At 39.7% G+C, this 209,823-nt stretch carries 181 protein-coding genes, 6 tRNA genes, 1 other RNA gene and 2 pseudogenes; 100 read left to right on the top strand and 90 right to left on the bottom strand.

Translation table 11 applies throughout. The features are described from left to right. Positions 1–414: 414 nt before the first annotated feature. From FTT99_RS10275 to FTT99_RS10260, 4 genes are all read right to left on the bottom strand, one after another. Positions 415–1,029 (bottom strand): DUF6088 family protein, encoded by a 615-nt coding sequence (locus FTT99_RS10275; protein WP_180025187.1) that lies wholly within the window; start codon positions 1,027–1,029, stop codon positions 415–417. Positions 1,030–1,131: 102 nt separating this feature from the next. Continuing rightward, positions 1,132–1,875 (bottom strand): ATP-binding protein, encoded by a 744-nt coding sequence (locus tag FTT99_RS10270; RefSeq protein ID WP_180131101.1) that lies wholly within the window; start codon positions 1,873–1,875, stop codon positions 1,132–1,134. Positions 1,876–1,884: 9 nt separating this feature from the next. Beyond that, entirely contained in the window at positions 1,885–2,427 is a 543-nt protein-coding gene (locus FTT99_RS10265; protein WP_180161435.1) for a DUF1376 domain-containing protein, read from the bottom strand. Between the two features lie 49 nt (positions 2,428–2,476). Continuing rightward, a complete protein-coding gene (locus FTT99_RS10260) occupies positions 2,477–2,746 on the bottom strand; it encodes a hypothetical protein (protein ID WP_005025073.1) in 270 nt (89 codons plus the stop codon). Positions 2,747–3,087: 341 nt separating this feature from the next. Between FTT99_RS10260 and FTT99_RS10255 the strand changes: the two genes are divergently transcribed. The 3 genes from FTT99_RS10255 to FTT99_RS10245 all read left to right on the top strand — a co-directional run bounded on the left by FTT99_RS10255 (position 3,088) and on the right by FTT99_RS10245 (position 7,919). Next, positions 3,088–3,291, top strand: coding sequence for a helix-turn-helix transcriptional regulator (locus FTT99_RS10255; RefSeq protein WP_180025184.1), 204 nt, complete (start codon positions 3,088–3,090; stop codon positions 3,289–3,291). Positions 3,292–3,427: 136 nt separating this feature from the next. Beyond that, a complete protein-coding gene (gene dsr1 / locus FTT99_RS10250) occupies positions 3,428–7,228 on the top strand; it encodes an anti-phage defense-associated sirtuin Dsr1 (protein WP_180161433.1) in 3,801 nt (1,266 codons plus the stop codon). A gap of 88 nt (positions 7,229–7,316) precedes the next feature. Beyond that, positions 7,317–7,919 (top strand): HAD family hydrolase, encoded by a 603-nt coding sequence (locus FTT99_RS10245; RefSeq protein ID WP_180025182.1) that lies wholly within the window; start codon positions 7,317–7,319, stop codon positions 7,917–7,919. A 17-nt stretch (positions 7,920–7,936) separates the two neighbouring features. Here FTT99_RS10245 and FTT99_RS10240 read toward each other — a convergent pair whose 3' ends face one another. Together FTT99_RS10240 and FTT99_RS10235 are read right to left on the bottom strand one after the other, a co-directional pair. Continuing rightward, positions 7,937–9,154, bottom strand: a complete 1,218-nt coding sequence (locus tag FTT99_RS10240) for an integrase arm-type DNA-binding domain-containing protein (RefSeq protein ID WP_180025181.1) — start codon at positions 9,152–9,154, stop codon at positions 7,937–7,939. Positions 9,155–9,380: 226 nt separating this feature from the next. Next, complete coding sequence (locus tag FTT99_RS10235; protein WP_180123723.1) at positions 9,381–9,863, bottom strand: copper resistance protein NlpE; 483 nt, start codon at positions 9,861–9,863, stop codon at positions 9,381–9,383. 281 nt (positions 9,864–10,144) lie between these two features. On the opposite strand from FTT99_RS10235, the gene FTT99_RS10230 reads away from it, so the two are divergent. Beyond that, the gene (locus FTT99_RS10230) at positions 10,145–10,723 is read left to right on the top strand and encodes a 1-acyl-sn-glycerol-3-phosphate acyltransferase (protein ID WP_171262613.1); all 579 of its coding nucleotides are present in this window, start codon (positions 10,145–10,147) and stop codon (positions 10,721–10,723) included. An 81-nt stretch (positions 10,724–10,804) separates the two neighbouring features. On the opposite strand, the gene FTT99_RS10225 is transcribed toward FTT99_RS10230, so the two are convergent. Together FTT99_RS10225 and FTT99_RS10220 are read right to left on the bottom strand one after the other, a co-directional pair. Next, on the bottom strand, positions 10,805–11,134 hold the full coding sequence (locus tag FTT99_RS10225; RefSeq protein ID WP_180024138.1) for a hypothetical protein: 330 nt from the start codon (positions 11,132–11,134) through the stop codon (positions 10,805–10,807). Positions 11,135–11,324: 190 nt separating this feature from the next. Then, positions 11,325–12,062: a sulfite exporter TauE/SafE family protein gene (locus FTT99_RS10220; protein ID WP_180131111.1), complete on the bottom strand. Its 738-nt coding sequence runs from the start codon at positions 12,060–12,062 to the stop codon at positions 11,325–11,327. Positions 12,063–12,261: 199 nt separating this feature from the next. On the opposite strand from FTT99_RS10220, the gene FTT99_RS10215 reads away from it, so the two are divergent. Continuing rightward, a complete protein-coding gene (locus FTT99_RS10215) occupies positions 12,262–12,726 on the top strand; it encodes a hypothetical protein (protein ID WP_180131114.1) in 465 nt (154 codons plus the stop codon). Between the two features lie 56 nt (positions 12,727–12,782). Here the strand turns inward: FTT99_RS10215 and rsmD are convergent, their stop codons facing one another. Beyond that, positions 12,783–13,334 (bottom strand): 16S rRNA (guanine(966)-N(2))-methyltransferase RsmD, encoded by a 552-nt coding sequence (gene rsmD, locus FTT99_RS10210; protein ID WP_168378319.1) that lies wholly within the window; start codon positions 13,332–13,334, stop codon positions 12,783–12,785. Positions 13,335–13,337: 3 nt separating this feature from the next. Next, positions 13,338–15,380, bottom strand: coding sequence for a penicillin-binding protein 2 (mrdA, locus tag FTT99_RS10205; protein WP_180131117.1), 2,043 nt, complete (start codon positions 15,378–15,380; stop codon positions 13,338–13,340). Between the two features lie 234 nt (positions 15,381–15,614). Here mrdA and FTT99_RS10200 point away from each other — a divergent pair, with 234 nt between their 5' ends. The 4 genes from FTT99_RS10200 (at position 15,615) to FTT99_RS10185 (ending at position 18,541) form a co-directional block, all read left to right on the top strand. Then, positions 15,615–16,133: a hypothetical protein gene (locus FTT99_RS10200; protein WP_078192958.1), complete on the top strand. Its 519-nt coding sequence runs from the start codon at positions 15,615–15,617 to the stop codon at positions 16,131–16,133. 64 nt (positions 16,134–16,197) lie between these two features. Then, entirely contained in the window at positions 16,198–17,514 is a 1,317-nt protein-coding gene (locus tag FTT99_RS10195) for a hypothetical protein (protein ID WP_218948322.1), read from the top strand. Between the two features lie 84 nt (positions 17,515–17,598). Continuing rightward, positions 17,599–18,258 carry an adenylate kinase gene (gene adk / locus FTT99_RS10190; RefSeq protein ID WP_078189866.1) on the top strand — a complete coding sequence of 220 codons (660 nt, stop codon included), beginning with the start codon at positions 17,599–17,601 and terminating at the stop codon, positions 18,256–18,258. Positions 18,259–18,343: 85 nt separating this feature from the next. After that, the gene (locus FTT99_RS10185; protein ID WP_180003963.1) at positions 18,344–18,541 is read left to right on the top strand and encodes a hypothetical protein; all 198 of its coding nucleotides are present in this window, start codon (positions 18,344–18,346) and stop codon (positions 18,539–18,541) included. A gap of 56 nt (positions 18,542–18,597) precedes the next feature. Here FTT99_RS10185 and nth read toward each other — a convergent pair whose 3' ends face one another. Together nth and FTT99_RS10175 are read right to left on the bottom strand one after the other, a co-directional pair. Continuing rightward, positions 18,598–19,287, bottom strand: a complete 690-nt coding sequence (gene nth / locus FTT99_RS10180) for an endonuclease III (protein ID WP_180131119.1) — start codon at positions 19,285–19,287, stop codon at positions 18,598–18,600. Positions 19,288–19,289: 2 nt separating this feature from the next. Then, the gene (locus tag FTT99_RS10175; RefSeq protein ID WP_180131122.1) at positions 19,290–20,084 is read right to left on the bottom strand and encodes an RnfABCDGE type electron transport complex subunit B; all 795 of its coding nucleotides are present in this window, start codon (positions 20,082–20,084) and stop codon (positions 19,290–19,292) included. Positions 20,085–20,414: 330 nt separating this feature from the next. On the opposite strand from FTT99_RS10175, the gene gdhA reads away from it, so the two are divergent. After that, entirely contained in the window at positions 20,415–21,761 is a 1,347-nt protein-coding gene (gdhA, locus tag FTT99_RS10170; protein WP_227591817.1) for an NADP-specific glutamate dehydrogenase, read from the top strand. 622 nt (positions 21,762–22,383) lie between these two features. On the opposite strand, the gene FTT99_RS10165 is transcribed toward gdhA, so the two are convergent. From FTT99_RS10165 to rlmH, 3 genes are all read right to left on the bottom strand, one after another. Then, positions 22,384–23,160 (bottom strand): META and DUF4377 domain-containing protein, encoded by a 777-nt coding sequence (locus FTT99_RS10165; protein ID WP_180035383.1) that lies wholly within the window; start codon positions 23,158–23,160, stop codon positions 22,384–22,386. Between the two features lie 168 nt (positions 23,161–23,328). After that, on the bottom strand, positions 23,329–24,105 hold the full coding sequence (locus tag FTT99_RS10160; RefSeq protein WP_180131125.1) for a dioxygenase: 777 nt from the start codon (positions 24,103–24,105) through the stop codon (positions 23,329–23,331). Between the two features lie 136 nt (positions 24,106–24,241). Beyond that, positions 24,242–24,724 carry a 23S rRNA (pseudouridine(1915)-N(3))-methyltransferase RlmH gene (rlmH, locus tag FTT99_RS10155; protein WP_078189858.1) on the bottom strand — a complete coding sequence of 161 codons (483 nt, stop codon included), beginning with the start codon at positions 24,722–24,724 and terminating at the stop codon, positions 24,242–24,244. A 203-nt stretch (positions 24,725–24,927) separates the two neighbouring features. On the opposite strand from rlmH, the gene FTT99_RS10150 reads away from it, so the two are divergent. Continuing rightward, a complete protein-coding gene (locus FTT99_RS10150; RefSeq protein ID WP_180131146.1) occupies positions 24,928–25,839 on the top strand; it encodes a M20/M25/M40 family metallo-hydrolase in 912 nt (303 codons plus the stop codon). 416 nt (positions 25,840–26,255) lie between these two features. On the opposite strand, the gene lon is transcribed toward FTT99_RS10150, so the two are convergent. The 3 genes from lon to FTT99_RS16505 form a co-directional block, all read right to left on the bottom strand. Next, positions 26,256–28,682 (bottom strand): endopeptidase La, encoded by a 2,427-nt coding sequence (gene lon / locus FTT99_RS10145; RefSeq protein ID WP_180131127.1) that lies wholly within the window; start codon positions 28,680–28,682, stop codon positions 26,256–26,258. 147 nt (positions 28,683–28,829) lie between these two features. Further along, on the bottom strand, positions 28,830–29,417 hold the full coding sequence (locus FTT99_RS10140) for a 5-formyltetrahydrofolate cyclo-ligase (RefSeq protein WP_180131129.1): 588 nt from the start codon (positions 29,415–29,417) through the stop codon (positions 28,830–28,832). A gap of 135 nt (positions 29,418–29,552) precedes the next feature. Next, positions 29,553–30,431: an OmpA family protein gene (locus FTT99_RS16505; RefSeq protein WP_257229283.1), complete on the bottom strand. Its 879-nt coding sequence runs from the start codon at positions 30,429–30,431 to the stop codon at positions 29,553–29,555. 156 nt (positions 30,432–30,587) lie between these two features. Here FTT99_RS16505 and FTT99_RS10130 point away from each other — a divergent pair, with 156 nt between their 5' ends. The 4 genes from FTT99_RS10130 to FTT99_RS10115 all read left to right on the top strand — a co-directional run bounded on the left by FTT99_RS10130 (position 30,588) and on the right by FTT99_RS10115 (position 45,699). Next, positions 30,588–32,372 (top strand): BapA prefix-like domain-containing protein, encoded by a 1,785-nt coding sequence (locus tag FTT99_RS10130; protein ID WP_180131132.1) that lies wholly within the window; start codon positions 30,588–30,590, stop codon positions 32,370–32,372. A 42-nt stretch (positions 32,373–32,414) separates the two neighbouring features. Further along, entirely contained in the window at positions 32,415–43,688 is an 11,274-nt protein-coding gene (locus tag FTT99_RS10125; protein ID WP_180131135.1) for an Ig-like domain-containing protein, read from the top strand. A gap of 261 nt (positions 43,689–43,949) precedes the next feature. Continuing rightward, on the top strand, positions 43,950–45,149 hold the full coding sequence (locus FTT99_RS10120; protein ID WP_257229284.1) for a YncE family protein: 1,200 nt from the start codon (positions 43,950–43,952) through the stop codon (positions 45,147–45,149). A gap of 85 nt (positions 45,150–45,234) precedes the next feature. After that, complete coding sequence (locus tag FTT99_RS10115) at positions 45,235–45,699, top strand: hypothetical protein (RefSeq protein ID WP_078192942.1); 465 nt, start codon at positions 45,235–45,237, stop codon at positions 45,697–45,699. 153 nt (positions 45,700–45,852) lie between these two features. On the opposite strand, the gene ssrS is transcribed toward FTT99_RS10115, so the two are convergent. The 3 genes from ssrS to FTT99_RS10100 form a co-directional block, all read right to left on the bottom strand. After that, a non-coding RNA gene (gene ssrS / locus FTT99_RS10110) (6S RNA) lies at positions 45,853–46,035 on the bottom strand. 99 nt (positions 46,036–46,134) lie between these two features. Then, positions 46,135–46,422, bottom strand: a complete 288-nt coding sequence (locus tag FTT99_RS10105) for a cell division protein ZapA (protein WP_078192941.1) — start codon at positions 46,420–46,422, stop codon at positions 46,135–46,137. A gap of 2 nt (positions 46,423–46,424) precedes the next feature. After that, positions 46,425–46,976, bottom strand: a complete 552-nt coding sequence (locus FTT99_RS10100; protein WP_111885848.1) for a hypothetical protein — start codon at positions 46,974–46,976, stop codon at positions 46,425–46,427. A 64-nt stretch (positions 46,977–47,040) separates the two neighbouring features. Between FTT99_RS10100 and FTT99_RS10095 the strand changes: the two genes are divergently transcribed. The 3 genes from FTT99_RS10095 (at position 47,041) to FTT99_RS10085 (ending at position 50,475) form a co-directional block, all read left to right on the top strand. After that, positions 47,041–47,658 carry a UPF0149 family protein gene (locus FTT99_RS10095; RefSeq protein ID WP_111885849.1) on the top strand — a complete coding sequence of 206 codons (618 nt, stop codon included), beginning with the start codon at positions 47,041–47,043 and terminating at the stop codon, positions 47,656–47,658. Between the two features lie 131 nt (positions 47,659–47,789). Further along, entirely contained in the window at positions 47,790–49,112 is a 1,323-nt protein-coding gene (gene pepP, locus FTT99_RS10090) for a Xaa-Pro aminopeptidase (protein WP_180131140.1), read from the top strand. Between the two features lie 187 nt (positions 49,113–49,299). Further along, on the top strand, positions 49,300–50,475 hold the full coding sequence (locus tag FTT99_RS10085; RefSeq protein WP_180131143.1) for a tetratricopeptide repeat protein: 1,176 nt from the start codon (positions 49,300–49,302) through the stop codon (positions 50,473–50,475). 182 nt (positions 50,476–50,657) lie between these two features. On the opposite strand, the gene FTT99_RS10080 is transcribed toward FTT99_RS10085, so the two are convergent. The 3 genes from FTT99_RS10080 to FTT99_RS10070 all read right to left on the bottom strand — a co-directional run bounded on the left by FTT99_RS10080 (position 50,658) and on the right by FTT99_RS10070 (position 51,212). Beyond that, positions 50,658–50,801, bottom strand: coding sequence for a hypothetical protein (locus FTT99_RS10080; RefSeq protein ID WP_171263759.1), 144 nt, complete (start codon positions 50,799–50,801; stop codon positions 50,658–50,660). A gap of 77 nt (positions 50,802–50,878) precedes the next feature. Then, positions 50,879–51,016, bottom strand: coding sequence for a hypothetical protein (locus FTT99_RS10075; RefSeq protein WP_180121756.1), 138 nt, complete (start codon positions 51,014–51,016; stop codon positions 50,879–50,881). A 31-nt stretch (positions 51,017–51,047) separates the two neighbouring features. Further along, positions 51,048–51,212 (bottom strand): hypothetical protein, encoded by a 165-nt coding sequence (locus FTT99_RS10070; RefSeq protein WP_171263758.1) that lies wholly within the window; start codon positions 51,210–51,212, stop codon positions 51,048–51,050. Positions 51,213–51,560: 348 nt separating this feature from the next. Between FTT99_RS10070 and ubiH the strand changes: the two genes are divergently transcribed. The 3 genes from ubiH (at position 51,561) to FTT99_RS10055 (ending at position 54,433) form a co-directional block, all read left to right on the top strand. Continuing rightward, positions 51,561–52,769 carry a 2-octaprenyl-6-methoxyphenyl hydroxylase gene (ubiH, locus tag FTT99_RS10065; RefSeq protein WP_180130942.1) on the top strand — a complete coding sequence of 403 codons (1,209 nt, stop codon included), beginning with the start codon at positions 51,561–51,563 and terminating at the stop codon, positions 52,767–52,769. After that, positions 52,766–54,010 carry an FAD-dependent monooxygenase gene (locus tag FTT99_RS10060; RefSeq protein ID WP_180130945.1) on the top strand — a complete coding sequence of 415 codons (1,245 nt, stop codon included), beginning with the start codon at positions 52,766–52,768 and terminating at the stop codon, positions 54,008–54,010. The genes ubiH and FTT99_RS10060 overlap by 4 nt, the downstream gene beginning before the upstream one ends. Before the next feature lie 174 nt (positions 54,011–54,184). Then, positions 54,185–54,433, top strand: coding sequence for a hypothetical protein (locus FTT99_RS10055; protein WP_180130947.1), 249 nt, complete (start codon positions 54,185–54,187; stop codon positions 54,431–54,433). Positions 54,434–54,566: 133 nt separating this feature from the next. Here FTT99_RS10055 and FTT99_RS10050 read toward each other — a convergent pair whose 3' ends face one another. Next, the gene (locus FTT99_RS10050; protein WP_180130950.1) at positions 54,567–54,989 is read right to left on the bottom strand and encodes a hypothetical protein; all 423 of its coding nucleotides are present in this window, start codon (positions 54,987–54,989) and stop codon (positions 54,567–54,569) included. A gap of 105 nt (positions 54,990–55,094) precedes the next feature. Continuing rightward, positions 55,095–55,937, bottom strand: a complete 843-nt coding sequence (gene rsmI / locus FTT99_RS10045) for a 16S rRNA (cytidine(1402)-2'-O)-methyltransferase (protein ID WP_180130953.1) — start codon at positions 55,935–55,937, stop codon at positions 55,095–55,097. A gap of 10 nt (positions 55,938–55,947) precedes the next feature. On the opposite strand from rsmI, the gene FTT99_RS10040 reads away from it, so the two are divergent. From FTT99_RS10040 to FTT99_RS10025, 4 genes are read left to right on the top strand one after another with little or no spacing between them, the layout of a single operon-like run. After that, complete coding sequence (locus FTT99_RS10040; RefSeq protein ID WP_180161431.1) at positions 55,948–56,892, top strand: penicillin-binding protein activator; 945 nt, start codon at positions 55,948–55,950, stop codon at positions 56,890–56,892. A gap of 46 nt (positions 56,893–56,938) precedes the next feature. Continuing rightward, entirely contained in the window at positions 56,939–57,346 is a 408-nt protein-coding gene (locus FTT99_RS10035) for a YraN family protein (protein WP_180131034.1), read from the top strand. A 60-nt stretch (positions 57,347–57,406) separates the two neighbouring features. Continuing rightward, a complete protein-coding gene (locus FTT99_RS10030; RefSeq protein ID WP_078192932.1) occupies positions 57,407–58,105 on the top strand; it encodes a BON domain-containing protein in 699 nt (232 codons plus the stop codon). Between the two features lie 25 nt (positions 58,106–58,130). Then, positions 58,131–59,003, top strand: coding sequence for an alpha/beta hydrolase (locus FTT99_RS10025; RefSeq protein WP_180130959.1), 873 nt, complete (start codon positions 58,131–58,133; stop codon positions 59,001–59,003). 83 nt (positions 59,004–59,086) lie between these two features. Here FTT99_RS10025 and nudC read toward each other — a convergent pair whose 3' ends face one another. The 3 genes from nudC to dnaQ form a co-directional block, all read right to left on the bottom strand. After that, entirely contained in the window at positions 59,087–59,860 is a 774-nt protein-coding gene (nudC, locus tag FTT99_RS10020; RefSeq protein WP_180115359.1) for an NAD(+) diphosphatase, read from the bottom strand. Further along, the gene (locus FTT99_RS10015; protein WP_180130962.1) at positions 59,860–61,506 is read right to left on the bottom strand and encodes a chemotaxis protein; all 1,647 of its coding nucleotides are present in this window, start codon (positions 61,504–61,506) and stop codon (positions 59,860–59,862) included. The genes nudC and FTT99_RS10015 overlap by 1 nt, the downstream gene beginning before the upstream one ends. A gap of 128 nt (positions 61,507–61,634) precedes the next feature. Further along, positions 61,635–63,131, bottom strand: a complete 1,497-nt coding sequence (gene dnaQ, locus FTT99_RS10010; RefSeq protein WP_180130963.1) for a DNA polymerase III subunit epsilon — start codon at positions 63,129–63,131, stop codon at positions 61,635–61,637. 206 nt (positions 63,132–63,337) lie between these two features. Between dnaQ and FTT99_RS10005 the strand changes: the two genes are divergently transcribed. From FTT99_RS10005 to FTT99_RS09975, 7 genes are all read left to right on the top strand, one after another. Then, complete coding sequence (locus FTT99_RS10005) at positions 63,338–66,664, top strand: LysM peptidoglycan-binding domain-containing protein (RefSeq protein WP_180130966.1); 3,327 nt, start codon at positions 63,338–63,340, stop codon at positions 66,662–66,664. 26 nt (positions 66,665–66,690) lie between these two features. Next, positions 66,691–68,529, top strand: coding sequence for an extracellular solute-binding protein (locus FTT99_RS10000; protein ID WP_180130969.1), 1,839 nt, complete (start codon positions 66,691–66,693; stop codon positions 68,527–68,529). A 33-nt stretch (positions 68,530–68,562) separates the two neighbouring features. Further along, positions 68,563–69,630 (top strand): microcin C ABC transporter permease YejB, encoded by a 1,068-nt coding sequence (locus FTT99_RS09995; RefSeq protein WP_180130971.1) that lies wholly within the window; start codon positions 68,563–68,565, stop codon positions 69,628–69,630. After that, positions 69,630–70,643 carry an ABC transporter permease gene (locus tag FTT99_RS09990; RefSeq protein ID WP_180161429.1) on the top strand — a complete coding sequence of 338 codons (1,014 nt, stop codon included), beginning with the start codon at positions 69,630–69,632 and terminating at the stop codon, positions 70,641–70,643. Before FTT99_RS09995 ends, FTT99_RS09990 begins: the two co-directional genes overlap by 1 nt. Further along, positions 70,618–72,219, top strand: a complete 1,602-nt coding sequence (locus FTT99_RS09985; protein WP_180131036.1) for an ABC transporter ATP-binding protein — start codon at positions 70,618–70,620, stop codon at positions 72,217–72,219. Before FTT99_RS09990 ends, FTT99_RS09985 begins: the two co-directional genes overlap by 26 nt. Before the next feature lie 112 nt (positions 72,220–72,331). Beyond that, positions 72,332–73,576 (top strand): NADH:flavin oxidoreductase/NADH oxidase family protein, encoded by a 1,245-nt coding sequence (locus tag FTT99_RS09980; RefSeq protein ID WP_180130977.1) that lies wholly within the window; start codon positions 72,332–72,334, stop codon positions 73,574–73,576. Between the two features lie 88 nt (positions 73,577–73,664). Continuing rightward, positions 73,665–74,264, top strand: coding sequence for a YiiX family permuted papain-like enzyme (locus FTT99_RS09975; protein WP_180130980.1), 600 nt, complete (start codon positions 73,665–73,667; stop codon positions 74,262–74,264). 66 nt (positions 74,265–74,330) lie between these two features. Here FTT99_RS09975 and FTT99_RS09970 read toward each other — a convergent pair. The 6 genes from FTT99_RS09970 to FTT99_RS09945 form a co-directional block, all read right to left on the bottom strand. Continuing rightward, positions 74,331–74,406, bottom strand: a tRNA-Glu gene (locus tag FTT99_RS09970). 58 nt (positions 74,407–74,464) lie between these two features. Beyond that, positions 74,465–74,540: transfer RNA gene (locus FTT99_RS09965), tRNA-Glu, on the bottom strand. A 24-nt stretch (positions 74,541–74,564) separates the two neighbouring features. Beyond that, positions 74,565–74,640, bottom strand: a tRNA-Glu gene (locus FTT99_RS09960). A gap of 132 nt (positions 74,641–74,772) precedes the next feature. After that, complete coding sequence (locus FTT99_RS09955; protein WP_180130983.1) at positions 74,773–75,678, bottom strand: alpha/beta fold hydrolase; 906 nt, start codon at positions 75,676–75,678, stop codon at positions 74,773–74,775. Positions 75,679–75,787: 109 nt separating this feature from the next. Then, the gene (locus tag FTT99_RS09950; RefSeq protein ID WP_078189154.1) at positions 75,788–77,206 is read right to left on the bottom strand and encodes an amino acid permease; all 1,419 of its coding nucleotides are present in this window, start codon (positions 77,204–77,206) and stop codon (positions 75,788–75,790) included. A 123-nt stretch (positions 77,207–77,329) separates the two neighbouring features. Beyond that, positions 77,330–77,405 (bottom strand) — tRNA-Glu (locus FTT99_RS09945). Between the two features lie 106 nt (positions 77,406–77,511). Between FTT99_RS09945 and FTT99_RS09940 the strand changes: the two genes are divergently transcribed. Further along, positions 77,512–78,204 (top strand): hypothetical protein, encoded by a 693-nt coding sequence (locus FTT99_RS09940; RefSeq protein ID WP_180130986.1) that lies wholly within the window; start codon positions 77,512–77,514, stop codon positions 78,202–78,204. Positions 78,205–78,360: 156 nt separating this feature from the next. Here the strand turns inward: FTT99_RS09940 and FTT99_RS09935 are convergent, their stop codons facing one another. From FTT99_RS09935 to pyrC, 8 genes are all read right to left on the bottom strand, one after another. Continuing rightward, on the bottom strand, positions 78,361–79,788 hold the full coding sequence (locus tag FTT99_RS09935) for an amino acid permease (protein WP_078192919.1): 1,428 nt from the start codon (positions 79,786–79,788) through the stop codon (positions 78,361–78,363). Between the two features lie 128 nt (positions 79,789–79,916). After that, complete coding sequence (locus FTT99_RS09930; RefSeq protein ID WP_180085821.1) at positions 79,917–80,069, bottom strand: hypothetical protein; 153 nt, start codon at positions 80,067–80,069, stop codon at positions 79,917–79,919. Between the two features lie 65 nt (positions 80,070–80,134). Beyond that, complete coding sequence (locus FTT99_RS09925; protein ID WP_180161427.1) at positions 80,135–80,902, bottom strand: hypothetical protein; 768 nt, start codon at positions 80,900–80,902, stop codon at positions 80,135–80,137. Continuing rightward, positions 80,899–81,735: a hypothetical protein gene (locus FTT99_RS09920; protein ID WP_180130991.1), complete on the bottom strand. Its 837-nt coding sequence runs from the start codon at positions 81,733–81,735 to the stop codon at positions 80,899–80,901. The genes FTT99_RS09925 and FTT99_RS09920 overlap by 4 nt, the downstream gene beginning before the upstream one ends. Before the next feature lie 59 nt (positions 81,736–81,794). Then, positions 81,795–84,332 (bottom strand): TonB-dependent receptor plug domain-containing protein, encoded by a 2,538-nt coding sequence (locus FTT99_RS09915; protein ID WP_180130994.1) that lies wholly within the window; start codon positions 84,330–84,332, stop codon positions 81,795–81,797. Between the two features lie 206 nt (positions 84,333–84,538). After that, positions 84,539–84,614: transfer RNA gene (locus tag FTT99_RS09910), tRNA-Glu, on the bottom strand. Positions 84,615–84,634: 20 nt separating this feature from the next. Next, positions 84,635–85,294 carry a ribonuclease T gene (rnt, locus tag FTT99_RS09905; protein ID WP_078189149.1) on the bottom strand — a complete coding sequence of 220 codons (660 nt, stop codon included), beginning with the start codon at positions 85,292–85,294 and terminating at the stop codon, positions 84,635–84,637. Next, positions 85,279–86,313, bottom strand: a complete 1,035-nt coding sequence (gene pyrC / locus FTT99_RS09900) for a dihydroorotase (protein WP_111885770.1) — start codon at positions 86,311–86,313, stop codon at positions 85,279–85,281. Before pyrC ends, rnt begins: the two co-directional genes overlap by 16 nt. 151 nt (positions 86,314–86,464) lie before the next feature. On the opposite strand from pyrC, the gene FTT99_RS09895 reads away from it, so the two are divergent. Next, on the top strand, positions 86,465–87,721 hold the full coding sequence (locus FTT99_RS09895; RefSeq protein ID WP_180130997.1) for a diguanylate cyclase: 1,257 nt from the start codon (positions 86,465–86,467) through the stop codon (positions 87,719–87,721). Between the two features lie 81 nt (positions 87,722–87,802). On the opposite strand, the gene argG is transcribed toward FTT99_RS09895, so the two are convergent. Next, positions 87,803–89,146 (bottom strand): argininosuccinate synthase, encoded by a 1,344-nt coding sequence (argG, locus tag FTT99_RS09890; RefSeq protein WP_078189146.1) that lies wholly within the window; start codon positions 89,144–89,146, stop codon positions 87,803–87,805. A 619-nt stretch (positions 89,147–89,765) separates the two neighbouring features. Here argG and lldP point away from each other — a divergent pair. From lldP to FTT99_RS09855, 7 genes are all read left to right on the top strand, one after another. Next, positions 89,766–91,433, top strand: coding sequence for an L-lactate permease (gene lldP / locus FTT99_RS09885; protein WP_171263757.1), 1,668 nt, complete (start codon positions 89,766–89,768; stop codon positions 91,431–91,433). Positions 91,434–91,465: 32 nt separating this feature from the next. Next, complete coding sequence (gene lldR, locus FTT99_RS09880) at positions 91,466–92,209, top strand: transcriptional regulator LldR (protein ID WP_078189144.1); 744 nt, start codon at positions 91,466–91,468, stop codon at positions 92,207–92,209. Positions 92,210–92,211: 2 nt separating this feature from the next. Beyond that, positions 92,212–93,366 (top strand): FMN-dependent L-lactate dehydrogenase LldD, encoded by a 1,155-nt coding sequence (lldD, locus tag FTT99_RS09875; protein WP_180131000.1) that lies wholly within the window; start codon positions 92,212–92,214, stop codon positions 93,364–93,366. Between the two features lie 320 nt (positions 93,367–93,686). After that, positions 93,687–95,378 (top strand): D-lactate dehydrogenase, encoded by a 1,692-nt coding sequence (dld, locus tag FTT99_RS09870; protein ID WP_180131039.1) that lies wholly within the window; start codon positions 93,687–93,689, stop codon positions 95,376–95,378. Between the two features lie 182 nt (positions 95,379–95,560). Further along, a complete protein-coding gene (locus FTT99_RS09865; protein ID WP_180131003.1) occupies positions 95,561–97,597 on the top strand; it encodes an NADPH-dependent 2,4-dienoyl-CoA reductase in 2,037 nt (678 codons plus the stop codon). 87 nt (positions 97,598–97,684) lie between these two features. Continuing rightward, a tRNA-Ser gene (locus FTT99_RS09860) sits at positions 97,685–97,774 on the top strand. Positions 97,775–98,476: 702 nt separating this feature from the next. Next, a complete protein-coding gene (locus FTT99_RS09855) occupies positions 98,477–98,689 on the top strand; it encodes a hypothetical protein (protein WP_078189132.1) in 213 nt (70 codons plus the stop codon). A gap of 59 nt (positions 98,690–98,748) precedes the next feature. Here the strand turns inward: FTT99_RS09855 and FTT99_RS09850 are convergent, their stop codons facing one another. From FTT99_RS09850 to FTT99_RS09835, 4 genes are all read right to left on the bottom strand, one after another. After that, positions 98,749–99,042 (bottom strand): hypothetical protein, encoded by a 294-nt coding sequence (locus tag FTT99_RS09850; protein WP_180132144.1) that lies wholly within the window; start codon positions 99,040–99,042, stop codon positions 98,749–98,751. A gap of 166 nt (positions 99,043–99,208) precedes the next feature. Beyond that, entirely contained in the window at positions 99,209–99,565 is a 357-nt protein-coding gene (locus FTT99_RS09845; protein WP_180008268.1) for a hypothetical protein, read from the bottom strand. Positions 99,566–99,782: 217 nt separating this feature from the next. After that, positions 99,783–100,529 carry a hypothetical protein gene (locus FTT99_RS09840; RefSeq protein ID WP_180132143.1) on the bottom strand — a complete coding sequence of 249 codons (747 nt, stop codon included), beginning with the start codon at positions 100,527–100,529 and terminating at the stop codon, positions 99,783–99,785. 88 nt (positions 100,530–100,617) lie between these two features. Then, positions 100,618–101,316, bottom strand: coding sequence for a 3'-5' exonuclease (locus FTT99_RS09835; protein WP_180004204.1), 699 nt, complete (start codon positions 101,314–101,316; stop codon positions 100,618–100,620). A gap of 625 nt (positions 101,317–101,941) precedes the next feature. Between FTT99_RS09835 and FTT99_RS09830 the strand changes: the two genes are divergently transcribed. The 5 genes from FTT99_RS09830 to FTT99_RS09810 all read left to right on the top strand — a co-directional run bounded on the left by FTT99_RS09830 (position 101,942) and on the right by FTT99_RS09810 (position 107,171). Further along, a complete protein-coding gene (locus tag FTT99_RS09830) occupies positions 101,942–103,165 on the top strand; it encodes an alpha/beta fold hydrolase (protein ID WP_180132142.1) in 1,224 nt (407 codons plus the stop codon). Positions 103,166–103,321: 156 nt separating this feature from the next. Then, entirely contained in the window at positions 103,322–104,575 is a 1,254-nt protein-coding gene (glyA, locus tag FTT99_RS09825) for a serine hydroxymethyltransferase (protein WP_111885761.1), read from the top strand. A gap of 160 nt (positions 104,576–104,735) precedes the next feature. Further along, positions 104,736–105,140, top strand: a complete 405-nt coding sequence (gene rnk / locus FTT99_RS09820) for a nucleoside diphosphate kinase regulator (protein ID WP_078192900.1) — start codon at positions 104,736–104,738, stop codon at positions 105,138–105,140. Positions 105,141–105,386: 246 nt separating this feature from the next. After that, entirely contained in the window at positions 105,387–106,349 is a 963-nt protein-coding gene (locus FTT99_RS09815) for a TauD/TfdA family dioxygenase (RefSeq protein WP_180132095.1), read from the top strand. Positions 106,350–106,466: 117 nt separating this feature from the next. After that, on the top strand, positions 106,467–107,171 hold the full coding sequence (locus FTT99_RS09810) for a Crp/Fnr family transcriptional regulator (protein WP_180132096.1): 705 nt from the start codon (positions 106,467–106,469) through the stop codon (positions 107,169–107,171). Between the two features lie 60 nt (positions 107,172–107,231). Here FTT99_RS09810 and FTT99_RS09805 read toward each other — a convergent pair whose 3' ends face one another. Then, on the bottom strand, positions 107,232–107,720 hold the full coding sequence (locus FTT99_RS09805) for a TIGR00645 family protein (RefSeq protein WP_078189122.1): 489 nt from the start codon (positions 107,718–107,720) through the stop codon (positions 107,232–107,234). Between the two features lie 326 nt (positions 107,721–108,046). Here FTT99_RS09805 and FTT99_RS09800 point away from each other — a divergent pair, with 326 nt between their 5' ends. Genes FTT99_RS09800 through FTT99_RS09790 form a run of 3 tightly spaced genes read left to right on the top strand, consistent with a single transcriptional unit; the run spans position 108,047 to position 110,947 of the window. Beyond that, entirely contained in the window at positions 108,047–108,838 is a 792-nt protein-coding gene (locus FTT99_RS09800; protein WP_180132097.1) for a tellurium resistance protein, read from the top strand. A 16-nt stretch (positions 108,839–108,854) separates the two neighbouring features. After that, entirely contained in the window at positions 108,855–109,985 is a 1,131-nt protein-coding gene (locus FTT99_RS09795) for a toxic anion resistance protein (protein ID WP_111885756.1), read from the top strand. A gap of 41 nt (positions 109,986–110,026) precedes the next feature. Beyond that, the gene (locus FTT99_RS09790; protein WP_180132105.1) at positions 110,027–110,947 is read left to right on the top strand and encodes a hypothetical protein; all 921 of its coding nucleotides are present in this window, start codon (positions 110,027–110,029) and stop codon (positions 110,945–110,947) included. An 85-nt stretch (positions 110,948–111,032) separates the two neighbouring features. Here FTT99_RS09790 and FTT99_RS09785 read toward each other — a convergent pair whose 3' ends face one another. Continuing rightward, on the bottom strand, positions 111,033–111,641 hold the full coding sequence (locus FTT99_RS09785) for a DsbA family protein (protein ID WP_180132098.1): 609 nt from the start codon (positions 111,639–111,641) through the stop codon (positions 111,033–111,035). A gap of 433 nt (positions 111,642–112,074) precedes the next feature. Here FTT99_RS09785 and ahpF point away from each other — a divergent pair, with 433 nt between their 5' ends. After that, on the top strand, positions 112,075–113,640 hold the full coding sequence (gene ahpF, locus FTT99_RS09780) for an alkyl hydroperoxide reductase subunit F (RefSeq protein ID WP_180132099.1): 1,566 nt from the start codon (positions 112,075–112,077) through the stop codon (positions 113,638–113,640). A gap of 283 nt (positions 113,641–113,923) precedes the next feature. Here ahpF and FTT99_RS09775 read toward each other — a convergent pair whose 3' ends face one another. From FTT99_RS09775 to FTT99_RS09765, 3 genes are all read right to left on the bottom strand, one after another. Continuing rightward, a complete protein-coding gene (locus FTT99_RS09775; RefSeq protein ID WP_078194533.1) occupies positions 113,924–114,178 on the bottom strand; it encodes a YfhL family 4Fe-4S dicluster ferredoxin in 255 nt (84 codons plus the stop codon). Between the two features lie 9 nt (positions 114,179–114,187). After that, positions 114,188–115,582, bottom strand: a complete 1,395-nt coding sequence (gene yegQ / locus FTT99_RS09770; protein ID WP_180132100.1) for a tRNA 5-hydroxyuridine modification protein YegQ — start codon at positions 115,580–115,582, stop codon at positions 114,188–114,190. A gap of 80 nt (positions 115,583–115,662) precedes the next feature. Then, on the bottom strand, positions 115,663–116,079 hold the full coding sequence (locus FTT99_RS09765; protein ID WP_180132101.1) for a Cd(II)/Pb(II)-responsive transcriptional regulator: 417 nt from the start codon (positions 116,077–116,079) through the stop codon (positions 115,663–115,665). Positions 116,080–116,155: 76 nt separating this feature from the next. On the opposite strand from FTT99_RS09765, the gene FTT99_RS09760 reads away from it, so the two are divergent. The 8 genes and pseudogenes from FTT99_RS09760 to FTT99_RS09725 all read left to right on the top strand — a co-directional run bounded on the left by FTT99_RS09760 (position 116,156) and on the right by FTT99_RS09725 (position 126,823). Beyond that, entirely contained in the window at positions 116,156–116,791 is a 636-nt protein-coding gene (locus tag FTT99_RS09760; RefSeq protein ID WP_180132102.1) for a cation transporter, read from the top strand. A gap of 422 nt (positions 116,792–117,213) precedes the next feature. Continuing rightward, the gene (locus FTT99_RS09755) at positions 117,214–117,777 is read left to right on the top strand and encodes a TetR/AcrR family transcriptional regulator (RefSeq protein ID WP_180132103.1); all 564 of its coding nucleotides are present in this window, start codon (positions 117,214–117,216) and stop codon (positions 117,775–117,777) included. Between the two features lie 689 nt (positions 117,778–118,466). After that, positions 118,467–121,358 carry a type VI secretion system Vgr family protein gene (locus FTT99_RS09750; RefSeq protein ID WP_180161425.1) on the top strand — a complete coding sequence of 964 codons (2,892 nt, stop codon included), beginning with the start codon at positions 118,467–118,469 and terminating at the stop codon, positions 121,356–121,358. Further along, the gene (locus FTT99_RS09745; RefSeq protein ID WP_180132168.1) at positions 121,358–122,812 is read left to right on the top strand and encodes a hypothetical protein; all 1,455 of its coding nucleotides are present in this window, start codon (positions 121,358–121,360) and stop codon (positions 122,810–122,812) included. The genes FTT99_RS09750 and FTT99_RS09745 overlap by 1 nt, the downstream gene beginning before the upstream one ends. Further along, complete coding sequence (locus FTT99_RS09740; protein ID WP_180132167.1) at positions 122,812–123,795, top strand: PoNe immunity protein domain-containing protein; 984 nt, start codon at positions 122,812–122,814, stop codon at positions 123,793–123,795. The genes FTT99_RS09745 and FTT99_RS09740 overlap by 1 nt, the downstream gene beginning before the upstream one ends. A 137-nt stretch (positions 123,796–123,932) precedes the next feature. Continuing rightward, positions 123,933–125,194: pseudogene (locus FTT99_RS09735) on the top strand (type VI immunity family protein). A gap of 304 nt (positions 125,195–125,498) precedes the next feature. Beyond that, positions 125,499–126,200 (top strand): PoNe immunity protein domain-containing protein, encoded by a 702-nt coding sequence (locus FTT99_RS09730; protein WP_180161423.1) that lies wholly within the window; start codon positions 125,499–125,501, stop codon positions 126,198–126,200. A gap of 182 nt (positions 126,201–126,382) precedes the next feature. Next, on the top strand, positions 126,383–126,823 hold the full coding sequence (locus tag FTT99_RS09725) for a hypothetical protein (protein ID WP_180132185.1): 441 nt from the start codon (positions 126,383–126,385) through the stop codon (positions 126,821–126,823). Positions 126,824–126,896: 73 nt separating this feature from the next. On the opposite strand, the gene FTT99_RS09720 is transcribed toward FTT99_RS09725, so the two are convergent. After that, entirely contained in the window at positions 126,897–127,676 is a 780-nt protein-coding gene (locus tag FTT99_RS09720; RefSeq protein WP_111885341.1) for a ferredoxin--NADP reductase, read from the bottom strand. Between the two features lie 106 nt (positions 127,677–127,782). On the opposite strand from FTT99_RS09720, the gene tsaA reads away from it, so the two are divergent. Then, a complete protein-coding gene (gene tsaA / locus FTT99_RS09715; RefSeq protein ID WP_180132184.1) occupies positions 127,783–128,505 on the top strand; it encodes a tRNA (N6-threonylcarbamoyladenosine(37)-N6)-methyltransferase TrmO in 723 nt (240 codons plus the stop codon). Positions 128,506–128,525: 20 nt separating this feature from the next. Here tsaA and FTT99_RS09710 read toward each other — a convergent pair whose 3' ends face one another. Next, positions 128,526–129,509 carry a hypothetical protein gene (locus FTT99_RS09710; protein WP_180161421.1) on the bottom strand — a complete coding sequence of 328 codons (984 nt, stop codon included), beginning with the start codon at positions 129,507–129,509 and terminating at the stop codon, positions 128,526–128,528. 209 nt (positions 129,510–129,718) lie between these two features. Here FTT99_RS09710 and FTT99_RS09705 point away from each other — a divergent pair, with 209 nt between their 5' ends. The 4 genes from FTT99_RS09705 to FTT99_RS09690 all read left to right on the top strand — a co-directional run bounded on the left by FTT99_RS09705 (position 129,719) and on the right by FTT99_RS09690 (position 134,067). Beyond that, the gene (locus FTT99_RS09705; RefSeq protein WP_180108770.1) at positions 129,719–131,476 is read left to right on the top strand and encodes a GspE/PulE family protein; all 1,758 of its coding nucleotides are present in this window, start codon (positions 129,719–129,721) and stop codon (positions 131,474–131,476) included. A 104-nt stretch (positions 131,477–131,580) separates the two neighbouring features. Then, the gene (locus FTT99_RS09700) at positions 131,581–131,943 is read left to right on the top strand and encodes a NirD/YgiW/YdeI family stress tolerance protein (protein ID WP_168379331.1); all 363 of its coding nucleotides are present in this window, start codon (positions 131,581–131,583) and stop codon (positions 131,941–131,943) included. 131 nt (positions 131,944–132,074) lie between these two features. After that, on the top strand, positions 132,075–132,743 hold the full coding sequence (locus FTT99_RS09695; RefSeq protein WP_180132036.1) for a response regulator transcription factor: 669 nt from the start codon (positions 132,075–132,077) through the stop codon (positions 132,741–132,743). A gap of 4 nt (positions 132,744–132,747) precedes the next feature. Then, positions 132,748–134,067 (top strand): HAMP domain-containing sensor histidine kinase, encoded by a 1,320-nt coding sequence (locus tag FTT99_RS09690; RefSeq protein ID WP_180132037.1) that lies wholly within the window; start codon positions 132,748–132,750, stop codon positions 134,065–134,067. 198 nt (positions 134,068–134,265) lie between these two features. Here the strand turns inward: FTT99_RS09690 and hemP are convergent, their stop codons facing one another. Continuing rightward, positions 134,266–134,436, bottom strand: a complete 171-nt coding sequence (hemP, locus tag FTT99_RS09685) for a hemin uptake protein HemP (protein WP_078189103.1) — start codon at positions 134,434–134,436, stop codon at positions 134,266–134,268. 147 nt (positions 134,437–134,583) lie between these two features. Between hemP and FTT99_RS09680 the strand changes: the two genes are divergently transcribed. Further along, entirely contained in the window at positions 134,584–135,483 is a 900-nt protein-coding gene (locus tag FTT99_RS09680; protein WP_180132038.1) for an NUDIX domain-containing protein, read from the top strand. Between the two features lie 544 nt (positions 135,484–136,027). Here the strand turns inward: FTT99_RS09680 and FTT99_RS09675 are convergent. Next, positions 136,028–136,510, bottom strand: coding sequence for a tetratricopeptide repeat protein (locus FTT99_RS09675; protein WP_078194433.1), 483 nt, complete (start codon positions 136,508–136,510; stop codon positions 136,028–136,030). A 76-nt stretch (positions 136,511–136,586) separates the two neighbouring features. Then, complete coding sequence (gene mrcB, locus FTT99_RS09670; protein ID WP_180132039.1) at positions 136,587–138,980, bottom strand: penicillin-binding protein 1B; 2,394 nt, start codon at positions 138,978–138,980, stop codon at positions 136,587–136,589. 152 nt (positions 138,981–139,132) lie between these two features. Here mrcB and FTT99_RS09665 point away from each other — a divergent pair, with 152 nt between their 5' ends. Both FTT99_RS09665 and FTT99_RS09660 read left to right on the top strand, forming a co-directional pair. Next, the gene (locus tag FTT99_RS09665) at positions 139,133–140,071 is read left to right on the top strand and encodes an NAD(+) kinase (RefSeq protein WP_078189100.1); all 939 of its coding nucleotides are present in this window, start codon (positions 139,133–139,135) and stop codon (positions 140,069–140,071) included. 2 nt (positions 140,072–140,073) lie between these two features. Then, positions 140,074–140,340: a YeaC family protein gene (locus FTT99_RS09660; RefSeq protein ID WP_078189099.1), complete on the top strand. Its 267-nt coding sequence runs from the start codon at positions 140,074–140,076 to the stop codon at positions 140,338–140,340. Between the two features lie 92 nt (positions 140,341–140,432). On the opposite strand, the gene FTT99_RS09655 is transcribed toward FTT99_RS09660, so the two are convergent. After that, positions 140,433–141,431 (bottom strand): glycosyl transferase family protein, encoded by a 999-nt coding sequence (locus FTT99_RS09655; protein WP_180132040.1) that lies wholly within the window; start codon positions 141,429–141,431, stop codon positions 140,433–140,435. Between the two features lie 409 nt (positions 141,432–141,840). On the opposite strand from FTT99_RS09655, the gene FTT99_RS09650 reads away from it, so the two are divergent. Then, the gene (locus tag FTT99_RS09650) at positions 141,841–143,187 is read left to right on the top strand and encodes a dicarboxylate/amino acid:cation symporter (RefSeq protein ID WP_078194416.1); all 1,347 of its coding nucleotides are present in this window, start codon (positions 141,841–141,843) and stop codon (positions 143,185–143,187) included. Between the two features lie 170 nt (positions 143,188–143,357). Continuing rightward, a complete protein-coding gene (locus FTT99_RS09645; RefSeq protein WP_180020843.1) occupies positions 143,358–144,500 on the top strand; it encodes an acyl-CoA dehydrogenase family protein in 1,143 nt (380 codons plus the stop codon). Positions 144,501–144,645: 145 nt separating this feature from the next. Here the strand turns inward: FTT99_RS09645 and FTT99_RS09640 are convergent, their stop codons facing one another. Both FTT99_RS09640 and FTT99_RS09635 read right to left on the bottom strand, forming a co-directional pair. After that, positions 144,646–145,176 carry a DJ-1/PfpI family protein gene (locus tag FTT99_RS09640; RefSeq protein ID WP_180132041.1) on the bottom strand — a complete coding sequence of 177 codons (531 nt, stop codon included), beginning with the start codon at positions 145,174–145,176 and terminating at the stop codon, positions 144,646–144,648. Between the two features lie 375 nt (positions 145,177–145,551). Further along, the gene (locus FTT99_RS09635; protein WP_150378074.1) at positions 145,552–146,526 is read right to left on the bottom strand and encodes an IS110 family transposase; all 975 of its coding nucleotides are present in this window, start codon (positions 146,524–146,526) and stop codon (positions 145,552–145,554) included. A gap of 457 nt (positions 146,527–146,983) precedes the next feature. On the opposite strand from FTT99_RS09635, the gene pheA reads away from it, so the two are divergent. From pheA to FTT99_RS09615, 4 genes are all read left to right on the top strand, one after another. Further along, positions 146,984–148,093 (top strand): prephenate dehydratase, encoded by a 1,110-nt coding sequence (pheA, locus tag FTT99_RS09630; protein WP_078194414.1) that lies wholly within the window; start codon positions 146,984–146,986, stop codon positions 148,091–148,093. 69 nt (positions 148,094–148,162) lie between these two features. After that, on the top strand, positions 148,163–149,254 hold the full coding sequence (gene hisC, locus FTT99_RS09625) for a histidinol-phosphate transaminase (RefSeq protein WP_180132042.1): 1,092 nt from the start codon (positions 148,163–148,165) through the stop codon (positions 149,252–149,254). Positions 149,255–149,257: 3 nt separating this feature from the next. Further along, a complete protein-coding gene (locus FTT99_RS09620; RefSeq protein WP_180161419.1) occupies positions 149,258–151,507 on the top strand; it encodes a bifunctional prephenate dehydrogenase/3-phosphoshikimate 1-carboxyvinyltransferase in 2,250 nt (749 codons plus the stop codon). Between the two features lie 112 nt (positions 151,508–151,619). After that, positions 151,620–151,991: a hypothetical protein gene (locus tag FTT99_RS09615; RefSeq protein WP_180005242.1), complete on the top strand. Its 372-nt coding sequence runs from the start codon at positions 151,620–151,622 to the stop codon at positions 151,989–151,991. An 83-nt stretch (positions 151,992–152,074) separates the two neighbouring features. Here FTT99_RS09615 and FTT99_RS09610 read toward each other — a convergent pair whose 3' ends face one another. Beyond that, positions 152,075–152,599, bottom strand: coding sequence for a hypothetical protein (locus FTT99_RS09610; RefSeq protein ID WP_180132044.1), 525 nt, complete (start codon positions 152,597–152,599; stop codon positions 152,075–152,077). A 283-nt stretch (positions 152,600–152,882) separates the two neighbouring features. After that, positions 152,883–153,509, bottom strand: coding sequence for an alpha/beta hydrolase (locus FTT99_RS09605; RefSeq protein WP_078194407.1), 627 nt, complete (start codon positions 153,507–153,509; stop codon positions 152,883–152,885). A gap of 125 nt (positions 153,510–153,634) precedes the next feature. Between FTT99_RS09605 and yaaA the strand changes: the two genes are divergently transcribed. From yaaA to FTT99_RS09585, 4 genes are all read left to right on the top strand, one after another. After that, a complete protein-coding gene (gene yaaA / locus FTT99_RS09600; protein WP_180132045.1) occupies positions 153,635–154,417 on the top strand; it encodes a peroxide stress protein YaaA in 783 nt (260 codons plus the stop codon). A gap of 955 nt (positions 154,418–155,372) precedes the next feature. After that, the gene (locus FTT99_RS09595) at positions 155,373–156,695 is read left to right on the top strand and encodes an NCS2 family permease (RefSeq protein WP_180131452.1); all 1,323 of its coding nucleotides are present in this window, start codon (positions 155,373–155,375) and stop codon (positions 156,693–156,695) included. A 66-nt stretch (positions 156,696–156,761) separates the two neighbouring features. Continuing rightward, positions 156,762–157,763 carry an adenosine deaminase gene (locus FTT99_RS09590; RefSeq protein WP_180131449.1) on the top strand — a complete coding sequence of 334 codons (1,002 nt, stop codon included), beginning with the start codon at positions 156,762–156,764 and terminating at the stop codon, positions 157,761–157,763. Between the two features lie 56 nt (positions 157,764–157,819). Further along, positions 157,820–158,194 (top strand): hypothetical protein, encoded by a 375-nt coding sequence (locus FTT99_RS09585; RefSeq protein WP_180131446.1) that lies wholly within the window; start codon positions 157,820–157,822, stop codon positions 158,192–158,194. Positions 158,195–158,246: 52 nt separating this feature from the next. Here FTT99_RS09585 and FTT99_RS09580 read toward each other — a convergent pair whose 3' ends face one another. Continuing rightward, positions 158,247–158,804, bottom strand: coding sequence for a cytochrome b (locus FTT99_RS09580; RefSeq protein ID WP_180106855.1), 558 nt, complete (start codon positions 158,802–158,804; stop codon positions 158,247–158,249). A gap of 212 nt (positions 158,805–159,016) precedes the next feature. Between FTT99_RS09580 and FTT99_RS09575 the strand changes: the two genes are divergently transcribed. Further along, positions 159,017–159,406: a hypothetical protein gene (locus tag FTT99_RS09575; protein ID WP_078189082.1), complete on the top strand. Its 390-nt coding sequence runs from the start codon at positions 159,017–159,019 to the stop codon at positions 159,404–159,406. Positions 159,407–159,499: 93 nt separating this feature from the next. Next, positions 159,500–160,069 (top strand): ribonuclease HII, encoded by a 570-nt coding sequence (gene rnhB / locus FTT99_RS09570; RefSeq protein ID WP_180095066.1) that lies wholly within the window; start codon positions 159,500–159,502, stop codon positions 160,067–160,069. A gap of 92 nt (positions 160,070–160,161) precedes the next feature. Here the strand turns inward: rnhB and csrA are convergent, their stop codons facing one another. The 4 genes from csrA to FTT99_RS09550 form a co-directional block, all read right to left on the bottom strand. Beyond that, on the bottom strand, positions 160,162–160,416 hold the full coding sequence (csrA, locus tag FTT99_RS09565) for a carbon storage regulator CsrA (RefSeq protein ID WP_078189080.1): 255 nt from the start codon (positions 160,414–160,416) through the stop codon (positions 160,162–160,164). Between the two features lie 248 nt (positions 160,417–160,664). After that, a complete protein-coding gene (locus tag FTT99_RS09560) occupies positions 160,665–161,945 on the bottom strand; it encodes an aspartate kinase (RefSeq protein ID WP_078194395.1) in 1,281 nt (426 codons plus the stop codon). A gap of 346 nt (positions 161,946–162,291) precedes the next feature. Next, a complete protein-coding gene (alaS, locus tag FTT99_RS09555; RefSeq protein WP_180131443.1) occupies positions 162,292–164,985 on the bottom strand; it encodes an alanine--tRNA ligase in 2,694 nt (897 codons plus the stop codon). Between the two features lie 314 nt (positions 164,986–165,299). Next, on the bottom strand, positions 165,300–166,115 hold the full coding sequence (locus FTT99_RS09550; RefSeq protein WP_180161417.1) for a hypothetical protein: 816 nt from the start codon (positions 166,113–166,115) through the stop codon (positions 165,300–165,302). 175 nt (positions 166,116–166,290) lie between these two features. Between FTT99_RS09550 and FTT99_RS09545 the strand changes: the two genes are divergently transcribed. Continuing rightward, positions 166,291–167,319 (top strand): type I glyceraldehyde-3-phosphate dehydrogenase, encoded by a 1,029-nt coding sequence (locus FTT99_RS09545; RefSeq protein ID WP_180131437.1) that lies wholly within the window; start codon positions 166,291–166,293, stop codon positions 167,317–167,319. Between the two features lie 198 nt (positions 167,320–167,517). Then, entirely contained in the window at positions 167,518–167,820 is a 303-nt protein-coding gene (locus FTT99_RS09540) for a hypothetical protein (protein ID WP_078189224.1), read from the top strand. Positions 167,821–167,983: 163 nt separating this feature from the next. Here FTT99_RS09540 and FTT99_RS09535 read toward each other — a convergent pair whose 3' ends face one another. Both FTT99_RS09535 and FTT99_RS09530 read right to left on the bottom strand, forming a co-directional pair. Beyond that, the gene (locus tag FTT99_RS09535) at positions 167,984–168,283 is read right to left on the bottom strand and encodes an AzlD family protein (RefSeq protein WP_180128765.1); all 300 of its coding nucleotides are present in this window, start codon (positions 168,281–168,283) and stop codon (positions 167,984–167,986) included. Next, positions 168,280–169,026, bottom strand: a complete 747-nt coding sequence (locus FTT99_RS09530) for an AzlC family ABC transporter permease (RefSeq protein WP_180131456.1) — start codon at positions 169,024–169,026, stop codon at positions 168,280–168,282. Before FTT99_RS09530 ends, FTT99_RS09535 begins: the two co-directional genes overlap by 4 nt. Positions 169,027–169,168: 142 nt before the next feature. Here FTT99_RS09530 and FTT99_RS09525 point away from each other — a divergent pair, with 142 nt between their 5' ends. From FTT99_RS09525 to FTT99_RS09500, 6 genes are all read left to right on the top strand, one after another. Continuing rightward, positions 169,169–169,624, top strand: a complete 456-nt coding sequence (locus tag FTT99_RS09525; RefSeq protein ID WP_078194390.1) for an Lrp/AsnC family transcriptional regulator — start codon at positions 169,169–169,171, stop codon at positions 169,622–169,624. A 320-nt stretch (positions 169,625–169,944) separates the two neighbouring features. After that, on the top strand, positions 169,945–171,111 hold the full coding sequence (locus tag FTT99_RS09520; protein WP_180131434.1) for an ATP phosphoribosyltransferase regulatory subunit: 1,167 nt from the start codon (positions 169,945–169,947) through the stop codon (positions 171,109–171,111). Between the two features lie 66 nt (positions 171,112–171,177). Then, on the top strand, positions 171,178–172,497 hold the full coding sequence (locus tag FTT99_RS09515) for an adenylosuccinate synthase (RefSeq protein WP_078189071.1): 1,320 nt from the start codon (positions 171,178–171,180) through the stop codon (positions 172,495–172,497). A 560-nt stretch (positions 172,498–173,057) separates the two neighbouring features. Continuing rightward, a complete protein-coding gene (locus FTT99_RS09510; RefSeq protein ID WP_078194387.1) occupies positions 173,058–173,861 on the top strand; it encodes a M48 family metallopeptidase in 804 nt (267 codons plus the stop codon). A 97-nt stretch (positions 173,862–173,958) separates the two neighbouring features. Then, the gene (locus FTT99_RS09505; protein WP_180113969.1) at positions 173,959–174,267 is read left to right on the top strand and encodes a hypothetical protein; all 309 of its coding nucleotides are present in this window, start codon (positions 173,959–173,961) and stop codon (positions 174,265–174,267) included. Between the two features lie 112 nt (positions 174,268–174,379). Beyond that, a complete protein-coding gene (locus tag FTT99_RS09500; protein WP_078194384.1) occupies positions 174,380–175,159 on the top strand; it encodes a M48 family metallopeptidase in 780 nt (259 codons plus the stop codon). A gap of 155 nt (positions 175,160–175,314) precedes the next feature. Here the strand turns inward: FTT99_RS09500 and FTT99_RS09495 are convergent, their stop codons facing one another. From FTT99_RS09495 to FTT99_RS09485, 3 genes are all read right to left on the bottom strand, one after another. Next, complete coding sequence (locus FTT99_RS09495) at positions 175,315–175,797, bottom strand: peptidylprolyl isomerase (protein ID WP_078194383.1); 483 nt, start codon at positions 175,795–175,797, stop codon at positions 175,315–175,317. Positions 175,798–175,933: 136 nt separating this feature from the next. After that, positions 175,934–177,235 (bottom strand): NAD(P)/FAD-dependent oxidoreductase, encoded by a 1,302-nt coding sequence (locus tag FTT99_RS09490; RefSeq protein ID WP_180131431.1) that lies wholly within the window; start codon positions 177,233–177,235, stop codon positions 175,934–175,936. 104 nt (positions 177,236–177,339) lie between these two features. Further along, positions 177,340–178,653, bottom strand: coding sequence for a D-alanyl-D-alanine carboxypeptidase PBP6B (locus FTT99_RS09485; protein WP_180161415.1), 1,314 nt, complete (start codon positions 178,651–178,653; stop codon positions 177,340–177,342). 180 nt (positions 178,654–178,833) lie between these two features. On the opposite strand from FTT99_RS09485, the gene FTT99_RS09480 reads away from it, so the two are divergent. After that, positions 178,834–180,537: a M61 family metallopeptidase gene (locus FTT99_RS09480; protein ID WP_180131426.1), complete on the top strand. Its 1,704-nt coding sequence runs from the start codon at positions 178,834–178,836 to the stop codon at positions 180,535–180,537. Positions 180,538–180,722: 185 nt separating this feature from the next. Here FTT99_RS09480 and FTT99_RS09475 read toward each other — a convergent pair whose 3' ends face one another. Together FTT99_RS09475 and FTT99_RS09470 are read right to left on the bottom strand one after the other, a co-directional pair. Beyond that, positions 180,723–181,751 (bottom strand): ELM1/GtrOC1 family putative glycosyltransferase, encoded by a 1,029-nt coding sequence (locus FTT99_RS09475; protein ID WP_180131423.1) that lies wholly within the window; start codon positions 181,749–181,751, stop codon positions 180,723–180,725. Positions 181,752–181,892: 141 nt separating this feature from the next. Then, a complete protein-coding gene (locus FTT99_RS09470; protein ID WP_078194376.1) occupies positions 181,893–182,681 on the bottom strand; it encodes an rRNA large subunit pseudouridine synthase E in 789 nt (262 codons plus the stop codon). Positions 182,682–182,869: 188 nt separating this feature from the next. On the opposite strand from FTT99_RS09470, the gene icd reads away from it, so the two are divergent. Next, positions 182,870–184,123 carry an NADP-dependent isocitrate dehydrogenase gene (gene icd, locus FTT99_RS09465; protein ID WP_180161413.1) on the top strand — a complete coding sequence of 418 codons (1,254 nt, stop codon included), beginning with the start codon at positions 182,870–182,872 and terminating at the stop codon, positions 184,121–184,123. Positions 184,124–184,541: 418 nt separating this feature from the next. Next, positions 184,542–184,706 carry a hypothetical protein gene (locus FTT99_RS09460; protein ID WP_180131418.1) on the top strand — a complete coding sequence of 55 codons (165 nt, stop codon included), beginning with the start codon at positions 184,542–184,544 and terminating at the stop codon, positions 184,704–184,706. A gap of 301 nt (positions 184,707–185,007) precedes the next feature. Here FTT99_RS09460 and FTT99_RS09455 read toward each other — a convergent pair whose 3' ends face one another. After that, positions 185,008–186,183, bottom strand: coding sequence for a YbfB/YjiJ family MFS transporter (locus FTT99_RS09455; protein WP_180131415.1), 1,176 nt, complete (start codon positions 186,181–186,183; stop codon positions 185,008–185,010). Between the two features lie 230 nt (positions 186,184–186,413). After that, positions 186,414–187,844 carry a pyridoxal phosphate-dependent aminotransferase gene (locus FTT99_RS09450; RefSeq protein ID WP_180131412.1) on the bottom strand — a complete coding sequence of 477 codons (1,431 nt, stop codon included), beginning with the start codon at positions 187,842–187,844 and terminating at the stop codon, positions 186,414–186,416. A gap of 228 nt (positions 187,845–188,072) precedes the next feature. Between FTT99_RS09450 and msrB the strand changes: the two genes are divergently transcribed. The 3 genes from msrB to FTT99_RS09435 all read left to right on the top strand — a co-directional run bounded on the left by msrB (position 188,073) and on the right by FTT99_RS09435 (position 189,599). Beyond that, positions 188,073–188,492, top strand: a complete 420-nt coding sequence (gene msrB, locus FTT99_RS09445) for a peptide-methionine (R)-S-oxide reductase MsrB (RefSeq protein WP_111885906.1) — start codon at positions 188,073–188,075, stop codon at positions 188,490–188,492. Then, on the top strand, positions 188,489–188,977 hold the full coding sequence (locus tag FTT99_RS09440; RefSeq protein ID WP_078194370.1) for a glutathione peroxidase: 489 nt from the start codon (positions 188,489–188,491) through the stop codon (positions 188,975–188,977). The genes msrB and FTT99_RS09440 overlap by 4 nt, the downstream gene beginning before the upstream one ends. 112 nt (positions 188,978–189,089) lie before the next feature. Next, a complete protein-coding gene (locus FTT99_RS09435) occupies positions 189,090–189,599 on the top strand; it encodes an energy transducer TonB (RefSeq protein ID WP_180131410.1) in 510 nt (169 codons plus the stop codon). Positions 189,600–189,963: 364 nt separating this feature from the next. On the opposite strand, the gene dapC is transcribed toward FTT99_RS09435, so the two are convergent. The 6 genes from dapC to FTT99_RS09405 all read right to left on the bottom strand — a co-directional run bounded on the left by dapC (position 189,964) and on the right by FTT99_RS09405 (position 197,065). After that, complete coding sequence (dapC, locus tag FTT99_RS09430; protein ID WP_180131407.1) at positions 189,964–191,133, bottom strand: succinyldiaminopimelate transaminase; 1,170 nt, start codon at positions 191,131–191,133, stop codon at positions 189,964–189,966. A gap of 24 nt (positions 191,134–191,157) precedes the next feature. Beyond that, entirely contained in the window at positions 191,158–193,824 is a 2,667-nt protein-coding gene (glnD, locus tag FTT99_RS09425) for a [protein-PII] uridylyltransferase (protein WP_180119706.1), read from the bottom strand. A 29-nt stretch (positions 193,825–193,853) separates the two neighbouring features. Further along, complete coding sequence (gene purT, locus FTT99_RS09420) at positions 193,854–195,068, bottom strand: formate-dependent phosphoribosylglycinamide formyltransferase (RefSeq protein ID WP_180131403.1); 1,215 nt, start codon at positions 195,066–195,068, stop codon at positions 193,854–193,856. 160 nt (positions 195,069–195,228) lie between these two features. Next, positions 195,229–195,846, bottom strand: a complete 618-nt coding sequence (locus tag FTT99_RS09415; RefSeq protein WP_180131400.1) for a hypothetical protein — start codon at positions 195,844–195,846, stop codon at positions 195,229–195,231. A 122-nt stretch (positions 195,847–195,968) separates the two neighbouring features. Beyond that, entirely contained in the window at positions 195,969–196,316 is a 348-nt protein-coding gene (gene ygaH, locus FTT99_RS09410; RefSeq protein ID WP_078189050.1) for an L-valine transporter subunit YgaH, read from the bottom strand. Beyond that, entirely contained in the window at positions 196,313–197,065 is a 753-nt protein-coding gene (locus FTT99_RS09405) for an AzlC family ABC transporter permease (RefSeq protein WP_078194362.1), read from the bottom strand. The genes ygaH and FTT99_RS09405 overlap by 4 nt, the downstream gene beginning before the upstream one ends. 103 nt (positions 197,066–197,168) lie before the next feature. On the opposite strand from FTT99_RS09405, the gene FTT99_RS09400 reads away from it, so the two are divergent. Beyond that, complete coding sequence (locus tag FTT99_RS09400; protein WP_111885993.1) at positions 197,169–197,648, top strand: hypothetical protein; 480 nt, start codon at positions 197,169–197,171, stop codon at positions 197,646–197,648. Between the two features lie 437 nt (positions 197,649–198,085). Continuing rightward, complete coding sequence (locus FTT99_RS09395; protein ID WP_168379644.1) at positions 198,086–198,244, top strand: hypothetical protein; 159 nt, start codon at positions 198,086–198,088, stop codon at positions 198,242–198,244. 97 nt (positions 198,245–198,341) lie between these two features. Here the strand turns inward: FTT99_RS09395 and FTT99_RS09390 are convergent, their stop codons facing one another. Continuing rightward, complete coding sequence (locus FTT99_RS09390; protein WP_180131397.1) at positions 198,342–199,049, bottom strand: Crp/Fnr family transcriptional regulator; 708 nt, start codon at positions 199,047–199,049, stop codon at positions 198,342–198,344. Positions 199,050–199,149: 100 nt separating this feature from the next. Between FTT99_RS09390 and FTT99_RS09385 the strand changes: the two genes are divergently transcribed. After that, a complete protein-coding gene (locus FTT99_RS09385; RefSeq protein WP_180131395.1) occupies positions 199,150–199,689 on the top strand; it encodes a DUF962 domain-containing protein in 540 nt (179 codons plus the stop codon). Positions 199,690–199,753: 64 nt separating this feature from the next. Here the strand turns inward: FTT99_RS09385 and FTT99_RS09380 are convergent, their stop codons facing one another. Beyond that, positions 199,754–200,146: a hypothetical protein gene (locus FTT99_RS09380; RefSeq protein WP_373684589.1), complete on the bottom strand. Its 393-nt coding sequence runs from the start codon at positions 200,144–200,146 to the stop codon at positions 199,754–199,756. Positions 200,147–200,419: 273 nt separating this feature from the next. Continuing rightward, a complete protein-coding gene (ychF, locus tag FTT99_RS09375) occupies positions 200,420–201,511 on the bottom strand; it encodes a redox-regulated ATPase YchF (RefSeq protein WP_180131392.1) in 1,092 nt (363 codons plus the stop codon). A gap of 270 nt (positions 201,512–201,781) precedes the next feature. Here ychF and FTT99_RS09370 point away from each other — a divergent pair, with 270 nt between their 5' ends. After that, entirely contained in the window at positions 201,782–202,546 is a 765-nt protein-coding gene (locus FTT99_RS09370) for a glutathione S-transferase family protein (protein WP_180131389.1), read from the top strand. A gap of 81 nt (positions 202,547–202,627) precedes the next feature. Here FTT99_RS09370 and FTT99_RS09365 read toward each other — a convergent pair whose 3' ends face one another. Next, entirely contained in the window at positions 202,628–203,806 is a 1,179-nt protein-coding gene (locus FTT99_RS09365; protein WP_180131386.1) for a hypothetical protein, read from the bottom strand. 632 nt (positions 203,807–204,438) lie between these two features. On the opposite strand from FTT99_RS09365, the gene FTT99_RS09360 reads away from it, so the two are divergent. Further along, entirely contained in the window at positions 204,439–204,909 is a 471-nt protein-coding gene (locus FTT99_RS09360) for an Lrp/AsnC family transcriptional regulator (RefSeq protein ID WP_067763303.1), read from the top strand. 90 nt (positions 204,910–204,999) lie between these two features. Here FTT99_RS09360 and FTT99_RS09355 read toward each other — a convergent pair whose 3' ends face one another. The 3 genes and pseudogenes from FTT99_RS09355 to FTT99_RS09345 all read right to left on the bottom strand — a co-directional run. Next, positions 205,000–205,752: a YebC/PmpR family DNA-binding transcriptional regulator gene (locus FTT99_RS09355; protein ID WP_111886000.1), complete on the bottom strand. Its 753-nt coding sequence runs from the start codon at positions 205,750–205,752 to the stop codon at positions 205,000–205,002. Between the two features lie 300 nt (positions 205,753–206,052). Further along, the gene (locus FTT99_RS09350) at positions 206,053–206,622 is read right to left on the bottom strand and encodes a 1-acyl-sn-glycerol-3-phosphate acyltransferase (RefSeq protein WP_168379638.1); all 570 of its coding nucleotides are present in this window, start codon (positions 206,620–206,622) and stop codon (positions 206,053–206,055) included. A gap of 686 nt (positions 206,623–207,308) precedes the next feature. Then, a pseudogene (locus FTT99_RS09345) lies at positions 207,309–208,232 on the bottom strand (IS5 family transposase); the annotation flags it as partial. A gap of 120 nt (positions 208,233–208,352) precedes the next feature. Between FTT99_RS09345 and FTT99_RS09340 the strand changes: the two are divergent. The 3 genes from FTT99_RS09340 to FTT99_RS09330 all read left to right on the top strand — a co-directional run bounded on the left by FTT99_RS09340 (position 208,353) and on the right by FTT99_RS09330 (position 209,710). Continuing rightward, entirely contained in the window at positions 208,353–208,556 is a 204-nt protein-coding gene (locus tag FTT99_RS09340; RefSeq protein WP_180108271.1) for a hypothetical protein, read from the top strand. 17 nt (positions 208,557–208,573) lie between these two features. Further along, positions 208,574–209,311: a putative type VI secretion system effector gene (locus tag FTT99_RS09335; protein ID WP_227591812.1), complete on the top strand. Its 738-nt coding sequence runs from the start codon at positions 208,574–208,576 to the stop codon at positions 209,309–209,311. Positions 209,312–209,464: 153 nt separating this feature from the next. Further along, positions 209,465–209,710: a hypothetical protein gene (locus FTT99_RS09330; protein ID WP_257230543.1), complete on the top strand. Its 246-nt coding sequence runs from the start codon at positions 209,465–209,467 to the stop codon at positions 209,708–209,710. Positions 209,711–209,823: the final 113 nt, after the last annotated feature.

Raw genomic sequence — 209,823 nt, 5'->3', positions numbered from 1 at the left:
CGCAAGAGATGCGATGGATGTCTGATGATTTGTAGTCATAAATTTAAGTCCCCACTTGTTTCTAAGTGGGGACTAAATTAAGGCTTATAGGATGAATTCAGAAGGTGTGTTCAGCGGACGCTTACGATTAAGAAGCTAGAAGATAGAATCCTACAAATCACTGAAGAGCCTGATTCAAGTACCACAGAACCTATAAGATTAAATTCAATGCATCCATTAGATAGGAGGCAACAAAGTGATAAGTCTAATGAATCTGAATCTTGGTTAAGCCAATGATTCGATTACTAGGATGAGACATCCTACAGGTCATGCATTTGATCTTACAGTCTGAGTTACAGATATAGTCTAAGTATCTTGAGTGACAAGACAGCCCTTAGCCTTAACAGGCTAAGGTTTTAATTTAAATTGGGTGGCTTAAAAGTAGAAATTTGTCTTTTGCTCATCCAGTAACTTATGCAACCACGCCGGCAAAGAGGACTGATAAAGTAATATCCACTCTTCGGATGTAAGCGTCTTTTCAAGCTTTTTAACCATATTTAAATCAACAATCTCTTTTCCAAAAAAGAGTAATGCTGATATGGCCATTCCTACGTGGCTGTTAAATGGATGTTGGAAAAATTTGCTGTTTTTAGTATGCAGCAATCTTACCTGAGTGCCTCCAATCTTAAATTCGTGAGAGTAACCTGATGTATAAAACACATCCATCACTGGAACCTGCGTGCTTAGTTTAAGACGATTTGCGGCCACACCACCATGCACCTGGATGAGTTCACCATTTTTTTTAGCAATCACTTTGACCACTTCATAAATATCAGGGCTCAGGTATCGCCCTTTTAACATACGGTTTGGTTCAGGTTTATAATAAACACCATGCTGAATGCGATTAATCACGCCCTGCTCATTTAAACGATGGAGCTCCTGATAAACGACCTCAGTCCTTCCAAGTTGTTTAAACTCGTCCACAGAAAAGACATGACCAAGGTGAAATGCTCTCACCCGTTCTTGAATCGATTTTGCAATATTTAACATGGCCTTAAGCCCCAAAAAGCTATCAAAAAGGTGGTTACAACCATGAGGGAGTCACCACACAAACTATGCTTTAGCCTTGGCAATGACCAAGGCTTTTGAAAACTATCTCATCCTATAGTCAGACCAGTAGCATGAAGCCATAATGAGCTGATTTTCATGTAAGCGTGACCAGAGTCGTACATCAAGATCTCGTTCTAGATTTTCAAGAGTGAAATTAGAGATAATCAAAGTTGGCCTCATCATGTCATAGCGTTTGTATAGCACTTTATGAACAAGTTCTAAACGAGCTGAATGACGATCATGTAGCCCATATTCATCTAAGACGAGTAAATCAAAATCAGCAAAAAATTGAATCCATTGCTCTTCAGATTGGTCTTCAATACTCCATGAATTCATAATGATTTTTGCTATCTGAGCACTCGTTATATAACGAGATGACATTTTGGTTTTATAGATAACATTGCGAATGATCGCTGATCCTAGGTGAGTTTTTCCAGTACCTGGTGTGCCATAAAGGATAAGGTTGGATTTCGATCCGTTTAATAATTGCTGTGTGAAATTCTGACAGCATTCGACAACTTGCTGCTGTTCAGTAGTACTAACACTATAATTAGAAAAACCACATTCCAAATAACGTTGATTTAACCCTGAGCTATGAATACGGTGATGTAACAGCTTTTGCTGTAACTCTTCCTGATGTTGTTTATTCGTTTGTTCAAGATTTTCTTTCGCACAGACTTTGCATAACTGATGATTACCAACTTTTATTAATGGGTAACCATGTTTGGAGCACAAGGTAGTTAAAACTTCATTAGGAGTTTTTAATAGATCAATAGCTATATTCATTATCTACTCCTAAATCCATTTTCGATTAATTGGTTTTTCTTCATTTTTATCATCCTGCCTTTGAGATGAAGATGAAGATGAAGATGAAGATGAAGATAAAGATAAAGGTGAAGGTGAAGGTGAAGGTGAAGGTGAAGGGCATTCTTTAAGTGATGCTTGTGCATTGCTAGAGCATTCCGAATCTGATGCATCAGCATTACTTGCGCTTTTATTCCAACGAGCTTGTGCTGCTAATTTCCCACGTTCAGATTTCATTTTCTGATTCAGAATGGCTTGTTCTTTTAATGTAGTGATGTAGTTAGATTGAATAAATCCATTTATTTCTTCAAAAAGATTCAGGATTTTTAATGTAGTTATTAGGCTCTTGGTTTTAGGACTCGTTAGTTTAGTCACACTCATCAAAATGCTGGGTTCACTTGGTATAGGACCATTCTTCCAAAAGTCCATCATGAGAAAAAGGGTAGCGCCCACTTGTTCGCTCGAAAGTCGAGTAAATTTCGCTTGAAGATCACCAATATACAGTGGCATCCAAATTGTTGCGTCAGTATTCATTTTAAACCTACAAAAGGTAGGGGCATTTCAAACATGCCCCAGAAGAGAATTAAGAAAATATTTTTAAAAAAAGTATACGAGCCGTTTGTATGAGATCTTCTAAGTCGTATACGGTGAAATCATTGGTAATGGGATAGTTTTCACATAAACGATCAGCCCAAAGGCGAAGGGCTTGATGGTCATTGAAGCAGCTATTTACTTTGAGCTTAGTAGCTAAACGATCTAAACGAGGGATTTCAAACTCAGTGATAATATGATTTGCCATTGCATCGGCAGCTTCACATACGACGACACCATCAAATACTGATTTATCAAACATGGTGAATCTCCTGACAGCCAGAATTAGGCAGTACAAGGAAATAGGGATTTCGTTTATATTTTATTTTCTTTATCATTGGTAAGTACCTCATGATTTACGTCTTGGTGGTATCTCAGGCTTGTTTGCACGACTTATGGTTCACTTTGGCGAGAGAGGTATAAGTTGTTTGGACAGGCCTGAATTTTTTGTTCTTCGTAAAATATATGGGGAATTATCAGCAGCTATGGCATAATCAACCTCATAAAAAGTACTAGGAAAGTAGGAAAATTTATTCCTTAGACGTAAATTATCATAATTTTACGGTATTTCAAGTATTTTTTACTATTTAAATAGGAAAAAGTATGATTAAGTCGAACTTAGCTGTATTGTTAGCTGAAAGAAAAATGCGTGTTGCAGATTTGGTAAAAGAGACTGGTATCAATAAAAGTACGCTCTATAAGCTGTATAACGATGAATCTGTGCGTATCGACTTTGAGACGATTGATAAGATTTGTTTGGCTTTAAATGTAGAAGTAGGCGATTTATTACTATTCAGGAAAGAATAAATTAATGATACGGATTATCTTTGGAGGGAAAATAATTATTAGTTTATTAGAACGAATAGCTTATCTGTTTATTTAAAAAATATTAATTATCAATATAATAGATTTATAGATCATATTTAAATTACATGAGAAAACAATGCAATTTATAGTCAATGGACCAGACATCCCAGATGAATTGTTACAGGCACATGAAGAAGGTAAAGTTGTGTTTTTCTGTGGTGCTGGGATTTCATATCCAGCTGGCTTACCAGGTTTCGGTGGGTTGGTTGATCAGATTTATAAAGCTACTGGTGCAAAAACAACCGATCTTCAGCAAGTCGCTATAGATAATGGTCAGTTTGATACTGCTTTAGATTTGCTTGAGCGAGATATAGTGGGTGGACGTTACGTTATGCGTCAAGCTTTAGCTAAATCTTTAAAACCAAAATTAAGAAAAAAAGGTGCTACAGAAACACAGCAGGCACTATTAATTTTATCAGGCGATCGTAAAGGTACATTAAAGTTAGTTACAACTAACTTTGATGCTATTTTTGATAATGCTGCTAAAAAATTAGGTATGGGTAAACTACATACATATTCCGCACCAATGTTGCCTGTACCGAAAAAGACTAAATGGAATGGCATAGTTTATTTACATGGTAAATTGCCAAAAAATTATGATGAAGCATCTCTGAATCGGTTAGTGATTACGAGCGGAGATTTTGGACTCGCTTATTTGACTGAAAGATGGGCATCACGTTTTGTTAGTGAGTTATTGAGAAACTACATAGTTTGTTTTGTTGGTTATAGTCTTAATGATCCTGTCATGAAATACATGATGGATGCTATTGCTGCAGATAGAATGTTAGGTGAAAACACTCCTCAGGCATGGGCTTTTGCAGATTCAGACCCAAGTGATATTGCAGATACCACAGTTAAATGGAAGGCAAAAGGTGTCAATCCAATTATCTATGAAAAAACTGCTGGTCATTCGTTATTACACCAAACATTACATGCTTGGGCTAAAACATACCAACATAGAGTTTCAGGTAAACAAAATATAGTTATAAGCAATGCACTTGCTAAGCCTTCAGGTAGTACTCAACAGGATAATTTTGTTGGGCGGATGTTATGGGCCCTTTCGGATCCTTCGGGAGAACCTGCTAAGACTTTTGCAGATTATAATCCAGCTCCTTCTTTGGAATGGTTATTTAAAGCTTTCTTAGATGATCGATATGCGCATAAAGATCTGCAGATATTTGGCATTACTCCTAATGACAAAGCTGACGATAAATTAGTTTTTAATTTTGTAAATAGACCTACCCCATATCACTTAGCTCCAAAAATGTCACTGTTAAGTGGATATTTGACAATGGGCAATTGGGATAAAGTAATGTATCAAATTGCTAGATGGTTACTGAGACATTTGAATGATCCGCAGCTTATTCTTTGGGTATCTCGGCATGCAGGAAAAATTCATCCTAGTTTTGTTAGTTTGATGAATTATCATTTAAGTGATTTAGATGCTAAAAGTAAGTCAGTTGCTACAGATGAACTGAATGAAATAGTGGTGCATGCCCCAAATGCTATACCTGATGAATTCTCCAAAAAACTATGGAGACTCATTTTAAGTGGCAACGTTCAAAGTTCATCTAACAGTTTAGATTTATATGATTGGAAACGACAATTTTTACTTAATGGTGCAACAAAAAATTTAAAATTAACTTTAAGAGAAATTTTAGCTCCGAAAATAGTAATTAAAGAAAAGCTTTCTTTTGAAAAATCAAATGCTACAGATAGTAAGTCTTTAATTGATGTTGAACTGAATTTGAATTCAGACCATGTACATTCAGAATTGGTAGAGTTTGAAAAATCTAGATGGAAAGAGGAGTTACCTAGTTTTCTAGAAGAATTTCAATTGCTATTGAAAGATGGGTTAGATCTACTAAAAGAGTTGGAAAAGATTGATTGTAAGAATGATTTTTCGGATTGGCATTTACCGTCGATTGGCGAGCATCCACAAAATCGTAATTTTCACAATTGGACTGCTTTAATTGAATTATTAAGAGATTCATGGTTACAACTTAACGAAGTAGATACCTTGAAAGCTTCAAGAATTGCTCATTATTGGTTTGATTTAAATTACCCAACGTTCAAGCGTTTAGCCCTATTTGCAGCAAGTAAGGGAAGTATTGAGCCTTCTATTTGGTTCGATTGGTTAATATCAGATAATACATGGTGGCTATGGGCTCCAGATACCAAGAGGGAAGTCTTAAGACTTTTAGTCTTACAAGGGCATCAACTTAAGGGGAAATTCAAAGATGAGTTAGAGTCTATCATTATTAAAGGCCCTCCTAGAGAAATGTATAAGGATGGATTGGATGTAGAAAAATGGAATGACATACTAAATCGTTCTGTGTGGCTTCTTTTATCGAAATTAGAGTTATCTGGACTTAAATTAGGCAAAGATGCTAGTGGGAAATTGGATGATCTAAGTAAGCAATATCCTTATTGGAAACTGGCCGAAGATGAAAGAGATGAGTTTTCATTTTGGATGAGTAGTGGTTGGCGTAATAATCTTGATAGTGATTCTGAATTCGAAGAGTTCCCAACAAAAAGAGCCGAAATTGTAAAGCGATTGACGCGCTCTATATCTGAAGAATCATCTGATGATAATGACTATGAAAACAGAAAAGATAATTGGGTAAAGATCTGCACTAAGCACCCAATGCAAACACTTTTTGCTTTAAAAGATTTAGCTGAAAAAGATATTTGGCCTTTGAATAGATGGAAGCAGGCATTTCAAACTTGGGGTAACCGTCGATTTGCTAAAAGAGTGTGGATGTACGGTGCTCCATTTATACATAATATTCCTGATCATTTATTAAAAGAAGTAATACACAGTTTCTGTAGGTGGATGGAAGAGGCATCAAAAGCAACAGATTGTCATAATAAAACTTTTATAGCGCTTTGTGAGCAGGTGTTAGAGATATACGCTCAAAATACTAATGATGATGCAGATGACAATCCAGTCTTTGCTGCTATTAATCACCCAGTAGGTGTTATTACAGAAACACTCATTAACTTATGGTTTCATAGTAAACCAAATGATAATGAAAAGTTGCCTAAGAATTTCTTAGAAATATTCACAAGGTTAGCTAGTGTAGAACACACATCATATAGACATGGTAGAGTAATTTTAGCTGCTAATTTAATTCCGCTTTATAGGGTCGATAAACTTTGGACAGAGAAAAATTTATTACCTCTATTTAACTGGGATCATAAAGAGGCAAAAAATATGTGGGAAGGCTTCTTATGGTCACCACGTATATACGCCCCACTGTTGGTAAATATAAAGGAAGATTTCTTAGAAACAGCACGTCATTATTCTCAACTTGGTGAGCACAAAAACCAATATATAAGATTTTTGACATATGTAGCTTTAAATGACTTAGATGGATATGTATTAAATGACTTTATAAATTTGTTTGATAAGTTGCCTCAAGAAGCACTGAATGAAGCAGCAGGTGCCTTGGTCGATTATATAAATGCAAATAAAGATCAAACTAAGGAGTATTGGAAAAGGAATATCGATATTTTTTGGAAGGAAGTGTGGCCAAAAAGTAAAGATCGCATGTCGTTAAGGATTGCTGAGTCGGTAGCAGAAATAATAATTTTATATGGCGATGATTTTGCTAATTCTTTTGTCAATCTTAAATATTGGTTGAAGCCTCTAAAATTTCCTTATCGTATTTTAGATGATTTGGTGAAGAGTCAAATATGTGAAAAATATCCTTTAGAAGCTTTAGATTTTATTAGTTTAATCATAGATAAAGAAGATATTTATAGCCTAGACAAATTGCAAAAATGTTTGAAACTCATTGCTCAGTCTAATTCAGAGGTAGTGAATGGCTCGAAATATGTGGACTTACTAAATCTAGTTAATTCGAAACATTAATTTGTAGTCGCAATTTTATTGAGAGAATAATTAACTTAAGGGCTAGCTCAAATAGCCCTTAAATATATTTGTGTTAATAGATAATATTATGAATCATTCGTCTAAAGTTATTATTTTTGATGCTTTTGGGACGCTTGTAAAAATTGGTACGAGCTTATCCCCATATCGTAAATTGATGAAATGGCTAAAAGCTAATGGTAGAAAACCAAGTGCACAAGATGCCAAGATCATCATGTCGAATCCTATTGATATTGCACAATTAGCGAGGCTGTTTGGAGCAGAACTGCCAGAGCAACTATTGAATGAGATCAACAATGATCTTGAGCTGGAGTTAAGCACAATTGAGCTTTTTGAAGATACAGTGCCTATGCTTCAAATCTTAAAAGAAAGTGGATTTAAAATTGCGCTTTGCTCCAATTTAGCGATGCCATATGGCGAACGACTTAGAAAATTGCTCCCTGATTTTTTTGATACTGTTGCATTCAGTTATGAGGTTAGAGCCATAAAGCCTGAATATCAAATTTATGAGGTGATTCAGGCACATTTTGGCTGTGATTTTCCAGAAATGCTCTTTATTGGAGATCATCCCATTTTGGATGTTGAAACGCCTATTTCCTTAGGGATGAAGGCAAGGCTCATCGAACGTCATAAAAACCAAAGACTGTTAGATGTCATGGGTGATTTAATCTAACAGTATTATTTTTGAAGTCATTCATGCCAATGATCAATAGTATCAGCTAAATGCTGCATCATCTGTCTTCGATCTTTTAACCAACTTGCATGGTTGTAAGAAGCTCGGGACATGTCGCCATCTACATGGGCTAACTGTAATTCAATCCAGTCCTTACTGTAATTCTGCTCGTTTAAATAGGTGGATGCAGTTGCACGGAAGTCATGCATGGTAATATGGCCTAGACCCATGTTAACGAGTGCTTCATTGAGTGTATTTTTCCCCAACATTGATATGCCATCATCCCCAGGGAATAAGTAAATACTGCTAGGGTAAAGCTGTAACTGTTCTTTTATAATTTCTAGCATTTGTGTAGATAAAGGTACAACATGCGTCCTATTCTTCTTCATATTCCTTTTACCATCCTTAATCTGTGCATTTGATACACGAGGAATAGTTAAGGTCGCATCTTCTAGATTAACAAAAGACTTTTTAGCCCTGCGTATTTCTATCGTACGTAACATACTATACAAAGCAGTCCTTAAAGCATTCTGTGTGCCAGTAGTACCACCATATTGATTGATTGAAGCTAGAATCACTTTCTTATCTTTTTCTTCTAAGGGTTTAGCATGCTCAACAGGAGGGCGCTTGATATAGCTACGTAGAGCAATTGTAGGATCGTTGATTATTTTCAGTGTGATAATTGCATATTGCATGACTTCAGCACAGATTTGTCTTACATAGATTGCTTTAACTTCACCAGTGCCTCTTTTGCTTTTGCGAATTCGTGTAATGGTGTTATCTAAAATCACTCGAATATCATTTGAATTCACTTCTTTGATTGGCTTATTACCAATGACAGGGTAGATATCTTTTTTATAGTATCTCAGCCTGTTTTCATACCATTCTTGTGAGTGGGTATCTTTGTATTTTTCTAAATATTCATTCGAGATACTTTTAAACGTATGCTGTATTGCATCCAATGCTGAATCAAATGCTTTCTTTTGCTCTGTTACAGGGTCGAGATTTTGAGCTAAAAGACTACGATACTCACGAGTCTTATCACGAGCATAAGATAAGCTAATCTCTGGGTAGCTACCAATTGTTAACATTTTGGGGATGTTTAAATAACGGTAGCGGTAACGCCAGAATTTTTTCCCTGATGTTCTTACTTCAATACATAGACCAGAGTGATCTGCGATGCGATATAGCTTATCTTTTGGTTTTAACTGTTTGATTTTAAGATCATTGAGCATTTTAAAGTGAGTAACATCTTTTTAGAATTTCGTTACTCACAAGGTTACTCACGAAAATTGGTAATGTCACGTGTACTAAGGTGACGCGTGGTAATTACGGAATAGTTTTAAAAACAATTGCTTAAGTATCACAGTAATACAAGGTTATATGTGCGGACGTGGTTGTGAAGCATGATGTAATTCATACTGATCATCCGATCTAAAAAATCCTAGTTAGAGTAAAACACTAATCAAGCTTTTTGGTGAGTTTAAGATTTACTTCAGGCATTTCTAGTTTTTCACCTTTATCACCACGAAGCTCAATAAAGTTTTCACCTACAAAGTAAATTCGATTGTCGCCCTCGGCATCAAGTTGAATCATTCCAGGTTGATCTGGCAAGAACTTAAAACTGCCTTTCACTTTATTTTCAGTGTTCGCAGGTTTACCTAAAAACTCTTGGCTAAGCTCATAGCTTTTATTGAGTTTGAGTTCAAGCTCAGTTTCAATCCCTTTGCAATCATGGCAAGGTAGAATCCCTTTATATTCACCCGCCCAATCAAGTGCATTTTCGGTGTTATCACCTGTTGCAATCGGACTTTCTGAGGCTGCGTCTGTATTGGCAATGACATTATTATCTGGTGGTGTCGCAGTTTCAGATTCATTGCTGGTTTTTGAACATGCCGTTAAGGTTGCACTGACCATACAGAGAGCGAGCATTAGTTTTTTCATGAGATTTATACACCGTATGTACCCAATATAATGCTAAGCGTGACTTTTATTGCTCAAGAAAAATAGCCTATTCCTGTTAACAATTGTGTGTTTGGTTAATAGATTAAAACGGACATTTGATTTTTTAAAATTCGTAAATGGAGAAATATTGGTGACTTACCTAAAAATGAACGCTAAAGGACATTTATATATTAATTGGTGAATAACTGAACAATATAGGCTTTTATAATTATTTTGCGTTGTTAAACTCTGCGGCATAGAAAAAACTGTCGGTGCAAATTGTGTTTGAAAAAACAGCGGAAAAAAGTCTGAACTTAATGGGGTGGCAAATTGATAACCATTGGGATTTAAATATTGACCAATGTGTCATGATTGCAGCGCCACATACCAGTAATTGGGATGCACTTTATGCACGCCTTGCCCTGAAAGCTTTAGGGGTAAATGTTCGTATCACGATTAAAGACAGTTATATGAAATTCCCGTTTGGGCCTTTTGTACGTGCAATGGGCGGGATTGGTATTAATCGACGTCCAAAACAAGATGGTGAAGCACGTCAAAGTATGGTTGAGCTCATGGCTGACTTATTTAAGCATCATCCGAAATTAGTCATGTTGGTAACGCCTGAAGGGACACGCGCCAAACAAGAGAAGTGGAAAACCGGTTTTTATCATGTTGCCATGCAAGCAGGTGTGCCGATTGCTTTAGCCTATATGGACTATGCGCAGAAAAAAACGGGTGTGGGTAAAATTGTTTATCCTACAGGCGATTATGAAAAAGATATGGCTGAAATCATGGATTTTTACGCGCAAATTCATGCCAAATTTCCTGAAAAATTCAGTGTCGATACACGCTATCACTAATCCAACAAACCAATAAAAAAGGGCAGCATCGGCTGTCCTTTTTTATGTTTAGATTCTTCTGTTTAGATTTTTATGTTGATTTTAATCATTAAAGTCGGGATGAATACCGCCCAGATTTTGACATGCCGCCTTATAAATAATGTATTGCTGGTCAACCACATCGATGAGCGGAATACGAAATAACTTTTCGCCTTGCTTATAGCTATCGATATAAGACACGACTTTTTGTTTGCTTGATGCTAGTTTTTCTTCATGGAAAGTTGTAATCGAGCTATGAGTCATATGTGAACTTTCAATATTATTGCATTGAAAATGGGAGAGTAGTTTTTCAGCTTTTTTAATTTCGCTGGACGTGCCAAACATACAGCCGCTAAGCAGAGTTACACCTGCAAGCAGGATGAACTTTTTCATGGTTTTATTTTAAGCAAAATTATGAGGTGCAATATTCTATTAATTTTCGTCAGAAAAATTAATTACTTTTTTACCATTTGGCTAATTTTTATTTAAATGTGAACTATGTCATTGTTACAAGATGTGAATATCTAACTGAGAAGGGGTTTTTCTAGAATGACTTGGATAAATATCTTTAGGTTTTGAGTTATCAGCTTAAGATACTCATTGTCACCAAAAAGCAGCCTGAAGAAAATAAAAGTCCTAATACAATATGTTTAAATTGGCGTTCTGAAATGTGATAAAAAAGTTTGGCACCAAAAATCACGGGAAAAGCCATAATCACCAACAGCACAGCTAAATAGGGGAGATGTTCACGATGGATGATCCCTTGTAGCAGGTAGCTAATGAGTGTGACGAGCTGAATGGCTAAATTGAAATGCCGCAAAATATAGCGTTGTTCTGCTTTGGGTGTATTTTTCAGCATGAGCCATGCAGAGGGTAATGCACCACAAAAGCCTCCAAGACCACCCAAGATTCCAGCAATATATCCGATACTAGAATCCGCCCATTTCCCTGTCTTTTGGATGAATGAAAATTTAGGATTAAAAAATAAAATTGGGCACCAAAACATTAAAAAAGCGCCCAAAACCAATTTAAATGTATCTGGATTAATGCTGTCTAATAAATACGTACCGAGCGGTACACCTAAAATTCCTGCAATTAAATAGGGATAAATGATATTTTTATTGATCGGAATGCTTTTGCGTTCTGATGATAATGAAATGAAGTGGCTATAAATTGAAGCGCAGACCACTAACGGTGCAGCTATTTGCGGGGGGAGTATCCAAACCCAAAATGACATTGCGATAAGGGCGAATGCAAACCCTGTTAATCCTTGTACGAATCCCGCAAAGATGGCACCAAGAATAAAAATCAGCCAAGTCATTAAATTACAGCTTTGAAATACGTGGCGCCATTGTAGTTAATTTTTCGTTATAAATGTAGCTGTCTGAGCAAATGTGGAAAAAATGGACCTCAAACCATGAATAAAACATGAATGTTTAAATACAGCAGATGTACACAGACTTCCGATTGAATTCATTTCGATAAGTGAAAATGCCCTTCATCAAAGAGGAGTGCTACACATGCTTAAACAAGTTGCTTTGCTATCTGTGGTTGCAGTTACATTTACAGGGTGTGTCGTGGCGCCATTTGATGATGGCCGATACCATTCGAATCAATATGGTTATTCAGGTCAATATGGGGGTTCATACGGACAGCGCTATGACTCAAGTCAGCGTTATGACCGTTCATATGGTCGAGTGAATAGCCCGCAACATCGACCAAATTCACCACGACCGAATTCGAATAGTCGTCCAGACGATATATATAAACCAAATGCGCATAAACCGAATGTACAGAAACCTTCATCTCAGCATCCGTCAAATGTGCAGCGTCCAAGCACAAAGCCTCAGACGCCAGCTAAACCCAATACAAGCAAGCCCCAGCAGCAAAAACCACAGCAACAACGTCCTAAAGTGACGCCCGTGGATAAAGCTAAAACCCCGGGTGGATTTAACAGCCAGCGTCCACTTCGACCACAGGTTTAATGATTTTCAAGTAATAAAAAAGGACGCATTGACGTCCTTTTTTGTGTGCATTTACATTAAGCCTTTTTATATAAGCCTGCACGCACCGTCCCAGCTTTGGTTTGTTTGATTTGCTGCCAACTGCTCGGGAGTTTTAACTGAGCAAGATCACGATCAGCTTCGATATAAATTAAACCATTGTCTGCAATGCACGGATCGACCAACTCAGCAAGTTCCTGCCATAAATCAAGACTATAAGGGGGATCTAAGAAAATCAGATCAAATTGGTCTTTCAAGTTAGGAATGGCTTGTTGTGCCGTCATGTTTTTAAGTTGTACGCGTTGTTTACTGACTCTTAAAAGTTCTAAATTGTCCATGAGGAATTTCGCTTGGGTGCGATCAGGTTCAATTAAAACAGCTTCTGCTGCACCACGCGAGAGTGCTTCAAATGACAAAGCACCTGAACCTGTACAGAGGTCGAGGACTTTGGCATTTTGAACATCCCACATGAGCCAGTTAAATAATGTCTCGCGGACACGGTCAGGTGTAGGGCGTAAACCGTCAATACTGGCAAAAGGTAATTGACGACGCTTCCATTCACCACCAATGATTCTTAATTGATTTTTCATGAATTATTCCTCATCGGTTGCATGTGCGGCACTGGCAGCACGAGGTGTTGTATTTGCACTATTCGGTTGTTGAGTTGCACTATTGTTCTGCTGTGCAGTTGGGCTTGCATTTGGATCGGCAGATAAAATATTCGAGCCGCTTGGTAATTCACTCGGTTTTAGACCTGCAGTCATGAGACCACCGCTAATTTGATGGCCTGCAGGACGAATTGGATTCTTTTTACGTGTTAATAACCAGTAGTCAAACATTGGTTTAGCAATTTGAGCAGCAGAACCACCGTGACGACCATTTTCCCAAACGACGGCAATCGCAATTTCAGGTTTTTCCGCAGGGGCAAAACCAACAAATAAACCATGGTCAAGCTGACGTTCTGTCAATAAAGATTCGTTATAGCGTTTACCTTGGGCAATACTTTTAACCTGTGCGGTGCCTGTTTTACCTGCGATTTGATACATTGGGGTACGAATACCACGACCGGTCCCTGTTTGAACCACATCAATCATGGCATCACGCATTTTGATCCAATCATCTGGCTTACCATTAAATTGAATGCGACCATTCGGGGCGTTATGGACTTTGTGGACTTTAGCGCCTTTACTTTCACGCAAAACGTGAGGTGTAACATGAGAGCCTTGATTGGCGGTAATAGCAGTCGCCATCGCCAGTTGTAATGGTGTTGCTGTAAATGCACCTTGACCAATACTGACAGAAATGGTTTCACCTTTAAGCCAGTTGGACTTCCGTGTGCGGAGCTTCCATTCAGGATTTGGATATAGCCCCGTACTTTCACTTGGTAAATCTACACCGGTTTTTTCACCGAAACCAAACTGACGCATCCAAGTATTCATTTTTTCAATGCCCATGCGATAGGACAAGACATAGAAGTAGGTATCGCAGGAAATGACTTGAGCTTTGTGTAAATTAACTGAGCCATGACCAGTTTTTTTGTGGTCACGGAAACGATGGCTGTCACCCGGAAGCGTGAAATAGCCCGGATCTGAAATGGCAGTACTCCAGTCCACTAGACCATAATGAATACCACCTAGACCAAACATCGGTTTGATCGTTGAACCTGGAGGATAAGCCCCTTGCACAGCACGGTTATATAATGGCTGATCGAGGCTATCACGTAGTTCAGAATAATCTTTGCTGCTAATGCCAGTAACAAATAAATTGGGGTTAAAACTAGGACTGGACACAAGAGCAAGAATTTCCCCAGTACGTGGGTCAATCGCAACAATCGCACCACGTCGACCTGCAAGCTGCTCTGAAGCAACCATTTGCAGTCCATAATCTAGGGATAAATATAAGTCATTACCACGAATTGGATCTTTACGACCAAGATGACGTAACACATTACCAAAGGCATCGGCTTCAACCGACTCATTTCCCGGCATACCGTGTAAAAGTTCTTCGTATGATTTTTCAACGCCAATTTTACCGATCAGGTTTGAGCCAGCGTATAAATCTTTATCAATCGTTTTTAGTTCTTTGTCATTAATACGACCTACGTAGCCAATCACATGGGCAAACAGTTCACCATGTGGATAGTAGCGAGTCATTTGGGTCTCTATATTGACACCTGGGAATTGATATTTCACTTCACTAAAACGGGCGATATCATTTTCATTTAAATTCAGTTTAATCGAAACACGTTCAGTCTTTTTAGAGGTTTTAATCCGACTTTTGAAACGTTCAATGTCTTCATCAGTCAGTTCTAACAGAGGCGTTAGGCGCTCAACGGTATCATCAATGTCTTCAACATCCGCACGGCTCATGGTTGCCGAGAAAACCGGATAATTATCGGCTAATAACACGCCATTACGGTCATAGATATAACCACGTGAGGGTGCAAGCGGTTGCAGTCGAATTCGGTTTTGATCTGCAGCAGTCGAAAAGGTCTCATAACTCTTGATTTGCAAATATGCATAACGTGCCACAAGCAACAGCATAAAGAAGGAGACAATCCCTATCGAAATCACTACGCGATTACGATAAATCCGCTTTTCTTGCTGGACATTTTTTAAAGGATAATGCTGCTTCATACGCGATCGACTTAAAGACTGAGAGCTAAAATAACGGAAGAGGCATATTCTAGCGCAACTGACATTTTTTTGATAAATAAAAACGACTCTGCTGTGATTGCAGTCTATATTTTGACTTTGCAGACATGAAAAATATGGGGCTTTGTGTATAACAGTTCATATTATTCTGCTAAAGTCGAAACGTATAAAAAAGGAATATTCCAAAAAATAATACTAAGGAAGTTTGTGAAAACAATGAATAAATTATATCCATTGCTTGCATTTATGATGCTCGGAAGCATCGCACATGCCAATGACAATTCATTTTTACCTGAGGCAAAGTTAACAGGTAAGGGTTATCAACCATGGAATGTTGGAGCAGGTTTTACTCAAAAAATTATTCACGTGAATGGTGAGTGGGTAAACCCATATGGCATTGCCTATGCAAAAGCTGGTGTTTTCTTGAACGATGATAAAACACCTGGTGGGCAAGTCGGCTTTCGTTACCCCGTTCATTTCACTGGCAAAGATAAAAATGGTTATTATATCGGAGCTTATGCGGGCCACATCGACTCCAAGAAAGTAGATGGTGAAGATGAAGCGCGTTTAGGTGGTGGTATCGATCTTGCTTATGTGATGTTGAGTGCCGAGCGTATTAGTACGTTTAGTGTAGGCTTGGGTGCGGGTGAAAAATTAGAAGACAAATCAGGTAATGTGATTGTGGAAACCGAACCGAGACTACAAATCTCATATACTTTAAGTTTTGGTTTGTAGTGAAAATAATCAACTTTATTTTATAACCGCACTCACTGAATAAAATTAAATATGGAAGTTATGCATGCTTGAGTACGTTAACGAATTGTGGCAAACCTTTTTGCAACGTCCCGATTTTTGGGCTGTGCTGAGTATTATCCCCGTTACCGCATTCGTTACCTGGGCACACGTTTGGATGGCACTGAAAATGGTGTTTTACCCGATTAATTTCTGGGGATTCCATTTAGGTCCATTACCCGTGGGATGGCAGGGGATTGTGCCAAGAAAAGCTGGACGTATTTCTGGCATTATTACGGATAACACATTGTCTAAATTGGGTTCCTTGCGCGAGTTTTTGGATGCAATGGATCCTGAGGATATGGCGCGCATCATTGGTGAACAAGTTGGCTTTGAACTTGAACATTTGATTGATGAAGTCATGCTAGACCGAAATGCGGTGCTTTGGGAAAACTTACCGTATTCGATTAAACGCCGTATTTATGCCCAAGCACATAAACAGCTGCCAAATACCTTAAAAGAACTCGTGACCGAACTGACCATGAACGTAGAGTCACTTGTTGACATGCGTGAAATGGTGGTGAGTCAAATGGAAGCGGATCGTCTCTTGATGGTGCGTATGTTTCTTAAAGTTGGTCAAAAAGAAATCAACTTTATTTGGCATATCAGTGCCTTGATTGGGATGTTCTTTGGTATCTTCCAGATGATCGTTTGGTTTGTGGTGCCTTGGCATTGGACGGTTCCATTTTGGGCAGCAATCTGGGGCTTTTTGACCAACTGGATTGCCATCTGGATGGTATTTAATCCCATTGAGCCGCACCCTGTTAAGTATTTGCAATTATTTGAATTAACTAAAGATCGTAAATTCCCTTGGATTAAACCTGTGATTCCACGTATTGGAACGTACAATGTTCAAGGGGCGTTTATGAAACGCCAAGAAGAAGTTTCGGATGTATTCGCAAGTGTAGTCACAGAAGACTTAATTACGTTAAAATCCATCATGACCGAAATGATGTATGGCGGGAAGAAAGATAAGACCCGTCGCATTGTGAAACGTCATATTAATGAAATTATGGAATCTCCACTGGTTCGTACCTCATTACAGTTGTCTTTAGGTCCAAAAGAGTACGCAAAACTCAAGACAGACTTGATCGATCGCTCAATTGAAATTACGATGGTGCCTGTATGCGACCCTGCGTTTAATGCGAGCCGTGCACAGAAAATCTTTCAAATGTTTAGAGACCGTATTCGTGAGCTAACACCGAAAGAATTTCAAAATCTATTACGTCCTGCATTTCAGGAAGACGAATGGATTTTAATTGTCTTGGGTGGTGTAACCGGTTTTATCGCGGGTACAATACATTTGTTTGTGGCTTTCTTATAATTAGATGCTGGAAGATGATCTGAATCTTGGGTTTAGATCACTACATAGCGTCATATACAATGTTTAAAATGAGGATGTTTTTTTATGCGCATTATATTACTCGGACCACCTGGAGCAGGTAAAGGGACACAAGCTCAGTTGATCTGTAAGCGCTACGATATCCCACAAATTTCAACCGGTGATATGCTCCGTGCTGCGATTCGTGAAGGTACTGAATTAGGTCTACAAGCTAAAAGCGTCATGGATAATGGCGGCCTTGTATCTGATGAGCTTATTATTGGTCTTGTAAAAGAACGCATTGCTCAACCTGACTGTGTCAACGGCTGCATTTTCGACGGTTTCCCACGTACGATTCCACAAGCTGAAGCGCTTGAAAACGAAGGGATCAGCATCGATCACGTAATTGAAATCGATGTACCTGACGAAGAAATCGTTCAACGTTTATCTGGTCGTCGTCAACACCCAGCATCTGGTCGTGTATATCATACCGTTTACAACCCACCAAAAGTGGAAGGTAAAGATGACGAAACTGGTGAAGACCTTGTTCAACGCCCAGATGACCAAGAAGCAACAATTCGTAAGCGTTTAGGTTCTTACCACGCTGAAACTGAGCAATTGGTTGGTTTCTACCAAGGTCGTGCAGCTTCTGGCGAAAACGCACCGACTTATGACAAATTAAATGGTCTTCGTCCAATCGATCAAGTTCAAACTGATTTGTTCGCGATTTTAGATCAGTCTAAATAATTCAGTTTTTTGAATTTTTGACAATCAAAGAGTCCTACTGCATAGTGGGGCTCTTTTTTTATGTGGCTTTTAGGGCGAATCTGTTATGAAATTTGCTTTGGTTATAATGGTCATCATCGCTGTAGCGGTGTTATTGGGCTTATTATTTGTCAGCTTTAAAATGTTGCGTAAGGTGCAAGTGGAAGAAGCAGAGCAAGCTAAACTGAGCCCGAAGCAATATCGCTTACATCCAAAGCTGCAGCAAGAGCTTGATAAAAAACAAAAAGAACAAGATAAAAATTAAGCATCGACTCGATCAATTGATTCTTACAAATTCCATCTACCCCGAAATTGAAGAGATTAATCTTCAATTTGGGTGGTTTTAATCGGTCTTAATGCACCAAACTCATACTTATCATTCCAATTACATACATCAGACACGATACATTCATTGCATTTGGGTTTGCGGGCAATACAGGTATAACGCCCATGCAGAATCAACCAATGATGTGAATCAACAATAAACTCTTTGGGGATGACTTTGACGAGTCGGTGTTCGACTTCCAAAACATTATTGCCGACAGCCAATCCTGTACGATTACCTAAACGAAAAATATGCGTATCGACTGCCATGGTTGGTTGACCAAAAGCAGTATTCAGCACCACATTTGCAGTTTTACGACCGACACCGGGTAAGGCTTCCAAATCTGCACGATTATTCGGAACGATACTGTTATGCTTCTCAATGAGAATCTTGCAGGCTTTAATGACATTTTCCGCTTTTGAGTTATACAGGCCAATGGTCTTGATATATTCCTTCAGTCCGTCAACACCTAACGCATAAATAGCTTCAGGAGTATTTGCTACTGGAAAAAGTTTATCTGTGGCTTTGTTGACACTGACATCTGTGGCCTGAGCAGATAGGGTAACAGCCACTAAAAGTTCAAATGGACTACTATAATTGAGTTCAGTTTTCGGGTTGGGGCGTTGCTCACGTAAGCGTTCAAAAAAAGTTTGAATTTGCTTCTTAGTCATGTTTTTAACCGCCATGATTAAGCCCCTTGCAGTTGTGTTAATTGTTGCGTGAGCGTATGGAGTAACTCACGTTTTTTTGCATCGTCTCGAACACTCAGTTGTTTTTCTAACTTTTTGATTTGTGTTCGAATTTTAGCAAGTTCAATGGTGGTTTTTGCATCGAGTTGAACAACTGGCGTAGCAGGTTTTTCCACAACTTCAATGACCGGTACCGAGTCTGTCTGGGTCGAAAATTGGGCAAAAAGTTCCGTGTCAATTTCAGCACGTACGACTGGGCCTTTACGATGAATTCTGCGCTTTTCCTCACGTTGAATATGTGCATAGTAGCGGCGACGTAAATCATTCTGTTCTGCGATTCGAGCGGCTTCAGATGGCACTTGATCAAGCTCTTCGACAAGGTCGATACAATCCACTGGACAAGGTGGAATGCAGAGTTCGCAGCCCGTACATAAATCCGTCAAGACGGTATGCATCAATTTGCCTGAGCCAATAATGGCATCAACAGGGCAGGCACTAATACATTTGGTACAACCAATACATTCATCCTCACGAATCACAGCTTTAACCCGTTGCGGGCGTCCATCACTTTGGATTGGCCAAACGCTGGCTTCTGCTGTTAAGTGTGGACGATTTAATAACGCTGCCAGTGCATCTGCCACAGGTTGACCACCGGGTATACATTTATTGGCTTCTTCTCCTTCACTGATGGCTTTGGCATAGGGTAAGCAGCCGTCTCGGTGTCCACAAAGTCCACATTGAGTTTGTGGCAATAGGGCATCAATTTGTTGGATGAGGGAAATTTCAGAAGTCATGGGTAGTCGCGAGTAGAAATGAAGGCAGTGAAAAACCAAAGAGGACGTTGAATTCTAGCATGTTTCAGTATGAATTGCTGTGCGCAAAAATGGGTCTATAGATGCATCATAAATGAGCAAAATAATTCATTAAAATATTCCTAAAAGTAATAATATTTATAACTAAAATATCTGATTAATCAATTTAAATCGCTGTTCTTTAAAGAATTTAAAGATTTTTTAAAAAAACTATTGCTGATTAGTTACAAAAGATATTTAATATTTTGCGCCAAAATATATCTTTGATCAAAATTGTGATCAATTTTGATCCATACATCTGCTGAGGATTAAGTGTTGAAATATAACAGCCTTAACGACTTCCTAGACTACGTTAAAACACGTGATGAACATCAACCTGAATTTCTTCAAGCTGTTGAAGAAGTGATGACGAGCCTTTGGCCATTCATCGAAAAGAACCCACAATATGCTGACTACGGTTTGCTAGAACGTCTTGTTGAGCCTGAGCGTGCAATTCAGTTCCGTGTTTCATGGGTAGATGACAAAGGTCAAACTCAAGTTAACCGTGCTTTCCGTGTTCAATACAACTCAGCAATTGGTCCATTCAAAGGTGGTATGCGTTTCCACCCATCAGTGAACCTTTCAATTCTTAAATTCTTAGGTTTTGAACAAACTTTCAAAAATGCCTTAACTACACTTCCTATGGGTGGTGGTAAAGGTGGTTCAGATTTTGACCCTAAAGGTAAATCTGAAGGCGAAATCATGCGTTTCTGTCAAGCATTAATGATCGAATTATACCGTCATCTTGGTTCTAACACTGACATCCCTGCGGGCGACATCGGTGTAGGTGGCCGTGAAGTGGGCTACATGGCTGGTATGATGAAAAAATTAAGCAACGACACAGCATGTGTGTTCACTGGTAAAGGTTTAACTTTCGGTGGTTCACTTGCACGTCCTGAAGCAACTGGTTACGGTACTGTGTATTTCGCTGAGGAAATGCTAAAAACTCGTGGCGATAGCTTTAAAGATAAAGTTGTAACGATTTCGGGTTCTGGTAACGTTGCACAATACGCTGCTGAAAAAGCAATGTACTTAGGTGCGAAAGTGGTTTCACTTTCTGACTCAGCTGGTACTGTATACGTAAAAGACGGTTTCACAACGGAACTTCTTGCTGAAGTAATGGAATTGAAAAACGTTAAGCGTGGCCGTATTTCTGAATTTGCATCTAAGCACGGTTTTGAATATTTGGAAGGTCAACGTCCTTGGTCTATCAAATGTGATATCGCGCTGCCATGTGCAACTCAAAATGAATTAGATGAAGCTGATGCTGAAGCTCTTCTTGCTAATGGCGTAATCTGTGTTGCTGAAGGCGCAAACATGCCATCTACTTTGGCTGCAGTTGAGAAATTCGTTGAAGCGAAAATTCTTTATGCACCAGGTAAAGCTTCAAATGCAGGTGGTGTTGCAACTTCTGGTCTTGAAATGTCTCAAAACGCAATTCGTTTGGGTTGGACTTTCGAAGAAGTTGACGAGCGTCTACACGCGATCATGAAAGAAATTCACCGCAACTGCGTGAAATACGGTACTGAAGAAGATGGTACTGTGAACTACGTAAACGGTGCGAACATTGCAGGTTTCGTAAAAGTTGCTGACGCAATGCTTGCTCAAGGCGTTTACTAAGTTCTCCGTAAGTTGAACTGAAAACCGAGGCTCAAGCCTCGGTTTTTTTATGGCTGAATGGTTTGGAATATATTGGATTGTTAATTAGTGCTCATCAGGGTAAGTTGAATTTCGCTATCCATAACATTGAAGTGAAAATTTAAGGGTTGGTCGAGCAAACGTTTAAAAATAAAGCCCTGACCGATGTAACTGTGAGCTGAACTTCAGTGTACTCCCTACATCTCCTATAAAACGCAAATTATGCTTTTCTACATCATAATTGTGGCCAATGCGATTACAGCCATTAAAAATGTCATACGGCCATTGTTGAATGTGTAAGTTATTTGGGCGGGAGAGCGGTATTCTCTACGAGAACCCACGTCTTTTGAGTTAATTGTTCTGCTTCAAAATCGCGTCAATAGGTAATTCGCTGTATGCTTAAAAATATCTGTCTGTTGATTGCGATTCGTCAGGATGAATTCAGGCAGGGCATTTTGCTTTTGTAGTAGCTTTAAATTTACATCGCTAAAGCATTGGCTGAACAGTACATCGTGATTTGAAAACTTTGCACGGCTGATTAGCGTTTGCAGTCGTGAAGATAAAAAAACCGAGGCGATGACCTCGGCTTTTTATAGGCTGTAACTTACAAGGTACCTTTTACAGCTTCACGTTCGACTGACATATCAAAAATATAGGCATATTTTGATTGATCAGCAGCAGGGTTTTTACGTTCAAAACGTTTTACGCGAATAATTTGGCGTTCTGCAGGAGTGTGCTTAAAGCCTTCAATTTGATCGTAAAATAAGGTCCAGTCTTTATCAACTTGTGTTTTTAGGCCTTTTTCATCGTACTTCACTTCACGCACTTGCAAACAAGTTTGTGGAGCAACGCCTGTACATTGTTTCGTTTCAGGACTGACTTCTAGGAAAATCGTTTCGCCTTGTGAGTTATATTGGGTTTCAGGTGTTAATTTTCCAGTGAACACCAGTTTCTCACCTGTTGCAGAGATAATGGTTAACGTTGGATTTTGTGGATCTGTAGTATTTAAAACAAAAGGTGCTTTACGGTCACTAAAGAGTGAAGATGCAAGTCCTTCTTGTTTCATCGCATTATCAGGACACGCCATCATGGTAGATGCAATGTTACCTGTTACAAGTGTATTGTGTTCCACTTTCCATTGGGTTGACATGCTATTACAGCTGGTTGAAATACCCAAAGTGCCATTTTCTAGAAAATTTAAAACTAAAGGTTTTGGTGCATTTTCAGTGGTGGTGCTCCATTGATATGAAGCTAAAGTTTTATCAGCATTTTGTTGTTGTAATACGCTCACGGCTAAATCTCCAGCTTTTTGGATATCGCTTGATTGACATGCTGCAAGGGCTAAAGGGAAGAGGGCGATCGCTAAATATTTTAATTTCATTACGCTAACTGTTCTAAGTGAATTTCAGCCTGTAGCATAACCCATTCATTTTAAAAAAATATGAATACATTCAGCTCAAATAAGTAGCAAAATGTATCCATAAATAATAATTTGTTAACTTATTAATATGAATTATGAATAAGTCAAGCTATCTCGTTTTATTCACGTTTAATCAAAACGATAAATATCCATACCCAGCGAACCCATACTAAAGCTACTGTGAACAATAGAGAAGCGGGGGCCTGCACCCATCGCAAAGAAGATGGGTGCAAAATGTTCAATGGTCGGATGGTTGCGTTGCACAAATGGGATATTTTGCCAATCGAGAACTGCATCAAAATCTTGATGAGTGAGCTTATTGACCACAAAATTACGGAATGTAGACGCCCATTCAGGCACGGCTGCTGCACGTCCATCCCAAGCCAATTCACGTAAGTTATGAGTAATACTGCCCGATCCAATCAACAGGATTTGCTTGTCACGTAAAGGTGCAAGCGTTTGTCCAATTTTATAGATCTCTTGCGCAGACATGGTCATCGGTAGTGATATTTCAATTACAGGAATGTCGGCATCAGGATACATATGCAACAACGGCATCCAAACGCCATGATCTCGTGGACGGGTGCTGTTGGCATGTGCAGATAAACCTGCATTGGCAAGCAAATGAAGGATTTCTTCAGAAAGCTCTGGGTTACCCGGTGCAGGATAGTGGATATCATAAAGTTCCGCAGGGAAGCCACGGAAGTCATGCCAAGTTTCAGGACGGGCACTGGTACTTACTTCTAGTGCGTTACTTTCCCAATGCGCGGACATAATAATAATGGCTTCCGGCTTTGGAAGATTCAGGCTTAAACGTTCCAACGCAGGACCGACTTGCTCAGGATTGATGGCAAGCATAGGTGAGCCATGGGAAATAAATAAACCTGGAAGTGTTTGTAAATTCATCGCGGTCGCCGTTGGTTGTTTAAAGGAATATGATGATCATGCACTAAATTATTCAGCGTAACAATTCGGATAATTTCAACGGTTTGTTTCATTGTTGCAACGCTGTACTTGCTGTAGATACTGGAGTCAGTTCGGATTAACCCGCACGATGGTAAGGGTGATTATGGTTAATACTCATTGCACGGTATAGCTGTTCGATGAGCATGACACGAACCATTGGATGCGGCAAAGTTAGTTTAGACAAAGACCAGTGCCATGCTGCTGCTTTACGCACTGCTTCAGAATGTCCATCTGGCCCACCAATAGCTAGAACCACATCATTGCCTTCAAGCATCCAACCTTTCATGGTTTCAGCTAGTTTTTCGGTACTAAACTCACGACCACCGACTTCTAAGGCGATCAGCACTTCATTCGATTTCATGGCATTTAAAATGCTGTCACCTTCAATTTGACGGTATTTTAAAATGTCGGCTTCTGAGTCGTTCTTGCCACGTTTAGCCATAGGCAGTTCAATGATCTGCGTTTGAACAAATGGCTGAATACGTTTGAAATAATCTTCAAAACCCGTCAGAACCCATGCTGGCATTTTTTGACCGATTGTCAGAATACGAATTTTCATACAGCGCCTGAAAGTATACAAAAGAGCATTATAACGGTTCGCTTGCGCTTTGTATGTTCAGACACAATTTGCAATTGAAATCGTGTTCTGCTTGCTGTTTAAATACGCAGCATAAACAGATTAGATCAAAGATGAAAATTGGAATAATAACAATGAAAAAAACATGGCAGGACGGTAAATTATTTTTGTTCAAGCAAGCAGCAATGCTTTCAATTTTTGCATGGTGTTCATTTGCGGCGTATGCCAACAATATTAGAACCGCTGAACCGGATAATTTAAAAGTCTATTTAGAGCAAATTATTGGTAATGAAGCTGAATATCGTAACTATAAGAACATTCAAGAGTTAAATCGGGTGTCTGATTGGATTCGTGAGCAGATGCGTTTATTTGGTGTGAATTGCCGTTTTCAAACCTATACCGTAAATAGCCAACCATACCGTAATGTGGTCTGTCCCTTAAATGCAGGGCATAGCAACCGAGTGATCATTGGCGCGCACTACGATGTATTTGAGGAGCAGCATGGCGCTGATGATAATGCTTCTGGCGTTGCAGGTGTACTCGAAGCTGCTCGGATTCTTTCGGCTGAAAAAGCGCGTTTAAAACAAAATATTGAATTTGTATTTTATACCCTCGAAGAACCGCCATATTTTAGAACAGAGTCGATGGGCAGTTTTATCCATGCAAAATCGGTAGCAAAGGAAAAGAATAAAATTTCAGGTGTGTATATTCTGGAAATGATTGGTTATTTTGATCCGAAAGTCACCCAAGAATATCCTGTTGGGCTGAAATGGATTTATCCATCACATACGAATTTTATTGCATCGGTGGGGAATATTCAGTCTCGTGACTTAACCTCATCGTATTGTGCTGCGATGGAGTCATTGAAGCAGTTGCAATGTGAACGCTTGATTTCACCCTCATTTATTCAGGGTGTGGATTTTTCAGATCATATGAATTATTGGCAATTTGATATGCCGGCGATGATGATCACTGATACTGCATTTTATCGTAATAAGCACTATCACACCGAGCAAGATACCTTGGATAAATTAAACTTAGACAAAATGGCTCAAGTGATCGATGGTTTGGTGAAAACCATCTTAAATTTGAAATAGCATGTCTTTAAACACATGACATAAAAAACGCAGCCCCGAAAGCCTGTGGACTGCGATAAAAGGTCATCTACCTGGAGATGTAGATGACCATCTTGTTCCAATGATCATCACGCTTTTAGACGTGATTGGAACCAATAAAGAAACATACAGCGCGTATATCTCTCTACTATATATGTGGGATAGAGGGAGATATTTCAAGTAATAGCATACAAATTTTGTAAGACTTTCTTATTGGCTATTACTGATCTTGACGTCAAATTTGAAATAGTTATCCAATTAAAGGTTGTAGCTATTGTCTTGAGTCTTGTCATAGCGATGGATTTGAACGACAAGTTTAGAATATTCAGTATGAATAATGGATAAAAAAAGCCCTGTCCAAACAGGGCTTTTTTTCTTTTATTGCTAGTTGTTAGCGCTTAGTGACGAGCAGCTTTGCCACCTTCAGTTGCTTTGACAATCGGTGTCTTTGCAAGAGGTTTCGGCATATCAACCAAGGCTAGAGGTAAAATCTCATCAATCGATTTCACTGGTTTAATTTCTAGACCTTCTTTGACATTGTCTGGAATCTCAGTCAAGTCACGAACGTTGTCTTGTGGGATAAAGACAAGCTTGATGCCACCACGGTGAGCAGCGAGAAGTTTCTCTTTTAAACCACCAATGCGCATTGCACGGCCACCAAGACTGGTTTCACCGGTCATCGCAATATCTGGACGAATCGCAATGCCTGTAAACGCTGAAACAAGTGCGGTAGTTAGGGCCAAACCAGCAGATGGACCATCTTTCGGTGTTGCGCCTTCTGGTAAATGCACATGCACATCAGTTTCTTCAAAGCGGATCGCTTCAATACCTAGTTCATCTGCACGGGTACGTACAACGGTCATCGCTGCTGTGATCGATTCTTTCATGACATCGCCAAGAGAACCGGTGGTAATGAACTTGCCTTTACCTTTTACTGCTGCAACTTCAATCGTTAGCAGTTCACCACCAACAGATGTCCATGCCAAGCCATTTACACGACCCACTTCAGCTTCTTCTTCGGCCATACCGAAGTCGAATTTGTGTGGTCCTAAGTAGTCAGGAAGATTTTTCGAATTCACTTCAATTTGAAGATTTTTCGCTTTCTTGCTCACTGCTTCTTTTACCACTTTACGTGCAATTTTCGACACTTCACGTTCTAAGCTACGGACACCGGCTTCACGTGTATAACGTTGTACGATATCGCGAATGGCTTCTTCGTGAATGGTTAATTCCTTTGCACGCAGACCATTATTCTTGATGGCTTTTGGAACAAGGTAACGTTCAGCAATATTCACTTTTTCATCTTCGGTGTAACCCGGTAGACGAATCACTTCCATACGGTCAAGCAAAGCTTCTGGAATATTCATGCTGTTTGCAGTACAGATGAACATCACTTCAGAAAGGTCTAGATCAAGATCTAAGTAGTGATCATTGAACTTGCTGTTTTGTGATGGATCTAGGACTTCAAGCAATGCTGAAGCAGGGTCGCCACGGTAGTCTTGCGCCATTTTGTCAATTTCATCGAGTAAGAACAGTGGGTTCTTTACGCCAACTTTTGTCAAAGACTGCACAATTTTACCTGGCATCGCACCAATATAAGTACGACGGTGACCACGGATTTCAGCTTCATCACGCACGCCGCCAAGCGCCATACGGACAAATTCACGGCCAGTTGCTTTGGCAACAGATTCACCGAGTGAAGTTTTACCTACACCTGGAGGACCAACTAAGCACAGGATTGGGCCACGAAGCTTTTTCACACGTGATTGAACAGCAAGGTATTCCACGATGCGGTCTTTCACGTCGTCTAAACCATAGTGATCGGCATCAAGAATATCTTGAGCTTTCGCAAGGTTAATGCTGACTTTGCTGGCTTTGTTCCAAGGCGTATCTAAAATAACTTCTAGATAGTTACGCACGACAGCAGCTTCGCTCGAAGCAGGTTGCATTGCTTTTAGCTTACGGAACTCATTTTCAGCTTTCTTGCGTACATGTTCAGGTAAATCGGCTTCAGCTAGACGTTTTTCAATTTCTGCAACGTCATCTTCAGCACCGCCATTCATGTCAGAAAGTTCGCGTTGAATGACCTTCATTTTTTCATTTAAGAAGTATTCACGCTGATTCTTTTCCATTTGGCGTTTTACAGAATCATGTAAGGTTTGCTCAATTTGCTGTTCTTCTGACTGTTGTAATAAATACGTCATCAGCTCAGCTAAATGTGCTTCAAATTCATCATGCTCTAAGAACTTTTGTTTTACATCAATATTCAAAGGCACGCGTGTTGCTACGAAGAATAATAATTGCAGCAAATCATCAATTTTATTGGCTGCTGCAATCAATTCACGTGCGTTACGCAATTTTGCTTCTGCATATTGAGCAAATAAGGTGCGTAATTCTTCCACACGGTTATTCTGAGTTTCTGAGTCAACAGAAACCGTCATTGGGCTTAATGAATGCTCGGCAGTCAGGTAATCATCGGTATCGATAATTTTTTCTAACTTGGCACGATATAAGCCTTCAATCAGTACTTTTATACAGTTTTCATCATTCTCATGATTCACAACTTGCACAATCTTCGCGACAGTACCGTATTGATATAAATTGTCGTGATCAATTTCTTCTGTAAGCGAATCTTTTTGTGCAACTACGAATACAAGATTGTCACTGTCACGTGCGACATTGACTGCATTGATCGACTTTTCACGACCCACAAACAGTGCAATTTGCATGTGAGGATATACAACCACATCTCGTAGCGCTAAGAGCGGTAATACGCTCGGAATTGTAGTTTCCAAGCTTTCTTCATTCATAATAATCTCAGACATGGGCACTCCTAATGAGTGACAACGGTGTTGCCATGTTTTTTATAGTGATGTGTATTTTTTAAATTACAAGGGTCATGCCAATTAAAATGTGTAAAAAATGACTAAATATGTGATTTTTAAGTGTAACTCAGTGTCAAAAATATCAAATTAACGTTTGAATCTTAAAGTTTGAGATGGGCTAATAAAGCCATCTAGCGGTTGATCCCATGCCTCTCGGACCAAGGGGTCTTGAATGAGTTGAAAATCATGACCAAGTCCTAAACGGTAGGGGGTAGAGTGGGCTGTTGCTAATGTTTTATCGTAGAAGCCACCCCCCATACCAATACGTGTGCCGTACTTATCGCAAGCCAGCAAGGGCATGATTAAAAGGTCAAGATGAGAAACATGCTTCCCACGACTTGCCATCGGTTCTTTCATACCGAGTGGGTGATGAGAAAAACGTTTGTTGATGTATTGATGACGTGAGATTTCAACCCAAACCAGTTGCTGATTCATGTTGCAAATCATGGGTAAATACACGTGTTTTTGATGCGCAAAACAGTAGTGGATGATCTTTTGAGTGTGAATTTCACCGAATGCATGTAAATACACGCCTATATGCTGACTGCTCTGAAAATGACTGAGTCTGACTAAACGCTGTAGGACTTGTTGTTCAGCTTGTCGTTGGGTCCATAGGTTTAGGCTACGACGCTGCTTGCGGAGTTGTTTACGAAGGCTGGTGGTGCTGAAAGTCATGATTCATTTCAAAGTAGCACAAAATTCTCAAGGCATTTTAACTCGTTCAAGCTTAAAAGTCCGAAAAAATAGGTTTTATCTTTTTTATATAAAGCGTTCCTTAAACACTAGTTAGCTTAAGGAACGCATACTTATTTAAGGTTTTTTTATACCAAGAATTTGCACATCAACACGGCGGTCTGCTTGTAAGCAAGCTTTTAAGGCATTTCGATCTTGCACATCAAAACAACCATTGGTTACAGGCTGAGTTTCACCTGCTGAAGCGAAACTTAATTTATCAGCAGCAATCCCTTGGTTCATTAAGTAATTTTTGACAGTTAGTGCACGTTGCAATGCAAGTTGCTGATTATATTTTTCACTGCCTAAACGGTCGGTATGTCCGGTAAGCTTAATCATATCAATACGTGCATATTGGTTATTAAGTTTAGTTGCTAGTTCATTCAAGCTTGATTTACCTGCAGGAAGTAAATCGTTTAGTTTGCCACCATTAAATTTAAATAAAGAATCGGCAGCTAAGTTTATATTATCTAAACTCGGTTCAATTGGTTTTATTACATTTTTTAGAGCATTTTCTCTAATCGGGCAATTATTAATCCTAGTGCCATCATTATTTAATATAACAGGTTTGCCGTTATTATCAACTGTAAGTAATAAGTTATTCAAAAGTGACTTTTCGTTTACACAATAGCTAACTGAATAATTTTCACAATGATTTGTACAATTTTTCACCTTAAATTGGTATTCGCCTTCTTTTAAATAAAAATCAGCAGAATTATTAATATAAAAATCACCCGCTTTAAATTCATCTATATAGAGCTTAGTTGCACATTTTTGGTTCTTAGCTTGATCATCTGCGCATAATTTTTCATCACGTTGAACATGTATTTTGTATGCATCAATCCTATTGTTTTGAAACAACAAATTATCTGGTTTTGCATACTTATTTACGCCAGGAAAAGTTGAACATGCAACAAGTGATGCGCTTAACGCAATGGTAGTGAAAGTCTTATACATAATGTATTCCGAGTAATGTAATAAGGATAAATAATCGTTTAAATAATATTAAAAACATTATTTAAAGAAATATATTGAAAGAACTTTATTGAGGAAAAAATAACACTTTGTTAGACTCGTTACTAGATGTTACTAAATTAATAATGGCGAATTAATATGAAAGAATTGGTTATAGTTGACAAAATTACTCTGAATAAGGTCAGCTTGTCTGCTAACCGTATTGTTTTGGAAGATGCATCAATAATTCAAACCAAATTACATAGAGAAGATGTTCAAGAATTTTTACAAGACGGTAATACATTAATAATTAAATTGAAAAATGGTGAAGTAATTACCATTGAGAATTTTTTTGCACAATATGAAGACGGTTTAGTTTCTGATTTAGTATTTGAAGATGATGAATGTGCATTCTTATGGTTCGATTTTACGAATGGTGTTGCGAGCTTTAAAGAAATTGCAGGTTTAGAAGTTTTATTACCACCAGCATCTTCTAGTTTTGGTGGGCTAGTACCATGGTTAGTGGGTGGTGGTTTAGTTGCTGGCGGGATTGGTTTGGCTGGTGGTTCAGGTGGTAGCAGTTCATCAAAACCACCGGTAGAACGTCCACAAGTTGAAGTCAGCATTACGCCTGATGGCACGATTGTTTTGACCTATCCGAAGAATACTGATCCAAATTCTATTACGACCGATAAAATCATTGTCAAAGATCCAAATGGCAATGACATCGTGGTTGACTTTGGTACACCAGTGACTCAACCAGACGGTTCAATCACTGTAACGGGTAAAGTTCCTGAAGGTGTTGATGGTTCAATTACTGTGACTGTACCTGAAGGTTCATACGAAGATACCGCAGGTAACCCTGGTTTACCGGGTCAAGCCAATGGTGGTGAAGGTACACCAGTCGATACAGACCGTCCACAAGTTGAAGTAACTGTTACACCAAATGGTGACATCATACTGACTTACCCAGATGACACCGATCCATCTTCAATCACCACAGATAAAATCATTGTCAAAGATCCAAATGGCAATGACATCGTGGTTGACTTTGGTACACCTGTGACACAACCAGATGGTTCAATCACTGTAACCGGTAAAGTTCCTGCAGGTGTTGATGGTTCAATTACTGTGACTGTACCAGAAGGTTCATACGAAGATACCGCGGGTAACCCAGGTCTACCGGGTCAAGCCAATGGTGGCGAAGGTATACCAGTTGATACAGACCGTCCACAAGTTGAAGTAAGCGTGACACCAAATGGTGACATCGTACTGACTTATCCAGACGACACCGATCCATCTTCAATCTCCACTGATAAAATCACAGTCAAAGATCCAAATGGCAATGACATCGTGGTTGACTTTGGTACACCTGTGACTCAATCAGATGGTTCAATCACTGTAACCGGTAAAGTTCCTGTAGGTGTAGACGGCACAATTACTGTGACTGTACCTGAAGGTTCATACGAAGACGTAACAGGTAATCCGGGTGTTGAAGGTCAGGACACAACGACTGTAGATACGATTGCGCCTGAAGTTGCTGTAACAGTGACCTCTTCATCTACGAACCATACTTCAGCAACGGCTACATTTACCTTTACAGAAAAAATTGATCCTGCAACTTTTTCTACGAATGATTTGATTGTTACAGGTGGCAAGGTTGTTGGCACTATTACCCAAGTCGATGAATTTACGTGGACTGTTGAACTTAAAACTGAGCCAGGTGTAACCGTATCTGTTGAAGTGAAAGATGACAGTTATAGCGACGTTGCGGGCAACACAGGTAAGGGTGATCAAGATCAATTGATTACACTTAAAATTACCGGTGTAACGCCAAATACAGATTCGAATGGCGATGATATTACTGTTATTACAGGTAAGACTGAACCCAATAGCGAAGTGAGTGTGCTCGTTCCGGGTCAAGATACACCATTGATAGTATAATCAGGTCCAGATGGTCTGTGGGAATTAACCGTTCCGGGTATTTTGAAAGATGGTAACGAAGTTTCTGCGACAACCACTTATGAAGATAAAAACGGTGATGTCGTCAGCACTGGTGATGAAGTTGAATTGCCATTCGTTTACATCGATGTAATTGCGGGTGATGATGTCATCAATGAAACAGAATTGGCTGATTTAACTGAAACTGTAGACGGTCAAAACTTTATTACAGTGACAGGTACGATCAGTAATCCAGCAGCAGATTTGGTTGTGAACTTTAATGGTACGCCTTATAGCGGTTCACAAGTGACTGTGACTCCACAAGGCCAATGGAGCATCCGTGTTCCAGTTGCAGATGTGAAAGAAAGCAACACCGTGACTGCACAAGCAACCACAGATACAGCAACGTCAAATACAGCTGAACGTCAACCTGGTTTAGATAATCAAGCACCTTCTGTGACTGTTGAAATGACAGAACAAGGTTTGATTACCATCAAGTACGAATCTGATGTTAATCCTTCAACGGTTGATGTTGCAGATTATACAGTGGTTGATCAGTTCGGTAAGAAAGTGACTGTGGAATACACAGTGTCTGAAGATGGCTTAACCGTTACAGGTAAAATCACAAGCCCAGTGGATGGCAAAGTGACTGTACTTGTACCAAAAGACAGTTATCAAGATTTCAGTGGTAACAATGGTACTAAAGGTTCTGCAAGTGAATCTGTTGATACAACTTCACCTACAGTAAATGTGACCATTACACCGCAAGGTGAAATTGTGGTGACTTATGAAGATGATGTTGATCCGAAGTCTATTGATCCAAAAGATATCGTTGTTAAAGATCCATCAGGCAAGGTGATCACTGTTGAGTTAACACCATCTGCAGATGGCTTAACGTACACAGGTCAAGTGCCAGAAGGTATTGACGGTAAGGTAACGGTTTCAGTTCCTACAAATTCATACGAAGACTTAACAGGTAATCCGGGTAAAGCTGGAACAGGCGAAGGAGATGTGGATACAGATCGTCCACAAGTTGAAGTAACGGTGACGCCTGAAGGTCAAATCATCGTAACTTATCCTGAAGATACTGATCCAACGACTATTGATCCTCAAGACATTATCGTTAAAGACCCATCAGGTAATGACATCACTGTAACGTTAACACCATCAGATAATGGCTTAACGTATACAGGTAAAGTGCCAGAAGGTATCGACGGTAAAGTGACTGTAGACGTGCCTGAAGGTTCTTATGAAGACCTTATAGGTAACCCAGGTAAAGTCGGTGGCGGTGAAGGTTCTGTAGATACAGACCGTCCGCAAGTTGACGTGACAGTGACTCCTGAAGGTCAAATCATCGTGACTTATCCTGAAGACACTGACCCAGCGACCATTGATCCAAAAGACGTCGTTGTTAAAGATCCATCGGGCAATGTGATCACTGTGACTTTGACACCATCTGAAGGTGGCTTGACGTATACAGGTCAAGTGCCAGAAGGTATCGACGGTACAGTCACTGTGGAAGTGCCAGAAGGTTCTTATGAAGACATCACTGGTAACCCAGGTAAACTTGGTGAAGGTGACGGTGATGTAGATACAGATCGTCCACAAGTTGAAGTAACGGTAACGCCTGAAGGTCAAATCATTGTTGAATATCCTACAGATACCGATCCAACGTCGATCACAACAGATAAGATTGTGGTGAAAGACCCTGAAGGTAATGAAATCACTGTGACTTTAACACCGTCAGAAGGCGGCTTAACCTATACAGGTCATGTTCCAGATGGTGTGGATGGCACAGTCACTGTTGAAGTTCCTGAAAACTCTTATGAGGACATTACAGGTAACCCAGGTAAAGCTGGTGAAGGTAAAGGTGATGTCGATACAGATGGTCCACAAGTTGAAGTGACTGTGACACCTGAAGGTCAAATCGTCGTAACTTATCCTGAAGACACCGATCCAACATCAATCACAACAGACAAGATCGTGGTGAAAGACCCTGAAGGTAATGAGATCACTGTGACTTTAACACCGTCAGAAGGCGGCTTAACGTATACAGGTCAAGTGCCAGAAGGTATCGACGGTACAGTAACGGTTGATGTTCCTGAAAACTCGTATGAAGACCTTACAGGAAATCCGGGTAAAGCAGGTGAAGGCAAAGGTGATGTTGATACAGACCGTCCGCAAGTCAAAGTGACTGTGACGCCTGAAGGTCAAATTGTCGTAACTTATCCTGAAGATACTGATCCAACAACAATCACGACAGATAAGATCGTGGTGAAAGATCCTGAAGGTAACGAAATCACTGTGACTTTAACACCGTCAGAAGATGGCTTAACGTATACAGGTCAAGTGCCAGAAGGTATCGACGGTACAGTAACGGTTGAAGTTCCTGAAAACTCGTATGAAGACCTTACAGGAAATCCGGGTAAATCAGGCGAAGGCAAAGGCTCAGTGGATACAGATCGTCCACAAGTGGGTGTAGAAATCACTCCGAATGGCGATATTATCCTGACTTATCCTGAAGATACTGATCCAACGACTATTGGTACTAGCACGATTACGGTTGAAGGTCCTAAAGGCCCAATCACTGTTGAATTTGGTACGCCTGAAGTACAAACAGATGGCACTGTTGTTGTGACCGCTAAAGTCCCTGAAGGTGTTGACGGTCAAGTGACTGTTACCGTTCCAGAAGGTTCGTATGAAGACTTGACTGGCAATCCGGGTAAAGTGGGTGAAACTCAAGGCAATGTCGATACTGACCGTCCAAGTGTTGAAATCACTTTAACACCACAAGGTTCGATTGTTATTCAATATGAAGACGATGTCGATCCAACTACGATTGATCCAAAAGACATCGTGATTACAGATGAAAATGGTAATCCGATTAAAGTTGAATTAACGGTATCTCCAGATGGTTTAACCCTGACAGGTCAAATTCCACCAAATGTAGATTCAAAAGTGACCGTGATTGTGCCTGAAGGCAGTTACCAAGATAAAACAGGTAATGAAGGTCAATATGATATCGACAGTAAATTGGTTGATACTGATGTTCCTGAAGTGACTGTAACGGTTGATCCGCAAGGCAATATCACCGTGACTTATCCTGAAGATACCGATCCGAAAACCATCAAACCAGATGCGATTGTGGTGAAAGATCCTACAGGGAAAGAGATCACTGTTGAGTTAACGCCATCACCAGACGGCTTAACGTATACCGCTAAAGTGCCAGAAGGTATCGATGGTAAAGTGACTGTCGATGTACCAGCAGGCTCTTATGAAGATTTGACAGGAAACCCAGGTACACCAAGTACAGGTAAATATCCTGTCGATACCATCGCGCCAACTGTTGAAATCACTTTAACGCCTACAGGCGATATCGTGGTGAAATTTGAAGATGATGTTGATCCGAAATCGATTGATCCTGAAACAATTATTATCACTGATAAAGACGGTAAACCTGTTGAGGTGACGCTAACACCTTCTGAAGATGGCTTGACTTATACAGGTAAAGTCCCTTCAGGTGTGGATGAGCAAATTACAGTTGAAGTTCCAACAGGTTCATACACTGACTTGGTGGGTAACCCAGGTGTAAATAATCAAGAAACTGTAGATGTAGATACTATTGCGCCAACAGTGACTGTAGATATCATAGCCCAAGCGACTGATAGCAAAGCAACAGCAACTTTCGAATTCAGCGAGAACATTGATCCTGAAAGCTTCAGCTCTGCTGATTTGAAAGTAACAGGTGGTCAAGTTGTGGGTCAGCCAACATTTGACGCAGTGACTGGAAAATGGTCAGTTGAACTCAAAGTTGAACCGGGTCAAACAGTAACTGTTGAAGTCCTTCCTGAAAGTTATACAGATGAAGCTGGCAATAAAGGTTCGGGTGACAGTGATCGTTTAATTACTGTCAATATTGACAGCGTTACACCAAATACTGCGGAAGATGGCACGCACGTGACCGTGATTACAGGTAAAACTGAGCCGGGTCATGATGTGGTTGTGACTTTGCCTGATGGTACAGAATTACCACCAGTGAAAGCAGGTCCAGATGGTACGTGGACAACAACGACTGAACTTCCATTAAAAGATGGTGATGACTTATCTGCGTCTACAACAGACCAAGATGGCAACCCAACGAAAGACACTGTGTCTTTACCATTGATTTCGATCAATGTGATTGCGGGTGATGATGTCATTAATGAAGAAGAAATGGCTGAATTGACTGATGAAGATGGTAACTTCATTATCACCGGTACAATTTCGAACCCGAATGCGGCTATTACTGTCGATGTGAACGGCACTGAATATACTGTTGATCCTGCGGATATTACGCCTACAGGTCAGTGGACACTGAAAGTTCCTGCAACTGAAATCAAACCGGAAAACTCAATCACTGCAACTGCGAAAACAGATACAGTGACTTCAGAACCTGCAATTCGTAACCCAGATTTAGACAATGATGCACCAACAGTTCAAATTGACATCACCCCACAAGGTGAGATCAAAGTAACATTTGCACCAGATGTCGATCCTGCAACGATTGATCTAAAAGACTTTGTGATTACAGGTCTAGATGGCAAACCAGTAGTGATTGATTTCACGCCATCTGAAGATCGTTTGACTTATACCGGTCAAGTGCCTACAGGTGTAGATACCTCGATTACAGTAAAAGTGCCTGAAGCATCTTATTCAGATAAAGCAGGTAACCCAGGTGAAGAAGGTTCTGAAACAGTTACAGTGGATACAGCTCCGCCTGTAGCAGAAGTGACTGTGACACCAGATGGTAAGATCACCATTACATATCCAGAAGACACAAAACCAGACACCATTGATACCACAGGTATTATTGTGGAAGGTCCAGATGGTGAAGTGATTCCGGGTGTAACCTTTGAAGAACAACCTGATGGTACATTTACAGCGAAAGTGCCTGAAGGCATCGATGGCGACATCGTCGTGAAAGTGCCTGCGGGTTCTTATGAAGACACTACGGGCAACTCAGGCGAACCTGTAAAACAACCAGCTACGGTAGATACCGAATCTCCAGTTGTTGATGTTCAAATCGATGAAAACGGTAAGATCACACTGACTTATCCAGAAGATACAGATCCTGACACGATTGATACGACAGGTATTGTTGTAGAAGGTCCTAAAGGCCCAATTTCTGATGTGACTTTCGAAAAACAACCAGATGGTACCTACACTGCGAAAGTACCTGAAGGCGTTGATGGCGAGATCGTAGTGAAAGTACCTGCGGGTTCTTATGAAGATACTACGGGTAACTCAGGTGAGCCAGTTGAACAACCGGGTACGATTGATACCGACACACCAAAAGCAACCGTAACCATTACTCCAGACGGTAAGATCACTGTCACTTATCCTGATGATGTTGATCCATCGACAATTACAGAAGAGTCGATCGTGGTTGAAGGTCCAAATGGTCCAATCGAAGTGCCATTTACTCCGCCAGTGAAACAACCAGATGGCTCATATGTGGTGAATGGTGAAGTGCCTGAAGGTACAGATGGCGAAATCGTGGTGAAAGTCCCTGCGGGTTCTTATGAAGACACTACAGGTAACTCAGGCGAGCCTGTTGCTCAACCGGGTAATGTGGATACAGATACACCAACAGCTGAAGTGACGATTACACCTGACGGTAAAATCACTGTGACTTATCCAGATGATGTCGATCCATCGACAATTACTGAAGATAAGATCGTAGTTGAAGGTCCAAATGGTCCAATCGAAGTACCATTTACACCTGCTGTGAAACAACCAGATGGCTCATATGTGGTGAATGGTGAAGTACCAGAAGGTACGGATGGTGACATCGTAGTGAAAGTCCCTGCGGGTTCTTATGAAGACACCACAGGAAATTCAGGCGAGCCTGTTGAAAAACAAGGAGCAATTGATACTGAATCTCCAGCGGCTGAAGTGACGATTGAACCGAATGGTGAAATTATCATTACATATTCACCTGATGCTGATAAAACAACCATCGATCCAACTGACATTGTCGTGAAAGATAGCAAGGGCAATACCATTGTGGTTGATTTTGTTCCTTCAAATGATGGCTTGACTTACACAGGTAAAGTGCCAACTGCGATTGATGAAAATATCACAGTGACTGTGCCTGAAAACAGCTTCAAGGATACTACTGGTAACGACAATACGACGTCAGTAAAAACCGACCCAGTGGATACGATTGCACCAAAAGTTGAAGTGGTAATTACGCCAGAAGGTCAAATCACACTGAAATATGAAGACGATGTTGTACCATCGACCATCGATACCTCAAAAATTGTGATTGTTGACGGAAATGGCAATAAAGTCCCTGTGACATTTACGCCGAGCGAAAATGGTTTAACACTTGTTGGACAAGTGCCAGATGGTATTGATAGCAAAGTTACGGTAACTGTGCCTGCGGGTTCTTATGCAGATGAAGTTGGCAATAAAGGTGGTAAAGGAAGTAGTTCTGCAACAGTAGACACACAATCTCCTGAAGTTGAAATCAGCATTACACCAAATGGTAAGATCACAGTGACTTATCCAGATGATGTTAATCCTGACAGCATTGAAGAAGGTAAAATTGTTGTTGAAGGTCCAAATGGTCCAATCGAAGTACCATTTACTCCACCAGTGAAACAACCTGATGGTTCATATGTGGTGACAGGTGAAGTTCCTGAAGGTACAGATGGTGATGTGACTGTTAAAGTTCCAACAGACAGTTATGAAGATACCTTAGGCAATCCAGGTGAAGAGGTTGATACGACGGTTCCTGTCGATACCATTCCACCTAAAGCCGAAGTGACTGTTACACCAGATGGTAAGATCACAGTGACTTATCCAGATGATGTTGATCCAGATACGATTACAGAAGAGAAGATCATTGTTGAAGGTCCAAAAGGTCCGATCGAAGTAACGTTTACACCACCAGTGAAACAACCTGATGGCTCTTATGTGGTAACGGGTGAAGTTCCTCCGGGTGTAGATGGCACAGTAACAGTGACCGTTCCGGGTACATCTTATGAAGATGAATCAGGTAACCCAGGTGAACCAAATTCAGGTAATGGCAAAGTCGATACCGACGTACCAACTGCAATTGTGACAATTCAACCGAATGGTGACATTGTTATTAAATATCCTGAAGATACCAACCCAGATTCGATTGATACATCGACGATCACTTTCACTGATAAAGATGGCGATCCAGTAGTGGTTGAATTAACACCTTCGACAGATGGCAAGACCTTTACAGGTAAAGTACCGAACGGAAATGATACTGATATTACAGTTAGTATTCCGACTGGTAGTTATACCGATGAAACGGGTAATCCGGGCGCTCAGGTTGATGTCACTGAACCAGTAGATACCATTGCACCTAATGTTGATATCGATATCACACCAAATGGTCAGATTACTTTAACGTTTGATGATGATACGGTTCCAAGTACCATCCAAACTGGAAAAATCACAGTAACGGACAAGTCTGGTAATCCTATCGTTGTTGAATTTGTCCCAAGTCAAGATGATCCGCTTGTATTGGTGGGGCGTGTTCCTGAAGGTACTGAAACTGGTATCGTGGTGACTGTTCCAGGGGGTAGTTATCAAGATGATGTAGGTAACAAAGGTACTTTAGATCAAAAATCTGCTGATGTAGATACTGTTCCGCCTGTAGCAGAAGTGACGATTACTCCAGACGGTAAGATCACTGTGACTTATCCGGATGATGTCGATTCATCGACGATTACAGAAGAGAAGATCATTGTTGAAGGTCCAAATGGTCCAATCGAAGTACCATTTACGCCGCCAGTGAAACAACCAGATGGCTCATACGTGGTGACTGGTGAAGTTCCTCCGGGTGTTGATGGTAACGTTACAGTAACTGTCCCAACAGATAGCTATGAAGATGAATCAGGTAATCCGGGTGATGACGTTACAACGACAGAAACACCTGTCGATACCATTCCACCAAAAGCAGAAGTGACGATTACACCAGACGGTAAGATCACTGTGACTTATCCGGATGATGTCGATCCATCGACGATTACAGAAGAGAAGATCATTGTTGAAGGTCCAAATGGTCCAATCGAAGTACCATTTACGCCGCCAGTGAAACAACCAGATGGCTCATATGTGGTGACTGGTGAAGTCCCTCCGGGGGTTGATGGTAACGTTACAGTAACTGTCCCAACAGATAGCTATGAAGATGAATCAGGTAATCCGGGTGAGGAAGTAGATAAAACTGTCCCAGTGGACAATATCGCTCCTGAAGTTGAGACAACCCAAGTGGTTACGAGAGAAGATCTAAGTGTGACATTAACATGGGCGCATTTTGGTATTTCAGATGCAAATACAGCAAATGATCAGCTTGTTATTACGGTAACAAATCTGCCAAAAGATGGTGTATTGACAATCGTAGATGCTGCTGGGAATAAAACACCAATCAACGTGGGTCAAACACTATCTTATGCTGATATTAATGCCGGAAAAGTTGTATTTGCGCCAGATGCTAACGAAGCTTCAGCAACTGACGGCGGAGTATATGCAGGCCTAGAATTTAATGTTTCTGATGGTAAACATGTGACTTCAGGTGAATTGGAAATTGTTGTTGATGCAGTGGCAGATAAGCCTTCTTTAACATTAGATTTATTAGATTGGAGCCCAACGGCTGTTAATTTAAATATTCAAACTTGGAATAATCTTAAAACTGTTACTGTTGATGGAAAATCTTATAATTTATTGCAAGGTAATGGTAATGGCATGCCAGCAGATACCTTGAGAACGGTTTTTGAATACTTAACCAGTTCGAAAAATACAACTCTTCCACCTGCAAGCACGAGTGAAACTACAAGTTTGGTTGATTCAAGTGTAGCAACCTATGAAGGCGTTGCAATTACAGGTTATGTGTATTTGGAAGCTGGGCATACTTATAGCTATAAAGGTAAAGCAGATGATAGTGGTATGTTGATTATTGGAAACCAAGATCCTGTATTTGTGAGTTGGGGAGGTTTGAGCCAATCGGTAGACCTTAGCTTTACCGCTAAAGAGTCAGGGTTCTATACCTTTAATTTCTACATGCATAACCAAGCAGGTGAGGGTAACTATGATTTCCAATTAATCGATCAGTCACATGGTGATAAGATAAGTTATTATCCTAGTCTTGATGCTGCTGTATCAGATCTGAATAATTTTTATCAACAGACTAATCCTTCTGTGGAATGGCAAGTATCTGACTTGATTCAAGGAAGTAGTACCGATAAAGATCAAAATGGTTTCCATAGACCATATTTCAACCTAAGTGGTGAAGTTGGACAGGATATTTCTCTTGGTCTACTTAATACTAGTTTGAATGATCTCGATAGTTCAGAAAGCTTAACACTGAATTTCTCTGGTTTGGTTGAAGGTATGAAAATTTATGCTATTACAGAGGACGGAACTCGAGTATTGCTTGGAACTGCGGATACAAATGGCAATTTAAGTTTTGTCGCTGATAGCATGAGTATCGAAGGTTCAAGCTTAGTGGCGATTGCACCACCAAGTTTGGTTGTTACAGGTAATTCTTTACAGTTGAATGTGAAGCTTGAATCTGTTGCAACTGAAAAATCGAATGGTTCAACTGCAAGTTCAGAACTAGAGTTCGGTGTAATTTTATATCCTGCTTCTGTAACAAACGTAGCACCTGAAATTGAAATTGAACCAGAAGTAGTCACTGTTGGTGCAGCTGTTTCGGGTCAAAAAATTGCTACATATGCTGCATCGGATGCAGATAATGATAGTCTGACCGTGACATTTGCTAATGGCTCGACAGTTAGTGCCGACGGTTTCTATCAATTATCAGTGGCTGATCAATCTGTAACCTTAACTCAGAAAGGTGCGGATCAGCTAAATTCAGGTGCTGTATTGCCTTCGATAAGTCTTCAAGTTACTGATGGTAAAGTTACAACTCCTGTAACTGGCAATGCTGAACTCATTGAGTTAAAAGCAACATTAACAAGTGAAATTTCGGTATCAGGGTCAACATCAGGTGGAACTGGTGGTGGTGCGTCAAGTTCAGTGATTAACGTTCCAAACCTAGGTACGATTTATAAAGATGCTGAAGGTAATTATGTTTCTAATGATCTTGTTGCGGGAGCGAAAATTGTAGATATTGCTGCAGAGATGCAAGCAATTATTCAAGATCCAGCAAATGATGGTGACTTTAATAAAATTGCTAGTGCTTTAGATAAATTTGCTAATTATAGAGGTGATGATAGCAATTCTGAAATCGTTATCATTAATTGGGTGAATATTTATGATGTACTTTCTATAAAAGTTGGTAGTCAAGATTTCTTGCAGAAAATGCCTCGTGGATTTACAAGTTCTAAAGGTTCACCTAGTGACTGGATTGTATTTGATGAAGCGTATTCAGGTGAAAAATATCCTGTCAATTCAATGATTTTAAACAACTCTGATACAACCAACTATATTGATGGTTTTAACTTGAGTATTACGGGTGTCCAAAATGTAAGTGGTTTCCAAATTAATATGTTGGAAGGTATGCTATTTGCGGATGGAACTCAAATTGCTAAGACAGGTGAGAAAAATCAAAATGGACAGGATCAACTTGGTGTAGTAGCTCCGGAAGCAGGCGTTCCAGAGAAAATTTTACAATTTACTTTACATGCAGAAGTTTTAAATGATGCAGAGGCAAATGTGAATGTAAATGGTGTGAAATTTAAATCTACTGCTCTTGATGCTTTAGTTGATGCCAAAGTTTCGGTAAATGGTATATCAGTAAGCAAAGATTCAGATGGGTATTATACTTATCAAGGCACTTCAAGTAGTCAAGTTGAAGATTTTGTCGTGAAAGTTACAGTCCCTGAAACCTCAATTCAAGATGTAAATGTACTTACAACCCAGCTCGAAACAGAGTTAGGAAACAGTAACAATGTGCTTCCTATTCAGGAAACAGTGACTGCGACAGCATCGTTTGCGATGTTCTCATTAGAAAGTGAAAGTTTACTTATTGGTGATGATATTGTTTTCGACCTTCTCGCAGACGACAATTTGGGTGGAAATGCATTAACAACCGTAAATGATTTTTCTACAACTGACCAAATCGACATCTCATCATTACTTTCTGATGATGCAACTGAAGCGAATCTCGCAGAGTTTGTAACAGTAGAATATGACGAAGAAACTGATTCAGCTGTGATTTCAATTGACCGTGACGGTTCTGGTGAAACATACGAATCACAAGATCTCGTAATTTTGCTAAATCAAACGAGCAAAGTCGAACTAGATGACCTAATCAACAATAATCAAATTATTTACTAATCATTTGATGAACTAAAAAAGCACCTTCGGGTGCTTTTTTTTGCTTCCCAAAAAGTGAATGCAGATTGAAGACTTGGTTTTAATCAACAACTCATCGGAATTAAAACAAATACGCTATATCTACACTTGTATATTGAATAAGCTTTCTTTGCGCTTAAAAAGCGACACTTATCTGATGACGTAGCTCAAAAGGTATGCATAAAAACAAATTAATGGACAATAAAAATGAAAAAGAATCTCTGGATCAGGACACTTCTTTGTATGACGGTTGCGGTGTCGCCACTTACTTTCGCAGCGACAACCACTGCACCCGTTCCACCCAATAGCCAGCAAGTCTTTTTTGTCGGCAATAACTGGGATGGTACGGTTACAGTCATCAATCCTGCAAAAAACTATCAGAAAGTTGGTGTCATCAATATGGTGCCCGACAAAAAAGAACGGCTCACTGAAATTTACCTTAACCCAGTAAAATTGATTGCCTATAGCTATATTCGTAATACAGCAGGAGAGGGAAATGATCAATTGGTCGATGACATGTATTCCACACCAGATGGTAAATCGGTAGTTGCATCACGCCCAAGTTATGCAGATGTAGTCTCGATTAACATAGCAACAGGAAAAATCAATTGGCGCACACCAGTTGAAGGATTTCGCGCAGACCATATGGCGGTTTCACCCGATGGGCAACAAGTTGCTGTTTCAGCATCTTCAGGGAATGTCGTACAAGTACTCGATATCAACACGGGCAAAGAACTAGGACGTTTTGCGACGGGCGATAAACCGCATGAAAATATCTATTTTGCCAACGGTACTAAAATCTTAAATTCAGCCATTGGTAATGTCGAAACAGCCATGGATGCATCTTGGCAAGACTTTACCAAAGGCAAACGCTATATCACCATTGCCGATGCTAATAATTTTAAAGTCTTGAAGAAAATTGATTTTCGTCCTGCATTGGATGCCTTTGGCCGTAAAGACCTATCGAACGCTGTGCGTCCAATTGTGTTTAGCAAAGACGAATCCAAAATCTATGCACAAGTCTCATTTTTTAATGGCTTGGTCGAATATGATCTCAATCAAGGCAAAGTCACACGCATTGCACAGCTTCCGGGAAGTACAACTATTCCCTCTGATCGCACGAAATGGGTAAATGACTCACGCCATCATGGGCTTTCGATCAGTGGAGATGGTGAAAAACTATGTGTTGCAGGAACGATGGATGATTATGCCACCATCGTCGATCGTAAAACTTTGACCGCGGCGAAATTGATTGCTGCAGGCAAACCGTATTGGGCAACACAAAGTCCAGATGGTAAGCGCTGTGTCATTTCTGAAAGTGCCACAGATGCAGTAACCGTGATTGATTTTGCAACAGGTGAAAAAGTCATCACAGTTCCAGTTGGCAATCACCCACAGCGTGTTCGTTTAGGTTATGCACCAGCAGGATGGGGCAGTCAGTAAAACAGTTTAAATCAAAAGAAAATGGAAAAATCAGAGTCAAATCGGCTCTGAATTTTTTAATTGAAGAACGATTAGAGATCGAATTATGTATAAGAAATGGATTGTTATCGGGTTAGTGGTTGGCTTGATTTTATTGTTGATGATTCAGTTATTAAAACCAAAGCAGCAGGAGGTTCATGAACAGCTACCGTTAGATCAACAAAAAGTGACTGAAACACGTTCTGAGCGAACTACAGAAAATGTATTGCAGCATTCAAGTTCTAATTCCAAACAATCAATACTCGACAGTGAAACGCACTCTGAGCTATTACAGCAACGTGAACAGGTATATCAACAATTTCAGCAAATAAATACGCTGATGAGTCAGGGACAGCAGCCGAATCAAAATCAAGTACTCGCTCTACTCGAGCAACAATATAACTTGGTTAAAAAAGGCGTCGTGAAATTGGATGAAGCCATTTCATCAATTCAATATTTACGACAAATACTTCCTGAAATGGACAGAGCTTTGGATAGACAGTTAGCTAAACTGGAACAACTCAAAAAATGAATTAACTTGAATAAATAAACTTTTAAACTAACTAAACATAAATGAAATAATTATGGTGAAGAACAAAAGTAGAGGGGCACGAAAATAGAATAGTAAATTAAAAAATGTTTTTTAAATCAAATGCTTGTAATTTAAATCAGGATTTGGAAAATAAACACTCCGAAGATGCCGCTGCAAATGTCGTGACCCTGAACCCGATGAGTTCAAGGTGGACGCGACGTACACTCGCTGGGTTTCCCACTCGAGGAGGGCATACGCTCAGAATATACAGAACACATCCATAAGTTTAAGTATCGGCAGGGGATTAGACCTAGCTGGCGAACACCTCAGAGATGTGCTCAGTATAACGAATTCAGCGTTATTGGCAAATCACCAAACACTGACAAAGTGTTTAAAATGAAGCAATCGGGCAAAGTACAATCACTAAACCACCGATTAATCAGTCAATTCTTCAACTTGTTCCAAAATATTTTGCAACAAAAGTTCGCAGTTTGCATATTCTTGCAAACTCTTATTCATTGACAAGACTTCTTGCATTAATTCAAGTGCGACCATAATGATCAGCTTACTCGGTTCCATACGTGGTGCTTTACGACGAAATTCATCGTATTTGTCATTCAGTAATTGTGCTGCGCGTTCTAAATCGGTTTGTTGGTCAGAAGTCGTTGCTAAACGGAAACTATGACCTAGAACTTTTAAATCAACTGCAATTTGTTCACTCATGATCAAACTTCCTCATTACTTTCAGTCGGATGTGCCAATTGTTGAATTTCTTGCGCATGTTGATCTTGAGCTGTACCTAAAATAGCTAAACGTTGAATAATCGCTTCAACTTTTGCTTTGGCATGTTCATTTTTTTGTAATAAACGTTCACGTTCTTGCTGCAAACCTTGAATTTCTTGTTGAGCATGACGCTGTTCATTTTGCATCTTTTCTTTAACGATACGTAGCTCATTACGTTCTGCCAAAATTTCTTGAAAACGATTTTTTAGATCAGTACAGCTTTTTTCAAGACGGCTATATCGGTCAGCCAAAGCAGTTGCATCAGTATTCAGCTGTTGAAGTTGAGCACGTGAATCAGTTAATTGCTCATTCAGCGCATCAATTTCTTCTTGTTTGGAGGTGATAATACCGTTCTTATGTACAATTTGAGCATGATGGTGCTCATCAGACGAGTTTTTCTCATCTTGTAGGGCATTATTTTCGCTTTCAAATTGCGCCAGTCGCTTTTTTAAAACGCTAATATGCGCTTGGAGACGCTGTAATTCTTCTAACATAACGTAGTCGCACAGTCTTGCAAACAAAGGTAATATATACGAAGTATAGAGATTGGATAAGCGAATGCAAGACGATATTTCAGGTTGGTCAGATTGGTCCCAGAATTTTTCTAAAATTGAAGAAATTTCAAGCCCAAGTGAGTTACATGGTCTACTCACTGGTATAGTTTGTGTGTCACAACCCCCGAGTCGTGAAGAGTGGCAACAAATTTTAGCAACGCTTGATGTAGCTGAATTAGACGAAGATGCGGTGGCATTGTTGACTGAAGAAGCAGAAGATGTAGCTCATTCACTTTCAGATGATGAACTCGACTATCTTCCTTTATTACCAGATGATGATCACTTGCTAGGTGAGCGTGTGCAAGCCTTGGCAGATTGGTGTGCAGGTGTTGTTCTTGGTTTTGGTTTGGCGGCAGGTCATCTGCGCACCAATGAACAAGAATTGATTGAGCATTTACAGGATGTCGCTTCAGTAGAATTTGAAGATTCAGATGATGATGAAGAAGGTGAAGAAAGCTATCAGGAATTATACGAATTTGTTCGTTTAATCCCAGTGAGCCTGTCTATGGGACGTACCAAAGTTGATGTTTCAGAAACACCGTTGCTACAACTGAGCGCTAAAAATTCATCGGCTCAAGTAGGTAATGTGGTTGAAATGTTCACCCCACATCGTCCAAGCTAAGGCATTAATTTTGCTTATATCTATGTGAGGTATTACGTGTTTTTATACATTCCTCACATAGATTGAGAGATTCATATTCCATTGAATCAAAATTTAAACAATATCAGCCAGCAGGTATAAGAAGTATTTAAATGAAGAAATTAACTCAAGCAGATTTTCAGGAACGTCGTGACATCCTTGCAGGTGAAATGGGCTTACGCAGCATCGCAATTATTGCAACGAGCAAAGAAGCCATGCGTAATCGCGACGCAGATTATAAATTTCGAGCTGATAGTAGTTTCTTTTATTTAACAGGTTTTGCTGAACCTGAAGCGGTTGCAGTGATTGAAACCTTTGATAGCGAAGAAGAAGGTTATAGCTATAGTTTGTTCTGCCGTGAACGTGACCGTGAAATGGAAATTTGGAATGGCTACCGTGCGGGTGTAGATGGGGCTGTAGAAGATTATGAAGCTGATGAGGCTTATGCCATTGATTTATTAGACGAAGAAATTTTAGAAAAATTACAAAATAAAGATAAATTATTCTACCGTATTGGGCAGCAACCAGATTTTGATGCTCGTGTGGCGCAGTGGATTTCGGCTGCAAGTGGTGAATCACGTAAGGGTGCAAGTGCGCCTGCACAAGTGATTCAGCTTGATCGTATTATTGATGAAATGCGTCTGCACAAATCTGAAGACGAACTTGAATTGATGCAGATTGCTTCGGATATTTCAGCAGAAGCGCATACTCGTGCCATGCAAACGGTTAAACCGGGCATGATGGAATATGCACTAGAAGCAGAACTGAATTATGTCTTTGGTAAAAATGGCTGTGTGCCTTCCTATAACAGCATTGTCGGCGGCGGTGAAAATGGCTGTATTTTGCACTATGTGGAAAATGACAAAGAACTCAAAGATGGTGATTTGGTACTGATTGATGCAGCATGTGAATATCAGCTGTATGCCTCAGATATTACCCGTACTTTCCCAGTCAACGGTAAATTCAGCCCTGAACAAAAAGCACTTTATAATATCGTACTCGATGCGCAAATTGCGGCGATTGATGCGGTGCGTATCGGCAACTCTTATAAAGAACCACATAACGTTGCAGTGCGTATTTTAGTTCAGGGTTTATTGGATCTTGGCATTATGCAAGGAGATATTGACGAAATCATCGCAAAAGAAAGTTACCGCCAATTCTATATGCATGGTACGGGTCATTGGCTTGGTATGGATGTGCATGACGTCGGTTCATACAAACAAGACGGTGAATGGCGTGCCTATGAAGAAGGTATGGTTGTGACTGTTGAGCCTGGTCTTTATATTGCGCCAGATGATGAAACAGTGGATGTAAAATGGCGTGGTATCGGTATTCGTATTGAAGATGATGTGGCTGTAACTAAAGCAGGTCCACGTGTTTTAACAGCTGCAGTGGTCAAGTCGGTGGAAGACATTGAAGCCTTGATGGCGCAGTAACTTGCAATGAATAAAAAAAGCCGGTCAGTTGATCGGCTTTTTTTATCTACAAGCAGTCTTATAAATACTAGTTATATAGACAAGTGTAATTAACAATGGAGTTGATTTTATGATGTTAATTTTTTACAAAAATTAGATATAAGTCTTTTTAAATTAATCGTATAAATTTTTTATTTTAATCATAATTATGGGTGTTAGAAAAGCTGGGGTGGTTATTCCCTTTAATGGCAATCAACAGGATATTGAAAGACTGGTAAATGATTGGCTGGTTTATTTTGAAGAAAACTCAAAATCTGCATTAGTTATAGAGTGGCTGACGGATCATATTGTTTGTATCAATAGTGCCGGATTAGCACATTTTGCTTTTACTGAACCTGAAAAATGGAGCAGTTTGCTAAGCAGTCAGTTGCCGATGAAATGGATGATCTTCTTTGATTTTGCAGACACAAATTCAAGCTATAGCTATGCGCTTTATAAAGAGGGTGCAGAAATCAGATGTGTCATTCAAGCGGAAGAAGATGAACTTTACATGGATGGAGAAAGACAAGATTTTGAAAAGGAATGGTTAAACTTTTCAACAAGATATTTATACGAATATGTTGAAAATGGCAAAGTTCAAAAAAAATGGACGACTGATTTAAACAGTTTAAAAGAAGAAATCAATCAAGATTTGGAAAGCTATTATCAGTATTATTATTTTAGCGAAAAGGATCATTTAATTTATCATACTCAATTGGTTCGGCAGTTATTGATTGAACTCTTTAAAAACTATGTCGGTTTTGAAATCTTTGATAGTGATTATAATCCAGTAAAGAAAATAAAGTTTAAGTATAACAATCAGCGTACTTATGATGATTATTTGAGTTTAGCCTCAAGAGGGGATATTGCAGCCCAAATTAAATTGGGTGAAATGTATGAAACGGGATGCGGCGTCGAAAAAAATGATGTTACAGCACAAGGATGGTATCAAAAAGCGGCTGATCAGGGTGATGATGCGGCGATGCTGAAGTTAGCGGTGCTGTTGTTCAGAAAACCATGTAAAACAGAGGTTCATATCGCTTTAGCTCTGCTGAATCAGTCAGTGGAAAAGGGAAATATAAACGCAAGAACGGCCCTTGCTGAAATATATGAAAAGGGCGAAATTCTTGATCAAGATTATAATCTAGCTATGAACTTGTACAAGCAATCGGCAAAACAAGGCTGTGCAATTGCTCCCTATAAAATTGGCTTAATGTATGAGCTAGGCAACGGCGCAGCTCAAGATTTTAAGATGGCGAAACGCTGGTATCACCAAGCGGCGAATGCTTTTAATCAAGATGCAGAAATTCGATTGCAGGAATTAATCCAGCATTTTAATGCTTAAGCCATTCATTTAAATTATTCCGTATTAAGGAGATCATTTCTGTCTTTTGTGTTCTATATCTTTATCTATAGCTACGAAAATTAATTGAATGCATGAGCGCAATATTTTGACCAAATCATGGAAAATATTAAATAAATATAAAAAGCCGATCATTAGATCGGCTTTTTAACTTCATTCAAACATTAAGATTTTTGTAAAAAATCAGTCGCTAATTTTAAAAACTCTTCCGGTTTTTCATATACGGCCAAATGTCCGGTTGCCAGTTCAGCATATTCAGCATGTGAAATCAGATCTATAGCATATTTGACCAATACACTCGGGGGCATATAATCATAATTACAGCCATTCACTAATGTTTGTTTGTTGATTTTTTTTTCGCTGGCTCAGTCATATCGGTATGAATCTACAACTCAGCTTGGTGGGTAAATCTTTCTAAATTATTGGTTTGCAGCGTATTTTCTAAGGTTTGCGCCATAGTATTTTCACACCATGCCAAGGTAAAGTTGGCGCTAAAACCTGTTTGAATAATAGTGCTCGACATCGCTTTAGAGTTGCTCTGTACCTAACTCAAATTAAAGCTTGGTACGTGCATCAACTTTAGGATAAGGCGCCAATAACACAACAAAAATTACATATTCTGGATATTCTGCTGCGGAATATATCCAGAAAATGTTGTGTAATGAAAAGCTCATTAAACCGAATGGTGTAACATAATTGGTTTTTGCAGCTGCAATCACTTATTCAACTAATTGAGCAATGGCTAAAGGCTGATCATCAGGTAGTTAGCTTGATATCGTCCTTTTGAATGCATCAAAACATGACATGTTCAAGTGACGCTGATTTACGCAAATGATGGCTCATACTGATGGACTCAGCCATTTTTATTGTGATTTTCTCATTTCTAAAGATCAATATTTACGGCAAGAGATGATTAATTTTGTATTTAATCAGTGCAAATACCTGCAACTAATTTGTATTTCATTATAAAAAATCATGCCCTTGATGTAAGATAAAATTCATTACAGATTATATGTATTTCGAGTGAATGTCCTAAATTCGAATACTTGATAAAAAAGGAAACAAGCATGCAGCAAGAAGTCATCATTGTTGGTGGTGGTATGGTCGGTTTAAGTCTGGCACTCATGTTGGCCAAAGCCAAAATTGGCGTAAAACTTTTAGAAGCCATTAAATACCCCAATTATGATGATGCAAACCTTGAGCCTTATCACTCGAGTTTTGATGCACGAAACAGCGCCTTGTCACGCCGTACGGTGCAAATTTATCAAGAACTAGGTCTCTGGGATGCTTTGCAGGAACACGCCACACCTATTTTAGAAGTGAATATTACAGAGCAAGGCAGTTTTGGTAAGGCAAGACTCAAAGCAGAACAAGAAAAAGTCGAAAGCTTTGGACAAGTTATTGAAAATGCATGGTTAGGCCGTGTGCTGCTCACAGAAGTCAAAAAAGAACAATTCATTGAATTAATTGACGGCGTACAAGTGACTTCGCTGACGCAAGATGCAGACTTTGCATATATAGAAGCACAGCGTGCTGAAGAACAGCTCAAGCTGCAATCTAAAATCGTGATTGCCGCAGATGGTCGTGATTCATTCTGCCGCAAAGCCTTGGGCATCGGTGCATCGGTGCATGATTATGACCAAGTGGCGATTGTCACTACGGTGCAAACCTCTAAACCGCATGCTCATGTCGGCTTTGAGCGCTTTAGTCCGCTTGGCCCGTTAGCGCTGTTGCCACTTCCGGGTGAATACCGTCGCTCAGTGGTTTGGCCTGTTCCTAAAGGGACGGAAGGCGAGTGGATGGGTGATGAAAATGATCAGCACTTCTTAGATGCCTTACAAGAAACCTATGGCGACCGTGCAGGTAAATTCCAAAAAACAGGTAAACGTTTCAGCTTCCCATTGTCCCAAGTGCTTGCAGAAAAACAAGCTGTCGGCCGTGTGGTGCTGATGGGCAATGCAGCGCATACCATTCACCCAGTTGCAGGTCAAGGCTTTAACTTATGTATGCGCGATGCATATGTACTGCGTCGTTATTTAACAGAGCAAGTTGAAAAAAATGCCGATTTGGGCGATGCAGCTATGCTGCTGGATTATGAAAAATCGCGCCTGACCGATCAGCAGCGGGTGATTAAATTCTGTGATTCAGTTGTACGTGGTTTTAGCAACCAAAACCCAATTTTAAAATTGATCCGCAATACTGGGTTAGTTGCCTTTGACACCATTCCGGGTATCAAGCCTTTGGTCGCGAATTATGCAATGGGGCTAAAAGCATGAGTTTAAATCAAACAGATGTACTGGATGCCGTGATTGTCGGCGGCGGCTTGGTCGGTGGCTTAACGGCATTGCTGTTGGCGCAGGGCGGCGTGCAGGCTACGGTATTGGATGCGGCACCTATTTTAGATGCAGAAAAAACCAAAAGTGTTGCGAATCCTCGGGTTTTGGCGCTCAGTCAAGCCACCATTCATTTACTCAAGACTGTGGGTGTTTGGGAAAAGCTTGCCCGTCAGCAGCCGTATACAGGCATGCAGGTGTGGAATAAAAATGGCTATGGCGAAATCAATTTTGGTCATGTGGCAGAGCAAACACCATCAGTTGAGCAAGCTTTAGGTTCAATGGTTGAACCAAGCGTATTGAATTTAGCCATTCAAGAAAAAATGCTAGAACAGCTCGAAGACTACCAAACCCAAGTTAAGGTCATTCGAGTTGAGCGTGGTGTTGGTGTGTGGATCATTCACCTCGCAGATGGTACTCAGCTCAAAACAAAACTAGTGATAGGTGCAGATGGTGCAAACTCATTTGTTCGTGAGCAAGCTTTCATCGATCTAGATGTGCTGGACTATAGACAAGCCGGTGTAAGCTGTGCAATTAAAACCGCCCAACCGCATCAGCATGTAGCGCGCCAAATTTTCTTAGAAACTGGGCCTTTAGCATTTTTGCCGATGGCGAGTCTGAAAAAAGAGGAAAGCGGTTATTGGCAATCGATTGTGTGGACCTTACCAGATGATTACGCCGATGAATATGTGGCTTTATCCGATGCTGAATTTAATGCGTTGCTCACTCGAGAAAGTCATCACATGCTCGGTGAAGTCTTAGAAGCAACGCCGCGTGCTAAATTTCCATTGAAGGCACGAGCTGCGCAGCAATATGTGCATGATGGTCTGGCGTTGATTGGCGATGCGGCCCATGTGATTCATCCGCTTGCAGGACAAGGCGTGAATATTGGTTGTTTAGATGCAGCAGTGCTTTGCGATGTGCTTTTGACCGATAAAAAACGTGGTGTGTGGGCACATGAACAAAGTTTGAAGCGATATGAACACCGTCGTAAAGGGCAAAACGATGCCATGATGCATAGTATGTCCGCGATTGGTTGGTTAGAAACCACCACTTTTTCACCTGTGGTGTGGGCGCGAAACTTTGGTTTAAAACAAGTGGAAAATCAGACTATTCTAAAAGATGCGTTTATGGCGCAAGCCAATGGTCTGAGTATTTTAAAAGATACAATCTATACAGCTTAGGTCAAAGTCAGATATTTTTTAGACAGTCGTATAAACAAGGTTACGATTTTGATTAAAAAAGATACGATTTTTTGATTGTGGGTACTAGTCGAAATGTTCAGAGATTGCTAAATTTCTGTTAATTTAAAACCAGCCATTCGCTGGCAAACAGAAGTCATTCGCGGGGAGAACACAATGACTGATATGAACGATTATGATGATCCAGAAGATTCAGTAGTTGATGAAGATGAAGCACAAGCAGCTGAAAAAGGTGCAGGTGACGCAGCTGATTCTGCCTCTGATGGTGACACCTTTGAAGCTGAAACATTAACAGTGACTGCAAAACTAAAACAACGTCAGGCGCTTGAAGATGAAGTTGCTGCGTTCTTAGCGCGTGGTGGTCGTATTACCGAAGTCCCTCCAGACGAATCGGCAAAAGATTAAAAGTGAAAAAACACCACGTCATGTGGTGTTTTTTTTGCTTCATTCGCTTGTGCGATGATGAACGTCATTCATTTTTTAACTCTGTAGCATGTTTGCTCAAGAAGTTAAGTCGTTAATAAGATGTGAAGTCGCTTCAAGCCGTCTTTGGCTTCATATATTTACGACTGATCGCGAAAATAGGATAAAACACAAAATGCAGTAAAAGCAAAAACATACAATTGATAATGAATGCAGCAATATACGGCGGTGCATGCATGGCCGCCACAGCAGCGACAAAAGATTGAAAAAGTAATACCGCACTCAAAACGACATAAGCCCAATAGCGATGCCTATCCCAAAATTGGCTCAGTTTCAGTAAATTACCGACTACAAAATAGAGGGAACAATATCCACAGACCATCGCAATCGCGCTATGATCGGCCGTCATTTGCTCGCCACTAATATAGTGCGGATAGGGGTGAATGCCAGTATAAATAATATGTGCAAGGGCGGTGAGCCAAACCAGATTAAAGAGAATGAACATCAGCGGTTTTTTGACAGACAGATTTATGGACATGTTATAAGCAACTTTTTTCATTCTATTTAAATTATTGTATGGGATCGCTTATGGAACCCGTAGGTCCCATAAGCGGTTCAAATTAAAAATAAAAAAAAATTAAGCTTAATCGTTCGCTTGGGTTAATTCTAAAGCACGTTGATAGGCCACTTTCTTTTTAATCCCAGTTAAATCTGCAGCCAACTGAGAGGCAGCTTTAACGGACAAATCTTGAAGTAAACGCGTCAGCAGTTTGTCTAACTTTTCTTGCTCTAGGTCTTTTTCTTCGGTCGCACCACCAATCACCAAAACGATTTCGCCTTTTTGCTGATTATGATCAGATTCGACAAAATGAACCAATTCACCCAAAGACATTTTTTTAATGGTTTCAAATGTTTTGGTAATTTCACGTGCAAAGCCTACAGGACGATCTGCACCAAAGACATTCGACATATCTTTTAGGCAGTCCACAATACGGTGCGGCGCTTCATAGATAATCATGGTTTGGGTTTCGTCTTTCAGTTTTTCCAATGCTAGAAGACGTTGTGACTGTTTAGAAGGTAAAAAGCCTTCGAAACTAAAACGGTCACTGGGCAGACCGACAGCACTGAGAGCTGCAATGGCAGCACAGGCACCCGGTACAGGAATGACACGAATATTTTTTTCTTGTGCAGCACGAACCAGTTTAAAGCCAGGGTCACTGATCAATGGCGTGCCTGCATCACTGATCAGCGCCATATTTTCACCTTTTTCTAGGCGTTCAATGAGCTGGTCTATTTTGTTGCTTTCGTTATGGTCGTGACAAGCAGTTAAAGGCGTATTGATACTAAAATGTTTAAGTAATTGTACGGAAGTTCGTGTATCCTCGGCGGCAATAATTTTAACCGACTTCAATACCTCAATTGCACGATAACTAATATCATCTAAGTGCCCGATTGGAGTTGCAACAACAAATAACTGAGCACTCATAGGTTTCTCCATGTTGGATAATAAGAACAAAATTTTGGGTCTTTGCCTTTTAAGCAGTCTGTTTACTGCTGCACAGGCAGACGTCTTGGTCATTCTACCTGAATCTGGCCCTATGGCGCGAGCCGCATCCAGTATTAAGCAAGGTTTCAATAGTGCATATCAATCATCAGACTACAAAGTGCCCATTAAGTTTGTAGATTCAAATCAAAAGCAAATTGCAGTGATATTGAAGCAACAGGTCAATAAAAAAACTCAATTGGTGATTGGCCCTTTAGCACGTCAAGACGTTGAAGCACTTGTAAAGGCAAAGCCTAAAGTCCGCGTGTTGGCTTTAAATGAAACGACCAGCCAGATTCCAAACGTCTGGCAGTACAGTCTATCGAAACGTGATGATGCTTTAGCACTCCAAAAAGTTTTTGAAAAAGACAAATTAGCGCAAGTGTTAGTGTTACGTCAGCCCGCAACTGAGGCAGAACATGAATTATTGCTCATGTCCTTAATCAGCCAAAGTTCAGTGCCTATTCAAGTGGTTGAACAACTCCCAACGAAGCTAGACAAAAATCAAGGGGTGCTGTTGCTGGGCAAAAATGAATGGTTAAACAGTCAAAAAAAACTACCTAAAGCAAAACTATATAGCGTCGCCAATGCGATTGAAGCTACAAAGCCCATTCCTGTAGGGCTGAAATTTTGTGATGCACCTGCATTGCATGACGCGCGTTGGCCTGACCTGATCCGAGCTTATGAGGAAAATCCAGTAGATATGCCATATCAACGTCTTTTAGCTTTTGGTGGGGACACATGGCATATTGCAAAACAATATTTGCAAGAACCGAAATTAAAAAGCATTGAATTTCAGGGGCGAACAGGACTAATCAAAATTAGTCAAAACAATATTCAGCGTGTTCCTCACTGCTATGAGCGAAGTGAAAAAGGCATCGTAGCGATCTCACTATAGGGATGAAACGATGCAGCTAAACTTAGAGCAGATGAATATAGGACAGATGAATCTGGGACAGTGGGCAGAACAGCAAGCGCTACGTTTGGTTGAGCAGCAAGGCTATGTACAGGTGCAACAGAATTATCATAGTCGTTATGGTGAAATTGATTTGATCGTCACACGTGGTCAAGAATTGGTGTTTATCGAAGTTAAAGCCCGTTCGAATACCCGTTATGCTCAAGCCGTTGAAAGTATTTCTATTCACAAACAACGTAAGATGATGAAGACTGCGTTGCATTTTTTAAATGAACAGTCACATTTTCAAAATTATTATTGTCGCTTTGATGCAATTTGTTTTGATTTTTATCAGCACTTTGCAAAAACACTACAGCAAGACTTTTCTAAATACCCGTATCATCAGCAATGGATTGAAAATGCTTTTACTTTTGATCAAGAGTTGATTAATCTTTGATAAAACAAACTGTGTAAACGCATAGAAAAATACGTGTGGAAATTTGAGGAGTCGTGCTGAGTGGTTAAGCGTATTGCAATAACGATGCTTTGTGTCGCAAGTTTATCTGGCTGTGCGAGTTTTATTTCGAATGGAACAGGATCAGCACCTGTAGGAACTGAAAGCGGCGCACGCTCATTGGGACAAGTTTTTATTGACTCTTCCATTGTTCGAACAGCAAAAATTAACTTATATAAATTAGATACTCGTTTTAAACAGTCACGTGTCAATATTGAAAGTTTTCATGGCAATGTCTTATTGACTGGGCAAGTGCCGGATAATCATTTAAAAGAATTGGCAGAAGAAAATGTCCGTTCAATGAGTGATGTCAAAACTGTACATAACTATATTACAGTGGGTAATCAGATCAGCTATAGCACGATCATGCAAGATACTGCGGTCACTGCGAATACCCGTGGTTTGATTATGAAAGCGCCTGTGGTATCTGACAGCAAAGTACACATTCATACTGAAGATGCTGTTCTTTATGTGATGGGCCGTTTAAACAGCGCGGAAATCACAGACTTAAATCAAATCTTGCAACAAGTGGGTAATGTAACGCGAATTGTCACTTTAATCGATAATATTGATCAGAACCCAAATCCACAGGCACGTTCGATTAACTCTAGTTACACCACACCTGCTGTAGGCAATGTGCAACCTGAAGTACAAACACCTGTTGCGATAGATCCGGATGCTGTCGATCCAAATGCTCAATAAAATGTCGGAAATGATGCTGTAAAATATGAATCAATGGTCTCTGCGGCTTCAGCAAAAAATGGATTTGGCTAAATCTTTATACCGAAATTTTCGGTTATATGATTTTGGCAGTTATGCATTAAATCGACTGACACCCAAAAAAGGATATCATGTTCAAAACAATATCCCTTATGGTCTAAAAGCGCGCCATCGCCTAGATTTGTATCGCACGTCAGCACCTCGTCCGCAACGTCCACTCATCGTTTTTGTACATGGTGGTGCGTGGATGCATGGTGACAAAAAGGACTATGGATTCATTGGTGAGGCTTTTGCAAAAGAAGGCTTCGATGTTGCTGTCATCAATTACCATCTCGCACCTGAATATATTTTTCCGGCTTCAATTGATGATCTTAGCCTTGCATTAAACTATTTGACGCAGTCTCAGCATAAGTTGCAGATTGAAGTGGAAAATGTGGTGTTAATGGGACATTCGGCAGGGGCATTTAATGTCATGTCTGCACTGTATCATCCGACACCTTATCAGCTACAAGTGAAAGAGAATATTCGTGCAATCGTGGGTTTGGCAGGGCCATATCATTTTGATTATAAAGGTGATCCGATTTGTGCAGATGCCTTTGATCAAAATGTACCGTATCAACAAGTGATGCCATATTATTTTGTTGAGCACAATCAAGTGAAGCATTATCTATTCACTGCGGATAAAGACAATATCGTTGGCCATAGCAATAGTGAAGATTTTGATCGTCGATTAAAAGCCTCAGGCAACTATAGTCAATTGATTCAAATCCCTCGCGTTGGGCACATCACGATGATTGGTTCAGTTTCGAGTTTATTTAGTCGCTTCTTTAAAACCAAAGCTGAAATCATGCGTGTACTCGATGAAATTAGTCCACCTTAATGTCTGTGGTTAAATGATTGAGAATAAAAAACCGCCAAGTATGGCGGTTTTTTATTTACTGCTTTTTTATTAAAAATAGCTGTTTACAACCATGCTTGGGTGTCATCTGCAACCGCAGAACCATGGATGACATGCATAATCATCGAATGGGCGATACTTCCTTTGAACGGAATTTCAGGTAATGCATCAAATTTAAAGAAAGCCGCATCACTTATTTCTTCTTCTTGTAATTGAAGCTCACCTGAAGCATATTCTGCTTTAAAGGCGATCATTAAATTACTTGGGAAGGGCCAAGGTTGGCTTGCCAGATATTGAATATTTTTGACCTTTAAACCCACTTCTTCTTCAGTTTCACGACGAACTGCTTCTTCTAGAGTTTCACCCACTTCAACAAAACCTGCGATCAGCCCATACATAGCACGGACATTTTTCGCATTTTTTGCCAATAAGATTTCATCTTCACCACGGGTAATGACGGTAATGACACAAGGATTGACACGAGGGTATTGGTGATAACCGCAAGCAGGGCAAACCATGGCATATTCTGTGGCATGGACTTGAGTTGCTGTACCGCAGTGGCTACAAAATTTATGATTACGGCGCCATTCTAAGAGTTGAATAGCACGGCTAGCTTGTTCAAATTGCTGAACATTCCAAAGTTGTAGAAGCTGGCGAATAGGAATGAGTTGTAAGCCTTCAGGAATTGGCTCATTTTCAAGTAGATCACGGGCAATCACTTGATCACCCGTGCCGATATTTAAATCACTTGCGAGTTGCTCAACTTCGGGAAGTTGAAAGTTTTCATCGACCAGCAATTGCTGTTGTTTGAAGATATACGCAAGTGACAATTTAGACATTAGGCTGCTGCTGATTTCAGTTTTTCGCTACTGTCCAATGCTACCTTAAACATGCCCTGTAAAACAGGTTGTTTGTTCTTTAAATTGTCAATCAACATATCTGCGCTTGCCAATGAATCTAATGCTTGATTCACTTCATTTGCATCAATCGCTGTTGATGATTCAACTCGTTTCAAAATGAATTGAGCTGTTGAATTCAGCGCATTTTGAGCTGCATCTGCATTGAGGAACAACATTGCACCACCAATTTCGCGGAATTGAGTTGCAGTCGCTTCAAGTTGTGTCAAATCTTGGTTTTGTAAATACTGAACCAAAGATTGGCTAGCAGCATCAATTAAAACCTTGGTCTCATTTAACAGAGCAGCGTGTGCTTCATCTAAACGGTCGAGTGAAATATTCATATTATTCACACGAAGTTGTAAGCGGCTAGAAGTGTGATGACGCTCAAGCACACCAATCGAGTTCATGGCAGACAAGATATTGTTCATCAACTGCTGGGCAAAGCTTTCATCTTGTAAAATCTCAGCATTACCTAATGACGCAGCTTGACGCGACAGGTCGTTATACGCTTCATTTAAGTTCAAGACTTTGAAAATATTTGCCAATTCGTTTAATTTCGCTTGAAGTTCTTGGGTTTTTTCAGGCGTCATATTTTGATAGTTAAATTCAATATCATTACGAATTTGCGTCATTTCAGTCGTAACCAATTCACCAATGGTATGCATGGTGTCGAAGTCAGGACCATATAAATGACGACTGAAAACTTGCAATTGGGTGTCGGTAAGAAGGTCTTCACCGATATTTAATTTGCCACGAATATGATGAGAAATGTCATCTTCTTGGCTAATGTTTAGACTTAAGACATTGGCTAAATCAGAAATGGATGCTTTAAAGCGCTCAGTTCCTGCAAAATATTGAGCCATATTGCGCTCAATGCTCACCAAGGTACGTAAGCGAGCATCGGTAATTAAGATTTGATCAATTTGATTAAACGCAACAAAAATCAAGTTCCAATATTGTTTGCTTGGATGTTTGTCTGAAAGACCTGCTAAATACGCACCGACCAATTTAATCGCTTGCAGATCCAGCTCAGTTTCTTCTTGTTTAATCAATTTATTCAACGCCAACTTATACAGACGGTGAACGTATTTTGATTTTTCAAGTGCAGGAGCTTGAGGTAGGTCAAAGTCAGGAGTAATACAATCGAGTAGGGACTCAATGTGTTGGCCTTCCGACGTTAGAGGTTTACCTAAAGATAGTTCTAGACGATTAAGACTGTCCAGCAGGAATTGTGGAATTTTAACTTCACGTAGGCAGATAAATTCGATGTAGCGTTTCAGCATGGTCGTGCCTTCGCTCAGTGCGATGACCTCTTGAGTGTTAATTTGCGCAGGATTCCCCATGATCTTGCGCATTAACTCTGCTGAATATTGAGCGATTTTTGCCAAACTTGGCATATCAACTAAAGCTAGTACTTGAGCACATTGTTCAAATTGAATCAGTGCATCATCAATCCCGAAAGGTAAAGTTTGATCTTCAACTAAGGTGCTGACTGCTGATTCGACTAACTTGATTGAGTTATCAACCTCATTTTTTATTATCAGCAAAGCCGTTGGATCAAAATGGATAGAGGTTTGGTAAGACATGTATCTGCACCTTTCCTAGATGTTTTATCTTGTTTATTAACCGCCCCTTAAGGCGGTCCATGTTTATGGTTTTACTATAGCGTATGTAAGAATTGTTTATATACAAAAAGTAACACGAAATTTAGATTTTATTTCGCAAAAAGGCAAGGTGTACCATGTTTTTCTTCAAATTGTTTGACCCATGTCTCATGGGCTTCAAGTTCATCTGCTGAAGGTAAAATCACAGGTAATTCTATTTCAACAGCGGCGCGGGTTTGCGAACCATCTTCATTTTGCGAGTGGGTCAGGGCATCGATATCAAAGGAAACCTGACCGCCCGTCATTGCTAGGTATACGTCAGACAGAATTTCCGCATCGAGTAACGCACCATGGAAGGTACGGTCACGTTGTGGAATTTCGTAACGACGCACTAATGCATCGAGTGAGTTTTTCTGGCCTGGATGCTTGGCTTTGGCCATAGCCAAGGTATCGGTAACTTCGCAAACTTCAGATAAGGCCATAAAACCGGCACGTTTGAACTCCATATCAAGGAAGTTCATATCGAAGGTTGCGTTATGCGCAATGATTTCTGCGCCTTTTAGATAGTCAAATAAGACATCAGCAATTTCAGCATACAGTGGTTTATCTTTTAGAAAGTCATCACTGATTCCGTGAATATTTTCAGATTCACCGACAGGTTTTTGCGGGTTGATATAAATATGAATTGAGCTACCGGTCAGTTTGCGGTTAATCATTTCCACTGCACCGACTTCAATAATACGGTCGCCATCTTGGAAATAGAAACCTGTGGTTTCCGTATCCAAAATTAATTGTCGTGGGCCAGATACATCAACTGTTGCAGGTGTAATGACAATCATTGGATGGATTTCAGCAGCTTGCTTAGACTGGATAGGGGCAGCTTCATTCAACGTTGAAGCAGTGTCAGTTGCTTGTTGTTCTATCGTAATGTCATCAATCTGCTCTGCATTGATCGCTGTGTCAGTAGTCATTTCACGTGACGGAGCAATTTCTAGCGGCTGAGCAATTGAAGACTCCTGAATTGAAGCATCAATAATGCTTTCATTTGCAATCATTGCTTCTTCAGAGATTTCTTCGTCATCATCGCTATCAGCAAATTCGAGTCCAAACGGATCATTTAATAGCCAGTCAGGTTCAGCTTTTTTTTTAGGTGCTTCAGCTGTAGATGCTGCTTGTTTGATGCGTTCGAGGGTTTTTTCTGCGCCTAGATTGGCCAATTGATCAGCCATTTCATTTCCCGGATGGCCTGCATGCCCTTTAATCCAGTTCCATTCAATTTCCCGACCCTGACAAGTTGTATCCAGTAATTTCCACAGATCAGGATTTTTAACATCTTTCCAGTTTTTCTTTTTCCAACCATGTATCCACTCGGTAATGCCTTGTTTGACATAGTTAGAGTCTGTCCAAATAATCAGTTTTGCATCGGACGGACAGTGTTGAATGCCTTCAATTGCAGCAGTCAATTCCATACGGTTATTGGTGGTTTCAGCTTCGCCGCCGCAGAGTTTTTCTTCTCCAGTTTCACGGATGATATAGGCCCCCCACCCCCCTAAGCCAGGGTTGCCTTTACATGCACCATCAACATAAAGCGTGATTGTTTGAGACATAAATCAAATCCGGAGAAAAACAAGCATTCATAACCGTATATTGTATAACGCAAATGACAGAGAGAAATCCATTTCTGGCGATTTTTTTAATTTCTTGTAACATTTATACTGAAATAGCGTTAAATTAACGCCTTGTGTCTGTGTTCTGCTTCACTACAATGGCATATCTAAAAAATAAATTTTATATGAGTTGTCTGGATTTTTTTATGTATAAATCAACTGCGACTGTCTGGCAGCCTACGTTACCACAAATTTTTAAATTTACAGTCTTGGGTTCTGCGCTCGCAGCTCTTGGTCTGACGGGCTGTTCTTCATCGCAAACGACTAAGCAGAACTCAGCAAGTAAACAAGTTGGCTCAAACTTTCTCGATGCCAATAGTTTAGATTCACTCGAAGATTTACTTTCTGCAACAGACATGCGTGCCGTAGAAGGCGATCGCCTTTTAGTACTTAAGCATGGTGATGTCTGGAAGCGTATGACTGTGGGTTTCAAAATGGATTTGAACCACTGGGATACGCGAATTGAAGCGCAGCGTGGTTGGTTTATTTCACGTCAACCATATATTGATCGTTTAAGTGCGCGTGCGTCCCGTTATTTATATCACACGGTTAAAGAAGCAGAACGTCGTGGTTTGCCGACGGAGTTGGCGTTATTACCAGTGATTGAAAGTTCTTATGACCCAGCAGCAACCTCAAGTGCAGCCGCAGCGGGCTTATGGCAATTTATTCCAAGTACTGGACGTATTTACGGCTTAAAACAAACCTCAATGTATGATGGTCGTCGTGACGTAGTGGAATCAACGCGTGCAGCTTATGAGTTTTTAGGTGCGCTACATAACCAGTTCGGTTCGTGGGAATTGGCTTTGGCTGCATATAATGCAGGGCCGGGCCGCATTCAACAGGCGATTAACCGTAACCGTGCGGCAGGTTTGCCAACGGATTATTGGTCGCTAAAACTGCCCCAAGAAACCATGAACTATGTCCCACGTTTCTTGGCAGTTGCTCAAATTATTAAAAATCCAAGTGCCTATGGCGTAAGTTTACCGCCAATTGCCAACCGTCCACACTTTCGTGAAGTGGCTGTAGGGCCTGCAAATTTAAATGAAATTGCATCTATTACCGGTTTAAGCCGTGCAGAACTCTATGCACTAAATCCCGGGCATCGTGGCGATGTGATTGACAGCAGTAGCCCAATGCGGATTTTAATTCCTGCGGATGTGAGTCCATCAGTCGATGCACGTTTGAAGAAATTACAATCAGGTGGTTCATCAGGTTATTGGGCAAGTAATTCAACTTATAACTTACCAAAAAATAATGTTGAAATAACACCGTCACGTGTTACTCCGCCGGAATTAAATAGTAAAACTATTCAGCCCGCTAAAGTGACGCCACCTACGCTTAAAACTCAGCCGACAGTGACAGCTTCTGCCAAACCACCTGTAGTCGCTGCAACGGTAACGCCGAGTGTTCCATCAGGAACGAAAGGCAAAACGCCAATAGGATCATCTGCTTTGGCTGCTTTTGCATCGAATAGTGATATTCCAAGTGCGCCGCGTATACCAGTCGCTGTAACACCTTCGACTCCTGTGAAAGCCGTGTCTGTCGAGCCACCACTCAGCGCAAATGAGCGTGAGCAAATCATGGCGGCTATTAAAGCTGAAGGTGAGACCAAAACAATAGATGAGGTATTAAAACCAGTAGCGACTAAAGCAGAACAAGAAGAAGTCGTTCAGGAAATTAAAGCTATTGCGCCGAAAGGCACTGAAATTGTCGATCCTTATGATGGCAAGATTAAGTTGACTGCGATTCAGACCAGTCAGTCAATTGCAGACCAACAAGGTAAAGAACTGACGAAAGGGTTCTCTTACCCGAAAAGCGTGGCTGAAAATACAGGTGCAGATTCCGAAGAAGCCAAACGCAACCAAGGTAAAAATGTCATTCGTACAGATTCTGAAATTGTAGTTGTACCACCTAAAGGTAAACGCAGTACTTATACAGTTTTGGCGGGCGACACATTAGCGTTGATCGCGATGAAAAATGGCGTGAATTGGCGTGATATTGCAGCTTGGAACCAAATTTCGCCAGATTCGACCTTGTATGTCGGTACGACCATCTATTTATATGATGCGAAACCGATTGTGCAAAATAATGAAGAATCGAAAGCTAAGCCTATCGCAGATAGCTATGTGGTGAAAGCAAATGACAGTCTTACAGCTGTTGCGAGTCAATTTGGTTTAAGTACGAAGCAACTCGCCGACTACAATGGTTTAACCACCACGAGTGGTTTATATGTTGGGCAGAAATTATCCCTAAAAGAAACGCCAGCATCTAAAGCAAAATTGGAAGCTGACAAGAAAGCAGCTCAAGTTGTCGAAAAATCTGCAAAAGTTCAAACCAAATCCTACACGGTAAAACGTGGTGAATATCTAAAACTCATTGCAGATCGTTATGCGCTGTCAAATCAAGAGTTGGCAGATTTAACAACTGGTTTAACGGCTGGCAGTAGCTTGATGGTGGGGCAAAAAATTAATGTGCCATTACAAGCTGTAGCAGAAGTTGAGAAGCTCGAAAGCAAAGTCGTGAATCGCATTGAAAATGTCAAAGTTGATCCTGCGTATAAAGTTGAAAGCTATAAAGTGCAGCGTGGTGATACGCTTTACAGTATTGCGACGCGGTCAAAAATCAGTTTGTCAGAATTGGCGAGTCTAAATGATATGTCGGTAAATAGTGGGCTGATGGCTGGGCAAAGCATTAAAGTTCCTGCAAGTTCAACTGTTCCTGATACATATGTGGTGCAGTCTGGCGATACACTGACAGGCATTGCTAGTCGCTATGATTTAGGCATGGACTATGTCGCAAATTTAAATGGTATAGAGCGTAGTTCTGGTCTACGCGTTGGGCAGAAATTAAAATTAACAGGTGATGTCGCACCGGTTAAAGTAGAAACCAAAGCTGAGGCGACCAAAATTGAAAGCAAAACCAATACACGAACGAATTCCGTTGATGCGACCGATATTCATGTGGTGAAATCAGGTGAAACATTGGGTGTGATTGCGAAGAAATATCATCTTCAATTACGTTATTTAGCTGAATTAAATGGCCTAAATACCAATAGTGCGATTCGTGTAGGGCAGCGTTTAAAAGTAGATGGTGAACTCCCTGCTGATGTAGCTAGTAAAGCAACTGAAACCAAAAAAACGGAAGCTAAATCCTCTACGAGCAATGTGAAACCAACAAATACTGAAAGCTATACTGTGAAATCAGGCGAGTCTTTAAATTCGATTGCTAGTCGGACAGGTTTAACTGTGGCAGCATTGGCTGAATTAAATAACTTGAACCCCCGTGCAGGACTGCGTGTCGGTCAAAATTTACAAGTCCCTAAAACTATCAGTGAATACCGTATTAAACGCGGCGATACGCTGATTGGTTTGGCAAGTCGCTATGGACTAGACACATCAAAACTCGCTGAAATGAATGATATGCAACCGTCTGCTCAGTTACGTATTGGTGACGTGATTAAAGTACCAAACTGAGTCCAAACATTAAGGAGTTAAGTTGAATGTATTCTGCTTCAACTTCGCGTTACGTGTTTGGTGTGACTTTGAGCATACTTTCAACAGGGGCGTGGGCTGCGTTGCAGACCACGCCTTTTCTTGCCATACATAGTAGCCCTCAATATCATCAATTACAGGCAATGCCCTATGCCAATCCTCTTGCCAATAAAGGGGGATATATCACGACCTCGAGTATTGGGAGTTTTGATAATTTAAACAGCATGAATGGAAAAGGGCGTTCTGTTGAAGGTATCAATTATCTTTTTGATAGCTTGATGAGTTCATCTTTAGATGAACCGGGTGTGATGTATCCATTGCTTGCCGAAAAGGTGACATTTGACCCGAAAAAAACTAATTTTGTTATTTTTCATTTAAACCCAAAAGCACGGTTTAGTGATGGTTCTGAACTCACTGCTGAAGACGTTAAATTTAGTTTTGATACTTTTCAGACCAAGTCAAATCCTGGTTTGCAAATGTATTTAGCGGATTTAGACAAAACAGATGTTTTATCTAAATATCAGGTAAGGATGAATTTTAAATCTGGACACAACACTGATATGCCCATGATTTTGGCGCAAATGCCGATTTACTCCAAAAAAGATTGGGCAAAAAAAGATTTTACTCAAATTACATTGCAGCCCATATTAGGTTCAGGCCCTTACACGATTGAGACGATCGATGCAGGTAGGAGTATTCGCTACAAGCGCAATCCTGAGTATTGGGGGCAGAACTTAGCCGTCAATCGTGGTCGCTATAATTTTAACCATCTGAAATATGTATATTATCGCAGCCCAGACATAGCCTTTGAAGGCTTTAAAGCAGGTCAATTTACGTTATATGAGGAAAAGACCGCACGTAATTGGGTGGGAGCGTACAATTTTCCTGCTTTTAAAGACGGTAAAATTGTCAAATATCGCTTTAAACATGAACGACCGATTCCGACAAAAAGTCTCGTATTTAATACCCGTCGTGCGCCATTTAGTGATATTCGTTTTCGACAAGCGTTAACCTATGCTTATGATTTTGAATGGCAAAATAAAGCATTATTTTATGGGCAGTATCAGCGTTTGCAGAGTTATTTTAGTAATAGTGTGCTAGAAGCGAAGGGGAAACCCTCTATCCAAGAGTTGGATATTTTAAAACCGATGTTATCGCAACTTGATCCTATTCAAAGACAGGGGGTCTTATCCGATTGGCAATATCCCGTTTCTGATGGCAGTGGATTTAATCGAAAAAATCTGCTGCATGCACGCCAACTGTTATTGAATGCGGGTTATCTTTATCAAGACGGCCGATTGGTGGATGCAAAATCTCGGCCTGTGAAATTCGAAATCTTGATTCAGCAACAAGATTTGCAGCGAACCTTAATGCCATTTATACGAAATTTGAAACGTTTAGGTATTCAGGTGCTATTGCGACAAGTCGATGGACCGCAATACACCGAGCGGATGCGAAATATTGACTTTGATATGATCGTGGATGAAATGCCTCAATCGCTCACTCCAGCGGGTGAGCAAGCTCAACTTTGGGGCAGTCAAGCAGCTGACCAAGTGGGTAATTATAATTACGCAGGGATTAAAAATCCTGTAATAGATCAGCTCATTCAACAGGTGATCAATGCTCCAAATCGGGAAGAATTGATTATTCGTACGCGTGTTTTAGACCGCCTGCTCAGAGCGGGTTATTATCAAATCCCAATGTTTGGGCAAAGTGAAAACTGGTTTGCCTATTGGCATATGTATAAGCAGCCTTATGTCAAACCTAAACTTTCTGTTGGGATTGACTATTGGTGGAGTGATGCAGCTCAAACCAAGCACATAACACAATATCTACGGCAGCAATGAATACACCTGAAGGACAAGGAATGTGAAAGCAACATGGGCACATATATATTAAAGCGTTTGCTCCTGATTATTCCGACGTTGTTTTTCATTTTATTGATTAACTTTGTGGTAATTCAGCTTGCTCCGGGAGGACCTGTTGAACAAGCCATACAGCAAGCTGAGTCCTTTCAAGGTATGGGAAACACAGGTGGTGGTGAAACTGCGACGACAGGCAGTAAATACCAAGGTGCTAAAGGCCTCAGTGAAGAAATGGTGGCAAAAATCGAAGCGCAATATGGTTTCGATAAACCATTATTCGAACGTTTTTGGCTCATGTTAAAGGGCTATGTGACGCTAGATTTTGGTACCAGTTTCTTTAAAGATAAGCCTGTGACCCAGCTACTTTGGGAAAAGCTGCCTGTATCCTTATCCCTTGGCTTGTGGAGTACCTTGCTGATCTATATGGTGTCTATTCCTTTAGGCATTAAAAAAGCCCGTCAACATGGTCTGCTATTTGATAAAAGCACGTCTATTTTATTGGCTATCGGCTACGCCATTCCTGCTTTTGCCTTTGCCATTTTACTCATTGTATTTTTTGCAGGTGGTTCATATTTTCAGTGGTTTCCTCTACAAGGTTTAGTTTCAGAGAATTTTGCTGAGTTAAGTGTGTTTGGCAAAATTGCAGATTATTTTTGGCATATGGCGTTGCCTTTGTTTGCTATGGTAATTGGTGGTTTCGCTGGCTTAACTTATCTGACCAAATACTCTTTTATGGAAGAACTAAATAAGCAATATGTTCTTGCTGCTCGTTCTAAAGGTTTGACCGAATCACGTGTGCTGTATGGGCATGTATTTCGTAATGCAATGCTCATTGTTATTGCTGGTCTACCAGAAGCATTAATTGGCATCTTCTTTGTGGGAAATCTATTTATTGAAATTATTTTCAATTTAGATGGTCTGGGATTGTTGGGGTTTGAAGCCATAGTACAGCGCGATTATCCAGTGATTTTTGGCACCTTGTTTATTTTTACCTTGATGGGGCTGATCTTAAGATTAATCAGCGATGTCATGTATCAAATGATTGATCCACGAATTAATTTTGATTCGCAGGGGGCAAAATAATGTCTCCGATCATGCAAGCGCGTTTTCAACGTTTTAAAGAAAATAAATTAGGCTTTACATGCTTTATCAGCTATGCCTTGATTTTTATGTTGTCATTAGCTGTCGAGTTTATTGCCAATGATAAACCGCTCTTGGTCAAATACGATGATTCTTTATACGTTCCCGTATTAAAAAGTTATCCAGAAACTGCTTTCGGTGGCGTTTTTGAAACTGAGGCAGATTATAAAGATCCTGTGGTACAGCAACTGATTGATGATAAAGGATGGGCTGTATGGCCACTGATTAAATTTTCCTATCAAACACCGAATTTAGAATTGGCTGTGCCTGTGCCATCTGCACCGACTGCACAAAATTGGCTCGGTACCGATGACCAAGGGCGTGATGTGCTGGCGCGTATTTTATATGGATTACGAGTGTCGCTCCTGTTTGGATTTGCATTAACTTTTGCTTCTTCCATATTGGGCATCATCGTTGGGGCGATACAGGGCTATTATGGTGGATGGATAGACCTCATTGGTCAACGAATTTTGGAAGTCTGGGGTGGGCTCCCGATGCTATTCATGGTGATGATTTTGGTCAGCATGTTTACGCCGAGTGTGTATTGGCTCTTTGTCATTATGCTGTTGTTTGGCTGGCCCACTTTAGTCGGCTTGGTTCGTGCAGAGTTTTTACGGGCGCGTAATTTTGACTATGTACGTGCAGCACGGAGTCTTGGCGTTACAGATAGTACGATTATGTTTCGGCATATCTTACCAAATGCGATGAGTTCGAGTTTGTCACAGCTACCTTTCATGCTTACGGCAAATATTACGGCACTCACAGCCTTAGATTTCTTAGGTTATGGCTTACCGCCTGATGCAGCGTCATTAGGTGAGTTATTGCTTCAAGGGAAAAATAATCTGAATGCACCATGGTTGGCCTTGTCGGGATTCTTTACCTTAGCGATCGTGCTGTCTTTATTGATTTACATTGGGGAGGCGACACGTGATGCATTCGATCCTAGACGTCAATAATCATCAAGTTAATGTACCTCCCATCGTATTAGCGGTTGAACATTTACATATTTCACATGCAGCACAGGTCTTGGTTGAAGACCTGAATTTTAAATTGCATGCAGGTGAAACGTTAGCCATTGTTGGAGAAAGCGGTTCAGGTAAATCGATTAGCAGCCTAGCTATACTCGGTTTGTTGCCAAGTGATCTGCAGGTCACAGGCAGCGTCAGCCTGAATGGACAAAATATTCTTGGACTGAGTCCTGAGCAGCACCGAAACATTCGTGGGCAGAAAATTGCCATGATTTTTCAAGAGCCGATGACGGCCTTAAATCCCTTACATCGGGTGGAAAAGATTGTTGGTGAGTCACTGTTGTTACAGGGATGGTCGAAGGCAAAAACTCGGCAGCGGGTTATAGAATTATTAAATGATGTGGGTATTCCAGATGCTGAAGATAAGTTAAGGCGTTATCCACATGAGTTATCAGGTGGGCAGCGACAACGTGTCATGATTGCCATGGCATTGGCCTTAGATCCTGATATTTTAATCGCTGATGAGCCAACTACGGCTTTAGATGTCACCTTACAAGCGCAAATCTTAAATTTATTAAAGTCGCTACAACAGCAGCGCAATATGGCCATGATCTTAATCAGCCATGACCTGAATTTGGTCAAGCGCTATGCCGAACATGTGATTGTGATGAATCGTGGGCAAGTGGTGGAGCAAGGTGGTGTTCAGGAAATTTTTGAGCAACCGAAGCAGGCGTATACCCAAAATTTATTAGACCATGATTTTGGTAAAGCAATACAGGTTTCGCAAACTCAAACACTTTTAGAATTACGCCAGTTAGGAGTGAAATTCCCAGTCAAACAAAGCTTATTGAACCGCATCAAAAATTATGTCGTTGCGGTAGAAGCTTTGGATTTAACAATGGCTGAAGGTGAGTCGATCGGTATTGTTGGAGAGAGTGGTTCAGGGAAAAGCTCTTTAGCACTGGCTATTGCTCGGCTCATAGAAAGTGATGGCGAAATTATTTTAAATCAACACGCCATCAATCAACTTTCAGAAAAACAGCTCAGACCTCTACGTCGTGAATTTCAAATCGTCTTTCAAGATCCATTCAGTAGTTTAAATCCACGGCTAAATGTAGAGCAAACCATTGGCGAAGGTCTGGCCTTACAGCATTTATCTGCAAATGAAATTGCACAGCGTATAGATGAAGCTTTGCAGAAAGTCGAATTAGCCAGCTCATTTAAGCAGCGTTATCCACATGAATTATCGGGTGGGCAACGGCAGAGAGTCGCCTTAGCGCGTGCGTTGGTATTACGTCCTAAATTATTGATACTCGATGAACCCACATCGGCACTAGATCGGACGACACAAAAAGCCATCGTGAAGCTGCTACGGCGTTTGCAGCAAGAATTTAATATGAGTTATTTATTTATCAGTCACGATTTACACGTGGTCAAAGCCTTGTGTCAAAAAGTGTTGGTACTGCGACATGCCAAAGTCATGGAGTTTCAAGACACCGCAGATCTATTTACGCGACCACAAACGGGCTATACCCGTAAATTAATTGAAGCCAGCCAATACTAAAATCAAACTTATGGATATTTTGACAAGTGTCATTGTCAAAATATCCTTGACCTTTAGAAAATAATACTTAGAGTAAATACTCAGGACTTATTATTTCATTTTGGACAATGCCATGAGCCATTTAGCTGAAAGCTTTAAAATTCGTAATACCACATTTAAAAATCGCATCATTAAAGGTGCAATGAGTGAAGCATTGGCCAATACCGCAGGCCAGCCAAATCACTTACATTTTGGATTATATGAAGCTTGGGCGAAGGGTGGCTTAGGCTGTGCCATTACGGGTAATGTCATGGTGGATTTTCGTGCTAAAAATGAGCCGGGGGTTGTTGTCGCTGAAACAGAGCGAGATTTGGCGCAGTTAACACAGTGGGCTGAGTTAGGCAAAAAGCACGGCATGGTGCAATTGGTTCAACTTTCACATCCGGGCCGTCAATGTCCTAAAGGTTTAAATAAAGAAACGGTTGCACCGTCTGCTGTGCCATTTAGTCCGATGTTAGCTACAACTTTTGGAACACCGCGCGAACTTCGTGAAGATGAAATTTTAGATATCATTCAGCGTTTTGCACGTGCCGCGCTCATTTGTGAAAAGGCAGGCTTTGAAGGCGTGCAATTGCATGGTGCGCATGGTTATTTAATTAGTCAGTTCTTGTCGCCACTGACCAATAAACGTCAAGATCAGTGGGGCGGTTCAAATGAAAATCGCATGCGCTTTTTGCTTGAAATCTACAAGGCAGTTCGTGCAGCGACGACCGATGATTTTATCATTTCGGTCAAACTGAATTCTGCTGATTTCCAACGCGGCGGGATTAGCGAAACGGATGTGATTGAGGTCTTTAAGGCAATCGATGCCGCAGGGATTGATATGATTGAAATCTCGGGCGGTTCCTATGAAGCGCCAGCGATGGCGGGTGCTAAAGAAGAAAAACGTAAAGCCAGTACCATTGCTCGTGAAGCTTATTTCCTCGATTTTGCGGACAATATCCGTAAAGAAGTGAAATGCGCATTAATGGTTACCGGTGGGTTTAGAACCGTGCAAGGCATGAATGCTGCACTAGACAGTGGAGCTTGTGATTTTATTGGTATTGCACGTCCATTTGCTGTTGAAGTCGATTTGGCTGATCGTTTATTGGCGGGTCAGGATGTTCGTTACGGTGTGGACAAAATTAAAACTGGCATACCGATGATTGATAAAATGGCGATTATGGAAATTATTTGGTACGCCGCTCAGTTTAAATCGATTGGTGAAGGCAAACAGCCAAATCCTAAACTTTCACCCTTAAAAGTGTTTTTTAAATATCTTAAAGGAAATTTAACAGCGGTCATTAAAGGGCAAGTCAATTCACGTAAGTCGGCTTAATCAATCATTGAATTTTTAGAATCAGGGCAACCGACATATATTCATGTTATGGTTGCCTTCATTCATATCAATATTGCTTACAATAAAAATGTCTAAAATTTTAATATTAACGGCCATTCTTTCGGGGCTCAGTTCTGCTCTCTATGCCCAGTCTACATTTCAGACGGGAGATATTATTTTTCATATCTCAAAGTCACAACAAAGTTTAAGCATTCAAAAGGCCACACATTCGCCCTATAGTCACATGGGCATGATCGTAAATAAAAATAACCAAACGTGGGTGCTTGAAGCCATTCAACCTGTGCAATATACCGCTTTAAATCAATGGATCGCGCGTGGGGAGAATGCTCACTATGTGGTGAAAAGGCTCAAACAACCCTTAAATGTGCCGCAGAAAACGAAGTTGGTACAACATGCAGAAAAGTACTTGGGCAAACCCTATGATATTTATTTTGAATGGGATGATCGTGCAATTTACTGTTCTGAAATTGTTTGGAAAGCTTATCAGCATGCTTTGGGAATCGAACTTTCTCCATTACAACAACTGAAACAATTTGATTTAAAACAAAATGAAGTGCAGCGCCTAATGCTGCAGCGCTATGGTCAAAATATTCCGCTAAATGAGCAGGTGATTGCCCCTAAGGCCATTTATGATTCAAAACTTTTAAAAGAAATATTTAGAAATTAAGGCAATAAAAAAGCCCAAGTCGCAATGCTTGAGCTTTATAATGAGTGGTTAAAACCAACTCGAATATGGCGTCCCTACGGGGATTCGAACCCCGGTTACCGCCGTGAAAGGGCGATGTCCTAGGCCTCTAGACGATAGGGACAGTACAGAAAGCAAATTTTAAAACCGTTTATTTCAGTCTAAGTTTTTAGACTAAATAATGGCGTCCCTACGGGGATTCGAACCCCGGTTACCGCCGTGAAAGGGCGATGTCCTAGGCCTCTAGACGATAGGGACTTAATAAAATGTACTTCTGAAAATTGGCGTCCCTACGGGGATTCGAACCCCGGTTACCGCCGTGAAAGGGCGATGTCCTAGGCCTCTAGACGATAGGGACGTTTCAGAGGTGGGCGTATATTAGGGTGAAAATCGGGGGGTGTCAAACGCTTTTCTATAAATAAATTCAGTTTTTGTTGTTGAGTGCATAAAATTAAAACAATTTGCTAAAAATGTTTGAAAAATACATTATTTATGTCGATTTTTTCAACACTTGTAAGATTGTAGCAATAACTTCTGGATGCGTTAAATATCCAGCAATATCGTGTGGGTGTTCAATCGATGTCTGAATTTGCTGGTTAATAATGGCGGGTTGAAAATCAAATGGTGCCTGACTCAGTGGAAAAGCGCTGAGAAAATCATCATGTGAATAAAAGTTTAACCAATCACCTGAAATTGCATCAGGTCGCTGTAAAGGCTGAGGTAAGTGGGCTTGGATGACACGAAAAGCCAAAGGTGAGCCCAAGGTAATAAAGCGCTGTATGTTGAGTTCAGGATGTAACAGTAAAAAATGATACGCAATCACGCTACCTAGCGAATGTGCAATCAACAGGGTGGGTTTCGTTTGATGTAATTGCTCATGCAGACGAGTATGAACTGCCTGAATAAAGTGTGGATTGGATAAATAGAGATAAGTTTCGACCAAAAATTTATGCAAAAGTGTGGCATGTAATTTTGGGAAATAATTCATTAAAACTGCAAAATCGCGTAGGGCAAGATCTTTGCCAAGTGCAGTGATCGATTTGAATGATTGGCTTAATCCAATAGCATCATTGAGGGTGATGTCAGGTAGATTATTTTGTACAGCGTGATGCTCAAGTACTTTTGGTGATTTTTCTGGGAGTTCAGTGCGATGGATAAACGGAAAATGTGGCCACGTTTGAGGTGTCAAGGTGCTGTCCTGAAGCATATTCTGCAAGTGATAACGCGTGAGTAAGTCCCCATAAAAAGGCATGCGCATATGGTGCTGTATATACGATAAAAAAGTCTCTTGATGGCTTTGCTTTAAGCCTTGAGACAACAGTGCAAGCCAATGCTGTTCGAGTGAACGTGCAGTTTGTTGCTGTTGATTCATGCCATGGATAAAGATGATCTGCATATTGCACCTCATCGACGGACCAGTTTTTATTCTACTTTTATTAAAATATAGCCATAAAAAAAGAGCAACCGAAGTTACTCTTTTATCGTGTTTGGTATGACAACGCAGATCAATCTTTGTTGTGATACAAGGTGTAGTAGCTGATATAACACGCCACAATGAAGATCATACAGCAGATAAAGCCAGTTAACATTTCTGGGTCAAATACCATACTAATACAGGTAATAAGACAGAATACAAAACCGAGTATCGGCACAATTGGGAAGAGTGGTGCAGCAAAAGCTAAATCTTTTGCAGTTTTACCTTCTTTATACCACTGACGGCGGAAGTTGAATTGGCTTAAACAAATACTCATCCATACCACCACCATGGTAAATGCCGCGACACCTAACAAGTTTTTGAAGATGGTTTCTGGAGCGAATTGTTCAGAAAGTAAGCCCGGCATACCACCGATCATGGTCACAATTACTGCAACATAAGGAATACCACGTGAGTTCACTTTAGAGAACACCGCAGGTAATTGCTTACTATAGGACAATGACCACATCATTCGAGATGCAGCAAATAAACCTGAGTTTGCAGCAGAAAGAAGAGCCGTGATAATCACAAAGCGGATGATGTCTTCTGCATAAGGAATACCAATGTGCTGGAATACCGTTACGAAAGGTGAACTACTTACACCTTCGGCAGATAAGCCGGCTTCTTGGTGTGGCAATAATGCAGTAATAACAACAATGGTACCTACAAAGAAAATCAATAAGCGGAAAATCGCCGTGTTGATGGCTTTAGGTACATTTTTCGCAGGATCTTTGGTTTCACCCGCAGCAACACCAATCAGCTCAGTACCAGAGAATGCGAAGTTAACAATCAACATTGTAGCGAAGATTGGGAACAAGCCTTCAGGGAACCAACCTTGTGCAGTGAGATTGCTAAACAGCGGTGCAGCTTCATAGCCTCGATAGCCTAAAACACCAAAAATGGCCAATAGACCCAAAATAATAAAGGCAACAACGGTAATCACTTTGACTAAGGCTAGCCAAAATTCAGATTCAGCAAACCATTTGGTTGAAATCATATTCAAGCAGAATACAAAAGCACCAAAGATTAAGGTCCACATCCACATAGAGCTGTCTGGGAACCATTCCTGCATTAAAAGTGCAGCAGCAGTAAATTCAGTTCCTAGCGTTACTGACCATGTTAGCCAATACAGCCAAGTGATGGTATAACCCGTACCCGGTCCGATATAGCGTTTAGCATAAGCGCCAAATGAACCAGATTCTGGCATATGTACCGCGAGCTCGCCTAAGCAAAGCATCACCATATAGGCGATAATACCGCCTAAAAAATACGAAATAATGGCACCTACAGGCCCCGTTTGTGCAATGACTTCACCCGAACCAAGAAATAAACCAGTACCGATTGCGCCGCCAAGCGAAATCATCACCAGATGTCGAGTACTCATAGCGCGTTTTAACGGCGCAGAATTGCCCTGATGCGAAGCATCATTCGGAGAATGTGATGACTGCATAGAGAAAAAGGAGAATCAAATAATGAAGCGAGTAATTGTAGAGAAGAATGCAATGATGATGCAATCAATTAATATAAATTATAGATAAATAAACTTTAAGTTTGTCAGAGCTGACAGAAGAATTGGCGTCCCTACGGGGATTCGAACCCCGGTTACCGCCGTGAAAGGGCGATGTCCTAGGCCTCTAGACGATAGGGACGTTTTGAGGTGGGTGTATAGTACATAGCCCATCTATATTTGTCAAAATAGAGTTTCATTGTTATATTCTAAATGTATATAAATGAAACAAAAACAGAATTTTTTTAATGAAAAATAATTTTAATGAGTTTATTTCTGGAATTTTATTTGAAATCAATCAATTTAATGTGGGCAAAGTCCATGAAAGATTCTATATAGTTTTATTGAATTATTTGCATTGGTTTGAAATTTATACAAATAATTTTTCTTCGTATATTAGTAAATCAGAGTTTGAAAGAATTATTGATGAACTTTTATTTAGGGATTTAGATGGGGAAAGTAGAATTACGTATAATCACCTTAAATCTTTAGATAATTCTCATTATTTTTTAGATATCCAGAGCTTTTTTAAATTATATTTAATCTTAAAGGTTCGAAGATATCAGTTGTCTAGTGATGATGTAGAACTTGAAAAATTAGAAAAAAAATTGGATGTATGTTTTGAGCCAATGTTGTGGAGTAAAGACAAACAAAATTTATTGGTTATTAATCGTGATTTTCCTGAATTTAAAAAACAGATGAATTCAAGTCGGGTGCTTTTGCCACTTTCATTAATAGTTTTTAACTTTACTTTTGTTGAATTAATATCTAATACAAGTTTGAGAGTATCTATCCAAATATTTCTAGCAATAGTAGCTGCGTGTCTTTTAGCTAATGTTTCTAAGGGGGCAAAATCCGAAAAGGACTCATTAGAGTTGAAAGTATGGGATTATATCTTGGTGTTGAGCGAGAATAAAAATTCATTAACGAAAAGCAGTTGAACGATTTCCTTAAATTATAATTTGTACAGTGGTTTTTGTGGATTAAACTGCTCCCACAAATCATTTTTGAATTTATATGGGAACCCTAATTTTTCTCTCATAGGGAAGAGAAATAGTTTCATAAAAAAAGGTGGCTAATGAGCCACCTTAACTATTTTATTTATCGTGATATAACCAATAATAACCTGCATAACACGCCGCCATAAAGATCAGACAGCCAATAAAGCCTGAAAGCATTTCAGGATCTGCAGCCATACTTAAACCTGTTGCGGTACAGCAGACAAAGCCAAGAATTGGAACCAGCGGGAACCATGGTGTACGGAATTTAAGTTCTGACACGCTATGACCTTGTTTCAGCCATTGGCGACGGAAGTTAAATTGACTCCAACAAATACTCATCCAGACGATCACCATGGTGAAAGCGGCAACCCCCATCAAGTTCTTGAAGATGACATCTGCGCCAAATTGTTCTGACAATAGACCCGGTAAACCACCGATCATAGTGACCAATACAGCAATATAAGGCACACCAGTTTTGCTTAATTTGCCGAAAGCACGTGGTAATTGTTTTTGTGCAGACAGCGCCCACATCATACGCGATGCAGCATATAAACCAGAGTTAGCTGTAGACAGTAAAGCCGTAATAATGACAAAACGAATCAAGTCTTCTGCATAGGGAATGCCCATCAGGTTAAATACGGAAACGAATGGACTGCTACTTAAGCCGCCATGTCCACCGACATTTAAACCTGCATCGGTATAGGTCAACAGTGAACTGATAACGATAATAGTGCCGACAAAGAAAATGATTAAGCGCCATACCGCAGCATGAATGGCTTTAGGCACATTCTTTTCAGGGTTTTCAGTTTCACCTGCAGCGATACCAATCATCTCCGTACCATTAAAGGCAAAGTTCACGATCAATAGCGTGGCAAACAGAGGGAACAAACCATTTGGCAGCCAACCATGTTCTGTCAAATTGTGGAACATTGGAGCTGATTCATAGCCTTGGAAAGGTACGAAACCAAAGATGCAGGCAAAACCAAGGATGATGAAAATCAACACTGTTGCAACTTTCACCATTGATAACCAAAATTCTGACTCTGCAAACGCACGTGTAGAACTTAGATTAGAGATCAGTACGCCAGCTGCAAAGATCAGTGTCCATAACCAAATAGAGGTTTGTGGAAACCATTCCTGCATCAAAATAGCCGCCGCAGTAAATTCTGTACCTAAGGTGGCAGACCAGCCCAACCAGTACATCCAAGACACCATATAGCCGGTACCCGGGCCAATATAATTTGTCGCAAAAGCACCAAAAGAGCCAGAAACAGGTAAATGTACGGCAAGTTCACCCAAACAGAGCATGACCATGTAGGCAATCAAACCGCCAATAATGTAGGCAAGTACAGCGCCCAAAGGCCCAGCTTGTGAAATAACTTCACCTGAACCCATAAACAAACCAGTACCAATTGCACCACCAAGTGAGAGCATCACAAGGTGTCGAGTCGTCATCGCACGTTTAAGCGATGGACTTTTACCTTCAGCAGACGAGTGTTGCGAAGGTTCAGAGGGAGATTGCATAGTGAAATGAAAATTGAACGAAAGGTATATTTTATGATTGAATGCAGTGAAATGATTGATAAATCGAATTTTTCTTATAATGTGATAATACTGATCTAAAATTTAAATCTTTAGCACTGACCATTGGATTAATGGTCAGGAGTTTGATACTCGGCTTCGGAAGTTGCAGGTACTTGAATTTGTTCAGCTACAGGGGCTTTGTTGTCATCGCGGCTCACAATATACAGATAGAGTGCAGATGGAAATAAGATGGCTAAAACCAAGAGCAACTTTTTAAACATAGGGTATTCTTACATCAAAATAGATCAAGCCGAAGTATAAACAAAACCAGTCAGACTGTAATTAATTAAAGTTTACGGTTTTTCTGTTCTAGATTAGACAGGATGACTTGGTAAATGTCGGGGTAGTGTTGTTTAAAGTTCCGTTGTTGCATGATTGTGATGGTTGAAGCATTTGGCTCGACACCCAGTTTTAAAATTTTTTGGGTTAAAGCGAGTTGAGGGGAGCGACCATCAAAATGTGTATTCAGTAAGTTACCATCGGTATATTTTACTGTGAGTCCGATATTCAGGAGATAATCAAAAACATCAGGCAAACCAAAACCGGCAGCTTTGTAGAGTAAATTATATGTTTCTGCACGATAGCCACGGCCGTATGTTTGATGTGTTTTTAATAATCCTAATGCATTATAAAATTCTAACTTGGCAATAATTTCTTGTTCATTAATAGAACCATCGCCATTTTTTAAAGTCCTATTGATGGTATTAAAAGTGACATCGTTTGAGCTGGGTTTGCAATCAGCAGCAATCAGTCGCTTGATATCTTGAAGTGGAAGTATAAGATGCGCTGTGTCACACATTTTTTTAACTTCTTTATTTTTCATTTTACTGCTTTGAATATTTTTATTTTCAAATTCCTGCACTATGGCTGACCAACCATATATGTTTATAAATTTATAATAACGAGATGCATCATTTGTCATCCCTTTGATCTTTTTAAAGTCGTGAATGTTTTTCACTGATGGTGCATTGGTAGCGTGATTTTGTGGCACTGGAGCATTTGCAAAGCAATGCATACTCATTAGCAGGCAGCTGGTAATAACGATGTTTTTCATGGTTTATGTGTTTTTAATAAATTGTAAACGTCAGGATGTATGGTGGAAAAGTCATTCTGTTCTATTTGTTTATAGACGCTACTATTGGGCTCGATTCCTGCATTCAGTAGTTTTTGAACCAAACTCACAGAAGGGTTACGGCCTTTGATATTGTCTAAAATTAAATTACCATCCACGCCCGTGTAATCGACACCAATACTCAGCAAATAATCAGAAACGTCTTCTAGTCCCCAACCAATTGCGTTAGATTGCAAAGAGCTTTTTTCTTCATACGGGCCAAATTTATACGTAACGTGAGTTTGTAAAACATTTTCCGATTTGTAGAATTTTAATTTTTCAATGATTTCGTTTTGATCTATTTTGCCTTCTGCATTGGTTAATGCGCCATTAATAATCATAGAGGATGAACGGCCATTGAGTGGTTTGCAATTTGCTTTAAATAAGCGTTTGGTTTGATCGACAGTACTTAGACTCAGTGCAATTTCGCAAAGTTTTTCTTTTTCCCCTTTAGGCATTTTACTTTTTAGAATGGTTCCATTTTCAAAATCACGAACGATTGACTCCCAACCGTATTTGGTTGCTGTTCGATAATACTGTATTGCTTCTTCGCTCAATTTTTTGGGTTTTTTCGCTTGTATTTGAGTGTCACGATCGTTGGTTTTGGGAATAAAAGATTCTTGGTCATCATTCAATGCTGTTTGATTTGTCTGATTGGCATCATGCTCAACAGTATTTGAAGGATTTGTCGGTAGGCTGGCTTCGGGTCTAAAAATGTAGATGAAGATACCGAGACATACTATGCACAGGCCAAAGAGTAAGATTATTTTTTTCATGTTTTATTCTATTTGAAAATGAATCAAGAGCATTTTTAGGCGCTCTTGATAGGGGAAGTTTAAAATTTAAATGTGACATCAGCAATGAACTGTCGCCCAATTTCAGATCTAAGTCTGTTGGTCGACTCACTAATACCTGGGGTGGTATAGATATTATGTCGATTGGTAATATTGTTAATGGTTAAACCGAATATTGCTTTGTAATCTTTAGCGAAATTGAAATCATAAGTGGTACGCATATCCCAACTAAATCGAGGTCTAATCGTATCTGTAGCATAGGCTTCCAACAGGACACCATCATGTTCAACTTTGTTTTTTAGTTTATACGTATCTTTATATTCAGATTTGTAGCTTAAGAAGTTATTAATCTTTAATGGTAAATTTGAAAACTCAATGTCCCAACCAAAACGAGCAGTCCAAGGCTGATTGAAATTTTCAACAGGACGTTCATTAAATTGGATGAGGCTGCCGTTAAAGATAATATCGCGATCTTCAGCAGCCGTATTACTGTTAACGTTATATGACTCAGAATAGTCTAAATAATTTTTTTCTGATTCAGTGTAATCAAAGCCAAAGTTAAACCCGTGCAGAGAGTTTTTATATACGACTGGCAGCGTATTTCTGAGTGTGAGTGTGTAAATGTCAGCTTTTGCTTTACCACTATTACTATATTCAAAATGATCGATGGTATTGCTGGTGGTTGGATCAATAAAACGATTTTTTGTGATTTCATCTTTGCTATCGCGATTCACCCATTTCAGACCAAGGTTCCAGTTTTTAACTTGGCTATTAATGGCAAACACAATTTCGTCAGCATAAGGGGTCTTTAAATTGGCACGTTGAACATTGGAATTAGCTAATATTAAATCTGATAACCCAGTTTGAGTCCAATAATCTTCAGTTTGATTTTTTGTGCGTTTTAAATTGTATTCCAAAAATGCAAGTTGATCTTGCAGTTCAGTGGCTAAGGTATAGTTTGCATAATATCGATTCCATCCCGTAGTGAAGGACAGAAGATCATTTTTTAGCGGTTTATAGTTAAAGGCAGTACGAGGTGCAATATTTAAATTTTTCGATAAGCTATCATAATCTGCACGTAAACCTAAACGCGCTGAAAAATTATCCCAAGTCGATGTGTTTTCAATGAAGGTATGCACACGTTGTTGGTCAATATTAACTTTACCTTTTTGATAATACTTGCCATTTGTTTGATATTGGCCTTGATAGTTATTTTCATCCGTTGCTTCATCACAAAGAATATCACCTGCCGTACAGCTAATGCCTGAACTAGATGTAAAAGTCTTAGGCTGATTATACATATAGGCATCGTTAGGCCGTTCCCATGCAACTTTAGAATAGTCATAGCCCATACCAAAGCTTAATTGTTGCATGCTGTTGCCAATCTGAATGGTATCAAACGCATTTTTTAGACTATACGAAAATGTATCTTGATGTAATTCAATTTCACTACTTGTGGCACCTTCACCAGGATTGGAACTCCAGTTTTTAGTTGGTGTTTGCTTCCAAAGAATGCCGGTAGTTGAATCATTTTCACGTGCTTGGCTTAGCGTTTGATAGCTAATATTTTGTTTTAATGTTGAATTATTGAGTTTACTTTCTAATTCACCAAAAAATGTCAGCGTTTCTGTATTGCTAATACTTTTTGAATTTATTCGCTTATCAACGAAATTTAGACTGTCCAAATCCCCTAAATCAAAGCCAAACTTCGCTTTGATTGTGTCCGAAGGTGTGTAAAAAAGGGTAGTCCCTAAGTTGATATTATTACGCTCGCTTTTGACTTTACTGCGATCTTCTAAACCACTCATTACTGGAACGATGGATTCACGTTTAGAGGCATAACTATTGATGCCCCATTGTTCAGAGAGTTTGCTGTATAGATTCAGGCTTAGGCCGTGTTTTTTATATTCTTTATTATTTGATGAGGTTGGATCTTCAAACTCTGCAGCTTCTTCTTCATCGGTAAAATGATAACGTGACCAATCACTTTCCGTGTAGTCGTAAGTAAGGGAGCCGTGGATTTTGCCAATTTCAGTATTTGGGGCACAAGTTTCAGCATTAACTACACCACCTGTAAATTCGCCGTATGCTGCAGAAACATTACTATCGATCAATTCTAATTTACAAATTAAATCGGTATTTAGGGCCATCCCTTGTGAGCCACCATCTAGTTTGCCTGAATAGGAGTCGCCACTTGCCAGAGGGTCAAGGTTATTGGTGGTATTGACGCCGTTAATTACAAATTTATTTCGGTAAGTTTGCGCGCCATTAATAGAAATCTCGGATGGTCGTAGCTCAGCCTGTGAGTCTGCAGAACGTTGTTCACGGCTAAACTGCACATTTGGATTAACTTTTAAAAAGTCTGTGATATTTTTTGAGCTATTCGGTGTTTTTTCTAAATCTTCTTTGGTGTAGGCGGTTTTACCTACTTCTTGCTTGGCTTTGACTTCAACCTCAATAGGTGTCATCGACACCGTATTGGTTTTGATTTCTTCGGAGATCTGGCTTTCATTTGCATACGTTTGAGATGCTAAAGCAGTCAAAATTGCGATATTAAGGGGAGAATAGGCAAAGCGCATGGCTGTCAACAATTATGCAGATAAAAACGATAGCGATTATCATTAACTTTACAGGAATAATCAATAGAAATGAGAATTATTTGCAATAAATGTTTTTTTAATACACAGAAATTCAGTCAATGAGAATTAAGATAGAAATAGTGATGATTTAAGAATATTCATTCGTTATGAATATTAGAAAAAAGAAAAAGCTTGATAAGAAGTATTGGCGTCCCTACGGGGATTCGAACCCCGGTTACCGCCGTGAAAGGGCGATGTCCTAGGCCTCTAGACGATAGGGACGTTTAGAAGATGGCGGTATCTTATTGATCCGCCATCATAGTGTCAAGTAGGTGAGGGCCGAGTTTGTTCAAAATATAACAGAACAGTTCAGCGGTCTTCTGAGTATCGTAAAGTGCAGAATGTGCTTCTTTGCCATCAAACTCAATACCAGCTTGAATACATGATTTTGCCAGCACAGTTTGTCCAAACATTACAGCGCTCAAAGTCACTGTATCGAATACGGAAAAACTATGGAAAGGATTTTGATTTTTTGTTCCTGTACGTGCAATAGCTGCCTGTACAAACCCTAAATCAAAATGTGCATTGTGACCAACTAAAACAGCATGAGTGCAGTTTTGTTGACGACGTACTTCATTTACTGCTTTGAAGATACGCTTTAATGCTGATTTTTCATCTTCAGCCATGGCCATACGCATCGGATTAAATGGATCTACACCAATAAAATCCAGTGAGCGACGGTCAAGGTTGGCACCTTCAAACGGATTGATATGTGCATGGTGGGCTTCACCCGGTACAAAATTACCTTCTGCATCATACACAATAGGAATAGCTGCAATTTCCAGTAAGGCATCGGTCTGTGAATTAAAACCTGCTGTTTCGACATCGACAACAACAGGTAGGAATCCACGGAAACGTTGACCAATGACTGGTCGAGTTTCATCTGTCACACTTTTCTCCATTGGATGGTCTTACCCGCATACAACGGAATAATTTTTTCGCCATCCAAATAGTCTAAACTTTCAGGGATCACTTGATCTTCTTTTACCAAGGTAATGGTATTGGTATTTCGAGGGAGTCCGTAGAAGTCTGCACCAAAGTGGCTTGCAAAACCTTCTAAACGGTCGATTTTACCGACTTGATCAAATGCTTGAGCGTATAGCTCAATTGCTGTTGGTGCACTATAACATCCTGCACAGCCACATGCATTTTCTTTAGCATTTTTTGAGTGCGGCGCACTGTCTGTACCTAAGAAAAATTTAGGGTTTGCACTGGTCGCAACTTCGAGCAAAGTTTGCTGATGGGTTTGGCGTTTTAAAATCGGTAAGCAATAGAAATGCGGTTTAATGCCACCCACCAACATGTCATTACGGTTAAATAATAGGTGTTGCGGTGTGATTGTCGCAGCCACATTACGGTCTTGTTCTAATACAAAATGCGCAGCTTCACTAGTAGTGATGTGTTCTAGCACCAATTTTAATTTAGGGAACTGTTTTAACAGTGGAGAAAGCACTTCATCAAGGAAACGTTTTTCACGGTCAAAAATATCCACATGGTTATGTGTCACTTCACCATGTAACAGTAACGGCACTTGGTGTTCTTCGAGTTGCTCAATCACACCATAGACTTTACTAATGTCGCTGACACCACTGTCTGAGTTCGTGGTTGCACCTGCTGGATAGAGCTTAATGGCATTAACATGCTCAGATTCTTTAATTTTTTTAACTTCACTCGCTGGGGTGTTGTCTGTGAAATAGAGCACCATGCGCGGGTCAAAATGAACGCCTTCAGGAACATGTGCCATGATACGTTCACGGTATGCATTTGCTTCTTCAACGGTTTTTACCGGTGGTACGGTGTTTGGCATACAAATCGCGCGAGAGAATTGTTGTGCTAAATCAGGAACTGTACGCTTTAGGGCTAGACCGTCACGTAAATGTGCATGCCAATCATCTGGCTGAAGAAGAGTAATCGTATTCACAGCGATTCCAAGCTTGGAAATAAAACAAATGATAATGCAAATAATGTGAAAATGGTAACGAGATTTCTGTACAAATGACTGAACAGATATAAATAAAGAATAAAACTGTGGTATTTTTAAATGACTAAAAGAATTAGATAAATGCTTGGAAATGGAATACAAGTATAACCTTGCAAAGTTGCAATACGATAAAGAAAAAATAGAGGAACTGATTACACGGCAAACTCGTCGTGTAGGGGAAATGTTTCCTAAAAAACTGGAAACTCAATTTTGGACTTTAAGCCTCGATCGTGCGCAAACCAACATACGTCATTTTTTTTGGATGGGAGTGTTGATCTACTTTGTGCTCACGATGCTGATCATTCCCGGAGATTACTGGATTATTGATCAACAGCATTTTGTGCATGATTTTATTCGTTGTTTGGTCGGTCAGCTCAATGGTGCGCTGTGTCTTTTGGCTTTATATACCTTTGCCCGTTATGACCGTCTGAAGCCTTATTTTTCACATGCCAGTATGTTTGTAGTGTTTTGGGCTGTTATTTCAATGTCTTGGCTCACCATGACCGTGTATACCGAAGCACTTAAACATCAGGCCATGATGATCCTTTGTATGATTTACATCTTGAGCTATATTTTGACGGGGGTTAAACCAGTCCAAATGTTGATGTCTGGATTGTTGGCTGCTGTGGTCACCATGTTGATGCTTTTTTCATTAGAAGTGAAATTTGATGTGATGGTGTTGGGGCGTGTACTGATTGGAAGCTGTGTATTGGGTTTTGCAATCAGTAAGATGCTCTGTGCGCGTGAACGGATGATATTTTTGAATATGCTGCGCGCGGATATTAGTGAAAAAATCCATCGTATTCATACCACAGAGCTTTTACATTTAAGTCAGCATGATGAATTAACCAAGATTTCAAACCGACGTACTTTTGATGAAATGCTTGATACCTTTTATGAGCAATCTCGACGTAATAACACCTCGCTTGCTGTGCTATTTATCGATGTTGATCATTTTAAAAACTATAACGATTTCTACGGTCATCAAAAAGGCGATGATGTAATTTCAACCATTGCCAAAACCATTAAAAATGCCATTCGACATATGGATTTTGTAGCGCGATATGGTGGTGAAGAATTTGTGGTTTTATTGCCAGAAACAGATGCACATGGTGCTTATGCGGTAGCGTCAAATATTTATAAAGCAATCGATCGTTTAGAAATTCCACATGCCAAATCACAGGTTTCAAATCACGTCACTATTAGTTTGGGTATTACGGTATATCGTGCTGAAAATATGACGAAGGATGAATTGTTAAATATTGCCGATCAGGCGTTGTATCGTGCGAAACAATTAGGCCGGAATCAAATTTACTATCAGTCGATTCGTTCAGCACATGTGGCTTAATGTTTAATAACATTGAGAACTTCTCTGAAATCGGCAATAAAAAACCGCGCAAAATGCGCGGTTTTTTTGACTCAACAAATCTTATTTGTTTTTGTCTTTTAATTGAGGCACTGCAGAACCTGTACCTACTGCAAGTAAGCCAGAGTTTGTGTAGATGCCTAATTTAGCGCGAGTATCTGTGATATCGAGGTTACGCATAGTCAATTGACCGATACGGTCAGCAGGACTAAACATAGAGTCACCTTTCTCCATAGTTAAACGCTCAGCTTCATAAGTGAGGTTAGGAGATTCAGTGTTTAGAATAGTGTAGTCATTACCACGACGAAGTTCTAAAGTCACAGTACCAGTGATTGCTTTAGCAACCCAACGCTGCGCAGTTTCACGAAGCATTAATGATTGAGAATCGAACCAACGACCTTGGTAAAGAAGACGACCTAAACGCAGACCGTTAATACGGTATTGTTCGATGGTGTCTTCGTTATGAATACCAGTCACAAGACGCTCATAAGCGATGTGAAGAAGCGCCATACCCGGAGCTTCGTAGATACCACGAGATTTTGCTTCAATGATACGGTTTTCGATTTGGTCAGACATACCTAGACCGTGACGACCACCGATACGGTTAGCTTCAAGAATGAACTCAACTGGGTTTTCGATGCGTTTGCCATTTAATGCAACAGGGAAGCCTTCTTCGAAAGTTACAGAAACTTCTTCAGCTTTTACTTCTACGTCATCTTTCCAGAACGCAACGCCCATGATTGGGTCTACGATTTTGATACCCGCATTAAGGTATTCAAGATCTTTTGCTTCGTGAGTCGCACCTAACATGTTTGAGTCAGTTGAGTACGCTTTCTCTTTTGACATTTTGTAGTCAAAACCATTGTCGATCAGGAACTGTGACATTTCTGCACGGCCACCTAGCTCGTCAATGAAAGTTTGGTCTAACCAAGGTTTGTAAATTTTTAGCGATGGGTTAGTCAACAGACCATAACGATAGAAACGTTCAATGTCGTTACCTTTATAAGTCGAACCGTCACCCCAGATGTTTACGTCATCTTCTTTCATTGCGGTTACAAGCATCGTACCTGTAACTGCACGACCAAGAGGAGTCGTGTTGAAATAAGGCATACCACCAGTTGAAATGTGGAAAGCGCCACATTGAATAGCCGCAATACCTTCTAAAGCAAGTTGTAAACGACAATCAACTAAGCGAGCTTTAACTGCGCCATACGCTTCCGCTTTTTTTGGAATCGCATCGTAGTCGTCTTCATCAGGTTGACCTAAGTTTGCTGTGTAAGCATAAGGTTCCGCACCTTTTTGTTTCATCCACAAAAGCGCAGCTGAAGTATCTAGACCACCAGAGAAGGCAATACCAACTTTTTTGCCAACTGGGACATTCTGCAAGATAGTTGCATTATCAGTCATTGTTAATCCTAACGATATAAATATAGGCACCGAGAATGGGTGGCCTGAAAGAATACATATATGTGCATGATTGTAGCACTTTTCTGCACGGTTTTTCTAAAAAATCATGAGATACAAGCGATGAGTTGGAAAAAAAATGATCGTTGAAATCTATTGTTGAATACTTCATCTAGTTTTTGCGGGTGGAAAATACGTTTTCTGAAAGAAATAGGATGTAAATATAAAGAAATCTATTTGATTTGAATTAATGGTCATACCAATATTGTGTTGATTTGGTTTTTATACTTTTCATTGAAATGAGACTCAGGTCAAAAAAAGCTTGGTTATTAGACTAAAGTATATTTTATAGAATTTATTCATAAATAATAATTATAAAACAGATATTTAAAAAATTGTTGTTAAAAATTCAAACTGGAAAATAACGTTTTCGCATTGAGTATTGGTCATACCAAAAATAAGAAAAGCTTGAATGATTGAGTTGAAATATTTAAAAATTGCAGAGTATTTCAGCAATAGTATGAGTTTTTATGTCTTTGATTTTTATATTGGTCATACCAATGAAAAAAGACCACATGCTGATATTGCTCAATAATTAAATCTTAGTAAGCATTTCAAGGAGATGACAATGCTTCAATGGCAGCAAATATATGACCCAATGGGGAATATATGGATATCAAGTTTAATTGCGCTCATTCCGATTATCTTTTTTTTCTTGGCGCTTGCTGTATTTCGTTTAAAAGGCAGTGTGGCAGGTACGATCACCGTTGTACTGGCACTTTTGGTGTCTTTATTTGCCTATGACATGCCTGCGCTTATGGCATTGGCTTCGATGGTCTACGGTTTCTTCTACGGTTTATGGCCGATTGCATGGATCATTATTGGTGCGGTGTTCCTGTATAAAATCTCTGTCAAAACAGGGCAGTTTGACATCATCCGTTCTTCGATTCTTTCGATTACTGAAGATCAACGTTTACAGATGCTGTTAGTTGGCTTTGCTTTCGGTACTTTCCTAGAAGGTGCGGCGGGATTTGGTGCCCCTGTGGCGATTACCGCAGCACTATTGGTAGGTTTAGGCTTTAAGCCTTTATATGCGGCAGGTCTTTGTCTGATCGTAAATACAGCGCCAGTGGCTTTCGGTGCGATGGGTATTCCAATTATCGTTGCTGGGCAAGTGTCTGGTGTTGATACGATGGAAATCAGTCAGATGGTTGGTCGACAGCTGCCATTTATGGTACCGATTGTACTGTTTTGGATTATGGCGATTATGGATGGCTGGCGCGGTGTGAAGGAAACTTGGCCTGCAGTTGTGGTTGGCGCGAGTAGCTTTGCGATTGCACAGTATCTAACCTCGAACTTTGTCGGTCCTGAATTACCAGATATTACCGCGGCGATTGCCTCTTTAGTGTCATTAACGATTTTATTTAAATATTGGCAGCCTAAACATATTTTCCGCTTTGCAGATCAAGATGCGACGATGAGTGAAGATGTTGCTGCACAAAAACAGCAAAAATATAGCTTGGGTCAAATTGCAAAAGCGTGGTCGCCATTTGCGATCTTAACGGTGATGGTTACGATCTGGAGTATTAAACCGTTTAAGGATTTATTTACCAAAGATGGCGCGCTGCATGACATGGTTATTTCGATCAAAGTGCCATTCTTACACCAATTAGTTCAAAAGATGCCGCCAGTCGTACCTGAAATGAAGGACTATGATGCTATCTATAAATTTGATTGGTTTTCGGCAACAGGTACGGCAATTGTCATTGCTGCGATCATTACCATTATTTTCTTAAAAATGAAGCCGAAAGAAGCGATTGTGACCTTTGGTGAAACTATTAATGAATTAAAAATTCCAATTTATTCGATTGGAATGGTCTTGGCTTTTGCATTTATCGCCAACTATTCAGGGATGTCAGCAACATTGGCATTAGCACTTGCGCATACAGGTCAAGCCTTTACCTTCTTCTCACCATTTTTAGGATGGCTTGGTGTCTTCCTCACGGGTTCAGATACGTCAGCCAATGCACTATTTGCTGCATTACAGGCAACCACTGCACAGCAAATTGGTGTGCCAGAAGTATTACTCGTTGCTGCCAATACCAGTGGTGGTGTGACTGGAAAAATGATTTCACCCCAGTCCATTGCAATTGCATGTGCGGCAGTTGGCTTGGTAGGTAAAGAGTCTGATTTATTCCGTTTTACCGTAAAACACAGTATAACGTTCACAATCATGATGGGGATTTTAATCACCCTACAAGCTTATGTGTTCCCTTGGATGATTCCATAACACGCATTGTATAACAACGTTAAGGAAAGCAGATGAAAGTCTCTGATAAAACTGTTCAAAGTCTTCGTGTATTGATTGAAGAAAGCAATATGCAAGTTGGAGATCGTCTGCCTGCTGAACGGAAACTGTGTGAACAACTAGGCGTCTCACGCACCTCTTTACGCGAAGCGATTTCACAATTGACCAGCATGGGCGTGTTGGTCAGTAAAGTCGGTGCGGGGACTTTTTTAAAGCAATTACCAGCGACTTGGTCGAGTTATCAAATTGTGCAGCCCATCAGCAGTTTGATTAGTGAAGACCCTGCCTACCGTTTTGATGTGCAAGAGGCGCGCATTATTTTGGAAGGTGGTACCGCATGGTATGCGGCACAACGTGCTACAGCAGAGGACTTGGCACATATCCGACATTATTATGATCAGATCAATCATTTTCAGGCTTTAGGCAATGACGATGAAGCAGCGCGTGCAGATGCCAAATTTCATTTAGCAATTGCTGAAGCATCACATAATTTAGTGTTGATTCAGATGATGCGTGGTCTATTTGATCTGTTGCAATTTAATGTCGTTTTAGGTCGTCGAAAAGTTTATAGCGAAGCACACCGATTTGATCAATTGCATGATCAGCACTTTCAAGTCATGAATGCAATTGAACGTCGTGATCCTGAAGCTGCACGTAAAGCAGTCTGTGGACACATTGAGTTTGTAGTACAACAGGTGCGTATGATTGATGAAGAAGAAGCTCGACGTCAGCGTGCCAGTCGATTAAACAGGATATAAGCATGATTATTTCTTCTGCCAATGACTACCGTGAAGCGGCACGTCGTCGTTTACCGCCATTTTTATTTCATTACATCGATGGCGGGGCGTATGCCGAATATACCTTAAAGCGTAATGTAGAAGATTTATCAAAAATAGCGTTGCGTCAACGTGTGCTGAATGACATGTCACAGCTGAGTCTAGAAACCCAACTGTTTAATGAAACCTTATCGATGCCTGTGGCTTTATCACCTGTGGGTTTAACAGGAATGTATGCACGCCGCGGCGAAGTTCAAGCAGCAGTAGCCGCAGATAAAAAGGGCATTCCATTTACGCTGTCTACCGTTTCAGTATGTCCTATTGAAGAGGTGGCGCCAGCGATTCAGCGTCCCATGTGGTTTCAGTTATATGTGCTACGTGACCGCGGCTTTATGAAAAATGCCTTAGAACGTGCCAAAGCTGCAGGCTGTTCAACTTTAGTGTTTACCGTGGATATGCCTGTTCCGGGCGCGCGTTACCGTGATGCGCACTCAGGGATGAGCGGGCCAAATGCAACCATGCGCCGTTATATGCAGTCGTGTTTCCACCCACACTGGGCGTGGAATGTGGGTTTATTAGGTCGTCCGCATGACTTAGGGAATATTTCAAAATACTTGGGCAAACCAACAGGTTTGGAAGATTATATCGGCTGGTTGGGCAATAACTTTGACCCATCAATTTCATGGAAAGACCTTGAGTGGATTCGTGAATTTTGGGATGGCCCGATGGTCATTAAAGGCATACTTGACCCCGAAGATGCCAAAGATGCAGTGCGTTTTGGTGCAGATGGCATTGTGGTGTCAAACCATGGTGGCCGTCAGCTCGATGGGGTTTTATCATCAGCGCGTGCATTACCGCCAATTGCAGATGCAGTAAAAGGCGATATTAAAATTCTTGCTGACTCAGGTATTCGAAATGGTTTAGATGTGGTGCGTATGCTGGCTTTGGGTGCAGATACCTGTATGCTCGGTCGCGCATTTGTTTATGCACTCGGTGCAGCAGGTGGTGAGGGTGTTTCCAATCTTCTAGAACTGATTGATAAAGAAATGCGTGTTGCGATGACCTTAACTGGTGCAAAAACCATTGCGGATATTACATCTGATTGTTTGGTGAAGTTAGAGAAAGAGTTGGCTGGGTGATTTTTTGAATAGATCTCTTGGGAAAGTTATTCGTCATCAAAAAAAATTAAAAAATGAAAGTTCCCTCTCCTTGTAGGAGAGGGTTAGGGAGAGGTATTTATTGATTAATTCTCCTAACCCTCTTGTGTAGCATTGCTACTCATCCCAAAGGGAGAAGGGATGTTCATTATAGATTTTAATAACAATGACTAAAAACTTTTGATATGTGCAAATAAACCTACGTTGTTTAAATTATTTAAATCAATATTTTTTTATTGCACAACAATGCAATTCCTCTTTAGCGAGGAGAGAAAATAATGAAAATGGAAAATTCTACGAGCATGCAAACTCAATCATTACAAACCATTCAAAACCTCATCAACATCGTCGGTAAGCAACACGTTTTAACTGAAGATAAAGACACACGTTTATACCGCCAAGGTCGCCGTTACGGTGCAGGAAAAGTATTGGCTGTGGTTACACCGGGCTCTTTGCTTGAGCAATGGCATGTGTTGCAAGCGGCTGTGGATGCAAATTGTATTGTGATTATGCAAGCCGCCAATACCGGTTTGACAGGTGGTTCAACGCCTTTTGGTGATGACTATGACCGTCCTGTGGTGCTGATAAGTACTCGTCGTTTGGTTGGCATCCAAGTGATTAATGAAGGCAAGCAAGTGATTTGTCTACCGGGTGCGACATTAGACAAACTTGAAAAAGATTTGCTGCCATATAATCGTGAACCTCATTCGGTGATTGGTTCTTCGTGTATTGGGGCATCGGTTTTGGGCGGCGTATGCAATAACTCAGGGGGTGCTTTGGTACGCCGCGGTCCTGCCTATACAGAGCTTGCACTGTATGCAAAAGTGAATGAGTCAGGTGAGTTAGAGTTGGTCAATCATCTAGGTGTCAATCTTGGCAATACGCCTGAAGAAATCCTCACAGCGCTGGAAAATAAAAATTATCAAATCAATGACATTGTGAATAATTCAAGTTGCTGTGCATCAGATCAACGCTACTCGCATGACGTTAAACAAGTCGATGAAAATACACCTGCACGTTTTAATGCAGATCCGAGTCGACTATTTGAAGCATCGGGTTCAGCAGGTAAGGTCTGCGTCTTTGCAGTACGTTTAGATACCTTTGAAAAAATTCCTAGTCAGGTGTTTTATGTGGGAACCAATTCGCAAGATGATTTAACAGAAATTCGTCGTTTTCTATTAAAAGATCTTGCACGCCTCCCGATTGCGGGTGAGTACATTCATCGCGTGGCATACGATATTGGGGCTGAATACGGTAAAGATTCTTTTGTATTTATTGAAAAATTCGGCACCGCAAAAGTTCCTGCTGCTTTTGCCATGAAAGATAAAGTCGATGGCTATTTAGAAAAACTGGGTTTGCAAGGTTTATCGGATAAAGTTTTACAACTCGTCACTAAATTTATGCCGAATCATCTGCCAAAACGTATGAATGAATTTCGTGATTTATATGAACATCATTTGATGATTCGTATTGAAAATCAGGATGTTGATCAAGTTGATGCGTATTTGAAAACGTATTTTTTAGATAAAACCTCAGGCAATTATTTTAAATGTACGGATGAAGAAGGTCGTAAGGCATTTTTACATCGTTTTGCGGTGGCAGGAGCTGCCATTCGTTATCGTGATACGCATCGTTCAGAAGTGGAAGACATTGTTGCACTGGATATTGCATTACGTCGCAATGATCGTGAATGGGTGGAAACTTTGCCGAAAGCCATGGATGAGCAAATTATCCATAAACTTTATTATGGACATTTTCTCTGTCATGTTTTTCATCAAGATTATATTGTGAAAAAAGGTGTAGATCCTTTGGCAATGGAACATGCAATGTGGCATTTACTCGATGACCGTGGCGCTGAATATCCTGCAGAACACAATGTTGGGCATTTGTATGTGGCCAAGCCTGCATTAAAAAATCATTATCAAAAGCTGGATCCGACTAATAGCTTTAATGTGGGGATTGGACAAACCAGCAAGCTGAAACATTGGAAATAATGCTTTTAAAAACAACATGCCGTGATGTGAAACTTCACGGCTTTTTTTATGGTTCGAGAATTTATATATCAGGAGGTATTGACCATAAAGGCGAAGAATATTTTCTAAATTGTCATCCCAAAATATAAAAAAACCGCTAAAGTGTTATGCAACAAGTTGCAAAGCCAAAATAAGGATTCAGCATGACAACGACTAGCTATGCAAATATTTTAAAGCCTTTACATTTGGGTTTTACCACGATTAAAAACCGTGTCGTGATGGGGTCCATGCATAGTGGGCTGGAAGATCGTTTTTATAATTATCCTAAGCTTGCGGCTTATTTTGGTGAGCGTGCGAAAGGTGGTGTCGGCCTGATTATTACAGGCGGTATTTCGCCAAACCGTCAAGGTTGGCTGTTACCTGCTGGCGGTACCATGAATACTTTAGGTGATATTGCTCCACATCGCTTGGTGACCCATGCAGTACATAAACATGGTGCCAAAATTTTAATGCAAATCTTGCATGCTGGGCGTTATGGCTATCAGCCTTTTGCAGTGTCAGCAAGTCCGATTAAATCTCCGATTTCACCTTTTAAACCACGTCAATTAACGGACAAACAAATTCTTTCAACCATTGATGATTATGTCAAAACGGCAAGCCTTGCACATAAGGCCGGCTATGATGGTGTTGAAATCATGGGTTCAGAAGGCTACTTGCTGAATCAGTTTTTAAGCCGTCATGTCAACCAACGGACAGACCGTTGGGGCGGTGAAATTGAAAATCGTATGCGCCTTGCGGTTGATATTGTGAAATCAATACGTGCTGAAGTGGGTGAGAAATTTATTATTTGCTTCCGTTTGTCATTGCTCGATTTGGTTCATGATGGGAACACTATGGCAGAAGTCATTACTGTTGCTAAAGCATTGGAAGCAGCAGGTGTGACGTTATTGAACACGGGGATTGGTTGGCATGAAGCACGTATTCCGACAATTGTGACCTCAGTGCCTCGCGCAGCGTTTGTGGACTATACCGCTGAAGTCAAAAAACATGTTGCGATCCCTGTCATTGCGTCCAACCGTATCAATATGCCAGATACAGCTGAAGAAATTTTAGCTTCAGGCAAGGCAGATATGGTGCAAATGGCACGTCCATTCTTGGCAGACCCATTTTGGGTAAATAAAACGGCGACCAACCGTGTCGATGAAATTAATACCTGTATTGCCTGTAACCAAGCCTGTTTAGATCATACTTTTAAAAATCAGCGTGCGACGTGTTTGGTCAACCCACGAGCGGCATATGAAACTGAATTGGTTTATTTAAAGACCAAAAAACCGAAGCGCATTGCAGTCGTCGGTGGTGGTGTGGCAGGCATGTCTGCTGCAACGGTTGCAGCAAGCCGAGGCCATGCGGTGACTTTATTTGAAGCTGGTGCAGAGGTGGGTGGTCAATTTAATTTGGCGAAAGTCGTTCCCGGCAAAGAAGAATTTCATGAAACGATTCGCTACTTTAAAGTTCAAATCGAAAAAACGGGTGTGGATTTGCGTTTAAACACGCGTGTAAACCGTGAACAGCTTGAACGTGAAGGGTTTGAGGAAGTTATTATTGCAACAGGTGTGGTTCCTCGCAGCTTGAAAATCGAAGGTAGTGATGCACCGAATGTCTTGTCTTATGCAGAAGTGCTGAAAGGCGCAGCTGTGGGCAATAAAGTTGCTGTGATTGGTGCAGGCGGCATTGGCTTTGATGTATCTGAATTTTTACTCAAACCACCACATCAGCCACAACCAATGCCTTTAGCGGATTGGCAGCGGGAGTGGGGTGTTGATCCAAATCCAAACTACATAACAGAAGGTGGTATGCAGGCTGCTGAGCTCGAACCTCCTGTTCGTGAAATCTACTTATTACAACGTAAAACAACTGCACTTGGTGCTGGGTTAGGTAAAACATCAGGCTGGGTACATCGTGCACAATTAAAGAAAAATGCGGTTCGTATGCTGCGTGGTGTTCAATACAAAGCCATTACTGATGAAGGTCTTTGGGTTGAATATGAAGGGCATGATCAATTATTACGTGTAGATACGATTGTCGTTTGTGCAGGTCAGGAATCGGTAAAGCATTTGATGCCAGAACAGGGTGAGAAAACCCTTGCCAATTACCATATTATTGGTGGTGCAAAACTAGCAGCAGAGTTAGATGCGAAACGCGCAATACGGGAAGGTGCGGAGCTTGCGGCTAAACTTTAAGGATTTGGCGAAACAATATTCATTTGAAAGGTTTAGTTGTAATTTTTACTTGTCAGATGAATAAAACCTCCGTATTATGGCGCACATGGAAGCGTGGCAGAGCGGTTTAATGCACCGGTCTTGAAAACCGACGAGGGCGCGAGTCCTCCGTGAGTTCGAATCTCACCGCTTCCGCCAAATTCAAAAAAGCCCCTGTAGTGATACAAGGGCTTTTTTTTGTTTTAGATTTTAATTTGAGACGGCAACCTTACTTACTAGTATTTTTTAAGGACTGTTAAAAATGAATATCAGACTTAAAATTCAGGTCAGAAATTAATACAAGGGTTGTCTAAGGTAGAATTAAAAGTAAGAGAAAAGAATGTTTATAGATTGATAGTGTTGAATTTATTTTTAATGGCCTATTTATTTAAATCTTTCACAAGCATTGGGCAGAGCTATGATCGCTTATTTTGAAAAAATATCAATTGTATTTTATTTGATCAATTGTTTTGAAGTGTTAGCAAGGCTTGGCAAGAGAATTGAAAGTGCTATATTTAAATCACGGTAGGTCATAAAACGACGCTACCAATAAGTTGGACGGATCAATGACAGCTCGTTGAGTTTCGTAATATTTTAGTCTTAAGATATTGCAGACAATAAATCAGCACTAGCCTTCCAACATAGAGCCCGCAGCAATGCGGGCTTTTTAATGTCTTTCAAAATGTGAAAATATAGTGTTTTTGTCAAACAATAATTAAATAGTCAACCTATGTTATTGATATATATTTACTAAAGTAAAATAAGTTTACATTGCCATGAAATCTAACATTTACAAAGCAGGTTGTTGCGTAAAGGTGTGATATAAAAAATTCAATTATTAAAACAAGTAGAGACGTCACTATGACACAGATGATCGATATTAAAGTGAAGGACCAATTTAGTCAGGTTTATGAAGCACAAGCTTTGGTGCGTAATCCTTCAGAAGAAGATTCAAGAGCGCTGTTTCATCGCATTGAACATATCATTATTGCTGGTGAAATCATCCTACCCAGTATCGAACTACTTTTTGAAAGTCAAAAATCGGACAGTATTTACAAGCTTTTAGAAGCTTAAATTGAATGAATAAAAAAAACTCACCTTATGGTGAGTTTTTTATTTTTAGAGATAGAACTTTAAGCTGTTTTATCTGCTTTAAATTGATTCAAAATATAAGACAGTAACTGATAGCGTGTCATCGGGTTGCTTGAAGACAGTTCAACGTCTTGTTTACGCACTTGAATTTCTTGAGTTAAAACACCAGCTTGAAAGCGTTGCACGATCATATGATCTTTTGATACTTCATGGTCGGTCAGCACCAGTTTTGGTCCAAGGTGCAAATGTCCAATCGCATCTAGACATTGTTCAAGGCTGCTATATAGGTTGAAAAGGATGAGTGCCTGATCATTAGAATAATTGGCTAAATTCATTTTTATTATCCATGGTCAAAAATTATTGAGCAGGAATAGTGTATACGAATTAAGCAATATTAATCTGTATGGATTATTTTTCATTTAATGTCTATCTAGATAACTTTGGTTAAATCATTGAGACAGCTTAAATCTTTATGAAAAATAAGTTGGAATTCGCTTTAAATTAAAGCGGCTTGAATACCAATGGGACATCATAACGGGCAAATTCTTCAATGATACTGTTTAAAACCAATTGAGCTTGAGGTTCCGCTGCTGTAAAGGTGAGTTCTTGGTTCGTTTGACTGTTGAAGCATTCAACTTGTTCTATACGCCAAATTGTTTCAATGGCTGTATTTTGAATGACCACACGTCTAGGCTGTAATTCATCACTAATTTTTCGTGGCATGACATAGGTAATGGCCAATTGCACATTAGGCAATTCGTCTTGTGAGGTTAAGAAGGTAAATACCCAATTGCCAATTTTGCTGAGTTGCATAGGATTATCGAAAGAATCAAATTCTAAACAAAACTGTTGTGACATTGACATGCTCAAACGCTAGGAGGTCAGTTTTATTCTTGCGATTTTTTACTGTTGATTGACATTAGGGGAAGGTCGTATAAAACAGCAGTTAAAACCATAAAAGAAATAAGTGAATCGATAAAGTTAATAAAATTCAATTCTTTATATTGATATGTGTGAAGAATAACTCACCTCATTAAGTTGTTTTTTGAATGAGAAGTGAGGAAATGTCTCTAAGTTAAACCAGTTGTTGCAGATTTTTTAGACTGTAATTAATTTGCTGTAATGCATGTTGTAAGAGTTTAGGTTGAATATTGGATTCATTTAGACAGGTGATCCATTGCATCTGACAGGCTTTTAAGTCTGCAATATCCGTGGCCTGTTGAATATTAAGCATTAATTTTTTTGCCATCAGCCCACAATATCGCTGTAAGTAAGTGCACATAAAACTCTGCAACTCATCAAAATCATGCTCGATGAAATCAACGGTTTTTTCTGGCAATACAGGATTGTTTGTTGTCGTAGTTTCAGGTGTGGATTGTGGGAATTGATGGGGTGTAGAGCCCATCGCATCCATTGGTAGGGAGGTCGTCAGTGCGTACTGTGAATGAATCTGAGGAACTTCCATCGTAGGAATTGAAACTTCATTAAAAGTCACATGTTCTTGCGCTGTGAGATCAGATGCAGGGCTAAGGTTATTGAGATCGGACGTATTGCTAGGCGCTTTTTTAGGAGTATTAAAAGCAGAAAAATCTGAGCTTTGAAGGCGTAGATGATCATGTGCTGTAATTGGCTGAATCAGCCCAAGTTCCATTAGTTGCTCGAGCAATGTCTCTTCAGCAATCCGCTGCTGATAATGCACTGGCATTTGGTTAAAGTCATCACTACCAATTAAGAGTAGCAGACGACGTTGTCTAGCATTTAATGCGAGCTGTCGGTCTTTTAAAGTTTGAAAACCCAGCTCAGTTTTTTGATAGTTGAACATGCCTTAATTCCATAGCTCAAAAGAATTAAGGTAATCCTATGTAGTGATAATGACAGTAATATTAAGAAAATATTAAACAATCAATGATTTATAGAGTAATGACAGCAGAGTTTTCTAAAGCTTTACGCAAATAAGGGTCTAAGTCATCTTGACGTAATAGCCATTGCACATAGTCCGCAGGTAATTCTGCAATTGCGGTACCACGGTGTTTACCAAAATTAATACTGCGTGGAATGCGAGCATCTTCCGAAGCTTCGTATAATTCTTCGATGCTGTTGATTTTTAAGTGATGCACAATATGCATCAAAATATTGGCAGTTAAAATAATATCCATATCTGCGCGGTGAGCTTTACGGATCATTTCACGGGCTTTTTCACTGCCTTTGGTGATCATATATATCAAGGCAGAAATATTATGCGCTTCTGCATCAGGCCATACTCGACGAGCTAGCGCAAGGGTACAAATGGCTTTGATTTTTGAACTATCTACACCGCATTTTTCGAGCGCTCGAATATCGTAGTCGATATTATGCCCAATGATATATGTCGTCTCTGATGGGAGTTCAAAACTGCTGTAGTGGGGCTGACCTTCAAGATCTGATTCTAAAATATGATGTACAGCCATTGCTGCAAAAGAAATTGCTTCATCACAACGATAAAGTTGATCAAAAATTTTAGATTTATCTAGGGTAATTTTGGCATCTGCCACCTGAATTGGAGCATAGGCAATCTCGATGGGTTGTCCATTTAGTGTATGGGTTTCTGTGTCGAGAATGATGGCTTGCATGTCCAGTTCCAGCATGTTGAATAATGTTTATGAATGTACATGATCACATCCACACTGACAAACCCATGCTGTGATTATTTGTAGGAATATTATGAAGATGGCTGCGCAGTGTTTAAATAATCTGCTTTTATCGCATCTGCCGAAATAAAACCTTTACAGCGGGATAAAGCTAAACCATCTTCTAAATCGACTTATTTTAAAGGCTTTTGTCCATCGTGATATCCAAAAATGTCGCTAAGTGGATTAAGCACTAGAGTATGTTCACGATCAATGGCATGGTGGTTTTTCGGCTTTACTTTTGTGCATATGTTTGTGTAGTTGGCAGGGGGTACAGCATTTTTGTTGATTTTACATTTTGCTTTAACCTCCGAAAAATAGCCCAATCTGTATCCAATGATCAGAAATATAAGTTCAGCCATTTTTCTGAGATCGGGGTGGCTGATTTATTTGAATGCTGTTAATCCATATCGAGCTAAAACAAAGTTTTAGTTCTATATTAATTTGATAAATTAAAATAAGAGTAGTTACTTAAAAATTAGGCTTGAACAAAAGTTTGTTCCATGTATTTAATGATTCATATTCAATGAAAAATTGACTTTAAAATAACAAACAAAAGGATCATGGAATGAAAATGCTGCGTTTAACGGTTTTAGTCAGCAGTATGCTATTTTTAGCAGCCTGCGGTAATGATAGTAATGACCAACAATTTAGTAATCCTGAAACAAATGCTGATCTCAATCAGATCAAAAATCCGGTGGTAACTACAACAGCCTATAGTCAAGACAATATGCCTGCTGTGAGTGCAGACAGCCGATTGATGACCTATAAAATGCTAGGAGTAGATGGCAAAGTTGTTCAAGCCACAGCCTTAGTCTTTACCCCAAAAACAGTTGCTCCGGCAGGTGGTTGGAAAATTGTGGCTTGGGCACATGGAACGACCGGTGTGGCTGATAAATGCGCTCCGAGCCGACAAGGTTTGCAAGGCACTGAATATTTATTGCAAATGTTATTGGCAAAGGGTTATGTCGTTGTGGCACCCGATTATGAAGGATTAGGGGAACCTAGTGGACGTGAAAACCATCCTTATCTGAATCTAAAAAGTGAAGCCTTTTCGATTACCGATGCCGTTGTCGCTGCTCGAAGTTACTTAACCAGTCAAGGTAAAACGGTGTCGAAGGATTGGGTGTCAATCGGGCATTCTCAAGGTGGTCAAGCCGTATTAGGTGCAGCTGAATTCGCATCGCGTGCTGACTTAAATTATAAGGGAACGATTGCCATAGCACCTGCAAATAATCTTGCGCTCATTCTTGACGCAGGCGAGAAGTTAGCTGTAGGTAAACCTGCAACCGTGCAAAGTATGATTTATGCACCTTTAGACAGTTTTACTGCGCAGATCATTGCGGGTATGCAAGGGCATAAAAACAGTGTGGATTATTCAAAAGTATTTAGTGGACATCTGGCTGCGATTGCACCTCAGGCTGAAACAGTGTGTTCAGGCGAGTTAACCAAGTTAATTCAAGATGACATGCTCAGTTATGCGAGTCAGAACACGACTTTGGATAACTATGGTCGAACTCAGCCTGATTTCTTAACTTTAAAGCCAATCCAAAACTTTATGAGTGAAGGTTCACAGCCTTTAACGACAGCGGTGAAAACGCCGATCATCATTTATCAAGGTAAAGCCGATCAAACCATTCCAGCAGATGCGACTAAATTTATGATTAGCCTTGCTAAGCCGGGAACATCAATTGACTATCGTGAGCAAGCGACAGCGGATCATCTCACTATTTATACCGATAATCTGGCAAATTTTGTGCAAGATGTAGAGACTCTCATGCCAAATCAATAAGTTGATTTGACTTAAATAATGCTCGTGCAGATTCAACACGGGCATTATTTATTTAAAAACAGCACAAACTTCCCTCTCTCATTTCTAAAACTTCATGCTACAATACGCGCCAATCTTAGCACGGCTTAAAAGCCCTAATTTAATAGGACCTCGCTAATGTTTGCCAACACCTCTATTGCTCAATTTGACCCTGAATTAGCTCAAGCGATCTCGAATGAAGATGCTCGCCAAGAAGCGCACATTGAGTTAATTGCTTCAGAAAACTACTGTTCACCTGCAGTAATGGAAGCTCAAGGTTCAAAACTTACTAACAAATATGCAGAAGGCTACCCTGGTAAACGCTACTACGGCGGTTGCGAGTATGTAGACGTGATCGAACAATTGGCCATTGACCGTGCTAAAGAATTGTTTGGTGCTGATTATGCAAACGTTCAACCACACGCTGGTTCACAAGCAAACTCTGCAGTTTACCTTGCGCTACTTAACCCAGGCGATACAGTTTTAGGTATGAGCCTGGCTCACGGTGGTCACTTGACTCACGGTGCTAAAGTTAGTTTCTCTGGTAAAACTTACAACGCAATTCAATACGGTTTGAACCCAGAAACTGGCGAAATCGACTATGAAGAAGTTGAACGTTTAGCTGAAGAACACAAGCCAAAAATGATCGTGGCTGGTTTCTCTGCGTATAGCCAAGTTGTTGATTGGCAGCGTTTCCGTGATATCGCGGACAAAGTTGGCGCTTACTTATTCGTAGATATGGCTCACGTAGCTGGTCTTGTTGCTGCTGGTGTTTACCCAAGCCCAGTACAAATTGCTGACGTAACTACAACGACTACACATAAAACACTTCGTGGTCCACGTTCTGGTTTAATCCTTGCGAAAGCAAACGAAGAAATCGAGAAAAAATTACAATCAGCTGTATTCCCAGGTAACCAAGGTGGTCCTTTAGTTCACGCTGTAGCGGCTAAAGCGATCTGCTTCAAAGAAGCAATGGCGCCTGAATATAAAGCTTACCAACAACAAGTTGTTAAGAATGCGCAAGCAATGGCTGAAGTTTTAATCGAACGTGGTTATGATGTTGTTTCTGGCGGTACTAAGAACCATTTGTTCTTATTATCTTTAATTAAACAAGACATTACTGGTAAAGATGCCGATGCTTGGTTAGGTGCTGCTCACATTACTGTGAACAAAAACTCAGTACCAAACGACCCACGTTCTCCATTCGTGACTTCGGGTATCCGTATCGGTACTCCTGCTGTAACAACACGTGGTTTTGGCGAAGCTGAAGTACGTGACCTTGCAGGCTGGATCGCTGACGTTCTAGACAGCAAAGGTGACGAAGCTGTGATTGCTGCAGTGAAAGAAAAAGTTGCTGCTGTTTGCGCTAAATTCCCAGTTTACGCAAAATAAGTCTGACTTGAGAAAGCCCCCTCAAGGGGGCTTTTTTTATGTCATCAGAAAAATTCAAAAGTTATCTAAACATTTATATTTCTGTTATAACGGAATAAGAGATAACAAAAAATTTGCCCATCGCTATAGATCTGTTGGCAAGGTCGCAAAGGAACTTTATATGAAAAAACCCAATATTATTCTTTCAGAACAAGATTTACATCGTTTAGAAACCATGTTGGAGCATCAGTCTAAGCTGACGCCGACGATGGAGCATTTGGAAGATGAGATGGCGCGCGCTGAAGTGGTTGCTCCACAAGATGTCCCTGCCAATGTGGTGAGTATGAATGCCAAAGTTCTCATTAACATTGCACCTGCGACAGAAGCAACCGAAATTACACTGGTCTATCCACATGATTTTCGTGGCGATAAAGGTCAAGTCAATGTTTTGGCTCCAGTGGGCGCTGCCATTTTAGGTTTGGCTGAAGGGCAGGAAATAGAATGGCCGCAGCCTGATGGTCATACCATGAAAGTCAAAATCATTAAAGTGCTCTATCAACCTGAGCGTGAAGGGAATTATCTATAATTCCGCTGTGATATACAGATATAATCCGCACACAAAGCCATCGATACCGATGGCTTTTTTATTTTTCGATATCGCATTTTTAGATATGAAATGGGCAAATGTTGTTAAGCAGATTTCATTACAACCATAGCAGTTTAACTTGGGAAAACTGTCAAATAATTGACAGAGTCATGGGCACGAAGTCGGCACACTGTATTTCAACAACACCATCGTTGCTTAATAATTTGAAGAATAAGGTAGAGCCCTATGACACAATTAGAATCGAATCATTACAATCCAAACTATCAATATCAGCATATTGAAGTAAAACCTGTAACCGGTCGTATTGGTGCTGAAATTTCTGGCATTCAGTTGTCTGGAAATTTAGACAAAAGCGTGGTCGATGAATTTAATCATGCACTATTAAAATATAAAGTTATATTTGTGCGTGGACAGCAAGATCTCACAGATTTAGAACAAGAAGCCTTTGCACGACTTTTAGGAAATCCGTTGAATCACCCAAGTGTGCCACTCAAAGATGGTACAGCACATACGTTGTCAATTGACTCACGTGGTGGGCGTGCAGACTCGTGGCATACCGATATTACATTTTTACCTAATTATCCCAAAGCCACAATTTTAAGAAATGTAGTTGCACCTGAACATGGTGGCGATACAGTTTGGGCCAATACCGTGACCGCTTATGAGGATTTAAGTCCGGAGCTGCAAAAGTTGGCGGAACAATTACGCGCGGTGCATAGCAACAGTTATGACTATGCGACTCCCAAAGGTCAGTACAATGAAGAAGGTCGCCATTTATTCCGTACCGCGGTAGAAGTGGAAACTGAACACCCTTTGGTGCGTGTACATCCTGAAACAGGTGAAAAAAGTTTGGTGTTGGGTCACTTCTTTAAACGCTTCATTGGATATAGTCCGGCACAGTCACGTCGTTTATTTGAACTGTTTCAAGAGCAAATCGTGCAATGGGAAAATATTGTGCGTTGGCGCTGGGCAGTAGGTGATGTGGCGATTTGGGATAATCGTGCGACGCAGCACCGTGCCATCAATGACTATGGTGATGAGTTACGTATCGCCTCACGTGTCACCATTGAGGGTGATGTACCTGTCGATGTAAATGGTCAGCCGAGTACTGTACTGAAAAATATTCAAAACACCGACATTTCAAACTTGCGTTCTGAAGCAGGCCGTATTTATGAGAAAGCATCTTAAGTATGAGAGCGTCATTTAAAACAGCATAAAAATAGATAAATAATGCGAAAAACAATGGTTTTACATTTTTCAGCACTTGCCTAAGATCGATGAGATCTTAGGCATTTTTTTATAGACGTGAGCGATCAAAAGAACACCGCCCAACAACATTTGTTGCAAATTTTGCGTAATGAAGACATCTTTCAGGGCTTTAGCGATCAGACTTTAGAACAGCTTGTGCAACAGGTGAAATATTCACGTTTTCATGCACAGAAGCACATCTTAAAACAACAACAAATCGTGCAAGATATTTATATTTTGCTTTCAGGTACGCTACAAATTGGTTGGTTGCAAAACAATGGTGAATTGATTGTAAATGACTATATCCGTCGCCAGTCGGTATTTAATTTTGTCGCACTCTTACAACAAAAGCCTTTGAATTATGATTATTTTGCTGCGACACACGTCGAGGTGGCAATCATTTCTGGAACAAGGTTTTTAGCAGTTTTACAGCGTGATCCGAAGGCGCTTTGGAATGTCGTGCAATCTCTCAGTCGACGCATGTATTTGATGTTTGAGCATAATCGTTATTTGCGAACGGCAACGCTAGAGCAGCGTATTGCTAGACATTTGATTCGACTCTATGAGCAATATGGATGTCGGCAGGAAATTCCCCTGAAACTCAGTCAGCAGGAATTTGCAGAGTCTTTTAATATTTCACGCCAAACGTTGAATAAACATCTGCAGCAATTTGTCCAAACACAAGTGATCGCGTGGAATTATGGACAAATCGTGATCTTGGATCTTGATCGTTTAAGGCGAATGAGTGAACTTGATGAATAACTGGATTTAAAATTTGACGAGAAGCCATAATCGCAAATGGCTTCATTAACCTTACCTAGATTAGTGCTTACTGATTTTATCCAAGTAACCCATCATAAAAGCAGAAAAAACAAAGGTTAAATGCATGATGATGTACCACATGATTTTGTCATTGGGGATGTTTTTCGCATCCATAAAAATGCGTAATAAATGAATCGAAGAAATTGCCACGATTGATGCTGCAACTTTGAGTTTTAATGAATTGGCATCCATGGTGCCGAGCCAATTCAAGCGATTGGTCGATTCATTAATTTTTAATTGCGAAACAAAGTTTTCATAGCCTGAAAACATCACCATCACAATCAGTCCGCCCACCATAGTCATATCGACCAAAGAGAGAATGACTAAAATCAGGTCAGCTTCTGAATATTCTAAAATATGCGGAAGGACATGAATGACTTCTTGGAAAAATTTAATCGCGAGCAGTAGCAGTGCAAAGGATAAACCAAAGTACACGGGAGCCAGAATCCAACGTGCTGCATACATTGTGTTATGGAAAAAACGTTCCATTTAAGCCTCTAAAATTATTGATCTAATATTTGGTTCTAAAGTATATGGATTAAATTTTACGATAATTTTAATAATAATTCATGTAGAGTCAGTTGTTTAATTTAAATCTAGATTGAATCTTTGGGTATCTTAAGCTTGAATTCATCTGTGTAGGTCATCATATCCATTCAAATGATGCTGTATGGCTGCTTTGGCGGATCTATAGGCAACGGTTGAATTTAATGACAAATTTGACTGATGAAATAGATGTATTTTTTGCAAAATACTACAAGACTTTTATGGCAAAACTTGTAGTATAAAAATGATTTTATTGAGTTTAATTGGCTATGTCACAAATTGATGTATTGGTGCCGTTAAAGGATATTACGGTAGATCGGGCTGAAGTGCTTTCGATTAAGCGGAATGACCTTGTGCCATTACTGACCGATCAATATCGTCTAAATCATTATGCAGATCAATCAATTCAAGCACAGTCGGTGCTGCTAGATGGTGTTGACCCTCAGTTGACGAAACAACTTAGTCAAACCATTGAGCAGTTGATTCAAGCTCTAGCCAATTCAAAAAAATATTTAAAAATACGCAAATTTAATGCCCTGCAAAAATGGTTAGGCATTGATTTGGAGTATGGTTCAGGACAAATTGAATATTATAAAAATCTGGATCAATTACTTGATCGGGCAAATCATCTGAGCCAAAAACTACAGTTAGAAATTCAAAAGTCCCAAGCACGTTTTAATCAACTACAAGGCTTACGTGAGCAAATGGCGCGCTATATCGTCGCGGCTGAAGAGTTCTTGGTGGAATACCCACAGTTTGTGAAAAATCAGCATCCGCTTGACAACTTTGCAGAACGTTTATCGAAAAAGGTGAATACGTTGCAAACCTTACAAGCCAGTAATGATATTGCGATTACGCAAATGCAGCTTTCTCAGCAGCTTTCTTTTGAATTATTAGATCGATATAAGGAAGCTCAGCAAGTGTTGATTCCAGCATGGCAATATCATGTGAAACAAAGTCGTCAAAGTAACTCGACAAGTTCATTGGAAAAGCTTGATAATAGCCGTGAAAATTTGATTAAAACTTTAAAAAAATCATTAGAGAATTCCTCTAAGTCTTAGAAATATAAGGTGAGTTATGACCGATTTAGATGCCAAAAATTTACCCGTTGAAGTAAGCAAAGAATTGACTGAAGAAAAATTTCAGCAACTCAATTTGCAGGAAATTGGCTTACAAACTTCCGATTTTCACGAAGTCGAAGCTGCACGTAAGGAATTGGCAGATTTAAGTCATAATAGTGTTGCTGAATATGGTAAAAACATTGCCACCAAGACGTCGACCTATACCGATGAATTATTAAATTTGGTGCAAAATAAAGATCTAGATGCGACAGGTCAAAAGCTCAATCAGGTGGTACAAGTCGCACAGCAACTAAACACCACGAGCATTTTAAATAAATCTAAAAGCTCAGGATTTTTTGGTGGTTTACTGAGTAAATTTAAAGGTGCCAAGCAAAGTTTTGATCAGCACTTTAATACCACCAAAGAGCAAATTGATGCGTTGGTCAAAGAAATTGAAACTTCGCAAAATGGCTTAAAAGCGCGTGTAAATACCTTAGATAAAATGTTTGAAGGCGTACAAGACGAATATAAACAATTAGGGGTGTATATCGCCGCAGGTAAGTTGAAAGAGCAGGAAATCCAACAGGAAATTGCAAGCTTAACCACTCAAGTTCAAGATCAAACCACTACGCAAAAAATCTATGACCTCAATCATTTGGCAAATAATCTTGAAAAACGTGTGAGTGATCTACAGATCTTGCAACAATCTGCTATGCAGACCTTGCCGATGATTCGCATTATTCAATCCAATAATTTGATGTTGGTTGATAAATTTTATGCTATTAAAAATATCACCTTACCGGCATGGAAAAACCAAATTAGTTTGGCGATTTCATTGCAAGAACAAAAGAACAGCGTGCAATTGGCAAATAGCATTGATGATGCGACCAATGACCTATTAAAACGCAATGCAGATTTATTGCATCAAAACTCTGTCGATACAGCGAAAGCCAATCAGCGTTCAGTGATTGATATCGAAACACTTGAACATGTGCAAAATACCCTCATTAAAACCGTTAATGATGTGATTCAAATTCAGAAAGAAGGTGTACAAAAGCGTGAAGAAGCGACGACACGTATTCGTGCCTTACAAAACAATTTGAATCATCTGGTGATTGAATCGAGTGGTTCAAACCCTTCTTCATAAGCTGTGAGGGAGGTGAAAATATAATCTGAAGGAGTATGTCTTTGCCTCCCATTGATGAATATGCGCTAAATCCGCAGCAACTGGAAACAGGGCTTCAAACCATTAAGAAGCGTCAACGCAATTTGACGTTATTGACTTTAACCAGTGTTTCTGTGCTGATCGTTTCGGCTGTGATGCTGTTTATTCAGCATGATATGGTCTATAGCTTTTTTGGCCTAAGCTCTAGCGTACAGCAATTGCATATACCCATTAGTGCAGGTGATTTGGCATATCAACTCGGTGAGTCCTCCGACTATTTTTCAAATTTTTTATCCTTTATTGGTTGGTTATTTCTCAAACTCATCGTTTCATTTATTGGCGCATTTTTCTTGGTTGGATTTCTAAAGAAATTTCAATTTTTTAGAATTCGCTTCCAATCTTTTGTATTGAAATTTGTCGGCTGGATTTTATCGTTTATTGTGCTTTGGTCAGGCTTAACTTATGTGCAATATGACCTTAATCATGATGACCGTGCAGCAGATCAAAAATTGGTACATTATGAAAAAAATATTCAGGAAAGCCAGCTGGCTTTCGAAATGGAAGATGCACAATTGGCAAAACCCGTGCAAGCCTATTTACTTGCACAAGCTGCTTTGATGCATAAGCCTGTAGATCGTGCGACAGCAATTCCTTTGGTGCAATCCTTAATCAATACCGAGCAACAAAATCCAGCAAAATTCCGTGAATACGGTTTTCAGCCTGAACAGCTCTGGGCGATGCAAAATCAGCTATTTGATAAAACCATGACACCGATGGCGCAAAGCGTGGAAAAACAAGTTCAGCAAGCCAATGTAGTAGAAGTTGTTGTACGTTGGGTGTTGATCGTCGTGATAGTACTCACGCTGATTTTGAGCTTAATTTTGTATCTGCTTTCTCAGCAGTTCAAATCACGGATTATTCGAATTGAGCAGGGACTTCATTAACAGGCCTATTCACTTTTTAGATCATGGCATTGCTCAGAATAAAAATCCCCATCACATAGTATGGGGATTTTTGATATTGGGTAGATTAACTTGCGCGATGAAAAAGTTGTCGAAGTTCCTGTGTAGAAAAAGTCTGATCATTTACTTCGCCATCCACAAGGTAAAAAGGAATGGGGTGTTGTCCCTTTGATTTTACATACTGTGTAATTTCATGCTGACGGTCTGCAATATCTTTATGTTGAATTGAGCGCAGTACTTTTGAGCCATCTAAACCAATGCCTTCAATGATGCTTTTTAAAACGTGAATATCTGCAATATTTTGACCGTGTGCAAATAATGCATGGAATAGGACTTGAGTCAGGGCATATTGATCCAGAATATTGTCCAAGGCCAATATAGCTTGATGAGCCAGTTGACTGTTTGGCATACGTTTCATGTACTCAATATTGACAATCACATCTTCGCTATAAGCGGCGAACTTCGTCATTTCGAGTTTTCGCTTTGCTGCACTCGCACCATACTTATCGGTTAAATACTGCAACACATCTAAGCCTTGTTCAGGAATTTCTGGAACGCGTTGAATCGGTAATAGCTCTACACGGGTTTCTGTATGTTCATTCCAGTTTTGTTTTAACTTTTGAAATGCGACATAACTCATGGGATAAACAATATCAAAGACAAATTCAATTTTCATTATTCTGCTCACTGTTGATTTTATACTTGTAGATCGATGGCTGATTGATGCAAGGGATTGATTGTGGCTTTATTGATGGAACTCAAAAGCAGTCAAATCATCTGATATTTCCTTTGATTTAAAGCCGACTTGCTGAAATGAAACTTAAAGCTTTATAAAGATTTTGTAATTGATCAGGTCGTGCGTATGTCTTGCATAGACTTGGTGTAATTTCAATAAAAAAGAAAAAAATGAGGAATTTATCACGATATATGTGTACGAAATAAATCATTTTAATGTTAATATACGTCCATATATTTATGATTTAGAAAGAAATTTAACTATTTGATTTGTAAAACCGATTAATTTTATAAAAACAAACCGTTTCACCTATTTAATGGTTTATTCTATCATTCTCTCATCAAATAAATTTACTCCTTTGGAGACGTTAGCAATGTTAGATCAAAATACTTCTGCTCAATTAAAAACCTTACTTGAACGCCTTGAAGGCCCGATTGAAATCGTCGCAACTTTAAACGGTACAGACAAGTCTGACAAAATTAAAGAACTCGTAACTGAAGTTGCTGCTTTGTCTAACCTTGTTACTGCTCGTTTCGATGGCAATAACAGCCGTTCACCAAGTTTTGGTATTGCAAAAGCAGGTGAAACACCACGTGTATTCTTCGCAGGTCTACCGATGGGCCACGAGTTCACATCTTTGATTCTAGCTTTGCTACAAACTTCAGGTTATGCACCAAAAGTGTCTGATGAAGTTCTTACTTCTATTAAAGGCTTAAGTCTTAAAGCTGATTTTGATGTATTTGTATCACTCAGCTGCCATAACTGTCCTGACGTGGTTCAAGCACTTAACTTGATCGCAATTTACAACCCAGGTACAACTGCAACCATGATTGATGGTGCATTCTTCCAAGAAGAAGTGGAAGAACGCAAAATCATGGCTGTACCAATGGTATTCCAAGACGGCAACCACATCGGTCAAGGTCGTATGACCTTGGAAGAAATCATTGTCAAATTGGATACTAACTCTGCAGCGAAAGATGCTGAGAAAATGAATGCCAAAGAAGCATTTGATGTTCTTGTGATTGGTGGTGGCCCTGCAGGTAATACGTCTGCAATCTATGCAGCACGTAAAGGCATTAAAACCGGTATCGTGGCTGAACGCATGGGCGGTCAGGTGATGGATACCATGGACATTGAAAACTTCACGTCGATTCAAAAGACACAAGGTCCTAAGTTTGCTGCTGAAATGGAAGCACATGTACGTGAGTACGGTGTGGACATCATGAACTTGCAACGTGTATCTGACATCAAAGGTGCTGACCAAACAGCCAATGGCTTAGTTGAAGTGACTTTAGAGAATGGTGCAAAACTTGAATCTAAAACAGTGATTCTTTCAACAGGTGCACGTTGGAGAGAAATGAACGTTCCGGGTGAACAAGAATACCGTACACGTGGTGTTGCATACTGCCCACACTGTGACGGTCCATTGTTTAAAGGTAAACGTGTTGCAGTCATCGGTGGTGGTAACTCAGGTGTCGAAGCGGCGATTGACCTAGCTGGTATTGTAGAACATGTAACACTCGTTGAGTTTGATACTAAGCTTCGTGCTGACCAAGTCCTTCAAGACAAGTTAAACAGCTTACCGAATACCACTGTGATCATGAATGCATTGTCTACAGAAGTGGTCGGTGATGGTTCACAAGTGACTGCATTGAACTACAAAGACCGTGCAACTGATGAAATCAAAACGATTGAATTGGCTGGTATCTTTGTACAAATCGGTTTGTTACCAAACACTGATTTCTTAAAAGAAACAGCAGTTGAACTTTCAAACCGTGGTGAGATCGTAATTAACGAGCGTAACGAAACCAATGTGAAAGGTGTATTTGCTGCCGGTGACTGTACAACAGTACCGTACAAACAAATCATCATTGCAACAGGTGAAGGCGCGAAAGCATCATTGTCTGCTTTTGATTACATCATCCGTTCGGGTCAATAAAAGAAAGGCCAGTGTGTTTCGAGAAACACACTGGCCGCGCTGAATGTTGTCATTAGAATATTATTTTTCTTAATATTCTCGTTTTACAGGAACTTTGGATGCTAACACCGGAGTTCCTTTTTTTTTGTCTGCAAAATTAGGATTCAAAAATGTCCCCACACATTTTGAACCCTATTCGTTGCCCAGCTATTTTTGTTTTACAACCTTATTTTTATACTTTCCCCAAGGTTGTTTCTCTATATAAAGTGGATTAAGCAAGTCTTACGCCAATCACACCATGCATTTAAGATTTAAATAAATTCAAACCCTTAAACTTCTCCAATAAATCAGTTTGGCTTTCGATATGCTCCGGATGCGGAATAATGCACTCAATCGGACAAACTGAAACGCAAGTTTGGTGCTCATAGAAACCGACACATTCAGTACAACGTGCGACATCAATTTCATAAATCTTTGAGCCTTCATAAATGGCATCATTGGGACATTCAGGTAGACACATGTCACAATTGATGCATTTATCTGTAATCAACAAAGCCATAAAGCGAACTCAAGCCTGATACGCTAAAGACGAAGCCGAAATATCTACGGTCGAATTGGGTAAATTACGAATCAGTAAGGCGTAGCGCATATCGACATCGGCAGGAACAGGAATATCCACGATATGACCTGAACCTTTGGCATCCTCAATCAGATTACCTTTTTTATCTTTCATTTCAGTTAAAACGAAGGTGATGTTGCCTGAAGTGGTCATCAGTTCTAAAGAATCACCCACAACAAAACGGTTTTTCACTTCGATTTTAAGAGAGTCACCATCGCGTTCTAAAACTTCACCTACAAACTGTTGATGATCAAAACGTGATGAGCCGGTTTCATAGTTTTGATATTCACTATGAACATGGCGGCGTAGAAAACCTTCGGTATAACCACGGTTCGCAAGACCTTCAAGCTGAGACATGAGAGCAGGGTCAAACGGTTTACCAGAAAGGGCATCATCGATGGCTTTACGATAAATTTGAGCGGTACGCGCACAGTAAAAGTAAGACTTGGTACGGCCTTCAATTTTTAAAGAATGAATGCCCATTTTGGTTAAACGGTCTACATGCTGTACAGCACGCAAGTCTTTCGAGTTCATGAAATAAGTGCCATGTTCATCTTCTTCGGCAGCAAACATGTCTTCTTCATTGCGTTGTAATAAAACCGGCTCGCCGAATTGGTGTTGTTCTAGGGCGTGTTGCTCATCGGCATTTTTATTATTGCAGCATGATGATTCTTCAATTTGTGTGACTGGAATAACATCACCAGTTTCATCTTCAACTGCATCGTGAATTTTATAATCCCAACGGCATGCATTGGTACATGCACCTTGGTTTGCATCACGTTTATTCATGTAGCCAGAAAGTAAGCAACGACCGGAGTAAGCCATACATAATGCACCATGTACGAAAACTTCAATTTCCATATCAGGTACATTGTGTTTAATTTCTTCAATTTCTTCGATTGATAATTCACGTGACAAAATGACACGTGTCAGTCCCATATTTTTCCAAAATTTAACCGTTGCCCAGTTCACCGCATTGGCTTGTACAGACAAATGAATGGACACTTCTGGAAAATGTTCACGCACCATCATGATTAGACCAGGGTCAGACATGATCAGTGCATCAGGATTCATGGCAACCACAGGCTCAAGGTCACGGATGAAATTTTTCAGTTTTGAGTTATGCGGTTGGATATTCACCACCACATAAAACTTTTTACCTAAAGCATGGGCTTCTTCAATGCCAATTTTTAAATTGTCATGGTCGAAAGCATTATTGCGCACACGTAAGCTATATCGCGGCTGACCTGCATACACGGCATCTGCGCCATAAGCAAAAGCGTAGCGCATATTTTTCAATGAGCCAGCAGGTGAGAGGAGTTCGGTTACGTGTTGAATCGTCATGTCAATAAAGGCATAAAAAATTTATGGCTTTATTGTAGTGATCTAAAAAAAGGTTTCAACCAAGTATTTTAGTTGGGTTTTCAAGATATTCCGTTTTCCAAATGTTTTAAAATTTGGCAATCATTGATTTGGCTGGTTTCATTACAACTGGCACGGAGCTCACTTAACTGTATTTTAAAATTTTCTAATTCTTTAATTTTTTCAGAAACTTGACGAATGTGATTGTCAATTAATTCATTCACAGCATGACAGCTTTGCGTAGGGGATTGCTCAAGTTCAAGCAGGGTTTGAATCTCAGTGAGAGAAATATCGAGGTTTCGACAGCGTTTAATAAAAACCAAACGTTTGTACATTTCTTCATCATAATAGCGGTAATTATTGTCTGCGCGGAAGCTAGGTTGCAGCAGTTTTTTCTTTTCATAAAAGCGAATACTGTCAACGCTTACCCCAGATTTGGTGGACAATTCTTTAATCAAATAATGTTTTTGTACGTTCATGCTTGACCTTGGAGTGAGTCCATAGTTTTGAATAAGAGTAATACAAATCCATTGATTTTAAAATTGGAGCACATTTATGGCATGTACATGTAGTCATGAGCCAGCACCAAACAAACCCAACAGTAAATTTCGTATCGCACTTTGGATTGCCTTAATCATTAACGCCATGATGTTTTTGGTGGAGCTGATTGGTGGGGCTTATGCACATTCTTCTGCGCTTTGGGCGGACTCGCTGGATTTCTTTGGTGATGCTGTAAATTATGGAGTTTCATTAGCCGTGCTTGGCGCCAGTTTATATTGGCGTGCAACAGTTGCCTTGGTTAAAGGTTTTGTTATGGCAGCGTTTGGGATCGTGGTGATTGCCAAAGTGCTCTATGCCTATGCCAATGGGATCGCACCTGAACCGATCACCATGGGTATAATTGGTATCTTAGCTTTAGTCGCTAATGTCATCTGTGCATACGTCTTATATGCCTTCCGAGAAGGCGACTCCAATATGCAATCCGTTTGGCTATGTAGCCGTAATGATGCGATTGGTAATGTCGCGGTGATCTTGGCGGCCGTCGGGGTATTTGGTACAGGAAGTCTATGGCCAGATTTGATTGTGGCTGTAATCATGGCGATCTTAGGTTTAACGGGCGGTTATCAGGTAATTCGAAAAGCACTGCAAGAGCGTAAGCAAAAAGATATTCTGAGTACCCCTTGCTCTTAAATACTTACTCTTAAATCCACCATTAATGCATTCATTTCAGCAAGGTTTTTAACGCAGATGAAGAGTCGTTAAGTCGCTAGTTGAAATGGCTTTGTTGCACAAATATTTCATAACTATATGATTTTAAAGGTTTTGATTATTTTTTGATCCAAAATTAAATTTATTTAAATCAGATGCTTACATATTTATGCAACAAAGCCAGTTGAAATTAAAATAGCAGTCAGTTTTATACAAAATTTTCCTGACTGCTAATTCGATAAATCATCTGAAATCAGACTGTATTTAATGGGGTGCTCAGGTTTTATCTACAGACTCCAATTAAGTTATGCTTTACAATAGCGCGCGAAAATCATGTTTAAAAATTAGGTTTTCTACCTTAAAAGCTTTATGTTTAGGCCCCATTGGTGCATCAGGTAAATTAAATGTCGAAAAAGCAAGACATCATTAACGTTGCGCTCCAACTCTTCAATTCTTATAGCTATAACTCGATTGGTATAGATCGAATTATTGGGGAATCGGGCGTTGCTAAAATGACGTTTTATAAATATTTCCCCTCTAAAGCCAAATTAATTGAAGAATGTCTCGTGATTCGAAATCTTAATTTACAGGAATCACTTGAAACTGCTATTGCAGAATGTGATCCAGAAGACCATCTTTCACATATTAAAACCATTTTTGCTTGGTACGATGCTTGGTTTCATACTGCAGATTTCAATGGTTGTATGTTTCAAAAAGCAGTAGAAGAAATATCTAAAGTTTATCCGTCTTCATTGCAACCTGCGATCGACTATAAAGAGTGGCTTAAATCAAAACTAAGTACTGCCTTGCAACATCTGGGCATTCAGCAAACTGAACAACTCGCTGCATTTCTGAGTAGTATTTTGGATGGCATGACCATCCAAGCCCAAATTGACCCCAACCAAGTGCATTTAGCAGATTATTGGAAGCGAGTTGAAACCTTAATTCGTTTGGAATTGGCTGCTTAAAATTTGCTTGTAGGCATCGGGGTATAAAATCTAGCGACGACTTATTTGTATTGATTAACCATCAATTTTTTTCACATGACTTAAGATTCTAAGAAAATAAAAAGCGCGATTATTTGGGGTAATCGCGCTTTGCTGACAATTGTGCGTTCAAATCATTCACTTTGTTAGCTTAAGTCAATGATTTGATTTTCGAACGTTTTATACGTTTTCTCTCATTTATATTGTTACCCTCTGAATGCTAAATTCATTCGGTTTTTGCAGCAAAATAGACAGACTTGTCTGTTTTTTTGAATTATAGGGGATCTTAGGTGAATTACAAGACAGGAAAGAAAGGATTGTATGTTTTTTAATCTAGCTTAAGTTTAAATTAATCCACTATTTTTAAAGATAATATTAAAAATTTGATCATTAAGCTCGATGTAAATTAGATGATAAAACTATTTTTACACTTGTGTGAATGACGTTGCTTGTCGGATGCAAGTGCATGGTCTAAGACCATTTTGTGAATATTTTATATACAAGAAGTATTTAGTGAGTGGGTTCTCAGCTTTTTATTTTTAAGTGAATTTTTGAATCGTGGATTTTACATAACGAAACATCTTCTAGGGTTTTAAGCATTAAGTTTATTGATGAATTTGACTAAACTAGCAGCAAAATTATTTCCATGATTACAATTTAGAATTTTTATTATGTTAGGCAAAATATTTGCTGTATTAGAACAATTGGGTCTATCCGCTCAAAAACGTGCCATTCATGTGCAATTTTCCAACCCTGCGTTGAATGAAGAGCTTTTTATTCAACGTATTGATGGGGAGCATGTCTTAAACCAAGGCCTGCAAGCGACTTTGATTTGCCTATCTACTAACGCACTTATTCCGTTAAAACAATTTATTGGCGCACAAGTCGCCGTTGATCAAGTGACTGATCAGGGCGAACTCTTCCGTACCACGGGTATTATTACCGAAGCCACCCAAGGGCAGAGTGACGGTTCACTCACGCTGTATAAACTCACTTTAGAAGATGCAACATCGCTATGGCATAAGCGCCGCAACAGCCGTGTGTTTATGAACAAATCGGTGCGTGATGTCAGTGAGACTCTCTTTAAAGAATGGCAAAGCAAAAGTCCGCTCTTTGCTGCCAGTCTAACGCTAGATCTAAGCGGTTTAGGCCAAAACTATGACGTTCGACCTTTCATCATGCAGTCGAATGAAAGCGATTATGACTTTTTAACTCGTCTTTGGCGCAGTGAGGGTATCAACTGGCTCATCGATGAAGCAAAGCTGAAAGTGCCACATTCCTCAGCGCCAATTGAAAAACAAAAACTCCGCCTGATTGATGACAATAGCCAATATCAAGCGCTCAGCCGTCGTAGTATCCGCTTTCATCGCTCTAGCGCCACAGAAAAACAAGACAGCATCACCAGCTTGATCGGTGAACGTAGCATTCAACCGACTGCGGTCCATGTGCAGCGCTGGCAAGCCGATGGACTGAGCCAAGAAGAAGGCGCAGGTTCAGTTCAAAGCAAACATCAGCATAGCCAAAGCCAAGACAATGCCAGCTTAAGTTTGGAGCAAGCATGGCATATCAGCCCTGCATGGATGCAAGACTTAAAAGGTGAAGATCAAGCTACGGCTTCATCCAATAGCCAGATTGAAAAACTGAATCAAAACCTAACACGCTATCACGAGCTACAATCGAAAAAATTCAGTGCACAATCGACTGTGCGTGATACCCAAGTGGGTTATTGGTTTGAATTGAATGAACACCCAGAAATCGATCAACACAGTGGTGCAGACAAACAATTTTTAATCACAGAAAAGAAATTCTATAACCAAAATAACTTACCTAAAGACCTCTCTGAACAAGTCAATCAACTGATTGAACAAAGTCAGTGGAACATTAAACCCATCCATGAACAGGCCGAGCGTCAGGCCAATCAGCTCACATTACAACGCCGCAATATTGCGACGGTTCCTGAATATAACCTACTCGAACACCGTCCAAGTACCCATCCGCAACGTGCTAAAGTCGTTGGTCCAAGCGGTGAAGAAATACATGTCGATGAATGGGGACGAATCAAAGTCCGCTTCTTATTTACCCGTGGTGATGACCACAGCCATGATGGCGGTGCAGGCAGTAATGACAATGACACAGATTCTGCATGGGTAGATGTGCTTACACCATGGGCAGGTGAAGGTTATGGCGCACGCTTCTTGCCACGCATTAATGAAATCGTGGTCATCGATTTCTTTGACGGCAATATCGACCGACCATTTGTGGTGGGGCGCATACATGAAGCACAGCGCAGTCCGACCCAATTTGATAGTAAAGGTAAACTGCCAGACACCAAAAAACTGGCTGGAATAAAAAGTAAGGAAGTCCAAGGTGAAGGCTTTGGACAACTACGCTTTGATGACACGACTGGACAAATATCGACACAATTACAAAGTACTCATGGTGCCACTCAGCTCAACCTAGGGAACCTCAGTCATCCCAAAGAAACCGCAGAAAGTGAGGGAAGAGGCGAAGGCTTTGAACTGAGAACCGACCAATGGGGTGCAGTGCGTGCAGGACAGGGGCTACTTGTTAGTACACACCCACAACAACAAGCAGCAGCAATGCACCTCGACGCACAAGCGGCGAAAGAACAAATCGAAGCCAACTTAAACAGCAGTAAAGCCTTAAGTGAAGTGGCGAAAAACCAGCAAACTGACCCACTTGAAGTCTTAGATAATTTAAAAAACTTCCTTGGACAAATCGAAAAAGGCAGTAAAGAAAAAGCTGATGCCTTTAAACAAGCCTTGATGATTTTATCTGCACCAAACTCAATTGCTGTGAGTAGTCAGGAAGATATTCATCTTTCAGCAGATGGACAGATCAGCCAAAGTGCAGGCGATAGCATCAATCTCAGCAGTCAAAAATCCTTAATTGCCCATGCACAAAGCAAGATCAGTCTATTTGCAGCACAAGAAGGTTTACGCGCGTATGCAGGCAAAGGCAAAGTTGAAATCCAAGCCCAAGGAGATGGGGCAGATTTAATTGCTCGCAAAGGGATTCAGATCATTTCGACGGAAGATGTAGTTTATATCACCAGTCCTAAAGAAATAATCCTGACTGGAGGCGGATCACAGCTCAAGATTAATGGTTCTGGCATATTCCCTACCACGGGTGGAAAGTTTGAGGTTAAGGCCGGGCAGCATTTATTTACAGGTGGAAGTACGGCTCAACCAAAAAATATTACTTTACCATTATTAGGTGAAATGCAAAATTGGATGGAATTGAACTACCATTATGATGATTTATCACCAGTTAAAGGGGCTCCTTTTAAAGTCTTTTTTGAAGATGGAAGTTACAGAGAAGGTACTTTAGATGATAAAGGGTACGCTAAATTAGAAAATGTACCTAAAGGAAAATCTGAAATTTATTATGGGGAAGATCCGTCAGAGTTTAAAAAAGACATTCCCGATGACCTAGATGCAGAAATTGAAGATACAGACACTATTGACGATGATATTTGGTCACTATTAGATGAAGAAGCATATCAAAAACTTACAAATAACTTACAGAATGGAGCGAAATAATGGGCTCTGTCGCTAAATATAAACGTTCTGTAGATTCTGTTCCCGGTGGATGGCTACAAAGTTTAAAAAAAGACACTATGACTTTCTTTAAAGGTGAAAGTACTGGTGGTTGGGCAATTTTAGCGGAGACGGTAATTGGGTGTGTACCTGTTTTAGGTCAATTGGTAGACGCGAGAGATATTATTAAAGCGATTATCATTTTATCTGCAAATCCTGCTAGCCCTGCTGGATGGTTTGATCTTATTACAGCATTAATTGGCTTAGTTCCAGGTGGTGGGGATGCTGTCAAAATGTCATTAAAAAGTGTCAAAAAAGGCGCTTTACCAATGGATAGTATTTTAGATGGTATCCGAAAACTAGGGAAAGGTGATCCTGAACAACTGATTCGTAAATGTTTAAATTTAAATGCATTACAAAAAAATTTAGATAAAATTTTAACCAACCCTCAAGTACTAAATCAATTAAGTCCTCAAGCGCGTAAAAACGTAGATCAAATTAGAAGAAATTTAGGAAAACAATTACAAGAATTTAAAAAAGAAGTTGATGGTTGGTTAATAAAAAGTAGAAAAACCTCTGCAGATGCAAATGTACGCTCAAAGACTCAAACGACTAAGCCAAACTCAACTAATGGTAGTGGTAATACAAACAATACAAATCAGGGCAGGACGAATACCTCTAATAACTCTTCCATAGCACAAAAAACAATTAACCAACTTTCTGATAAGCTAAAAGGAATACTCGGTGAACACATGGCTGACTATTATTGTCAGGATATTAAGGGATGGGGGAAAAAGGCTAGCCATGATAAATCAAATACTATAAATCAAAATAAATTAAATGATAGTGGAGAAATGGTTCAGTTAATTTCCTTGAAGAGCCGTGGTCGAGGCATAGATGGTGTTTGGAAAACAAATGGTTCTCCAAAAAAATATGCGATAATTGAGGCAAAATGTAGTCAGTCACCAACAAGGAGTTTAAAAGAGCTTCTAGGCGATTCTAAAGATAAAGATGGTGCAGATAAACAACAGGCAGCTACTTTTGGGGGTACTGGGCGTAGAAACCGAGGTGGTGGATCAACTACTAGTTTAAACTCAGGAGGTGGCGTAAAAGATATTAGTGGAGAACGCAGCCGAAACACTGATGGTTATGTTACACAAATGAGTCATAACTGGATCAGAAGTAGGCTTCTGAAAGCTGTTTCACAAAAGCAGTCAGTTTTTTCACAAATAATGCTTCATGGATATTTTAGGCTGGTAGTTTTTTTTAGTATTCCGCAAGTAGTTAGCCACGCATATGCATTGATTGAATATGGAGCAAAAAAAGTTCCAAATGATGCCTTACATACTACACACCAACCTACTCGTATTTGGGGAGACTCTGATATAAGTAAAGTTGTTGATAATAAAGGTGGTTTAACAGGTTCTAATCGAAGTAATTTAGGTAATCGAAGATAATGACTTTACAACAATTTGAACGAAGACAACAATTTCTTACACCTCAAATGTATGAAACATTAAAGGCGGAAACTCTGAACACTATTGAAACTTTTAAAGTAAATCCTACAGGTGTTGGTGATTCACTAGAAGAAAGATGGGTATACTCTTATGCTATCGTAGCAGAGAACTATTTAAATCTACTTTTATTGGAATATACAGCTGGCAATAGTTTACCTTTTATTAGAAGCCAACTTGAAATAGTTATTGACTATTATGAGCAATATGGAAGTAAATTAAGAAGTTATCATAAAAATATAAACTTACCAGTTTTTGAATTATTTACTATTGATGGCTATTGTCCATGTATTTGGTTAATCAGTTTGTGTTATTTACTCCACCGAAAGGATTTACTACCTAGAGTTGCGAAATTAATTGACGGAGAAATGAGAGAAAATGTTGCTCAAGATTGGCTAATTGAAGAGTATTTATCTTTTTCAGATGAAAATAGATATGATTGTTCAACAGTATTAGTACCAAAACCTTACTTATTATTATGTGAAGCCTTTTCAAATCAAGATAATGAAATTTCTTTAGCTTTTGTCCGTAAGTTTTTAAAGAATTGGTACAAAGATTTATCAGGTGCACCTTGGCATGATACTCATAAATCTGAAGGCGGTTATTATGGATATTGGGCTTTTGAAGCAGCTTGCGCTGTTATTCTATTAGAAATAGAAAATGATAAAGAATTTCATGAATACCTCTATTATCCAAAAGACTTAATAGAGTTCTATCGTACATTTAAACCTAGTAGTGCTGAAATTGACCTCCTAACTAAATATCAAAAAGTATCAATTCAAGCAGGTGAAAAATGTCCTCAATCGGGATATTGGTTCACTGTAGCTAAGGAAAACACTCGTAAATACTTTAAACAAGGGGAAATTTTCCCTGATTTTGAAAGTGATTGGGGGGATGTGTACTGGCAGTATGATGGGGATGAATGATTTATGCCCTTCGGGGCATTCTTTTAAATAAAAACAATAATTTTCACTTTTACGTTATTCTGGAGATGCTACGCCAAAGGATCAAAGTAAAGCCCAAACTCAAGGGAATACAAGAGGTAGAAGAGGAAATTAATATAATGAGTACAGTACAACTTTATTTAAATGAACAAGAAATAGCTGAATTGGCTCGAGATATTCCTCAGGATACTTCCATAATTTATGGAGAGGAAAAGAAAGAGTTTGGTATTTGCCCCTATATCACTTTGTACATGCATCAAGAAAATGCTGAAGATCTACTAAATAAAGTTTTAGATATTTATATTGAATTTGAAAAATCCATAATAGATAAACCTTTTCAATTAAGGTTTAGGAGTGACACTGAGGTTTGGAAAAGGCTGATAAATGGATTAGAAGCCGAGATGAGCTTTTAGTTGAAATGCATAAAGTCTTTAAAAAATATTTTGTATATTTTATAGGTGCAACATCAGCCGAGGCGGATACACAGAGTGCACGTTGGGCTTTAGAAAGTAATATTCGAGACTCAAATGAGCGCTATTCTAGTATTAAATTAACTTTTGGCGATCAATGGTATAAAACCAATAAGATGGTTTGGCACACTTTTGTTGAAAAAATTTTAAGACAACTCAATCCAATACAAGCTTATAGCGGTTATGAAATAGGTAATACTGGACAGTTTGCTTATATTTCACCTGAGTTCGAAACTGTTGAACGCACATTTTCAGATTATTTTTATGGACTCGATATTGATCATCCTGGTATGGAGTTTTCTCATGAAAATATGTTTATTGCAGAAGATCGGGATGGGTTAGGTGGTGGAATTCGTACGCCTACATGGTGCTTTTTACTTTCCCCCTACTGGCTAGAGAAACTAGACTTGAGTGAAGAACAAATTCGTGAAAAACTAAATGATCCACGAATTGAAATTACTAAAATTATAGACCCAGAAGATTCAACAAAATACAGCTTATGGATACGTTTGGGAGAGCTTTCACTTTATCCAGTTGAAGCAGGTTTTCCTGATTTATTGGTGATGGCAAATGAACTAATTAAACCGATACGTTGTGATAACTTAAAACTGACCACTTTAGATGCATGGTCAGATGATCCAAATCCACGTTTTGATGCCGTAAGTTCAAAGCAATGGATTGCACGATTTGATGAAGACAGCACTTGGCCTGAATTAAAACGAGTGGAAGTTGAAGTTCAAGAACCAGAAAGAATAGATATTGGTATTGCCGGTAGCCCATGTCCTCACGCAGGTTATTGGTATACTTTTGCTAAAGAAAACTCACGTCAATATTTTAAACAAGGTGATATATTCCCTGATTTTGAAAGTGATTGGGGTGATGTGTACTGGCAGTTTGATGGTGAAGAATGATTTATGCCCTTCGGGGCATTATTTTTGGAATAAGAATGATTTTTGATAAAAAGAAAAGACAATTATTTTTAACAGATGAAGTTTACAATAGAGTAAATATTTTTTTAAAAGAATTACCTATTGAAATTTTAGAAAGTAAAAAATATATGAAGACAGTCCATCTGATATAAGAAGATTAGATTATTACTTATCACTACATTCTTATGATTTATTAAGTCTAAATTTTACTGCTGGGTTTGATATTTCTACACTTAGAATTCTATTAGAAGATGTAATTACGAAATATGAAGAATATACAATAGCCTTGCGCAAAGACGAGGAGGATGAAGATTGGGCACCATTTTACTTTACTGCTATAGATGAGTACGAAAGATGTATGCAGTTGATAGGACTCTGTTATCTATTACACAGAAGAGACTTATTACCTCGTATTGCAGCGATGCAGGACAAAATTTACCATGAGCAAACAGACCAATTAGATACACTGTATGAGGACTTTTTATCATTTGAGTTGACGGATAGATATGATGTAGATCAATGGTTTTTTGATAATCCATATCGCCCATTAATTTTTAGTAAATATAGAGATACTAAAGAAGAGAGTATTCATGATATACAGGAATATTTGAAATTATGGTATCCCGCATTTGAAAGTGCAGCTTGGCATGATACCCATAAAATGGATGAAGGTTTGTACTTTGGATATTGGGCTATAGAAGCTGCTGCTTACGTTTATCTGTTAGATTTAGATGATATTGAAATAACACATATGATTTATCCAAAAGATTTGGTTAAATTTGCCCGAGAGTTTGTACCTTCTGAGAAGGATATAAGTAATCCTAGTACAAAAACTCTAAGATGCGAAGCAGGCCAAATTTGCCCTAAAACAGGTGAATGGTATAGTCCTGCGAATAACATGGAAAAACGTCATTTTAATCAAGGAGAAGGTATGCCTGAGATTAAAGACAACCCTTGGGGTCTAACGATTTGGTATCTGACTGAATAAGTAGATGCCATTCGGGGGGAGCATTTTGAAATGGATGCGAATATATATTGGCAGTTTACTAATGATAAATAGGATAAATTTTCCTTTTGGTTCTTCGTTTCTAATGGATAATATTTTTAATTTTCTTTGATTATTATTTTTAATTAAATAAATTAAAACCCAATATTTTTAAAAGGATAATGATGAAAGTTTTAAAAACGAATTTAATGCTTATTATGCTTTCAGCAATGAGTTTAATAGGGTGTAATACACATTCAACAAAAACTTATGTATTGACGACAACATCTTATGGCTATGATGTCAATTATATTCCTTATATAGTCGAATTAAATGGTGAAGAGTTGGGTGGTGGATTTGGTAGTGGAACGAAAATATCAGCAGTGTTAACAGGGTCCCAATATGTAAAATGGGGTGAAACAAACAGTTCGCGTAAACATAAAGCTATAAATGTTCCTATATTAAATTCTAAAGACTTAAAAGATAAAAAATATTTAGCTGTACATATATATCCAGATGATAGTGTGGAGATTACTCTTTCAAATGAATTACCTCGTGCTACAAATAAAGGTTTAGAGTGGAGAGCAAAAATTATTGATGAATTAAAGGTAAAAGAAGAAAAATAGCTGTATCAGTCATTAGTGGCATATAGATCAAAAAAAAGCGCATGATGACATGCGCTTTTTAATTTTCAGCTAATTATTTTTCAACGAATGCACGTTCAATCACGTAGTCGCCTAGAACGCCCATCTTAGGAGATTCTTTCAGACCGTGCTGGTCAAGTAGTGCAGCAACGTCGTCTAGGAATGCAGGTGAACCACAAAGCATTGCGCGGTCAGTTTCAGGGTTGAAACGTGGAAGACCAATTTTTTCGAAAAGTTGACCAGTTTCAATGGCAGTAGTTACACGGCCTTGAGTATGGAATTCTTCACGAGTTACCGTAGGGTAGTAAACCAATTTTTCTTTCGCGCCTAATTCACCAAAGAATTCATGGTTAGGAATTTCATCTAAGATTAAATCTTGATAAGCCAATTCCGAAATGAAACGAGTACCATGTACAACGATGATTTTTTCAAAACGTTCGTAAGTTTCAGGGTCACGAATTACAGAAAGGAACGGTGCAAGACCTGTACCTGAAGAAAGTAGGTATAAGTTTTTACCAGGGTTTAAGTCATCTAGAACTAAAGTACCTGTAGGTTTTTTAGACACTAAAATTTCATCGCCAACTTTTACTTTTTGTAAAATAGACGTTAAAGGACCATCTGGAACTTTAATAGAGAAAAACTCTAATTCTTCTTCATAGTTTGCGCTTGCAATAGAATAAGCGCGCATTAAAGGCTTACCATTTACTTCAAGGCCGATCATCACAAATTGACCGTTTTTAAAACGTAACGCAGTATCGCGAGTGGTTTTAAAAGAGAATAAAGTGTCATTCCAATGGTGGACGTGAGTAATCTTTTCGACGTTAAAAGCAGCCATTAAAGGTCTCAATAAAATTATCAAATTAGAACAGCTTACTATTCTAATCTAAAATCATTCTCGATAAACTGAATATATTTAATTGAACTTATCAGAAAAAGTGATTATGTCTGAGCTTAAAATGCCAATTATCGGGTATATGAAATCTCCCTACCGAGAAAAGTTTGGTATTCCACGTCAGCCAAATTTGGTGCAAGTCGAATCTTATATTGAAATGGTAGAACCTTATAACGATTTATTGGCTTTTGAGGGGATTGAAGATTTTAGTCATCTTTGGCTGATTTGGCAGTTTCATGAAAATAAAAATGCAGATTCGACAAAATTTCGTCCGCAAGTTCGTCCTCCGCGTTTAGGTGGTAATCAAAAAATCGGGGTATTTGCGACACGAAGTATGTACCGGCCGTCACCTATGGGCTTGTCGGTTGTGCAGCTCAAAGGGGTGAAAAAAGTCGGAAAATCGGTACGTGTCTATGTTGTCGGTAGTGATTTGTTGGATGGAACACCAATTTTAGATATCAAACCATATATTCAATATTCAGATGCAGTTATGGATGCGCAAAGCGGTTATGCGCAGGATGAGCCAGAAAGAAAATCTGTGATTTGGTCAGAAGCAGCAGAACTGCAAAAAAAACAGTTAATCGGTATGGGTTCTTTAGAGATGCAGACAGTTTTAGAATTACAAGAGGTATTATCTTTAGATCCACGACCTGCATATCAACAGGATGAGGAGCGTGTATATGGCATGTTGTTTGCTGGCTTGAATGTGAAGTTTAGGATTGAAAGTGAAAAAATTTTACTATTAAAAATTTTAAAACCTGAAAGAGAGTAATCTCTTTCAGATTTGCTAACTTACTTAATTAAATCATCAGTAATTGCTTTAGATGCAATGTTATTGAAGAGATAACATGAATTTTTTCTTAAATTTATTAGCTCTTGAATAAGCTTTTTCTCTTCATTTGTTGCATCTGCACTTATGTCTTCTAATTCTTTAATTTCATCTGCAAAAGTATATTCTGTACGTGAATCTATTAGGTTAGCCCAATAATATTTTGATTTATACGAGGCTACCCCATGATTGTCATTATACTCAGGGGAATATTCTAGATATGCCGTTGTATCTTTAAAATTATATTTTTTAATATTTGTGTTGTCTTGTTGTGTTGAGTATTCAATCCATTGATTTTTAAGACTATTTTGCTGATCTTCAGTGTCAAAATATTCATCATTATATAATGATAGATAATCCTGATTATTTGTTTCACTTATAATTTGTAGACAGTATGAGCCTGTAGGGAATTTCTGCTCATTTAATTGCTTTAAGTAGCTCATTAATTGCTCAGGATATGAATCATTAAGGTTATTTTTAGCGATCCAGTATTCATTTGGTGAAACAATTTGCGCAATTGGTTGATTACTAATGTTGAGTATCTTAAAGTTCGTTGTTAATTTGAGGTCATTTGAACCAATACTTGAGTAAGGACTAAGAACCCAAGAGCTATTGTTCGTAACAACGGTGCCTTGATATTTTCCGTACTGATTATTTGTAGAACTTTGATCGTATACACCATTTTGAGTTACATAAATTTCAGAAAAAGTATCCTCGCTTTTAGAATAACTTTTACCATTATCAAGTGTTAGTGTATCTGAATAGTATTCAATATTATTAGTATTTAAATTGAAGTCTATAAAAAAACTTGACCACTGTTGGAAAGGTGAAGTAGTGATATTATTATTTTCACTATCATTAAATTTATCTGACGAACCTCCACCGCCACCACAAGCTGTTAAAATAAATGAACTTACAATAGCTGTGCTTAAAGTTTTAAATTTCATGTTACTCTCTTTAATAAATTATGAATTACGTCACTATTATTTGTGACTGTGGCATATAGTATAGAAAAATATAAAAAAAGGAATGTTAAAAAATAACTAATTAAAATTAATAATTTAAGTTAAATTTAACTTAACGATTTAAGTGAAAATATTAAGTTTAACTATTCTAGTTTTGTTATAGTATTCCCTATGTTTGGGGACATATAACAATGACTTTTAATTTTGAAATCGATACATCGTGGTGTTTAGACCAATTACAAAAAGACGGCCGCATTACTGAAAGAGACAAAATGCTGATTCAAACCACGCACCGTCAGCGTGAACAGTTGAAATGGCATCCTTTACAATGGATTGCCAATTTTAATTTAGTCGATCAGAGTCATCCTCAGTCTACCTTAACATTGAATAGACTTTGCCAATGGTTGGCAGAAAAGTCTGGTGTACCGTTTTATATTATCGATCCTTTAAAAGCTGACGTGCCTGCACTGACTGCAATTATGTCGCAAGAATTTGCAGTACGAAATCGCATTTTAGCGGTGGAATTACAAAATGAGCATGTGCTGATTGCAACGGATCAACCTTATAAAAATGAATGGATTGCCAATTTAGAGAGAACAGTTTTACCACGGAAGATTCAGCGTGTATTGCTCAGTCCAGATCAACTACAGCGTTATTTGGTTGAATATTACCAAGTGAGTCGCGCAGTCAGTAATTCGCAAAAATCATCGAGTTATGACCGTGAAAATAAAGGCGTTGAAGCACTATTACAATTAGGTGATACACAAAATCCAGATGCCAATGATCAGCATATTGTGAAGCTTGTGGATTGGGTCTTACAGTTTGCCTTCGAACAAGGTGCAAGTGATATTCACCTCGAGCCGCGTAAAGATACAGGAAAGGTGCGTTTTCGTATCGATGGGGTATTGCATACCATCTACAACATGCCTGCAAATACACTGACAGCTGTGGTTTCACGAATTAAGATCTTAGGACGGATGAATGTGGCGGAAAAGCGTAAGCCGCAAGATGGACGTTTAAAAACCCGTACACCCAAAGGCCAAGAAACAGAGCTACGTTTATCGACGCTGCCAACAGCCTTTGGTGAAAAGTTAGTCATGCGTATTTTTGACCCTGAAGTCTTGGTACGTAGTTTCCAACAGCTCGGTTTTGAAGGGCGTCTGTTGGATGATTGGAAGGCCTTAACCAGTCATAGTCACGGTATTATTTTAGTGACCGGTCCGACGGGTTCGGGTAAAACCACCACGCTTTATTCATCACTCAAACAATTGGCAACCGAAGAAGTGAATGTCTGCACCATTGAAGACCCGATTGAGATGTTAGAGCCAAGTTTTAACCAAATGCAGGTGAATACAGGGATTGATCTAGGCTTTGCCGATGGTGTACGGGCTTTAATGCGTCAAGACCCTGACATTATCATGGTCGGGGAGATCCGAGATCATGATACGGCAAATATGGCGATCCAAGCTGCATTAACAGGTCATTTGGTGCTTTCAACTTTACATACCAATGATGCACCATCGAGTTTGACGCGATTACATGATCTGGGGATTCAGCCTTTTTTAACCGCAGCGACCATATTAGGGGTTTTGGCACAACGTCTAGTTCGTCAACTGTGTCCACATTGTAAGCGTGAGACTTTTATCAATGAACAAGAGTGGAAACATCTGACCTTTGATTATGCGATTCAAATGCCTGATTTTGTCTACGAGGCGGTGGGCTGTGATGAATGCCGTCAAACGGGTTATAAAGGCCGTGTGGGAATTTATGAATTTATGCCACTCAGTATTGAAACCAAGCAATTGATTGGTGCTAATGCAGATCTAACCCAACTACGTACACAGGCACGTAAAGAGCATGTTGAGCCATTACGAATTGCAGGTGCACGTAAAGTACTTGCAGGGGTGACGACTTTAGAAGAAGTCCTGCGTGTCGTACCGCTCAACTAATGGTTTGATCAAATAAATAAAAACGTCTCTGCAGCTTAAGATTCGACTCATCTTGCTTTGTTTTAATTGCTCTATCGAATTAGACAAAGTAAGAGAGAGCGAAGATGAAAACATTCACTCAGTTGGTATGTGGTTTAGCATTTGCAGGTGTGGCATCGGTTGCAGTCGCGAATACAGCAGTCAATCAAACAGCTGTTGCACCGATGAAAACCACATCAGTGAAACATGCCTTAGGCTTAAAAGATGATAGTAAAGTTCAATTGAAAGGTTATGTTGTGAAATCGATGGGCGATGAAAAATATCAGTTCCGCGATAGCACAGGCAGCATTACGGTGGATATTGATGATGAACTTTGGCAAGGCAAAGCGATTTCAGCTAAAACACCGGTAACGCTCATTGGAGAAATCGACATTGATTACAAACCGACGAAACGCGTTGAAGTTGATGTCGATCAAGTAAAATTTTAATTTAGCCTGTCATTCAATACAGTGCTGCACTATAAAAAACCACGGCTTGCTGTGGTTTTTTTATGATTTGAGTAGATATAAGCAAAAGTTCGATACACTGAAGTCGGAACCATAGAAATAGGGTAGGTAAGATGCGAATTTTATTGGCAGAAGATGATGCATCCCAAGCCGACAGTATAAAAACATGGCTTGAAATGGATGGCTACAGTGTTGATTGGGTTGAGCGAGGCGATCACGCTATTTGGGCTTTAGAACAACATCAATATGATTGCATACTTTTAGATCGTGGCTTACCAAAAGTAACTGGTGATGAAATTTTAAAACGTATCGTACAGTTGCATCCGCTTACACCAGTTTTATTGATTACTGCTCGGGACAGTATTGCAGATCGTGTTGAAGGTTTAGATCTGGGAGCCCATGATTATTTGGTGAAACCCTTTAGCTTAGAAGAGTTGTCAGCAAGGGTACGTGCCCAATTACGCTTGCATCATCAGCAGCGTGATAATTGTTTGACTTTTGGTGATTTAAGTTTAGATGTACAAGCTAAAACGCTGCGTAAAAATGCGGAATTGATTACGTTGACTTCGCGTGAATATCAAATTTTGCATAAGATGATGTTGAATCCAGAGCATATTATGACGCGTAGCCAACTCGAAGAATCGCTCTATGCTTGGGGGGATGAAGTTGAAAGTAATGCGATCGAAGTTTTTATTTACCAATTGCGTAAGAAGATTGGCAGTGATTACATTAAAACCTTAAGGGGTTTGGGTTATCGCATGAATCTTCCTCAACAAAGTTAAGTTTATGAGTGATAAAAAAAGTATTTCCTTACAGTCGCAACTGATTAAAACCTCACTGCTCAGTGCAATTTGGGCGGGAGCAATCTCTCTGTGTCTAATGTTGGGATTTGGTTTGTATCACATCATGAATGTACACGATGCCCTGATGGACGAAGTGGCAGATATGCTTACTGCTACTGATCTAACGCTGAAGCAAGACGAACAAATAGATGAACTGAGTGAAGAGTTTGATATGCAATATCAACTCATGCAAGGGCAGCAAGTCTTAACCACATCGGAACAACACACAGCATTTGAACATCAGCCTAATTTAAAACAGGGGCTACATTATCAATGGAGAGACGGAGCGCTTTGGCGTAGCTATGCACTTCAGGACGATGGATTAACCGTACAAATCATTCAACCGATGAAAACAAGGCTCAGAGAAACGCTGCAAAGTGTATTAGGCTATGCAGGGATACTGTTGATAGTTTGGTTGATCCAATGGCTATTACTGCATATTTTGATTAAACGTCAATTGAAAGTTTTACAGCTATTTTCAAAACAAATCGCTGAAAAAAATGTAGATGACTTACAAGCTATTGTCTTACCTGAACCTGTATTACAGGAACTAGAGCCGATCCAAACACAACTGAATTTTTTATTAAACCGATTAGATCAAGCCTTAGAGGCGGAACAGCGTTTTACCTCCGATGCCTCACATGAATTACGCTCACCGCTGTCTGCGATTCAAATGCGACTTCAAGTATTAAAACGAAAATATCCCGACATTCAGCAGGATTTATTGAGCATACAGCACGATGTTAATCGAGGAACACGGGTTTTAGAAAATCTACTGATTTTGGCGCGGCTCGACCCGACGCAATCGGAGCAATTAGATAAAAAACAGAACGACTTAGAACAGCTGAGTTTACAAGTCCTTGATGCTTTACAGCCTTTTATTGAAGAAAAGCAGATCGAATTGAAGCTACAGACCCAGTCTGTACAGTTTGAGATGAACGCAGAGTTAATGTTTAGCTGTCTGCGAAATTTAGTCGATAACGCTATTCGTTATAGTCCTGAGCAAGGACAGGTCAAGATTGATTTAACGGTAACAGCACAGCAGGCGATTTGGACGATCGAAAATCAAGGTGCAGGACTGACAGCTGCAGAATTGCAACGCATTGGCGAGCGGTTTTACCGAGTATTGGGAACGAAGACGCAAGGTTCAGGTTTAGGTATTTCAATTGCCCAAAAAATTGTACAGTTACATCAAGGTCAATTAAGTGTGAAAGCCTCTGAACTGGGCGGCTTAAAGGTACAACTCATTTTTCCATTCCGCTAAAAACATGATTTGCCCTATTGAATTTGAGCGAAAGAGTGTTGTGAGAGGAAGATGAGTGTTGCGTTTTAAATTAAGTTTGAGTAGTTATAAAGCTTAATTTGACTAAGTACAAAACTTAAAAAAGCAGTAAGCGGATGGCTTACTGCTTGTGTCCACGATTATTTTTATTGCGCTGATAATTATTATTTTTATCAGAAATTATTTGGTCAAAATAAGGCGATTATTTCGTGTTAAACGTAGTCGATATTCTTCACCTGCATGCATAATTCGAATTTCACGTCCTAAGGCAAAAAGGTTGTTTGAATGCAGCATAGGCAGTGAGTGGTGTGCTTCATTGCTACGAGTAAAAAGGCTAAATGGTGCGTTCATTCCGTCGACTCCGTGGTGTATTTCTGAATGGTTTAAATGATAATCATTATCGAATAGGCCTGTCAACGGTAATTTTAGGATTTTATAAAAAAGATAAATTTGCTTACACTTGGATATCAATTGGAACAGAGTAGAGAGCAGGGAACTATGTCGAAACCGCAGATCGATGTCGCCATTGCGATTTTATTGCATCAAGACAAAGTACTGGTGGGTTGGCGTGAAGCAAAACAACATCAGGGCAATAAACATGAGTTTCCGGGTGGTAAAGTCGAGCAGGGTGAAAGTCCTGAACAAGCGTGTCGTCGTGAAATTTTTGAAGAGGTTGGAATTGGTTTACATGACTGGCATGCTTTTGATTTTATTCAGCATGAATATGATGATGTTGTTGTGAAATTACATTTATTTCATGCCACCGTCCCGCATGCGTTGCTGAATGAAATCCAAAAGCCATGGGCCTGGTATTCGCGTCAACAACTTATGAGTTTGAATTTTCCAAAGGCCAATCAAGCTATTTTGCAGCGCTTATATTGGCAGCAACAGATCAAAATCACCGCCGATCTACCAACATTTGAAACGCTTCAAGAGACGCTGTTGTATTATTGGCGAGTCGATGCCAGCGCAGAAAATGCAGAGGCATTAAATCAATTACCTACCGTGATTTTAAAACAACTGATAATTAATGAAGATCTATGGTCATTGCTCTCTACAGAGGTGCAAGCACATATTTCAGCATTACATCTTAAACAGCACCAATTGCTGCAAAAAAATAAAGGTGATTTACAACTTGGGAAGCGCTATATCGCCGCTTGTCATGATCAAGTTTCTGCACTGCATGCGCAAAAAATTGGCTGTGAGGCTATTTTTATGAGCCCAGTTCTGGCGACACAAAGTCATCCAGAGGCGCAAAGTATGGGATGGGCGCATTTTTCTGAGATTGCACGAAGCATAGAAATCCCTGTTTTTGCTTTAGGTGGCATGCGTCCTGAATTGCTACCTATTGCACAGCAGCATCATGCTTATGGGGTGGCAGGTATTCGAAGTTTTTAGAAACTAGAATGTGTATATTGAATTAAAGTCGTATTTGAAAGTCGTTATGTAAAATTCAGTGAAGGTTGGTTAGAAATAGACTTACTATTTGTAAGCTATTTACTGATGTTACGCCCGTAAAAATAATTACGCATTTTTAAAATGATTTTTAAACCGATACGACGGAGTCTTAAATCTAGAGATTGAGTAAAGGGATTAGCCTTCGGCTGGAGGTACTCTTACGAAACGATGCTTCTCATTAGGCAAAATGAGAAGCGTGCTTCACAAGGAAACCATCTTGCGGTGCAATGCACCTCACTGACAAAACTCGTTCACTAGCGTCAATTTATCCAAAGTATCGCAAACATTTTTAAATAGATGTAGTCTTGTCTCAAACGCTTGCGGATGACGTTACCGTGTATCGTACTTTTATTTAGATCAAATTATGCTTCTGATGTTACTGCGTAACATTATTTAATAATAACTATGAGAAATAAACTTACTTTTAGTATGTTTTAAATAAAAAAGCCTGATCTCAATTAAGATCAGGCTTTTTTATGGGTGCTTAAAGAGCTTTGATGGCTTGTTGGGCTTTTTGAATGGTGCTGCTTTTCTTTTGCATTTGACCAGCTTTTAAAACAACATTCCAAAGCTGTTGTTTCATTGGCTTGGTTTGAGCATAGCTTAATCCGCGCAGTGCCAACGATTCTGCATTCGCAGGTTGATTTTTTCGATTGGCGATCATTGCCAAATATAAAAAAGTTTCCGCAGATTGTGGTGCCAAACGCTGTGCTTGAGTTGCCGCACTTTCAGCTTCATTCCATTTTCCATTGGCATAAGCGGTTTGCGTAGTTTGCATCAATTTTTTGAATGCAGGTAAGTCGCGGCCATCATCAAACTTTTGAATTTGGGTTTTCTGCTCAGGAATAACGATACGTTGACGCTTAATTTCTGGATGGTCATATGGAGTAATAATGACCCCAGAAGGGTCATGGATATCTGCCTTTTTTTCAGGTGCAGCAGGCGGCTTTTGCTCAGGTTCGATCATGGTTTGGCAACCTGCCAAAATAATCGTCAAAACGCTCAGAATACTGAACGTTTTTAAAACTTTAATGTTGTGCAGTTTAATTTGAATACTCTCCACTTGAGATGATGCGAGGTTGATCAGATGAACCCTGATCATTATCGACATCACTTTCACGAATGTAGTCACCTAAACTATCATTTTGCTCCTGAGTTGGCTGCGTCTCTTCAGTATCAACTGTGTAAGGTTCTACTTCATATTGTGTCGAACCACATGCCGTAGCTTGATTTGGAATGGAGTTGCGCGAAAGAGGAATATACATCGCACCTGTACAATGCTGCGCAGATAAATTACCTGAATAACGGTCTAACCAATGCCACTGTACGCTGTCTGGTTGACGTAAATTAACTGGTTTTTGACGTAACTGCTTCATCACATTGGTCCAAACAGGAAGTGCTCCTGATGAACCCGTTAAGCCTGTAACTTTGTTGTTGTCTAAACCTAACCAAACCACACTTAAATAATTACCTGAATAACCTGCAAACCATGAGTCACGCGTATCATTGGTTGTCCCTGATTTACCTGCAAGTTTGAGTGAAGATGGTAATGATGCATAAGCAGAACGGCCTGTCCCTGAACTCATCACTTGTTGTAAACCGTAGTTCAAGATAAAGGCTGCATCAGGTGCAATAGTCGGTTGTACCGTTAAGCTATAACGATCTAATAAACGACCATTGGCATCGACCACTGAACGAATAGCTTTCACTGGATATTTGAAGCCACCGGTTGCAAAGTTTCCATAGACACTCATGACTTCCATCGGTGACATATCGATAGCACCGAGGTAAATCGAAGGGTAGTTTGGAATATTAGACGTCACACCAAACTTTTTCAGATGGTTAATAAAAGTCGACATACCGAACTCTTGACCTAAGCGTACCGCAGAGAGGTTATAAGAGTTTGATAGGGCATCGACCATTGGTACGACACCATGTGCACCACCACTATAGTTTTTCGGTGTCCAAGCTTTGCCATCACTTTGAATGCTGATAGGGCTATCTTCGATTTGACTCGCCCAGTTATAGCGGTTGGATTCTATCGCACTGAGGTAAATCACAGGTTTTAGCAATGAACCGACTTGACGTTTAGCATCCATTGTACGGTTAAAGCCGGTAAAGTCCTGCGTTGAACCGACTGCTGAAACCAATTCACCATTTTCAGGATGAGACACCAATACCGCGCCTTGTAATTCTTTCAAACGTGCTGGATTGGCATTGCTTAAACGCGCCACAGATTCTTTAAATGCAGTTTGTACACGAGTTTGAGCAATCGGGTCCATCGCAGTGAAAATACGCAGACCTTGATTGGTCAAATCGCTTTCTTGATATTCAGTACGCAGTTGACGACGCACGATATCCATATAGTCAGGGAAGCGAGAAGGGCCCAATGTTGGTTTTGTAATAACATTCAATGGACGCGCTGACTCAGTTTCATATTGTTCCTGAGTTAAATAGCCCATCACCACCATATTGTTTAACACAATATTACGGCGTTTAATCGCACCTTCAGGGTTTTTCCATGGATTAAATAGGGTCGGGCCTTGAACCAGACCGACTAAATAAGCCTGCTGAGCAATATTTAATTCACGCAGTGGTAAACCAAAATAGAATTGTGATGCTAAACCATAACCATTGATGGAATAGTTACCGTTTTGACCTAAATTCACTTCATTTAAATAAGCTTCAAGAATTTCATCTTTGTCATAGTGAAGTTCAATCAGCATCGCCATTAAGGCTTCATTGGCCTTACGCTTAATGGTTTTTTCAGGCGATAAATAGAAATTTTTCACTAATTGCTGAGTGAGGGTCGAACCACCTTGACGTTTACCACCTGTAACATTACTTACGATGGCACGTGCTGTACCACGAATCGAAATACCATGATGCTGATAGAAATTACGGTCTTCGGTAGCAATTAAAGCTTGGATTAAAGGCTTTGGCACTTTATCAAGTTTGATCAGCACACGGTCTTCATTGTGCTGAGGATAAATACCACCAATTAACATCGGCTCTAAGCGGGCAATACCACTACTTGATGGCTTAGTTGCACTCACTTCAGTGATTTGATCTTCACCAAAGGTCACTTTAAGGACTTGTTCAGGGTCGACACTATCACCAAAGTCAAAACCACGCGTATGGATATAGGTCACATTGCCAGAAGTAACGTAACTCCCCGTTTTCGCATAGCTGTCCTGAGCGTTATAGCCCAAAAGTTTCAGTTCTTGGTTGAGGTCTGCTTGGCTTACAGGTGCATTGGTATAAATTTCTAAGGGACGAGCAAATACCTTGGCTGGAATATCCCAACGTTGACCTTCGAATTTGTCACGTACAATATTATCTAGACGAATAAGATAAATGCTGAACACGAGAAATCCGCCGATGATCAACAGCGAAAAAATCAGTGCAATTATGCCTATGCCACGTTCAGACTTCATAAATAGTGATAAAACCCTGAGAAATTTTGCTAATCATGCGAAGCTTTTCAGTATTTTGCAATATTTAAACTGTTATATGTATGCAAAATATTGGAAGCTACTTCACTAAAGTCGAAACTTTAAAGTTTTTTTAAATCATTTCTGTTAGTGATATGATACCAATGAGGCGAAGCGGAGCAAAAGCGCAGGTGCAAATTTCACATAAATCATTTCGAAACATTGGGTTGATTGGTCGTCCAGACAAATCATCAGTGATCGAAACCCTATGTTTGATCCACGATCATATTTTAAGTTTGGGATTACATCCTGTATTTGATACGCAAACAGCGCAGCTGGTACCCTATAACAATACTCAGACGGTCAGCCGTAACTTATTGGGTGAAGTCGTCGATTTGGTGATCGTAGTCGGCGGTGATGGTTCATTACTTCATGCTGCACGTGCCTTGGTGAAATACAATACTCCTGTGATTGGGGTGAACCGTGGTCGTTTGGGCTTCCTGACCGATATCAAACCAACAGAAGTGATTTTCAAGTTAGATCAAGTGCTCAAAGGTGAGTTTCAGCTAGACCGACGTTTCTTGCTGGAAATGGAAATTCGCTCGAAAGGTGAGTCGATTTATGATGCCGTGGCTTTAAATGATATTGTGCTGCATTCAGGTAAATCGGTACATATGATCGACTTTGAACTGAATATCGATGGCCAATATGTGTACCGCCAACACAGTGACGGTTTAATTGTTTCCACGCCAACCGGCTCTACAGCTTATGCATTATCTGGCGGTGGGCCGATTGTCCACCCAAGTATGGATGCGATTGCCTTGGTGCCAATGCATCCACATACTTTGTCGTCACGGCCGATTGTCGTAGGTGGACAAAGCGAAATTAAAATTTTGATTCGTGAAAATCGTGTTCTACCAATGGTCAGTGCCGATGGTCAACACAGTGTATCATTGGGTGTAGGCGATAGTTTACATATCCGCAAACATCCATTTAAGCTCAACTTATTACATCCACCTGGTTATGACTTCTATATGGCATGTCGTACCAAGCTAGGCTGGAACCAAGATTTTGATTCATTAAAGCAGGATTAATTATGAATATTGAACAGATGCTTGCCGTACTCGATCCTGAAATTGTTGGTCGATTAAAAACGGCAATTGAAATTGGTAAATGGCCAAATGGTGTAGCGCTGACTCAAGAACAACGTCAAATTTGTATGCAAGCGGTTTATGCATGGGAAATTAAACATTTGCCAGAAGATGAGCGTAGTGGTTATATCGACCGTGGGACCAAAGAAGAAGATGAGCATTGCGACTCACATGTGGAAGAACCTGAGTTCAAGCCGATTCGTTTTGTTTAATCCGTTTTCTTTCTGATTGAAAAAGCCAGCTTAATGCTGGCTTTTTTTATTGGCTGATGCATGCCTAAATTTGTTGCTTCATATCTGCTTATTTAAGCGTGACGATTTGCCCACATGGTTTTGGCAGTTTGCATCGCTTCATCAAAACTTGCGACAGCGCCCATGGTATATAGTGCGATTCCCATGGTTTCGGTGACCGCGATTTCACCATATTCATGTACCTGTTGACCGTCCCAAACGGCTTTAAAGACGGCCAAATCGAGTTCTTCTTCGACGGGACTGCGGTTGTCCGTCAGTTTAGGCAATTCATGTTCATACATTTCACCATCCTTGATGCCACAAATTAAGGTTTTTGCATCGGGGTTACGTTCAAATTCACCACCTTCACCCTTAATGACAGCACTATTTTGATAACCCAATTGGAATGCCGCACGTTGATGTGATCCACGATAGGCTGGATGGAAAATCGCTTGCATGGTGGCTTTGGCATTAAATGGATTTATCAGACGCGCAAGGGTGTGAATTGGGGAACGTAAACCCATCACATTGCGCAGTGAAATTAAATCACTGAGTATTGGTGAAATGACGTCGAGTGGAATATAAGCAAAATGACATTGTATTAGTTGCTGTTCCACATCTGTATCATTTTGGCAAATAGGAAAACCCAAATACTCTAATACTTGTTCTGTATAAAGGCGGTTAATGGTATGACCTGAAGCGCCATGCATTACGACATTGTAGCCGTGTTTTGCTAGCGTTAATGCGGCCAATAAAAACCAAGGATAATGTTTACGTTTACCTGCATAAGATGACCAATCTAAATCGACATCAAGCTTTTTAAACTTGAGCTGATCACGTGTGGCTTGGACAAAGCCAGTGAGTTCATCAACTGATTCTTCTTTTACACGCAATAACATCAAGAAAGCGCCCAATTGAACGTCTAAAACCTCATCTTTTAAGATCATGCTGAACGCTTGGTAGGCTTCATCATAAGTGAGCGAACGTGCGCCATTTTTGCCTTTACCCACTATACGGACAAATTGCGCAAAAGGATGTTCAAAATCTTTGTAAATATTTCGTTTATTGTTCATGCAAATACTGGGCTTAAAATTAGGACTTAAGGATAGTTTACTTCTATAGTTGGTATTTTTCAGCCTGATAATGGGCGTAAAAAATGCAGTCTTTAGACTATAGTCTAATGATCTCGGTCTATTATTTAACCGAAATTAACATTTGTGGCAGAACAAGCCATTAAAAAACAGGTAAAATTTAACCTACTTTAGTATGTGTTTCATCTCCTGATCAATGTGCTGATTCTATATCAGGTCCTGATGTGATTATTTAATCACCATACATATTTTCGTTTTTCTGTATTTGGCTAAGTCAAATACCTTTGGTGCTCTTTTGTCGAAGACAAAGGGGTTTTGGGCTGTTTATTTTTTGAAAATAGACAAAAACTGAATATTTCTTTGAAGCAGAAATATATCGTGAAGTAATGTCATGGCTAAAAAACCAATTTATAAGTCACTATATTTTCAAGTGATCGTTGCCATTATTGCGGGTGTATTGGTGGGTCATTTCTCACCAAGTGGTACGCAAATCATCAATGGTACCGAGCAATACGTAAAAGGCTGGGGTGAATTGTTCTATCCACTAGGACAAGGTTTCATTAAGCTAATTAAAATGATTATTGCACCTGTGATCTTCTGTACCGTAGTGAGTGGTATTGCAGGCATGGAAAGCATGAAATCTGTGGGTAAAACAGGTGGGGTCGCTTTACTATACTTCGAAATCGTTTCGACCATCGCACTCATTATCGGTCTTGCAGTGATTAATATTGCAAAACCTGGTGTAGGCATGAACGTCGATCCAGCATCTTTAGATACTGCAGGTATTTCTAAATATGTTGAATCTGGTGCAGCACAATCTACCCAAGAATTTTTTATGAATATCATCCCAAACACCGTTGTTGGTGCGTTTGCTGAGGGTGAAATTCTTCAAGTTCTATTATTTGCCTTATTATTTGGTTTTGCTTTGCATAAACTTGGTGATGCAGGTAAGCCTGTATTGAAGTTTATTGATCAAATTGCACATGTATTCTTTAACATTGTAAACATGATCATGAAGCTTGCACCAATTGGTGCTTTCGGTGCGATGGCTTATACCATTGGTAAATATGGTATTGGTAGTTTGGCGCAATTGGGTCAATTGATCATCTGCTTCTATATCACATGTTTGCTGTTTATTTTCATTATACTTGGCTCAATTGCACGTATTTGCGGTTTCAGTATTTTGAAAATGATTCGCATGATTCGTGAAGAGTTACTGATCGTACTGGGTACGTCATCTTCAGAGTCTGTACTGCCACGTATGTTGAAAAAACTTGAACTTGCTGGCGCAGAAAAATCTGTAGTGGGTCTTGTTATTCCAACAGGTTATTCATTTAACCTAGATGGTACGTCTATTTACCTAACCATGGCAGCAATCTTTATTGCACAAGCGACCAATACACCGCTTGATATTTCGCATCAGATCACTTTGTTATTGGTTCTACTCATTTCATCTAAGGGTGCTGCGGGTGTGACGGGTTCAGGCTTTATTGTGATGGCTGCAACATTGTCTGCTGTGGGTCATATTCCTGTTGCAGGTTTGGCATTAATTCTTGGTATTGACCGTTTCATGTCAGAAGCACGTGCATTAACGAACCTTGTAGGTAACTCATTGGCAACGATTGTGGTTGCGAAATGGGTGGGTCAATTAGACAAAGAAAAACTAGATTTTGCTTTAGCAAATCCTGAAGAAATTGACCGTCAGATGCAAGAAGAAGGCAATGCACATCATGCATAACGCTGATGCTGTGATGTAAAAGATGTAATTAAAAAGGAAGCTTCGGCTTTCTTTTTTTATGTAAGCCCAAAGCCAAATTTGAACGCTTTAGTTTTTAGGCATGACGGCTGTTCTAAACTGCAATAGGATGAAGCTCAACAAAACAACAAACTCAACCAAGGAAGAAACACATGCTGGCTTATGATGCAGACTTAGAATTATTTCGAGATAACTTTCGCCGTTTTATGGCAGAGCATGTCGCACCACATTATGAGCAATGGGAACGTGAAGGCATTATGCCGCGTTCAGTATGGAATGCTTTGGGTGAAAATGGCTTTTTATGTGTGGATGTGCCTGAAGAATATGGCGGCTATGGCGTTCCAACGCATTATTCACTGATGCTAGTCGAAGAATCTGCGCGAGCAGGTTTTAGTGCATTATCGACAGGTATTTCATGCCATTCTGAAATTGCAGCGCCTTATATTTTGCACATTGGTTCAGAAGAACAAAAACAATATTGGTTACCGAAAATGGTCACGGGTGAAGTGGTCGGTGCTATTGGTATGACAGAGCCGGGAGCAGGTTCGGACTTGCAGTCTATGCGTAGTAGTGCAATTTTGCAGGGTGATCATTATCTGCTCAATGGCTCGAAAACTTTTATTTCAAATGGTCAACATGCAGACCTTGTGGTATTGGCTGCAAAAACTGATCCACAAGCACGTGCCAAAGGTGTGTCATTACTTTTAGTCGATACACATTTGGATGGATTTAAGAAAGGTACCAACCTCGACAAAATTGGTCTGCATGCGCAAGACACTTCAGAGTTGTTTTATGACAACGTCAAAGTGCCAAAAGAGCAACTTTTGGGTCAAGCTGGACAAGGCTTTGCTTACTTGATGCAAGAGTTACCGCGTGAACGTACCGCAATTGCCTCGACTGCAATTGGTGCGATTCGCGGTTCCATTGATGTGGCAACGCAGTATGTTAAAGAGCGTCAAGCGTTCGGACAGGCGATTGGACAGTTCCAAAATACTCGTTTTGTCTTGGCACAGGCTAAGATTGACGAATTGGCTACAGCGGCATTTTATAATCAAAATGTTGAACTTTATATGCAAGGCAAACTTGATGTTGAAACTGCAGCAGCACTCAAGAGCTTTTCTACCGATATGCAAATGAAAGTGGCCCATAATCTACTTCAATTATTTGGTGGCTATGGTTATATGACCGAATATCCAATTTCACGTTTCTTTGTTGATGCACGTATTCAGCAAATCTACGGTGGCACCAATGAAATTATGAAAGAAATCGTGGCACGAAGTATTTTAGGTCGATAAACAATTTATCAGGCTGAAATTAAAATAGCGAAGTGAAGACTTCGCTATTTTTTTTAGGATGTATTTCTATAGAGACGATGTATTTCTATAGATTTGCTTATTTGAATTAGATTGTGTGTTTAATTTTGCGTGAATATTTTGAAACCTATGATAATGACGGTTGCCCCAAAACTTGCAAACAGACTTCAATAAATTCAGGCGTATCTAAAGTACTACGCGACGATATATACAGGTTATTATCATTCACGACCGATTGATCCGAAACCACCACACCCGCGTTTAACAAAGCGGATTTCAGCGTTTCAGATTGGGCGAAATGGCGACCTTGTATGACACCAGCTTCTAATAACAACTGTGGACCATGGCAACTGCTCAAGATCGGCTTTTGGCTATCTGCAAAATTACGTACAAAATAGATAAAACGGTCATCTAAAGCGAGTTTCTCGGGGGAATAACCGCCGGGGATAAACAAGGCATCAAAATCATGGACAGAGGCGTCTTCGATACTCTGGTCAATGGTGATCTGGGAACGGCGTTTAATACCGTGAACGATTTTTCCAACCTGATCTTCGATATTGATAATGCTGTGCCGAGCGGCTCGAAATGCTTCTACAGGCTCAAGATACTCAATATCTTCAAAATCGTAGGTCACTAACACTGCAATTTTCTTGTGCATACTTGTACCTATGGGTCTGTTATTTTTTTTCTGATATTTAGACTACAAAGCAATAATAAAAATTACCTGTGTCTTTTGTAATAAATGCGTCAATGACTGTAAACACTAGATGAAAGTGCCTATTAAGTCACTGAAAAAACGATCAATGACCAAGTGTTTATATAGATCATCTTTAAGTTTTAAATTATTTCTATGCCATGAAAGCCAAGTTTTGAATTTTTTCTTTTGCTTCAAGTATTGAAAGCAAAATTTAAAACTGCAATGACCAATGAAACAAATTGATTGATGGGCTTATAAGGGGATGGATCTGATGCAAATTTGGAGGAAAAGAGAGATACCGTCTGAAACGTCAAGCAAATTATTGAGAATTCATGCTCAATAATCCGCTTGATAAGGTTGTTGGTGTTTGAGTACACCATAACAAAGATGAACCAACTTCCTCATCGCAGCTCCAATCGCCATCATTTTGGTTTTACCATTGGCCAATAATCTTTCATTCATCCCTCTAATGTGGGGATTATGCCGAGTTGCGACAATGGCTGCCATATATAAACCGGCACGTATTTTGGAAGAGCCCGCTTTGGATAAACGGCTTCTGCCATGAATGGAGCTACCTGATTGCTTTTGAATGGGGACCAAGCCAACAAAGGCGGCCGCTTGACTAGCGCTTTCAAAAGTATGGCTGCGCAAGAAACTGAGCATTAATAAACTGGTTCGATCTGCAATAGCTGGAATACTGCTGAGCAGTTCTTTATCATTTCTTAAATCAGGATTCTGATCGATATGAGCATCAATTTGCTGGTCGATACCCTGAATGTGCTTGTTTAACTGCCTAATACTCTTATGGATAGACTGAAGTACAGGTTCCATCGTGAAGGTAGACTCTGCTTTTTCCAAACGATTCTTTTCACGTTGTAAATCTTCACAAAGCACAGCTCTTCTATCTAGCAAAGCATTCAGAAATTGAATAGGTTGGGGTAAAGGTTGCCAAAAATGTAGATCGGCAGTCATCGCAAATCGAGCTAGAACTTCACTATCCACCTTGTCTGTTTTATTTAGCTTAGACATACTCTGAGCAAAATATCGAGCTCTGGCAGGATTGGTTACACAGACTTGATAGTCCGCATCAAATAAATATTTAGCCAAGAGTTCATGATAAATAGATGTGGCTTCCATTAAGATAATGGTCTGCGTAGAAGTTGCAGCATGCTGCTTTAGCCAGGTTTGAAGTTGCTCAAAACCTTTTGGTGTATTTGAAAAAGTTTTGGTTTTCTTTTTACTTGCAGAATTTTCTAAAATTAAACAGCAATCAATTTTAGCTTTAGCAACATCAATACCAAGATAAAACATAATCTTTACCTGCTTTATTTATCCAATTATTGTTTTAGCATAACCACCGTCTTTTCTTGTGAATACAGCATCAAAGTGCTTAGTTACCGTCCAGAGTTGTGCAAGTGGTTAGGGCAAATTGTAGGTTTTATCTCTTTCACAGACTAAAAGTCTTAGGTCTATTACAAACTCTACAATTTGCATATAGTGGAAGCTAATCACTACAAGCTCCAAGATACAAAGGTCTATTTATTGTGCTGCTCAAGATGAATGATCAATAAAGCCGTCAAAAGGTAAGATTTGCCTTAATTATGGCTTTACCTATCAGTTTGGCTGTTTTGGCTCTTAAGTTAAGCTGATGAAGCTTTAATCAACTGTATGTTTTTAAGGCTGAAACCATCAAAGTCGTATTGCGCAACATTTGAAAGCTAACTATTGTTATACTGTTTGCAAAATTTTTTTGAAGGGCGACATAACAATGATCAACGATGATCAAAACACTCCGACTTCTCTGGACTTAGCTCAAATTCGTGAAGATATCGACTCTGTTGATATGCAGATTCAACAACTTATCAACCGTCGTGCGAAACTAGCTGAAGCTGTGGCAAAAGCAAAATTTGCTGCAGAAGAGAATCCATTGTTTTATCGTCCTGAACGTGAAGCGCAAGTTTTACGTAAAGTTATGGATCGTAACGAAGGCCCATTGTCTGATGTGACTATGGCGCGTTTATTCCGTGAGATCATGTCGGCATGTTTAGCCCTTGAAGCACCGCAAAGTATTGCGTTTTTAGGTCCAGTCGGAACTTATACGCATTCGGCTGTTTTAAAACATTTCGGTCAAGACGCTGTTGTTCGCCCTCTTCCAACGATTGATGAAGTATTCCGCGAAGTAGAAGCAGGCAGTGCGCACTATGGTCTTGTGCCTGTAGAGAACTCATCTGAAGGTGTAGTGAACCACACTTTAGATTGTTTTAAATCTTCACATCTGAATGTTATTGGTGAAGTGGAGCTGCGTATTCATCACCAGTTCCTAGTGTCTGAAAACACACGTAAAGACAGCATTAAACAGATTTATGCACATCAACAAACTTTGGCGCAATGCCGTGGTTGGTTAGATGCTCATTATCCAGGTGTAGAACGTGTTGCACTCAGTTCAAATGCAGAAGCTGCACGCCGTATTCGCAATGAATGGCACTCAGCAGCAATTGCTTCTGAAGTCGCTGCGAACATTTACAACCTTGAAATTTTACATAGCAATATTGAAGACAATCCTGAAAATACTACTCGTTTCTTGGTGATTGGTCGTGAGAAAGTGCCACAATCTGGTAATGACAAAACTTCATTGTTGATTTCTGCGCATGACCGTGCAGGGGCGTTGCTTGAAATTCTTGCACCATTTGCAAAACACAATATCAGTTTGACCAGTATTGAAACACGTCCTGCATTACCAGAAAAATGGGCTTATGTATTCTTTGTGGACTTGGAAGGTCATGTTGAGCAAGAAAACGTGAAAGCGGCAATTGAAGAAATTCGTCCGTTAGTAAAAGAAATTCGTGTATTGGGTTCATATCCGATTGCTGTTCTTTAAGATCACAACTGTGATCAATTCCATCAGGAGTTGATCACCTTCATCATTTGAAAAAACTGGAAGTGTAAAATGACGTTTGTCCCAGCCAATGAAGGCATTGCAAAGCTAAAGCCTTACCAACCAGGTAAACCAATTAGTGAACTTGAGCGTGAGTTGGGTATTACAGATATCGTAAAACTCGCATCAAATGAAAACCCATTGGGTTGTTCTGACAAAGTGAAAGAAGCGGTTGCTGCTGAACTTGCAGAAATTGGTCGATATCCGGATGGTGGCGGTTTTATTTTGAAAGACCAAGTTGAAAAACAATTTGGTATTGCACATGACCGCATTACGTTGGGTAATGGTTCAAACGATCTTCTGGAAATTTTTGCTCGCGCATTCGTTTCTGAAAATGATTCAGTTGTTTATAGCCAACACGCATTTGCTGTGTATGGTCTGGTGACTCAAGCAATTAATGCTGAAGCGATTGAAGTGCCTGCAAAAGGTTTTTCACATGATCTAGAGGCAATGGCTGCTGCGGTTAAAGACAATACTAAATTAATTTTTATTGCGAACCCAAATAATCCAACAGGTACATGGTTTGAAGAAGCTGAATTTGAAGCGTTCATGCAAAAAGTACCTGCAAATGTGATCGTGGTTTTAGATGAAGCTTATGTGGAATATTTCCCAGAAAACTTCAACAGCTTGAAATTCTTAGATCAATACGCAAACTTAATCGTTAGCCGTACCATGTCAAAATGCTATGGCTTGGCTGCACTACGTGTAGGTTTTGCTTTGGCTTCAGTTGAAGTGACGGATTTCCTCAATCGTATTCGTCAACCATTCAACGTCAACCATTTAGCAATGGTTGCTGCAGTTGCTGCACTTAAAGATGAAGCGTTTATTGAAAAATCACGCGTAGTGAACAAAGCGGGTATGGCTCAACTTGAGTCAGGCTTTGATGCTTTAGGTTTAGCGTATGTGCCTTCACGTGCCAACTTCATTTTAGTAAATGTAAAAGCAGATCCTGCACAGACTTTCAATGCTTTATTAAAAGAAGGTGTGATTGTTCGTCCAGTTGGTATCCCTGAGCATTTACGTGTATCAATTGGGACTGAAGCTGAAAATGCTAAATTCTTAGCGGCATTGGCTAAAGTTTTGGGCTTAGAGGCTAAAGCTTAAGTCATGTCTGTACCACTATTTGAAAAAGTTGCTTTTATTGGGCTTGGGCTGATTGGCTCAAGCCTAGCTCGCGTCATGATTGCTGAAGGTTTAGCTAAGGAAATTGTAGCGTCTACGCGTTCACAAAAAACTTTAGAAGATGCAAAAGCTTTAGGACTTATTCAGCAGGGTTATAGCGATCCTGCTGAAGCGGTCAAAGGTGCAGATCTCGTTGTCTTGGCTTTGCCAGTACGAGCGACACAAAAAGTCCTTGAAGCGATCAAGCCTTATCTATCCGAACAGACGATTATTACCGATGTTGGTAGTACCAAAGGCAATGTCGTTGATGCAGCGAAAGCCGTCTATGGTGAGCAATTACCTACTGGTTTTGTACCGGGGCATCCGATTGCTGGGGCTGAACTAACAGGTGTGCATGCAGGTAAGGTAGATTTATTTGCTAATCACAAAGTGATTTTGACACCATTACCTAGCAGTGCAGATTGGGCTGTAGAGAAACTAATTCAATTGTGGCAAGCTGCCAAAGCGGAAGTAATTTGCATGGATGTGGAAAAACACGATGAAGTGTTGGCCCATACCAGTCATCTTCCGCATTTGATGGCATTTAACTTGGTTGAGCAACTTGCGAACCGAGAAGACAATTTGGATATTTTCCGTTATGCCGCTGGCGGTTTTCGTGATTTTTCACGTATTGCTGCAAGCGACCCACATATGTGGCATGACATCTTTTTTGCCAATAAAAAGGCAATTTTAAATGCGGTAGATGGCTTTGAAAAACAATTGGCTATTCTTCGCAAACTGATTGAAGATGAAAACTCACAAGCGTTGATGGGGCTGTTGGGGCATGCACAAGCAGCACGCCAACATTTCAATCACATGCTCGCAAAGAAACCACTGATGGAGAAAAATAAAGTGACGACACAGCAATTCAAAATTTTACCGGGTCCAAAGCAATTCCAAGGTAAATTTACTGGGCCAGGTGATAAATCTGTGTCACATCGCTCTATCATGTTTGGTGCTATTGCAGAAGGCACAACGCATGTCACTGGTTTCCTTGAAGGTGAAGATGCCTTGGCAACCCTTCAAGCATTCCGCGATATGGGGGTGAGTATTGAAGGCCCTAAAAACGGCGAAGTCACTATTCATGGTGTAGGTATGCATGGTTTAAAAGCACCTGCAGGCGCTTTGTATATGGGCAATTCAGGTACTTCAATGCGTTTGCTTTCAGGCATGTTGTCGGCACAGAAGTTTGATTCAGTGATGACGGGTGATGCGTCATTATCAAAACGTCCAATGGAACGTATTGCCAAACCATTACGTGAAATGGGTGCGCAAATTCAAACTACAGGTGAGCGTGGTACGCCGCCCGTGTCTATTTCCGGAAGTCAAAACCTGAAAGGTATTCACTACGACTTACCAATGGCATCTGCACAAGTAAAATCAGGTATTTTGTTGGCTGGTCTTTGGGCGGAAGGTGAAACTGTTGTCACTGAGCCAGAACCGACACGTGACCATTCTGAACGTATGCTTCGCGCATTTGGTTATGACGTAAAAACAGAAGGCAACCGCATTTCACTTCTAGGTGGTGGCAAGTTAGTCGGTACGGACATTCAAGTACCCTCTGACATTTCATCTGCAGCATTCTTTATGGTGGGTGCAGCGATTACTGAAGGTTCAGATGTCACACTTGAAGCGGTCGGCATTAATCCAACACGTACAGGTGTGATCGAAATTTTAAAACAGATGGGTGCTGACCTGACTGTTGAAAATGAACGTATCGCTGGCGGTGAGCCGATTGCAGATATTCGTATTCGTGGTTCACGTACACTCAAAGGCATTCATATTCCAGAAGATCAAGTGCCATTGGCGATTGATGAATTCCCAGCGTTATTTATTGCTGCTGCATGTGCAGAGGGTCAAACCATTTTGACTGGTGCAGCTGAACTTCGAGTGAAAGAGTCGGATCGTATTCAAGTGATGGCAGATGGCCTAAAAATTATGGGTATCGATTGTACGCCAACCGAGGACGGCATTATCATTGAAGGTCAAGGCAAAGCGGGTGAGTGGGGTGCAATCTTCACAGGTGGTCAAATCGAATCACATCATGACCACCGTATTGCAATGAGCTTCTCAATGGCAGGTTTACGTACTTCGGGTGAAATTAATATCGTGGGTACAGAAACTGTTGCGACCAGCTTCCCGACATTTACAGAGCTAGCGACTCAAGCCGGTTTAATGATTGTGGTAAGTGAATAAATAATTGACTAAATTTGTATATTTATTCAACAACAGCCAAGCAAATGCTTGGCTGTTTGGTTTTAATTGCTTATGCTAAAACCATACAACAAGAATGTCTTTGGATAGATACATGAGAAAACTACAATTCACCGCCCATAGCGATTCAAATCGAGTTGAAAGCAGTGCTGATACGCAAACTCAGGTTGCTGAATTATTGGCAAATAAATTAGAGCGTTATGGCTTTCAAACGTTATCGCAAAGTGGTGATCAGATTGCAGTCAGTGTCGATCAACATGAATTGCCACTTTCAGTGACATGTCAGGGGCAGGATGAATCCGGTCGTCTAGTCTGTGAAATTACCTCTTATCCAGATGAAGACCAAGATTGGTTAGACCGTATTACCGAGCAAAGTCTATTGAACCAATTGGCTCAAGCGGTTGAAAACAGTTTAAAAGAAGAAGAGTCATATAGTGAGTTTCAATGGAAACAAATGACGAAATGATCTGAAATATTGAATTAAAAATCATCCATAAAAAAGCAGCATAGCGCTGCTTTTTTGTTTTTTAACGGAATGTATTTACAACGTTATAGACATTCAATATTGATAGGATTAATAGTTCGATTGCTCTTTTTCACATAGTCACACATTTTTTCTGACTCTTGTTCATTGAGTCCCCAAAACACGATCACACCACGTTGATCAGTCAATTTGCTATCGCTTAAATAAATATAATGGGTGTCATGATAGTTTTTATCGAGCATATCTTTATATTTTTGATCGGTAAAAGATGAACAAGATGAAATTTCAGCTTCTTTACACACCGAGTCACTCGAACAGCGTTGCTTAAAGGTTGAGATCATATTCATGGTGTCAGTGCTGTTGAGTTGGGCTTCACACACTTGGCTGTTGGGAAAGTCATAGACCATCTTTAAGCTAAAATCACGACCATCGACATTCATCTTGTATGATGCAGTCAAATAGGCTTTGGGACCATCGTTCACAGCAACCGTAGACGCTGGCAAATTTGTCGTTGTGGATGGGGTTGAATTAAAATAATAAACCAAAGCTGCAATGCCTAGACTTAAAATCACAGCAACAATAAATTTCATTTTTCCCTCTAAATTTTATGTTCATTTTTCTGGGTATTATTTCTGCAGTTGGTCATATAAACAAGTAAATAATTGGTTTTTCGATAAAAAAATATTGCGTAATAAAAATTAAACTAGCGACGAATTAGGTCAGTACATGTTGAATAGATAATGATGGCCAATGCACTAAAAAGATGGATAAATCGAAGTGCTGTAGGTGAATTTATCTGAAATATTGGTGGGGAATAGAGCGGTCACTAGGCAAAAAAATGAGCCAGTTAAGCTGACTCATTTTTGGTATTGTTTATACTAAAAAGCGTGAAATCGCAATACGAAGCTGTTTGAGATAACCCGTAAAGAAGTGGTTTGCACCTGGCAAAACCGTGATTAAATGGCGCTGTGGTTTGGCCCATTGAATCAAGTCAGATAACAGTGTGACATTATCTTCTTCACCATGAATAAATAAAATATCACCCTTGATATGCGGTGTCACATAGTGACGTACACCTGCAACTGTTGTGGTTGGTAAGCCGCATAAAATAGTCTGTACAGGCTGTAACTCCACTGGCAATAGGGCATAGCATTTAGTCATGACATTTGCACCAAAACTAAAACCGCCTGCATAAAATGGCAAGTTTGGGTGTTGGCTACGAGCAAATTCAATGACTTGCATGGTATCTTTGGTTTCACCATTGCCTTCGTCATGTATTCCTGCACTTTGGCCAGAGCCGCGGAAACTTGGGCGATAGACAACATAGCCACGTTCTAAGAACATTTGCGCTAAAAGCACAGGCACTTTGTGCTGTGGTGTGCCACCTTGCAATGGGTGAGGGTGTGTAACTACCGCGAATCCTTTCACTTCACCCTGTGGATAATCAACAAAAATTTCAAGCTGACCAACAGGCCCTTGAATGAACAGTTGTTCTGACATAATGACTAAAATGTGAAAGCGGGAGAGTCGCATAGTTTACAGATTATGTTTATCAAAAACACAGATTGGATTTGAAAATACTCTACTGTTATAGTTTGTTTAATTAAAAATTAATCAGGATGTTTATGCTCGCTTTAATTTCTCCAGCAAAAACTTTAGATTACGAAACCGCTTTACCGACTGAAAAATTCACTCAACCACGGCTATTAGATCATTCTGAAGAATTGATCTCAGTCGCACGTAAATTGTCGGCAAGTGAAATTTCAAGCTTGATGAGTGTCAGTGAGAAAATTGCGACTTTAAATGTTGAGCGCTTCCGAGATTGGCAGCCTGATTTTGATTTTGCCAATGCACGCCAAGCAATCTTTGCCTTTAAAGGTGATGTATATACCGGTTTAGATGCTTATAAACTTACAAACTCAGACCTTGAATATGCACAAACCCATTTGCGTATGCTCTCGGGTCTCTATGGTTTATTGCGTCCGCTTGATTTAATGATGCCATATCGTTTAGAGATGGGGACCAAGTTACAAAACCCACGTGGAAATAACTTGTATGAGTTTTGGGATAACACAATCACCAATCTGATTAATGACGATTTGGAAAAAGCGGGCTCTGAACTTTTGGTCAACATCGCTTCAGATGAATATTATAAGTCGGTCAAAGAATCAAAAATCAAAGCCGAAATCATCAAGCCTGTTTTTCTCGATCAAAAGAACGGCAAATATAAAGTCATCAGCTTCTATGCCAAAAAAGCACGTGGCCTAATGGCGCGTTATTTGTTGGAAAATAAAATTGAACGTATTGAAGATATCAAGTCGTTCAATACCGATGGATATTATTTCGATGCAGAGAGTAGCTTAAAGGGTGAATTGGTCTTTAAGCGAGATGAACAACAAGCCGCTTAATTTCGAAATTGAAAAGCTTAGACTGAAAAGAATATGTATAGCCGCTGCCTTGAAGTCAGCGGTTTTTTATCTTCTTCATTCGAGATTTAATGGTGGGCCTGTGAAATTGATCGTGCTTTAAATTTCGTATATGAAATGATCTACAATTTGAGGCTTTTTGAGGAAAAGGATTTAAAAAAACATTCAGCGATTATCTTGTCTATTAGTCTAAAATATATTACAAAGTTAACATTGATCGAACAAATAGCTTATTAAATGACTTAATAAGATATAAAATTGTGAGATACGTCACTTTTTTGTTTAAGTTTTTTGTTATTATAGCCAAATATTTAAACATGAATAAAATTTTGTTATGAAAAAAATACTGATACCAATTTTTATACTCAGCATTGTGTTCTTAGGGTTTAGTGTTTATAAAAATGCAGAGTTAAAGCGACAGCAAGAAATTAATCAGGTGTTCAATGATGATTTGAACGCATCACCTTATATGCGCTAAAAAAAATCAATCTTGCTGCTTTTGAATTGAGCTCAAGCATGATCTTGAAGAGTTCGTCTAAATATTGATATTTTATTTTTACATATAATAATTTGAAACTTTATAAAGAAAACAATGTCTTAAATTTACTAAATTGAAAAGCGATAAAAATGTGGAAACATTAAAAAATCAATGTGTTATAATTTGCCGAAATTAATTTGATCAGTATTTATTGATATTAAATACGAATTAAATGACATAAATAGAGGAGCTGCATAAGTTTATGCAGCTTTTTTGTTTGCAAATTTCAACATTTGTACCGTGTTGTATGCTGTTGAAAATAGGATTTTTTAAAGCCTACAATCTGCCGAATTGGCATATTCGTTGCTTAGGCATACACAAAATTAATGATGAATACATCACATGATTAATTTTGTGGAATGCTTATATGCATAAAGTTTACTTCATAGGGGCTAGGTCATGACGACTCCTAATCCATCTTCCGAGAACATGCTTGAACGTCTGTTTAAACTGAGCGAAAACAAAACCAGTTTCAAAACAGAGGTCATTGCAGGTGTAACTACTTTCTTGACAATGTGTTACATCATTATTGTCAATCCAATGATTTTGTCCGAAACGGGTATGGATCATGGCGCTGTTTTTGTCGCAACGTGTCTAGCAGCAGCCATTGGCTGTTTAGTAATGGGTATTGTTGCTAACTATCCAATTGCACTAGCACCGGGTATGGGCTTAAACGCTTACTTTACCTATTCCGTGTGTTTGGGTATGGGGGTGGATTGGCAAACTGCTTTAGCAGCTGTATTTGTCTCTGGCCTTGTTTTTATCGCTATCAGCATGTTTAAAATCCGTGAAGCGATTGTCAATGCGATTCCAATGTCGCTTAAACTGGCGATCGGTGGCGGTATTGGTTTATTCCTTGCCCTAATTGCATTGAAAAATGCCGGTATTATTGTTGATAATCCTGCAACACTGGTCAGTCTGGGTGATTTAAAACAGCCGTCTGTCTTGTTAGCTTTACTTGGCTTCTTGATGGTTGTGGTTATGCATCACTTTAAAGTACGTGGTGCAATCATCATCAGTATTTTGGTGATTACTGCAATTTCAACCCTGCTGGGCTTCAACGAATTTAAAGGTGTTGTAGGTGCTATTCCTTCAATCGCTCCAACATTCATGCAAATGAATTTCGAAGGTCTATTCACAGCAAGTTTGATTGGCGTGATCTTTGTATTCTTTTTGGTCGATTTATTTGACTCTACAGGTACATTGGTCGGTGTATCACATCGTGCAGGCTTATTAAAAGACGGTAAATTACCACGTTTGAAGAAAGCATTATTTGCAGACTCATCTGCAATTGTTGCGGGTGCGGCATTGGGTACATCTTCAACTACGCCTTATATCGAATCATCAGCAGGTGTTGCTGCCGGTGGTCGTACAGGTTTAACTGCGGTTGTAGTTGCTGTATTGTTTATTTTGGCATTGTTCTTAGCACCACTTGCTCAGTCTGTACCAGGTTTTGCAACTGCGCCAGCATTGTTGTTTGTTGGTGTGTTGATGATTCAAGGTATCGTTCATATTGAGTGGGATGATATTACTGAAGCAGTCCCAGCATTTTTAACAATTGTATTTATGCCGTTTACGTATTCAATTGCAGACGGTATTGCAATGGGCTTCATCAGCTATGCATTAGTTAAATTACTTACAGGTAAGGCGAAAACTGTACCGTATATGGTCTGGATTATTGCTGCACTTTGGGCATTAAAATTTGCTGCATTTGGCGGTTAATACTGTCAAATAGCGAAAGGGTGTAAACTCAGTTTGCACCCTTTTTTATTTTTATGAGGATAAAAGATGGATCAACTTGAGCTGATTCGCGCTTTGCCAAAAGCAGAGCTACATGTGCATATTGAAGGGACATTTGAGCCTGAACTCATGTTTGCAATTGCCCAACGCAACAATATTGCAATTCCTTATCAGTCAGTCGAAGAATTAAAAGAAGCGTATAACTTTCATAATTTACAGTCTTTTTTAGACATTTATTATGCAGGTGCAAATGTACTGATTCATGAGCAAGATTTTTATGATTTAGCATGGGCATATTTAGAAAAATGTGCAGAAGATCATGTGGTTCATACTGAAATGTTCTTCGACCCACAAACTCATACAGATCGTGGCGTTGCTTTTGAAACTGTTTTGAATGGCTTACAACGCGCTTGTAATGATGCCAAAGTAAAACTGGGCATTAGCTCACATCTGATTATGTGTTTCTTACGTCATTTATCTGAAGATGCAGCATTTTCAACTCTAGAACAGGCTTTGCCATATAAAGATCAAATTATTGGTGTCGGTTTAGATTCGAGTGAAGTGGGGCATCCGCCATCAAAATTCGAACGTGTTTTTGCCAAAGCACGTGAAGCAGGTTTTCTTAGTGTTGCGCATGCAGGGGAAGAAGGTCCAGCAGAATACGTATGGGAAGCCTTGGATCTACTGAAAGTAAATCGTGTTGACCATGGTGTACGTTCAGAAGAAGATCCTGCTTTGATGCAACGTTTAATTGCAGAGAAAATGCCATTAACCGTTTGCCCATTGAGCAATTTAAAGCTATGCGTGGTCAAAGATATGGCCGAGCATAATATTCGCCGTCTATTGCAACAAGGTGTGCATGTGACCGTCAATTCAGATGATCCATCGTACTTTGGTGGTTATATGAATGATAATTTTGTTGCGATCACCAAAGCGCTTGATCTAAGCAATGCAGAGTTAAAGCAACTGGCAATTAACTCTTTTGAAGCATCATTTATTTCAGATACGGAAAAACAAGCTTGGATTAAAAAGATTGAAGCGTTGAATTAATAATCAGCGTATAATCTCAGGCAGTGAATATTCACTGCCTTTTTTATGTTTAAATCATGCTTTTCTCTCATTCAAATCGCTCTATATTTGCCTCATCGATTACATTTTTAGCCGCAGTATTGATTTCATCCGCTGCTATTGCAGATAAATCAAGTTTAAGTCAGCGTATGCTAAAGCCCGTGATTGAATATCAATGCTCGCAAGAGTTAAATAGTTCTAAAATTTGGAAAGGTGCTGCGTTGTTTATGAGTGCTCAACAGAAAAAAGACAATCAAGCTGCGATTTGTCAGTGCGTGAGTGAGCATGCTATGGATGATATCGGTGCAAAAGATCTGATGACTGCTGCAGTGAATGAAACTGAAAAGAATAAACTGATTTCTAAAGCGGTTTTGAATAGTATGCGTGGCTGTGCTCAGCAAGTGCTGAATTAAAAGATGATGCTCACAATAAAAGCCACATAATGTGGCTTTTATTTTGTCTTTATTAGGGTTTTGGTTGTCGTGTCATGCTTTTGAGCACATGGTCTTTATCAATAAAATGATGTTTCAGTGCTGCCAAAATATGACCGACTAAGAGCAAGCCTGCTGCCCAAGAAATCCAAATATGTAGCGGTTTCACGATGGCAAGTAATTCAGGATTATCTTGGACCAAGCGTGGTATTTCAAACAAATACAAGACAGGGGCAGGGTGACCTGCACTCCAGCTAAATAAGCAACCTGTAATCGGTAAAGCCAGTAGTACAAAATACAGTGCTAAATGACCCAAATGTGCCAAGGTTTTCATGCCGGATGACATACTGTCAGGTAATTCAGGTGTGGGGTGGGTATAGCGCCAAAAGATTCGTATCACCACTAAAAAAATAATCGTAGTCGCAATATTTTTATGGAGGGTAATGACTTGCCCTTTAAAGCTGCCATCGACGTCATAACTCAGAAAATTACCACTATAAAAGCCAATTAACCATGCCACGATGAATATGATCGCCATCAGCCAATGTAAGACCTGAGCTGTTCGAGTGTAGTATTGTGTGTTATTGCTCATGTTGATTATTTAAGCGTCCAATCTTATGCAGATTCTAATACAGGCCACAAAAATATGCGTCGTTTAAAATCGGGACACTGTGTTGTGAATATGCAACACAGGCTTTGATGATTAACTACACAACTACCGAATTTATTTTAAATAGTCATATCAGATGGTGTGTGATTTGGGGCACAATATGCGCGTTAATTAACAGAACAAAGGAAATATTCGTGAAAAAATTAGTTGCTGTTCTAGCGCCATTAGCGCTTGTACTTTCTGCATGTGCTGCGACTGGTACAACAGGTACAAGTACATCTACAGGTACAACTTCAGCAAACAGCTTGGCAATGATGGCTGTTAAAGTAGGTGTTCAAGCGAAATGCGTGACTGAGCTAAATAACAACAGCTACTGGAAAACAGGTTCAAAGCTATTAACAGAAACTCAAAAATCTGAACTACAAACTGAAGTGTGTTCATGTGTAGGCGAGAAAGCGACAACTAGCGTGACTGCAACGGATTTGGTTGTAGCAGCAATGGATAAAACTTCACAAGCAAATCTTGCGGCTAAAATTGTGACAAATACTTTAAATGCTTGCGTGATCGAAACATTTAAAAACTGAGATTTAAAACAATTTATACGACCCAGACATTGGTATTGCTGAGTATTAGCAAATCCAAATTAAGGGTCGTATTTTATTTTGAGTGAGAGATATATGAAAATTGCTGGTGCAGATGAAGCGGGTCGCGGTCCATTGGTGGGTTCGGTTGTTGCGGCAGCTGTCATTTTAGATCCAAATAACCCGATTGAAGGTTTAAACGATTCTAAGAAACTCACTGAAAAAAAACGTGAAAAGTTATTTATTGAGATTCAAGAAAAAGCCTTGGCTTGGGCGATTGCTGAAAGTTCTGCACAAGAAATTGATGAGATCAATATTTTGCAAGCATCATTACTTGCAATGCGTCGTGCAGTGGAAAAACTCAATGTACAGCCAGAACACGTGCTGGTCGATGGTAATAAAGTCCCAGCTGGTTTAGCGATGAGCTGTGATGCTGTGGTAGGCGGAGATGCGATTCATCCAGAGATTTCGGCTGCGAGTATTTTGGCAAAAGTGACTCGAGACCATGAAATGGTTGAACTAGATGCAAAATATCCACAGTATGGTTTTGCAAAACACAAGGGCTATCCAACCAAAGCACACTTTGAAGCAATTGCGCAGTATGGGGTGATTGATGAACATCGCCGCAGTTTTGGTCCCGTACGTAAAGTTCTAGAAGGGCAGTAATAAAGCAAAGCTGATCGTAAATAGTAAAAGCATGTTCTAGATAAATTTAAAGCGGCCTAATGAGCCGCTTTATGATTTAAACAACTTAAATCTTAGCGATTATAGTTATTTTGGGAATAATCAGTTTCTTCAAAAGATGGCTGATATTCTTGATCAATGTTTTGGAGATGTTCGTGCATTGCGCGTTCATGTTGAATTCGTTGGTAAATTTCTTCACGATGAACAGATACTTCTTTTGGAGCATTCACGCCAATACGAACCTGATTACCTTTAACACCAAGTACAGTCACGCTAACTTGGTCTCCAATCATTAATGTTTCTCCGACACGACGAGTCAGAATCAGCATGTTTCTCTCCTTGCAAAATGCAAAACCTGCAAATGATCTGTTATGTAAAATTCATAACTTGTAAAAGCAAAAAATTTAGCAGTGCATCTGAAACAATCATTGTGACAGTCGCAAACTGAGTAAATTTTAAAATCCTCAGGTTTAATATAACAGAGCCACTATAAAAAAAACTATAGTGGCTCTGAATTTTTACGATGTTTTTCAAAATCTGTCTAACAATGACAAATTTTGACACACAGCAAGGTTAATTAAGCACGTGCGCTTGATTCACCTGTTTCACGGTCTAGACCGAATGCCGTGTGTAGAGCACGTACAGCAAGCTCTAAGTATTTCTCATCGATGATCACTGAAATTTTGATTTCAGAAGTCGAAATCATCAAAATGTTAATGCCTTCTTTTGCAAGAGCAGTAAACATTTTGCTTGCAACACCTGCGTGTGAGCGCATACCAACACCAACAATTGATACTTTTACGATGTCTGCGCGAGTTGCAACTTCACGTGCACCAATTTCTTGTGCAGTCGCTTCAAGAATAGCTTTCGCTTTTGATAATTCACTACGGTTAACTGTAAATGTGAAATCAGTTGTGCCGTCTTCTTCAACGTTTTGGATAATCATATCCACTTCAACATTGGCATCACCAATTGGTGAAAGGATGTTTGAAGCGATACCTGGTTTATCCGGTACACCAAGAATAGTTAATTTAGCTTCATCACGGTTGAACGCGATACCTGAGATGATTGGTTGTTCCATGTTGTCTTCCGCTTCAGTGGTGATTAGTGTCCCGACGTTTTGTTTAAAGTTTTCGTCGAATGCGCCATCATCGTCATTATCAAAACTTGATAATACGCGTAAAGGCACTTGGTATTTACCGGCAAATTCTACAGAACGAATTTGAAGGACTTTAGAGCCAAGTGATGCCATTTCAAGCATTTCTTCAAAAGAAATACGATCAACTTTTTTCGCTTTTGGAGCGACACGAGGGTCAGTGGTGTAAACACCATCAACGTCTGTGTAAATCTGACACTCATCAGCTTTAAGTGCGGCGGCCAATGCAACACCCGAAGTGTCAGAACCACCACGACCTAGAGTCGTAGTGTTACCTTCGGCATCAAAGCCTTGGAAACCTGCCACTACAATGACACGTCCAGCGTCAAGGTTTGAAGTCAATACATCCGTATCAATCGCTTCAATACGCGCCTTGGTAAATGCGCTGTCGGTTTTAATACCGACTTGACGGCCTGTAAGTGATTTAGCTTCAACACCAATAGAGTTAAGTGCCATTGCTAACATAGAAATCGTTACCTGTTCACCCGTAGACACCATTTGGTCTAATTCGCGTGGATCAGGGGTTTCGGTAATGGCTTTCGCTAAAGCAAGTAGACGATTGGTTTCGCCACTCATTGCAGATACAACAACCACAACTTTGTGACCGTGATCATGCCAACGCTTTACACGACGAGCAACATTTAAAATGCGCTCTGGAGTACCCATTGAGGTACCGCCATATTTTTGAACGATTAATGCCATAACTATCCTTACCAAGTAAATAAGTCTAAAGACTTAAAGCACTTACACATATTTTAAGACCGCACTTCAGCGCGATTTTAATATACCACGTAGCTCATGAACTCCAAGGTAGGAGGAGTTCAAATAGATACTTTGTGTCTGCAGGGGATTCACATGAACCCAGCCTTTTAGACTCCATTTTCATCATTTAGCCAGAGGTTGAATATTGGTTTCAACATGATGATTGAGTTTGCGCTTTCACGCATCAACAATGTTTAAGCAGGATCCAGCATTAAAAAACACACTGCTTAAACCTGTTGATTTGCTCAAAGGAGGTGAGTCACTTTGAGCTATAGGACTTTTGGTCTTATTTTGCAGCTAACCATGCAACGAGGTCAGTCATTACCGCTTCAAGTTTGTCGCTATAAGGCGCACCACCTTGAGCCATATCAGGTTTACCACCACCTTTACCGCCAAGTTCTTGACCAAGGTGTTTGATGATGTCACCTGCTTTTACAGCAGCAGTGTATTCTTTAGCAACCGAAGCAATGAGGCTCACTTTGTCGGCATCAACCGCTGCGATCACGATCACAGCATTGTCTAACTTAGATTTCACACCGTCGTGCAAGTTGCGAAGTGATTTCGCATCTACACCTTGAACCGTGGTGATTAATGTTTTGCGGCCAGCAATCTCTTGAACTTGACTCAATAACTCAGCGGCTTGGAAGCTCGCTAGTTTTTGGTTTAATTGCTCAATTTGCTTTTGCAAGCTAGATGCTGTGTGAGATAAAGCTTCAACTTTTTCTAAAGTTTGATCTTTTTGCGCTTTCAGCAAGTCGTTAATTGCATGAATGTCACGATCAGCTTTTTGCGCAGCTTCAACTGCCTTAGTACCAGTAACGGCTTCAATACGACGTACGCCTGCAGCAACACCACCTTCAGAAGTGATCTTGAATAGGCCGATGTCACCTGTACGTTTTACGTGAATACCGCCACAAAGTTCGATAGAGAAGTTTTTCTCATCTTTGGTTGTACCCATTGAAAGTACACGTACTTCGTCACCGTATTTCTCACCGAACAACATCATTGCGCCTTTTTCTTTAGCCGCATCGATATCTAAAAGTTCAGTTGAAACAGCAGTATTGGCAATCACTTCGGCATTGACAATGCGTTCAATTTCTTGAAGCTGTTCAAATGAAACAGGTTGGTCATTGGCAAAGTCAAAACGTAAAAGTTCGCTTGCAACCAATGAACCTTTTTGCTGTACGTGCGTACCTAAAACTTGGCGAAGTGCTGCATGTAATAGGTGAGTTGCAGAGTGGTTGCGTGAAGTTGCTTCACGGATATCCGCTTTAACAATAGCCTCAACTGCTTGAGCTGCTTTTAAGTTACCCATGGTCACGATGCCTTGGTGTACAAAAGCGCCGCCTGATTTTTTGGTGTCTTGAACTTCAAAAATACCAGTTTCGTTTTTGAAGATACCTGTATCGCCAACTTGACCGCCACTTTCTGCATAGAAAGGTGTTTGGTTGAGAACGATCAGCGCTTCGTCACCTTCAAAAACTTCATCAACTTGTTCGCCGTCTTTGTAGATTGCAACAATTTGACCTTGGCCTTGAGTTGCGTCATAGCCGTCAAATTGAGTCTCGCCTTCAACTTTCACAATTGAATTGTAGTCGACAGCAAATTTACCTGCATCACGCGCACGTTGACGCTGAGCGGCCATTTCAACTTCGAAACCAGCTTCGTCAATGGTTAAATCACGTTCACGTGCAATGTCTGCTGTAAGGTCAGTTGGGAAGCCGTAAGTATCGTAAAGTTTAAATACAGTTTCACCTGGAATCACTGAACCTTTAAGTTGAGCCAATTCACCTTCAAGCAATTTCAAACCTTGCTCTAAAGTTTTTGCAAATTGTTCTTCTTCTTTTAAAAGCTGAGCTTCGATACGTGCTTGCTGTGCAGCAAGTTCAGGATAAGCAGCACCCATCACGTCGATCAGCGGCTGCAACATTTTGTGGAAGAATGAACCAGTCGCACCTAATTTATTACCATGACGAACTGCACGGCGAATAATGCGGCGAAGTACATAGCCACGGCCTTCGTTAGACGGGTTAACACCGTCTGCAATCAAGAAGCAGCAAGAACGTGCATGGTCAGCCACAACTTTAAGTGAAGCAGGGTATTCAACTGGTTTGTTTTCTGCTTGCGCTTTTGCTTCAAGTTCAGTGGTATCTAAACCAATGATTTCAGCAGCAGCTTTGAGTAGGTTTTGGAATAGGTCGATTTCGTAGTTTGAGTTTACATGCTGTAAAACTGCAGAAATACGCTCAAGGCCCATACCTGTATCTACAGAAGGTGCAGGAAGGGCATGCAGCACACCATCAGCAGTACGGTTGAACTGCATGAATACGTTGTTCCAAATTTCGATGAAACGATCGCCATCTTCTTCAGGAGTGCCCGGTAAGCCGCCCCAAATGTGGTCACCATGGTCAAAGAAGATTTCAGAACATGGACCGCAAGGACCTGTATCGCCCATTGCCCAGAAGTTATCTGAAGCGTATTTTTCGCCTTTGTTGTCACCGATACGGATAATGCGTGAAGCGTCTAGACCAATTTCTTTGTTCCAGATATCAAATGCTTCGTCATCTGTATGGTAAACAGTGGCATATAGTTTATCTTTTGGCAGACCTAACCATTTTTCGTTGGTTAAGAAATCCCAAGCAAATGTGATGGCATCACGTTTGAAGTAGTCACCAAATGAGAAGTTACCCAACATTTCAAAGAACGTGTGGTGACGTGCTGTATAACCAACGTTGTCTAGGTCGTTGTGTTTACCGCCGGCACGGACACATTTTTGTGAAGATGTAGCACGAACGTAGTCACGTTTTTCAAGACCAAGGAAGCAGTCTTTAAACTGGTTCATACCAGCATTTGTGAACAATAGTGTTGGGTCGTTGGCAGGTACCAGAGAACTCGACGCGACACGTGTATGCCCTTGCGATTCAAAGTAGCTTAAAAAAGCTTCGCGAATTTCAGCTGATGTCATAAAACGAGTACTCACAACCAAGTCTCTCCTAATTTCGATTTGGTAATAGCCTATCAAGCAAGTCTTACAAAATTTTAAAGCTGGCTTGAGATGCTGACATAAAATTTAAAAACGCTAAATTATAACGGAAAAAGGTGTAGCGACCAATGATTTTCAATGAACTATATGACTTTTTATATAATTCATTTGAATTGATTCATTTTCATTATGGTTGTGAAAATTTTGGCAGTTTTTACTCAATGGTACTTTGGTTTATTTATAAATTTAAGATGAAATTTTACTTAAATCCTAAACGCATTTTCAAATTTTAAAGGCGTGAATTAATCAGCTTATAAGTCAGGATCTGTCTTTTTTATGTGTTGAATGGGGTATTCCTTGCCATTAAATTTGAGCTGATAACGACCTTGGTCATGTTCAGCGGACGCTTTGCAGTTTTTGTGATTGTAATGGCTGCTAATGCTCGACTCTTTGATTAAGAAAATAGGGAAGCCCTTATGGGTTTGATTGCTGATGTGTAAGGTGCGCTTCAATTCTTCAGTATTCCAGTCATCACAAGCACTTTGTGTACTGCTGTTGTAGTTGGTCATTAGTCCATTTAAGACAGCTAAAATTTTTGAATCAGTTTGAATGGCATAAAGGTAAAGCAATCGTCTTGATGAATGAATACCGCCTATGTGCGATTGTTTTAAAGCAATACCCACCAAGTCCTGATCTTTTGCATAGGGAGTGAGATCAAATTGAACATTATCTAAACGTGTCGTAGGCACAATGCCTTTAGGTGACTTAAATACTTTTAGTACTTGAAATGTGCCTTTATCTATAAGATAAAGCTTTAGATCATAATTGCCCGCATTGTCCTGAATCACGTCAGTCGCATTACTAGAAAGGGCTAATAATCGACGACTATGCTGAAGTTGAATGCAGTCCTGAAATACAGGTTCATTGGCATTGGAGGAATTATTGTCTGAGAATAGGCGTTGTAATTTTTGTATCTCCGCTGATGAACAGTGTTGATATATTTGCGCTGTAGTCTCGGTTGAACCTAATAAAAATATCAAAAATATTGAGATGGAAGCGTAAAAGAGCTTTGTAGGTTTAAGCTTTTGCCAGAACAAATAAAATGGTTGTAGTGTTTGCTTCATCATTGTGATTTATAGTCTATAGAATATTTTTCTTCATTATAAAGTCGAAAAGCTATTTTGAATATTTTCACTCAACACCCATTTTAATAAGTATTAAGAGAATTAATGATTACGAATTATTGTTGAAATCCTTTAATATATAAGCGCTTTATAACTGTTTCAAAATGAAGGGTAAGTCATGCAGCGAGTGGCAATTAATGGATTTGGTCGAATCGGACGCAATGTATTACGCGCTTGGTTTGAAAATCCAAAAGAATTTCATTATGAAATTGTTGCCATAAATGATGTCGCTGATGTGGAAACCATGGTGCATTTGTTTAAATATGACACCACGCATGGTCGTTTTGCAGGCCAAGTCGAAATTCTTGAGCAAGATGGCGCTATTTTTCTAGATATCTCTTGTGCTCAAGCGCATCTCAAAGTGCAAGTTTTAAATGAAGCACAGCCGAATCTTTTGCCTTGGCAGCAACTGAATGTCGATGTGGTACTCGAATGCACAGGTTTATTTAGATCGCGAGAGGCAGCCACACAACATATTGGTGCCGGTGCCAAACGTGTGATTATTGGTGCGGCGCCGTTTGACAGTGTTGATGCTGCGATTGTGTATGGTGTTAATCATCATGAAGTCAAAGCGACGGATCAAATTATTTCGAGTGTGTCGTGTACCACGCAGGCTTTGGTGCCTTTAGTCAAAATTATTGATGATGCCTTTGGTATAGACACAGCACTCATGACAGAAATTCATGCTGTGACTGCGGATCAGTCTGTATTGGATCATGCACATCGTGACTTACGTCGTGCGCGAGCTTCGGGTCAAAATATTATTCCAACGACGTCTTCAGCTCTAGGGGCATTGAAACGGGTGATGCCGAAAATGGAAGATCGAATCGATGGCTATTCGATACGTGTACCGACGATCAATGTCGCTGCAATCGATTTAAGTTTTTTGTCCCAATCGCTTATCACCAAGCATGAGTTAAATGCAGTGTTAAGCAAAGCTGCACGTTTTGATTATCATGAAATTATGTCAGTAACCGATGAACCTTTGGTATCAAGTGATTTTAATCATTCACCTTATTCATTGATTGTCGATTTGAATCAAACCATGGTGGTAGGAAAACAAGCAAAAGTTTTCGCATGGTATGACAATGAATGGGGTTATGCGAACCGCTTGCTCGATTTATGTGAAAGTTTTCATTCTCTATAAAAATTCAAACATATCCAATGTAAAAACATCTACTAGCCTGTAGGTGTTTTTTATTTTCTAAAATTAGATGAAAAATCATGCTTAATGACCTACATATGGCTCGAAAATATTGAAAAACTTTAAAAAATATTCAAGCACAGCCAATTTATTGTTTAAGATGAAAGTCAAAGAAATATATAAAGAGTATTGAGCATGATGTTGATGTTACTTTGGGGATTTATTTTATTATTGGCGCTGGCGGTTATATTTTTAATTTGGCTACAGTTTAATCGTGACGTATCGCAATCTACCGCGCATGAAACCTTGCCACTTGAAGAAAAAGTGGTGCATTTAGAAGCCAACCTGAAAAAGACCTTGGAAATTATGCAAGATCTTGCAAAGAAAATGCATATCCAGCAAGAAGTATTAGATCAAACCACTCACAAATTACAGCAAGTTGAATTGCAAAATGCAGAGTTGGTGAACCTTTTGGCAAAAGTGGTTAAGACTGATCAAAGCTAATCAAAAAAATACAAAAGACTGCCCACACCTCGATATCTGCATGAAGCATGTGATCTCAAGGTATGGGTATTTTTTATCCAATAAGATGATTCCTAATATTCATCATCATTGGGTTTAAATCGTAGTTCTTTCGTTATTCAAAACATGATCGCGTATTACTTAGTTAAATCAAAATTTGTCTTAATACTGCTGCTGAAAGCATGCTAATCACAACGGTAGGCAATAACGAAAAACGTGATGCTGCAAATAGCGTAATGGCCATCGCGATTAAATCAGCAGGATGATCTTTGACAAAATAGGGCGCAATCACTGAGATCAATACACAGCCGGGAACAACTTCCATAATTTGACGTTGTTTGTTGGTGAGGCTACGGTTTTTCAGTAACATATAACCCAAGATGCGGGTCAGGTAAGTGGTTAAGGCTATAAATAGAATCGCGATCACGGTGCTAGTGTGGATCATGCATCATCTCCAATTAGGAAAAATGCAGAAGCAATGCCAGTAACTGCGCCAATCGGAACATACCAGCCCGCAGGGAGATACAAGTAAGCCAAAGATGCGGCAATCAAACTGACCAGCCATGGACGCGCCGCTTTAAAGCCTTTCCACATGCCACGCAGTAAAACAAGAAATACAGCAGGGAAGGCCATATCAAAACCAAGTCGACTAATATCGCCAAGTATCGGCCCGATCATTGCCCCTAGCATGGTAAAGCCAACCCACATCAAATATAGAGCACAGCATAAGCCTGCATAGAACATCAAACTAAAGGCGCGCTGAATTCCCAAAACATTAGATTTTTTTTGCGCATCAGCCAAACCCACAGCCCAACTTTCATCGCACATAAAAAATAAAGCGGTATAAACCTTACGATTCGGTAGATGTCGTAAATACGGGACAAGGCTCGCCCCCATTAATAGGTGCCGACTATTCACTAAAAACGTAATAAACATCAGCATGAGAATATTAGGGGGATTGGTCCAAACTTCCAAAATGGCAAATTCAGAACCACCGGCAAAGTTAAGGCCAGTCAAAAGCGGAACTTCTAAACTAGAAAAGCCTTTATGTGTTGCCTGAGCACCCAAAACTAATGCAAAAGGAATAATGCCCAGCAGCATTGGAATAGATGTTTTTAGACCTCGTTTAAACTCAATAGAATGCTCTGAATGGGTATGATTGAGTGTACTTTGTCTAAACATCACCATGACGTTTTCCATGAAGCGAGATCGAAAGCAATATTTTATGGATATCTGAGCAGAATTTGGCAGCTATTTTATGGAAGATTGCTTTTATTGTGCAATAAAATTGCTAAAATAAAGATTATTGTGAAATTTAGTGCCTTTATTGATGGATCAGATAGATAAACGCATTTTGCAAGCATTACAGCAAAATGGAAAACTACAAAATAATGAATTGGCCCAACTAGTTGGTTTATCACCTTCGCCGTGTTTGAGACGGGTTAGGCAACTAGAAGATGAAGGCTATATTGAGAAATATGTGGCTTTACTGAATCAGTCAAAATTGAATTTAAGTTTAACGGTATTTGCGCGGATTTGGCTAAAAGGTCAAGATGCAAAAACCGTGAATGATTTTGTCGCAGCGATTCAAACGATGCCTGAGGTGGTTGAATGTCAACTCATGGCAGGGGATTGTGACTTTTTCTTACGTATCGTCGTGGCAGATTTAGAAGCCTATCGAAAGTTTCAGATTCATCATTTAACGCAGATTGCCAGTGTGCAAAATGTAAAAACAGAGATACCGTTACAGGCCGTTAAACAAACTACAGCGCTTCCATTGGATTGATGTTCGTGTCTTAAATTAAGTTATTGAGCCTGATCATATTTATAACTTTGTTTAAAACTTCATCTATAGAAAGTAGGACGCTTATTATTTTTTATCAAATGGTTAAAAAATAACGTTCACAGGATTTTAAAATATAAGCATAAACATATATTTAGTTGTAAAAGTTAAAGCTGTAGATGAAGTAATGAATGCTGAATCATCTTTTATGAAAAAGTCGTGTGCAAGCGTAAAACTATCGTGCTAAACTAGGAGAAATCGGGTGTGCTCCCGATTTTTTTATGCGGATTTGTTCCGCGCTGACAAGAATTTAGGTTTACAACATGCCCATTTCAGAGACATGGTTATTACCTGATGGTGTAGCTGATGTACTGCCAGAACAGGCGCAAGTGATTGAATCTTTGCGTCGTGAAGCATTAGATTTCCTCGCATCTCGAGGTTATCAGTTGGTGTACACGCCATTCATTGAATACATCGAATCTCTATCTTCTCTTTCAGAATCGAATCAAGATTTAGACTTAGCCACTTTTAAAGTGATCGACCAACTTTCAGGTCGTTTGCTTGGTGTGCGTGCCGATATGACACCACAAGTGGCTCGTATTGATGCGCATGTACATCCTGTCGAAGGTGTAGCTCGTTATTGCTACGCTGGTACAGTACTACATACTAAGCCACAGGGTTTTAATACCACACGTGCACCTTTACAGTTAGGTGCAGAATTATTTGGTTCAGACAGCATTGATGCTGACGTTGAATTGATTGATGTCATGATCAACTTGCTTGCTAAAGCAGGTCATGCAGATGGTATCCATCTTGATTTAGGGCATGTCGGTTTATTCCGCAGCATGGTGAAACAAGCTGGCTTGAGCAAAGCGGTTGAACGTCAGTTATCTGACTTGTATCAACGTAAAGCTTTACCTGAACTTGCTGAATTCACACAAAGCATTCCAAATGGTGATGACTTCTATACATTAGGTCGTTTTGCAAGTGATTTAGATGCGTTACAAGCAAATTTAAGTGCTGAAGTTTTAAATAACGAAGCATTTAAACTTGCATTTGATGCAGTGAAATCGACTCAAGCGGCAATCCAAACTCGTTGGCCAGACTTACACATTGGTATCGATGTGGTTGAACTTCGTTCATATCATTATCACACTGGTTTAATGTATGCCGTATATGCACCAAACCGTGCTGCGCCATTGGCTCAAGGCGGTCGCTATGACGGTATTGGTGAACACTTCGGTCGCGCGCGTCCAGCGACAGGTTTTTCTTGTGACCTATATGCATTAACTGCAGGTCAAGTTCAGAAAAGCCAAGTTTTGGTTGCACCAAAAGGCATCGAAGCAGATTTATTAAAGGCAATTGAGGCAGCACGTACCGAAGGATTCAGTGTGGTTCAATTGTTAGGTAATGATGATTTAAGCTCAGCACCGTATGCAACGCACCAGTTGGTGAATGCAAATGGCGAGTGGACAATCAAACAAATTTAATCGCGGATGTGCCTGCGGGCACACACGTTTTTTCCAATTTTAACAGCATGATGCAATGAGGCTATTATGGGCAAGAATGTTGTGGTACTTGGTACCCAATGGGGCGACGAAGGTAAAGGTAAGATCGTCGACCTGCTCACAGATCAAGCGGCTGCGGTAGTTCGCTATCAAGGTGGACACAACGCAGGTCATACACTTGTGGTTGGTGGTAAGAAAACTGTATTACACCTCATTCCATCTGGTATTTTACGTGACAACGTATTGTGCTTAATTGGTAATGGTGTTGTTTTATCACCTGAAGCTTTAATCCACGAAATGGAAGTTTTAGAAAAAGAAGGCGTGCCTGTACGTGAACGTCTACGTATTTCTCCAAACTGCCCATTGATCCTTCCACACCATATCGCCCTTGACCAAGCACGTGAGAAAAAACGTGGCAATGCGAAAATTGGTACTACAGGTCGTGGTATCGGTCCTGCATACGAAGACAAAGTGGCTCGTCGTGCAATCCGTGTTGCTGACTTGGTTCGTGGTGGTGCTCATCTTAAAGCTCAACTAGAAGAGCTTCTTGAATACCATAACTTCCAATTGACTCAATTCTTCGGTGTTGAAGCCGTTAAAGTTGAAGATGTAATCGCTCTATGTGACGAATGGCGTAAAGTCATCGAACCTATGGTGATGGACGTGACTGGCGAACTTCATGCTTACCGTAAAGCAGGTAAGAAAATCATGTTTGAAGGCGCGCAAGGTTCACTTCTTGACGTTGACCACGGTACATATCCGTATGTTACATCTTCAAATACAACTGCTGGTGGCGTAAGCTCAGGTTCAGGTCTTGGTCCATTACACCTTGACTATGTATTGGGTATTACTAAAGCGTACACAACTCGTGTAGGTGCTGGTCCGTTCCCAACTGAACTTGTTTATGATGCTGCTAACGATGTTGGTGATGCAATCGGTAAACACTTGGGTACAGTGGGTTCTGAATTTGGGGCGTCTACAGGCCGTCAACGTCGCTGTGGTTGGTTCGATGCTGAAATTCTACGTCGTTCAGTAGAAGTAAACTCACTTTCTGGTATTTGCTTAACTAAATTAGACGTTCTAGATGGTTTAGAAGAAGTGAAAATCTGTGTAGGTTACGAAGCAGCTGATTCTGGTTGTGTAGGTTCTTCTGATGCGCTTGCATTTGAAACTTTAAAACCAATCTACGAAACTATGCCTGGTTGGTCTGAATCTACTTTCGGTGCGAAATCACTAGATCAATTGCCACAAAATGCAATTAACTACGTGAAACGTTTAGAGCAATTGATTGAATGTCCAATCGACATCATTTCAACTGGTCCAGACCGTGATGAAACAATCGTATTACGTCATCCATTCGACGCATAATGTGCTGTTGAATTAAGATGTAAAAGCCTCGCGAAAGCGGGGCTTTTTTTATATAGCGAAGAACATAACTTCAAAAAATGGCATGTATTATAAACTGATAGTACTCAGTAACATCCGAAGTGCCATTTGATTCAAATAAAAGAATGATACGCGATAATTCATCCGCAAGTGTTTGAGACAGGACTACTTTTAATTAAAAATGTTTTTGCAATACTGTAAATATTTTGACACTAGTGAACGAGTTTTGTCGGTGAGGTGCATTGCACCGCAAGAAGGTTCCCTTGCGAAGCACGCTTATCATTTTGCAGAATGAGAAACAATGTTTCGTAAGAGTACCTCCAGCCGAAGGCTAATCCCTGTATTTAAACCCAAGATGTAAGACTGCGTTGAATATACTTAAAAGTATTTAAAAAATGTGAAATTATTTTTACGGGGTAACATCAGATATTAAATTTAAATAATGGAAAAATAAAGATTTTGAAAAAAATAAGCATAAAAATATTGAGTCAGTCAATTTTTTGTATATATTTGACACTCTTTATAAATAACTAGAGATCATGATGAATTATAAAAAATCTTTGGCATGCTTTGCCGTAGCAGCTTCTTTATCAGGTTGTACCACGATTGCTGATCTTGCAGGTGCTGATTCTGCATCTTTGAACTTACAGGCAACACAGTCTTATAACGCAATGCTGAAAGACGCACAGACCAAACAAGTGCTCGATACCAAATCTGCGACTTATCAAAAAGTAAACCGTGTTTTCTGGAAAATGAAACCATTTGCAGATCAGATGAATCAAACGGGTCAGGCTTTTGATTGGAAAGTTGCCGTTATTAAATCTAAAGAAATCAATGCCTATGTTGCACCCGGCGGGAAAGTTGTTTTCTATACAGGAATCGTCGAAACCCTCAAACTGACGGATGATGAAGTCGCAGCAATCATGGGTCACGAAATGGTTCATGCTTTAGAAGAACATGCAAAAAATAAAATTGGCGCTTCAGCACTGACCAATCTTGCAGTGAGTATAGGTTCACAATACGTAGGTAATGCAGCAGGTGGCTATGGTGCAACCTTGCTTGACTTGGGGAGTCAATTTGGTGTGGGCTTGCCGTATTCACGTAATTTGGAAAGTCGCGCGGATAAAGGTGGCCTAGTGATGATGGCAAAGGCTGGATACAATCCAGAAGCGGCGATTTCATTGTGGAAAAAAATGAATGCGAATGATAACAGTGGCAACGACGCACTGAGCAAATTTATGTCTACACACCCAAGCAATAATGACCGTATTGCTGCTATGCAAAAAATGATGCCGGAAGCGCAGCAATATTATAAAAATGCGACACCATCGAGTGTACGTCGTTAATATCTGCGGTTTTCAAGACTAAAGTTGCATTTTAGTACGCTATACACATTGTGTTGAGTTGCTAAAATGCAATTTGAATTAGGAAGAGAAGTGCAGGATGCAAAAGAATATTTCGACCACCATTTTTTATTCTTTATTATTTGCGATGGGGGGAGCACCCACTATTGCTATGATGATCATTCGTGCCCAAACTCAAGATCCACAATTAATTTATCAAGCCCTGATTGGGTTGTCGGTGATTATTGCCTGTATTCTTGTGCCCATAGTTTTGATACAAAATGCTATCCTATTTTTTAAGCGAAAAAATGTGCAGTTAGAGGAAAAAATTAAGCCATTAATGCATGTGTATTTGGGCTTGAATGTGGTTTGTTTAATCTATTGGTTGGTTCTTCAATTTTCAGCTTAAAAAAATTACATAAATACTATTATAAGTCGCTATAACTTCGTTTTAAGCTCCAAACCATAAGAATATAATATCCATAAATTCACTTATATTTTAATGGTCTGGAGTATCCTTAATGAAAAAAATAATTCTAACGAGCCTGTGTATGGCCGGTGTAATGACGATTTCGGGCTGTGCGACAGTGGCAGATATGGCAGGAGCGGATACTGCTACATTGAACGCGCAAGCAACACAAAGTTATAACAAAATGGTGACAGATGCGCGTTCTAAAAATCAGCTCGATACCTCTTCGAGTACATATAAGCGCATTAATACTGTATTCCAAAAACTGCGTCCTTATGCAGACCAAATGAACCAAACGGGTCAAGCGTTCCAATGGCAATTGGCGGTTATGAAATCTGATCAAGTCAATGCCTTTGTAGCTCCAGGCGGTAAAGTTGTATTTTATACAGGTATCGTCAATAAACTGAATTTAACCGATGCAGAAATTGCAGCAGTTATGGGACATGAAATGGTCCATGCTCTTGAAGAACATGCAAAAAGTAAATTGGGTGCTCAAGCCTTAACGGATCTTGCGCTGAATATTGGTTTAAGTGCCGCAGGCAATAATGTCGGTCAATTGGGTACTGCGGCCGCGCAGTTGGGTAGTCAAATTGGTATAGGTCTGCCTTATTCACGTTCTTTGGAAAGCCGTGCAGACCAAGGTGGCTTAATGTTAATGGCACGTGCAGGTTATAACCCACAAGCGGCGATTACGCTTTGGGAAAAAATGAACAAGCTTGAAGGTGCGGGAGGTTCATCATTCCTGTCTACGCATCCATCAAACTCACAACGTATTGAAGCGATGCGTAAAAATCTACCTGCAGCGCAGCAGATTTATAACCAACGTCGTTAATTCATAAGAATTAATTATCCGTTTTAAAAAGCAGGCCGTGGCCTGCTTTTTTGTAATTAATAGTTTGAAAAGTTCTTATATGGCATACCTATATCAGGCGCAATAAAAAAGGCAAAGTAAAAACTTTGCCTTCTTGCACTAGAGATTGGAAGATCTTAGTGGTGGTGACCGCCTGCACCGTGTACGTGACCGTGTTCAAGTTCTTCAGCAGAAGCCTCACGGATTTCAACGATTTCAACTTCGAAAGTTAAATCTTGACCAGCAAGTGGAAAGTTCGCATCAACAACAACGTTGTCGCCTTCAACCGCTTTAACTGTCACGATTTGAACGCCGTCATCAGTTTGAGCTTGGAATTGCATACCTGGTTGGATATTATCCACGCCTTGGAACATTTGAGCAGGAACTTCTTGAACGAGATCAGGGTTGTATTCGCCATAACCTTCGGCAGCAGGTACAGTTACAGTGAATTTTTCACCAACTGTTTTGCCTAAAAGAGCTTTTTCAAGACCTGGAATGATGTTACCAGCGCCGTGCAAATATGCTAGTGGCTCACCTTGAGATTGGTCGAGAGTTTCACCCTCTGCATTAGTCAATGTGTAGTGGAAAGAAACCACAGAGTTATTTGCAATAGCAGTCATGTTATTGATCCATTCAATTTTTTAAGGGTTACATCATAAAGTGAAATTGCACTTTTGTAGACTAAATTTATCAAAAAAATGCAATTTTTAAATGTTTATGATGATTTTTTCATTAATCGGGGCAAATCTGTAAATTTCAATGCAATTTAATTTTAGGCGCAATTTTTCGTGTAACAAAATCTTTAGCCGTTAATAGTCCTGCATGTGCATAGCCGTAAATTGTAGCTTGATGCAGTCGATAAAGTGAAACGTACATTGATTTGGCAACAAAGCCTTGAACATTAACCTGACCTAAAAGTTCACCTACTGCTTTATGTTTACTTAATGAGACTAAGGAACCTTTGTCTGAAAATACGAACATCGGGAGTTGCTGACCACGGATACGCGCCTTTAAGCAATCCACGAGAAATGACGCTTGTTGGCTAGCAACTTGAGCGCGTGGGCCGAGGACAGGCTCATCTGCACGCGGTTGGCAATGTGCACAATCACCAAACGCGAAAATATCTGGGTGTGCTTTGGTTTGTAGTGTTGCATACACACTTAAACGGCCCATCCGGTCTTTTTCAAAGCCTTCAAGTTTAGAAATTACTTCTGGTGTTTTAATGCCTGCCGCCCAAACTTTTAGTTCGGCTTTAATTTTGCTTCCATCATTAAAATAAACATGTTCAGCATCGACTTTTTCCACACGTTTAGAAGTTAAGACCTCAATTTTCATGCGTTGTAATTGCTGCTGTGCATGCTCGGCCATTTTTTCAGGGAGTGCAGGCAGAATCCGATCAGCACCTTCAATCAAATTGATCTGTACGCTTTGAGGATGAATTTTATTTAAACCATATTTATAAAAATTATGTTTGGCTTCAACCAATTCTGCTGAAAGTTCAACACCCGTTGCACCTGCGCCAATAATGGCAATTTTCAACTCACGTGCTGTATTACTATTTTGTGCATCCAAATACAACTGTAAGAGATCTTGTTGGAAGATTTCAGCTTGTTGCAGGCTGTCCAAATAGTGACAATGTTCATACACGCCCGGCGTGTTGAAATCGTTGGAAACTGAGCCTAAAGCAAGAACAAGGGTGTCATAACTCAGTTGCAGTTGTTCTTGAGTAGATTCATATTTACCTTGTTGGACTTTGCTAAGCTGAATGGTTTTTTCAGTAGGATAAACATTCTCAAACTTAGCCAAGACAAACTCATAATGATGCTTCGCAGCATGTGCATAGTAGTTAATTTCTTCTTCACTAACCGACATAGTCCCTGCGGCAATTTCATGTAAAAGGGGTTTCCAGACATGCGTGAGTTTCATGTCAACAAGGGTAATGCGTGCTTTCTTTTTTTTCCCGAGTAAATCACCGAGTTGAGTGACCAGTTCTAAACCACCGGCACCACCACCGACAATGACAATATGGTGTAACTTGGAGTCATCAGCGTTATTCATTGAATTACCTATTTTATTATTGTTGAAAAAAAAGAAGATGGCACGAGTATGCCATCTTCTTTTTTGCACGAATAACGAATTGTCTTACAAGTTACATAATCACATCATTGACCTAGAGGGTAGGTTTTAACTTCTGCTGAATCAGTATTAAACATGCTAAAAAGACCTTTGATCCACATCATGAAACGCTCAAAAATATTGGCTTCTTCAATTTGCACGTCATCTTCAATATCAAAGGTATTAATCAGTTGGTTATTTTGATAAACCGTAACGGTCGCTAATTTCATCACTTCAGCCAAAGGCGCAGTAAGTTCTTTTTCCTTCACTTCAACACTCAATTTAGTCTGCGTTTCATGAAGTGGTTCAATGGCTTGAATTTGACCATTGCCGGTATTTAAAAGAATACGTTGCTGCGTAGGGTCAAACGCTTTTAAATCGATGGCATAAGCTTGATCATAAAGTGAAGTAGTAATCAGCTTAGGTTGTTGAGTTTCTACCTTAAATATTTTCAAGGTTGATTTAACCACAGGTAATTCTGCAATTAATTGCTTATCTTTGATTGCAACTTCATTACGTGTATAGGTATAAGCCAAGTTCATGAGGTTGTGTGCTACTTCTGCACGTTTTAATCCACTTTTTGCCCCTAATACCACAACAATCAAACGACGTTCTGGCGCGTCAGGATTCGCGATCAAACGGTTGGCTGTTAAAGCTAAATTATAACCTGCAGCTTTAGTAAAACCTGTTTTTAAGCCATCAACGGTAGGATCTTGTTTGAGTAAAATATTAGTTGCATGGTGGAAACGGTGATTATAACTAAAACTTTGTTGTTTAGAATAATTCAAATAGTCAGGTGTTTCAGTCACCAGTGCTTGCCCTAAACGTGCAAGGTCAGCCGCCGATGAATAATGTTCTGGCATGGTAATACCGGCTGGATTTTGAAAATTGGTATCATTCATGCCCAGAGCTTTAGCTTCTTTGTTCATGCGTTCAATAAATTTTGGAATATCACCAGAAATGCGTTCAGCTAAAGTCACAGCGGCATCATTGGCAGACATGACCACAAGACCTGCCAAAAGCTGATCAACTGAAATTTGTTCACCAGCTTTGAGATACATTTGTGATTCATCCCATTGAACCACTTGTACAACTGGGGTTGCGGTTAGGATTTCATTTTTCTTTAAATGACCTGCTTTAATTTCCTTTAAAGCAATATAAGCCACCATCATTTTGGTAAGTGAAGCAGGGGCACGCTGAACATGGCTATTATGTTCTGCAATCACCTGACCCGACTGAGGGTCTAAAATGGTCCAAGCTTCAGCTTCAACAGTTTCAGGGACAATATTTAAAAGGGCAGCATTTGCTATCGTGGAGCATAGAAAACTAAGCAGCGCGATGAGGTAGATCACGTGTTTCAATGAGGTTCCTTAACCAACCATTCCGTTGGTGGTAAAACGAAAAAATTTTTAGGCATGCTATGCCTTTTTTTTTCTGCTGACTAGTCATAATTGTAGACAATTACGACAGTTCCGCATTCAGTTGTAAAAAATGTTAATCTAATTGATAAGTTATCTTTTACTAATTTTATATCGCCCATTATGTTGCATTATCAAATCGAATTTGACGATTATCGTCAGCATCTAGTCCATGTCACTGCACGTTTCTTGGCAAATCCAACACAGGTGCTTTCTTTACCAACTTGGATTCCCGGAAGTTACTTAATCCGAGAATTTTCGAAGCATATCGAAGCTGTTCGAGCTTATGATGAAGATGGGCGTTTGTTACAAATTGAGAAATTTGAAAAAAATAAATGGCGCTTATTCAATACAGATCATGAGTTGATCACGGTTGAATATGATGTATATGCCTTCGATTTGTCGGTCCGTGGTGCTTATGTTGATCAAAGCCGTTTATACGTCAATCCAGCTTGCGCATGTTTAGGTTTAGTTGACCAAGAACATACAGCCATTGAGGTTGAAGTTTTCTTGCCACCCGAGTTAAAGCATTTCCAACTTGCGACTGGATTAAAGTCAAAAAGTTTAGTGAAAGGTCGTTATACCTTATATGCAGATAACTATGCTCAGTTAATTGATGCACCGTTTGAACTGGCGGAGCAAACCCGTTTCAGTTTTGAAGCCAACGGCATTCCACACGAATTTGTGGTGTCGGGCAAACATGCTATGAACGCGCAGCGTATGCAGCAAGACATCGAAAAAATTTGTTCGACAGAAATTTCCATGTTTGGTTCAGCACCATTTAAAGACTATACCTTTATGACCATGGCAACGGCCAATAGCTATGGTGGTTTAGAGCATCCAAATAGTACAAGTTTAATTAGCCCGCGTGATGATTTACCAAAAGCCAATGAACCTGTAGAGCCTTCGGCAGATTATCAACGTTTCTTAGGGTTATGCAGCCATGAATATTTCCATTCATGGTTAGTAAAATTTATCCGTCCAGAAAACTTTGTGAATTATGATTTGAACAAAGAAGGCTACACTTCTTTGCTTTGGATTTTTGAAGGTTTTACATCGTATTATGATGATTTGATTTTACTGCGTAGCGGTGTGATTAATCAGGATTCTTATATCAAGCTTTTAAAAGCACAAATTGATCGCTATTTGCAAAATCCGGGTCGTGAAATTCAAACCGTTGCTGAATCAAGCTTTGATGCATGGGTGAAATTCTACCGTCAGGATGAAAACTCAAATAATGCAGGTACCAGTTACTACAACAAAGGCTGCCTCGTGGCGCTGTGTTTAGACCTTGGCTTACGCCTACGTGGTTCAAGTCTTGATGCCTTAATGCGCAAGCTATATGAAAACGCACAAAACGGCATTCAAGTGAATGAACGGACTATTTTCAATTTATGCAATGAATTGACGGGTGATGATTGGTTAGAACAAATCAATCATTTGATTAATACTACGGATGAATTGCCGTTAGACCAATTATTCCCTGAGTTTGGCCTAAGCTACACGCTTAAAAATGACAAATCATTGCCATTTGGTTTAAAGCTGGTCGATAAGCCTGAAGGTGTGTTGGTTCAGTCTGCTCGTCGTGATGGTGCAGCGGCAAAAGCTGGCTTGTCTGCAAATGATGTGATTATTGCAATTGATGGTTTAAAAGCGACGGTTAAATTGGCAGAAAAATATGCCAAGCAAGACGGAACTTATACCGTACTGGCATTTCGCCGCGATGAACTGATGAGCTTTGAAGTGAAAGCGGCAGGTTCAGAATTAACTGAAGTTGAACTTAAAGTGGAAGATCAGGCTAAAGCTGAGAAGTGGTTGAAGGCTTAATGCAAATCTAATTAACTTGTTAGATAAAACCCATACACTCGTATGGGTTTTATTGTTGAAATTCTAATTGATTAGTATCTTGTCGGCATTTATTCTTGCCCATAGTCATTAAAACATTCATGTACTGAACGTATTAAATTACTTTAAAAATTTGAGCTTTAATTTCTATCGAATAAAATTTTTAATTAATAGATAACAGCTTTTTTTGCATGGCATTTATAAAAACTCAGTTCTTGAGATTTTGCCCTCAAATCTTCTGCAAGTTGTTGAGTCACGATTTGTTCAATATGTTGAGCATTTAATTTTGGCTTGATATATGCAGCTTCAGTAATCTGCCCAATAGTTTTACGTTGTATTAATTCGAGATCTAAATAATTTTGAATAATTTCATCTTTTTCAGAATATTCACGACAAACTGAAATAACAATGCGACCGGTTTGGATTGATTCGGATAACATCGTTGCACTATCTTCAGTAACAAAAATATATTCACTTCGCTTTAACACATCGCAAATAGAAGTTTTAGAACAAGTATTCACAAGCTCAATATTTTTATCTTTTAACATTTGAATCACATGTTCTGATAACGCAGGTGTTCTACGAGAACATACGACTGACGCCTGAATTTGATGGTGATCTGCGAATTGAACAAATTGCTGAATCATCTCTTCAAAGTCTTGATGGGTAAAAGGGTACTCTTTTGTCGGTCCACCAATTAACAGGCATGCTTCATGATTCGACGGAATATGCGCTAAGCGAGTAATTTTAGAAGGTACAGCACCTGTAGGAATAATGATTTGTCTACCAGAATGATCTTCTGGAATCGTCGTAATAGTCCAATCAATAAGTCGCCAATTAAATTTACGTGTACCGCCTGCATAAATAAGTGGGATATTGAAACGTTGAGATAAATAAGCGGCATAAATTAAATTAGGCATACCTGAACAGACGATAACGTCGATATGCTCTAAATTTCTTGGTAAGAATTTAAAGTATAAACGCCCGAGCGTGCGAAACAAATTCGGGAAATTAGACAGTTTCTTAAAAACGCTCACTGTACGCTTAGGTAAAGTAGGAATTGCAAACTGCTCAGATTGTAGAAAAAAGCGCTTCTCAATCATTTCACTTACAGCGAGAGCAGGATTTAAATGTCCAATTCGGTTGTCATGAATAATTAATACTTTGCTTCTATTGTGTGTAGATGTGCTGCTCATTTTTGAAGTTCAAATAATCAACGTTTATATTGTTATAACTTATTATAGTGTCGAAATATGAAAATAATCTTAAATAATTGTTAGGTTTATAAAAAAATGTAAAGGCCTACGTAGATTGTAGGCCATTTTTGAAGCTTTTTATCAACGTCCGTTACGACCGCGGCCACGAGGGGCTTTAGTATTCGGACGAGTTGTGCCATTGGTACGGCGTTTGGGTTTTTCGCTCTCATCCATTTGCCAGATACGTTTTGTACCTGACTTTTTCACTGAGCCATCTTTATTCTTACGAACCATTGGCTTACCACCTGTACCGCCTGGTTTTTTCACATAAGAGCGCGAACGGTAAGGTTCTTCTGCAGGTACATTTTGAAAGTCAGGGTACAGTAAAGGCTCAATTTCTTTGGTTTCACCTGGTTCTAAACCCAATTGAACTAAATCGATGGCACCAATACGTGTACGAATTAAACGTAAAGTCGGGAAACCTACTGCTGAAGTCATACGACGAACTTGACGGTTACGGCCTTCGCAAATTTGGATTTCAACCCAAGAGGTTGGAATGTTTGCACGGAAACGTACAGGAGGATCACGATCCCATAACCATTCTGGCTGTTGCACTTTAATGGCCTTGGCTGGCAAAGTCATACCATCTTTCAACTCAACGCCTTTACGTAATTGTTCAAGCGCTTCTTCTGTAATGTCACCATCGACTTGCACTAAGTAGGTTTTGAACTTTTTATTTTCAGGGTTGGTAATGTACTGATTTAAACCACCATGATCAGTTAAAAATACCAAACCTTCAGAGTCCATATCTAAACGACCTGCAATACGTAGACTAGGATCGTCCACGAAGTCAGATATGGTCATATGCGCTTCGTCTTTACGGAATTGGGAGAGCACGTCATATGGCTTGTTTAAGATGACGATTTTCATAGGAAATAACTTCTATTAATACAATAATTTAAATTGGTTAAGATTTATTCAATAGGGAAATGCAGCTATTTCCCATCTAAATCTCAAAAAAGGTAGATTTGCTTTAGAGTATTATGCGTGAAGCGCAATTAAAAGTCTTATCAAACAGCAATTATTTTTTCACTCGCTTCTCAGGGAGGATCATAAAAATGGGTTATCAGAAGATCGTCGTTCCAGTGGATGGGACAAAAATTACCGTAAATTCAGACTTATCATTCAATGTTCCCAATAATCCAATTATTCCATTTATTGAAGGCGATGGTATTGGTGTTGATATCACTCCAGTGATGAAAACCGTGATGAATGCCGCAGTACAAAAAGCTTATGGTGGAAAACGTGCCATAGAATGGATGGAAGTCTATTGTGGTGAAAAAGCCAATAAAATTTATGGCACCTATATGCCCGAAGAAACCTTTGAGGCTTTACGCGAATTTGTGGTTTCAATTAAAGGGCCGTTAACGACGCCTGTAGGTGGTGGCATTCGTTCGCTAAATGTTGCACTACGTCAAGAATTAGATCTCTACGTCTGTGTGCGCCCAGTACGTTGGTTTAAGGGCGTTCCTTCACCTGTTCAGCATCCTGAACGTACAGACATGGTGATCTTCCGAGAGAACTCAGAAGATATTTACGCAGGGATCGAATGGAAAGCAGATTCGCCTGAAGCCAAGAAAATGATCAAATTTCTTAAAGAGGAAATGGGTGTTACTAAGATTCGTTTTGAGGAAAATTGCGGTATCGGTATTAAGCCTGTATCTAAAGAAGGTTCTCAGCGTTTGGTTCGGAAAGCTATTCAATTCGCCATTGATAATGATAAGCCGAATGTCACCTTGGTGCATAAAGGTAATATCATGAAATATACCGAAGGAGCGTTTAAAGAGTGGGGCTATGAAGTCGCACTTGAGCGCTTTGGTGGTGAATTGCTAGATGGTGGTCCTTGGGTCAAAATAAAAAATCCGAAAACTGGCAAAGAGATCGTGATTAAAGATGTGATCGCGGACGCTTTTTTACAGCAGATTCTCATGCGTCCGACCGATTATTCAGTTATTGCTACCCTGAATTTAAACGGTGACTATATTTCGGATGCCTTGGCGGCTGAAGTTGGCGGTATTGGTATTGCACCGGGTGCCAATATTGGTGGCGCTGTGCAAGTATATGAAGCGACACATGGCACAGCGCCTAAATATGCGGGTCAAGATAAAGTAAACCCAGGTTCTATTATTCTGTCTGCAGAAATGATGCTGCGAAATATGGGCTGGACAGAAGCTGCAGATCTAATTATTAAAGGTATTGCAGGGGCGATTGAAGCCAAAACAGTGACCTATGATTTTGAAAGACTTATGAAAGGTGCAAAACTCTTGCGTTGTTCGGAGTTTGGACAAGTCATCATTGAGCATATGGACTAACTTTATTTGCTAATCTAGGTGTAAAAAAGCTAGATGTATAAAAAGGCTAGGTAAAAAGGACTGAATGATTCAGTCTTTTTTATGGGGAATAATTAAAAACACAGAATCATAGCTTATCAATACCATTCAAAAAACAGCAATCAAAAGATGACTTCACGCAATCAATCAGATGGTCTGGCATGCTTGTCATGTTACTAAAAGTTTAAAACCACACTATTCGAGTGAACTTAGGTAATGCAGAAAATAGAGGGAGATTGATTTCAAAATAATTATTCGCCTGAGATATTACAATGACGTAATTCGAAACATTTATCGGGTTGGATCCTTAAAAATTAGCGGTACATTGGTTGTTGTCCTTTAGTAGAAGTACACCTAGCAGCAGTACATTGCGATATTTGTGATGAAAAGGAGAAATGAAATGTCTCGTAAACAGCATCAACAAAACCAACAATCTGATCACCAACAGCAGCAAAATGATCAGCAACAGCAACAGCAACAGCAACAGCAACAGCAACAGCAACAAGACCAAAAGAAACAGAAACAACAGCCGCATCAACGAAATCAGCGTCAACAACATCGTTAATAGGCGAAATACTTTGTGAATCAAAGTTCATTTGGCTGAATGGTTGTTAATTGATCGAAATTTAAGTTTTATACGTAGACGAGAAGGAGATGAATTTGTCTAAGAAAACCAAATCACTTAAAAAGGAAATTAAAGCGAGGTTGAACAAAATTTCAAAGCATAATTCTGCTTTGAAAAAGTTAAAGAAAAAGCTGAAAAAAGCTTAGTCCATTCACGATTTATCAAAAAGAAAAGACCTATTTAAATAGGTCTTTTCTTTATATACATGATTGGTGATGTAGTTGAATGTCTTGTGATCTACCTAGACGAGATGCTTACTTAATTTTGCAGTGCGAGTGAACCAAAAGAGTTGTAGTGTTCCAATGCAGAGCACGCATGCGGCCAAAATAAATTGCTGTGAATAATCAATACCGATTCGCTGTAAAAAACTAAAGCTTATACCGCCAATCAATTGAATAGATGCAAAGCACAGGGTTGCAATACTCCAGAGCTTTTTATAGGCGCTACCATAGATTTGCAGAATGGTATAAGAGGTGAGAAAAACCACTGCTGGATTGAGCAAGCCTGTCGCAAAAGAAGATAAAAAAGTAAAAAGTGGATGGATATTAATAATCGCTATAAAAATCGCCAAGACATAGCTGCTATATAATATTTTAAGAGCACTAATATTTCCCAGTTTTTGTGCTAGGCAGTAAGCAGCAAAGGCCCCTAAAGCACTCCCCAGACCATATAAAATCCAATTGAAATTGATCCCGATCGGGCTGAGGTGTAGGGTGTGAGTTAAATAGTCAATCCAAAATAATGAATGCGGCACGTAAGCAAAAGCACTGGTGCTATACACGATTAAGAGACAATAGAAAATTCCATCAACTTTATGTTCTGCAGCTGAAATCGTGGTGAATGATGTGAGCTGTGTTTTAAAACTCTTCAAAAGCACGCTGAGTAAAATACAAATCAGGGTTGAAAAAGAAAACAAAATCAACCAAGCCCACATTGTCGAAATATCTTGGATGTAAGGCAAAAATAGCGTTGCCATTAACACCCCCAAGCCAATACCACTAAAACCAATAAAGTTGATTTTAAAGCGGTCTTGAAGCTGTGAACATTGGGCCACGACACTTGGGGAAAGGATCATCAATAATCCACCACTGATCCCTGAAATTACGCGCCAAGTGGTGTACCAAATTTCTGAAAAACCTGAAAATGCACAACTGAGTAAACTGAGTGTCCCTGCAATAGCCGCGAGTTGGATGTAGCTCACCATGCTTTTATTTTGGGGTAATTTCATGGCCCAAAATGCACCGATCAAGTAGCCGAGCAAATTGGCACTGCCTAAGATGCTGGCAAAACTTGGGCTCCAACCAAATGCTTCACGGGTTGAAGGGAGGAGTGCGGTATAGGAAAAACGTAATATCCCGATGCCTAGGCACATGCTTAGACAGAGAAATAGGCTCAGTTTAATTTTGTTAGAGAACATCCTGTACTCATGTATTTTTATGATTGGTTAAAAAATAACATGAATAGGCTATAGAAAAATCAACAGATCTTAAAGTTTTGACTAAGGTCTAAGCTAAAAATTAATTCTTAAAAACTTAACTATTCAAAAAGATAGCTGTGGTGTGCGTACAGTAAGAAATCAAATTTAAAGATACAGTAATAAAAAACCGTACATGGCGTACGGTTTTTTATTTTTAAAGCACTTATGAATTAACGCATTTTCGCCAAGAAACGACCTAAACGAGTGAGTGCTTCACGTAGTTCATTTTCAGCAGGCAAGAACACCACACGGAAATGATCAGGTGTCGGCCAGTTAAAACCTGTACCTTGAACCAAAAGTACTTTTTCAGCACGGAGGAAATCTAACATGAATTTCTCATCGTCTTGGATTGGGTAAATTTCAGGGTCCAATTTAGGGAAGCAGTACATAGCACCCTCTGGTTTCACACAAGCTACACCCGGAATATCATTCAACATTTCCCAAGCAATGTTGCGTTGTTCATATAAACGACCGCCCGGACGGATGAGATCATTAATCGATTGATAACCGCCTAAAGCTGTTTGAATCGCATATTGCGCTTGGTGGTTGGCACAGAGACGCATCGACGCCAGCATGTCCAAACCTTCAATGTAGTCTAGCGCACGTGATTTATCGCCTGTAATTGCCATCCAGCCCGAACGGTAACCGGCAATTCGGTATGCTTTCGATAAGCCATTGAAAGAAATACACAACTGATCACCTGCCAATGACGCAACAGAAACATGTTCAATACCGTCATAAATGATTTTGTCGTAAATTTCATCAGCAAACAAAATTAAGTCGTATTTCTTTGCGAGAGCTACAATTTGCTCAAGCACATGACGTGGGTAAACCGCACCTGTTGGGTTGTTCGGGTTAATCACCACAATACCGCGAGTATTCGGGGTGATTTTACTTTCCATGTCGGCAATATCTGGATACCAGAAATTTTCTTCATCACATTTATAGTGAATAGCAGTACCGCCAGAAAGGTTAACTGCCGCTGTCCAAAGCGGATAATCCGGCATAGGCACTAGCATTTCATCGCCATCGTCGAGCAAGCCTTGCATTGCCATCACAATCAGTTCAGATACGCCATTTCCGACATACACGTCATTGACGTGCATGTTTAAGATGCCTTTTTGTTGATAATACTGACAAATCGCTTTACGCGCAGGGAAGATGCCTTTTGAGTCGGTATAACCAATTGCATTAGGCAGGTTGAGTGCCACGTCGTTAATAATTTCTTGAGGTGCTTCAAAACCAAAAGGAGCAGGGTTACCAATATTTAATTTAATAATTTTATGGCCAGCCTCTTCCATCTCATTGGCCGCTCGTAACACAGGTCCGCGAATGTCGTAGCAAACATGCTCGAGCTTAGACGATTTCTTAATTTCGCGGGGGGTGTTAAACGTATTCGGCATTTTTATATTCTCGGAAAGAGTGGAGGTCACTTTTGCATAACGGTATAAATAGCTTTTAAATGTCTCGGTCGTTACTAAATCGAGATGATGTTCGTCTCTGAGTAAAGCAACTATTTTTTCATGCGTAAACCCTGCCTGTTGATATTGTTTGATCACGGGCAGCAGATTTTTAAAAATTACGCTCTTTTTCTGCGACATTTTTTAATCCTGAGCAAGAGTAGCGCTAAGATTATCACTAAAGGTGCTCACAAAAAAGCATTTAATTTTGTATTTTGCTCACCACGATTTTATATTTGCTTACTTTTTGCTTTTTGGGTCATTATATAGATTTTGTAAATTGTTGAATAAAGACTAGAAATTTAAGATTGAATGACGTAAATATAGGATTATCCTATTTTAAATACCACGATATAAAGGGACGTCATCATGGGAAAACTCAATAAAACAGAAAGAGAATGGCAAAGAGAATTGTCGCCAGAAGAGTTTCGCATAACGCGTCAGAAAGGCACGGAGCAAGCTTTCACTGGGAAATATTGGAATACGAAACAAGCTGGCACGTATGTATGTCGTTGTTGCGGGGAACCGCTTTTTTCTTCTGAAACAAAATACGATAGCGGTTGTGGTTGGCCGAGCTTTTATAAGCCGATTGAACCTGCTGCAGTAGAAGAAAATGTAGATACGACACACGGTATGGTCAGAACAGAAATTGTTTGTCATCATTGTGACGCACATTTAGGGCATGTTTTTACTGATGGCCCACAGCCGACTGGATTACGTTATTGTATTAATTCGGCATCCTTAGAATTAGAAACAAAACAAAAAAATGATGAGGAAACTTATCCATGACCACCATTCACCAGTTTGAAGCAGAATTACTGGACGGAAGTAATAAATCCTTTGCAGATTATGAAGGCAAGGTTTTATTAATTGTAAATACCGCTAGTAAATGTGGGTTTACTCCTCAATTTGCTGGTTTGGAGAAAATTTACGAACAATATAAAGATCAAGGTTTTGAGGTTTTAGGTTTTCCATGCAACCAATTTGGCGGACAAGATCCGGGTTCGAATGATCAAATTGGCGCGTTTTGTCAAAAAAACTATGGCGTATCTTTCCCGATGTTTGCCAAAGTGAATGTAAAAGGCCCTGAAGCGCATGTGATTTTCCGTTATTTAACCAATAACTCGAAAGGCGTATTGGGAAATGGCATTAAGTGGAATTTTACGAAGTTTTTAATTGGAAAAAATGGTCAGGTCTTAAACCGCTATGCACCCACGACCAAGCCTGAAACATTGAATGAAGATATTGAAAAAGCTTTAGCTCAGTCAAAATGAAGTGAATTATTGGCCGAACTGAGGTTGATATAAAGGCGCGGAAGCGTCTTTATTTTTTGGATGTTTTATACTGAAGTGTCTTTATTTGAAGGTCATAACATTGTTTAAGCAGATGGTTAAACGTCGAATTTGTGTTTTAACGTTTTTTTTACTCGTATGTGTGGGGTTAGCTTGGGCAGATAGCACTCCAAGTGCATCTGAACCTACAAAAATGTCTGTTGTTGCAAGCAATCTAGACCGTACGACAGATGCTCGTATTAATGCATTATTGCAAATATTAAAAACACCTATAGAAGAATACCAACCTACGCGTGTTGCAGATGTAATTGATCCACATGTAAAACCGAAAATGTATGAAGTCTCTTGGGTAAATGCACCGCAATATGTGTTGTCTGCGTCTGAGATGAAAACATATAAGCAGCCTGTCAAACTACAGCTCACTGTGATTGCTGCAACAGGCTATATTGGTGGCTCAAAACTTATTGCAAGTTCAGGCTCTAAAAACTTTGATCAAAAAGTACAAAAATCCTTATTAGTTGCGCGATTTGAACCTATTCCGATGGTTGATAAAAATCTCAGTTATACTGTTGAACATGAATTTTCTCTTCATCCACCTCAATAAGCTTATAGCAGAAGGCAAATTTTGAGTTCCATAAATGATCTGTTATTACTGGTGGATCTAATTGATAATGAAAGATATTACTTTACAACTAGCTAAAACCTTTCAGATGTCTGCTTATCTATTCGCTTTACAACAATTCGTTATGACCATACTTATTTTTCATACAGCGTTTAACAGTGAGAGAACCTCGAACATTTAAATTGAGTGCAACATTTGATTTCTAATAGTGTTCAATGATTTCTTAATGATTGTTTATAAATAATTATTGCTAGATGATTAGCTCTGAATGATTGTTAAGAAATGACACAAATAAAAATGCCCCAAATCAGGGGGCATTTATTTTAAGCAGAACACTTTAAATCAATTAAAGCACTGCTTTTAAGCGACGAATCACTTCTTCACATTGGGTAATATCTGCAACAAGGGCTAAACGGACATGGTTTTCACCCGGATTACCTTGTGCTGTATCACGTGACAGATAACGGCCTGGTAATACTTTCACATGCGCTTTTTCCATCAGCATTTTTGCAAAAGTTTCATCATTATCCACTTTTAACCAGTAGTAGAACCCTGCATCAGGTTTTTGTAATGGTAGTAGGTGACCCAGCTCGCGTTGGAATAATTCGAATTTTGCACGGTACTGGACGCGGTTTTCTTCGACGTGTGCTTCGTCATCCCAAGCTGCAATTGAGGCCAACTGGTGTTGAACAGGCATCGCAGCGCCATGATAAGTACGGTATTGTAAATAAGGTTTTAAAAGCGCTGCATCACCTGCAACAAAGCCAGAACGCATACCCGGTAAGTTAGAGCGCTTAGACAGTGAGTGGAATACCACGCAGTTTTTATAGTCATCACGGCCCATTTCAGCACAGACTTCAAGCAGACCAATAGGTGCTTCATCAAACCAAAGTTCTGAGTAGCATTCATCAGATGCAATCACAAAATTATATTGGTCAGATAGTGCTATCAGTTTTTTAAACTGTTCTTTAGAAAGTACCGCACCTGTAGGATTACCCGGTGTGCAGACAAACAGTAAAGCGGTTTTTTCCCAAACTTCAGCTGGCACAGCGTCAAAGTCGCCAAGGTAGTTATTTTCTTCTGTACAGTTGATGAAGTAAGGTTCTGCACCCGCAAGTAAAGTTGCGCCTTCATAGATTTGGTAAAACGGATTTGGCATCACCACATAAGGGGTGTCTTCACGTTTAACCAAAGCTTGTACAAACGAGAAGATCGCTTCACGTGTACCTGACACAGGCAGGACGTTGGTGTCTGCACTGATGCTATTGAGTTTAAAGCGACGGGTTAACCAGTTTGCAATGCTCGTACGAAGCTCAGGTAAACCCTTGCTGTTTGGGTAAGTTGATAAGTGCTGAAAATTATCAATAATGGCCTGTTTCACAAACTCCGGTGCAGGATGCTTTGGCTCACCAATCGATAGGGGAATCAAAGGCAAATCTGCGGGTTTCACATCCTGAAATAGCTTATTTAGCTTTTCAAATGGATAAGGGTGCAATAATGACAAACTGGAGTTCATGGAATGGATACCGATCAATTTAAGTTAATGATGACTACAAACCTGATTCGAAGCTTCATCGAGTGCTGACTTTAACTGTGCAGCAAACGTTTCCGCTTCTGAATCACTCATAGGTGAGCCATCTTTTTTAGTGACATAGAAAATATCTTCAGCACGTTCACCGAGCGTCGCAATTTTCGCAGAGTGAATATCTAGGCCTTGCATCATAAATAAACCACCGACTTTAGCAAGTAAGCCCGGATGGTCAAGTGTCGCAATTTCAACCATATTTTGTTGAAGCGCTTCATTAAAAGAAATACTCACGGTATTTTCAATATCAAAATGACGCAGTTGACGTGGAATGCGACGTTGCATCAGGCCTGGGTATTTGTCAGATTGGCTTAAGGCTTTTTTGAGCGCTTCAATAACGGTTTGCTCACGTTCAGGATCTGTTAATAAGGTGCCAAAACGGTCAAGTACAACATAGGTGTCCAAACTAAATGCAGTGGATGCAGTAATAATCCGAGCATCCTGAACGTCTAAGTTCATTCTGTCCAAAATTGCCACTGTTGTTGCAAACAAGTTAGGCTGATCTTGGGTGTAAATAAAGATCTGTACCGCATCTTGTGCAAATTTGCGATGTGCTCGCATCAGTACCAATGGTTCTGCATTATTGCCATGCTTTAATATGGCGCGCGTATGCCATGCGATTTCATCGGCAGATTCTTTTAGGAAATATTCATCACCGAGTTCTTGCCAAACAGTTTCTACATCGTAGAGCGAAAAATCGTTGACTAACAGTTCACTGGCTGCAAATTTAGTGTCTTCGATCAGCATTGGGTAGTCTACAGGACGCCCCAAACCTGAACGAATCACATCACGTGCTTGTGTATACAGTTGACGCATGAGTGATGCACGCCATGTATTCCAAAGCGTCGGATTGGTTGCGTTGATATCGGCAACTGTTAAGGTGTAGAGATAGTCGAGATGCTCCATATCGCCCATTTTCTCAGCAAATTCTTTCACCACATCTGGATCGGAAATGTCCTTTTTCTGAGAAGTGACAGACATCAGGAGATGGTTTTGAATCAACCATGCGACAAGGTTACATTCGCGTTCGGTAAACCCATGGGTACGGCAGAAATCAATTGCATCCGCTGCACCAAGTTCACTGTGGTCACCACCACGACCTTTGGCGATATCATGGAAAATTGCCGCTAAATAAACAATGTCACGGCGCGCCAGTCGTTGGAATACGGAGCTAACGACAGGGAAGTCCTTAGCAAATTCAGGCTCTTTAAAACGGTTTAAATTACGTAGTAGTAATAGGGTATGGGCATCGACAGTGTAAATATGGAACAAGTCATATTGCATGAGTCCCATGATTTGCCCAAAGGCAGGAATATAGTTGCCGAGCACGCCATAACGTTTCATCGCCACCATGGTGTCATATAAACGGTAGGGTGAGCGAATGATCGCCATAAATAAGGCTTGATGTGCAGGATTGTCACGGAAGTTTTGATCAATACGTTTTGCCGCAAGAGACAAAAGACGTAAAGTTCGGGCACGAATCCCTTCAATTTCAGGACGATTTGCCAAGAGGTAGAAAATTTCTAAAATAGCACTTGGATTTTCAGAGAAAATTTTATGATGCTGCACTGCCAATTTGCCATCGACTAATTTGAAGTTAGCATTGATTTCTTCAATCTTACGTTCATAGTCAGGCAAACGTGGCGTAATGACCGACTCATTAAAATAAGCCAAGAGCATTTCATTTAACGTCGTCACTTGCTGAGCGCTACGGTAGTAACGTTTCATGAACTGTTCGATTGGATAATTCGGTGATTTACCTTCTTCACGCTGATAGCCAAATTTAGCGGCAATGTCACGTTGATAATCAAACAATAATCGGTTTTCGTCGCGCTTGGTTAAGCGATGTAAATGATGGCGGATTTCCCAAAGAAAGCTTTCTGTTTCTTCAAGAACACCCAGTTCAAACTCTGAAATAAAACCTAAATGTACAAGGTCATAGATGCGATTGACACGGAAATGACGCTTAGCAATCCATCCGATTTGGTTGATATCACGGATACCGCCGGGCGCATTTTTAATATCGGGTTCTAAGTTGCTTTCGGTATTGTTATGTTGAGCATAGCGTTTGGCTTGCTCTTGCATTTTGGCATCATAGAAGGTTTTATCCGTCCATGTCTGTGACACGATACGGCGTGGCCATTTGGCTAGGTGTTCATTGCCCACAATCAAACGTGCTTCAATCAAAGCTGTTGCTACAGTTAAATCATTGGTGGCTTGAGCGACACAATCATTAATAGTACGCACACTGATGCCCGGCTTGAAATTACCAACATCCCAAAGTGTTGAAATAAAGCTAGAGATGAGTTTTTCTTGTTCTGGGCTGATTTCATCTTCAGACAAAATCATGATATCGACGTCGGAGTATGGCAGCATTTCACGGCGACCATAGCCACCTACAGCAAACAAACCGAGATCGGTTTGGTCGAGTTCAGCATGTGTCCATAAGAACTTTAAGGCTTCATCGATTAGATTCGAACGAGCCAAAATCACATCACGAATCGACTGTCCATTTTCAAAACATTCCTGTAGCTGATTTTCAACATCTGAGCGCCATTGGTTAATCGCCTGAATGTCGTGGTTACTTTTAATGTAATTCAGCAGAGGAAGCGTATTGATCATGAACAGTGGTCCGTTAAGGTGTTACAAACTTAGTTTTGTTGAACACTGACTTGTTGTGCAGCATGTTGAGCAAGTTCACGCGCGTGATCTGTGGTTTCAGCACGTGCTGTTGCTACGCCCATACGGCGACGTTTAAAGCCTTCTGGTTTACCAAAGAGGCGTAAATCGGTGTCTGGATTAGCCAAAGCAAGATTTAAGCCAGTAAATGATAAATTGGTATCATCCACGTCTGCATAGATGACTGCGCTTGCAGCAGTACTGTGTCGAGCAGTATTTACAGGCAGACCAAGAATGGCACGTGCATGCAGTTCGAATTCGCTTTGGAATTGCGATGCAAGAGTGACAAGGCCTGTATCGTGTGGACGAGGTGATACCTCACTAAACCATACTTTATCGCCTTTGACAAACAGTTCCACCCCAAAAATGCCACATCCACCTAATGCAATGGTTACTTTATTGGCAATACGCTTGGCTTCCTCTAAAGCAAGAGCAGTCATGATTTGTGGCTGCCAACTTTCTACATAGTCACCAGCGTCTTGGCGGTGGCCAATCGGGTCGCAAAATGATGTTTCAATTTCACCTGTTTCTGCATTTTTAGCACGAACAGTCAGCAGGGTGATTTCAAAGTCAAAGTCAATTTGTGATTCCACGATCACAGTACCTTGATTTACACGTCCACCTGTTTGTGCATATTCCCATGCGGCATCGACTTCATCAAAGCTTTTTACACGTGACTGTCCTTTACCCGAAGACGACATGACAGGCTTAACAAAGTTTGGATAACCAATGTCATCGCATGCAGCACGGAACGCTTCAAGGGTATTGGCAAAGCGGTAGGCTGAAGTCGGTAGTCCAAGCTCTTCGGCAGCTAGACGGCGAATCCCTTCACGGTTCATCGTCAGGTTTACAGCTTTTGCTGATGGAATTACTGTTGCGATATTTTGTTCTTCAATCTCGACCAAAACTTGAGTCGCAATGGCTTCAATTTCAGGGACAATCAAATGAGGCTTAACTTGAGAAATTAAGGCTTTAAGTGCCTCAGGATCTGCCATATTTAAAGTATGAGAAAAATGTGCAACTTGCATGGCAGGAGCATGGTCATAACGATCGGCAGCATGAACTTCTACACCCAAACGTTGCAATGAAATCACAACTTCTTTACCGAGTTCACCAGAACCTAACAGTAAGACTTTATACGCTGAAGACTGAAGTGGAGTACCAATAGTGACGCTCATGTAAATCATCCATGCTTGATTTTATGGGAATTTAAGCATAGCAGAACTTGTTCGAGAGATAAGAGAGTGTTCACATAAATAAATGATATTGTCCAACAATTTTTTTTATATCTTTATGGGGGAGCGTTCGTGTAATTATTTATCTGTTAAAATCTTTAAAAAGTGGTAATTAGTTGTTTTTAGTTAAATTCACTTTAAATATGCCTGCATTTTTTATACATGCAGGGAATGGTTCAATTTCCAAATTTGCACATTGCAGCGCACGAAGCTGCACAGATGTTTGACGGAAGTTGGGCCAGTACAGCAATCCGAGCAGTGGTACGGCGCATATGCATAAAATCAATATTAAGCCAATTAAAATGGCAGTGAAATAGAGCGCGTCTGCAGCTACCGATAGAAGGTGAAATGATGAATTGAGCAATGAACTGAGGTTGAAAATACACAATAGAAAAATCAATAAAAAACCCGACAGCTGCAGAACATTGCTGAACAGACGAGGCATCGATATATGTGGAAACATCAGGCGACGTGGATGTAAGTGCAGAATCTGCTGTGTGCAGTTATATAAGCCCACAATCTTTTGTTGCTGATTTTTCTCTATATAAATGGCGCGGATCTGATCTGCAGGTTGGCAATGTACAGCGCAGAAATTACCACTGAATAGCTGGCTTTGAATGAAGTATTGAAAATTTATACTTTCGATGGGCTTTTGCAGTCGCCAACTCAATTCAGATGGTTGTCTAGAATGAATATAAATTTTGCCTTGAATACAATGGTACTTTGCCATCTATTGTTTTCCTTAAGATTTTTTGTGTTATGTGTTGACTATCTCATAAATATTGCTAATTAAAAGGCACAGGCTGAAGAAGCTTGTGCTTGAGGGAGATTTGGATTGTCGCTGACTTAGCTTTAGAGGTGAAAAGGTATATAGGTATAGACTAAGCCGTAAGTCAGTGCCGCAGTCAGTGTAGCAGGGACAATTTTTTTAAACTTGAAATACAAGCCTGCAAGCACAGCAAAACCAACCAACATGGCAAAGCTTTTATTTGGTGTCTCAAGCAAAGGTGGTAAGGTTGCAACCACCAACATTGAACTAATTGCGGCAATGCCAATCGAGCCCAAAGCGATTTTGAGCCATAAAGAACCACGCTGCTGTGAACCTTGCTGAAATTTCTGAATTACAAAAAATGGCCCAAACCGTGATGCAAAATTCGCAATCCCGACCAAAATCCCGACCAAGATAATTTCTAGATTCATGATGCTTCACCCATATGTTCAGGATCAGGTTTTTTTAAGACATAATGTTTGAATAAACCGGCAAAAATACCAGAAGAAATACCGATAAAAATCGCAGCAGACAAGTCGATAAAGTAACAAGCAATCGCAGAAACAATAATTGTAACCGTGACCACAAATGTATGTTTTTTCTCAAATGCTGCGAGTAAAAAGCTTAAAAACAATGCAGGCAGTAGGAAGTCGAGTGCGGCTTGTAAAAATTGTGGAAGGTTGCTGACTTGATCGGCAAATAAACCGCCTAAAAATGAGCCTGTTGCCCAAGACAGCCAACTAAATAAGCTGAGTCCTAACATCCAAGATTCTGACCATTCTTGACGACGTTGCGACAGTTTGATCATACCTGATGCAAAAACTTCGTCGGTTAAACCCCAAGCCCAAACTGCCGTTTTCTTTAAATTGAGTCGGTCTTGAATCAGGTTTTGTAAAGCAGGACCGTAGAGCAAATGGCGTATATCGAGAGCAATCACAGTGAGTGCAGTCATCCAAATGGATGTTCCACTTCCCAGTAAAGCAACGACGAGAAACTGACTGGCACCGGCATACATAGAGCATGATAAAAATAAGGCTTCCCACGCAGTGAAACCAAATTGAGTCGCAGAAACCCCAAATGCAAAAGAAACAGGAAGATAGGTAAAGATAATGGCTTGACTATCTTTAGCACCTTGCCAAAAACCCGCAGGCTGAACTGTAGGAAGTTTGTGCTCAGACACGACACACCTTTGAAAGAGTTGAACAACAGGTCAAATGATGATTGAGTATTGTACGCGAATTCACTAGCATATTGCCGAATATGTTTGCTGAAATGAGCTGGATATGCAGAGGTTAAAGATGCGTGGGATACTGATTGTTTCATTATTGAGCAGCACGGTGTTGTTGCAGGCCTGTGGTAATGATGGAGCTGAACAAGCTCAAGTCGAAATTAAAGCAGCACCCAAATTAACCAATGATGCAACGGAGTATGCTGCCAAAGCTTGGGCGTTTATCAATGAAGCCGATCCGATTGTTTATGCAAAGCAAGTCGATCAGATGGAAGAGAAAGTCCGTGTTCCAGCACGTAAATTGAGTACCGAATGGCGTATCAATGTCAAAATGACCGATTCTGTTACGGAAGGTAAATACGCGCTGTGTCGTAAGGCTTTGACAAGTCTGGAAATTTGGGCACGTGAAAGTATTGATCAGAGTTCGACTGTTGCACAAAAGCAAGCAGATTATGAGCGTGATAAAAATCAATGCAAAGGTGCGATTGAAAACCCTGAACTCGGAAATACCGATCCGAAAAAAGTAGGCGTTTAACCCGATCAAAGCAGTGAATTCTCACTGCTTTTTTTTGGAAAATATCAAAAAAAACAAGAATAAATCTATAATAGAGGATTGGAAAATCCTCCTCAAAGTATCGCTATTTCATATAAAAATTAAATCAGTGCGCTGCCGTAGTATTGAGCTAAATTCCAAATTGCATGGTTGTTTTCTGAAGTTAAATAGATAAAAAGCATTGATTATTAAGTACATAATTATTTTTTATAAAGATTCATTGATAAAAAAACATTCCATTTTAGAACGCTAGTCGTCTGTCTTTTTCTTTAATTAATATCTTTAAAATATTAATAATACAAAGCATAGATAATGTGATAAAAAATTAAAATTATCATTATTTGATAAAGTGTGTAAAAATAACTGCGTAAAAGATGAAGTATGTAAATTAAATTATAGACGTTGAATAGGTTATTAAGATGAAAAAAACATTAATGATGTTATCGGTTTTGGCTGTTTTGACTACAGCAGTCAATCTACAAGCAGCGACTGAAGACAAATCAGAAGCATCAACTCAAGAAGTTGCAGCATGTACAAATGGTTTTGACAGTGTAAATGTTTGCCAATTATTGTCGTGATCAAAACTCGATAAAGCGAAGTGCCACAAATAAAAGCAAAATAACTATTAAAGAATCATTCTGGTGCAATTAAATGCACTTATTTAAATCACAAATGTCAGACATCATGCACAGGAAGTGCATGAGCAATCTGATGTAACTGCGCTAGATCTAAAATTTCAATTTGTTTAAACGCAACACGAAGCACCTGCATTTTTTCCAACTGCTGAAGCTCCTGATTGACTGATTGTCGTGAGCAATTCAAAAGTTGAGCAAGTTGTTCCTGTGAGATGTATATGGTGTGTTGTTCAATTTCCAAATGATTCCCATATCCATTTAAAATAAACAGCAGACGCTGTGCGAGACGTTGACTTAAACTTTGCGTTTGTAAGGCAATGAGTTCCATAAAGGCATAGCGAAGCTTTTGACTGGTGAGCTGGGCAATATGAAACCAAAACTCAGGGTGTTGTTGTAATAATTGCTGAATTGCTTGAGCCGGCAAGTGTAATAAGGTGGACTTTTTGGTACAGATGGCATCGTGAGAGCGTGGTAATTGGTCAACCAAGGATATTTCGCCAAACCACATAATCGGCTCAGCAATGGCGGCAATCGCTTCTTTGCCATGAATATCAATATAGCCTAAGCGAACTGCGCCATCTAAGACTGCATACATACCATTAAAACGCTGTCCTGATAAAAAAACACGTGCATCTTTTTCGAAAGTTAAAGTCAGAGCATGGCGGCAGATAAAGTCTTGGAAGAAAAGATTTAAGCCTGTATACCACACATTTTTATTGAGTTGATGCACATATTGAGCGTCCAGCACAGCATATCCTTATTTTATGGTCCAACTTGTCTATTAGCTGACAACTTTATTGATGCATTTTTTATATAGTGAAATGAGTGAATGAACAAGGAGTAAGTTAATGAGCAAACTTGAAAGATTGCTAAGCCAGTATGCAGCATATCATTTGGATCGAAAAAATGTGCTGACGCATTTTGTGGGTATTCCGCTTATTGTGTTTTCGATTATTTGTCTAACCGCACGAGCAGGGCTGATGATTTCAGGTTTTGAACTGACCCTTGCTTTGTTGTTGATTATTGCCAGTGTCATTTATTACCTGAGTTTAGATAAAATTTTCGGTTTGATCATGCTTTTGGTGTTTGCAATCACATATCCCTTAGCCTTAATGATCGCAAAAGTGAGCCTTATGTCATGGCTGATTTGGAGTGTGGGAATCTTTGTAGTGGGTTGGATCATCCAGTTTATCGGCCATTATTATGAAAAGAAAAAGCCTGCGTTTATGGATGATGTTATTGGCTTGGCAATAGGACCTTTATTTGTTCTAGCTGAGTTTGTGTTTCTACTAGGCTTTCGTAAAGAGCTTGAACAACGCATGCTGACAGAAGCAAGAAGACAGCGCGCAGAGATGGATGCAAAAGCATTACATATTGCTCACCCATAAATGATTTGAATAAAAAAGCCGGATAATTCCGGCTTTTTTTTGGGATGTGTTAATTCTCAACTGTTTATGATTTCACAGCAGCTTTATGTTGTTCCGCTGCGACCTTTTGTGCAGCGATTTTTGCTTTTGCGTCAGTATTTGCAGCTTTGGCAGCATGGGCTGAAGTTTTAGCTTCTGATTTTGCTTGTGTTGCAAGATGCTGTGCTTGAGCTGCATCATGTTTTGCTAATTTTTGATTATGTTTTACTTTACTCTGAGCCAATTGGCTGGCTTGTTTTGCATCGTGTCGAGCGACTTTTGCATCATGCTGCGCAGCTTGTGCTGCATGTGTAGCAGTACGTTCCTGATGTTTTGCATCTTTAGCAATAGAAACACAAGTACCACCTTTATGGTTTGCACCTGTACCACCTGTAAGTGTGGTGCCTTGTGGACATGCAAACGCAGTTGCACTAAGCATTGTAAAGATACCTGCTGTTAGAATTGTGCTGATTTTTTTCATTGCTATTGTTCTATGAAAATAGGCATTAGTGCCTATGGGTAAATTTATAGCAGAACGGTAGAGATTTAAGTCGTTGCACTGTGGTGACTCAGCAACCAAATCATGTATTCGTGTCGATATAATTTTGTTTTTAAGCAGGTTTTAAGTTTTTAAATATGCTTATTTTTTGGCTTGGGCTTTTGCCTAAAATTAAAAAAGCCAGCAAATTGCTGGCTTCTTATGAGTACTGTCTTATACGTTAAAACGGAAGTGTAAAACATCGCCATCTTGAACGATGTATGTTTTACCTTCTAAACGCCATTTACCTGCTTCTTTAGCGCCAGCTTCACCGTTATATTGAACGAAGTCGTTGTAGGCAACACATTCAGCACGAATAAAGCCTTTTTCGAAGTCAGTGTGAATTACACCTGCAGCTTGAGGTGCAGTTGCACCAATTTTTACTGTCCAAGCACGAACTTCTTGTACACCAGCTGTGAAGTATGTTTGAAGGCCGAGTAAGCCATAGCCTGCACGAATAACTAAGTTTAGACCAGGTTCTTCCATGCCTAAAGCTTCAAGGAATTCAGCACGATCTTCATCTTCAAGTAATGAAATTTCTGCTTCGATTTGGTTGCAAAGTGGAACCACAATCGCATTTTCTTCTGCAGCTAATTTTTGCACTGCTTCTAAGTGAGGGTTATTTTCGAAACCATCTTCTGCAACGTTGGCAATATACATGGTTGGTTTAAGGGTTAAGAAGCCATAACCACGCACCAATTTACGTTCATCTTCATCAAGGTCAGCTGCACGCGCAGGTTTACCTTCATCCAGTAAAGGTAAGATTTTGTCTAAAACAGCTTTGGTCGCAATCGCTTCTTTATCGCCACCTTTTGCAGATTTTGCTAGACGTGTAATTGCTTTAGAAACAGCTTCTAAGTCAGCAAGTGCAAGTTCAGTGTTGATTGTTGCGATATCGTCAAGTGGATCAATTTTGCCATTTACGTGAATGACATTCTCGTCTTCAAAACAACGTACAACATGTGCAATAGCATCCGTTTCACGAATGTTAGCTAAGAATTGGTTACCAAGGCCTTCACCTTTAGATGCACCAGCGACGAGACCTGCGATATCCACAAATTCCATCGTGGTTGGGACAACACGTTGTGGGTTTACAATTTCAGCAAGTTTATCCATACGTGGGTCAGGTACAGGTACGATCCCAGTATTTGGCTCAATTGTACAGAATGGGAAGTTTTCAGCAGCAATCGCAGCTTTGGTTAATGCGTTGAAAAGCGTTGATTTACCAACGTTCGGCAGGCCGACAATACCACAGTTAAAACCCATGAAATAACTCACAAAGTATTATAAAAAAATTGTGGATGATTTTACATGAAAGCCATAATAAAGTCAGGTGATATGGGCAGGAGAATGTATATCTTATTGAATCGCGCTGAGATAGAGATGAATTCACGTCTGAATAAAGCTTGAGTTGCACTACGGATGCAGAATAGGTGCAAAAATGACATTGTGTTTCAATAACACAGTGACTAAAGTATCCCTATAAAATTACTGGGTTTTATAAACTACAGTTACAACAAAAAACTTGGAGCATTTATGCGAACTCTCTACCAGTTTCCACTCTCACATTTTTGTGAAAAGGCGCGCTGGTTACTCGATCATAAAGAGTTGGATTATGTGGCTCATAATTTAATGCCGGGTGTACATCGTGCATTTGCACAGCTTAAAACAGGGCAAAACAAATTACCGATTTTACGTGATCAAGATCATTGGGTTGCAGATTCAACTCAAATCGCCTTTTACTTGGATGCGACCTACCCCGAACATAGTCTGATCCGTCCAGATGTCAAACTGCGTGAAGACGCTTTAGAAATTAATGAACTCTCCATTGAGTTAGGCCAACATGTGCGCCGTTGGGGGTTAGCACATGTATTAAATGAAAGTGAAGAATCACTTGATATTTTAATTGGTGAAAAAGGCTATTTACGTCAGTTTGAGAAATATTCAAAGCCCATTATAAAGGCACTGGTTTCTAAAGGTTATCAATTAGATACGGATAAGGTTGCGGCATCTCGTGAACGATTGGATGAAATTGTGATTGATTTAAATCAACGTCTGATCGAACAAGGTGGGCGTTATTTTGTAGGCGACCGATTAGGTTTGGCTGATATTGCAGTGTGTTCAATGTTAGCGCCGATATTAGAGATTGTCGGAACACCGTGGGAAAAAGAGCATGGCGAAACTTTGTCAGAAGAGTTTAAAGATTACAAAGCTTATTTGAGCGATTTACCTTTAGGTCAATATGTACAACGTATATACCAAACAGAACGTAACGCACGGGTAGATTGGCGTGGTGTATAAGCTCTTTATATGAAAACTTTGCGTCATACTGCTTTAAAAAAGCGCGCCTAACAGCGCGCTTTTTCATCAGACATTCAATCCTTAAATATAGCTTTGTTGTTGAATATCCAAAATATTCAGCACTGGACTGATACTATCGGCTTGTAAAGTATTCAGCGGCATAACCGGGTAGAAGATATTGCCTATTGCATCTTTAATACTTGGGATAATGGTGGAGATATCAAAATCACCTTGAGCAGAACCTAAATTTTCCAATAGGTCATTAATATTCGGTAATTGGCCTGTGAGGTTTTCAGTCAATTGGTTGAACTGATCCGTAATAGAACCCAGATCAATTTTTTCTGAAGCAAGATTGCCGAGTAAATCGCCAAGATCTGGAATGGTCAGTTGATCGAGGAACTGAGTCGCTTCACCTTTGCTGTCCATCAGAGCAATGACTGGTTTCAACGAATTAATCACTTGATTTAAATCAGTTGAAAGCGTCAGTAAGGATGGATTGTTGACCACATCCAAAATGGTGCTCACGCTATTTAATACATCATAAATCGCTTTGACGGTTTGAGCCTGATCCGTATCGATGACATCGCTTTTTGCCAGTAAATCTAGAAGCGGATTAAGTCCTTTGATCACCCCTGAAATGGTCTCAGGGACATTCCCTTGGTTGGCTGATGAAATGGCGGTCACTAGATTGGTCACACTTCCAATCACAGTCGGTAAAGCATGACTCAATTGTTCCATATCAATAGATGAGTTGTCTTTATTGATTGAAGCTAATAAAGGTAGGAGGGCACTCGTTGCACCTTGTGCAATTTGCCCAAAGTCAATGTTTCCAGAAGACGAGCTCCCAATCATCTGAATAATGGGTTGCGCATATTCTAAAACTTGGTTGAGTGTATTGATAATTTGTGTTGCATCCGTTGACCCTGTTGCGCTTCCAAGCATAGCAAGCAGTGGTTTTATGGCATTTACAGCGCTACTAATATTGTCAGGAAGATTGCCTTGGTTATTGGTGCTACTCAGTAAACTTTGCAAGCTGTTGACAATGGTAGGTAAAGATTGAACCAACTGATTCATCTCTGTTGAGCCAGCGTTGCTACCTAAGTTTTGTAGGAGTGGTTGCAGAGTTGTCATCAATGTCTTGAGTGCATCCGAATTTGAACCGTTATTGGATGTAAGACTTTGAATCGTGCTAATCACTTGGGGAAGCGATTTAGTCAGTGCGCTAAAATCAAAAGACTTTGTGCCACCTAAATTACCCAATAATCCTGTCAGCGTATCCGTGATATTGGTTGTAGGTTTAAGCGGGCTAAGTAGGTTACTGACCGTGCTGCTAATTGTACTGAGCTGTAGGGAAGGACTTAGTACAGAACTTAATTTTGAGCTGAGTGAACTCAGTGATTTAATTGCAATGTTTATTCTTCCGTTTTTGTTTTTTTGTATATTTATGAACCGCCGCTATTTTTTAATGTAATTACCAAACCAAGTAAATAAGTGAAAAAAAAGAAATGTGACATAGAGCGCACATTGAAAAATAAAGTAAAAATAAAAAATTGAAAAATATAAATAAAATATCTCTCCCTTTTATCTGAAATTGATTTATTCAGATCAATGGAATGCATCGAGAAGCTTTATTGGTAGGTTGTCTAAAGACGTCATTTAGAATATAAAAACTAAACTTTGATGAAAAAACATTCATTTAATCGTCGAATTAATGCAAATTATTATGTTCATAATGCGTATGAGCTTTATTATTTTTAATAAATCATGCTATACATGAGAAAACTTGCACATAAATGCTGATTTTAAAATTTAAAATAACATTGAAAATGACAACAGGCGTTTGATGAATTGGGATCATCAGCACTGTTTTCAAAAATGGCTGGAGTAGACTGATGGAACTAGACCGTTTTGATAAACAAATTTTAGAAATTTTGACCCATGAAGATGTCAATTTAAATGAACTGTCAGAGCGGGTGAATTTATCGGTCAGTTCAGTTCATCGTCGGATCAAACAATTGATTGATCACAATATTATCAGTGGTCTAAAACGTGAAATTAATTATCAAAAATTGGGCTTTAGTTTGCATGTGCTGCTACAGGTGTCCTTAAGCAAACATGATACCGATACATTTGCTAAATTTTTAGAAGAACTTGAAAGTATTCCAGAAGTCATTAATGCATTTTTAGTGACAGGGCAGTCGGCAGATTTTATTGTGGAAGTCGTTGCACGTGATATGGAAAACTATAGTGAAATTTTACTCAAGCGCATTGGTAAAATTGAACACGTAGTTGCATTACATTCGAGCTTTGTAATTAAGCAATATAACGTTTTTAACTGTAATGGATTGTTAAATAAGGTTTAAATTTTGCATAGGATTTAAACTCATTTTTCGCTAATGTTTGAAAATATAAAACGCACCGATGGGGTGCGTTTTATACTTCAGTCGATTGAATTATAAAGCTTCTAACTCAGCCATCACTTCATCGGTGAATTCAACGTTGGTATACACGTTTTGAACGTCGTCAAGATCTTCAAACATATCAATCATTTTGATGATTTTTTTCGCTTGTTCGATATCTGAAATTAACGCTTTAGTTGAAGGGTTCATGACCACTTCGGCGTTATCAGATTTTAAACCTGCTGCTGCAAGTGCATCCTGAACCTCACCGAAAGTTTCAGGTGTGGTGATAACTAGAATTTCTTCTTCGTCCACTTCGATGTCTTCAGCACCCGCTTCTAAAGCGACGTCCATGATTTGATCTTCTAAAGAAACATCTTCAAAAGTAATCTCACCACGTTTGGTAAACATATAAGCTACTGAACCAGCAGTACCTAAATTACCATCAGTTTTCGAGAAGCAATGACGAACGTCAGGAACAGTACGGTTCAAGTTATCCGTCATTGTTTCAATGATGACCGCAACACCACCAACGCCATATCCTTCGTAGGTTACTTCTTTTAGATCGGTATTTTCTTCACCGCCCACACCACGTTGGATCGCACGGTTAATGGTGTCACGTGTCATGTTTGCAACTAATGCTTTTTCAACAACAGCACGTAAACGTGGGTTAGACGCTACATCACCGCCGCCTAAGCGTGCAGCTGTCACGATTTCACGGATAAATTTTGTGAATACTTTAGCGCGGCTTGCATCTTGTTTTGCTTTACGATGCTTAGTATTAGCCCACTTGGAATGACCCGCCATGCGAAATATGCTCCTTGTAGATTGGCCTTATGCCTATCAAATTGAGCAAATTCTACCATAATGGCTTTTTTGTGTGAAAGTACTGGATTTCAGGAAATGTGTAGTTGAAAAAAAAATATCCAAATTTGAGAAAATAATGAGAAATGTCAAAACACTCGTACTGTAATTTTTCTTATGATGAGAATCGGGCTGAAAGAGTAAGTTCGATCTTTTTATAAAAGGAAGATATAAATGCACAATGCATGGAGCACGTGACATTTATATCTTTAAATACGTATTTCGTTAAAACGTGAATGGCGCTTAGTCTTTATTTTTAGGTTCTGGGATCACGATATCTAAACCTACTTTATCTTTATAGAGTTGCTTAATTAAAGCTAAATCGTGATCGAGCTCAGTCGGGTAAATCTTACCGAAAATACCACCTTGTTTGGTTTTTGAGTTGGCATACATTAATACAATTGGCACACCTGCTGCTTTAGCAATATACCAAAAGCCTGTACGAATCGGTTTTCGTGCTTCACCACGTTCTGCACGGGTCGCTTCTGGAGCAATGACTAAATTAAATTTTTCGTTAGCTTCAAAATGCTCAACCATTTGAGTCACTATGTCTTTATTGGCTTTACGGTCTACAGGAATACCGCCAATCGCTTCAAGAACAGGTTTAAATGGACCTTTAAAGAGTTCTTTTTTAATCAGCGTGTGAATTTTGATGTCGTAAATTTGGCAAAGGGCCAATGAAAGAACAGCATCCATCATTGAGGTGTGTTCAAAGCCGACGATCACTTGTTTATTTTCTAAAACATCAGGTTCTACGTGGTATTTCCAGCCCGCCAATTTAAATGCAGATTCGCCAATAAACTTTTTCAACATAGTCGGTGATACGGTGATTTAAAAAAGGTGTAATTTCTGCTTGTTTGTCGTATGAGTCAAGAGGATTTAAGTGAGCTTTGATCTGAATTGTGCATATATTTCAAATTGGAATAAGAAGGGCGGATTGAAGAATTATACTTTTTAGCAATAAAACGGTTAAATTTTATATAGCAAAGCTATCATCATAGATAAAAATACTCTTAAAAATTTGCTAAATATGGCTAGGCACCGTCAGAAATTCTTATTAGACTTTTGTCGTAGGTTAAAACTTTTAACCTGTTGGTCTTAACTCGTTTTCTAACGGAGAACTCAAGCATGATTTATTTAACTGCTGTGTTATTCGCTGTTGCTATGTTTGCTTTGATTGTTATTTGGTCAATTATTGAGTTTTATTTGGACTTAAGAAAGCCTGAACAGGTTGAGTCTTAATATTGGCCGAAATTTATAGGCCCCATAGTTGATTTATTAATACCATATATTTTATATAATAATTATGTTTAATTAATAGTAAAAAGATATTAATGTGGTTTTGTTATTGAGTCTTGAGCTTGTATCTCAATAGATATTTTTTAGATTTTCAATATTAGATATTCTTGAGCAGGTTTCAGAAATGGCTATTCCTTGTTGTAAAAGGCTTTGATGCATAAACCTTCAAAGGGTGAGTTATCCCCAATCCATTTAAATTTAGTAACAACTTGGGTGTGAGGTCTACCTAATTCCGTAAACCTATTCAGAACTGCCACACGCGCATAAATTTCATTAACCTGACTTTGAAAATGTCTTGCCGTCAGCTTATCTCCTAATTATTTGATGCAATGCATCTTGGTTTCCACCAAACTGCGACGGTGATAGCCTGACAGTTTTCCATAGAGTTCTGCCTAAATGTTTAACCGTTTGAAGTAACTTATTTCGCTCTAGCGAGCTAGCTTTTTATCTTTCGATGGTTTTGCATTTTTCTTAGGTGGAATCACTGCATGTGCTTGACGATCTAAATTCACTTGTCTGCAGCACTTCGTGTCGTACGCCCCATTGGTATAGACAGAATCTATTCCCTCATCTAGTGGTATTTGTTCCAGAAAATCACTAAGTACTTGTGAATCACTGACATTATTTTTCGTAAGCTGAACAGCACGTCTTTGAAGCGTTTCAGCATCAATACCAATATGCAGTTTATGCCATTGCCGACGTTATTCAGGCTGATGCTTTTTACGCTTCCATTCGCATTTAGCTAAAAATTTTAAACTCTTAGAGTCGATGAGTAAGTGTAGCCCACTACAACTTTTCTGATAGCTTATTACAATATCCATATGCTTTAGTCGTCTACAAAGGGTAGAGTACAAATATCACTGATATTCGGGGCTGCTCAGCCACAGAGTTTAATCAGGCTTTAGCAAAGCCTGTGACTATGCGTAAAGTAAGGTGGAATAGAGATTTGATTATTAAAACAGCATTGAATCGCTGTATCGGAATAAGTTTGATTTTGTCCGTGCTAACTTTGTGGTTACGCATACCATTGGGTCTTAGGATCAAACCAGATTGAAATATTTCGTCGCTTGATTAAAGGTTGGTTATATGCGGACCAATTTAGTTGTTTGGTAGATTTTTATCAAGTTAGCACTTACCGTTGGACAGATTGGTCTTCTTGTTAGTGCTGTTGCGCCACATCTGGGTTCAGCTGTACTTAAAAATGTGACAACAAAACTGTCGCAACATGCAGTCATGGCTTTTTAATGAGTGTACGTGTGATTGCTGGTTTGAATGTAATAACATTAAGTCTGGTTGCTGTTGAAATAGAACTAAAAAATGGGTCTGACGATGCTTTAGAAGATTGGTGTCAAAAAACACCTTTTAGGAAAGCAAATAGTAAAGAGACGCCTTTTAAAAATGAAGATGAAGAGTATCAAGAGTTTGCTAAGGCTGTTGTGAGCTTATAAGTATGTATAGAGAAGATATGATTAAATTAGAAGGCTATATTAGAGAGTTAGAAGTTTATCAGGGTGTATTAAATGCTCTAGGTGGAAAGGGAGACTCATTAATAGCTTCATCTGCAATTCTTGGAACCTTAGCAGGCAATGTTACTTTGGGAACACAAAGTGTATTTTTGGCTTCTCAGTCACGTTTGCATATCGAAACTCTTGTTATGAAAATTAATGGAAAGATATGCGTTGGCCAATTTCATCGTGTTTTATTACAACAGAATGAATATGTAGTTTGTGTTGCGAAAAAAATTGAAGAAAATGTTTATGAGTTATTTTCTGTTCTAAGCCCTTCAACAGGCATCCTACACATGCAAGTTGGAATGGGGGCCTCGATAACAAATTTTAAAAAATCCACAAACAAGGGGGGACTAGTATGGTTTACACTAACTTGTGTTATTGCTTTCACTTTTATAATTGTACTCCCTCAAAATTTTGATTTAGTAAATTTTTTAATATTCTTTTCTGCGATTTTTACTTTTTATTTTTTATTTATGTATATTATTAAAAGTTCCGCAGCTTCATTAATATATCTCAGTGAAAACTCAGAACAAATTTTTGACTTGTATGGCTTTAAAAATCCTCAAGAAATATATCTATTTACTGCACGACATGAAGATACATCAGAGAAATTAATTTTAGAATCTATTTACGATTATCGAAAAGTTATTAAAGATGATCCTTATCCTGAGGATTATTCTGATAAGAAATGAAAAAGTCTATTTTATCTTTAATTGCATATTTTGCCCAAGATAATGATATCCAAAAATGGATTCGTAAATGTTTATTATCAACGGATCAAAGTATAATTAGGTTTGATACTATTCAACAACAAATGTTGGGCCTAAAGTCGGTATACAATTAATATGAAAAGTAAAATTAAAAAACACGTCTTTGGTTATGATGTGTTTGAGCAGAATATTCCTTTTTCTCATTTAGATGAAGGAGACGTTCTACTTAAACCAGAAAATGATTCTAAACGTAATCATAACTGGTCATTTATTAGCATGAATGATGATTATATTGAATTGATTGATCAATCTTATGCAAGGTTAGGAAAAGGAATAAGTTTATTAATTCCAATGTTTCCATTATTTTTATTGAGACTGTAAATTAAATTGTGTAATTGCCTGAATTTGCTATGTTCATATTCACAACGGAGTCAGGCAACATGATGAACGAACAAAAACTAAAAGACCTTGCAGCAGAATTTGCTAAAGGAATC

This window comes from Acinetobacter sp. YH12040 (genome assembly GCF_013420005.1).
In the GTDB taxonomy this organism is placed as follows: Bacteria; Pseudomonadota; Gammaproteobacteria; order Pseudomonadales; family Moraxellaceae; genus Acinetobacter; species Acinetobacter amyesii.
Note: the sequence above shows the minus strand (reverse complement) of the source record. Positions and strands in the feature narration are given on the sequence as shown.

Excerpts from the sequence above, each read along its gene's own strand:
- FTT99_RS10175 (WP_180131122.1), bottom strand. The coding sequence starts at position 20,084 with ATGACTTCTGAAATTTCCCTCATCCAACAAATTGATGCCCTATTGCCA.
- FTT99_RS09595 (WP_180131452.1), top strand. The coding sequence starts at position 155,373 with ATGACGACTCCTAATCCATCTTCCGAGAACATGCTTGAACGTCTGTTT.
- rnhB (WP_180095066.1), top strand. The coding sequence starts at position 159,500 with ATGAAAATTGCTGGTGCAGATGAAGCGGGTCGCGGTCCATTGGTGGGT.
- FTT99_RS09995 (WP_180130971.1), top strand. The coding sequence starts at position 68,563 with ATGGGCACATATATATTAAAGCGTTTGCTCCTGATTATTCCGACGTTG.
- FTT99_RS09380 (WP_373684589.1), bottom strand. The coding sequence starts at position 200,146 with ATGCTTAGTGCAACTGCGTTTGCATGTCCACAAGGCACCACACTTACA.
- FTT99_RS09835 (WP_180004204.1), bottom strand. The coding sequence starts at position 101,316 with ATGCAAGCCATCATTCTCGACACAGAAACCCATACACTAAATGGACAA.
- FTT99_RS09515 (WP_078189071.1), top strand. The coding sequence starts at position 171,178 with ATGGGCAAGAATGTTGTGGTACTTGGTACCCAATGGGGCGACGAAGGT.
- FTT99_RS09530 (WP_180131456.1), bottom strand. The coding sequence starts at position 169,026 with ATGGTGATGTTTAGACAAAGTACACTCAATCATACCCATTCAGAGCAT.
- FTT99_RS10050 (WP_180130950.1), bottom strand. The coding sequence starts at position 54,989 with ATGTCCATAAATCTGTCTGTCAAAAAACCGCTGATGTTCATTCTCTTT.
- ubiH (WP_180130942.1), top strand. The coding sequence starts at position 51,561 with ATGCAGCAAGAAGTCATCATTGTTGGTGGTGGTATGGTCGGTTTAAGT.
- FTT99_RS09510 (WP_078194387.1), top strand. The coding sequence starts at position 173,058 with ATGAATTATAAAAAATCTTTGGCATGCTTTGCCGTAGCAGCTTCTTTA.
- FTT99_RS09940 (WP_180130986.1), top strand. The coding sequence starts at position 77,512 with ATGAAAAATAATTTTAATGAGTTTATTTCTGGAATTTTATTTGAAATC.
- rnt (WP_078189149.1), bottom strand. The coding sequence starts at position 85,294 with ATGGAGAAAAGTGTGACAGATGAAACTCGACCAGTCATTGGTCAACGT.
- FTT99_RS09620 (WP_180161419.1), top strand. The coding sequence starts at position 149,258 with ATGTCTGTACCACTATTTGAAAAAGTTGCTTTTATTGGGCTTGGGCTG.
- FTT99_RS09330 (WP_257230543.1), top strand. The coding sequence starts at position 209,465 with ATGAAAAGTAAAATTAAAAAACACGTCTTTGGTTATGATGTGTTTGAG.
- FTT99_RS10270 (WP_180131101.1), bottom strand. The coding sequence starts at position 1,875 with ATGAATATAGCTATTGATCTATTAAAAACTCCTAATGAAGTTTTAACT.
- mrdA (WP_180131117.1), bottom strand. The coding sequence starts at position 15,380 with ATGAAGCAGCATTATCCTTTAAAAAATGTCCAGCAAGAAAAGCGGATT.
- FTT99_RS09865 (WP_180131003.1), top strand. The coding sequence starts at position 95,561 with ATGACAACGACTAGCTATGCAAATATTTTAAAGCCTTTACATTTGGGT.
- FTT99_RS10195 (WP_218948322.1), top strand. The coding sequence starts at position 16,198 with ATGCTTGAGTACGTTAACGAATTGTGGCAAACCTTTTTGCAACGTCCC.
- FTT99_RS09785 (WP_180132098.1), bottom strand. The coding sequence starts at position 111,641 with ATGAAAATTGAATTTGTCTTTGATATTGTTTATCCCATGAGTTATGTC.
- FTT99_RS09760 (WP_180132102.1), top strand. The coding sequence starts at position 116,156 with ATGGCATGTACATGTAGTCATGAGCCAGCACCAAACAAACCCAACAGT.
- dsr1 (WP_180161433.1), top strand. The coding sequence starts at position 3,428 with ATGCAATTTATAGTCAATGGACCAGACATCCCAGATGAATTGTTACAG.
- FTT99_RS10060 (WP_180130945.1), top strand. The coding sequence starts at position 52,766 with ATGAGTTTAAATCAAACAGATGTACTGGATGCCGTGATTGTCGGCGGC.
- FTT99_RS09665 (WP_078189100.1), top strand. The coding sequence starts at position 139,133 with ATGATACCAATGAGGCGAAGCGGAGCAAAAGCGCAGGTGCAAATTTCA.
- yaaA (WP_180132045.1), top strand. The coding sequence starts at position 153,635 with ATGCTCGCTTTAATTTCTCCAGCAAAAACTTTAGATTACGAAACCGCT.
- FTT99_RS10150 (WP_180131146.1), top strand. The coding sequence starts at position 24,928 with ATGCTTTCAATTTTTGCATGGTGTTCATTTGCGGCGTATGCCAACAAT.
- FTT99_RS09580 (WP_180106855.1), bottom strand. The coding sequence starts at position 158,804 with ATGAGCAATAACACACAATACTACACTCGAACAGCTCAGGTCTTACAT.
- FTT99_RS09545 (WP_180131437.1), top strand. The coding sequence starts at position 166,291 with ATGCAGCGAGTGGCAATTAATGGATTTGGTCGAATCGGACGCAATGTA.
- FTT99_RS09455 (WP_180131415.1), bottom strand. The coding sequence starts at position 186,183 with ATGTTCTCTAACAAAATTAAACTGAGCCTATTTCTCTGTCTAAGCATG.
- FTT99_RS09505 (WP_180113969.1), top strand. The coding sequence starts at position 173,959 with ATGCAAAAGAATATTTCGACCACCATTTTTTATTCTTTATTATTTGCG.
- FTT99_RS09765 (WP_180132101.1), bottom strand. The coding sequence starts at position 116,079 with ATGAACGTACAAAAACATTATTTGATTAAAGAATTGTCCACCAAATCT.
- FTT99_RS09800 (WP_180132097.1), top strand. The coding sequence starts at position 108,047 with ATGTCACAAATTGATGTATTGGTGCCGTTAAAGGATATTACGGTAGAT.
- dapC (WP_180131407.1), bottom strand. The coding sequence starts at position 191,133 with ATGAACTCCAGTTTGTCATTATTGCACCCTTATCCATTTGAAAAGCTA.
- FTT99_RS10025 (WP_180130959.1), top strand. The coding sequence starts at position 58,131 with ATGAATCAATGGTCTCTGCGGCTTCAGCAAAAAATGGATTTGGCTAAA.
- FTT99_RS10040 (WP_180161431.1), top strand. The coding sequence starts at position 55,948 with ATGTTGGATAATAAGAACAAAATTTTGGGTCTTTGCCTTTTAAGCAGT.
- FTT99_RS09695 (WP_180132036.1), top strand. The coding sequence starts at position 132,075 with ATGCGAATTTTATTGGCAGAAGATGATGCATCCCAAGCCGACAGTATA.
- FTT99_RS10080 (WP_171263759.1), bottom strand. The coding sequence starts at position 50,801 with ATGCCCCCGAGTGTATTGGTCAAATATGCTATAGATCTGATTTCACAT.
- FTT99_RS09520 (WP_180131434.1), top strand. The coding sequence starts at position 169,945 with ATGCCCATTTCAGAGACATGGTTATTACCTGATGGTGTAGCTGATGTA.
- FTT99_RS09705 (WP_180108770.1), top strand. The coding sequence starts at position 129,719 with ATGACTTTTAATTTTGAAATCGATACATCGTGGTGTTTAGACCAATTA.
- pepP (WP_180131140.1), top strand. The coding sequence starts at position 47,790 with ATGAAGAAATTAACTCAAGCAGATTTTCAGGAACGTCGTGACATCCTT.
- FTT99_RS09480 (WP_180131426.1), top strand. The coding sequence starts at position 178,834 with ATGTTGCATTATCAAATCGAATTTGACGATTATCGTCAGCATCTAGTC.
- FTT99_RS09370 (WP_180131389.1), top strand. The coding sequence starts at position 201,782 with ATGCGAACTCTCTACCAGTTTCCACTCTCACATTTTTGTGAAAAGGCG.
- FTT99_RS10225 (WP_180024138.1), bottom strand. The coding sequence starts at position 11,134 with ATGAAAAAGTTCATCCTGCTTGCAGGTGTAACTCTGCTTAGCGGCTGT.
- FTT99_RS09585 (WP_180131446.1), top strand. The coding sequence starts at position 157,820 with ATGCTTTTCTCTCATTCAAATCGCTCTATATTTGCCTCATCGATTACA.
- FTT99_RS09590 (WP_180131449.1), top strand. The coding sequence starts at position 156,762 with ATGGATCAACTTGAGCTGATTCGCGCTTTGCCAAAAGCAGAGCTACAT.
- FTT99_RS09725 (WP_180132185.1), top strand. The coding sequence starts at position 126,383 with ATGAAAGTTTTAAAAACGAATTTAATGCTTATTATGCTTTCAGCAATG.
- FTT99_RS09440 (WP_078194370.1), top strand. The coding sequence starts at position 188,489 with ATGACCACCATTCACCAGTTTGAAGCAGAATTACTGGACGGAAGTAAT.
- lldD (WP_180131000.1), top strand. The coding sequence starts at position 92,212 with ATGATTATTTCTTCTGCCAATGACTACCGTGAAGCGGCACGTCGTCGT.
- FTT99_RS09450 (WP_180131412.1), bottom strand. The coding sequence starts at position 187,844 with ATGTCGCAGAAAAAGAGCGTAATTTTTAAAAATCTGCTGCCCGTGATC.
- FTT99_RS09640 (WP_180132041.1), bottom strand. The coding sequence starts at position 145,176 with ATGCACAAGAAAATTGCAGTGTTAGTGACCTACGATTTTGAAGATATT.
- csrA (WP_078189080.1), bottom strand. The coding sequence starts at position 160,416 with ATGCTGATTCTGACTCGTCGTGTCGGAGAAACATTAATGATTGGAGAC.
- icd (WP_180161413.1), top strand. The coding sequence starts at position 182,870 with ATGGGTTATCAGAAGATCGTCGTTCCAGTGGATGGGACAAAAATTACC.
- FTT99_RS09920 (WP_180130991.1), bottom strand. The coding sequence starts at position 81,735 with ATGAAAAAAATAATCTTACTCTTTGGCCTGTGCATAGTATGTCTCGGT.
- FTT99_RS09850 (WP_180132144.1), bottom strand. The coding sequence starts at position 99,042 with ATGAATTTAGCCAATTATTCTAATGATCAGGCACTCATCCTTTTCAAC.
- FTT99_RS09925 (WP_180161427.1), bottom strand. The coding sequence starts at position 80,902 with ATGAAAAACATCGTTATTACCAGCTGCCTGCTAATGAGTATGCATTGC.
- FTT99_RS09535 (WP_180128765.1), bottom strand. The coding sequence starts at position 168,283 with ATGATCCACACTAGCACCGTGATCGCGATTCTATTTATAGCCTTAACC.
- rsmD (WP_168378319.1), bottom strand. The coding sequence starts at position 13,334 with ATGAAAAATCAATTAAGAATCATTGGTGGTGAATGGAAGCGTCGTCAA.
- glyA (WP_111885761.1), top strand. The coding sequence starts at position 103,322 with ATGTTTGCCAACACCTCTATTGCTCAATTTGACCCTGAATTAGCTCAA.
- FTT99_RS10240 (WP_180025181.1), bottom strand. The coding sequence starts at position 9,154 with ATGCTCAATGATCTTAAAATCAAACAGTTAAAACCAAAAGATAAGCTA.
- FTT99_RS16505 (WP_257229283.1), bottom strand. The coding sequence starts at position 30,431 with ATGTATAAGACTTTCACTACCATTGCGTTAAGCGCATCACTTGTTGCA.
- FTT99_RS10275 (WP_180025187.1), bottom strand. The coding sequence starts at position 1,029 with ATGTTAAATATTGCAAAATCGATTCAAGAACGGGTGAGAGCATTTCAC.
- FTT99_RS09815 (WP_180132095.1), top strand. The coding sequence starts at position 105,387 with ATGACACAATTAGAATCGAATCATTACAATCCAAACTATCAATATCAG.
- FTT99_RS10245 (WP_180025182.1), top strand. The coding sequence starts at position 7,317 with ATGAATCATTCGTCTAAAGTTATTATTTTTGATGCTTTTGGGACGCTT.
- FTT99_RS10085 (WP_180131143.1), top strand. The coding sequence starts at position 49,300 with ATGGGTGTTAGAAAAGCTGGGGTGGTTATTCCCTTTAATGGCAATCAA.
- hemP (WP_078189103.1), bottom strand. The coding sequence starts at position 134,436 with ATGAACGCACCATTTAGCCTTTTTACTCGTAGCAATGAAGCACACCAC.
- glnD (WP_180119706.1), bottom strand. The coding sequence starts at position 193,824 with ATGATCAATACGCTTCCTCTGCTGAATTACATTAAAAGTAACCACGAC.
- FTT99_RS09830 (WP_180132142.1), top strand. The coding sequence starts at position 101,942 with ATGAAAATGCTGCGTTTAACGGTTTTAGTCAGCAGTATGCTATTTTTA.
- mrcB (WP_180132039.1), bottom strand. The coding sequence starts at position 138,980 with ATGAAGTCTGAACGTGGCATAGGCATAATTGCACTGATTTTTTCGCTG.
- ygaH (WP_078189050.1), bottom strand. The coding sequence starts at position 196,316 with ATGAATCTAGAAATTATCTTGGTCGGGATTTTGGTCGGGATTGCGAAT.
- FTT99_RS10265 (WP_180161435.1), bottom strand. The coding sequence starts at position 2,427 with ATGAATACTGACGCAACAATTTGGATGCCACTGTATATTGGTGATCTT.
- FTT99_RS10075 (WP_180121756.1), bottom strand. The coding sequence starts at position 51,016 with ATGTCGAGCACTATTATTCAAACAGGTTTTAGCGCCAACTTTACCTTG.
- FTT99_RS10215 (WP_180131114.1), top strand. The coding sequence starts at position 12,262 with ATGCTTAAACAAGTTGCTTTGCTATCTGTGGTTGCAGTTACATTTACA.
- FTT99_RS09680 (WP_180132038.1), top strand. The coding sequence starts at position 134,584 with ATGTCGAAACCGCAGATCGATGTCGCCATTGCGATTTTATTGCATCAA.
- FTT99_RS09415 (WP_180131400.1), bottom strand. The coding sequence starts at position 195,846 with ATGGCAAAGTACCATTGTATTCAAGGCAAAATTTATATTCATTCTAGA.
- FTT99_RS10000 (WP_180130969.1), top strand. The coding sequence starts at position 66,691 with ATGTATTCTGCTTCAACTTCGCGTTACGTGTTTGGTGTGACTTTGAGC.
- yegQ (WP_180132100.1), bottom strand. The coding sequence starts at position 115,582 with ATGACGATTCAACACGTAACCGAACTCCTCTCACCTGCTGGCTCATTG.
- dld (WP_180131039.1), top strand. The coding sequence starts at position 93,687 with ATGCAAACTCAATCATTACAAACCATTCAAAACCTCATCAACATCGTC.
- FTT99_RS09495 (WP_078194383.1), bottom strand. The coding sequence starts at position 175,797 with ATGACTGCTATTGCAAATAACTCTGTGGTTTCTTTCCACTACACATTG.
- FTT99_RS09955 (WP_180130983.1), bottom strand. The coding sequence starts at position 75,678 with ATGCAGATCATCTTTATCCATGGCATGAATCAACAGCAACAAACTGCA.
- FTT99_RS09675 (WP_078194433.1), bottom strand. The coding sequence starts at position 136,510 with ATGATCGAACCTGAGCAAAAGCCGCCTGCTGCACCTGAAAAAAAGGCA.
- tsaA (WP_180132184.1), top strand. The coding sequence starts at position 127,783 with ATGTCTGAGCTTAAAATGCCAATTATCGGGTATATGAAATCTCCCTAC.
- FTT99_RS10235 (WP_180123723.1), bottom strand. The coding sequence starts at position 9,863 with ATGAAAAAACTAATGCTCGCTCTCTGTATGGTCAGTGCAACCTTAACG.
- FTT99_RS09750 (WP_180161425.1), top strand. The coding sequence starts at position 118,467 with ATGTTAGGCAAAATATTTGCTGTATTAGAACAATTGGGTCTATCCGCT.
- FTT99_RS09560 (WP_078194395.1), bottom strand. The coding sequence starts at position 161,945 with ATGGCATTAATCGTTCAAAAATATGGCGGTACCTCAATGGGTACTCCA.
- FTT99_RS09855 (WP_078189132.1), top strand. The coding sequence starts at position 98,477 with ATGACACAGATGATCGATATTAAAGTGAAGGACCAATTTAGTCAGGTT.
- argG (WP_078189146.1), bottom strand. The coding sequence starts at position 89,146 with ATGACTGATAATGCAACTATCTTGCAGAATGTCCCAGTTGGCAAAAAA.
- FTT99_RS09935 (WP_078192919.1), bottom strand. The coding sequence starts at position 79,788 with ATGCAATCTCCCTCTGAACCTTCGCAACACTCGTCTGCTGAAGGTAAA.
- FTT99_RS09975 (WP_180130980.1), top strand. The coding sequence starts at position 73,665 with ATGTCTAAAATTTTAATATTAACGGCCATTCTTTCGGGGCTCAGTTCT.
- FTT99_RS09840 (WP_180132143.1), bottom strand. The coding sequence starts at position 100,529 with ATGTTCAACTATCAAAAAACTGAGCTGGGTTTTCAAACTTTAAAAGAC.
- purT (WP_180131403.1), bottom strand. The coding sequence starts at position 195,068 with ATGATTTACATGAGCGTCACTATTGGTACTCCACTTCAGTCTTCAGCG.
- adk (WP_078189866.1), top strand. The coding sequence starts at position 17,599 with ATGCGCATTATATTACTCGGACCACCTGGAGCAGGTAAAGGGACACAA.
- FTT99_RS09635 (WP_150378074.1), bottom strand. The coding sequence starts at position 146,526 with ATGTTTTATCTTGGTATTGATGTTGCTAAAGCTAAAATTGATTGCTGT.
- FTT99_RS10130 (WP_180131132.1), top strand. The coding sequence starts at position 30,588 with ATGAAAGAATTGGTTATAGTTGACAAAATTACTCTGAATAAGGTCAGC.
- FTT99_RS09610 (WP_180132044.1), bottom strand. The coding sequence starts at position 152,599 with ATGAAATTTATTGTTGCTGTGATTTTAAGTCTAGGCATTGCAGCTTTG.
- FTT99_RS10200 (WP_078192958.1), top strand. The coding sequence starts at position 15,615 with ATGAATAAATTATATCCATTGCTTGCATTTATGATGCTCGGAAGCATC.
- lon (WP_180131127.1), bottom strand. The coding sequence starts at position 28,682 with ATGTCTGAGATTATTATGAATGAAGAAAGCTTGGAAACTACAATTCCG.
- FTT99_RS09360 (WP_067763303.1), top strand. The coding sequence starts at position 204,439 with ATGGAACTAGACCGTTTTGATAAACAAATTTTAGAAATTTTGACCCAT.
- rsmI (WP_180130953.1), bottom strand. The coding sequence starts at position 55,937 with ATGAGTGCTCAGTTATTTGTTGTTGCAACTCCAATCGGGCACTTAGAT.
- FTT99_RS09335 (WP_227591812.1), top strand. The coding sequence starts at position 208,574 with ATGATTAAATTAGAAGGCTATATTAGAGAGTTAGAAGTTTATCAGGGT.
- nudC (WP_180115359.1), bottom strand. The coding sequence starts at position 59,860 with ATGTCTAAATTGTCACTTGCGTATATCTTCAAACAACAGCAATTGCTG.
- FTT99_RS09460 (WP_180131418.1), top strand. The coding sequence starts at position 184,542 with ATGTCTCGTAAACAGCATCAACAAAACCAACAATCTGATCACCAACAG.
- rnk (WP_078192900.1), top strand. The coding sequence starts at position 104,736 with ATGAAAAAACCCAATATTATTCTTTCAGAACAAGATTTACATCGTTTA.
- pheA (WP_078194414.1), top strand. The coding sequence starts at position 146,984 with ATGATCAACGATGATCAAAACACTCCGACTTCTCTGGACTTAGCTCAA.
- FTT99_RS09915 (WP_180130994.1), bottom strand. The coding sequence starts at position 84,332 with ATGCGCTTTGCCTATTCTCCCCTTAATATCGCAATTTTGACTGCTTTA.
- FTT99_RS09755 (WP_180132103.1), top strand. The coding sequence starts at position 117,214 with ATGTCGAAAAAGCAAGACATCATTAACGTTGCGCTCCAACTCTTCAAT.
- FTT99_RS09470 (WP_078194376.1), bottom strand. The coding sequence starts at position 182,681 with ATGAAAATCGTCATCTTAAACAAGCCATATGACGTGCTCTCCCAATTC.
- FTT99_RS09475 (WP_180131423.1), bottom strand. The coding sequence starts at position 181,751 with ATGAGCAGCACATCTACACACAATAGAAGCAAAGTATTAATTATTCAT.
- FTT99_RS09690 (WP_180132037.1), top strand. The coding sequence starts at position 132,748 with ATGAGTGATAAAAAAAGTATTTCCTTACAGTCGCAACTGATTAAAACC.
- ahpF (WP_180132099.1), top strand. The coding sequence starts at position 112,075 with ATGTTAGATCAAAATACTTCTGCTCAATTAAAAACCTTACTTGAACGC.
- FTT99_RS09930 (WP_180085821.1), bottom strand. The coding sequence starts at position 80,069 with ATGTTTAAAAAGTTGCTCTTGGTTTTAGCCATCTTATTTCCATCTGCA.
- FTT99_RS09845 (WP_180008268.1), bottom strand. The coding sequence starts at position 99,565 with ATGTCACAACAGTTTTGTTTAGAATTTGATTCTTTCGATAATCCTATG.
- FTT99_RS10095 (WP_111885849.1), top strand. The coding sequence starts at position 47,041 with ATGCAAGACGATATTTCAGGTTGGTCAGATTGGTCCCAGAATTTTTCT.
- FTT99_RS09985 (WP_180131036.1), top strand. The coding sequence starts at position 70,618 with ATGCATTCGATCCTAGACGTCAATAATCATCAAGTTAATGTACCTCCC.
- FTT99_RS09740 (WP_180132167.1), top strand. The coding sequence starts at position 122,812 with ATGACTTTACAACAATTTGAACGAAGACAACAATTTCTTACACCTCAA.
- FTT99_RS09525 (WP_078194390.1), top strand. The coding sequence starts at position 169,169 with ATGGATCAGATAGATAAACGCATTTTGCAAGCATTACAGCAAAATGGA.
- FTT99_RS09395 (WP_168379644.1), top strand. The coding sequence starts at position 198,086 with ATGAAAAAAACATTAATGATGTTATCGGTTTTGGCTGTTTTGACTACA.
- msrB (WP_111885906.1), top strand. The coding sequence starts at position 188,073 with ATGGGAAAACTCAATAAAACAGAAAGAGAATGGCAAAGAGAATTGTCG.
- FTT99_RS10220 (WP_180131111.1), bottom strand. The coding sequence starts at position 12,062 with ATGACTTGGCTGATTTTTATTCTTGGTGCCATCTTTGCGGGATTCGTA.
- FTT99_RS10015 (WP_180130962.1), bottom strand. The coding sequence starts at position 61,506 with ATGTCTTACCAAACCTCTATCCATTTTGATCCAACGGCTTTGCTGATA.
- FTT99_RS09710 (WP_180161421.1), bottom strand. The coding sequence starts at position 129,509 with ATGAAATTTAAAACTTTAAGCACAGCTATTGTAAGTTCATTTATTTTA.
- FTT99_RS09895 (WP_180130997.1), top strand. The coding sequence starts at position 86,465 with ATGGAATACAAGTATAACCTTGCAAAGTTGCAATACGATAAAGAAAAA.
- FTT99_RS09490 (WP_180131431.1), bottom strand. The coding sequence starts at position 177,235 with ATGAATAACGCTGATGACTCCAAGTTACACCATATTGTCATTGTCGGT.
- FTT99_RS09720 (WP_111885341.1), bottom strand. The coding sequence starts at position 127,676 with ATGGCTGCTTTTAACGTCGAAAAGATTACTCACGTCCACCATTGGAAT.
- FTT99_RS10100 (WP_111885848.1), bottom strand. The coding sequence starts at position 46,976 with ATGTTAGAAGAATTACAGCGTCTCCAAGCGCATATTAGCGTTTTAAAA.
- FTT99_RS10120 (WP_257229284.1), top strand. The coding sequence starts at position 43,950 with ATGACGGTTGCGGTGTCGCCACTTACTTTCGCAGCGACAACCACTGCA.
- FTT99_RS10055 (WP_180130947.1), top strand. The coding sequence starts at position 54,185 with ATGACTGATATGAACGATTATGATGATCCAGAAGATTCAGTAGTTGAT.
- FTT99_RS09350 (WP_168379638.1), bottom strand. The coding sequence starts at position 206,622 with ATGTTGAAAAAGTTTATTGGCGAATCTGCATTTAAATTGGCGGGCTGG.
- FTT99_RS09340 (WP_180108271.1), top strand. The coding sequence starts at position 208,353 with ATGAGTGTACGTGTGATTGCTGGTTTGAATGTAATAACATTAAGTCTG.
- FTT99_RS09650 (WP_078194416.1), top strand. The coding sequence starts at position 141,841 with ATGGCTAAAAAACCAATTTATAAGTCACTATATTTTCAAGTGATCGTT.
- FTT99_RS10005 (WP_180130966.1), top strand. The coding sequence starts at position 63,338 with ATGTATAAATCAACTGCGACTGTCTGGCAGCCTACGTTACCACAAATT.
- FTT99_RS09700 (WP_168379331.1), top strand. The coding sequence starts at position 131,581 with ATGAAAACATTCACTCAGTTGGTATGTGGTTTAGCATTTGCAGGTGTG.
- ychF (WP_180131392.1), bottom strand. The coding sequence starts at position 201,511 with ATGGGTTTTAACTGTGGTATTGTCGGCCTGCCGAACGTTGGTAAATCA.
- FTT99_RS09400 (WP_111885993.1), top strand. The coding sequence starts at position 197,169 with ATGCAGAGGTTAAAGATGCGTGGGATACTGATTGTTTCATTATTGAGC.
- lldR (WP_078189144.1), top strand. The coding sequence starts at position 91,466 with ATGAAAGTCTCTGATAAAACTGTTCAAAGTCTTCGTGTATTGATTGAA.
- nth (WP_180131119.1), bottom strand. The coding sequence starts at position 19,287 with ATGGCGGTTAAAAACATGACTAAGAAGCAAATTCAAACTTTTTTTGAA.
- FTT99_RS10035 (WP_180131034.1), top strand. The coding sequence starts at position 56,939 with ATGAATCTGGGACAGTGGGCAGAACAGCAAGCGCTACGTTTGGTTGAG.
- FTT99_RS09355 (WP_111886000.1), bottom strand. The coding sequence starts at position 205,752 with ATGGCGGGTCATTCCAAGTGGGCTAATACTAAGCATCGTAAAGCAAAA.
- FTT99_RS09980 (WP_180130977.1), top strand. The coding sequence starts at position 72,332 with ATGAGCCATTTAGCTGAAAGCTTTAAAATTCGTAATACCACATTTAAA.
- FTT99_RS09990 (WP_180161429.1), top strand. The coding sequence starts at position 69,630 with ATGTCTCCGATCATGCAAGCGCGTTTTCAACGTTTTAAAGAAAATAAA.
- FTT99_RS09435 (WP_180131410.1), top strand. The coding sequence starts at position 189,090 with ATGGTTAAACGTCGAATTTGTGTTTTAACGTTTTTTTTACTCGTATGT.
- lldP (WP_171263757.1), top strand. The coding sequence starts at position 89,766 with ATGACAATGCTTCAATGGCAGCAAATATATGACCCAATGGGGAATATA.
- FTT99_RS09950 (WP_078189154.1), bottom strand. The coding sequence starts at position 77,206 with ATGCAGTCATCACATTCTCCGAATGATGCTTCGCATCAGGGCAATTCT.
- dnaQ (WP_180130963.1), bottom strand. The coding sequence starts at position 63,131 with ATGTCTCAAACAATCACGCTTTATGTTGATGGTGCATGTAAAGGCAAC.
- FTT99_RS09805 (WP_078189122.1), bottom strand. The coding sequence starts at position 107,720 with ATGGAACGTTTTTTCCATAACACAATGTATGCAGCACGTTGGATTCTG.
- FTT99_RS10105 (WP_078192941.1), bottom strand. The coding sequence starts at position 46,422 with ATGAGTGAACAAATTGCAGTTGATTTAAAAGTTCTAGGTCATAGTTTC.
- FTT99_RS09500 (WP_078194384.1), top strand. The coding sequence starts at position 174,380 with ATGAAAAAAATAATTCTAACGAGCCTGTGTATGGCCGGTGTAATGACG.
- FTT99_RS09605 (WP_078194407.1), bottom strand. The coding sequence starts at position 153,509 with ATGTCAGAACAACTGTTCATTCAAGGGCCTGTTGGTCAGCTTGAAATT.
- FTT99_RS10165 (WP_180035383.1), bottom strand. The coding sequence starts at position 23,160 with ATGAAATTAAAATATTTAGCGATCGCCCTCTTCCCTTTAGCCCTTGCA.
- FTT99_RS09660 (WP_078189099.1), top strand. The coding sequence starts at position 140,074 with ATGAATATTGAACAGATGCTTGCCGTACTCGATCCTGAAATTGTTGGT.
- FTT99_RS10255 (WP_180025184.1), top strand. The coding sequence starts at position 3,088 with ATGATTAAGTCGAACTTAGCTGTATTGTTAGCTGAAAGAAAAATGCGT.
- FTT99_RS09745 (WP_180132168.1), top strand. The coding sequence starts at position 121,358 with ATGGGCTCTGTCGCTAAATATAAACGTTCTGTAGATTCTGTTCCCGGT.
- FTT99_RS10115 (WP_078192942.1), top strand. The coding sequence starts at position 45,235 with ATGTATAAGAAATGGATTGTTATCGGGTTAGTGGTTGGCTTGATTTTA.
- FTT99_RS10160 (WP_180131125.1), bottom strand. The coding sequence starts at position 24,105 with ATGAATTTACAAACACTTCCAGGTTTATTTATTTCCCATGGCTCACCT.
- FTT99_RS10140 (WP_180131129.1), bottom strand. The coding sequence starts at position 29,417 with ATGACTTTCAGCACCACCAGCCTTCGTAAACAACTCCGCAAGCAGCGT.
- FTT99_RS09775 (WP_078194533.1), bottom strand. The coding sequence starts at position 114,178 with ATGGCTTTGTTGATTACAGATAAATGCATCAATTGTGACATGTGTCTA.
- FTT99_RS10260 (WP_005025073.1), bottom strand. The coding sequence starts at position 2,746 with ATGTTTGATAAATCAGTATTTGATGGTGTCGTCGTATGTGAAGCTGCC.
- FTT99_RS10185 (WP_180003963.1), top strand. The coding sequence starts at position 18,344 with ATGAAATTTGCTTTGGTTATAATGGTCATCATCGCTGTAGCGGTGTTA.
- hisC (WP_180132042.1), top strand. The coding sequence starts at position 148,163 with ATGACGTTTGTCCCAGCCAATGAAGGCATTGCAAAGCTAAAGCCTTAC.
- FTT99_RS09795 (WP_111885756.1), top strand. The coding sequence starts at position 108,855 with ATGACCGATTTAGATGCCAAAAATTTACCCGTTGAAGTAAGCAAAGAA.
- FTT99_RS09385 (WP_180131395.1), top strand. The coding sequence starts at position 199,150 with ATGAGCAAACTTGAAAGATTGCTAAGCCAGTATGCAGCATATCATTTG.
- FTT99_RS09645 (WP_180020843.1), top strand. The coding sequence starts at position 143,358 with ATGCTGGCTTATGATGCAGACTTAGAATTATTTCGAGATAACTTTCGC.
- rlmH (WP_078189858.1), bottom strand. The coding sequence starts at position 24,724 with ATGAAAATTCGTATTCTGACAATCGGTCAAAAAATGCCAGCATGGGTT.
- FTT99_RS09655 (WP_180132040.1), bottom strand. The coding sequence starts at position 141,431 with ATGAACAATAAACGAAATATTTACAAAGATTTTGAACATCCTTTTGCG.
- FTT99_RS09615 (WP_180005242.1), top strand. The coding sequence starts at position 151,620 with ATGAGAAAACTACAATTCACCGCCCATAGCGATTCAAATCGAGTTGAA.
- FTT99_RS09550 (WP_180161417.1), bottom strand. The coding sequence starts at position 166,115 with ATGATGAAGCAAACACTACAACCATTTTATTTGTTCTGGCAAAAGCTT.